Consider the following 223,518-nt stretch of genomic DNA (forward strand, 5'->3'; position numbering starts at 1 on the left):
TCGTCCAGCGCCACACAGCGCGAGAAGTGGTCCATGCCGGCCTTGGCCGCGCAGTAGGGCGCCTGGGCCGCCATCGCCCGGCGCCCCAGTCCGGATGAGATGTTGAGCACCTTGCGCGGGCCGCGCCAGCCGGCGTCGACCCAGGCGCCGCTGGCGTTCAGGAACGCGGCGGTCAGCAGCATGGGTGCTTCCAGACCGACCCTCAGGGCCCGGGCGATGCCGTCCGGCGGGCAATGCTCCAGCGGCGTGATCTCCGGGATCACGCCGGCGTTGTTGATCAGGGTGGCGCTGGCCAGGCTGGGCGCGTCCAGCTGCGACAGCCACTGCTGCAGGCGCGCCGCGACGGGCGCCGGGTCGGCCAGGTCCACGGGCCATTGGAGGACCGTGGCGCCCTGTGCCTGGGCCAGGGTATCGAGTTCGGGGTTGGTGTGGCGCGAGAGGCAGAGCAGGAGGCGGTCCGGCGCGACCAGCTGTCGCGCCATCGCCAGCCCCAGTCCGCGAGAGGCACCTGTGAGGATGACAAGGTCTTGCATGCCACCAGTGTGACAGGCCCGGGGCAACCTCAGAACGGGCAGGGTGCCTCGAAGCGCATCGGCTGGTCGGTCGCGGGGTGCGGAATCTCGATCGCCTGGGCGTGCAGCAGCAGGCGTGGGGCCATGGCCTGCTGCGCCTCGCTGGCGTACAGCGGGTCGCCCACGATGGGAAAGCCGATGGCCATCAGGTGCACGCGCAGCTGGTGTGATCGGCCGGTGACCGGTTCCAGCTCCAGCCGGGTCGAGCCCGGGACCGGCGCCGGATCGGGCGCGAGGCGCCAGCGCGTCAGGCTGGGTTTGCCGATGTCGTGGTCGACCTTGCTGCGCGGTCGCGCCAGCCAGTCGACGATCAGCGGCAGGTCGATGCTGTTCCAGCCGTTGTCCGGCAGCGGGTTGTGCAGCTCGCCCGCGACGGCGGCGATGTAGCGCTTGTGCACCCGGCGCTTCTCGAAGGCCATGCTCAGGCGGCGCTGGGCGTCGATGCCGCGCGCCATCACGATCAGGCCCGAGGTCGCCATGTCCAGCCGGTGCACGATCAGGGCGTCGGGGTACCGCGTCTGGGCGCGGGCGCTCAGGCAGTCCTGGTTCTCCGGCCCGCGGCCGGGCACGGCCAGCAGCCCGGCCGGCTTGTCGAACACCAGCAGGTGCTCGTCGGCGTGGATCAGCGGCAGGTCGGGGGGCAGCGACCCGCGCAGCGGTGGAGCGTGGGGGCTCATGGTGCCTCGAGCGCGCGGCGCGCTTCGTCGGCCGGCAGGCTGCGCGCAGCACCGAAGCCGGCGACCTGGCGCGCGCCCAGCAGCTGCAGCCGGACGAAGCGGAAGTCGCCCAGCGTGGTCATCATCCCGGCCTCCGGGAAGCGTTGCAGATAGACCGAGCGCGACACCTCGGCTTCGGGGCTGCCGGGTTCGGCAAACCGCGCCAGCGCATCCAGCGTCACGCGCGGCAGGGCGTGCACCGGCTCGCCCTCGGGCTCGGCCGCACACACAAGCAGCGAGACGCGGGGCGTGCGCTGCATGTTGCCGCTGTGGGCCGCCAGACCGCTGACGTGCAGCACCAGTTCGCTGGCGGTACTGTCGATGGCGAAGGGCACCATGGAAACGAACACGCCACCGTGTTCGTCGAGCGTGCCCAGCGCGGCGGTGCGGCGCGCCAGCAGCAACTCGCGCAGGGCCCGGGTCAGGCTGTGTTCTCCCAAGGGTGCCCCCTCAGCGGACAACGATCTCGGCCCGGCGGTTGCGCGGCTCCGCCACGTCGTCGTCCGTGGGCACCACCGGTTCACGCTCGCCGCGCCCCACCGGCTCAACCAGCTCGGGCCGGACGCCCTTGCCGACCAGCAGGTCGCGGATGGCGTTGGCGCGTTCCAGCGAGAGAACGTCGTTGGCGTCGGCCGCGCCCTGGCGGTCGGTGTGGCCGACGATCACGATTTCGCCACCGCTGCGCGCGCGGGCGGCGACCACCACCTGGTCGAGTTCGGCCGCCGATTCGGGGGTGAGGTCGGACGTGCCCGGCTGGAAGTTGAGCGTGAAGCGCTGCGGTGTCGGAGGCACCAGCTTCAGCAGCGCGGGGTAGCGCTCGCGCACCTCGGCCTCGCTGGACTGAGCCGGCTGCAGCTCACCCTTGTGGCCCAGTTCGGCGGCGGCGTAGGGGGAGGCCAGGTCGGCCGAGCCCTGGGCGGTGGACACCACCACCGCGGTGGGGCGGTCGGGCTGGGGCAGGAGGATCACCCGGCCGGCCGGTGCGCAGGCGGCGCACAGGGCGACTGCGGAGGCGGCGGTGATGCACCTGATGAGGGGAAGCGTCATCGGCGCAGTCTACTATCGTCACTCCAGTGGTGACGCAGGTAGTAATAGAGCGGCTCGGGCCTGGGGTTGGCCTCGACGATGAAGTCGGTGCCGCGCACGCCGACCACCGCAGTCGGGGTCTTGACCTTGAAGCGTTCGGGGTTGACCCGGGCCAGCAGGCCGGTGACCACACGCATCGATCCCTGGAGCAGTTCCACCAGCAGGTTGCCCTCCTGGGTGGTGGAGTCGAACCGGTACTGGCTCAGGTCGGCGGTGCTGTCAGGTCCAAGCACCATCACCGTGCCGTCCTTGAGCACCATGCTGGCAGCGCCGTCCTGGCCGGTGCGGATGCGTTCGCCTGCGCGAACGGCCTCACCCGGCTGAACGGCGCGGCCATCGCCGCCACCCAGCCGCACCTCGCCCTGCACCTGCTTGAAGGTGCCGGCACGGGTGTCGGGCGCGATGTCTGGGGACTGTGCCGCTGCCACGGAAGCCGCCAGCGCAAGCACAACGGCGGGCGAGGTGCGGAACAGGCGGCGGGCGGACAGGGCGGGCATCTTTACTCCAAATGGTTTAACTCGGCATCCTAGTCGCTGCATTTCGCGTGGCACAAGGCATGCACCTACAATCCGCGACCCGACCGGACTTCCAGTGACATGCGTCACGTTTCTGTCGGCCCCAACCCCCTTTGCCGTGATGACTCCGACCCTGCTGCTGGCGCCGATGGAAGGCCTGCTCGACGCCACGCTGCGTGATGTGCTCACGCGCACCGGCGGCGTCGACCGCTGCGTGAGCGAGTTCATCCGGGTCACCGACACCCTGCTGCCCGAGCGGGCCTTCGTGCGTGTGGTGCCCGAGCTGCTCAACGGCGGGCGGACCGCTGCTGGGGTGCCGGTGCGGCCGCAACTGCTCGGCTCCGACCCGGTCTGTCTGGCCGAGAACGCCGCGCGGCTGGCGGCCCTCAGCCCGTTCGGCGTCGACCTCAACTTCGGCTGCCCCGCCAAGACCGTCAACCGCAGCCGGGGCGGTGCGGTGCTGCTGGACGAGCCCGAGCTGATCGGCCGCATCGTGTCGGCGGTGCGGCGCGCGGTGCCGGCGCACCTGCCGGTGTCGGCCAAGATGCGGCTGGGCTACGGCGACGACCGCGTGGCGGAGGACTGCGCGCTGGCCATCGCCGGGGCCGGTGCCGACGAACTCGTGATCCATGCGCGCACCAAGGCCCACGGCTACCGGCCGCCGGCCTACTGGGAGCGTATCGCCGAGGTGCGGACCGTGCTGCCGGCCAACCTGCCGGTGATCGCCAACGGCGAGATCTGGACCGTGGCCGAGGCGCAGCGCTGCCGCGAGGTGACGGGCTGCGACAGGCTCATGATCGGCCGCGGCATGGTGACCGATCCCGGCTTGGCGCTGGCGATCAGGGGGCAGGGCGGTGTGCCTTGGTCGCAGATCCTGCCGCTGCTGTCGGTGTTCTGGTCCCAGGTGTGTGGCCGGGTGGAGCGGCGGCACCGCGCCGGCCGGCTCAAGCAGTGGCTGAACTACCTGCGCAAGCGCTACCCAGAAGGTCAGCGCGCGTTCGACGAGCTGCGCGAGTCCAACGACCCGGCCCATGTGGAGGCCTGGCTGCAGGCGCAAACGCTGCCACAGGAACCCATGCCCGTGCCTGCAGCGGAAATTCCGGTGGCGTGCTAAGGTCCGGCCCCGGTCAAGACTAGAAACCATCATGAAGACCCTGGAACAGCGGCTGGAGAGCCTGGGAGCCGAACGACTGCGCGGCATGCGGCGTGGCCTGGAGAAGGAGAGCCTGAGGTCGCAACCCGACGGCAAACTCGCGCTGACGCCGCACCCGGCGGCGCTCGGCAGCGCGCTCACGCACCCGCACATCACCACCGACTATTCCGAATCGCAGCTGGAGCTGATCACCGGTGTGCACGCCAGCGTGGAAAGCTGTTTGGCCGAACTCACCGAGATCCACCAGTTCACCCTGCGCAGCCTGCAGGCACAGGGCGGTGCGGCGGGTGAAGAGATGCTCTGGGCGTCCAGCATGCCGTGTGGCCTGCCGACCGATGAAACCATTCCGCTCGGGCGCTACGGCTCCTCCAATGTCGGGCGGGCCAAGAGCGTCTACCGCATGGGCCTGGGGCACCGCTACGGCCGCCGCATGCAGACCATCAGCGGCATCCACTACAACTGGTCGCTGCCCGGGGTGGACAACCAGGGTTACTTCGCGCTCATCCGCAACTTTCGCCGCCACGCCTTCCTGCTGCTGACGCTCTTCGGAGCATCGCCGGCCCTGTGTTCGACCTTCGTCGAAGGGCGCCAGCACGAGCTGCAGCCCCTGGGCAGCAGCGGCACCCTGCACATGCCACACGGCACCAGCCTGCGCATGGGGCGCCTGGGTTACCAGAGCGATGCGCAGGCCTCGCTGGCCGTGAGCTACAACAGCCTCGAAGGCTATGCGGCCTCACTGCACGACGCGCTCACACGGCCGTGGCCGGCCTACGAAACCGTGGGCATCCGCAACCCCGGGGGCGACTACAACCAGTTGGCCACCACCCTGCTGCAGATCGAGAACGAGTTCTACGGCACCATCCGGCCCAAGCGCGTGATCCACCAGGGCGAGCGCCCGCTGCACGCCCTGCGCGAGCGCGGGGTCGAGTACATCGAGGTGCGCCTGATGGACCTCAACCCTTTCGAGGCCATCGGCATCGATGCGGCCACGCTGCGCTTCCTGGACGTGTTCCTGCTGCACTGTCTGCTGTCGGACAGCCCGCCCGACACGCCGGAGGAAATCCGCGAACTGGCCCACAACCAGCACCTGACCGCCGCGCGCGGCCGAGAACCCGGCCTGCACCTGTTGCGCCGTGGTGGAGAAGTGGCGCTGCAGGACTGGGGGCTGGAGATCCTCGACCAGCTTGCGCCGATTGCCGACCACCTGGACGCGCTGCATGGTGGCGCCTCGCATTGCGAAGCCGTCGCTGCTGCGCGTGCTGCGCTGCTGGCCCCGGACACGTTGCCCTCGGCCCGTGTGCTGGCGGCCACCCGGCACGAGCATGCTTCCTCGTTCATCGATTTCGTCCGCACCCGCTCGCAGGCCATCCGCCAACAGCTGCTGGACCTGCCCTGGAGTGCGCAGCAACAGTCTCGCTACGTGGACATGGCGGTGCGCTCACTGGCGGCTCAGCAGGCCATCGAGGCAGCCGACTCCATGCCCTTCGAGATCTACCGGCAGGAGTACGTGTCCCCGGCCCGCCTGATGCCGCGCTCGGTGGTGGCCCAGGCTGCCTGAGTCTGTTGCGAAACACCCTGCTGGTGCAGGGTGTATGTCCGCGGCGGTGAATTCCTGCGGTCTCCGGTCCTATCCTGTGCCCTCCTTTTCATCCAGGAGACCGCCATGGCACCCACCCCGCGCCTGACCGCCGCCGATTTCGACCAGGAACTGCTCATCCTTTTCGACGCCTACGTGCACGGCGACATAGACCGCCGGGGGTTTCTGGACAAGGCGGCGAAGTTCGCGGTCGGGGGCATCACGGCCGCCGGTCTGCTCGCGGCGCTCAGCCCGGACTTCGCAATCGCCCAGGTGGTGCCCCAGGGTGATCCGCGCATCACCACCGAGCGCATCGACGTGGACTCGCCCAATGGTTCTGGCAAGGTCAAGGCCTACCTGGCCAAACCGGCCAAGGCCTCGGGCAAGCTGCCGACGGTGCTGGTGGTGCATGAGAACCGTGGCCTGAACCCGCACATCGAGGACATTGCCCGCCGGCTGGCGGTGGACGGCTACCTGGCGCTGGCTCCCGATGCGCTCACGCCGCTGGGTGGCTACCCCGGCGACGAGGACAAGGCCCGCGCGCTGTTCGCCCAGCTCGACCAGTCCAAGACCCGGCAGGACTTCCTGGCCGCGGCGGCCGTGCTCAAGGCGCGCGCCGACGGCACCGGTAAGCTGGGGGTGGTGGGCTTCTGCTACGGCGGTGGCATGGCGCATTTCCTGGCCACCCAGCTGCCCGATCTGGCGGCTGCCGTGCCCTTCTACGGCAACCACCCGCCGGTGGAGGACGCCGCCAAGGTCAAGGCGCCGCTGCTGATCCACTTCGCCGCGGTGGACGACCGCATCAACGCCGCCTGGCCCGCCTATGAAGCCGCACTCAAGGCGGCCGGGGTGCGTCACACCGCCCACCAGTACCCGGGCACCCAGCATGGCTTCAACAACGACACCACGCCGCGTTTCGACGCCGCCGCCGCGAAACTGGCCTGGGACCGCACCCTGGCGTTTTTCGCCCAGCACCTGAAAGCCTGAGCGGGCTCAGTTGTCCGGACCCTCCAGCCGGACATCGCTGAGCGGGTAGGCCACACAGGGCAGCACCGCGCCTGCGGTCTTTTCTTCGGGCAGCAGCCCGGGCCAGTCCACGCCATAGCGCACCTGTCCCGCGGTGAGCCGGCCGATGCAGGTCCGGCAGGTGCCGTTGCGGCAGGAGGCTGGCCAGGGCACACCGGCGGTCTGCAGGGTCTGCAGCAGGGTGCGCTGTTCGGGGGCCTGCAGCGCGAGGCCCTGATCGGGAAGGTCCAGAACCCAGCTGCGGGGGATATCTTCTGTCGGCATGGCCCGAATCTAACCGTTGGGCGGGTTGCCAGTGCCTGCCTGTTCAATAGGCAGATTGAAGATTGCCTTTGTACATCAATGACTTGGGAGCCCCGTACAGGACTTCTCCAAGCTTATCCACAAGCTTGTCCCGGAAATCTTGGGACAAGTTGAGAAGTGTCAAAGCCATCGGGATGCGGTCTGGCTAGAGTCCAAGGTTTTTCCTGAACCTGTTTTTAGACCATGTACAGCCTCACCGGCGCAGACCGGGCCTACCGCTTGCTCTCCGGCGCCGCCATTCTTCTGGTAGCGGTGTTTTCGCTCACCGGCCTGCTGCAGGTGCTGGCCTACGCCTCGGCCGGCCTGGTGCTCACCACCGCGATCATCAACGCCTGCCCGCTGGTGGAGCTGCAGGTCCGCAGCGCTTCTTGATCAGGCCTCGCCGCCAAAGCGCTTGATCAGGTTGGCGATGTACTTTTCGACCAGCTTCTCGAACTCGCCCTCGACCACCGGCACCACCACCATCTTCATCAGCCCGGGCAGCGGCACCTCGATATCGCCCTGAATGGCGAGTGCGACCGCCGTGTGCTTTTTCTGGTCGCTGATGTCCCAGCTGCCTGAGACCAGGGCGTTGCCCACGCCCTTGACCGGTGTCCATTTCACCGTGCCCACGCCCTTGGCTGCGTCCCACTTGCTCACGTACTTGCAGGCGTAGACCGTCTGGATGTTGACCTGGGCCGTGCCCACCTTTTCCATCTCCCAGCGGTAGCTGTTGCCGCCCAGATCGACCAGCTGGTCGACTTTGGGAAAATGGCTGACCGATGTCGGCACGTCCGACAGCAGCTCGAACACCTCGGCGGCTTTGGCCTTGACGTTGAATTCGTAGCCCAGATCGATCTTCACGGTGATGGCCATGGGGTCTCCTCTTGTGGTTGGTAAGAAAAATTATTGTGGCACGCAGCGGCCACGCACTCAGAACGGCATTACATGAGCATCCAGTGGTTCCCTGGTCACATGCACCTCACGCGGCAGGCGATCGCCGAGCGCGTCAAGGAAATCGACGTCGTGATCGAAATGCTCGACGCGCGCCTGCCCGGCAGCAGCGCCAACCCGCTGATGCAGCAGCTCACCAGCGGGCGGCCGACGCTCAAGGTGCTCAACAAGCAGGACATGGCCGACCCGGCGCGCACCGCGCTCTGGCTGGCGCACTACAACGCCCAGCCCGACACACGCGCCATCGCGCTGGATGCCAGCGTCACGGCACCCGCGCGGGCGCTCATCGACGCCTGCTTCGAGCTGGCGCCCAGGCGCGGCGGCATGGTCAAGCCCATGCGGGTGCTTATCTGCGGCATTCCCAACGTCGGCAAGTCCACGCTGATCAACACGCTCAAGGGCAAGCGCGCCGCCAAGACCGGCGACGAGGCCGGCGTCACGCGCACCGAGGCGCGCATCGCGCTGGCCGACGACTTCTATCTGTACGACACGCCGGGCATGCTCTGGCCGCGCATCTTCGTGCCCGAGAGCGGCTACAACCTGGCCGCCAGCGGTGCGGTGGGCAAGAACGCCTACGACGAAGAAGAGGTGGCCTACGAGCTGATCGCCAAGCTCAAGACCGACTACCCGCAGCTCATGGAGGCGCGCTACCAGCTGGGCCTGTCGCCCGAGGCCTGGGCGCAGACCCACGACGACGAACTGGTCGAAGCCATCGGGCGCAAGCGCGGCGCGCTGGCCGGCGGCGGCCGGGTGAACATGCAGAAGGCCGCAGAGCTGGTGATCGCCGATTTCCGCGCCCTGCACATCGGCCGCATCACGCTGGAGACGCCCGAGCAGTTCGCGCGCTGGCTCAAGGCCGGGAAGCAGGCCGACGCCGAACGCGCGGCGCGAAAGAAGAAACTGCGCGACGAGGGGCACATCAGCCCGGAGCGCAAGCCCAAGGCGGACAAGCGCCCGTCGGCGCGCAAGCCACGTTGACCCACCCGAGACTCCGAATGTCCACCATCGCTCCGCCCACGAACCCCGAGGCCGATCCGCGCGTCCAGGCCGTCTTCGACGACATCCGCGCCACGCGCCAGACCGACTTCATCAACAACATGTGGCGCTACCTGGCCTTCGACCCGGCGCTGCTGGAGCAGACCTGGGCCGAGGTCAAGCGGGTGATGGCCACGCCGTCCACGCTGGACCCGCTGACCAAGGAGCTGGTCTACATCACCGCGTCCATCATCAACGGCTGCAGCTACTGCGTGCACTCGCACACCGCGGCCGCCACCGCCAAGGGCATGACGCGCGAGCAGCACGCCGAGCTGCTGTCCATCATTGCGCTGGCAGCCAAGACCAACCAGCTCGCCACGGGGCTGCAGGTGCCAGTGGACCCGGAGTTCCAGAAGGCTTGAGCCGGGTCAAGGACGGCGCCGGCGCGCGGGTGCAGCATGGGCCTTTTTGGAGCCGCACATGTCCACCGAACCCCGCCGCATCCTGATCGTCAACGGCCACCCCGACGCCGGGGCGCGCCACCTGCTGCACCAGTTGATCGATGCCTACGCCGGGGGCGCGCAGGCGGCGGGCCATCAGGTTCGGCGGGTGGACGTCGGGGCGCTGGACTTTCCGATGCTGCGAAGCGCGGCCGACTGGGAGCGCGGTGCGCTGCCCGAAGGGCTGAAGACCGCCCAGGACGACATCGCCTGGTGCCAGCACCTGGTGCTGTGCTTCCCGCTCTGGCTGGGCGACATGCCGGCCGTACTCAAGGGTTTTCTGGAACAGGTGGCGCGGCCCGGTTTCGCCTTTCACCGCGACGAGCAGAACCCGTTTGGCAAGAAGGCGCTGGGCGGGCGCTCGGCCCGCATCGTGGTGACCATGGGCATGCCGGCGCTGCTATACCGCTGGTACTTCCGCGCCCACAGCGTCAAGTCGCTGGAGCGCAACATCCTGGGCTTTGTGGGCATCGCCCCGGTGCACGAAACCCTGGTCGGGCTGGTGGACCGGCTGGGCGAGAAGGGCGTGGCGCAGTGGTGCGCCAAGCTGCGCAAGCTGGGCGCGCAGGCGGCCTGAGCGCCTGCCGCGCGGTGGCTCAGCCCTCGACCTTGACGCCTTTCCAGAACGCGACCCGTCCGCGGATGTTCTCGGCTTCGGGCTTGGGGTCCGGGTAGTACCAGGCGGCGTCGGCATTGAGCTCGCCGTTGACCAGCAGGGAGAGGTACTTGGCCTCGCCCTTCCAGGGGCAGGTGGTCCGGTGGTTGCTGAACGTGACGAAAGCGCGGTTGAGCGCGCCCTCGGGGAAGTAGTGGTTGCCTTCGACCAGCACCGTGTCGTCGCTCTCGGCGACCACGGCGCCGTTCCAGGTGGCTTTCATGCGGACCGTCCCCGGCTCACTTGAATTTGTCTTTGTCCTTGCCGCGCGGGATCACCGCGGTGACCGGCGGGACCGGACGGTCGGAACTGACCGGGCCCTTGGGCACCGACGTGTCCTTTTTCGGCTTCTTGCTCATCTTTTCGTTGCGCTGTTCCTTGCCCATGGTGTGCTCCGTTGGAAATGGCCACGCACTGCGGCCGATCGCGCGATGTTACCGGCCCGCGGGCGGGTTCTGCAGCGCCTCCAGCTCGTAGGGTGGTGCCACCGTGACGGCCACGTCGAGCGTGTGGCGGGCGCCGCCCTGGATGACGCCGCGCATGGGCGAGACGTCGGCGAAGTCGCGGCCGGTGGCCAGCGTCACATAGTCCTCGCCGGGGCTGCCCCAGCCGCAGCGGTTGTTGGTGGGGTCGAAGTCGAACCAGGCGCCCAGCGCCGGTTCGTCGCCGGCCTGCGCGCCGGTTCCCGGTGGCAGGGGCACGTAGACCGAGACCCAGGCGTGCGAGGCGTCGGCGCCGATCAGGCGCGGTTGGCCCGGTGGAGGCTGGGTGAGCAGGTAGCCGCTGACATAGCGCGCAGGCAGGCCCAGGCTGCGCAGGCAGCCGGTCATGATGTGGGCGAAGTCCTGGCACACGCCCTTGCCCTGCGCCAGCGCAACCAGGGCCGGGGTGTTGACTTCGGTGCTGGCGGTTTCGTAGGTCAGCCCGCTGTGGATGCGCTCCATGAGCGCACGCACGGCGGACAGCATGGGCAGGCCGTTTTCGAAGGCCGGCCGGGCAAAGGCAGTGAAAGCATCGTCGCGCGGCACATGGGGGGACGCAAACAGGAACTCGCTGGCGGGGTCGTAGGGCGCGCGGGCGCGGTAGCGGAAATGATCGCGCACGGCCTCCCAGGTCTGCGTCTGCCAGGCCGGGTCGTCGGGCAGCGGCGCGGGCGCGCGGGTGTCCACCCGGCTGTCGGCCGTGACGGTGAGCACCTCGTGCGGCGCCTGCAGCGAGAAGAAGGTGCGCAGGTTGCCGAAGGCGTCGGTGGTCTGGCTGCGGGCCGCCGGTTCGGGCGAGATCGTCAGCGTGTGCGACCGCACGGTCTGGGTGGGCGTGTCCACCGGCGAGAGGTGGACCATGTGCTGCGCCAGGTCCACGCTGCCCTGGTAGCGGTAGGTGGTGGTATGCAGGATGCGCAGGTCCATGGCTCAGACGCCGACGCTTCGCGTCTTGCGGTCGGCGTGGCTGAAGTGCAGCCGCGTGATTTCGTCGGACAGCTCGGCCGCCGCGGTCTCGCAGCCGTCCAGCAGCTCGGCGAGGGTGCTGTAGCGCATGGTCTGCCCCTCGCGCTGCCAGCTGCTCAGCTCGGTCAGCACCCACACGTCGGGGTCGGGCAGGCCCTGGGCCAGCACCGCGTCCTGTGGCGTGGCGCTCTGCGAGAGCTTTGCCAGCCGCGAGCGCAGGGTCTGCACCACCCAGGCGATGGAGCGCGGGTTGTCCCGGTCCATCACCAGGAGATCGATCAGCGCCACCATGTCGCGCCGCTGCTGGTACTGGGCGTGGAAGGTGATGGTGCTGTCGAACAGCGCGACCACCGCCTCGAAGCCCGTCGGGTCGTCCATGCAGCGGTGCTCCAGCCCGAGCGAGAGCGCGCGCGAGAGCGTGATCAGCCGCTCGATGTGGCGGCCCACGGACAGCAGGCGCCAGCCGTTGTCGCGCACCATGCGGTCGGTCTGCGCGCCGGTGATGGCGGCCAGGCGCTCGCTCAGCGCGGCGAGGGCGGCCAGCGCCTCGGCGGTGCCGTACTCGGCGTCGGCCGCCATGGCGGCGCAGTCCTGCGCGAAGCTGGCCTCGGCGTGTTCGATGAGGTTCCAGTGCTCGGGTGAGAGCCGGTCGCGCACCTGGGCCGCGGCGCTCTTGAGCGCGCGCAGGTTGTGGCCCACGCTGCAGCTCTGGCCCGCCAGGGGCGAGCCTGGCGCGGGCGACAGGCCGGCCATCAGCGAGCGCGCGAACACGCGCGCGGCCTGCTCGGCGCCGGGCACATCGTCCAGCACCAGGGCATTCTCGCGTGCGGTGGCCGAGAGCCAGGCGAGCAGGGCGCGCGAGCTGGGCTCTTCACCACCCAGGTGGTCGAGCACGATGCGGGCGAGCCGTACCGCGTTCTCGGCGCGCTCGGTGTAGCGGCCCAGCCAGAACAGGTTTTCTGCCGCGCGGCTGGTGACCGGGCGTTTCTGGTGCGCCAGGGCCAGGGTGCTGGGCTGCGACTGCAGCAGGCTGGTGGTGTCGACCTCGCCGTCGGTCATCACCCAGCAGTCGGCGCTGGATCCGCCGCGCTGCATGGACGCCATCAGCTGACCGCGGGGCGCCAGCCGCACCAGCCCGCCGGGCAGCACGCGCCAGCTCTGCGGCCCGTCGGCCAGCGCGAACACGCGCAGCATGGCCGAGCGCGGCAACAGGCGCTCGCCGGTCCAGGTGGGCGTTTGCGAGAGCGGCAACCAGGACTGCACGGTGTAGTCGTCGGGGTGGCGCACCATGCGGCCCGACCATTCGTCCAGCTCGCGGGCGTTCAGGCTCTGGCCGATGGCCGTCTCCAGACCCGAGCCAGGGTAGGTGGGTTTGATCACGCCGCCCTTGAGCAGGGGCAGCACCTCGCGCAGCGCAGCGTCTTCGCCGCACCACCAGGTGGCCAGCGAGGGCAGTTCCAGTTCCTCGCCCAGCAGGTGGCGGCTGATGGCGGGCAGGAAGCCCAGCAGCGCGCTCGATTCCAGCGGCGCCGAGCCCGGTGCGTTGGCCAGCAGCAGGTTGCCCGCGCGCAGCACCTGCAGCAGGCCGGGCACGCCCAGGCCGGAGTCCGGGCGCAGCTCCAGCGGGTCCAGCCACTGGTCGTCCACGCGCTTGATCAGCGCGTGCACCGGCTCCAGCCCCTTGAGCGTCTTGAGGTAGAGGCGCTGGTCGCGCACCGTCAGGTCGTTGCCCTCGACCAGGGTCAGGCCCAGGTAGCGCGCCAGGTAGGCGTGCTCGAAGTAGGTTTCGTTGTAGGGGCCGGGCGTGAGCAGGGCGATGCGCGCGTCCTCACCCTCGGGCGACAGCGCCTTGATGCCGTCCATCAGCGCCCGGTAGCTGGCAGCCAGGCGCTGCACCTTCATGCCGGCAAAGGCCTTGGGGAACTGCCGCGCGATGGCGATGCGGTTTTCCAGCAGGTAGCCCAGGCCCGAGGGCGCCTGGGTGCGCTGGCCGACCACCCACCAGCGCCCGTCGGGACCGTGCGCGAGGTCGAAGGCGGCGATGTGCAGCCAGGTGTTGCCCGGCGGCGTCACACCCTTCATGGCGCGCAGGTAGCCTGGATGGCCCTGGGCCAGCGCCGTGGGCAGCAGGGCGCGGCGCAGCAACTCCTGCGGGCCATAGAGGTCGGCCATCATGCCGTTGAGCAGGCGCGCGCGCTGCAGCACGCCGGCCTCGATCTGTGCCCATTCCCGCGGGTCCACGATCATGGGGAACAGGTCGAGCGCCCAGGGGCGCTGCAGGCCGCTGGCGGCGTCGGCGTAGACGTTGTAGGTGACGCCGTTGTCGCGGATCTGGCGCTGCAGGTTCTCGGCGCGGCGGTTCAGGTCGGCCAGACCGTCGGTGCCTACGTGGTCGAAGAAGCGGCCCCAGCGCGGGGCCAGGGCCCGCGGGTCGCCGCTGTCGCGCAGCTCGTCGCGGTGCCCGGCGTCGGCGGGCACCGACCACGACAGGGCCCAGTCCCCGGGGGATTCGGGGCTGAGTTCGTCGAACAGGTTGTCTCTGGATTCTTCCGGGGTCACGGCTCTGGAGTATGCCCGTGGCTCCTTCTTTGGGGGACCCCGGGGCGGTTCGGGCCGTTGCATCCTTCAAAGACCCGTGGCTGCGATCACTGGCGCAAATCCAGCGTGAACGGGAACTCCCGGCTGGGTGTCGCCGCGTTCACCACCAGCTTGCCCGCGGTGTGGCCCATCTGGAAGAAGCGCGAGAGGCGCCGGCTTTCGGCCTCGTAGGCGTTGATCGGGAAGCTGTCGTAGTTGCGGCCGCCCGGGTGGGCGACGTGGTACTGGCAGCCGCCGAGCGACTTGTGCATCCAGGTGTCGACGATGTCGAAGGTCAGCGGCGCGTGCACGCCGATCGACGGGTGCAGCGCCGACGGCGGGTTCCAGGCCTTGTAGCGCACACCGGCCACGTGTTCGCCCGCGGTGCCGGTGGGCTGCAGGGGCAGGGCGCGGCCGTTGCAGGTGATCACGTAGCGGCTGTCGTTGTAGCCGCTGAGGCGCACCTCGATGCGCTCCAGCGACGAGTCCACATAGCGCACCGTGCCGCCGGGTGCGCCTTCTTCACCCATCACGTGCCAGGGCTCCAGCGCGTTGCGCAGCGTGAGTTCGATGCCGCGCGCGGCCACCTGGCCCACCAGCGGGAAACGGAACTCGAAGTGCGGCTCGAACCAGGCCATGTCGAAGCGGTAGCCCACCCCGGCCAGATCGGCCAGCACGTCCTCGAAGTCCATGCGGATGAAGGTCGGCAGCAGGAAGCGGTCGTGCAGCTCGGTGCCCCAGCGGGTGAGCTGGCCGCGCCAGGGCTGCTGCCAGAAGCGCGCGATGAGGGCGCGCAGCAGCAGCTGCTGGGCGATGCTCATGCGGGCGTGCGGCGGCATTTCGAAGGCCCGCAGTTCCAGCAGGCCCAGGCGGCCGGTGGACGAGTCGGGCGAGTAGAGCTTGTCGATGCAGAACTCGCTGCGGTGGGTGTTGCCGGTGACGTCGATCAGGATGTTGCGCAGCGTGCGGTCCACCAGCCAGGGCGGCATGTCCTGGCCGAAGCGCTGTCGGTTCTGTTCGATCTGGTTGAGCGCGATCTCCAGCTCGTACAGCTGGTCGTTGCGCGCCTCGTCCACGCGCGGCGCCTGGCTGGTCGGGCCGATGAACAGGCCGCTGAACAGGTAGGACAGCGAGGGGTGGTTGTGCCAGTAGGCGACCAGGCTGCCCAGCAGCTCGGGCTTGCGCAGGAAGGGCGAGTCCGATGGCGTGGCGCCGCCGAGCACGAAGTGGTTGCCGCCACCGGTGCCCGTGTGGCGGCCGTCGGTCATGAACTTCTCGGCGCACAGGCGCGTCTGGTGCGCCGCCTCGTAGAGGAACTCGGTGCGCTCGACCAGTTCGGCGAAGCTGCTGCTGGGGTGGATGTTGACCTCGATCACACCGGGGTCGGGCGTGACCTGCAGCATCGTCAGGCGCGGGTCGCGCGGCGGCGGGTAGCCTTCGAGCACGATCTTCACGCCAAGGCGCTCGGCTGTGTCCTCGACCGCGGAGAGCAGGTCGAGGTAGTCCTCCAGCCGTTGCATCGGTGGCATGAACACGTAGAGGTGCTGGACCTTGCCGCCGCTGGCCTTCTCGGCTTTGGGGCCGTTGGCGCGCTGCGGGTCGCGCGCCTCCACCACCAGCGCGGTGCGGGTCAGCCAGGCGGCCGATTCGCCGCGCCGCGGCAAGCGGGACGAGAGCTGCTGCGCCGGCGAAGAGGCCGGGTGCGGCTGGCCGCGGCGCAGGCCGAGTGCCTCGGTTTCGTTGCCCGGCCCCTGTTCGTCGAACCAGTCGGTGCCCTGCAGCGAGACGGTGCCGCCTTCGGCGAAACCGCCACCCACGGTGTGCGGGTGCACCTGGTGGCGCAGCGCCGCGCCAGAGGGCAGAGGGTCGCGCGCGCTGTGCGGGTCCTGCTCGATGTGGTAGGGGTAGTCGCCCATCGACACCCAGGGCAGCGAATCCAGCGGCAGCCGGTAGCCCATGGGCGAATCGCCTGGGATCAGGTACATGCGCTCGTCGCGGAAGAACCAGGGGCCGGTGGACCAGACCGTGCCGCTGACCCGGTGGAAGCTGCTCTTTCCGTTGTTCGAGAGCGGGCCGTGGCCCGAGGCCTGCAGCGGCAGCACGTAGCCCACGGTGGCGTCCAGACCCTGGCCGAACACACGGCGCAGGCGCTGGCGCTCCAGTTCGTCGTCGAGCTTGCTGTCAAACGGGTCGACGTTCACCGGCAGGCGCCGCTCGCGCCACAGGTAGTACCAGGTGTCCTCGTAACCGGGGGTGATGTATTGCGTGGACAGGCCCAGCCGGCGCGCCAGCGCCTGCGTGAAGCGCTGCGCGTCGTCGGCGCTGTAGTGGGCCTCGTCGCGCTCGTCGGCCAGCAGGGCGGGGTTGGTCCAGCAGGGTTCGCCGTCTGCGCGCCAGAACACCGACAGCGCCCAGCGCGGCAGTTGTTCGCCCGGGTACCACTTGCCCTGGCCCATGTGCACGAAGCCACCGTCGCCGTAGCGCTCGCGCAGGCGGCCCAGCAGCTCGGTGGCGTAGCCGCGCTTGGTGGGGCCCAGCGCGTCGGTGTTCCATTCGGCGGCGTCGCGGTCGCTCACGGCCACGTAGGTGGGCTCACCGCCCTGGGTCAGTCGCACGTCGCCCCTCACCAGATCGGCGTCGACCTGCTCACCCAGCTTCAGCACCTCGGCCCACTGGTCTTCGGTGTAGGGCTTGGTCACGCGCGGCGATTCGTAGATGCGGGTGACGGCCATGTGGTGGCTGAACTCGACCTCGCATTTGTCCACGCCGCCCTCGACCGGCGCGGCGCTGGAGGGCTGCGGCGTGCAGGCCAGCGGGATGTGGCCTTCGCCGGCCAGCAGGCCCGAGGTCGGGTCCAGGCCGATCCAGCCGGCGCCGGGCAGGAACACCTCGCACCAGGCGTGCAGGTCGGTGAAGTCCTGCTCGGGGCCGCTGGGGCCGTCGATGGCCTTCACGTCGGGGGTCAGCTGGATCAGGTAGCCCGAGACGAAGCGCGCCGCCAGACCCAGGTGGCGCAGCAGCTGCACCAGCAGCCAGCCCGAGTCGCGGCAGGAGCCGCTCTTGAGCGTGAGCGTCTCTTCGGGCGTCTGCACGCCCGGCTCCATGCGGATGGTGTAGCCGATGTCCTTCCAGAGCTTCTGGTTGATGCCGACCAGGAAGTCGATGGTGCGCTGCTCGCTGCGGTCGACCTGCTCCAGATAGCCCTTGAGCAGGGGCGTCATCGGTGCGGTGGCCAGGTAGGGGGCCAGTTCCTGCTTCTGAGCCTCGTCGTAGGTGAACGGAAACTTCTCGGCGCGCGGTTCGAGGAAGAAGTCGAACGGGTTGTAGACCGCCATCTCGACCACCAGGTCGATCGTGACCTTGAACTCGGTGGTGGGCTCGGGAAAGACCAGGCGCGCCTGGTAGTTGGCGAACGGGTCCTGCTGCCAGTTGATGAAGTGGCCCGCCGGTTCGATCTTCTGCGAGTACGACAGCACCTTGGTGCGGCTGTGCGGCGCCGGGCGCAGGCGGACCACCTGCGGGCCGAGCTTGACCAGGCGGTCGTACCGATAATGGGTGATGTGGCTCAGGGCGACATGGATGGCCATGCTGGGGTCACTTTCAACAGGGAGTCACAAACAATGAAAACGCTGCCAGGGCGGGTTGCCGCGCGCGTTCGACACAACCAAGCAAGTCCCGCGCCACGGCGCACGGCTGTCCGGCGGATCGCCTGATGCACCCGCTGTGGGCGGTGCTGCCCGGTGCTGTGCTGGGCGTGGCCCTGCAACTGCTGCAGGCCCGGCTGTGGCCGGTGGCGGGGTACGCGGGGCTGCTGGCGGCGGCGCTCTTGCTGGCCGGCGTTGCTGCACGGGTCGGGGCCAGGCGACGTGCCGGGCTTGCGCTGGGCGCCGCCCTGCTGGCGGGTGCGCTCGCGGCAGCCGGAGCAACGGGCCTGCGCGCTGCGCGCCACCAGGCGCAGGCGCTGGCCACCGGTCTGGAAGGCGTGAACCTGGTGGTCACCGGGCAGGTGGCCACCATGCCCCAGCGCGGCGCCGACAACGACCGCTTCGAGTTCACCGTCGAATCGGCGACGCGGGACGGCCAGGCGGTGGACCTGCCGCCACGGTTGCTGATCAGCGACTTCCGGGGTCGGGGGGCGGGACGCACCTGGCGCGCGGGCGACGCCTGGCGGCTGACGGTGCGTCTCAAGCGTCCGCACGGTGCCTCCAACCCCCATGGCTTCGACCGCGAGCGCTGGCTCTGGGAGCAGGGCATCGGCGCCACCGGCTACCTGCGCGATGGCCCGCGCGACCCGGCGCCGCTGTTCCTCGGGACCAGCGGCAGCCACCCGGTCGAAGCGGCGCGCCAGTGGGTGGCGGACCGCATCGCTGCGCGTGTGCAGGACCCGCGCAGCGCCGGTGTGCTGGCGGCGCTGGTGGTGGGCGACCAGGCGGCGATCGAGCGCAGCGACTGGACCCTGTTTCGCGACACGGGTGTGGCTCATCTGATGAGCATCTCCGGTCTTCATGTCACCGTGTTTGCGTGGCTGGCCACGGCGTGCATCGGCTGGGGCTGGCGGCGCTGGGCCCATGCGTGGCCGGGGGTGCTGCTGGCGGTGCCGGCACCGCGGGCGGCGGCCTGGGGTGGTGTGGCGGCCGCGGCGGCCTACGCGCTGTTTTCGGGCTGGGGCGTGCCGGCGCAACGAACGGTTCTGATGCTGGCGCTGGTGGTGGGGCTGCGGCAGGGCGTGCGCCAGTGGCCCTGGCCCCTGGTCTGGCTGCTGGCGATGGTGGCGGTGCTGGCGTTGGACCCCTGGGCGCTGGTGCAGCCGGGGTTCTGGCTCAGCTTTGTGGCGGTGGGCATCCTGTTCGCCTCGGGATCGCGGCAGAAGGCGGGGCCGGTGCGCCGCCTGCTGCGCGAGCAGGCGGTCGTCACGGTGGCGCTGGCGCCGCTGGGGGTGCTGCTGTTCGGGCAGCTGTCGCTGGCGGGGCTGGTGGCCAACCTGCTGGCCATTCCCTGGGTGACGGGTGTGGTCACGCCGCTGGCCATGCTGGGCGTGATCGTGCCGCCGCTGTGGGATCTGGCGGCGTGGGCCGTTCAGGGGCTGGTGGTGTGTCTGGAGTGGCTGGGCGGCTGGCGCTGGGCCACGCTGTTTCAGCCCATCCCGCCCCTGCCGCTGGCGCTGTGTGGAGTGGCCGGCGGGCTGCTGCTGGTGCTGCGCCTGCCCTGGTCCCTGCGCTCGGCTGGTCTGGTGCTGCTGACGCCGATGCTGGCCTGGTCGCCCGCCCGGCCCAAGGCAGGCGAGTTCGAGGTGCTGGCGGTCGACGTGGGGCAGGGCAGCGCGGTGCTGGTGCGCACCGCCGGCCACAGCCTGCTCTACGACACCGGTCCGCGCTACGGCCCCGGCAGCGACGCTGGCGACCGGGTGGTGGTGCCGCTGCTGCGCGCGCTGGGCGAGGCGCCCGACATGGTGGTGGTGAGCCACCGCGACAGCGACCACTCGGGTGGTTCGGGCGCGGTGCACGCGGCCTGGCCAAGGGCGCGCTGGCTGTCCTCTTCCGGCGAGGGTGAGCGCTGCCTGGCCGGTCAGCGCTGGCACTGGGACGGGGTGGACTTTGAACTGCTGCACCCGTCGCCCGAACATTTCGATGCCGCCGGCCAGGGACGGCTGCCGAGCAACGCCATGTCCTGCGTGCTGCGCGTGGGCAATGGCCGGCGCTGGGCCTGGCTCAGCGGCGATCTGGATGCCGAGCGCGAAACCCGGCTGGCGCTGGCGCAACCGCAGTTGCGGGCCGACCTGCTGCTGGCACCGCACCACGGCAGTGCCTCGTCCAGCAGCCCGGTGCTGCTCAACACCCTGCGGCCTTCGGTGGCGCTGGTCCAGTCGGGCTACCGCAACCGGTTCGGGCACCCGGCACCGGTGGTCCGGGACCGCTACGACGCGCGGGGCATGCGGTGGGTGGCATCGCCCCAATGTGGTGCGGCTCTGTGGCGCAGCGATGAGCCCTTGAGCGTGCATTGCCACCGGGATGCCGTGCGCCGCTACTGGCACCATCCGGGTGCGCCTGTGGCGGACGAGGGCGATGAGGCGGACCCCGGCGGGTGACCACTGGCCCGCTCCTTGCTATGCTGGGTGCAGGAGAAAAAGCCCATGAGCCGACCGATGTTTGACGAAATGAACGCCTCGCCCACCGAGGTGCGGGCCCACTACCTGAACTACGCACGGTGGCTGGCACAACAACCCGAGGAGGTCATGGCATCGCGCCGCGAGGAGGCGGAAATGATCTTCCGTCGCGTCGGCATCACCTTCGCGGTCTATGGCGCCAAGGACGAGGACGGCGCCGGCACCGAGCGCCTGATCCCCTTCGACCTCATCCCGCGCATCATTCCCGCCCACGAGTGGAAGAGCATGCAGGCCGGGCTGGTGCAGCGCGTGACCGCGCTCAACCGCTTCATCCACGACGTCTACCACGACCAGGAGATCATCAAGGCGGGCCACATCCCGGCCGACCAGATCTTCCAGAACGCGCAGTTCCGCCCCGAGATGATGGGCGTGCAGGTGCCCAGCCAGATCTACTCGCACATCGCGGGCGTCGACATCGTGCGGGCACCGAATGCGCAAGGCGAGGGCGAGTACTACGTGCTCGAAGACAACCTGCGCGTGCCCAGCGGCGTGAGCTACATGCTGGAAGACCGCAAGATGATGATGCGGCTGTTCCCCGACCTGTTCGGCCAGAACCGCGTGGCGCCGGTCGCGCACTACCCCGACCTGCTGCTGGAGACCCTGCGCGCGGTCAGCCCCGCCACCACCGCCGAGCCCACGGTGGTGGTGCTCACGCCCGGCATGTACAACAGCGCCTACTTCGAGCATGCGTTCCTGGCGCAGCAGATGGGCGTGGAGCTGGTCGAAGGCCAGGACCTGTTCGTCAAGGACAACTTCGTCTACATGCGCACCACCAAGGGCCCCAGGCGCGTGGACGTGATCTACCGCCGCGTGGACGACGACTTCCTCGACCCGCTGGTGTTCCGCCCGACCTCCACACTGGGTTGCGCCGGTCTTCTCGGCGTCTACCGCAGCGGCAACGTGACCATCTGCAACGCGGTGGGCACCGGCATCGCCGATGACAAGTCCATCTACCCCTACGTGCCCAAGATGATCGAGTTCTATCTGGGCGAAAAACCAATCCTGAACAACGTGCCGACCTTCATGGGCCGCAACCCCGACGACCTGAAGTACATGCTCGACCACATGCACGAACTGGTGGTCAAGGAAGTGCACGGCGCGGGCGGCTACGGCATGCTGGTCGGCCCCGCTGCGACCAAAGCCGAGGTGGACGAGTTCCGCGCCGTGGTCAGGGCCAAGCCCGACGGCTACATCGCGCAGCCCACGCTCAGCCTCTCGACCTGCCCGACCTATGTGGACAGCGGCATCGCCCCGCGCCACATCGACCTGCGGCCCTTCGTGCTCAGTGGCAAGGAGGTGCAGATGGTGCCCGGTGGCCTGACGCGCGTGGCGCTGAAAGAAGGTTCGCTGGTGGTGAATTCGTCGCAGGGCGGCGGCACCAAGGACACCTGGATTCTGGAAAACTGAGAAAGACACGACATGCTTTCGCGTACCGCCGACCACCTTTTCTGGATGTCCCGCTACACCGAGCGGGCTGAGAACACCGCGCGCATGCTCGATGTGAACTACCAGACCTCGCTGCTGCCGCAGTCCGCCGCGGTGGCGCAGGTGGGCTGGCAGGGCCTGCTGTCGATCAGCGAGCTCATGCCCAGCTACACCGCCAAGTACGGCCATGACATCACGCCGCGCAACGTCATGGACTTCATGGTGCGCGACGAGTCCAACCCGTCGTCCATCGTGTCCTGCCTGCGCGCGGCGCGCGAGAACGCGCGGGCGGTGCGCGGCGCGCTGACCACCGAGCTGTGGGAGACGCAGAACGCCACCTGGCTCAAGCTGGCGGGATACCTCAAGTCCAGGGACTTCGAGCGCGACCCGGGCGCCTTCTTCGAATGGGTCAAGCACCGCTCGCACCTGTCGCGTGGTGTGGCGGTGGGCACCATGCTGCAGGACGAGGCCTTCCACTTCTACCGCATGGGTTCCTTCCTGGAACGCGCCGACAACACGGCGCGGCTGCTGGATGTGAAGTTCCACGCGGTGCACAGCGACTTCTTCGGTGCCGCCAGCGAGCAGGACCAAGAGTACGACTTCTATCACTGGAGCGCGATCCTGCGCTCCGTCTCCGGCTTCGAGGTGTACCGCAAGGTCTACCGAGACGTGATCACGCCCGAGCGCGTGGCCGAGCTGCTGATCCTGCGCCCGGACATGCCGCGCAGCCTGGCAGCCAGCATGAACGAGGTGGTGGCCAACCTGAGCGTGGTGGCCAACGAGATATCGGCCGAAACCCAGCGCCGCGCCGGCAAGCTCAAGGCCGACCTGCAGTACGCGCGCATCGACGAGATCCTCTCGACCGGCCTGCACGCTTTCCTGACCCAGTTCCTGGACCGGGTAAACGAACTCGGCGGTCGCATCAGCCAGGACTTCCTGGTGCCGAGTCACTGATCCGGACGGGTACCATGCGGGTCCCCGGCGCGAACCGGAGCCCGCATGAAACTCGTCATCCACCACCACACCCGCTTCCGCTACAGCCAGCCGCTGCTCTACACGGTGCAGTCGCTGCACCTGTGGCCGGTCAGCAGTGCCTGCCAGAGCGTCGAGCACTGGGAATTGCGCGTGCCCGGCACCCTGTGCAGCCAGCCCGACATTGAGGGCAACCGCGTGCACAGCTTCTCGCTCTCCGCGCGGCCCGAGAAGAACCTGCGCGAGAACAGCGTCACCGCCCGGGGCACGGTCGTGACCCATGGCGTCTCCGATTTCACCGACTCGCCTGGCCTGCCGCCGCCCGGCTTCTACCTGCGCTCGACCCCGCTGGCAGAGCCGCACCCGCGCATGGCCATGTGGGCCTTGCAGGCGGTGCCCGGTCTCATGGTCGCGCGTGCGCGGGGTGAACGGCCGAGCGCCGCCGACCTGGTGGCCCTGGCCGGCGCCGTGGCCGACAAGGTGCAGTACCGCAAGGGCAGCACGGGGGTGGAAACCACCGCGCTCGAGGCCTTCGACTGGGGGCTGGGCGTGTGCCAGGACCAGGCGCATGTGATGGTGGCGGTGTGCCGCAGCATCGGCCTGCCGGCGCGCTACGTCAGCGGGTATTTCTACGCCGCCAACGAACCCGATCTGGCCAGCCACGCCTGGGTGGACGTGTGCGTGGACCCGGCGAACCGCCGCTGGCTCAGCCTGGACGTGACCCACCGCTGCCCGACCGACGAACGCCACATCCGCCTCGCGGCTGCCACCGACTACAGCGCCTGCACGCCGGTCAAGGGGCTGCGGCGAGGTGGGGGCGAGGAGGACATGTCGGTGGACGTGCGGATCTCACTTGCGTGAGCGCGCTGGTCAGGGCCGCTTGACCAGGGCCTCGACGGTCTGGCCCAGTTCGATCACTGCCAGTGCGTAGTAGCTGCTCCAGTTGTAGCGCGTGACCACGTAGAAGTTGTCCGTGCCGGCGAGGTAGGTGGGGGCCGACCCGCCGTTGGCCGGGTCGCCGTTCTGCAGTTCGATCAGCGCCAGCTTGCCGATGTGTTTCTTCGCTTCGGCTTCCAGCACGGCGCCCTTGGCGGCAAAGCTCTCTGCGCTGAAGCTGGGCAGGATGTCGGGGGCGAGCAGGGCGTCCTTGTCCAGCGTGTTCAGGTCGAAGCTCACCGGGTAGTGCGTCGGCTGGCCAGGCTGCCAGCCGTAGGCCTTGAAGTAGTTGGCCACCGATCCGATGGCGTCGACCGGGCTGTTGAACAGGTCGATCTTGCTGTCGCCATCGAAGTCGATCGCGAAGCGCGCCCAGCTGCTGGGCATGAACTGCGGCCAGCCCATGGCGCCGGCGTAGCTGCCGCGCAGGGCCTGCGGGTCCATGCCGGTGCGGTGGGTCAGGCTCAGGAACTGTTCCAGCTCGCTGCGGAAGAACTCGGCCCGGGCTTCGGCGCGGGGGTGGCTGGCCGGAAAATCAAAGGCCAGCGTGGCCAGCGCGTCGATCACGCGGAAGTTGCCGGTGTGCTGGCCATACAGGGTCTCGACCCCGATCACGCCGACGATCAGGCTGGCGGGCACGCCGTACTCGCGCTCGGCGCGTTCCAGGGCTGCGCGGTGGGTGTCCCAGAAGCGCTGCCCGGCGCGCAGCCGCACCGGTTCGATAAAGCGCGCGCGGTAGGCCGCCCAGTTCTTGAAGGCGGCGCGGGGCGCCGGCAGCGACAGCCGGATCGCGGTGGGCTGGCGGCGGGCGGCGCCGATCTGCTCACGCACCCATTGGGGGTCGAGACCGCGGCGCTGGGCCAGGTCGTCGGCAAACGCCATGGCCGCCGGCGACTCGGCGTACACCGTGATCTCCGCTGCAGGTGGTGTGGGCGCTGGCGCAACAGGCGGTGGTGCAGCAGGCCGGGGCTCGGCCGCCAGAGGCTCGCCAGCCGGCTCAGCCGCGGGCAGCGGGGTGGCCGGTACCAGGGTGGGTGCGACAGGTGTGGTTTCCACCGGTGTCTGTGTCTGGGCCTGCGCGGCCGCCCAGGCGAGAGACAGGGGCAGCAGTGCGGACACCAGGGCGGAGCGGGATCGTGTGCTCATGGGGTTGCCCGCCGTTCGGGCCAGGACATCTGTTGAAACTGTTTCTGCAGCGCGGCCAGCGTATCCGGGCTGTGGGGCGCGTAGCGCAGCGCTTCGAGGCGCAGCAGCCAGGCACTCAGCTGCTGCGTGAAAAGCTCGTCACCGAGCTGCGCCGATGCGACGCGCGCCAGCTCGCGCGGCGTGGCGTGTTCGCCGGCTTCAATGCCAAGTGCGGCCAGGCGGCGCCGCACGCGCGCCAGCGTGCGCAGCCAGGGGTCGTGCTGCTGGCGTTCCCACAGGGCCCAGGCGGCGCCCGCGAGGCTGACCAGCACGACCACGCCGATCAGCACATAGGCCAGATCGGTCCAGCTCGGCGACTCGAAGCCCAGATTCTTCAGCAGGTCCAGCTGGCTGCCCTGCGTGTAGTTCAGCACCCACTGGTTCCAGCCGTTGTTCACCGCTTCCCAGACGTCGCGCAGTTGCTGCGCAAGGGTGGGATTCAGCGTGCCCAGGGCGGCACCAATGGCACCCTGGGGCGCCACCAATCGCTCGAACGAACCGATGCGGGACGGCGACACCGCGCTCGTGGGGTCCACGCGCACCCAGCCCTGGCCCTGCAGCCAGACCTCGGCCCAGGCGTGGGCATCGCGCTGGCGCACGGTCCAGTAGCCGTCGACGGCGTTGAGCTCGCCGCCCTGGTAGCCGGTGACGATGCGGGCCGGGATGTCGAGCGCGCGCATCAGGATCACGAAGCTGGACGCGATGTGCTCGCAAAAGCCTTCCTTGCGGTCGAACCAGAACTCGTCGGCGGTGTGCTGGCCATAGACCCCGGGATCGAGTGTGTAGGTGTAGCCGCCGGTGCGCAGGCGGTTGAGTGCCGCCTCGATCAGCGCCGGAGCGGACTGCGGCCCCGACCCGTGCTCGCGCCGCAGCTCCTGGGCGAAGGCCAGGGTGCGCGGGTTGAAGCCGGCGGGCAGCGCGATCTGGTCCTGCAGCGCCAGCGACGGCTCCAGCGGACCGTGGCGGAAGCGGGTGTGGCTCTCGGCGCGGTAGCGCACCAGCTCCGTCACCGGCCGCCGCACGAACCACTGCAGCTCCGGCGTCATGAATGCCTTGAGGCCCTGCAGCTCGGGCGCCTGGGTGGCCGCTTCGAGCACGAACACCCAGGGGCGGTGGTTCGGCTCCATGGTGACTTCGTAACGGATCGGCTCACCCGCAAAGGCCAGGTTGGCCTGCAGCTCCATGTGGGGCGGAAAGGCCGAGCGCAGCGGCTTCCATTCGACGCCGTCGAAATCGGTGAGCACCGGTCCGCGGAAATACAGCTCGCGCTGCGGCGGCACCGGACCGTCAAAGCGCACACGCAGCGCAATGCGGTCGTCCAGCACCAGCTCGGCGATCTGGCCGACCCGCATTTTTCCGGACAGACCCGAGCGGCCGTCCATGCCGTCGCCCGGCACGCCCCACAGCGGCGAGAGGCGGGGGAACAGCATGAAGGCCACCACCATGATCGGCGCGCCCAGCAGGGCCAGCCGCGCCGCAATGCCAGCGGTCTGCCGCAGCGGTGGATGCCCCACCGGCATGTGGGCATTCACGACGGCGGTCAGCAGCCCCAGCAGCGCGACCAGGATGCCGGCGGCCGTCAGCAGCGACTGCGAATAGAAGAAGTGCGTCAGCAGCGTGAAGAAACCGAGGAAGAACACCACGAAGGCATCGCGGCGCGCCCGCAGCTCCAGCGTCTTGAGCGCCAGCAGCACGACGATCAGCGTGACCCCTGCGTCGCGGCCGAGCAGGGTCTTGTGGGTCCACCAGGTGGCGGCCAGCGTGACCAGCAGCAAGCCAATGCGCCAACGCCATCCGGGCAGCGGCCGGCCCCGCAGGGTGAGCGAGGCGCGCCAGACCAGCACGCACGCCGTCAGCGCCGAGCACCACCCGGGAATGTGCGGCACCTGCATCATCACGACCCAGGCGATGACGGCCAGCAGGAACAGGGTGTCGCGGGTGTCCCTGGGCAAGGTGGCTGTCCAGTTTTCGCGGGAAGACGCGGAGCGGCGCAGGGGGAGTTTCATACCAGGGCCAGCGCCTCCAGGCAGCGGGCGCGGTGGGTCGGGCCTTGGTCGGGGGCCAGTTCGCGGCCGGGGATGCGCAGGCCATAGTCCAGCCCCAGGCGCTCGGCCATCAGCACCCAGGCGGTGAGGCGCGACAGGCGGGATTCGAGGTCGGGGGCGCCGCAGCGGGTGTGGTCCAGCCAGAGCTGCTGGCGCTGCGTGGACAGGGCATCCCGGCTGACCAGGTCGTCGCGACCGGCGGCAAAGGTCTGAGCCGCCTTCTTCCAGACGATGGATTTCTGCGGGTCGCCCCGCCGGTAGGCGCGCACGCCGTCGAACTCGCCGGTGGTCTGCACGCTCGCGCTGCCGGCGAACCCGGGCTGCGGCTCACCGGGCGGCAGGGGCGGCGGGTGGGTCTCGGGTGCGGGGTAGACCAGCACCTGGGCCGCGGGGCGCCACACGGTCCAGACGCGGAAGGTGCCCATGGGAAACAGCGTGACCGCAGTCAGCGGCGCCAGCGCGTGCAGGCCGCGCCGGGCAAACACCGCTGCGACCTGCAGGCGCGTGCTGCCCTGGGCCGGCACATCGGTCCAGGCCAGGTGTGTGTCGCCAGCGGATGCATCACCGATCACGCCAATGCCGATGCCGTGGCGCGCCTTGCCCTGTTCGTTGGCCAGCCGGATGTCCAGCGCCGCCGCATGACCGGCATGCACTGGTGCGGGTGGGCTCAGGTGCAGAGTGAGGCCGCGCAGGTTGGCGTGGCAGCTGTGCATGCCGGTCAGTGCACTGCCGGCCAGCAGGAAGGTCAGCAGATAGCCCAGGTTCAGCTGGTAGTTGATGCTGCCCACCAGCAGCAGGAGCAGGGTCAGCGCCAGCATCCAGCCGGCGCGGGTGGGCAGGATGTAGACGTTGCGCTGGGTCAGCAGCAGGGTGTCGCTGCGCGGCAGCCGCGCATGGAACCACTGTCGCAGCCGTTGGCGCAGGGCGTGCAGCGGGGCCAGCAGGTTCACGGGATGGGCGTGGCGTCGATCATGGCCCGCACCTGCTCCATCGCACCGCGGCCGGCGTCGCTGACTGGCACCAGGCGGTGTGCGGCGGTCTGCGGCAGGATGGCGGCGATGTCGTCTGGCGCCACGTAGTTGCGTCCTTGCAGAAAGGCCTGGGCCTTGGCGGCCCGCACCACCGCCAGTGCGGCCCGGGGCGAGAGCCCCTGTGCGAACCAGCGGCCCGAGCGCGTGGCGGCCACCAGGTCCTGCAGGTACTCCAGCACCGGCTCGGCCGCGTGCACCGCCAGCACCTCGGCCTGCAGCCGTGCGAGGTCGGCCGGCGAGAGCACGGCCGGCAGTTGTTCGATCAGCTCGCGCCGGTCGGCGCCGCGCAGCAGCTCGCGCTCGGCGGCGCGGTCCGGATAGCCCAGCGAGATGCGCATGTGGAAGCGGTCCAGCTGCGATTCGGGCAGGGCGTAGGTGCCGAGCTGGTCGAACGGGTTCTGGGTGGCGATCACGAAGAAGGGCACCGGCAGGGCCCGGGTCTGCCCCTCGACAGTGACCTGCTTTTCCTCCATGGCTTCGAGCAGCGCGCTCTGGGTCTTGGGGCTGGCGCGGTTGATTTCGTCGGCCAGCAGCACCTGCGCGAACACCGGACCGGGGTGGAACACGAAACCCTCGCGGCCGCGTTCGTAGATGGAGATGCCGACCAGGTCGCTGGGCATCAGGTCGGCGGTGAACTGCACGCGCGCAAACTGCAGTCCGAAAGACCGCGACAGCGCATGGGCGAGGGTGGTTTTGCCGACCCCGGGAACGTCCTCGATCAGCAGGTGTCCACCGGCCAGAAGACAGCCGACACAGTCTGAAACCTGGGCCGATTTGCCCACAATGACCGTGTTAAGCTGGTCCAGAAGCTGTCTGATTTTTGTGTCGGCTTGCATGCCGCGAACCTTACCGTAAAAAAGTGATGAGCCAGTCCACCGGTTATTTCACCCACAGGGACTGCTGGCGGCACGAGATGGGGCCGGGGCACCCGGAATGCCCCGCCCGCCTGGATGCGATCCAGGACCGTCTGCTGGCCTCCGGGCTGGACATTGCCCTGGACAAGCGCGAGGCCACCGCGGCCGCCCTGGCCGACCTCGAACTGGCCCATGGCCGCATGCACCTGGCGGCGCTGCGCGGCCTGTCGGACCAGCTGCGCGACGACATCGCCGCCGGCGGCCCGGACCATGCGCAGATCGACCCCGACACCTCGATCAATGTGCACAGCTGGGACGCGATCCTGATGGCCGCGGGCGCCGCCATCGACGCCACCGACGCGGTCATGGCCGGCGAGCTGGCCAACGCCTTCTGTGCGGTGCGTCCGCCGGGTCATCACGCCACGCGCAACCAGGCCATGGGCTTCTGCTTCGTCAACAACGTGGCGGTGGCGGCCAAGTACGCCCTGGAGCGCCACGGCCTGCAGCGCGTGGCCATCATCGACTTCGACGTGCACCACGGCAACGGCACCGAGGACATCGTCGCGGGCGACGAGCGCATCCTCATGTGCAGCTTCTACCAGCACCCCTTCTACCCACCCTGGAACCACTCGACCGCACCCAACCTGGTGAACCTTCCGGTGCCGGCGTACACCAAGGGCATGGATGTGAGGGAACTGATCGACATGATGTGGCTGCCCCGGCTCGATGCCCACCGGCCGCAGATGATCTTCATCAGCGCCGGCTTCGACGCTCACCGCGAAGACGACATGGGCCAGATGGGGCTGGTGGAGAACGACTACGCCTGGATCACCGAACGCATCAAGGAAGTCGCGAAGCGCCACGCCCATGGCCGCATCGTGAGCAGCCTCGAAGGCGGCTACGACCTTAGCGCCCTGGCGCGGAGTGTCGAGGCGCATCTGCGTGTGCTGGCAGGGCTTTGACTGGAACGAGAGACGCCCTGTGAGGCCGAACGGGTTTTGAACTGAGATGCTGAAGAAAGTACTGAAAAGGATGCCAGGTCTGAGAGGCCTGGCCCAGGAGCTGACGGATCTGCGCCTGCAGGTGCAGGCGGGTCAGGAACGCGAGCAAAGGGCCCATGAAGAGCGCTTGCGGTTGCAAGGGGAGCTGCAGCAGGCCCGTGACATGATCGGTCGACTGCAGTTGTGCGGGGCCAGCTCTGATCTGGACGACATCCTGGTGCCGGAAGCTGGTTCGCGAGCGCCGGCCTTCTGCGGGCACAGCGTCGTCTGGCCCTGGTTGCAGGAGCACATCAACCGGCCAGGGCTGGAGGTGCTGGAAATCGGCTCTCGGCTGGTGGTGGCGCGCGCGCTCTGGAAGGAGTACCTGCCCGATGTGCAGTACACCGGGTTCGACTACCTGCCGGGCCCCAATATGGACGTGGTGGGCGACGCTCACCGCCTCTCGCAGTACCTCCCCGGCCGACAGTTCGACTTCGTCTTCTCCTGCGCGGTGTTCGAGCATCTTGTGTGCCCATGGCTCGTGGTGGAGGAGATTTCGAAGGTGCTGCGCCCGGGGGGCAAGGCGTTCATCGAAACCCATTTTTCCTTCTCGGAACACGAAGCGCCGTGGCACTTCTTCCAGTTCAACAGCCGCGCTCTGGAGCAGCTGTTTCATCCAAGGCTGGGTTTCCGGGTGATCGACAGCGGTCTCTCAAGCCCCATCGTCGGCCGCTTCGCCAAGGGAAGCCAGGGCTACCTGCTGGATCAGCCGGTGAACAACCTGTACGGCTACTCGGAGATCGTGGTGGAGAAGGTCGGTCCCGCGGACCCGGCCTTCTCCTGGCGCGATGTGGCGCAGGATCTTGCCGCCACCAGCTCCTATCCGCCCCCCGTGGCATCTGTTTCTGATACGCAATGAACGACCTTGTCCTGATGCGCACCCGCGACGACCGCGGCGTGCACACACTCACACTGAACAACCCCAGGGCCTTCAACGTCCTGTCCGAGGCCATGATGGCCGCGTTCCAGCGGGCGCTGGACGACGTGGCCGCCGACCCCTCGGCGCGCGCTGTGGTGATCGCCGCCGAGGGCCGCGCCTTCTGCGCGGGACACGATCTCAAGGAGATGAAGGCACGTCCCGAGCTGGCCTACTACCAGTCCCTGTTTGCGACCTGCTCGAAGCTGATGCTGTCGATCCGCAAGCTGGAAGTGCCGGTGATCGCCCGTGTTCACGGCCTGGCCACCGCTGCCGGCTGTCAGCTGGTCGCGCAATGCGATCTGGCTGTCGCCGTGAAGGAGGCGAGCTTTGGCGTCAACGGCATCGACGTCGGCCTGTTCTGCGCGACGCCCAGTGTGGCGCTGTCGCGCAACATGCTGCCCAAGCAGGCCATGGAAATGCTGCTGACCGGTGATTTCATCTCGGCCGACGAGGCGAAGGCCCGCGGGCTGGTCAACCGCGTGGTGACGGCCGACGCCTTGGATGCCGAAGTGGCCGCGCTGGTCGACCGCATCCTGGGCAAGCCGCGCGAGGCGCTCGCGATGGGCAAGGCGCTGTTCTACCGGCAGCTGGAAACCGGCATGGAGTCGGCGTACCAGCTGGCCGGCCAGACCATGGCCTGTAACATGGTGCACGAGGTGGCGCAGGAGGGTGTGCAGGCCTTCATCGAGAAGAGGGCGCCCCGATGGTGAGCAACAACAGCGCTGCACCACCGCCCATACAGGACTTCGACGCCTGGCTTTCCGGATTCCAGCAGACCACCGTGTGGATCGAACTCGGCGTGCTGGCGCTGTGCGTCGGCATGGCCTGGGGGCTGGGTACCCTGCTGCGGCGCGCGCTCAACATGCAGCAGGAAGGGTCATCGATCCTGTTCGGCCGGCAGGTGGTCGACGGCGTGCTGTTTCCCGTGCTTCTGCTGACCCTGGCCTATGTGGCGCGCAGTGCGTTGGCCCAGCAGGTGCCACTGGCGGTGTTCAAGGTCGCCATTCCGGTGCTGGTGTCCCTGGTGGTGATCCGGTTCGGAGTGAAAGTGCTGCAGGCGGCGTTCTCGTCGGCGCCCTGGGTGCGGGTGATGGAGCGCACCATCTCCTGGTTGGCCTGGGGCTTCATGGTGCTGTGGGTCAGCGGCCTGCTGCCCATCGTGCTGGAAGAGATGGAGCAGATCACCTGGAAGATGGGCGCCAGCACGGTGAGTCTGCGCACCCTGATCGAAGGGGCGCTGACGGCGGGCGCCATGCTCATCGTGACGCTCTGGATTTCTGCGGCGCTCGAAGCGCGCCTGCTCAAGTCGGCGATCGGCGGCGACCTGTCGCTGCGCAAGGCGCTGAGCAATGCGACCCGCGCCATCCTGATGTTCCTGGGCCTGATCGTCGCGTTGTCTGCGGTGGGCATCGACCTGACGGCGCTGTCCGTGCTCGGCGGCGCAGTGGGTGTGGGCATCGGCTTCGGCCTGCAGAAGCTGGCGGCCAACTACGTCAGCGGCTTCGTGATCCTGGCCGAGCGCAGCATGCGCATCGGCGACAACGTGCGCGTCGACAACTTCGAAGGGCGCATCACCGACATCACCACCCGCTACACCCTGATCCGCTCGGCGGCGGGGCGCGAGTCCATCGTGCCCAACGAGATGCTCATCACCAACCGGGTGGAGAACCTGTCGCTGGCCGATCCGAAGGTGTGGCAGTCCACCGTGGTGTCGGTGGGCTACGACAGCGATGTGGACGCGGTGCGGCGTCTGCTGGTGGAGGCCGCGCTGGCGCAGCCGCGCGTGCTGCGCGAGCCGGCGCCGAGTGCTGCTCTGTCGGCCTTTGGGGCGGACGGGCTGGAGTTCACGCTGGGGTACTGGATCGCCGACCCAGAGAATGGCCAGCTGAACCTGCGCTCCGACATCAACCTGGCGGTGCTGGCCGCGCTGCGCACGCACGGCATCGAGATTCCGTATCCGCAGCGCGTGGTGCACATGCGCCCCACCAGCTGAGCGGTGCAGGCCCTCAGCGGGCCATGAAACCGGGCAACCAGAGCGAGATGATGGGGAAAGCGATCAGGATGCCCAGGCGCACGATGTCGGCCATCACAAAGGGCCAGACACCGCGGTAGAGCGTGGTGAGCTTGACTGCGGGCAGCAGCGAGTTGAGCACGAAGAGGTTCAGACCCACCGGGGGCGAGATCATGCCGATTTCCACGATGGTGACGATCAGGATGCCGAACCACACGGGATCGAAGCCCAGGCCGGTGATGACCGGGAAGAACACGGGAATGGTCAGCAACACGATGGCCAGTTCCTCCATCACCATGCCCAGAGCGAGGTAGATACCCATCATCACGATGACCACCATGATGGGGTTGGGGCTGAACTGCAGCACGAAGTCGCGCAGGTCACCCGGCATGCTGGTGAAGTTGATGAAGCTGGTGAACACCATGGCTCCGATGAGGATGGTGAACAGCATGGCCGTGGTGCGCGCGCTCTCCTGCAGGATGTCCATGACCACGCGCGGCGTGAGCGTGCGGCGGGCCAGTGCAAACAGGAAGGCGCCCGCCGCGCCCACCCCAGCACCCTCGGTGGCGGTGAACACGCCACCGTAGATGCCACCAATGACCAGTGCGAACAGCAGGGCGACGCTCCAGATGCCGCGGATGGCGGCCAGACGCTGCGGCCATGTGAAGCGTTCGGCCGGCGGGCCCGCTGCGGGGTCGCGCCAGGTGACGAACACCACCGCCATGCACAGGCAGACGATGGCCACGATGCCGGGCAGGATGCCGGCAATGAACAGCTTGCCGATGTCGGTCTCGGTGATGATCCCGTAGATGACCAGGATGGTTGACGGCGGGATGAGGATGCCCAGCGTACCGCCCGAGGCGATCGATCCGGTGGCCAGCGTGTCCTTGTAGCCGTGGGCCTTCATCTCGGGATAGGCCACGCGCGACATGGTGGCGGCGGTGGCGATGGAGGAGCCGCAGATGGAGCCGAAGCCGCCCGAGGCGATGATGCTGGCCATGGCCAGCCCGCCGCGGCGGTGCCCCACGAAGGCGTTGGCGGCGGTGAACAGTTCCTTGGCCATGCCCGCGCGCGCCACCAGATTCCCCATCAGCACGAACAGCGGAATCACCGATAGCACGTAGTGAAAGCCGGTCTCGAAGATCACCTGGCTGGTGCTGGCAAAGGCCGGCTGCCAGCCGCGCATCAGGCCCAGTCCCCCCAGGCCGGCAATGGTCATGGCCACAGCCAGGGGCACACGCAGGAAGGCCAGCGCGAACACCACCAGGAAACCCAGCAGTGCGGCGGTCATGGCGTGGTCTCCCCGTGGGCCACCGGAATGGGTGGCGAGAACACGAAGAGGGCATGCACCAGCGCGGTCAGCAGCAGCAGCGCCGCCATCAGCCAGGCGACAGGGGATATGGCCAGCTGCAGGTGAACCGTGGTGTCGCCGTATTCGGCAAAGCGCTGGGCGCGCGTGGTCATGAGCCAGGCCAGCAGGCCGAAGGTGCCGGCACAGACCAGGTGCACCAGCCGCGCCTGAATGCCCTTGAGCCAGGCCGGGACGACGGCGTCCAGCGAGTCGAACACCACATGTTCGCTGCGCCATGAAACCAGCGGCAGCGCGCCGAAGATGACGATGACCATGAGGATCTCCGTCAGCTCCAGCCCGCCGGGCACGGAATGGTTGAAGAACTTGCGGCCCGTCACGTCGATGAGGGTGAGCCACATGATGGCGAACAGCGCCATGGATGCGATCAGGCCGCTGGACCAGCGCAGGAACTTCTCGGGGGTCTGGAGCATGATGGGTGTCAGACAAGACAAACCGGCGGGGCAGCCACCGCGGCCACCCCGCCGGTTATCAGACGGTGCCTGGCTGGCACCAGGCTTACTTGACCTTCGCGATTTCGGCGCGGAACTCGGCCAGCACCGCCTTGGCGTTCTTCAGGCCCTTGGCTTCGGCCGCCGCAGCCCACTTGTCTTCCAGCGGGGCCTGCTTGGCCTTGATCTCGTTCACGAACGCATCGGAGGCCTTGATGCGCTGAACACCCTGTGCTTTCTGCGCGCCGTTGACCGAGGCGTCGTCCACCTTGTCCCAACCGGCGCCGAACAGGCGGGCCGCGTATTCGCCCGAAAGCTTGTCGACCACTGCCTTGTCCTGCGCGGAGAGGGCGTCGTACTTGGCCGGGTTCATCATGAACACGAAGCTCGTGTTGTACAGGCCGCCCGGCAGGGTGGTGGCGTGCTTGATCATGCTCAGCTTGAAAGACGCGATCGACTCGTCGGGGAACAGTGTGCCGTCCATGACGCCTGTGGACAGGAGTTCAAACGCTTCGGTGGCAGGCTTGAGGGTGGTGTTCCAGCCCATCAGCTTGGTCAGCTCGTTGATGTTGCCGCCACCGATGCGCCACTTGAGCGTGGCACCGTCGGCAAGGCTGTTGACCGGTTTCTTGCTGTTGAAGATGGAGCCGGGCCCGTGGGTGAACACTCCCAGCACCTTCACGCCCTTGTGCTCGCCCAGCGGGGCGAAGTACTTGCTGTAGATGCGCTGGTAGGCGACCGAGGTGGCCATGGAGTTGTCGCCCAGGAAGGGGAACTCGGCCATCTGGGTGTTGACGAAGCGGCCCGGGGTGTATCCGTCCACGGTGAAGGAGATGTCGGCCAGGCCGTCGCGCACGGCATCAAAAGTGCCGGGAGGGGCCGACACGGACTTCGGCAGGATGTTGCACTTCATGCGTCCAGCGCTTTCCTTCTCCAGCGCATCGCACCATTCCTTTTGCGCCACGCTCAGCGTGTGCGTGGGTGGTACCCAGGTCGAGGCGGTGAACACGGTCTGGGCCTGGGCGCCGGCGCCCGCGATCAAGGTGGCGGTGAGCGCCGCGGTGGCAGCAAGGCGGAACTTCATGTGTTGTCTCCTGGGAGTGGGTTGGATCGTTACGAAAGATAAACAAAATACCCTGATTCACTATAGGCGAATCCCCTTGCCGGCCCCCTAGTGAATTACCCGAATTGGCCGACCGACTGGTCGGTTAATAGGGATTTCCCTTGCTTTGTCGTTGTGGCGGCAGACGCGCCTGGGGGCATTCGCGATCATCACGATTCTTCTTCTATAATTCAAAAAAAGCACGATCGTTCTATTTTGTGGCCATGCAGCAAAAGTCTGGCCAGAAATGTCGCGTTGCTCGTCAGACGCCTACAATCCGAATTGACGTGCACGTCAATTCGAGCACCCGTTTCAACCCGCCTTTTCCATTCATCAGGAGCAACCGAACATGAAGGTCATCGTCCCCGTCAAACGCGTGGTGGACTACAACGTCAAGGTGCGCGTCAAGAGCGACGGCACCGGCGTGGACATCGCCAACGTCAAGATGAGCATGAACCCGTTTGACGAGATCGCCGTGGAAGAAGCCGTGCGCCTGAAAGAAAAGGGCGCGGCCACCGAAGTGATCGCCGTCTCCTGCGGCGTGGCCCAGTGCCAGGAAACGCTGCGCACGGCCATGGCCATCGGCGCCGACCGCGCCATCCTGGTCGAAACCGACGTGGAACTGCAGCCGCTGGCCGTGGCCAAGCTGCTCAAGGCCCTGGTGGACAAGGAACAGCCCGGCCTGGTGATCCTGGGCAAGCAGGCGATCGACGACGACGCCAACCAGACCGGCCAGATGCTCGCCGCGCTGGCCGATCTGCCGCAAGCCACCTTCGCTTCCAAAGTGGAAGTGGCCGGTGACAAGGCCAAGGTCACCCGCGAAATCGATGGCGGCCTGGAAACCCTGGAAGTGAGCCTGCCCGCGGTTGTGACCACCGACCTGCGCCTGAACGAGCCGCGCTACGTGACGCTGCCCAACATCATGAAGGCCAAGAAGAAGCCGCTGGAGACCGTCAAGCCTGCGGACCTGGGCGTGGACGTGACCCCGCGTCTGAAGACGCTCAAGGTCGCCGAGCCGGCCAAGCGAGGTGCCGGTGTGAAGGTGCCTGATGTCGCGACCCTGGTCGACAAGCTGAAAAACGAAGCCAAGGTCATCTGAAGACCGCTGAACCCAACGATCCAGAGGAATACCGAACATGACCGCACTCGTCATTGCCGAACACGACAACGCTTCCATCAAGGGAGCCACCCTCAACACCGTCACTGCCGCCGCTGCCTGCGGTGGTGATGTGCACGTCCTCGTCGCGGGCCACAACGCCGGCGCCGCCGCCACACAAGCCGCTCAGATCGCCGGCGTCAGCAAGGTGATCCACGCCGACGGCGAAGGCTTCGCCCACGGCCTGGCCGAGAACATCGCCGCCCAGGTGCTGGCCATTGCCAGCAACTACAGCCACATCCTGTTCCCCGCCACCGCTGGCGGCAAGAACGTGGCCCCGCGCGTGGCCGCCAAGCTGGACGTGGCCCAGATCAGCGACATCACCAAGGTGGTGAGTGCCGACACCTTCGAGCGCCCGATCTACGCCGGCAATGCGATTGCCACCGTGCAGAGCGCGGACGCCACCAAGGTCATCACCGTGCGCACCACCGGCTTCGACGCCGCTGGCCAGGGCGGCTCGGCGGCGGTGGAAACCGTGGCCGCGGCGTCGGGCAACGGCAAGAGCGTCTACCTGGGCAGCGAAATTGCCAAGAACGACCGCCCGGAACTGACGGCCGCCAAGATCATCGTCTCCGGTGGCCGGGCGCTGGGCAGCAGCGAAAAGTTCAGCGAAGTGATGACCCCGCTGGCCGACAAGCTGGGTGCGGCCATCGGCGCCTCGCGCGCTGCAGTCGACGCCGGCTACGCGCCCAACGACCTGCAGGTCGGCCAGACCGGCAAGATCGTCGCGCCGCAGCTGTACATCGCGGCCGGCATCTCGGGTGCGATCCAGCATCTGGCCGGCATGAAGGATTCGAAGGTGATCGTGGCGATCAACAAGGACCCCGAGGCCCCGATCTTCAGCGTGGCCGACTACGGTCTGGAAGCCGACCTGTTCACGGCTGTGCCGGAACTGGTGTCGAAGCTGTAAGCCGACGGCACCCACAAGGGCATCGCGTGCGATGCCCTTTTTTTGCACCCGCATTCGATCCACGGAGACTTTCATGAGCTACACCGCCCCCCTCAAGGACATGCTGTTCAACATCGAGCACCTGGCGCGCATCGACCAGGTTGCCGCCTTGCCCGGCTTCGAAGACGCTGGTCTGGAGACCGCACAGGCCGTGCTGGAGGAGTGCGCCAAGCTCAACGAAGGCGTGATCGCGCCGCTGAACTTCGAGGGTGACAAGAACCCGTCCTTCTTCAAGGACGGCCAGGTCACCACCACGCCCGGTTTCAAGGAGGCCTTCAGGCAGTACGCCGAAGGCGGCTGGCAGGGCCTGCAGCACCCGGTGGACTTCGGCGGTCAGGGCCTGCCCAAGACCATCGGCGCGGCCTGTGGCGAAATCCTCAACAGCGCGAACATGAGCTTCGCGCTGTGCCCGCTGCTGACCGACGGCGCCATCGAGGCCCTGCTGACCGCCGGCTCCGACCAGCTCAAGGCCACCTACCTGGATAAGCTGGTCAGCGGCCAGTGGACCGGCACCATGAACCTGACCGAGCCGCAGGCCGGTTCCGACCTGGCCGCCGTGCGCAGCCGCGCCGAGCCGCAGCCCGACGGCACCTACAAGGTCTTCGGCACCAAGATCTTCATCACCTACGGTGAGCACGACATGGCCGAGAACATCGTCCATCTGGTGCTGGCCCGTGTGACCGGCGCGCCCGAGGGCGTGAAGGGCATCAGCCTGTTCGTCGTGCCCAAGTTCCTGGTCAACGCCGATGGAACGCTGGGCGCACGCAACGATGTGCACTGCGTGTCCATCGAGCACAAGATGGGCATCAAGGCCTCGCCCACCGCCGTGCTCCAGTACGGTGACCACGGCGGCGCCATCGGCTACCTGGTCGGCGAAGAGAACCGCGGCCTCGAATACATGTTCATCATGATGAACGCCGCCCGCTATGCGGTGGGCGTGCAGGGCATCAGCGTCTCCGAGCGCGCCTACCAGAAGGCCGTGCAGTACGCCAAGGACCGCGTGCAGAGCCGCCCGGTGGACGGCAGCTTCACCACCGCCGCGCCCATCATCCACCACGCCGACGTCAAGCGCATGCTCATGACCATGCGCGCCGCCACCGAGGGCTGCCGCGCCATGGCCAGCGTGGCCGCCGCCGCCTACGACGCGGCCCACCACCACCCGGACGCCGAGGTGCGCAAGCAGAACGCGACCTTCTACGAATTCCTGGTGCCGCTGGTCAAGGGCTACAGCACCGAGATGAGCCTGGAGGTCACCAGCCTCGGCGTGCAGGTGCATGGCGGCATGGGCTTCATCGAAGAGACCGGCGCGGCCCAGTACTACCGCGACGCCAAGATCCTGACCATCTACGAAGGCACGACGGCCATTCAGGCCAACGACCTGGTGGGCCGCAAGACCGCGCGCGACGGCGGCACCTCGGCCAAAGCCATCGCGGCCCAGATCGAGAAGACCGAGGCCGAACTGAAGGCCCGTGGCAGTGCCAACGCGCTGGCGGTGGCCAAGCGCCTGGGTGCCGCGCGCCAGGCGTTCGTGGATGTGGTCGAGTTCATCGCCGCCAACACCAAGAGCAATCCTAACGCGGCCTTCGCGGGCAGCGTGCCCTACCTGCTGCTGGCCGGCAACCTGATGGCGGGCTGGCAGCTGGCGCGCGCGCTGCTGGTGGCCGAAGACCTGTCCGCCAAGGGACAGGACGTGCCTTTCATGCAGGCCAAGATCACCACCGCCCGCTTCTACGCCGACCACATCCTCAGCCGCGCCCCGGGCGTGCGCGATGCGATCGTGGAAGGGGCCGAGGCCGTGACCGCACTGCCGGCCGAGGCCTTCTGACAACCGACACCGACAAGACTGGAGACCCCATGACCCAACGCCAACGCTACCTGCCCCCGGTGCTGCAGAACCTGCCGTTCCCGGTGATCGGCTCGCCGCTGTTCATCATCAGCAACCCCAAGCTGGTCATTGCCCAGTGCAAGGCGGGGGTGGTGGGCTCCATGCCTGCGCTCAATGCGCGCCCGGCCTCGCAGCTGGACGAGTGGCTGGCCGAGATCACCGAGGCGCTGGCCGCCCACGACAAGGCGAACCCCGACAACAAGGCCGCGCCGTTCGCTATCAACCAGATCGTGCACAAGAGCAACGACCGGCTGGAGCACGACCTGGAGCTCTGCGCCAAGTACAAGGTGCCGGTGATCATCACCAGCCTGGGCGCCCGCGAGGACGTGAACCAGGCCGTGCACAGCTGGGGCGGCGTGGTGCTGCACGACGTCATCAACAACGTGTTCGCGCACAAGGCGATCGAGAAGGGCGCGGACGGCCTGATCCCGGTGGCGGCCGGTGCCGGCGGCCACGCCAGCGTCAAGAGCCCCTTCGCCATGGTCCAGGAGATCCGCGAGTGGTTCGACGGCCCGGTGGCGCTGTCGGGCTCCATCGCGTCGGGCGGCGCCATCCTGGCGGCGCAGGCCATGGGCGCCGACTTCGCCTACATCGGCTCGGCCTTCATAGCCACCGACGAAGCCCGTGCGGTTGAGGGCTACAAGCAGATGATCACCGAGAGCAACTCGGACGACATCGTCTACAGCAACTTCTACACCGGTGTGCACGGCAACTACCTCAAGGGCAGCATCCGCAACGCCGGCATGGACCCGGACCACCTGCCGGAGAGCGACCCGAGCAAGATGAACTTCAGCACCGGCGAAGGCGCCAACGCCGCCAAGGCCTGGAAGGACATCTGGGGTTGCGGCCAGGGCATCGGCGCCATCCGCGAAGTGGTGCCGGCGGCCGATCTGGTGGCGCGCTTCCGGCGCGAATACGCCGAGGCGAAGGCCCGCATCTGCGCGGGCTGAGCGCGCCCGCCCCGCTCAGTTCTTGAACAGTTCCCGGATCGCGTCGAGGATCGTCGGCGGTCCGGCGTACTGCGCACCCGCCGCATCCTCGATGGTGGCGACGGCGCCGCCGTTGGCCCATTCGGCGTAAATCCAGTCGTCGTTCATGCGGGTCAGCCCCGCCGGTGCATCGCCCGGTGCGGCGACCGGCACACCCTTGAGTGCGGCGGCCATGAAGTCGGTCCAGATGGGCAGCGCCAGCCGGCCGCCCGACTCGTGGTCGCCCAGGCTGCGGGGTTTGTCGTAGCCCATCCAGACCACCGCCGCCAGCCCGGGCTGGTAGCCGGCGAACCAGGCGTCGAGCACGTCGTTGGTGGTGCCGGTCTTGCCGTAGATGTCGCTGCGCTTGAGCCGGACCTGGGCGCGGGCGGCGGTGCCGACGCTGGTCACGTCGTTGAGCATGCTGCCCATCACATAGGCGTTGCGCGCGGGGATCGCGCGGTTCTCTTCGGTCAGCACGGGCGCGGCGGGCGCCTCGAACAGCACCTTGCCCTGGGCATCGGCGATCTTCTCGATCACCACCGGCTCGACCGACCAGCCGCCGTTGGCCAGCGTGGCGTAGGCGCGGGCCATCTGCAGCGGCGTCACCTGCCCGGTGCCCAGCGCCAGCGTGAGGTTGTCGGGCTGCTTGGCGACATCGAGGCCGAAGCGCCCCAGCCAGTCGCGCGCGCGCTGCGTGCCGGTGTGCTGCAGCACACGCACGCTCACCAGGTTGCTGGACTTGGTCAGCGCGGTGCGCACGGTCAGCGGTTCGCCGGTGGCGTTGCCGCTGTTGCCGGGTGACCAGCCGTTGGGTGCGGTGAACGGACCGTCGTCGACCAGGGTCGAGGGCATGACGCGCTCTTCGAGCGCGGCCGAATACAGCAGCGGCTTGATGGTGGAGCCGGGCTGGCGCCAGCCCTGGGTCACGTGGTTGAACGGCTGGCGCGCGAAGTCGAAGCCGCCGACCAGGGCCCGCACGCGGCCGGTGCGCGTGTCGAGCGCGACCAGCGCGGCCTCGGCCTCGGGCCATTGCGTGATCGACCAGTCCTTGCCATTTTTGACCACGCGCAGCACCGAGCCCCGCTGGATGCGCAGCGCGTCCTTGGCCTTGGCCGACAGGCCCGGCTGGGCCCAGCGCAGGCCTTCGCCCTTGATGCGCACCTGTTCGCCGCTGGCCAGCTGCACCCGTACTTCCTTGGGCGTGACAGCGAGCACGATGGCGGCGCGCAGCGTGTCGTCGTCGCGGTGGTCCTTCAGTGCCTCGGCGGCGGCGCGTTCGAGCTCGGGGTCGTTGGCCGCGGGCAGGTCTTCCCGTGCCTCGGGGCCGCGCCAGGGGTTGCGGCGGTCCTGTGCCAGCACCCCGCGCTGCACGGCGGCGTAGGCGGCGCGCTGGTCGGCCGCGCGCAGGGAGGTGGTGACGCGGATGCCGCGCGAGTAGGCGGATTCGCCGAAACGCTCGAACACCACCCGCCGGGCCATCTCGGCCACGTGGGCGGCGTCCACATCGCGCACACCGGGGGAGCGCAGGGTGATCTTCTCGGCGCGGGCGGCGGCGAGCTGGGCGTCGTTGATCACGCCGACCGTGTGCATGCGCTGCAGCACCACGCGCTGGCGCGCTGTGGCACGGGCCATGTTGGCCACCGGGTTGGCGTAGTACGGGTTCTGCGGCAGGCCGGCGAGCATCGCAGTTTCGGCGATCGTCAGCTGGTCCATGGCCTTGCCGAAGTAGGTCTGCGCGGCGGCGGCGAAGCCGTAGGCCCGCTGGCCCAGGAAGATCTCGTTGAGGTAGATCTCCAGGATGCGGTCCTTGGACAGCGCCTCCTCGACCTTGAAGGCCAGCAGGATTTCCTTGGCCTTGCGCTCCACCGTCAGTTCGCGCGTGAGCAGCATGGTGCGCACGAGCTGCTGGGTGATGGTGCTGGCCCCCTGCTTGCGGCCACCGGTGATCAGGGCCAGGGCCGCGCGTGCCATGCCCTTGGGGTCGACGCCGGAGTGCTCGCGGAAGCGCGCGTCCTCGACCGCCAGCACCGCGTCCTGCAGCAGCTTGGGGGTCTTGGACAGCGGCACGTATTCGCGCCGCTCGGCGCCGAACTGCGCCAGCTCCACGCCGTCGGCGGTGAACACCTGCAGCGGCAGCTTGGGCTGGTAGTGGACGATCCTGTCGATGGGCGGCAGGTCGAACGTGGACGCATGGGCTGGTGGCGCGGTCAGCAGCAGCGGGGCAGGGGCGGCGAGGGCCAGTCCCAGAAGGAGGCGGCGCGAGAGACGCAAAGACATGGGCGCGAATTATCCGGTCGGCGTGTGCGGCACAGGTGAATGGCACGTAACTGAATGTGCCTTCGACCCACGGTTCATCCCGGTCCCGCACCTGATGGCCCACAATTGTTGCGATACAGCAGATGGAGCCCCCCTTGCCCGAAGAAACCGGCCTCGTGGCCACCCTGCCGCGGCGCGGATGGCGCCCGTCCCGGCGCCTGGTGTGGATCGGTGCGGCGCTGCTGCTGGCGGGCGCGGCGGTGGGCGGGCTGGCGGTGTACGAGGCCCAGACGTCCCGCCTGCAGGCCCGGTTCCTCAGCCGTTACGCCGCCGGTCTGGCGCACCAGACCGCCCCGGGCGCAAGTGCCCAGATGCGTTTTCCGACCCACGGCCCGTTCGACCAGCGGCTGGGCTACACCGCCATCCCGGATGTGGTGTCCCGGCTGGCGCCGCGCGGTTTCGTGGTCACCGAACAGGCGCGTCAGAGCCCGGAGCTGCAGGCCTATCTGGACCGCGGTCTGTACGCCCCATTTACCGAAAAGATCAGGACCGGCCTGACCGTGCTGGACTGCCACCGCGAGCCGGTCTACAGCTTCCGCTACCCGTACCGGACATTCGAGCGCTTCGAGCAGGTGCCGCCGCTGGTGACCCAGGCCCTGATGTTCATCGAGAACCGCGACCTGCTCGACCCCGACCGGCCGCAGATGAACCCGGCGGTCGACTGGGTGCGCTTCACCCGCGCGGTGCTGGGCCAGCTGGCCAGCCGCATCGACGCCGACATGGACAGCCCCGGCGGCAGCACCCTGGCCACCCAGATCGAAAAGTACCGCCACTCGCCCGATGGATTCACGCAGGATGCCCGCGAAAAGCTGCGCCAGATGGCGTCGGCCTCGGTGCGCGCCTACCGGCAGGGTGCCGACACGCTGCCGGTGCGGCGCCAGATCCTGCTGGACTACCTGAACTCCGTGCCGCTGTCGGCGGCGCCTCGCCATGGCGAGGTGCACGGGCTGGGCGACGGCCTGTGGGTGTGGTTCGGGACCGACTTCGAGCGCGCGCGGACGCTGCTGACGCCCGCCCAGGGGCTCGCGGCCGACCCGGCCGAGCGGGCCCAGGTGCTGCGGCAGGTGGTGGCACTCATGGTGGCGCACCGGCGGCCGTCCTGGTACCTGGCAGAGGGCCGCGGGGAGCTCGACCGGACCACCGACGCCTACCTGCGGCTGCTGGCCGCCGAAGGCCTCATCGACGACGGCTGGCGCGACGCCGCCTTGCGGCAGCGGCTGGTGTTCCGCGACATGACCCGCCAGCCGCCGAAGCTGCCCGCCAGCCCGGGCAAGGGCACGACCGCCGCGCGCAGCCGCCTGGCCGGCTGGCTGGGCACCTCGCTCTACAACCTCGACCGGCTCGACGCCCGCCTCGACACCACGATCAACGCCCCCCTGCAGGACGCGGTGAGCGGCTACCTCGGGCGCCTGGGCGACCCCGAGTTCGCGCGCAGCCAGGGCCTGATCGGCGAGCGCCTGCTGCAGCCCGGCACGCTGGGCGCGGTGCGCTACAGCTTCACCCTGCTCGAACGCACACCCGAGGGCAACCAGGTGCGCGTGCAGACCGACACCACCAACCAGCCGCTGGACATCAACGAAGGCAGCAAGCTCGAACTGGGCTCCACCGCCAAGCTGCGGGTGCTGGCGATCTACCTGGAACTTGTTGCCGAACTGCACGCCCGCCTGGCGCCGCAGGAGCCCAGGACCCTGGGCAGCATCGCCTTCGACCGGCAGGACACGCTCACCCGCTGGGCCGTGCAGCACCTCACCAACAGCCCCGACCGCAGTCTGGACGCCATGCTGGAGGCGGCGCTGGAGCGCCGGTTCTCGGCCGATCCGGGCGAGCGCTTCTTCACCGGTGGCGGCCTGCACAGCTTCAGCAACTTCAGCGCCGACGACAACACCCGCTCGCCGACGGTGCGCGAGGCCATGCAGGCCTCGATCAACCTGCCGTTCGTGCGGGTGATGCGCGAGGTGGTGCGCCACACCATGTACCAGGTGCCGGGCAGCACCGCACGCCTGCTCGAAGACGACCAGGACCCGCGGCGCAGCGCCTACCTGGCGCGCTTTGCCGACCGCGAAGGCCAGACCTTCCTGCGCCGCTTCTGGCGCAAGACCGACCAGCGAAACCCGGCCGAGTTGCGCGCCCTGCTGCTGGACGGCCTGCGCCCCACGCCCGAGCGGCTGGCCGCGGTGTTCCGCTACCTGGAGCCCGAGGCACCGGCCGAGGCGCTCGGGACCTTCCTGCACGAGCGCCTGGGCGAGAAGGCGCCCGACGCGGCGCGCGTGGCGCGCCTGCACGAGCGCTTCGCGCCCGGCGCGCTGGACCTGCCCGACCGTGGCTACGTGGCCGGCGTGCACCCGCTCGAACTCTGGCTGGTGGCCTACCGGCTGCAGCACCCCGGCGCCAGCCTGGCGCAGGCGCTGGAGGCGAGCGCCGACGAGCGGCAGGCGGTCTACGGCTGGCTGTTCCGCACCCGGGTAAAGAGTGCGCAGGACACCCGCATCTACACGCTGCTGGAAGTGGAAGCCTTCCTCGACATCCACAGCCGCTGGGCGCGGCTGGGCTACCCCTTCGGCCACCTGGTGCCCTCGCTGGCGACCGCGCTGGGCAGCTCGGGCGACCGGCCGGCGGCCCTGGCCGAGCTGATGGGCATCATCGTCAACGACGGGGTGCGCCTGCCCACCCGCCACATCACCGGCCTGCACCTGGCTGCTGACACGCCCTGGGAGACGTCGCTGGGCCGCACGGCGACGCAGGGCGAGCGCGTGATGGCACCGGAGGTGGCGCGGGCGCTGCGCAAGGCCCTGTCCGAGGTGGTGGAGCGGGGCACCGCGCGCCGCCTGTCCGGAAGCTTCAGAACCGAGGGGGGCGAGGACCTGTCGCCGGGCGGCAAGACCGGCACTGGCGACAACCGCGTGGTGGTGCGCGGGCGCGCCACGCTGGCGCTCAACCGCACCGCCACCTTCGTCTTCCACCTCGGACCGCGCTACTTCGGCAGCCTCACCGCCTATGTGGTGGGGCCGGATGCCGCGAAGTACCGCTTCACCTCGGGGCTGCCGGTGCAGATCCTGACGTCGATGGGGCCGGGCCTCATGCCCTATCTGGATGGCACCGAGGGCCGGGCCTGCCCGGTCACGCCGCGCCCTTGAAGCGCGTGAGGCTCTGGCGCCGGAACTCGGTGGGCGTCGTGCCCTTGATTTCCAGAAAGCGCCGGTTGAAGTTGGCCACGTTGTTGAAGCCGACCTCGTAGCAGATGTGGGTGACCTGCTGGTCGGTGTCCATCAGCAGCTGGCAGGCGCGGCTGATGCGCACGCGGTTGACGAAGTCGGTGAAGGTGTTGCCGGTGGCCTTGCGGAAGAAGCGGCTGAACCGGCTCTCGCTCATGCCCAGTTCCGCGGCCAGCGCGCTGGCCGAGTGGTCGTCGGCCAGGTGGTCGGTGATGCGGCTGACGACGGCGTGGATCTGGTCGATGGATGCGTCGTCGTCGTCGCTCTGCAGCTGCACGCTGGAGAGCAGCCGGTAGTCGGTGCAGGCCGTGAGGTCGGCCAGGTAGTCGCAGAAGGCGGTGAGCCGGCGCAGGCCGCGCGCGTTCTTGACGCGGTGCCAGTGCCGCTCGGCCGCTTCGGACAGGCCGAAGAACTCGATGCCATGCTTGGCGCGTTCCAGCAGGGGCAGCACCTCGCGCAGCTCGGGGATGGTTTCGGCGGCGCGGGTCAGGGGCTCGTGGGTGAACTGGATCACCAGGTCGCGCTGCGCCACGCCGCCTTCGGGCATGTCCATCGTGACCCAGTTGTGCGGCAGGCGCGGTCCGGTGAGCACCAGCTGGCCGGCCTGGAACGGGCCGATCCAGTCGCCCACGAACACCTTGCCGCTGGTGCTGGTGATCAGGTGCAGCTCGTACTCGTCGTGGTAGTGCCAGCGCGCCAGCGGCGTCGGGAAGCCGTGGGAGAGGCAGCGCACGAAGCCGACATCCGACGACAGCTCGTAGCCCAGGTCGGGCGAGCGCACGAACTCGTGCTCCAGCTCGGGCTTGAGCTGGCGCGGGGCGGTGGGCACTTTCACGGTCATGGCGGGCTCCGGCGGCGGTGGCACCTAAGTTACACCGGTTCAGGCCCTGGCGCGTTCCGCCACGAAGGCCTGCACGCGGGCAAAGGCCTTGCGCAGGGTCTCGACCAGCTGCGGGTGGCCGGCCATTTCGCCCCAGAGCGTGGTGTCGGCGGCGTAGGCGGCCACCGGGTCGGCGGCCTCGCAGATGGCGTGGGCCACGGCCGGGTCCATGGCCTGGTCCTGGTAGGTGTAGGGAATCTGCCCGGCGTGCCAGCGCTGCAGGTAGGCCAGGAACAGTGCGGGCAGCATCGCCACGCTGTCGAACGAACCGCCGCGCGCCAGCTGGTCGCGGATGGTGGGCGCGATCATGCCGGGGATCTTGGAGAACGCGTCCATGGCCACGCGCTGGTTGGTGTCGGCGATGGCGGGGTTGCCGAATCGGTCGAGCACCACGTCGCGGTACTGCTCCAGGTTGATCGGGCAGGGCAGCAGAACCGGGATGGCGTCGTCGGTCACGTAGTCGTAGGCCATCTTCCGGATGGCGGCGTCGTGCGTGCCTTCGTGGATGTAGAGGTAGCCCGCCAGCGTGCCGCCCCAGGCGATGCAGCTGTGCGTGGCGTTGAGCAGGCGGATCTTGGCTTCTTCATGGGCCTGCACCGAGTTCACCATCTCGACCCCGACCTTTTCCCACTCGGGGCGGCCGGCGATGAAGTTGTCCTCGATCACCCACTGGATGAAGCTCTCGCCCATGAGGGCGGCCTTGTCGTCCCAGCCGGTGGCGGCCTTGACGCGTTCGGCCACGTCGGGCGTGGGGCGCGGCGTGATGCGGTCGACCATGGCGTTGGGGCTGCGGGTGTGTTCCTGCACCCAGGCCTTGAGGGCCGTGTCCCCCAGCGCGTCGATGAACTGCAGCAGGCCGCCGCGCGAGCGTTCGCCGTTGTGGCGCAGGTTGTCGCAGTTCATCAGCGTGACGGCGCCACCGCCCGCCTTCATGCGGGCGCGCAGGATGCTGACCAGGCCGCCGTAGATGGTGTGGCCGGCCTGGCCCGCCTTCACGGCCTCCAGGTCGGCGCGCAGGTCGGGGAAGGTGGCCCAGTCGAGCCGGTTCTTCGCGTCGAGGTAGTAACCGGCTTCGGTGACGGTGAAGCTGATGATGCGCGTGGCCGGGTCGGCGCCGGTGGCGATCAGCGGCGCCAGGTCGTCCTGGTAGGGGATCACGCGCTGGATCGATTCGATGCGCGTGTAGCTGCGTTCGCCCTGGGGCGTGACGGTCTCCAGCGTGTAGCGGCCGCCCTGGGCCTGCAGGGCGGCGATGGTCTCGGCCATGTCGGGGCGCAGGTTGCCGCCGGCGATGGCCCAGCGCAGGTCGCCTTGCTGGCGCAGCTGGTGGATGTAGACGGCCTGGTGGGCGCGGTGGAACGAGCCCAGGCCCAGGTGCAGGATGAAGTTCATGGTGCGTCGGTGAAAAGGGAGCGGGTCAGAGGTCGAAATTCGTGGGCATCAGCACGACGTCGCGGATGGTCATGCCGCGCGGGCGGGTCAGCATGAACAGCAGCACCTCGGCCACCTCGGCCGCTTCGATCAGGCTGCCGCTGGCCTTGGCCTCGGCGAGTTTTTCTGCCGGCCAGTCGGACAGCAGCGAGGTGATGACCGGTCCCGGCGAGACCGAGCCGACGCGGATGCCGTGTTTGAACATCTGCCGCCGCACGGTCTGCACGAAGCAGTCGATGGCCCACTTGGACGAGGCGTAGACCGGCTCCCAGGGCGTGGGGAAGTGCGCGGCCAGCGAACTGGTGACGAGGATGTCGCCCGTGCCGCGGCCGACCATGTGCGGCAGCACGTTGTGCACGTTCTTCATCACCACGTTCACGTTGAGGTTCAACATGCGGTCGATGGCTTCGGGCGTGGTGTCCAGCAGGTCGCCACCGACGTAGAGGCCCGCGTTGGCGTGGAAGATGTCCAGCTGGCCCAGCAGCGCCAGCGTGTGTTCGAGCAGGCAGTTGCACTGCGCGGGGTCCAGCAGGTCCAGCACCAGGGGCAGGGCGTTAGCACCGATGGCGGCGCAGGCCTTGTCCAGCGCGGCGGCGTCGCGGTCGATCAGCAGCACGCGGGCGCCGGCGTCGGCCATGGCCTTCGCGCTGGCGAAGCCGATGCCGGAGGCAGCGCCGGTGACGGCGGCGGTTTTGTGTTGCAGGGGAAACGATGGGCTCATGGCGTCAGGCGGCCCGTGCGGCGACCACGCGGCCGGCGGTGTCGAACCAGTGGGCCTGCGAGGCGTCGATGTCCAGGCTCACCGCATCGCCCGCGTGCAGGCCGGTGCGCTCGTTCTGGCGCGCCACGAACTGCGCGCCGTTGGGCGTGCTCACGTAGATCAGGGTCTCGGCGCCCAGGGCCTCGACCAGGTCCACCTGGCCGCTCACCGGCGTGCTGCCGGTGCTGCGCACGCTCACGTTCTCCGGCCGCAGGCCGATGGCGCCACCCACGGCGCCGGCGGGGGCCTGCTGGGCCACCACGGCGGGCACCTGCTGCAGCGGCACCACGTTCATCTGCGGCGTGCCGATGAACTGGGCCACGAACTGGTTGGCGGGCCGGTCGTACAGCTCCAGCGGCGTGCCCACCTGTTCGATGACGCCGTCGCGCAGCACGACCACCTTGTCGGCCAGCGTCATGGCCTCCACCTGGTCGTGCGTCACGTAGATGGTGGTGGCGCCCAGGTCGCGGTGCAGCTTGGCGATCTCCACCCGGGTCTGGCCGCGCAGCGCGGCGTCCAGGTTGGACAGCGGCTCGTCGAACAGGAAGACCTTGGGCGAGCGCACGATGGCGCGGCCGATGGCCACGCGCTGGCGCTGGCCGCCCGAGAGTTCCTTGGGCGTGCGCTGCAGGTACTGCGTGAGGTTGAGGATGCGCGCGGCGTTCTGCACCTTCTCGTCGATCACCTTGGGGTCGACCTTGGCCAGCTTGAGCGCGAAGCACATGTTCTCGTAGACGCTCATGTGCGGGTACAGCGCGTAGCTCTGGAACACCATCGCCAGGTCGCGCTTGGAGGAGGGGGCGTGCGTGATGTCCTTGCCGTCGAGCACCAGACTGCCGCCGTCGATGTGTTCGAGGCCGGCGATCAGGCGCAGCAGCGTGGACTTGCCGCAGCCCGAGGGACCGACGAAGACGATGAACTCGCCCTTCTCGATGGACAGGTCGATGCCCTTGATGGCGCGGTTCTCGCCGAAGAACTTTTCAATGCCTTGGAGTTGCAGGTAGGCCATGGTGGTCTCTTGTCTCTCTTGAATGGGGTTACTTCACAGCGCCGAACGTGAGGCCCTGGACGAGCTGCTTCTGGCTGAACCAGCCAAAGACCACGATGGGGGCAATGGCCATGAGCGAGGCGGCGGACAGCTTGGCCCAGAACAGGCCTTCGGGGCTGGAGTAGCTGGCGATCAGCGTGGCCAGCGTGCCGGCCTTGGCCGAGCTGAGGTTGAGCGACCAGAAGGCCTCGTTCCAGCTCAGCACCAGGCACAGCAGGCCGGTGGAGGCCAGGCCGCCCATGCCCAGCGGCAGCAGCACCTTGGTGGCCTCCTGCCAGAGGGTGGCGCCGTCCATGCGCGCGGCCTCCAGGATCTCGTGCGGGATCTCCTTGAACGAGGAGTACAGCATCCAGACCATGATGGGTAGGTTGGACAACGTGAACACGATGATCAGGCCCAGCTGCGTGTCCAGCAGCTGGCTCTTCTGCGCCATCACGTAGATGGGCACCAGGGCGCCCACCGCCGGCATCATCTTGGTGGAGAGCATCCACATCAGGATGTCCTTGTCGCGCTGGCCCTTGTGGAAGGCCATGGCGTAGGCCGCGGGGGCGGCGATGGCCAGGCCCAGCAGGGTGGACACCACGCTGGTGACCACCGAGTTCCAGGCGTAGTGCAGGTAGTCGCTGCGCTCCTGCACCTCGTGGAAGTTCTCCAGCGTGGGCGAGAAGAACAGCTCGGGCGGCACCGCGATGGCCTGCAGCTCGGTCTTGAACGCTGTCAGCAGCAGCCAGCCCAGCGGGAAGAACAGCAGCAGGGCCACGGCCCAGGCGGCCATGGTGCGCACCGCGTAGGCGGGGGTGAAGGTGGATTGACGTGCCATGGGTGGGCCTTATTTGTCGAGGTTCTTGCCGACCATGCGGATCAGGAAGATCGCGGCGATGTTGGCCAGCACGACGGCGAACAGGGCACCGGCCGAGGCCACACCGGCGTCGAAGTTCAGCAGCGCCTGCTTGAAGATCAGGAAGGCCACGTTGGTGCTGGCGTCGCCCGGGCCGCCACCGGTGGTGGTGTAGATCTCGGCGAAGACGCTGAGCAGGAAGATCAGCTCGATCATCACGACCACGGCCACCGAGCGGCCCAGGTGCGGGATGTAGAGGTAGCGCAGCTGCTGGCCGTAGGTGGCGCCGTCCATGCGCGCGGCTTCCAGCTGCTCGCGGTCCATGCTCTGCAGCGCGGTCATGAAGATCAGCGTGGCAAAGGGAAGCCACTGCCAGCTCACCATCACGATCACCGAGAACAGCGGGTGGTCGGTGAGCCAGTCCACCGGCGCGGCGCCGAAGAAGGCCCAGACCTGGGCGAGCACGCCGTAGATCGGGTTCATCATCATGTTCTTCCACATCAGCGCGTTGACCGTGGGCATGACGAAGAAGGGCGAGATCAGCAGCACGCGCACCAGACCGCGGCCGGCGAAGGGCTCGTTGATCAGCAGGGCGATGGCCACGCCCAGGATCACGGTGATCAGGATCACGCTGCCCAGCAGCAGGATGGTGTTGATCACCGAGGTCGTGAACGACGGATCGGTCACGAAGTATTCGAAGTTCTCCAGCCCGACGAAGCCGCTCTGGTCGGGTTGCATCAGGTTGTAGCGGATGACGGAGAAATAGATCGTCATCACCAGCGGCACGATCATCCACAGGAAGAGCGTGGCCACCGCGGGCGTCAGCAGCAGACGCGGCAGGGTGCGCGATGTGGGGCGGTTCATGGCCATGGACGTGAGAGGGGAAAACCCCTCCCCCGCGGGCGGGGGAGGGCGGTCAGACCGGGTGGGGCCTGCGGTGGCTTACTTGTAGTAGCCGGCCTTCTTCATCTCGCGTTCGGCGGCGACCTGCGAGGCCTTCAGCGCGTCGTCCACGCTGGTCTTGCCAGCCAAAGCAGCGCTCATCTGCTGGCCCACGGCGATGCCGATGGACTGGAACTCCGGAATGGCGGCGAACTGCACGCCCACGTACGGGCTCTTGGGCAGGGTCGAGTCGGTCGGGTTGGCCGATTCGATGGCCTTGAGCTCGGCCGCGGCGAAGCGGGCGGCCTTCTGGAATTCCGGCGAGGCGTAGGTGCTCTTGCGGGTGCCGGTGGGCACGTTGGCCCAGCCGTTGGTCTTGGCGACCAGCTGGATGTATTCCTTGCTGGTGGCCCAGGTCACGAACTTCTGGGCGGCGTCGACCTTCTTGGAACCGGCGGGGATGGCCAGGTTCCAGGACCACAGCCAGTTCGCGCCTTTCGGCGTGACGGCGGTGGGGGCCTGGGCGAAGGCCATCTGGTCGGCCACCTTCGACTGCTTGGGGTCGCTCACGAAGGAGGCGGCGATGGTGGCGTCGATCCACATGCCGCACTTGCCCGAGTTGGTCAGCGCCAGGATTTCGTTGAAGCTGTTGTTCGACGAGCCGGGCGGGCCGTAGTTCTTTAGCAGGTCGACGTAGAAGGTGATGGCGTCCTTCCAGGGCTTGCTCTCCAGCTGGGGCTTCCAGCTCATGTCGAACCACTGGCCGCCGTGGGTGTTGACCAGGGTGGACAGGAAGGCCATGTTGTCGCCCCAGCCCGGCTTGCCGCGCAGGCAGATGCCGTAGGTGTTGGGCGGGTTGTGGATCTTGGCGGCCAGCGCCTTGATGTCGGTCCAGGTCGGGTTGTCGGCGACCTTGATGCCGGCCTTGTCGGCCAGGTCCTTGCGGTACATCAGCATGGACGACTCGCCGTAGAACGGGGCGGCGAACAGCTTGCCGTCCACCGTCAGGCCGCCGCGCACGGCGGGCAGCAGGTCGTTCACGTCGTAGGCGGCGTCGGTCTTGAGCTCGGTGAGCCAGCCCTTCTTGCCCCAGATCGGCGCTTCGTACATGCCGATGGTCATGATGTCGAACTGGCCGCCCTTGGTGGCGATGTCGGTCGTCACGCGCTGGCGCAGTACGCCTTCTTCCAGCGTGACCCACTTGAGCTTGATGTCGGGGTTGGCGGCCTCGAAGTTCTTCGAGAGCTTCTGCATCTCGATCATGTGGCCGTTGTTCACGGTCGCGATCACGAGTTCGGTGGCGGCGTTGGCGCCCGCGGCGGCCAGCAGGCCGGCGGCGAACACGGTGGCAAGGCGGAATTTCACAGGGTGTCTCCTGAGGTGGGTGGTGGCGTTCGTCCAGGTTCAACGGTGTCTGAAACCGTGGACCGGATTCTGGGCACCTTCTGACCCGCGGTTTGTACGCAAATCGGCCAGATATGTACTTGCTTGCGTTATCAGGCTGGGATTAACCCTAGGTGCCGGCAAAAAGTATGTGCGACCTGCAAAGCGGTACTTCGCGGGTGCAGCAAGGTATCGGTTCTGCTCAGGTGGAGGCGCGCAGCCGCAACTCGAAACCCAGGTCCACCGAGTGCCGGGCGGGCGTGTCGCCGCGCATCAGGCTCAGCAGCATCTGGGCGCTGGCCTCGCCGATGGCGCCGCGCGGCGTGGCCACGGTGGTCAGCGGCGGCAGCATCTGGTCGCTGCCCGAGAGGTCGTTGAAGCCCGCCACCGCCAGCCGCTGCGGCACGGCCACGCCCAGGCGCAGTGCGGCCAGCAACCCGCCCTGGGCCAGGTCGTCGTTGCAGAAGAAGACGGCGTCGCAGCCGGGCTGCTCGCGCAGCAGCCGCTCCAGCAGCTCGCCGCCCAAGGCCATCGACGAGGGCCGCGGGTCCAGCCATTCCAGCGCCGGGTCGTACAGGCCCTCGGCCTGCAGCGCGCGGCGGTAGCCCTCGGCGCGCTGCAGGGTGCGCGGGTCGAGTTGCGCGGCGACGAAGGCGATGCGGCGCCGGCCGCGCGCCAGCAGGTGGCGGGTGATGGCCTCGCCCGCGTCGCGCTGCGAGAAACCCACGCAGTACTGCGCCGGGTCGGTGGACAGCTCCATCAGGTGCACGCAGGGCACGCCGCTGTGCGCCATCAGTTCGCGCGTGGCGGCGTTCTGGTCGATGCCGGTCACCAGCAGGCCGGCGGGCCGGTGCTGCAGCTGCTCGCGCAGCAGCTGTTCTTCTTCGTCCGGGCTGTAGTGGGTGATGCCGATGAGCGTCTGGTAGCCGGCCGGGCGCAGGGTGCGCTGCACCGCCTCCAGCAGGTCCACGAACAGGGCGTTGGACAGCATCGGTATCAGCACCGCCACGTGCGAGCCGTGGCGCGAGGCGAGGGCGCGCGCCGCCGGGTCGGGCACGTAGCGCAGCTGCTGCGCCGCCTCCCGGACGCGCCCGGCCAGCACCGGGTCCACGGTGCGCTCGCCGCGCAGGGCGCGCGAGACAGTGATCGGGCTCACGCCCGCCAGCGCCGCGACGTCGGCCAGGGTCACCCGGCCGGTGGCGCGGGGGCGGGAAGGGGGTGGGGGGGGCATCAGGGTTTTTACGGGTGTCGGCCAGGAATCATAGCCTTAAGATAGCGCTATCTCAAGACGGCAGACCCCCTCGAAAACCCGAGCCGCCACCAAGCCCGGCCTGGCCACAGGCCGTTTTTTCTTCCGACAAAAGATAGCGCTATCTCAAACATGAACACGGTTCAAAATGCGTCGCTGGTGGTGATGGGCGTGGCCGGTTGCGGCAAGTCCAGCCTGGGCGCCGGACTGGCTGAACGCCTTGGGCTGCCGCTCATCGAAGGCGACGACCACCACAGCCCTTCCAGCCGCGACAAGATGCGCCAGGGCATCGCTCTGACCGACGCCGACCGCGCCGGCTGGCTGGCGACGCTGGCCGGGCTGCTGGCCCGTTCGCCCGGTGGCGTGGTGCTGACCTGCTCGGCCCTGCGGCGCGCCTACCGCGACCAGCTGCGCGCCGCGGCCCCGGGCCTGCGCTTCGTCTTCATCGACATCACCCCGGCGCTGGCCAGCGAACGCGTGGCCGCGCGCTCGGCGCACTTCTTCAACACCGCACTGGTGGACAGCCAGTTCGCCACGCTGGAATCGCCGGTGGGCGAGCCCGGCGTGCTGCGCGTCGACGCGGCCGAGCCCCTGCCGCAACTGCTGGACCAGGCCGCCGCCTGGGCCGCCGCCCCGTCCCCCAGCCAGGAGGCCGCATGAACACGCCCGACCAACCCAAGGCGCATCCCCTGCAGCGCGCGGCCCAGACCCTGATGGCCGTGTGCCTGGCCGTCATGGCCTGTTCCGTCTTCCTCAACGTGGTGCTGCGCTACGGCTTCGGCAGCGGCGTGGCCGCCAGCGAGGAACTCTCGCGCCTGCTGTTCGTCTGGATGGTGTTCCTCGGCGCCGCCGCGGCCTACCCGGCCGGCGAGCACATGGCCTTTACCAGCCTGGTGGGTCTGCTGCGCCGCCGTCCGCTGGCTTTCAAGGCCGCCACGCTGCTGATCCGCCTGCTGGTGCTGCTGGCCTGCGTGCTGCTGGGCCGGGGCGCCTGGCAGCAGGTGGTGGTGGGCATGGACAGCCACTCGGTGGTGCTCAAGGCGCCGGCCGCGCTGCTGCCGCTGCCGGCGTTGCTGTGCGCCATTGCCATCGGCGCGATGGTGGTGTGGGAAATCATCAAGGCCAAGCCGCTGGACCTCGGCCACGGCGTGGACGTGGAGTGACGCGATGAGCCTCGAAGCACAAGCCTTCATCGTCTTCGTCCTCGGCATGCTGGTGCTCATGGGCATCGGCATGAACATGGCGTTCGCCCTGCTGCTCACCGGCGCCGCCATGGCCTGGGTGATGGACTTCTTCGACACCCAGCTGCTGGCGCAGAACATGGTGGCCGGTGTGGACAGCTTCCCGCTGCTGGCCGTGCCCTTCTTCATCCTGGCCGGTGAGCTGATGAACAGTGGCGGCATCAGCCGGCGCATCATCGAAATGGCGCAGACCTGGGTCGGCCACATCCGCGGCGGCCTGGGCTTCGTGGCCATCGGCGCGGCGGTGCTGATGGCGTCCATGAGCGGCTCGGCCCTGGCCGACACCGCGGCGCTGGCCACCATCCTGCTGCCCATGATGCGCGAGCACGGCTACCCCATGCACCGCTCGGCCGGGCTGATCGCCTCGGGCGGCATCATCGCGCCCATCATCCCGCCGTCCATGCCGTTCATCATCTACGGCGTCACCACCAACACCTCCATCTCGGCGCTGTTCCTCTCGGGCATCGTGCCGGGTCTGATGATGGGCGCCGCGCTCATCGTCACCTGGAAGATCGTGCTCAAGGGCATGAACCTGCAGGACAACCCGCCCGTGCCCATGGCCGGCCGGCTGCGCGCCACGGCCCGGGCCTTCTGGGCGCTGCTGATGCCGCTGATCATCATCGGCGGCATGAAGAGCGGCGTGTTCACGCCCACCGAGGCCGCCGTGGTGGCCGCGTTCTACGCGCTGGTGGTGTCGCTGTTCATCCACCGCGAGATGAAGATCGGCCAGCTGCACGGGGTGCTGGTGCGCGCTGCGCGCACCACCGCGGTGGTGATGTTCCTCTGTGCCGGCGCCCAGGTGGCCAGCTACATGATCACGCTGGCCGACCTGCCCGGTGTGCTGGGCGGCTGGCTGGGGCCCCTGGTGGAGAACCCGCGCCTGCTGATGGCCGTGATGATGATCGTGCTGGTGCTGATCGGCACCGCACTGGACCTCACGCCCACCATCCTGATCTTTGCGCCGGTGATGCTGCCGATCGCCGTCAAGGCCGGCATCGACCCGGTGTACTTCGGCCTGATGTTCGTGCTCAACGGCGCCATCGGCCTCATCACGCCGCCCGTAGGCACCGTGCTCAACGTGGTGGCCGGCGTGGGCCGCCTGCCCATGCACCAGGTCATCAAGGGCGTGAACCCCTTCCTGCTCAGCTACACGCTGGTGCTGGCCCTGTTTGTTTTGTTCCCGCAGATCGTCACCGCCCCCGTGGCGTGGATGCGCTGATCCCCTCATCCCTTCGTCCGCTTTTTCACCCAAGGAGACTGTCATGTCCATGTTCCGCCGCACCCTGATCGCCGCCACCGCCGCGGCCGCCTTCGCCGCCCCGTTCGCCAGCTTTGCGCAGGACATCAAGCCGCGCCTGATCCGCTTTGGCTACGGCCTCAACGAGGACTCCAACCAGGGCCGCGCCGTCAAGCTGTTCGCACAGGAAGTCGAGAAGGCCTCGGGCGGCAAGATGAAGGTGCGCGCCATCGGCGCCGCCGCGCTCGGCTCCGACGTGCAGATGCAGCAGGCCCTGATCGGCGGCGCGCAGGAAATGATGGTCGGCTCCACCGCCACCCTGGTGGGCATCACCAAGGAAATGGCGATCTGGGACACGCCCTTCCTGTTCAACAACGCCAAGGAAGCCGACACCGTGCTCGACGGCCCGGTGGGCCAGAAGGTGATGGACAAGCTGCAGGAGAAGGGCCTGGTCGGCCTGGTGTACTGGGAGAACGGCTTCCGCAACCTCACCAACAACAAGCAGCCCGTGGCCAAGCTGGAAGACTTGAACGGCATCAAGCTGCGCGTGATGCAGAACGATGTGTTCCTCAACAGCTTCAAGACCCTGGGCGCCAACGCCATCCCGCTGCCGTTCTCCGAGCTGTTCACCGCGCTGGAGACCAAGACCGTCGACGGCCAGGAGAACCCCTACAACACCATCCTGTCGAGCAAGTTCTACGAGGTGCAGAAGTACCTGACCGTGACCAACCACGTCTACAGCCCCTGGATCGTTACCGTGAGCAAGAAGTGGTGGGACGGCCTCTCCAAGGACGAGCAGAAGGTGCTGGCCGACGCCGCGAAGAAGAGCCGCGACTTCGAGCGCCAGGACACCCGCGCCGAAGCCGCCAAGGCCCTGGGCGACCTCAAGGCCAAGGGCATGCAGGTCAACGAACTCAGCCCGGCCGAAGCCAACCGCATGCGCGAGAAGCTGGGCGCCGTCAACGCCAGCATCGCCGCCAACGTGGGCGAAGCGCTGTGGAAGGACACCCAGGCCGCCGTCGCGGCGGCGCGCAAGTGATCTGAATCCGCGGCCTGCTGCAGGCCCCGCACACGGAAGCCGGTCTTGCCCCAGACCGGCTTTTTTGTTTTCATGGGCCTCTTTTCACGAGCCCAGGCTCCGCGGGGACACGCCATGAACTTCCTCCACACGCTCACCGGCTCCTTCGCCCAGCCCGCCGCCGAGAACCCGACGGTCGCCATGATCGAGGCCGCCTACCGGCACCACGGCATGGAATGGCGCTACGTCAACTGCGAGGTGCCGCCCGAGAAGCTGGCCGACGCGGTGCGCGGCGCCCGCGCCATGGGCTGGGCGGGGTTCAACTGCTCGCTGCCGCACAAGGTGACCGTGATCGAACACCTCGACGGCCTCGCGCCATCGGCGCAGATCATCGGCGCGGTCAACACCGTGGTGCTGCGGGACGGCCTGCTGGTGGGCGAGAACACCGACGGCCAGGGCTTCGTCGAAGCGCTGCGCCCGGTCTGCACCATCGAAGGCCAGCGCGTGCTGCTGTTCGGCGCCGGTGGCGCGGCGCGCGCGGTGGCGGTGGAACTGGCCCTGGCCGGTGCGGTCCACATCACCGTGGTCAACCGGGGCCGGCTGCGCGGCCAGGAACTGGCCGACCTGATCGCGGCCAGGACCGGCGCCACCGCCGAATACCTGCACTGGCAGCCGACCATGCCGATCCCCACGGGCACCGGCATCGTGGTCAACGCCACCTCCATCGGCTTGTTCCCGAATGTGGACGACCAGCTCGACATCGACTGGAGCACCCTGCGCCCCGACATGGTGGTGGCCGACGCGATCCCCAATCCGCCGCACACCCACCTCATCCGCACCGCCGAGGCCGCCGGCTGCACCGTGCTCGACGGCCTGGGCATGCTGGTGAACCAGGGCGCGGTGGCGATCCGGCTCTGGAGCGGGGTGGATGTGGACCGGGGGGTGATGCGGCGGGAGCTGGAGCGGGCGCTGGGTGTGGCAGAGTAGCCGCCTGCTTCAACGCCCCTGCATGCAATGCCCCAGATTCTTCTTCTCGAAGACGAACCCGCGATCGCCGACACGCTGCTCTACGCGCTGCGCAGCGAGGGCTTCGAGGTCACCCATGTCACCCTCGCGCGCGACGCGCTGGCGGCATTCGCGCAGCAGCCTCCCGATCTTGCGATTCTCGATGTCGGCGTGCCCGACGGCAACGGCTTTGATGTCTGCCGCGCGATCCGCAAGACCAGCGAGCTGCCCATCGTCTTCCTCACCGCGCGCAGCGAGGAGATCGACCGTGTACTCGGGCTGGAGCTGGGCGCGGACGACTACGTGAGCAAGCCGTTCTCGCCGCGCGAGGTCTGCGCACGGGTCAAGGCGATCCTGCGGCGCACGGCCAACGGCAAGGCGGCGGAGCAGGGCGCCGCGCTGCCGCTGGCCGGGGCGGCCGCGTTGCGGCTGGACGAACCCGCGCAGCGCATCGCCTGCGGCGGCGGCTACCTCGCTCTCACGCGCTACGAGTACCTGCTGCTGGCGACGCTGCTGCGGCGGCCCGGCCGCATCTTCTCGCGCGCCGAACTGATGGACCTGGTCTGGGCCGATGCGCCCGACACGCTGGACCGCACGGTCGACGCCCACATCAAGCTGCTGCGCGCCAAGCTGCGCGAGCGCGGCCTCTCGCCCGACCTGATCCAGACGCACCGGAACATGGGGTATTCGATTCAGTTGGAGATCCGAACATGAAGTCATACGAAGAGGTTTCGGTGCTTGAGCCCGGAAATGACGGGGCCGTGGTGTCGATTTCAGGCCAAGAGAATCCGTTGGTACTGTTGAAACCGGCCTATCTGGAGCATCTTGTTCTGTTGAGTGACAAGGCTGAGCGAGAACTGCTTGGCGTCCCTGAGCGCTTTGAAACCAGCGCGTTGAAGCAGCTTTGTATGGAGGTCCAGACTTTGCTGACTTCCTATCGCGAGACATGCAACAAGTTCTATGGGGACACTCCGGCTGAAGCCAGTCTCAAAGCAGTCCAGGAAGAGGTTGAAGCGATGAGGTTGCGCCTCGGAATGTCAGGCAGCGCTCCAGAGGCAGACTGACACTCGGGCTTCGCTGGTGCGCATCGGTCTCCGCCTCCTGTTCGCTTTCTTCCTGGTGCTCGGCCTGGCGCTGTTCGTCGTGCTGCGTGTCTTCATCGAGGAGGTCAAGCCCGGCACGCGGCTGGCGATGGAGGACAGCCTGGTGGACGCGGCGAACGCGCTGGCGCTGGTGGCGGCGCCGGACCTGAAGGCCGGCACCATCGCCAGCGGCTCCTTTGCGCAGGCCCTGTCGGCACTGCCCTCGGTGGACCCGGGCGCGACGATCTGGGGCTTTCGCAAGTCGCGCGTCGACTACCGCATCACCGTCACCGACGCGCGCGGCATCGTGGTGTTCGACAGCCGCGGGCAGGATCTGGGCAAGGACCATTCGCAGTGGAACGACGTGCTGCGCACGCTGCGCGGCGAGTACGGCGCGCGCTCCAGCGGCGAAAGCGCCTACGACGCCGACCGCACCGTGATGCACGTGGCGGCGCCGGTGAAGGATGGCACGCGCATCATCGGCGTGCTCACCGTCTCGCGCCCGAACCAGACGCTGGAGCCCTACATCCAGCGCAGCCGCGACCGCATCCTCAACTGGTCGTGGGTGCTGCTGGGGCTGTCGCTGGCGATCGGTCTGCTGTTCACCTGGTGGATCGCCAGCTCGCTCTCGCGCCTGCGCGGCTACGCCAACGCGGTGGCGCGCGGCGAGCGGGCCGAACTGCCGCGCATGGGCCGGCTCTCGGGCAACACCGAATTCGCCGACCTCGCGCAGGCGGTCGAGCGCATGCGCCTGAAGCTCGAAGACAAGGCCTACGTCGAGAACTATGTGCACACGCTGACGCACGAGCTCAAGAGCCCGCTGGCGGCGATCCGCGGTGCAGCCGAGCTGCTGCAGGAGCCCATGCCCGAGGCCGACCGCGAGCGCTTCGCGGGCAACATCCAGCGCCAGACCGAGCGCCTGCAGCAGCTGATCGACCGGCTGCTGGCGCTGGCCGACGTGGAGCAGCTGCGGCAGCTGCGCACGGTGGAGCCGGTGGACCTGGCGGCGCTCACGCGCGAGCTGTTGCACACCGCCGAACCGACGCTGCGGCGCAAGGGTCTGCGGGTTCAGACCACGCTGGACGAGGGCGCCACGGTGCACGGCGACCGCTTCCTGATCGCGCAGGCGCTGCAGAACCTGCTGGACAACGCCATCGACTTTTCACCGCAGGGCGGGGCGCTGGTGGTGGTTGCCAGGCGCCTGGACGGGCGGGTGGAATGGTCGGTGCGCGACGAGGGGCCGGGCGTGCCCGACTACGCGGCTGACAGGATTTTCGACCGCTTCTATTCGCTGCCGCGCGCCGACACGCAGGAGAAAAGTTCGGGCCTGGGGCTGTGCCTCGTGAAGGAGGTCAGCGAGCTGCACGGCGGCACGCTGCACATTGACAACGTGACCGACCCGCGCGGCTGCCGCGCGAGCTGGACGCTGCCAGCCTGACGCGCCGCGCCCCCGTGCCTCAGCGGCCGGCCCGCGCGGTCGCGTCGAAGATGAAGCAGGTGGTGGTGGCGTGGGCGTAGAGCTTGCCGTCGGGGCCGACGATGCGCGCCTCGGCGGTGGCCATCTGCCGGCCGCTGTGGATCACCTTGCCGATGGCGCGCAGCGGCCCCGTCCTGTCGCTCGCGGCGCGCACGATGTTCAGGCCGAGCTCGGCGGTGGTGTAGCCGGTGCCGGCGGGCAGCTTGGTCTGCACCGCACAGCCCAGCGCCGAGTCCAGCAGGGTGGCGTACCAGCCGCCGTGCACCGTGCCCAGCGGGTTGTAGTGTTTGAACTGCGGTTCACCCTGGAACACCGCGTGACCGTCGCCCACTTCGATCAGGTAGAAGCCCAGGGTCTCGCTGATGGGCGGGTAGGGCAGCTCGCCGCGCAGCATCGCTTGCATGATCTCCAGCCCTGTCTTGCCGGCGATCTGTTCCGGCGTTGAAACGCCGGCCCGGCCGCCGCCGGCCTCAATGCGCTGCCGCACGGCGGCTTCTTCCTGTTCCCAGCGCAGGCGGATGTTCTCAGTATCCATGGTGTGTCCTCAAAACAGTTGCATATGCAATTATTGTAGATACAATCAACTCATGGCCGCAAGCACCACCCCCAAATCCCTGCCGCAAGGTTGCACCAACCTCAAGCTGCGCCAGTTCATGCGCCGCGTGGCCCAGTTCTACGACGCCGAGATGGCGCAGGTGGGGCTCAAGACCACGCAGTACTCGCTGCTGTCCTATGTCGACAAACTGGGGCCGGTGCGTCCCGGCGAGCTGGCCGAGGGGCTGAAGATGGACGCGTCCACGCTCACGCGTAACCTGCGGCCGCTGGTCGATGCCGGCTGGGTCGTGGTCGCGGCGGGCGAGGACGCGCGCAGCCGCCTGGTGAGCCTCACGCCCGCCGGCCGCGAGAAGCGCGCCGAAGCCAAACGCCGCTGGAAGGTGGCGCAACTGGGCATCAACCGCCTGCTCGGCGAGGACCAGGTGGTGGCGCTGCACACGCTGATCGACGCGTCGATGGACAAGCTCGCTCCCGTGGCGGCCGGGGGCGAGGGCGATGAGTGAGCCCGGCGTCCACGCGCCCAACCCCCTGTTGACCGCGCCCATCCTGCCGCTGCTGCTGAGGTTCGCGCTGCCCAACATGGTGGCCATGCTGGCGACAGCGCTGGCGGCCATCGCCGAGACCGCCTACGTCGGCCGCTTCGGCTCGCCCGCGCTGGCCGGCATGGCGCTGGTGTTTCCCTTCGTGATGTTCCAGATGATGCTGTCGGCCGGGGCCATGGGCGGCGGCGTCTCGTCGGCGGTGAGCCGGGCGCTGGGCGCGGGCGATGCCGCGCGGGCCAACGCGCTGGCGGTGCACGCGGTGTGGATCGCGCTGGCCGCCGGTGCGGTCTACATGGTGGCCATGCTCACGCTGGGCGAGGCCCTGCTGTCGGCGCTGGGCGGGCAGGGCGAGGCGCTGGCCCAGGCCATGGCCTATGGCAACGTCGCCTTTCTGGGCTCGGTGTTCGTCTGGCTGGTGAACACCCTGGCGTCGGTGATCCGCGGCGCCGGAAACATGGCCGCGCCCTCGGTGACGCTGTTTGCCGTGGCGCTGCTGCAGGTGGCGCTGGGTGGAGTGCTCGGGCTGGGCTGGGGGCCGCTCCCGCCGCTGGGCATGGCGGGCGTCGCGGCGGGTGGTGTGGTCGCCTACGGGGCGGGCGCGGCCTGGTTGTGGTGGACTCTCGCTTCGGGCCGGGCGCGCATATCGCTGAACATGCGCGGAACTCGTTTCGAGCGCGCGCTGTTCGCCGACATCCTGCGCGTCGGCGCGGTGGCCTGCATCTCGCCGCTGCAGACCGTGCTGACCATCCTCATCCTCACGCGGCTGGTGGCGCAGTTCGGCACCGACGCGCTGGCCGGCTACGGCATCGGCACGCGGCTCGAATTCCTGCTGGTGCCGGTCGCGTTCGCCGTGGGCGTGGCATCGGTGCCGCTGGTGGGCATGGCGATCGGCGCCGGCCAGGTGGCCCGGGCGCGGCGCGCGGCCTGGACGGCGGCGGGGCTGGCCACCGCCATCCTCGGCGGGCTGGGCCTGATCGTGACGCTGGCGCCCGACCTCTGGACCGGCCTGTTCTCGCAGGACCCGGCGGTGCTGGACGCCGCGGCGGGCTACTTCCGCTGGGCCGGCCCGGTCTACGGCCTGTTCGGACTGGGCCTGTCGCTGTACTTCTCGTCGCTGGGTGCGGGAAAGGCGGTTGGCCCGGTGCTGGCGGGCACGCTGCGGCTGGTGATGGTGGCCGGCGGCGGCCTGCTGCTGGCCTTGTGGCAGACACCCACCTGGACCATCTTCGCGCTGCTGTCGGCGGGCATGGCGGCGTACGGCCTCAGCTCCGTGCTGTTCGTGCGTCTCACCCCTTGGGGTGTGGAGAAGGCCTGAGATATTTCACATTCGCTTCACACAGGCTGCGTGGGCACCGCACAGCCGCTTTGAAGAATCGCTCCGTCCCAACACAAGGAGCGAGAAGTGAACCGGTTTCCCCTGCTGAGCAAGACCGCCGTCATCGGCTTTCTGATGGTCCTGCTGCTGATTCCCCTGGCCATGGTCAGCGACCTGGTCACCGAGCGCACCCAGAACCGCGAACAGGCCACGCGCGAGGTGGCCCGAGCCCACGCCGGCACACAGACCCTCACCGGCCCCGTGCTGCACGTGCCCTACACCGAGACATTCTCCCGCAAGGTGGTGGTCGACGTGGCGCGCAACATCGAGCGCGAAGAGACGGTCAAGGAACACCGCGTGGCGACGGTGTTTCCTCAAACCATGGACACGCGCAGCCGCCTCACCACCGAGGTGCGCTGGCGCGGCGTGTTTCCGGTCACGGTCTACAACAGCCGCCACGACAGCGCCGGGCGTTTCGTCTGGGACGGCGTGGCACCGCGAGAGAAGGGCGGCCAGATCGCGCTGGGCCAGCCCTGGCTGAACTTCGGCGTGAGCGACCTGCGCGGCCTGCAAGGCCAGCCCGAACTGAAGCTCGCAGGCCAGACCCTGACCATCAGCGCAGCGCCGGCCGATGCGGACCTGCCGCTGCCCCTGGCCGCCGCTCTTGGGGCCGACCTGCTGCAGCCCGGCGCCGCGCTGGACTTCACCCTGGGCATGGACCTGGCCGGCACGGGGCAGATCGGCTTCGTGCCGCTGGCGGATGACAACAAACTCAGCCTGGTCTCGGCCTGGCCGCACCCCACCTTCGGCGGCGACTTCCTGCCGCGCCAGCGCACGGTGAACGCCGACGGCTTCGAGGCGCAATGGAGCGTGCCCGCGCTCTCCACCCAGGCGCAGCAGCAGTTCCTGTCGCAGGGCAAGGAGCGCGTGGCGCTGGACAGCTTCTCGGTCTCGCTGGGCAACCCGGTCGACGTCTACCGCCTGACCGAGCGCGCCACCAAGTACGGCCTGATGTTCATCGTGCTCACCTTCGCCGCCTTCTTCGTGCTGGAGATGGTCAAGCGCTGGCGCATCCACCCCATGCAGTACCTGATGATTGGCGCGGCCCTGGTGCTGTTCTTCCTGCTGCTGCTCTCGCTGTCGGAACAGCTGGGTTTCTTCGTCGCCTACCTGGCCGCCAGCGCCGGCTGCATCGCGCTGCTGACCCACTACCTGCGCCACGTGCTGGGCGGCTGGCGCCCGGCGCTGGGCATCAGCGGCCTGCTGGTGGCGCTCTACGGCGTGCTCTACGGCATCCTGCAGTCGGAGGACAACGCGCTGATGATGGGTTCGCTGCTGCTGTTCGGTGTGCTGGCCGCGGTCATGGTCGCCACCCGCAGGATCGACTGGTACAACGTGATGGGCAGCCGCGAGCAGGCCACCCATGCGTGACGACACCGGCAGGGTCCGGCGCCGGGCCGCGATGGTGCTGCTGGCCGGCGCCTGGCTCGGGCGCCGCCTGGCCTCACTCCAGCGGCAGCGCGCCCGTGCACTTGAGCTCGTTCAGGCAGATGCTCGAGCGCACGCCGCTGACGCCAGGCTGCTGCGCCAGCGTGCCGAGCAGGAAGTCGGACAGGCCCTTGAGATCGTGTGCGACCACCTTGCAGACGTAGTCGAAGTCGCCGGTCACCGCGTAGCACTCCAGCACCTGCGGCATCTTGCCGACGGTGCGCTGGAACTTCAGCACCTCCTTGTGCTGTCCGCGCTCCATCGAGATGTGCACGAAGGCGGTCACGCCCAGGCCCAGGCGGTCGGCGTCCAGACGCGCTTCGTAGCGGCGGATCACGCCCATGGCCTCCAGCCGGCGGTGGCGCCGGTTGCACTGCGCCGGTGACAGGTGCACCAGGCCGGCCAGTTCCTGGTTGCTGATGCGGCCGTTGGCCTGCAGCGCGGCCAGGATGCGCCGGTCCAGACGGTCGAGGGTGGCGGCGTGCAAGGAATCCTTGGCGATGTCTTCGTTCATGAAAGGGTCTCTCGTGAAAGCGGGTGATCGTGGGCGCAAACGAGAGCAAATTGTCCGACAGACGGCGCAAACTGCACAGCCCATGGGCCCCGCAGAGCCCCATCACAAGGAGACACCATGACACCGCTGGACGCCGAGTCCCTGAAGCACCACCTTGCCGGCCTGCCCGGCTGGACCCACCACCCCGAGCGCGGCGCGATCTCGCGCAGCTTCCGCTTCGCCAACTTCGCCGAGGCCTTCGGCTTCATGGCACAGATGGCGGCGGTGTCGGAGCGGCTGGACCACCACCCCGAGTGGTTCAACGTCTACAACCGCGTCGACATCACGCTCACCACGCACGACGCCGATGGCCTGTCCGAGCGCGACATCACCTGGGCCAAGGCCGCCGACGGGGCCTACGCGCCGTTCCAGCGCAACGGAGGCTGAGATGCTGGCCGAACCCGTTGCCGCCAAACACGGCCTGGCCGCCGGCGAGGCCGGCCGCCCCGCCAACGCCGACTGGACCATCGACCAGGGCTGGGCCAACTACAGCGCCGCCGAACACGCGACCTGGAAGACCCTGTTCGAGCGCCAGACCAAACTGCTGCCGGGCCGCGCCTGCGACGAATTCGTGCAGGGCATGAAGGACCTGCCCATCGGTGCGGACCAGATCCCCGACTTCCGCCGCCTGTCGGAGGTGCTCATGCAGCGCACCGGTTGGCAGGTGGTGGCGGTGCCGGGCCTGGTGCCCGACGACGTGTTTTTCGAGCACCTGGCCAACCGCCGCTTTCCCGCGGGCCACTTCATCCGCAAGCCGCACGAGCTGGACTACCTTGAAGAGCCCGATGTGTTTCACGACGTGTTCGGCCATGTGCCGATGCTGATGAACCCGGCCATCGCCGACTTCATCCAGGCCTACGGGCAGGGCGGCCTGCGCGCGCAGCAGCTGGGCTGCCTGCCGCAGCTGGCGCGGGTCTACTGGTACACCATCGAGTTCGGGCTGGTGCAGCAGCGCGATGGCCTGCGCATCTACGGCGCGGGCATCGCCTCGTCGTTCACCGAATCGGTGTTCTGCCTCGACAGCCCCTCGCCCAACCGCGTGCGCTTCGATCTGGAGCGCGTGATGCGTACGCACTACCGCATCGACGATTTCCAGGAGAGCTACTTCGTGATCCGCGACCTCGACGAGCTGCTGGACTTCACCCGCGTCGACTTCGCGCCGCTGTACCAGCGCGCGAAGAACGCCCGCGAACTGCAGCCCGGCGATCTGCTGCCGGACGACGTGCTGTTCCAGCGCGGCGATGGCAGCTACCACCGCGCGCGGAACACGGTCACGGGCTGATCAGGCCGGGGACACGAAGGCTTCGGCCACCAGACCGTAGGCGCCCATGCTCGGGAAGCGGCGCGGGTTGCCCAGCACCTTCATGCGCGAGATGCCCAGGTCGCGCAGGATCTGGGCGCCCAGGCCGTAGGTGCGCAGGTCGGCGTCGTTGCCGGGTTCGCTGCGCTGCTTGGCGGCGCGCGGCTGGCTGGCCGCGGCGATCAGGTCCTCGGACGACTCCGTGGGGTTGAGCAGCAGGGCCACGCCCCTGCCCTCGGCCTTGATCGCGCCCAGCGCGGCCTGCAGCGGCCAGGAGTGCGGGCTGCTGGCGGTGTCGAGCCAGTCCATCAGCGACAGCGGCTCGTGCACGCGCACCATCACCTGCTCGTCGGCGGTCCACTGGCCGTAGGTCAGCGCCAGATGGGCGCCGCCGAACTCGTCCTGGTAGGTGTGCAGGTCGAACTCGCCGTAGGGCGTGGCCACCGGGCGCACCGCCACCTGGCGGACCAGGCGCTCGTTCTGGCTGCGGTAGCGGATCAGGTCGGCAATCGAGCCGAGCTTGATGCCGTGCTGCTTCGCGAATTCCACCAGGTCGGGCAGGCGGGCCATGGTGCCGTCGTCCTTCATGATTTCGCAGATCACCGCCGCCGGCTGCAGGCCGGCGAGCGCAGCGAGGTCGCAGCCCGCCTCGGTGTGCCCGGCGCGCATCAGCACGCCACCCGCAGCGGCGCGCAGCGGGAACACATGGCCCGGCTGCACCAGGTCGGTGGGCGCGCTTTCCTTCGCCACGGCCACCTGGATGGTGCGCGCGCGGTCGGCGGCCGAGATGCCGGTGTCGACGCCGGTCGCGGCTTCAATCGAGACGGTGAACGCGGTGCTGTGCTTGGTGCCATTGCGCGAGGCCATGGGCGGCAGCTGCAGGAAGTCGCAGCGCTCGGCGGTCAGGGTCAGGCAGATCAGGCCGCGGCAGAAGCGGGCCATGAAGTTGATGGCCTCGGGCGTGATCTTGTCAGCGGCAATGATCACATCGCCTTCGTTTTCGCGGTTCTCGTCGTCGACGAGCACGACCATGCGGCCGGCCGCGATGTCGGCCACGAGTTCGGGGATGGGGGCGAGCTGGAATTCGGACATGGCTTCGGTCGTCGGGGTTGAACGGGTTGAACAAACACCGCTCGCAGGGCGCGACAAAGCCAAGGCAGCCACGGCGCTGCACGAGCGCGTGGCTGGGATTGGTTGCGTGTCTCTTTCATCCGGACTGTGACCGTCGGCCATGGCTTCGGCTTTGCGCGGGCATCGCCTTCCATGTCTGCTGACCCTGCCAGCATGAGCCAGCAGGCGCTCGCGGGCTCCCTCGGCCGAAGCCTCGGACACCGCCGGTGGGGAGTTTCACCCCGCCCTGAGAACGTCGGAGTGAATTATGCCCGCGGCTACCATTGCCCGCATGAACCGACTCGACACCGAACACCAGCGACTCTTCGCCTCCGACCCCGATGCCACTGCCGAAGGCCGGCTGCGCCACCTGGTGCTCGCCCTCAGCGGGCCGGCCGACTGGGCGCCGCTGTCGGCCGTCTGGCGCGGCGTGCAGGCCGACCTGGACCTGCCCGCACCCGCCATCGCGGTCAACGGCGTGGACGCCTTTGAACTCTGGTTTTCGCTCGCCGACCCGGTGCCGATCCACACGGCGGCCGCCTTCCTCGACGGCCTGTGCGACCGCTATCTGGGCGACGTGGCACCCGCTCGCCGGCGCTGCTGGCCGTCGTCCGACCCCGGACTGCAGGTCGAACCGGCGCGTGTGCCGCAGCTGCAGGCGGAGACCGGCCGCTGGTCGGCCTTCGTCGCACCCGACCTGGCCGCCGTGTTCGGCGACGACCCCTCGCTGGACATCCCGCCGGGTGACGAGGCCCAGGCCGATCTGCTCTCGCGCCTGCGGCCCGTCACCCGCGCCGAGTTCCAGATCGCCCTGGCCCGGCTGACACCCGAGCCCTCGCCGTTCCTGCCGGCGGTGCAGCCGCCTGTGCCCACGGTCGTGACCCCAGCGGCGGCCAGCACGATCCGCCGCCACGACGACCCGCGCCAGTTCCTGCTGGACGTGATGAACGACCCGTCGGTGGCCATGGAGCTGCGCATCAAGGCGGCGAAGGCGCTGCTGTGAAGTGCCCGCGATGACGCTGGCTGTTGACCACCTCTTCCTGCTCATCGAACCCGACGGCCCCGAGATCGAGGCCCTCCGGCATCTCGGCCTGACCGAGACCTACCGCCGTGCGCACCCCGGGCAGGGCACAGCCAACGCCTGTTTCGCCTTCGACAACCTCTACCTCGAACTGCTCTGGCTCACGAGCGAACCCGAGGCGCGCAGCGCGCCCGTCGCTCGCACGCGCCTGTGGGAGCGCAGCCGCTGGAAACAGGAACGCGTCTGCCCGTTCGGCATCGCGGTGCGTGGCGACCTGGCGGGCGCGGGCGTTTCGACCTGGGACTACCGCCCGCCCTACCTGCCCGAGGGCATGGGCATTGCGGTGGCCTGCGCCAGCGACGACCCGGCGTTGCCGATGGTGTTCGTCTCGCCAGGACACCAGAACCCCGCCAATTGGCCGGAGGTGCAGCGGGGTCAACTGCAAAGGGCCGCCGGGTTTGGCAACGTGCTGTCGGTTGAATTTGGTGTCCCCGCGCACGCTGCGTCAGCGCCGCTGCTGCGCGCCTTGGACGGTGCTCGTCCGCCTTTGAGCGCCGTGGCGCCCAGCGACGACCGCCATCACCTGAGGCTCGCGCTGGCCGATGCACAGGGGCGGCAGACCCACACGCTGGACCTGGCCTCCACCAAGCTGGGTTCATGGCGTATCTCACTGATCGACGAGCGCCTGCCCGTACGCTCCTGGCAACGCGCCTGGGCGGTCCTGGGCCTGAGCGCGCCCGAGGGCCTGATGCAGCGTCTGCTGGGTGCCTGGGCCGAGCCGCAGCGCCACTACCACTCGCAGCAGCACCTGCACGAATGCCTGGCCCTGCTGGAACCGGCGCTGGACCTGGCGCAACACCCTGGCGAGGTCGAGCTGGCGCTGTGGTTCCACGACGCCGTCTACGACCCCCAGGGAAAGGGCAACGAAGCCTGCAGCGCCGACTGGGCTTGCGAAGCGCTCGCACAGGCCGGTGCAAGCCACGAGGTGCAGCAGCGCGTGCGCGCGCTGATCATGGCCACCTGCCACGACGCCGAGCCCGAGGGCGACGACGCGCGGCTGCTGGTCGACATTGATCTCGCCATCCTGGGCGCCGACCCGGCGCGCTTCGCCGAGTACGACGCGCAGGTGAGGGAGGAGTACCGATGGGTGCCGGGCTGGCTGTACCGGCGCAAGCGCAAGGACGTGCTGGCGGGGTTCCTGGCGCGGCCGGCGATCTACGGCACCGAGCGGTTTCGGGAACGTTTCGAGGGGCGGGCTCGGGAGAATATGAGGGGTTCGGGCTAGCGCGGCTGGCCGTTTGCGCCCCTTTTCTGCCAGATAGCCGTTCACGACGTAAGTCATTCGCTCATCGAAACGCGGACGGACCGAGGTCTCCGGTGGACGGCCGCTGTGTCGGTGCCGTTCGCCGGTTCATTGCCCTGCCACGTGCCGCGCCCGGCCCAGCAGCCCGGAAACTCCAGTAAGCGGGCGACAGGCCGGCCAGACCGGTCGTCGAGGGCGCACCGACCGGGTGGCTGGTGTCCGTCATGGTCAGGTGGCCCCGGCGACGCGCGATGACGTGCGCTTCAGCGCAGCCGGACCGGCACCCGGCGCCAGCCGCCCAGGGGATAGGTCTCGCGCTCGGGCGAGGCACCGGGCGCGGGATCGATGAGCGCCGTGGCCTTCAACAGTGCCTCCACGGCGACGACCAGTTCCATCGTCGCCAGCGGTCGCCCTGGGCACGCGTGGATGCCGGTGCCATAGACGAGGTTGTGTGGCGCGTTCTGCTCGGGCCGGTAGGCGCCGGGATCGCCGAAGACGGCCTCGTCCCGGTTGGCCGAGGTCCAGTTGAGGTACACGCGGTCGCCGGCGGCGAGTTCATGTTCCCCGATGCGCACGGCACGCGTCGTCACGCGCCGGTTGACGAGGAAGGGGTCGTCGATGCGCAGCATCTCGTCGATCGCCAGCGCAAGGTCCTGGGGGCGGTCCCGCAACGCCTGCTGCACGTCCTGGTGGGTGGCGAGGAACCAGACGACGACACCCAGGGCCGCCGCCATCGACGCGAGATCACCCGCCGTCCAGTTGCGCAGGATGGAGACGATGTCCGCTTCGCTCAAGGGCTGCCCGTCGAGCGTTGCGGTCAGCAGTGCGGTGGTCGGATCGTCGGAGGTGGCCTGGTCCGGCGTGCGGCGCCTGCGCAGTTGCCTGCGGATGATCTCGTCGAACGCCGCGGCAACGGCGGCGCTGCGCGCGGTGTCGCCGCTGCGCGTGGCGGCGTGGTTCTCGGCCATCCAGGCAAGCAGTTCGTCCTCGATTCCCTGCCACCCCAGCCAGGCCGTCTGCGCCCGAACGGCGAACGGTCGGCCGATCTCGGCGACCGCGTCGACCACGGTGCCGCGCGGCAGCGCTGCCACGAGGGCATCGGCAATCGCGCGCACGCGGGGCTCCAGCGCGGTGATCTGCGCAGGGGCGAAGAAGCTGTCGACCAGTGCCCGCCAGGGGGCGTGTTCGGGCGGATCCATGCCGTTCGGGACTGCGCGCCGCGCCGACACGGCCGACGAGAAGGTCTGCGGGTCGTGTGCCGCCGCGACGACGTCGGCATGCCGGAACAGCGTGACGCCGCGGGGCGACCGGGCCAGCGCACAGGCGATGCGCTGGCGGTCGTAGGTGCCCAGCTGGTCGGCAAGCACCTCGGGTGACAAAGGCTCCCAGGCCGGGATCGCGGCTTGCGGATCATCAACGCGCCGGTTCATGGCGAAAGCGCTTGGCGACGCCTCGGGCGTCGAAGGGGGAGATGGCTGACGGTGACAGGTGAAGATGGGGTTGCGACATCGCGGGATCCTGGGGTCGGGAGAAGGTGGGGAGGTCGGTGTATCGTGTTTAAGATGCATTTGTTATGCATCTATGTTATCGGTCCTCGAACGACAAGGCAATGAAGACCCGTGGCCAGCTCACTCGACCCATCCGGAGCACGCCCAACATGAGGCCCGTCGCGCCGCTGGCGCATCGCCTTGCCGATCTCGGCCAGTGCATCGTCCCCGAGGAGCCGCGAGGCCATCGGAAGCAGTTCGGCCTCCTCACGCGCGATGTGCCGCTCGTACATGCAGATGAACGGCTCGACGTCCGTGGGGTCCAAACTCACCGAGTCGCCCGCCGCGATGGCGTGCAGCACCTCACGCAGGCGCTGCCACCGGAAATCCAGCGCTCGATGTTCGAGCGTCAACGAATCGATCAGCTCACGGATGCAGATCGCATCCGAGCCGGCCATCGACTCGATCAGGGCCGGAAACAGGTCCGTCTCCTCGTCGGCGTGGTGGTCCCTGGTTGCGGTATCGAAGCAGCGCATCACCGCTGCTGCGGCAGCACGTGCGTCTTCGTCCGGATCGCGGTCGAGCAGATGCGCCACCAGTCGCCGCAACGTGGCGCACTGCCGCTCGACGCGGCGATGGCAGCCCGAAAGCACCTCCAGCGGCGCCTCGAATCCTGAGGCCGCCGCATGGCCGGAGATCGTCATCGACATGGGCGTCGCCTCCTGGCTATGCGTTGTGCCTGGCGGGGGAACGGCGGCGTGTGACGGGTGCGCTGATCGGAGCCATCGCCCCGGAGCGCCGCGCACTTGATGCGGCTGAGGCAGCGGCGCACGCCGGTCAGGCTGACGAAGCCGTGAGGGCAGGGCTGGTGCAGGGCCTTTTGCATCGATTCGACGTGGGTCAGCTCAGCATGGTCAGCGCGACGGCCAGACACCCCCAGGCGGCGAGCCCCGCGCCGGCCGCGACCTGCACGACGGCCGCAGCCACGAAGGCCTCGCGGGGGCGGCACATGGCCACGAGCCCGTGGTACGCGATGCCGCAGCTCAACCCGAGACCGGTCAGCAACACCGCCGCAGGCGCTGCCATGCCGGGCAGCGCAAAGCCCGCCGCAGAACCCCACAGCGGCAGCGGCGCCAGCGCGGCGAGCAGGCGCGCCTCGTGCGGCCCGAGAACCATTGCGTACGCGCCTGCGATGTGACGGAACAGCTGGCCGGCCACCGCCACCGAGGCGAACTCCGCCAGCAGGACCAGCAGCGACAGTTCACCCCAGGGATGGCTGCCATCCCTGATGTCGGAAGGGCCGACCGTGCCGGCCAGATAGAGGACCACAGGTGGCAGCAACGCGACGGGCAGCACGATCTGCAGGAACAGGCGCCACCCGGCGGGGCGGGTGCGCAGCAGTTCGGGCCAGCCGCGCTCGGCGGAAAGCGGCAGGGCCGCCAGGGTGTAGAGATTCATCGCGCCGACTGTGAAAATCGCTTGACTATTCTTTCAATAATATCACGACATGATACAAAAGCGCATGCCTTCAAGACCGCCCAAGACACCGCCGGCCAGCTCGTCGAGAGCGCTGGACAAGAGCGACTTCGAGCGCCTGTCGGACTTCCGGCACCGGCTTCGTCAGTTTCTGCGCGCCAGCGAGCTCACCTGCCGCACGCATGGGCTCACGGCGCTGCAGTACCAGCTGTTGCTGCACGTGGCCGGCTTCCCGGGCCGGTCGTGGGCCACGATCGGGGAACTCGCCGAGCGCTTGCAGGCCCAGCACCATGGCGTCGTGGCGCTGGTGGATCGCTGTGCGGCCCTGGGTTGGCTGGCGCGCCGCCCCGGTCGGGAGGATGGCCGTGTGGTCGAGATACACCTGCTGCCCAAGGGCGAGCGACTGCTGGCCAGGGTGGCGAGCCTGCACCGTGACGAACTGCACACGCTGCTCGGCGAGTTCTCGGCCGCAGTGCCGGATCGTCGTGCGCCGTGATCCGGATGCATGTCGGCGAGCCGGTGATGTTCCTTGAGCGGCCGGCGCTGGTGGATGCCGAAGCGGCTGGAGATGCGTTTGTACTGAAGCTCTCGAAGGAGGCTGTCTTCGCCAAAAATGAGCGTTGCGCGCGTTTCAAAGGTACGTGTGTCGTACCGGCCGCTTGTCAGCGCAACATACCGCCCAGCAGCACCCGCGCCGTCGCCACATTCGTCGCACACGGCACGTTGTGCACGTCGCACGCCCGCACCAGGGCGTTGATGTCCGGCTCGTGCGGCTGGGCCGTCATCGGGTCGCGCAGGAAGATCACCGCGTCGATCTCGCCAACCGACAGCCGCGCCCCGATCTGCAGGTCGCCGCCCAGCGGCCCGCTGAGCAGGCGTTCTACTGTCAGGCCCACCTCGTTCTGCAGCCGGCCGCCGGTGGTGCCGGTGGCCATGAGGGTGTGTTGCCGCAGCAGCGGCGCGAACTCGGTGGCCAGGGCCACCATGTCGTCCTTCTTGCGGTCGTGGGCGACGAGGGCGATGCGCATTTACTGCTTTTCCATGGCCTTGGCCATCGTCTTGCCCAGCTCCACACCCCACTGGTCGTAGGCGTTGATGCCCCAGACAGCGGCCTGCACGAACACCTTGTGTTCGTACAGCGCGATCAGTGCGCCCAGGCGGTGCGGGCTGAGCTGGTCGATCCAGAGCACGCTGTTGGGCACGTCGCCGGCAAAGCTGCGTTGGGTCACGAAGGGCTCGGCCTGCTCCATGGTCTGGCCCTCGGCCATCAGGGCCTTGAGCGTGTCGGCGGCGTTGCGGCCCACGGCCAGGGCCTGCGACTGCGCGCGCAGGTTCAGGTTGACCACGCGGTGGTGTTCGGCGGCCAGCGGCAGCGGTGTGTCTTCGGTCTCGACGCCGACGAACTCCACCGGCACGCGGTGCGTGCCCTGGTGCAGCAGCTGGAAGTAGGCGTGCTGCCCGTCGATGCCCAGGCCACCCCAGAGGATGGGGCCGGTGCCGGTGTCGGCGGGCTGGCCGTCCTTGCGGGTGCGCTTGCCGTTGCTTTCCATGTCCATCTGCTGCACGAAAGGCGCAAAGCGCACCAGGCGGCAGGGGTAGCAGCTCAGCAGCTGGGTCGGGCAGTTGAGGAAGTTGCGGTTCCACACGCCGCTCATGGCCAGGATGACGGGCAGGTTCTGCTCCAGCGGGGCCGAGCGGAAGTGCGCGTCCATGGCCTGGCCGCCGGCCAGGAACTCGCGGAAGGCTTTGGGGCCGATGGCCATGGCCAGCGGCATGCCCAGCGCGGACCAGACGGAGTAGCGGCCACCGACCCAGTCCCAGAAGGTGAAGGTGTGCTCGGCCGGGTAACCGGCGGCGCCGGACTTCTGCGGCGCGGCGGTGATGGCGACCAGGTGCGCGCTCTGCGCGGCGCCGCTGATGCCGCCGTCTTCCAGCCAGCGGCGGGCGCTGGCGGCGTTGGTCATGGTCTCCTGCGTGGTGAAGGTCTTGCTGGCGACGATGACCATGGTGGTCTTCGGGTCCAGCCCGCGCAGCGTGCTGTGCAGCGCCCAGGCGTCGGGGTTGCTGACGAAGTGCACCCGCAGACCGCTCTTGCCGTCGCTGCACAGCGGGGCAAGTGCATCGGCCGCCATGCGCGGGCCGAGGTCCGAGCCGCCGATGCCGATGTTCACCACGTCGGTGAAGGCGGCGCCGGTGCTGCTCTTGACCTCGCCGGCGCGCACGCGGTCGGCGAAGGCGCAGACACGGTCGAGTTCGTTCTGCACCAGTTGCTGGATCTCGGCGCCCCAGGGCGCCGCGTCACCGGTGGCGCCGGGCGTGCCGCGCAGGGCCACGTGCAGCACCGCGCGCTGTTCGCTGGTGTTGATGGTGTCGCCGCGGAACATGGCGTCGCGCTGGGCTTCGACCTGGGCTTCGCGGGCCAGCTGCAGCAGGGCCGCCAGAATGGCGCCGTCGAAGGCCTGGCGGGTGAAGTCGAGCCGGATGCCGGTGCCGGCGGCGGCGGCCTGCATGGCCTCGCGACCGGGCTGGGCCAGGCGCTCGCGCAGGTGCGGTTGCGGCAGGGCGGCGAACTGGGTGAGCGTCTGCCAGGCGGGCAGGGTGGTGGGGCTGGTCATGGTGGAGGTTCCTCTTCCCTTCAGATGCGCCTGTTTATACCTGCGCCGCGAGCGCGCTCGCTTCGCGGGCGAGGCGCGTGATGCGCGCCCAGTCGCCAGCGGCCAGCGCGTCGGCCGGGGTCAGCCAGCTGCCGCCGGCCATGGCCACGTTGGGCAGCTTGAGGAAGTCCTTCAGATTCTCGGGGCTCACGCCGCCCGTGGGGCAGAACATCACGTCGGGGATCGGCGCGCCCAGCGCCTTGAGCATGCCCAGGCCGCCGGCCTGCTGCGCGGGGAAGAGCTTCATCAGCGTGAAGCCCTGTTCGCGGCGGTGCATGACCTCGCCGGGCGTCATCACGCCGGGGATGAAGGGCAGGCTGGCGGCCTTGACGGCGCTGACCAGGGCGTCGGTGGCACCGGGCGAGAGCGCAAAGCTCGCGCCCGCGTCGATCACCTGCTGCACTTCGGCCACGCGGGTCACGGTGCCGGCGCCGGTGTGCATTTGCGGCACCGCTTTGGCGACCGCTTCGATGGACTTCAGCGCGGCGTCGGAGCGCAGGGTGATCTCCATCACGTCGATACCGCCTTCGAGCAGGGCGTGTGCCAGCGGCACGGCGTGCGCCGGGTCCTGCAGCACGATGACGGGGACGACGCGGGAGGTGAAGGCGGGGCGGGTGAAGCAGTTGGTCATGGTGTGTCCAAGTTCAGCCGAACAGCGGCGAAGCGCCGTTCTCGGGGGTGGAAGCGTGTTGGCGGAACAGGCCGAAAAGTTCGCGGCCGGTGCCGTGGCCGTTGTGGCCCAGGTCGGGGTGGTTCACCGGGCGCGCGGCGAAGGTGGCGGCATCGACCTCGACCTCCAGCACGCCGCGCTCGCAGTCGAGCGTGATCATGTCGCCGTCCTGCACCCGCGCGATCGGGCCGTCGGCCAGCGCCTCGGGGCTCAGGTGGATGGCGGCCGGTACCTTGCCGGACGCGCCGCTCATGCGGCCGTCGGTGACGAGGGCGACCTTGAAGCCCTTGTCCTGCAGCACGGCCAGCGGGGGGGTGAGTTTGTGCAGTTCGGGCATGCCGTTGGCGCGCGGGCCCTGGTAGCGCACCACGGCGATCAGGTCCTTCTCCAGTTTGCCGGCGTTGAACAGGGCCAGCAGGTCCTGCTGGTCGCTGACGACCACGGCGGGGGCGCGCACCACGCGGTGTTCGGGTGCCACGGCCGAGACCTTGACCACGCTGCGGCCCAGGTTGCCCTGCAGCAGGCGCAGGCCGCCGTCGGCGCTGAAGGGCTCGCTGACCGGGCGCAGCACGGCGGTGTCGGCGCTGGCCGAGGGCACCGGGCGCCAGGCCAGCGTGCCATCGTTCAGCCAGGGTTCTTGCGTGTACGCGGCCAGGCCTTCGCCCATGACCGTCTTCACGTCGCAGTGCAGCAGGCCGTGGGCCAGCAGCTCCTGCATCAGGAAGCCCATGCCGCCCGCGGCGTGGAAGTGGTTCACGTCGGCCTTGCCGTTGGGGTAGACGCGGGCCAGCAGCGGTATCACGCCCGAGAGTTCGGCGAAGTCGTCCCAGTCGATCAGGATGCCGGCGGCGCGCGCCATCGCGATCAGGTGGATGGTGTGGTTGGTCGAACCGCCCGTGGCCAGCAGGCCGACGATGCCGTTGACGATGGTTTTCTCGGTCACGATGTCTGCCAGGCGGATGCGCGGCGCGCCGGTGCGGCCGGTGTTGGCGAAGGCGCGGTCCATCGCGGCCCTGGTCAGCGCCTCGCGCAGTTCCGTGCCCGGGTTGACGAAGGACGACCCCGGCAGGTGCAGGCCCATGATTTCCATCAGCATCTGGTTGCTGTTGGCGGTGCCGTAGAAGGTGCAGGTGCCGGGCGAGTGGTAGGCGGCGGCCTCGCTCTCCAGCAGCGCGTCGCGGCCGACCAGACCCTGCGCGTACTGCTGGCGCACCTTGGCCTTGGCGTCGTTGGATAGGCCGCTGGTCATCGGGCCGGCGGGCACGAACACGGTGGACAGGTGGCCGAACTGCAGTGCGCCCATGAACAGGCCGGGCACGATCTTGTCGCAGACGCCGAGCATCAGCGCGGCGTCGAACACGTTGTGCGAGAGCGCGACGGCGGTGGAGAGCGCGATCACGTCGCGCGAGAACAGCGAGAGCTCCATGCCGGCCGCGCCCTGCGTGACGCCGTCGCACATGGCGGGCACGCCGCCGGCCACCTGGGCCGAGAAGCCGAGCGAGCGGGCGTGCGCGCGCAGCAGCTCGGGGTAGTGCTCATACGGCTGGTGGGCCGAGAGCATGTCGTTGTAGGCGGTGACCACACCCAGGTGCGGCGCCTTCTCGGCGTGGATCTTGAGCTTGTCGCTGGCCGGCAGGGCGGCCGTGGTGTGGGCCATGTTGGCGCAGCCCATGCCGGCGCGCTGGGTGCCGGCCTTGGCCGAGGTCTCGACCGTGTGCAGGTACTGGCCGCGCAGGTCGGACGAGCGGTCGATGATGCGCTGGGTGACGCGGGCGAGGGTGGTGTGCAGGGGGGCGTTCATGGTGGTCATCCCTTCCAGACGCTCACGGGCGTCTGTGTTTGGTTCAGGATCAGCGAGACGGGCAGGGCCCCGTCGGCCTTTTGCGAGGCGCGGTCATACACGGCGAGCTTGGACGCGCCGGCGATGGAGAGCAACAGTTCCCGCGATGCCAGCAGGGCGTGCAGCGTGAACGTGAGGCGTGCGTGCGGCGCGGGAATGGGGGCCTGCTCGGGCACGACCCAGGCCAGGCGCTCGTCGGTGGCGATGGCGCGGGCGTAGCCGGGTGCGCCGGGGAAGAGCGAGGCGGTGTGCGCGTCCTCGCCCATGCCGAGCACGGCCAGGTCCAGCGGCCAGGGCAGGGGGGCGATGCGCGCGGTCGCGTCCTCGACCAGGGCGTCCAGCACCGCGGCGTTGAACTGCGGCGCCAGTTCGCGGAAGAACGGCAGGAAACGGGCCGCGGCGGCCTTCCCCTGCAACAGGTGGCGGGCGACCAGGGCGGTGTTGCTGGCCTCGTGGTCGCGCGGAACGATGCGCTCGTCCACCAGCACGATGCTCACCTTGGACCAGTCCAGGTCCTGCTCGCGCAGGGCTTCGAACATGGGGATCGGCGACTTGCCGCCCGAGACCGCGAGGCTGGCCTGGCCGCGCGCGGCGATGGCGGTGCGCAGCGCGTCGGCGATGTGGGCCGCGATGGCGGCCGGCGTCGCGCCAGGGTGTTCGGTCACGGCCATCAGGCCTCCTCCACCCAGGCCGAACCCTCGCGCGCCATCAGCGCCGACGAGGCGGCCGGGCCCCAGCTGCCGGCGGTGTAGGCCTTGGGTTTCTCGCCCAGCTGCTGCCAGCCGTCGATGATGGGTTCGACCCAGGCCCAGGCGGCTTCCAGTTCGTCGCGGCGCATGAAGTGCGTCAGGCGGCCTTTGGTGACGTCGATCAGCAGGCGTTCGTAGGCCTCGGCGCGGCGCTCGGTGAAGGCCGATTCGAGGTCCAGGTTCAGGCTCACCGGGCGCAGCTTCATGCCGCTGCCGGGCTCCTTGGCCATCATCTGCAGCTGGATGTGTTCCTCCGGCTGCAGGCGGATCATCAGGCGGTTGACCGACCGGTGGGCCGAGTCGCTGAAGATGGTGAAGGGCAGGTCGGCGAACTCGATCACGATCTCCGACTGGCGTGCGGCCATGCGCTTGCCGGTGCGCAGGAAGATCGGGACGTTGGCCCAGCGCCAGTTGTTGATGTGGGCCTTGAGCGCGACGAAGGTTTCGGTGGTGCTGCCTTCGGGGATGTTGGCTTCCTGCAGGTAGCCCACCGCGGCCTCGCCGTTGGAGGCGCCGGCGGTGTACTGGCCGCGCACCGTGTCCTTGGCCACATCGGCCACGGTCATCGGGCGCAGCGAGCGCAGCACCTTGAGCTTCTCGTCGCGCACCGCGTCGGGGTCGAGCGAGACCGGCGGCTCCATGGCCACGATGCACAGCAGCTGCAGCAGGTGGTTCTGGATCATGTCGCGCATGGCGCCGGTGCCGTCGTAAAAACCGGCGCGGCTGCCCACGCCCACGCTCTCGGCCACGGTGATCTGCACGCTCTTGATGTAGGGGCTGCGCCAGAGCGGTTCGAAGATGCTGTTGCCAAAGCGCAGCACCATCAGGTTCTGCACCGTTTCCTTGCCCAGGTAGTGGTCGATGCGGAAGATCTGCTGTTCCTGGAAGTAGCGGCCCACGTCGTCGTTGATCTGGCGCGCCGAAGCCAGGTCGTGGCCCAGCGGCTTTTCCAGCACCACGCGGGCGCGTTCGTCGATCAGGCCTGCGCCGTGCAGGTGGGCGCAGATGCCCACGAACAGGGACGGCGCGGTGGCCAGGTAGTACACGCGGTCGGACCCCGGCTGCATGGCCGCGGCCAGCGCGGCGAAGTCTTCGGCCTTGGTGGCGTCGACGCTGGTGAAGTGCAGCCGGTCGAGGAAGCCGGCCCAGACCCCGTCGTCGAAATGCTTCTGCTCGATGAAGCCGGGCACCTTCTCGCCGATGAAGGCGAGGAATCCGTCGCGGTCCCAGGTCTGGCGGCCCAGGGCGTGGATGCGGGTGGCGGCCGGCAGGTTGTTGTGCAGGTGGGCCATGTAGAGCGCGGGCAGCAGCTTGCGCACCGACAGGTCGCCCACGCCACCAAAGATGACGAGGTCCAGCGGGGCGGAGGAGGGGGACGGGGAAGTGGCCATGGCTTTACCGGGTTACCGTTGATGGGTGGAGTTTATGGTAATTAAGTTACATGCCGGGTACTTTTTTGCAGCAGCCCCTGCAAGGGCTGCGCGCATGGCCGCGAGCCGGTCAGGCCAGGACCTTGAAGTGTGGTCGGCCCTGGGCCAGGCGCTGCAAGACCTGTTCCCGCGTCGGCGGCACGCAGCCGGTTTCCATCACGCACAGGCTGGCGCAGGCGACGGCGTTGGCCAGCAGGTCTTCCACATCGTCGGCATCCAGCGTCAGCTCGGCGGCGGTCTTCGCGGCGCGCATGGCGGGGCGGTCCAGCAGCGCGACCAGCATGCCGGCCAGGAAGCTGTCGCCCGCGCCCACGGTGTCGGCCACCTGCACGGGCTGTGATTCGGCCGCCTGCCAGGCCCCGCCGTCGCGCGCCAGGATGACCGCGCCCTTGGCGCCCAGGGTCAGTGCGAGCCAGCGCGCAGGCGTCTTGGCGAGCAGTTCGCGCGCGGCGACCAGCGGGTCGGGGTTGGTGAAGCCGAGGATGGCCAGGTCGTCGTCGCTGACCTTGACGATGTCGGCCTCGCCCAGCGCCGCCATCACGCTGGCCTGGTAGGCCGCCATGTCCGGCACGATGGCGGGGCGCAGGTTGGCGTCCACCACGACCAGCTTGCCCGCGGCGTGCTGCGCCTGCAGCCAGGGCAGGTACTTGTGCGTGTCGTCGGCCACCAGGGCCAGGCAGCCGGTGACCACCATCTTCAGCGCCGGCTGCGCCGCGCACTGCGCGTTCATGGTGGCGGCGTCGACGCGGCGGTCGGCCACGCCCTCGCGGTAGAAGCTGTAGCTGGCCTTGCCGGCCTCGTCCAGGCTGACGACGGCCAGCGAGGTGGGCTCGTGCGCCGGCTCGGGGTGGGCCAGCGTCACGCGGGCCCGCGCGATGGCGTGGGCCAGGCCGCGGCCGAAGCGGTCCTGCGAGAGCGGGTTCAGGTAGAGCGTGCCCACGCCCTGCAGGCCGAGCGCGCGGGTGAGGTTGTAGACCGCACCGCCGTCGCAGGGGCGCAGCCGGCCGTCGGCCTCCTGGATCAGGTCCATCAGGGCCTCGCCAGCGGTGGCGACGGTGATCGGGGTGTTGGGCTGCATTTGGTCGGAAGTAGGGAAAACCATAACTAAATCCAATTGATTTATTTAACGTCCAGCAACTATAGTTCAGTCACTCCGCAGCCGGACTCGGGCTAACCCGAAGGTCCGGCGGCAGAGAACACCTGGTTCAACAACGTCTGATCCCATCCATCCTCCTCAGGAGACATCCGTGAAAAAAGTCGCTTCCGCCTTCACCGCCCTGGCCCTGGCCGCTGGTTCCACCTTCGCCGCCGAGCCCGTGATCGGCCTGATCACCAAGACCGAAACCAACCCCTTCTTCGTGAAGATGAAGGAAGGTGCGCAGGCGGAAGCCAAGAAGCTGGGCGCCAAGCTGATGACCGCCGCCGGCAAGAAGGACGGCGACACCGGTGCCCAGATCACCGCGATCGAGAACATGGTCACCGCCGGTGCCAAGACCATCCTGATCACCTCGTCTGGCGACGCCATCATCCCCGCCGTCAAGAAGGCCCAGGCCAAGGGCGTGCAGGTGATCGCGCTGGACAGCCCGTTTGACGGCGCCGACGCCCTGTTCGCCACCGACAACTACAAGGCCGGCATCCTGATCGGCCAGTACGCCAAGGCCGCCCTGGGTGGCAAGTCCGCCAAGATCGCCATGCTGGACCTGTTCCCCGGCCACCCCGTGGGTGCCCAGCGCCACAACGGCTTCATGACCGGTTTCGGCCTGAAGGCCAACGACGCCAAGTCCAACGAGCTGTCGTCCACGCCGGAAACCGTCTGCGCCGCCGACACCGACGGCAACCAGGCCAAGGGCCAGACCGCGATGGAGAACTGCCTTCAGAAGGACCCCGGGATCAACGTGGTCTACACCATCAACGAACCCGCCGCCGCCGGCGCCTACAACGCGCTGAAGAAGGCCGGCAAGGAGAAGGACGTGATCATCGTGTCCGTCGACGGAGGCTGCGCCGGCGTGGCCGATGTGGGCAAGGGCGTGATCGCCGCCACCAGCCAGCAGTACCCGCTGAAGATGGCCGCCATGGGCGTGGCCGCGGGCGTCGAGTACGCCAAGGGCGGCAAGAAGGCTTTTGGCTACGTCGACACCGGCGTGACCCTGATCGCCAACAAGCCCGTCGCTGGCGTGGACAGCAAGGATGTGAAGACCGGCACCGAGCTGTGCTGGGGCGACAAAAAGTGATCTGATTCTTCTCTGACTTTCCTGGCGCCGCGGGCGCTCCTCTGAACCAGGGACCACGATCCCTGGCGCGGCAAGGGCGCCCGCTTTTCTTTTTCCTTTTTTCTGGAGCTTCCGTGAACACCCTCAAGGACAAGCTGCCACCCATCAGTCAGATGGGGCCCTTCATTGCCCTGGCCATCGCGTGCGCGGTCTTCGGCATGACGACCGACAACTTCTTCACCGGCGCGAACTTCGCGCTGATCCTCCAGCAGGTCATGGTGGTGGGCGTGATCGCCATCGGCCAGACCCTGGTCATCCTGACCGCCGGCATCGACCTCTCGTGCGGCATGGTGATGGCCCTGGGCAGCATCGTGATGACCAAGTTCGCGGTCGAGCTGGGCGTGCCCGCGCCGCTGGCCATCCTCTGCGGCATCGGCGTGACAGCCGCATTCGGCCTCATCAACGGCCTGCTGGTCACGCGCATCAAGCTGCCACCCTTCATCGTGACCCTGGGCACGATGAACATCGCCTTCGCGATCACCCAGCTGTATTCCGGTGCGCAGACCGTTTCCGACCTGCCGCCCTTCATGACCGCGCTGGGCGGCACCTTCGATATCGCCGGCGCGCCGGTCGCCTACGGCACCGTGGTGATGGTGTTGCTGTACCTGGGCGCCTGGTTCTGGCTGCGCGAAACCGCCTCGGGCCGCCATGTCTACGCCGTGGGCAACAGCCCCGAGGCCACGCGCCTAGTCGGCATCCCGACCGACCGCGTGCTGCTGTGGGTGTACGTGCTGGCCGGCGTGTTCTACGGCATCGCTTCGCTGCTGCTGGTGGCCCGCACCGAGGTGGGCGACCCGAACGCCGGACAGACCGAGAACCTGGACGCCATCACCGCCGTGGTGCTGGGCGGCACCAGCCTGTTCGGCGGCCGCGGCATGATCCTCGGCTCGCTGGTCGGGGCCATCGTGGTCGGCGTGCTGCGCAACGGATTGACGCTGATGGGCGTCTCGTCGGTGTACCAGGTGCTGATCACCGGCATCCTGGTGATCATCGCCGTGACTGTGGACCAACTCTCCCGCAAAGGAGCCCGGTAATGAGCACTTCCCACAAACTCGTGATGCAGGCCAAGGGCCTGGTCAAGCGCTACGGCCAGGTCACCGCGCTCGACGGTGCGGACTTCGAGCTGCGCGCCGGTGAAATCCTGGCGGTGATCGGCGACAACGGCGCCGGCAAGTCCAGCCTGATCAAGGCGCTCTCGGGCGCCACCATTCCCGACGAGGGCGAGATCTACCTGGACGGTCAGAAGATCCACTTCAACACCCCGATCGACGCGCGCCGCGCCGGCATCGAGTGCTGCTACCAGGACTTGGCCGTGGCCCCCGCCATGACTATCACCGAGAACCTGTTCCTGGGCCGCGAGATGCGCCGCGAAGGTTTTCTGGGCAACACCCTGCGCATGCTGGACAAGAAGAAGATGCTGGAGATCGCCGTGCAGCGTATGGCCGATCTCAAGGTGGGCATCCGTTCCATGACACAGGCGGTGGAGACGCTCTCGGGCGGTCAGCGCCAGTGCGTGGCGGTGGCCCGCGCCGCGGCCTTCGCGCAGCACGTGGTCATCCTGGACGAACCGACCGCCGCGCTGGGCGTGAAGGAAGGCAACATGGTGCTGGAGCTGATCCGCCGCGTGCGCGACAAGGGCCTGCCCGTGATCCTGATCAGCCACAACATGCCGCACGTGTTCGAGATCGCCGACCGCATCCACATCGCCCGTCTGGGCAAGCGCGCCTGCGTGGTCAACCCCAAGACGATCAGCATGAGCGACACGGTGGCGGTGATGACGGGCGCGCGCGATCCCGCGACGCTGCCCGCGGAATGTCTGGCCTGAGGACGCACCATGCTCAAAGGAATTGATCCCCTGCTCAGCCCGGAGCTGCTCAAGCTGCTGGCCGAGATGGGGCACGACGACGCGGTGGTGCTGGCGGATGCCAACTTCACCGCCATGAGCCTGGGCGCCGGCAAGCCGGTGCTGCGCCTGCCGGGTGTCGGCATGCTTCGAACATTGGAGGCGGTGGTGAGCGTATTTCCCCTGGCCGAGGATGTGAGCCATCCGGTGGCGTACATGCAGGTGGGTGACACGCCGGAAGGCTACCGGTCGGCCCTGCAACGAGAGGCTGTGGCCGTGCTCGCATCGGCCGGTCTGCCGCCCGAACGGGTGCAGGCTGTGGAGCGCTACGCGTTCTACGAGCGGGTGAAAAAGGCCTACGCCATCGTCGTCACCGGCGAGCTGGAGCCCTGGGGCAACTTGCTGCTGCGCAAGGGTGTGCTGGGCCAGGCCTTGCGGCCCTGAGGCGTGTCACACTCGGCGGCTGTGAGCGAAGACAAGCACCCCCCAGGGCAGGCCGATCCGTCGGCGCCGGACAGCGGCGCCGACGCGGGCGACGCCCCGCGCCTGCGCCAGCGCGGATCGAACCAGATTGGCATGCGTCAGTTCAACGACCGCGTCGTGCTGCAGGCGCTGCGGGTGCATGGCAGCATGCCCAAGGCCGAGCTGGCGCGGCTGACCGGCCTCACGGCACAGACCATCGGCCTGATCACCGCGCGGCTGGACGAAGACCAGCTGCTGGTGCGCGAAGCGCCGGTGCGTGGCCGGGTCGGCCAGCCCTCGGTGCCGCTGGGCCTGAACCCCGACGGCGCGTTTGCCGTGGGCATCAAGATCGGCCGGCGCAGCGCCGACTGGCTGCTGGTCGACTTTCTCGGCCGGGTGCGCCAGCGCCTGTCGATTGCCTATCCGTTCCCGGACGCGGCGTCGCTGCTGCCGGAAATCGAGAAAAATCTCAACCGCCTGCTCGACGACCTGGGCGGTCTGCGCAGCCGGGTGGTCGGCGTGGGCGTGGCGGCGCCGTTCCAGCTGGGCGGCTGGCACCGCATGCTGGGCCTGACCGAGGCGCAGTCCGACGCCTGGACCCACCTCGACCTCGCCGCCGAGGTGCAGGCCATGACCGAGCTGCCGGTGAGCTTTGCCAAGGACACCTCGGCCGCCTGCGTGGCCGAGCTGCTGCAGGGGCGAGGGCGCGACCTGCACAGCTTCCTCTACCTCTTCATGGACACCTTCGTCGGCGGCGGGCTGGTGATCGACTCGCACCTGCACCGCGGCGTGAACGGCAACGCGGGCGCGGTGGCCTCGCTGCCGCTGCAGGTGGCCGCATCGGCGAACCCGCGCGAACTGCCGCCGCAGCTGATCAGCCAGGCCTCGCTGTGGGACCTGGAGCAGCGCTTCCGCGAACACGGGCTGGACCCGATGGCCGCCTACGACGCGCGCGCCCTGGCCGGCGACTGGCTGCCCTACACCCGCGAGTGGATCGATCGCGCGGCGCTGGCGCTGGCGCACTGCGTGGTGGCCGGTACGGCTTTCCTCGACGTGGAGGCGGTGGTGATCGACGGTGTGGTGGTGCCCGAGCTGCTGCGCGAGCTCTGGCAGCGCACCGGCGAGGCGCTCAAGGCCTACAACCCCGAAGGTCTGCTCGCGATGCCCCGGCTGGAGCTCGGCACCATCGGCTCCGACGCGCGGGCGCTGGGCGGGGCGCTGCTGCCGCTGCACGCGAGCTTCGCGCCGGACCGGGATCTGTTCCTGAAGGTCTAGGCGCCGGGCACCAGGCCCTCGGCTGTCAGGTGCAGCACCCGGTCCGCGCGCGCCGCGGCGTGTTCTGAATGGGTGACCAGGATCAGCGACGCGCCGTTCTCCCGCGTCTGTGCCTGCAGCAGGTCCATCACCTGGGCAGCCGTCGACGGGTCGAGGTTGCCGGTGGGCTCGTCGGCCAGGATCAGGCGGGGCTTGTGTACGAGCGCACGCGCAATCGCCACGCGTTGCAGCTGACCGCCCGAGAGCTGGGCCGGCAGCCGTTCGCCCAGGCCCGCCAGCCCGACCGCCTCCAGCACCTGCGCCACCCGCGCCGGATCGGGCCGCTGGAGCAGCAGCAAGGGCAGGCCGACGTTCTGTGCCATGTCCAGGTGGGGCAGCACGTGGAAGGCCTGGAACACGAATCCCAGCGCCTCGCGACGCCAGTGGGCCCGCTGGGTTTCGTTGAGCCGCCCGAGGTCGGTGCCGTCGAGGGAGATCGACCCGTCCTGCCAGTCGTCCAGCGCCGCCATGCAGTTGAGCAGGCTGGACTTGCCCACGCCCGACTCGCCGACGATGGCGACGAACTCACCGGGGGCGACGGTGAGGGAGACGTTGGAGAACACGGGTGTGTCGCCGTAGCGCTTGCCCAGATCCTGGATCACCAGACTCATGACCGGCCTTCCATCAGGGGCGCGACCTCCGCCAGCACCTGCGCCAGCGCATCGGGCGCATCGCAGGCGATCACGCGCCGCTGCGGCATCGAGCGCAGCCAGGTGATCTGGCGCTTGGCGAGCTGGCGCGTGGCGAAGATGCCGCGATCACGCAGTTCGGCCTGTTGAGCGGATGTCAGTGGCGCGTCGCCTGCGGCGTCCAGCGCCTCCCAGGCCTGGCGGTAGCCGACGCAGCGCATCGAGGGCAGGTCCGGGTGCAGGTCGCCGCGCGCGCGCAGGCGCCGCACCTCGTCCACGAAGCCGTCGGCCAGCATGGCGTCGAAGCGCTGGGCGATGCGCCCGTGCAGCCACCCGCGGTCGGCGGGTTCCAGGCTGAGGAAGGCGCCTTCCGGAACCGGGTTGTCCGCCGTCCGGCGGTCGCCGGTCTGGAACGACGAAATCGGACGGCCCGACACCTCAAACACTTCAAGCGCGCGCTGGATGCGTTGGGCATCGTTGGGCGCAAGCCGGGCGGCGGTGGCCGGGTCGATTTTCGCCAGTTCGGTGTGCATCGCTGGCCAGCCGTGTGCGGCGGCGGCCGCTTCGATGCGCGTGCGCACGTCGGCGTCGGCGGGCGGCATGTCGTCCAGGCCCTGCATCAGGGCCTTGAAATACAGCATGGTGCCGCCCACGAGCAGCGGCGTGCGGCCGCGAGACCGGATTTCTTGGATCAGCCGCTGCGCGTCGCGCACGAAGTCGGCCGCGCTGTAGGCGTTCAGTGGGTCGGTGATGTCGATCAGGTGGTGCGGCACCTGCGCCTGTTCCTCGCGCGAGGGCTTGGCGGTGCCAATGTCCATGCCCCGGTAGACCAGTGCCGAATCGACGCTGATGATTTCGACCGGCCAGCGCTGGGCGATGGCGAGCGCGGTGGCGCTTTTCCCGCTGGCGGTGGGACCGGCGAGCGCAATGCAGCGCACGGGCTCAGCGGGCATCGCTTGCTCCGGTGGTGACGCGCACCGGCGGCGTTTTCACCTCGCCATGGCGCTGCACCAGGGTCCAGGCGGTCAGCGCGATCAGCACGCTCCAGAACCACAGGCCATCGGTCAGCGGCCGCACGCTGCCCGGGTTTTCGGCCAGGCTTTTGCCGAGCCAGCCGCCCATGAAGAAGGCGGTCAGCATCATCAGGCAGCCGCTCATGGCCGAGGCCGCGCCGGCCGCCTGCGGGAACGGGCCGACGGCGCCGCTCTGGCCGCAGGGCTGGTGCACACCATGGCCGAGCATGAACAGGACGAAGGGGCCGAGGATGGCGGCCGGGTGCTGGATGCCCGCCAGCGCCAGCAGCCCCATGGTGCTGCCGGCGAGCAGGGTGCAGCCGCCGGCGATGGCGACGGTGAGCCGCACGCCCAGGCTCTGCAGCAGGCGGCGGCAGATGAATGTGCCCACGATGTAGGACAGCGACATCACCAGCATCAGCAGGCCGTAGGCGGTCTTGCTCAGGCCCAGCACGCCAATGAACACAAACGACGAGGCGGCCAGGAAGGTGAACAGGCCGCCGTAGGAGGTGGCCGAGAGCAGGGTGAAGGCCCAGAAGGTTGGGTGGCGCAGGATGCCGGCCCAGGTGCGCAGCAAGGTCAGCGGCTCCAGCGCGCGCGGGTTCTTCTGCGCCAGGGTCTCTTCGAAGCGCCAGACCAGCAGTGCCAGCGTGCCGGCACCGAACACGGCCAGCGCCAACAGGGCCACCCGCCAGCCGGCGAGGTCGGCCAGCAGACCGCCGATCGGCGCGCTTGCGCAGGCGATCACGCCCAGGCCGGTGAGACCCTTGGACATCACCCGAGCGCCATCCACAGGCGCATACAGGTCGCGCACCACGGCGCGCGCACACATCACGCCCGCACCCATGGCCATGCCCTGCAGGATGCGCCAGACGATGAGCTGCTCCATCGACGCTGAAAACGTGCTGCCCACCGCGGCCAGCACATACAGGGCGGTTCCGACCAACAGGACCGGGCGGCGGCCGAAGCGGTCGGACAGCGGCCCCCAGACCAGTTGGGACAGGCCGAAGGCCAACAGCAGGGCGGTGAGCGTCAGCTGCGCCTGCGGCATGCTGGCGCCGAAGCCCTGGGTGATCGAGGGCAGGGCGGGCAGGTAGAGGTCGGTGGTGACTGGCTGCAGGCCCAGCAGCAGGGACAGCACCAGCACGATCAGGCCGGGCGACATGGCGGAACGGGAAGCGGACATCCGATTGAGGTTAGCAGATGCCCTCATGTTCAACCGGAGCGACGCCGAAGGCGGCGCGGGGGGATCACTTCATTCCGAACAGCTCGGCCAAGGCGGTGCGGTACTGCGGCTGCCCCACCGCGTTGGTGTTGTGGTGCGACCCGCCCTCCACCAGCTCGAAGCGTTTCGGGCCCGTGGCGGCCTCGAACAACTGGCGGCCCAGTTCCGGCGCAATGGTGCGGTCCTCGCTGCCGTGCACCACCAGCAGCGGCGAGCCGATCCTCTTGACCCGCTCCACGGTCTCGAAGCGCTGGGTGATCAGCGGGCCGACCGGCAACCAGCCCCACTTGTAGGAACTGACCACGTCGGGAATAGAAGTGAAGGTGCCCTCGACCAGGGTGCCCGCCTCGTCCTGCACCTGGGCCGCCAGGTCGATGGCAATCGCGCCGCCCAGCGAGTGGCCGAAGATGTAGCGCGGCCGGTCGGGGTACTGCCGGGCCAGCCAGTCCCAGGCGGCGCGCGCATCCTCGTAGGCCATGGTTTCCGAGGGCAGGGTGTTGGTGCTCTTGCCGAAGCCACGGTAGTCCACCGCCAGCACCGAGAAGCCCAGCTCCTGCATGCGCCGCGCGCGGAACGCCGAGCCGACCACGTTGAAGCGCGCTCCGTGCAGGTAGAGCAGCACGGGGGCCTTGGGGTCGCTCGCGAAGCGCTCGTGCGCGCTCCACAGGCCATGCAGCTTCACCGGCTGGCCGGTTTCCTGCGACTGGAATTCGATCCACACGTCCTGCATGCCCTGGGCCGCCTCTTCGCCGCGCCACCAGCTGCGGTCCGAGGGCTGGAAGATCCAGCCGCGCTGGCGTTCGTCGAGGGTGGCGCAACCGGCCAGCACGGCGGCCGAGAGCAGGACGAGGGCGATCAGGCGTTTCATGGGCTTACACGATCCTCCGGGCCGGTGGAAAGTTCACTGCCGGCGCGCCGGCCGGTCGCCGCCGGGCACTCACCGGTTGACACGGGCGCCCGTCCTGCCTACATTGCCGCCCATGCTGCGCATCCACCACCCGACGACCCCGTGTCGCGTTCTGTCGCCTCTTGCGACGGAACCGGGTGTGCGCGTGCCCGTCCACACCTCAGGTGGTGGCGCGACGGCCGCACATTCCTGAGCCCGGCGATCCCCTTCCTCTCCCACTCATCCGCGCCACGCGCGATCGCCGGGCCCCTCGACCAGAGCGCATAGCCGTTCCCCCGCCTGCTCGGCCGGGACGGGCCTTTTCTGGAGCCGACATGTCCCTGTTTTCCCGTGGTGACCGCATCGTCACCGAGCTTGATCTCGTCCGCCTGCACAAGCTGGGCGCCCACCGCATGCCCGCTGGTCTGCCCGACGCGCTTGATCTGGCCGAGCAGGTGCCCTCACCCGAGGTGCCTGCCGACGTGGTGACCATGTATTCGCAGATCGAAATCCTCGAAGCGGGCGAAACGGCGCCTCGCAAGCTCACCCTGTGTTATCCCGAAGACGCCGAGCCGGCCCAAGGCTTCATCTCGGTGCTGTCTCCGGTGGGCGCCAGCCTGCTGGGGCTGCGCGTCGGTGGGCGCGCGCACTGGCACACGCCGCAGGGCGAGCCCCGCTCGGCCCGGGTGACGGCCATCCTGTTCCAGCCCGAGGCGAGCGGCGACTACACCACCTGAGCGTCAGACCACGCCTTGCGCCAGCATGGCGTCGGCCACCTTGACGAAGCCGGCGATGTTGGCGCCGTCGATGTAGCTCACGCTGCCATCGGCGCGCTGGCCGTGCTTGACGCAGGCGGCGTGGATGCCCTGCATGATCTGCAGCAGGCGGGCGTCCACCTCTTCGCGCGTCCAGGACAGGCGCATGGCGTTCTGGCTCATCTCCAGGCCCGAGGTGGCCACGCCGCCGGCGTTCGACGCCTTGCCCGGTGCGTACAGCACGCCGGCCGCTTCGAATGCCTTGGCGGCCTCGATGGTGGAGGGCATGTTGGCGCCTTCGGCCACGCAGAGCACACCATTGGCGATCAGGGTGCGTGCATCGGCTTCGTCCAGCTCGTTCTGCGTGGCGCAGGGCAGGGCCACGTCCACCGGCACGTGCCAGGGGCGTTTGCCGGCCTCGAACTTCACGCCGGTGCGCTCTGCGTAGTCGCTCACACGGCCGTAGTGGTGGTTTTTCACGTCCATCAGGATGGCCAGCTTCTCGGGCGAGAAGCCGTCTTCGTCGACGATGGTGCCACTGGAGTCGGAGACGGTGACCACCTTGGCGCCCAGGGCCATGGCCTTCTCGACGGCGTACTGCGCCACGTTGCCCGAGCCGGACACCGAGACGCGCATGCCCTGGAAGGACTTGCCGCGGGTCTTGAGCATCTCTTCCGCGAAATACACCGTGCCGTAGCCGGTGGCCTCGGGGCGGACCAGTGAGCCGCCGAAGGACAGGCCCTTGCCGGTGAACACGCTGGCCGCGCTGTTGGCCAGCTTCTTGTACATGCCGGCCATGTAGCCGACCTCGCGGCCGCCCACGCCGATGTCGCCGGCCGGCACGTCGGTGTCCGGGCCCACATGGCGGAACAGCTCCATCACGAAGGCCTGGCAGAAGCGCATGACTTCGGCCGGGCTCTTGCCCTTGGGGTCGAAGTCCGAGCCGCCCTTGCCGCCGCCCATGGGAAGGGTGGTCAGCGCGTTCTTGAAGGTCTGCTCGAAGGCCAGGAACTTGAGCACCGACAGCGTCACCGAGGGGTGGAAGCGGATGCCGCCCTTGTAGGGGCCGATCGCCATGCTGTGCTGGATGCGGTAGCCGCGGTTGACCTGCACCTGGCCGTGGTCGTCCACCCAGGAGACGCGGAACATGACCACGCGCTCGGGCTCGACCAGGCGGTCGAGCAGTCCTTGCTCGGCGTACTTGGGGTGGGCGGCGATGAAGGGCCAGAGGCTTTCCATCACCTCGGTGACCGCCTGCAGGAACTCGGGCTGACCCGGGTTGCGGGCTTCAACGTGGGAAAGAAAGTCGTGGACCGAGGCGTATTTCATGCGTGTGATGCTCCAGAAAAGTGCATGAGAGTATGCAAAACCCGCATTTCATGATCCAAAAGGCACATGAATGCGGCGTGAGGCCCACTAATGGTGCAAGCGAAAGCCGCACAACCGAGGGCTTTCCCTCGGTTGTGCTCGCGTTTGGTGCGGTGTGTCAGCGGCCGCGCAGGAACAGCGCGTCCAGGTCTTTCATGCCCAGCTGGCGCCAGGTGGGCCGGCCGTGGTTGCACTGGTCGCTGCGCTCGGTCACTTCCATCTGGCGCAGCAGGGCGTTCATCTCGTCCAGGGTCAGGCGGCGGTTGGCGCGCACCGCGCCGTGGCAGGCCATGGTGGCCAGCAGCTCGTTGCGGGCGCGCTGCACCACCGTGCTGGCGTCGTGCTGGCTGAGTTCGGCGAGCACGCTGCGGGCGAGCTCCACCGGGTCGCCGGCGGCCAGGGTGGTGGGCACGGCGCGCACGGCCAGGGTCCTGGGCGAGAACGGCACGATCTCCAGCCCCAGCTGGGCCAGCACCTCGGCTGCAGTTTCGGCGGTGGCGACTTCTTCAGGCGTGGCCGCGAAGGTGGCCGGGATCAGCAGCGGCTGGCTGGCGATCTGGTGCGCGTCCAGCTGCTGCTTGAGGCGCTCGTAGACGATGCGCTCGTGCGCCGCATGCATGTCCACCACCACCAGGCCCTGGGCGTTCTCGGCCAGGATGTAGACGCCGTGCAGCTGGGCGACCGCGCGGCCCAGCGGCCATTCGCCATCGGGCAGGGGGGCGGGCGCTTCCTGCGTGGCCGGGGTAGGTGCGAACACCGGTTCGGCGCGGCGGATGTCGGGCGCGTCCAGCGGCGCCGCAATCCGTTCGGCTGGGCGCCAGAGCGCTTCGAGGTCGCTCACACGCTGGCCCGCCTGCGGCGCCTCGGGCCGCCAGGGCAGGGGCTGCTGGCGCGGCACCGGGGCGAGGAAGGTGGAAGCGGGCGTTTCGGTCGGCGTCGCTGAAAGTGGGCCAGTGACGGGCAGCGTCTGCGCCGAGCGAGGCGCGGCCAGCGCCCCTTCCACCGCGTGTCGCACCGCCTGGTGCACCTCGCGGCTGTCGCGGAAGCGCACCTCGATCTTGGTCGGGTGCACGTTCACGTCAACGCGCGTCGGGTCGATGCTCACGTACAGCGCATACACCGGCTGGCGGTGGCCGTGCAGCACGTCTTCATACGCGCTGCGGGCGGCGTGGGTGATGACCTTGTCGCGCACGAAGCGGCCGTTGACGTAGGCGAACTGCCAGTCGGCGCGCGAGCGGGCCGCGTCGGGCACGCCGGCAAAACCCCAGACGCGCAGGCGCTGCTGGCCGCCGGCGGTGGCTTCTTCGCCCGGCACATCGCTGGCCGGCCAGTTCACCGCCACGGCGTTTTCGATGAACTCCTCACCCAGCACGTCGGCCAGGCGGCGGCGCAGCGCGTCCAGCAGATGTTCGCCACCGGCCAGGTCGGGCGCCACGGCGCGCCACTGTGCGACCAGCTTGCCGTCGTGCCAGATGGCAAAGCCCACCTCGGGCCGCGCCAGCGCGTGGCGGCGAACGGCCTCGATGCAGTGGGCCAGCTCGGTGCTTTCGGACTTGAGGAACTTGCGCCGCGCGGGCGTGGCGAAGAACAGCTCGCGCACTTCGACCGTGGTGCCGCGCGCGCGGGCGGTGGGTTGCAGCTCGCCGCTGCGGCCGTCCAGCAGCCAGCCGTGGGCGGCCCCTTCGTCGGTGCGGGTCAGCACCGAGACCTCGGCGATGGAACAGATGGCGGCCAGTGCCTCGCCGCGGAAACCCATGGTGTCCACGGCTTCGAGGTCGTTCAGGCTGGCGATCTTGCTGGTGGCGTGGCGCTTGAGCGCGGTGGGCAGTTCCTCGCGCAGGATGCCGATGCCGTCGTCCTCCACGCTGATGAGCCGGATGCCGCCGGCCTGCAGCCGCACGGTGATCTGCGTGGCTCCGGCGTCCAGCGCGTTGTCCACCAGCTCGCGCACCACGGACGCGGGGCGTTCGACCACTTCGCCGGCCGCGATCTGGCTGATCAGCTCGTCGGGAAGTTCACGGATGGGGCGGCGGTGGGCGGGCAGGGGGGCGTTCACCCGGGGCATTCTAGGCGTGGGGCACCGCCCGGGGATAATCGCGGGCTATGGATTTCGCCCTCTACCTGATCGACTTCATCCTGCACGTGGACAAGCACCTGCAGGCCTTCGTACAAGCCTACGGCGCCTGGGTGTATGCCCTGCTGTTCCTCATCATCTTTGTCGAGACCGGCCTGGTGGTCATGCCCTTCCTGCCGGGCGACTCGCTGCTGTTCATCGTGGGTGCGCTGTGCGGCGCCGGGCTGATGGACTGGTCGATCGCGGCGGGTCTGATGCTGGCCGCCGCCATCCTGGGCGACCAGACCAACTACAGCATCGGGCGCTACTTTGGCCCGAAGGTGTTCCAGTGGGAGAACTCGCGCTTCTTCAACAAAAACGCCTTCAACCAGGCCCACAACTTCTACGAGCGCTACGGCGGCGTGACCATCATCCTGGCGCGTTTCATGCCCTTCATCCGCACCTTCGCGCCCTTCGTGGCGGGCGTGGCCGAGATGACGCGCAGCAAGTTCACCGCCTACAACGTGGTGGGCGCCGTCATCTGGGTGATCGGCCTGACGGCCGCGGGCTACTTCTTCGGCAACCTGCCCTGGGTGCAGGCCAACCTGTCCAAGATCATCTGGGCGCTGATCTTCGTGCCGGGCCTGATCGCCATCTTCGGCGGCTGGCGCGCCGCGAGGGCCGAGAAAGCCCGGGCTGCGGCGGGGCAGGCCTGATCAGGCCTGCTGCTTGCGCGCCAGCGGCGGATTCGCCGCGAAGTACTTGACGATGCCCTTGAGCAGGGCATCGGCCAGCTGGTTCTGGTAGGCCTCGCTGCGCAGCCGGGCCTCTTCGTCGGGGTTGCTGATGAAGGCCGTTTCCACCAGCACGCTGGGAATGTCCGGCGCCTTGAGCACCGCGAAGCCGGCCTGTTCCACCCGCGGTTTGTGCAGCTTGCCCACGCGGCCTACCTCGGCCAGCATCGCGCCGCCCAGTTTGAGGCTGTCCTTGATCTGGGCCGTGGTGCTCATGTCCAGCAGCGTGCGGGCTACGGTCACGTCCTTGGACTTGACGTTGATGCCGCCCACCAGGTCGGCGGCGTTTTCCTTGTTCGCCATCCAGCGCGCGGCCGCGCTGCTGGCGCCCTTGGTGCTGAGCGCAAAGATGCTCGCGCCCTGCGGCCGTGGCGTCATGAAGGCGTCGGCGTGGATGCTGATGAACAGGTCGGCGCGCACCCGCTGCGCTTTTCTCACCCGCGTGCCCAGGGGCACGAAGAAGTCGGCGTCGCGCGTCATGTAGGCCCGCATCGGGTTGCCGTTGACCGTGGTCGCGTTGATGCGCTCGCGCAGGCGGTGGGCCACCTGCAGCACCACGTCCTTCTCCTGCGTGCCACCGGGGCCGATGGCGCCCGGGTCTTCGCCGCCGTGGCCGGGGTCGAGCGCCACGATGATGAGTCGCTCGGTTTTTTTGCCGGGTGATGCCTTCGGCTCACCGGCCGGGGCGGGTTTGCCGGCGGTGGCGCCGGGTGCCTTGGGAGGTGCCGGTTTGTCGTGGCGGGCAATGAGGTCGGCCAGCGGGTCGTCCGCTGGCGTGGCTGGCATGTCCCGCAGCTCGGCACCCAGCAGCTCGGCGGCGCGTTGAGCCGATTCGTCGACCGCGGCCGTGTGCTGGCGGATCAGTTCCTCGAAGGGGTCGACCGTCTGCACCGGGTAGAGGTCGAGGACCAGCCGGTGGCCGTAGGCGGCGACCGGTTCCAGGTTGAACACCTGCGGCTTGATTGGTTTTTTCAGGTCCACCGTCAGCCGCGCGACATTGGCGCTGACCGGGGTCACGCGGATCGCCGCGATGTTCGGGTCGTCGCTCTGCAGCTTGCCCACCAGATCGCGCATGCCTTCAATGAGGTCGATGCCCTCGATGTCGACCACCAGGCGGTGGGCCTGGTCCACCGTGGTCTTCTGCGCCTTGAGCTCGCCGTCGGACTCGATGGTCACGCGCGTGTAGTCCTGCGCCGGCCAGATGCGCACCGCCACCACGCGCCCCGCGTGCGCCAGGTGCGGTGGGCCGATCAGCAGCACCAGCGCGCCGGCCTGCAGCAGGCGGCGGCGGTCGGGGTGGGGCGTCGGTCGGGTCATGTGTTCAGGGCGGCCAGCAGGTGCCGGCCGGTGTCGGTGAAGGCCTGCATCGTCACCAGGCGCAGGCCATCGGCGAAATCGGTGTCGTCGTCGGGCGCCTCCTCCGGCCCGATGGTCAGTGCCGCGTCCACCGCGCCCATGAGGCCGGCGGCGCGCTCGGGCCATTCCACCAGCTTGAGGCCAGTGCTCGCAAACAGTTCCCGGAAACCGGCATCTTCCCACTCGCGCGGGTCGCCGAAGCGGTAGAAGTCGAAGTGCCAGGCGTTGAGAGGGCCGTGCGGCCCGGTCTCGGCGCGGTGCGGCTCGACCACCGCATAGGTCGGGCTCTTGATGCGGCCCTGCACGCCCAGCGCCCGCAGCAGATGGCGCACGAAGGTGGTCTTGCCGGCGCCGAGGTCGCCGGCCAGGGTGAGGGTGGCGTTGGTGATCGCCGGGCTGGCGGCCAGCCGCTGCGCGAAGCCGGCGGTGCCCGCTTCGTCCACCCAGCTGCCTTCCCAGCGCGTGCCGTCGGGGGAGGGCGTTCCTACAATGGGCGGACGATGCGATCCGGATTCGATGCTGCTCAACTGATCACTCAGGTACAGGCCTGGGGCCGGGAACTGGGATTCTCCCAAATCGGGGTGGCCGGTATCGACCTTTCAGACGCCGAACCGGGCCTTTCGGCCTGGTTGTCGGCCGGATTTCACGGTGGTATGGACTACATGGCGCGCCACGGCATGAAGCGCGCGCGCCCGGCCGAGCTGGTGCCCGGCACCGTGAGCGTGATCACCGCGCGCATGGACTACCTGCCACGGTACACGCCCGAGGACTGGACCGAACAGGAACTGGCCCGCCTGCAGCGCCCAGGCGAGGCCATCGTCTCGGTCTATGCCCGGGGGCGCGACTACCACAAGGTCCTGCGCAGCCGCCTGCAGCAGCTGGCCGACCGCATCACCACCGCCGTCGGCCCGTTCGGTCACCGTGTGTTCACCGACTCCGCGCCCGTGCTCGAAGCCGAGCTTGCCCGCCGCAGCGGCCAGGGCTGGCGCGGCAAGCACACGCTGATCCTCAGCCGCGAGGGCGGCTCGATGGCTTTTCTCGGCGAGATCTACCTCGACCTCGCCCTGCCACCCACCGCAGCGGTCAGCGACCACTGCGGCTCCTGCAGCGCCTGCATGGCCGCCTGCCCCACGCAGGCCATCGTCGCGCCGTACCGTCTCGACGCACGCCGTTGCATCTCTTACCTCACCATCGAACACGAAGGGCCGGTTCCGGAAGACCTGCGCCCGCTGATCGGCAACCGCATCTACGGCTGCGACGACTGCCAGCTCGTCTGCCCCTGGAACAAGTTCGCCCAGCGCAGCCCGCTGCCCGACTTCGACCCGCGCGAAGGGCTCAGCGGCGCCACGCTGGTCGAGCTGTTCGGCTGGAACGAAGAGGAGTTCCTGCACCGCACAGAGGGCAGCCCGATCCGCCGCGTCGGGCACGCGCGCTGGTTGCGCAACATCGCGGTGGCGATGGGCAATGCGCTGCGGCAGGGCGAAGACCCCGTCATCCGGGCTGCCCTGGCCGGGCGTCAAGCGCATGCCGACGCGGTGGTGCGGGACGCGGTGGCCTGGGCCCTGTCGGCGTAGGCTGTCCACCACATCTCTCAGGTGCCCACACATGTCCCACGCAGAAACCGAACTCAAACTGCTGCTGCCCGGGGCACAGCCCTCGACCATCGAAGAGCGGCTGCGCCGGCTCAGTGTGCTGGCGCGGCGGCGGCAGGCGACACACTGGCTGTGGAACGTCTACTTCGACACGCCGGACCGGCAACTGCGCCAGCAACGGCACGCGCTGCGCCTGCGCTGCATCTCGGACGCGCCCTGGCGCGCCAACGCCAGCGCGGCGACCGTGCGCGGCGAATGGGTGCAGACCTTCAAGTCGGCAGGCATTTCCCAGGGCGGTTTGAGCCGCCGTGGCGAGTGGGAGAGCCGCCAGCCCTCCGGCCGGCTCGATCCGGCGGCGCTGCGCGAGACGCCCTGGGCCGATCTGGACCCCGACGGCCGCCTGTTCGGCCAGTTGACCCCGTGCTTCGAGACCCGCTGCCGACGCACCGTCTGGACCCTGCACCGCTGCCAGGGCGCGACCATCGAGGTGGCGCTGGATGTGGGCGAGATCGTCGCCAGCGGCCGCTCCGAGCCGATTCTGGAGCTGGAACTTGAGCTGCTGCAGGGGCCGTCCGAGGCCCTGTTCCATCTGGCGCAGCAGGTCGCGTCCGGGGTGGCGGTCTTGCCCTTTGACCAGAGCAAGGCCGAGCGAGGCTACCGGCTGGCGCAGGGCCTGCCCTGCGAAGCCTCTCCAGCCCAGGCTTTGCATCTGTCGCCGGGCACCGGGCCGCAGCAGGCGGGGGCCCAGGCGCTGTCGGCCTGCTTCGACCACTTCAGCCGCAACCTTGCGACTGTGCTGGTGTCGGACGACCCCGAGGTGGTGCACCAGGCGCGCGTCGGCTGGCGGCGCTGGCGCAGTGGGGTCCGGCTGTTCGCGCCCTGGCTGCCCGCCCGGCCCGAAGCCGACGGTCTGCGGCCCCTGCTGCTGGAACTGGGCCGCATGCGCGATCTGGACGTGCTGCGCGTCGACACACTGGGGCGCTGGCTGCCCGCCTTTGTCGATGCAGATGCGGAGCGCCAGCACATCGCCGACCTCGCGCTTGAGCGCATCGACGAAGCGCGCATGACGCAGCGCGCACGGTTGCGGGAAGCCTTGGCCGCGCCGGAAACCGGCCAGACCCTGCTGGGACTGGCGCAAGGGGTCTTCCAACTGGCCACGGCGCAGACCCCTGCGGAAGCAGGCGACGCCCACTGGGCGCGCAAGCGCATCCGCAAGCTGCGCCGCCGCCTGGACGCCGCACTGAAAGCCAGCCGCCAGGCGCCCGCAGACCTGGAAGAGCGCCACCGCGTCCGCATCCAGGCCAAGCGGGCGCGCTATGCGGCCGAGATGCTGCGCGACCTGCTGCCCGCCCGGCGCACCAAGGGGCTCGCCCGGGCGGCCATCGAAGTCCAGACCCGGCTGGGGGCCGAGCGGGACCTGCGGCAGGCGGTGCGTCTGCTGGAGGAGCTGCGGGCCGATGCCGCGCTGACCTCGTTTCTGCGCGGGGTGTTGACCGGCCTACATGGGTGATCGACTCACACGGTCCTGTGCATCACCGGTCCGATGACAAGGCTGCGGTCGCGAGTGCTGCAGTTGGCGTCCATTGGGGGCATTGATCAGCTGGTGTAGGCCCGCCGCAACTCCCGCTTCAACAGCTTCCCGCTCGGATTCTTCGGCAGCGCCTCCGCGAACACCACGCGCTTGGGGCATTTGAAATGCGCCATGTGTTCGCTGCAATGCGCCATCACCTCATCCTCGGTCAATGACTGTCCGGCCTTGACCACGATCACGGCGGTGACCGCTTCCACCCATTTCGGGTCGGGCAGTCCGATCACCGCTACTTCGCTCACGGCGGGCAGGCGGTAGATCATTTCTTCCACCTCGCGGCTGGCGACGTTTTCGCCGCCGGTCTTGATCATGTCCTTCTTGCGGTCGACGACGGTGATGTAGCCCTCGGCGTCGATGGTGGCCAGGTCGCCGCTGTGGAACCAGTCGCCGCTGAAGCTGGCGGCGGTCTTTTCGGGGTCGTTGAAGTAGCCGAGCATCAGGTGCGGCGAGCGGTGCACGATCTCGCCGACTTCGCCCACGGCCACGTCCTGCATGTCGTCGTTCACCACGCGGGTTTCGACGTTGATCACCGCCTTGCCGCACGAGCCCGGTTTGCGCAGCTGGTCCTCGGGCGCCAGCATGGTCGCCAGCGGCGCAATCTCGGTCTGGCCGTAGAGGTTCCACAGGCGAACATTCGGCAGCCGCGCCGCCAGTTCCTTCAAGACTTCCACCGGCATGATCGACGCGCCGTAGTAGCCCTTGGCCAGGTGCCTGAGCTTGTCTGCGTCGAACAGCGGTGAGCGCAGCAGCGCGATCCAGACCGTGGGCGGTGCGAAGAAGCTGGTGATCTGGTGCTGTTCCAGCAGCGCCAGCAGGTGGTCGGGCGTGGGCTTGCCGGTGATGACGTTGCGGCTGCCGATGTAGATGGCGGGGCCGAAGAACACGTCCAGCTGCGCGCAGTGGTACAGGGGCAGGGCGTGCAGCGTGCGGTCGGCTTCGGCCACCTCGGCGTTGATGACGCAGCTGACGTACTGCCAGAGCACCGCGTCGTGCGTGAGCATGGCTCCTTTGGGCATGGACTCGGTGCCGCTGGTGTAGACGATCTGCGCCAGGTCGTGGCTCTTGGTGCCCACGGCCGGCAGCGGGTCGGTGCAGGCGGTCAGCTCGTCGAAGCGGTGCATGCCCGGCGCCGGCTCGGTGGGGTCTTCGCTGGGCAGCCAGATGAACTGCTGCACCTGCGTCTCCAGCGCCGAGGCTTCGCGCGCCAGGCCGGCCAGGCCGCTGTCGGTGGCCAGGGTGCGGGCGCCGGCGTGGCGCAGGATGTAGGCCACCTCTTCGGCCTTGAGCATGAAGTTGATCGGCACCAGCACCGCGCCGCGGCGGGCCAGCGCGAAGCGCAGCGCCGCGAAGCCGTGCGAGTTGCGCGCCAGCACCGCCACCTTGTCGCCTTCGCCCACGCCGATCCGGTGCAGACCTGCCGCCAGCCGCGTGACCAGGGCGTCGAATTCGGCGTAGGTCCAGCTGGTGGCGCCGCAGGTGATCGCGGTCTTGGCCGGCAGGCGCCGGGCGGTGCGGTGCAGCGCGTCGGCGATGGTCTGGCGGCGGATGGCGGGAGCGAGCGGGGGCAGGGGCTTGGCGGTCATGGGCGAAATCTCCTGTTGTCTCCAGTTACAGCGGCCCGTTTTATCATCGCCCGAATGTCCGGTCCACCGCTCGTTTCCACTGCCCTCGACCGCTCGCTCGGCGGCTGGGGCCGTCGTGTCCGGGCCTCCTGGGCTTCGTGGTGGCATGTGCTGCTGCTGGGCGCGCAGGTGATGGTGCTGGCCCTGGCGCCGTCGAGCTACGCGCAGGGCGCGCAGCGCAGCGCGGTGCTGCAGCAGATCTACCGCGCCTCCACACCGCTGATGCCCGGCTTCCTCACGCTGTCGGCGCTGCTGAGCCTGGTGCTGATCCGTATCGTGGTCGCGACCGCCTACAGCTATGGGCTGTCGCAGTACGCGCTGGAGGTGCTGGTGCGCACCCTGGTGCTGGAGATCATTCCGCTGTACGCCGCGATGTTCGTGGCGCTGCGCCACACCATGCCCGAGGCCCAGCGCATCCGCAGGCGGCTGTCGCAACAGCACCGCAGCGGCGTGCAGCACGAGCAGCAGACCCTGCTGCGCACCGAGCTGCTGCCGCGCGCGCTGGGGGGCATCTTCTCGGTGCTGCTGCTGGCGGCGGTGAGCTGCGTGATCGCCCTGGTGCTCACCTATTTCAATGTCTACGGCTTCTCGCACTGGGCGCTGCCTGCCTACACACTCGCGGTCGGGCAGGTGTTCAAGCCGGCCGTGGTGCTCATCTTCAGCCTCAAGACCCTGTTCTTCAGCCTGTCGGTAGCCATCGTGCCGCTGGCCGCCAGCGCGCGGCGCGACGAGGCCGGCGGTTTCGGCCGCCTGAGCGATATCTCCGAATTCGCGCGCCTGCTGTCGGTGCTGCTGCTGGTGGAGGTGACCTCGCTGCTGGGCAACTACTACTGATCCATGGACCGTTCAACGATGAACCCTGCCGACCATGTCCCGCCGCCGGAGCCCACGCCGCCTCCGGTGAAGAACCTGGAGTTCAAGGCGGCGCTGCTGCTCGCTTTCCTGCTGTTGCTGGTGGTGGGCTCGGCGCTGTACGTGGCCTACGCGCGCGGCGCCTTTGAGCGCACCCAGCGGCTGGTGCTGGTGGCGCCCGACTCGGAGGGCGTGTCGGTGGGCATGAACCTCACCTTCGCCGGCTTTGCCATCGGCCGCGTGGGGCGCATCGAACTGGCCGAGGACGGCAATGTGCAGATCCTGGTGGACGTGCCGGTGAAGGATGCGAAGTGGCTGCGCAGCTCCAGCATCTTCACCATGGAAAAGGCCCTGGTGGGTGGCACCAAGATCAAGGCCTTCAGCGGCGTGCTGACCGATCCACCGCTGGAAGACGGCGCGGTGCGCCAGGTGCTCAGCGGCGACGCGGCGGCCGAAATCCCGGGCATTGTGGCGTCCATCAAGGAGTTGATTGGCAACCTCAATGCCCTGACGAACGCCGACGCGCCGCTGCCGCAGAGCCTGGTGCATCTGCAGGGCACGGCGGCGAAGCTCAACGGGCCGCAGGGGGCGATGGGCGCGCTGTTCGGCAACGAGGCGGACGCGAAGAAGGTGGTCGAGGCCATCGACCGGGCCAACACGCTGCTGGCGCGGGTGGACCAGCTCACCGGCCGGCTCGACAGCCTGGTGGCCAACGCCGACAAGCAGGTGTTCGGCCAGGGTGCCGGCCCCGGCGGCACCGCGCAGGGTGGCCTGGTGCAGGACGCGCGCGGCACGGTGAAGCAGCTCGACGGCCTGCTGGCGGACGCCCGCACCAGCCTTCAGAAGGTGGACCAGCTGCTGGTCGACGCGCAAGCCATCACCGCCAACACCCGTGAGGCCACCACCGACCTGCACCTGCTGCGCGCCGAGGTCGACGCCAGCCTGCGCAAGGTGGAGTCGCTGATCAACGAGGTCAACCGCCTGTGGCCGCTCAAGCGCGACGCCGAAATCCAGCTCAAATGAACATGACACTTCGAAGCGCCCTCTGGCTCTGCTGTGCCTCGCTCCTGGTGGCCTGCAGCAGCGCGCCGCCGCCGCCCGACTGGCAGATGAACGCCAAAAGCAGCGCCGAGCGCGCGGCCGAGGCCTGGCTCAGCGGCAACACCAAGGTGGAAGAGGTGGAGTTCCTGCGCGCGCGCGGCGAGGTGGCGCGCACCGCGCAACCGGCGCTGCTGGCGCGGCTGGAGCTGACGCGCTGCGCCACCCGCGTGGCGGCGCTGGTGTTCGAGCCCTGCGCGGGTTACGAGGCGCTGGCACCCGACGCGGCGCCGGCCGAGCAGGCCTATGCGCGCTACCTGGCCGGCCAGGCGACGGCCGCCGATGCGGCGCTGCTGCCGCCCGCGCACCGCGGTCTGGTGGGCACCGCGCCGGCCAGCCTGGGCGACATTGAGGACCCGCTGTCGCGCCTGATCGCGGCCGGTGTGCTGCTGCAGCGCGGGGCCGCGTCACCGGCGGTGGTGGCGGACGCGGTGGAAACCGCTTCGCAGCGCGGCTGGCGCCGGCCGGTGCTGGCCTGGCTGGGCGTGCAGCTGCGACAGGCCCAGACCGCGGGCGCTGCGGACGAGGCGGCGCGCATCCAGCGGCGCATCCAGCTGCTGGCGCCCTGAACGCCTGTCAGCGCCGCGGTCTCACCACTCCGCGAAGCTGCCGTCCTTGTGGCGCCAGACCGGGTTGCGCCAGCGGTGGCCCTCGGCCGCGCGTTCGCGCACATAGGCCTCGTTGACCTCGATGCCCAGGCCCGGGCCGGTGGGAATCTTCACCATGCCGTCCTCGTAGGCGAACACCTCGCGGTTGTTCACGTAGTCCAGCAGGTCGTTGGCCTGGTTGTAGTGAATGCCCAGGCTCTGCTCCTGGATGAAGGCGTTGTAGCAGCCCGCGTCGATCTGCAGGTTGGCCGCCAGGGCGATGGGGCCGAGCGGGCAGTGCAGTGCCAGCGCGACGTCGTAGGCCTCGGCCATGGCCGCGATCTTGCGCGTTTCGGTGATGCCGCCGGCATGTGAAGGGTCGGGCTGGACGATGTCCACATAGCCTTCGGACAGGATGCGCTTGAAGTCCCAGCGCGAGTACAGCCGCTCGCCCAGCGCGATGGGCATGGTGGCCACATGGGCCAGTTCCTTGAGCGCCTCGTGTTGTTCGCTGAGCACCGGCTCCTCGACGAACATGAGGTTGTAGGGCGCCAGCTCGCGCAGCAGCACCTTGGCCATGGGCTTGTGCACCCGGCCGTGGAAGTCCACGCCGATGCCCACGTTCGGCCCCACGGCCTCGCGCACCGCGGCCACGTTGGCCAGGCAGCGCTCGACCTTGTCGTGGCTGTCGATGAACTGCAGCTCTTCGGTGCCGTTCATCTTGACCGCGGTGAAGCCGCGCGCCACGGCCGCCTGCGCGGCAGCGGCGGTGTCGGCCGGGCGGTCGCCGCCGATCCAGCTGTAGACGCGAATGCGGTCGCGCACCTGGCCGCCCAGCAGGTCCGAGACGCTCACGCCCAGCGCCTTGCCCTTGATGTCCCACAAGGCCTGGTCGATGCCGGCGAGCGCGCTCATGTGGATGCCGCCGCCGCGGTAGAAGCCGGCGCGGTACATCACGGTCCAGTGGTCTTCGATCTGGCGCGGGTCCTTGCCAATCAGGTAGTCGGCGAGTTCTTCGACCATGGCGGCGACGGTGTGGGCGCGGCCTTCGAGCACCGGCTCGCCCCAGCCGACGATGCCCTCGTCGGTCTCGATCTTGAGGAAGCACCAGCGCGGCGGGACGATGAAGGTGGTGAGGCGGGTGATTTTCATGGGGGCTGTGGATCAAACGGCGGCACTGGCCTGCTGCCAGGCGCGGACGAAGGCGGTGGCCCGCTGCGCCACGGTGGCGGCGTCGTCACCAGCCCGGTACAGCGCGCTGCCCAGGCCGAAGCCAGAGGCGCCGGCCGCGAGGTAGGGTTGGATCGCGTCCGGCGTGATGCCGCCCACCGGCGCGATGGCCACCGGCGGCGTGAGCACCGCACGCCAGGCCTTCAGGCCCGTGGGGCCGAGGGTTTCGGCGGGGAACATCTTGAGCACGTCGGCGCCCGCGGCGAGGGCGGCAAAGGCTTCGGTGGGCGTGGCCACACCGGGTGCGCAGGCCAGGTCCAGGGCCTTGGCCGCGCGGATGACGGCCGGGTCGCTGTGCGGCATCACCACCAGCTGGCCGCCAGCGGCGGCGATGTCGGCGCAGGCCTCGGGCTGCAGCACCGTGCCGGCGCCCACCAGGGTGTCGTCGGGCAAGGCGTCGCGCAGGATGCGGATGCTCTGCAGCGGCTCGGGCGAGTTCAACGGCACCTCGATCAGGCGGATGCCGGCGCCGTGCAGGGCCAGGCCGATGTCGCGCGCCTCGTCGGGCCGCAGCCCGCGCAGGATGGCGATCAGCCCGTGGGTGGACAGGGTCTGGTGGAACAGGGAAGAAAGGTTCATGCGCAACGGCGGACAGGGGAGGGGGCGGCCAGACCGGCGGCCTGCGCGATGCGCCACAGGCCCAGCGGTGTGACGCCGGAGCGGATTTCGGGTGCCGGATGGCCCTGTGCTTCCAGCGCGGTGGCGTAGCGCACGCACAGCAGCGGCTCGCCGCACAGCACCACCGGGGCGCGGTCCTGCAGCCCGGGTGCCAGCGCCGCCACCTCGTGCCCGATCAGCAGGCCCGAGAGGTAGTCGGGCTGGGCGCTGCCGGTTAGCTGGCCGGTGAGGCCCAGGGTGCGCACGCTGAACACGGTGGACAGCACGCCCAGCGCGCCCAGGGGCGAGCGCGCCACGCGCAGGCCGCGCGCGAAGGCGGGTTCGTCGTGCGGCGCGCCCATCACCATGGTGCGGCCCAGGATGGTGTGCTGCGACAGCGCGGCGTAGACCTCGCCGGTCATGAAAGTCTCGAAGCGCACGACGGCGCCGTCCTCGACCCAGGCCCACTTGGTGTGGGTGCCCGGCAGCCCGATCAGCAGGCGCGGCGGCGTGCGGCCTTCGTCGGCCAGGCTCTGCAGCACGCCCGCGATCTGGGTCTCTTCGCCGCGCATCACATTGGGCAGTTCGCCGGCCTGCAGCAGGCCGGGCACCACGTGCAGGGGCTCGCCGCCAGGGCGTGCGATCACGGTCATGGCCGTGGCCAGCTCGCTGGCGCGGGCCGGCAACGGCTGGTAGCGCGCCTCGCGCCAGCCCTGGGCACTGCCCACCATGCCGCAGGCGATCAGCGGGGTGTCCGCATGGGCCGCCAGCCAGTCGCCGCACAACCCCTGCAGCGCCGCCTCGAAGGCCTCCGCGGGCGTGGCGATGCCGGCACCGGCCGGCAGGTTCATCACACCGTGTTCGCTGCGGCGGGTAGCCAGCACCTGGCCGCCTGGGCCCAGGGCGTAGGCGCGCAGCGAGCTGGTGCCCCAGTCGAGAGCGAACAGCGCAGGAGGGCTGGCCAGGGCGGCGTGCATCTCACCGTCCCCAGCGGAGCACGAGGGGATCAAGGCGGCGCGCGATGTCGATCAGGCCGCGCCGCACCTCGGGGTGCATGGGCGGGAAGGGGTGGCGCCCGGCCTCGCAGGCGATCACGCCGCCTTCCTTCATCAGCGCCTTGGCGGTCAGGATGCCGCCCTGGCGGTTCTCGTGGTTGATCAGCGGCAGCCAGCGCTGGTAGAGCGCGAAGGCCTGGTCCATGTCGCCGCTGCGGTGCGCCTCGATGATGGGGCGGATGCCGTCGGGAAAGGCGCCGCCGGTCATGGCGCCGGTGGCACCCGCGTCCAGGTCGGCCAGCAGGGTGATGGCTTCCTCGCCGTCCCACGGTCCTTCGATGGCGTCGCCGCCCAGGCGGATCAGCTCGCGCAGCTTGCTGGCCGCACCCGGCACCTCGATCTTGAAGTAGGCCAGGTGCTCGATCTGTTCCGCCATGCGCGCGAGGAACGGGGCCGAGAGCACCGTGCCGCTGGCCGGCGCGTCCTGCACCATGATCGGGATGCCGATGGCGTCGGACACGCGGGCGTAGAACTCGAAGATCTGTGTTTCGGGCACGCGGAAGGTGGCGCCATGGTAGGGCGGCATGATCATCACCATGGCCGCGCCCATGTCCTGCGCGCGGCGGCTGCGGGCCGCGCAGACGCTGGTGCCGTAGTGGGTGGTGGTCACGATCACCGGCACGCGGCCGGCCACGTGTTCCAGGCAGGTGCGCGTGAGGACTTCGCGCTCGTCGTCCGAGAGCGAGAACTGCTCGGAGAAATTGGCCAGGATGCACAGGCCGTCGACGCCGGCGTCGATCATGAAATCGAGGCAGCGTTTCTGGCTGGCCAGGTCGAGTTCGCCGGATTCGGTGAAGGTAGTGGGCACCACCGGGAAGATGCCGCGGTAGCGCGGCGCACGGGCGGAAGCGGTCATGGTCTCTCTCAATGCGAATGGCGGGGCACGGCCGAGCCGCGGCAGCCGACGAGGAATTCGAAGTCGCAGCCCTGGTCGGCCTGCAGCACGTGGTTGACGTAGAGGCGCTGGTAGCCGCCGTTCATGGGGTGTTCGGGCGGCGTGACCTGGGCCAGGCGCGCGGCCAGTTCCTCGTCGCTGATGTCCAGGTGCAGGCGGCCGGTGGTGCAGTCGAGTTCGATGAAGTCGCCGTCGCGCACGGCGGCCAGCGGGCCACCGGCGGCGGCCTCGGGTGCCACGTGCAGCACCACGGTGCCGTAGGCGGTGCCGCTCATGCGCGCGTCGGAGATGCGCACCATGTCCTTGATGCCCCGGCGCAGCAGCTTGGGCGGCAGGCCCATGTTGCCCACCTCGGCCATGCCGGGGTAGCCCATGGGGCCGCAGTTCTTGAGCACCATCACGCAGGTTTCGTCGATGTCCAGGTCCTCGTCGACGATGCGTTCCTTGTAGTGCTCCAGGTTCTCGAACACCACGGCGCGGCCGCGGTGCTGCAGCAGGTGCGGCGAGGCGGCCGAGGGCTTGAGCACCGCCCCGCGCGGCGCCAGGTTGCCGCGCAGCACGCAGATGCCGCCGTCGGGCACCAGCGGGTTGTCCAGCGGGCGGATCACCTCGTCGTTGTACTGCGGCGCGTCGGCCACGTTCTCCCACAGGCTCTTGCCGTTGACGGTGAGCGCGTTCGGGTGGGGCAGCAGGTTGTTTTCACCGAGGCGGCGCAGCACGGCAGGCAGGCCGCCGGCGTAGTAGAACTCCTCCATCAGGAAGCGGCCCGAGGGCTGCAGGTCCACCACGGTCGGCGTGCCCTTGCCGAGGCGCGTCCAGTCGTCCAGCTCCAGCTCCACGCCGATGCGCCCGGCGATCGCCTTGAGGTGGATCACCGCGTTGGTCGAGCCGCCGATGGCGGCGTTGGTGCGGATCGCGTTCTCGAAGGCCTCGCGCGTGAGGATCTTGGACAGGCGCAGGTCTTCGTGCGCCATCTCCACGATGCGCCGGCCCGACATGTGGGCCAGCACGTAGCGGCGCGCGTCCACGGCGGGGATGGCCGCGTTGTGCGGCAGCGAGGTGCCCAGCGCCTCGGCCATGCAGGCCATGGTCGACGCCGTGCCCATGGTGTTGCAGGTGCCGGCCGAACGCGACATGCCGCCCTCGGCCGCGAGGAACTGGTGCATGTTGATCTCGCCGGCCTTGAGCGATTCGTGCAGTTGCCACACGGCCGTGCCCGAGCCGATGTTCTTGCCTTCGAGCTTGCCATTCAGCATGGGCCCGCCGGTGACCACGATGGCCGGCACGTCGCAGCTGGCCGCGCCCATCAGCAGCGCGGGTGTGGTCTTGTCGCAGCCCACCAGCAGCACCACCGCGTCGATGGGGTTGCCGCGAATCGCTTCCTCCACGTCCATCGACGCCAGGTTGCGCGTGAGCATGGCGGTGGGGCGCAGGTTGGACTCGCCGTTGGAGAACACCGGGAATTCGACCGGGTAGCCGCCGGCTTCCAGCACGCCCTTCTTGACATGTTCGGCCAGCTTGCGGAAGTGCGCGTTGCAGGGCGTCAGCTCGGACCAGGTGTTGCAGATGCCGATGATGGGGCGGCCGTCGAACGCGTGGTCCGGGATGCCCTGGTTCTTCATCCAGCTGCGGTACATGAAGCCGTTCTTGTCGGCGCTGCCGAACCATTCGGTGGAGCGCAGCTTGCGTGGTTTGTCGGACATGGTGGTGTGCGGTGGGGTGGGGGTTTAGTGGGAGCCTGCGCCGGGGCGGCGCACCATGAGGCGCTGCAGCAGGCAGAACAGGAACAGCAGCAGGCCGACGACGATGCGCGTCCACCAGGAGCTGAGCGTGCCGTCGAAGGTGATGAGGGTCTGGATCAGGCCCAGGGTGAGCACGCCGAACAGCGTGCCGAAGACGTAGCCCACGCCGCCGGTCAGCAGCGTGCCGCCGATGACCACGGCGGCGATCGCGTCCAGCTCCATTCCGACGGCGTGCAGGCCGTAGCCCGAGAGCGTGTAGAAGGTGAAGACCACGCCGCCGAGCGCCGCGCACAGGCCCGAGACCGCGTAGACGCCGACCAGGGTGCGCCGCACCGGCAGGCCCATGAGGATGGCCGAGTGTTCGCTGCCGCCGATGGCGTAGACCGTGCGGCCGAAGGTGCTGCTGTGGGCCGCGAACAGGGCCAGCGCCAGGCAGGCGATGGCGATCAGCGCGCCCAGGCTGATCGAGGCGCCCTCGGCCAGTTCCAGCCGCCAGTAGGCGAGGTTCGAATAGGCCTCGTTGCCGATGCTGATCGAGTCGATGCTGATCAGGTAGCACAGGCCGCGCGCCAGGAACATGCCCGCCAGCGTGACGATGAAGGGCTGCAGCCGGAAGCGCTCGATCAGGAAGCCCATGAAGGCGCCGAAGGACACGCCCATCACCAGCACCACGCCGATGGCGGGCAGCGGCGACCAGCCGTGGTGCTCGATCAGGGTGGCCAGCACCATGGTCGAGAGCGCGACCACCGAACCCACCGAGAGGTCGATGCCGCCGCTGAGGATGACGAAGGTCATGCCCACCGCCACGATAAGCAGGAAGGCGTTGTCGATCAGCAGGTTGAGGAACACCTGCGCCGAGAAAAAACCGGTGTAGCTCAGCGAACCGGCCAGCCCCATCAGCAGGAACAGGCCCACCGTGGCGGCCAGCGGCAGGAAGCGCAGGTCCAGGCGGCCCAGGGTGTTGGGTGTGGCGCTCATGCGGCACCTCCGGGCAGCGAGGGGCGGCGGGCCAGCGCCCACACCTGGGCGCGGAACTCGGGCGACTGCAGCAGCATCACCACGAACACCACCGCGGCCTTGACCACCAGGTTGATCTCGGGCGGAACGCCCAGCGAGTAGATCGCGTAGGTGAGGGTCTGGATGATGAGGGCACCGATCAGCGTGCCCAGCAGGCTGAAGCGGCCGCCGGCCAGCGAGGTGCCGCCCAGCGTGACGGCGAGGATGGCGTCCAGCTCCATCAGTTGGCCGGCGTTGTTGCCGTCGGCGCTCTTGACGTTGGAGCTGATCAGCAGGCCCGCCACGCCGGCGCAGAAGCCGCAGAACACATAGGCCGCCGCGGTCAGCTGCCGTGCGCGGATGCCGGCCACACGCGCCGCCGCGGGGTTGACGCCCACCGCCTGCACGAACACGCCCAGCGGCGTCTTGTAGAGCAGACCGGCCAGCAGGGCCAGCACACCGACCCAGACGTAGAGCGAGAACGGCAGGCCCAGCAGGTAACCGCCCCCGATATAGAAGTAGGGCTGGTAGTAGATGGTGATGATCTGGCCGTCGGTGATGAGCTGGGCGATGCCCCGGCCCGCGACCATCAGGATCAGCGTCGCGATGATGGGCTGCATGCCGATGCCGGCCACCAGCGCGCCGTTCCACAGACCACACAGCATGGCCACCGCGAGCGCACCGGTGATGGCCACGCCCAGGGGCAGGCGGGTGGTGGCGCCGTCGACCGAGCCGCCGATCATCCAGGCGGCCACGGCGGCCGAGATCGCGACCACGGCGCCGACCGAGATGTCGATGCCGCGCATCGCGATCACCAGCGTCATGCCCAGCGAGACCAGGATCAGCGGCGCCGCGCGGTTGAGGATGTCGATCAGGCTGCCGTAGAGGTGGCCGTCGCGCCACTCGATGTGCAGGAAGCGTTCGTTGGCGACCACGTTGACCAGCAGCAGCAGGGCCAGCGTGACCAGGGGCCAGGTGAGGCGGTGGCCCAGCAGGGCATTTACACGAGAGGGGGTTTCAGACATGTTCGTCGGCAATCAGTTCGTACACGGCGTCTTCGCTGCTGCCGGCCGGCAGCTCGCCGATGGGGCGGCGGTCGCGCAGGACCAGGATGCGCTGCGACACCCGGACCACCTCGCTCATCTCGGACGAGATGAAGACCACCGCCATGCCCTGCGCGGCCAGGCGCAGGATCTGGTCCATGATTTCCTGCTTGGCCGCCACGTCGATGCCGCGTGTGGGCTCGTCCAGGATCAGCAGGCGCGGCGCGGTGGCCAGCCAGCGGGCGATCACCACCTTCTGCTGGTTGCCGCCCGAGAGCTGGCCCACCGGCGTCTCGGCGCCCGGTGTGCGGATGCCCAGCAGCGCGATGTAGCGATCGGCCATCTCGCGCTGCTCGGCCAGCGGCAGCGGGCGGCGCAGGCCGCGCATGGCCTGCAGCGCGATGGCGATGTTCTCGCGCACCGAGAGGTCGGCAAAGATGCCTTCGGTCTTGCGCTCTTCGGGGCACATGGCCAGGCCGCGCGCGATGGCGTCGACCGGGTTGGAAAAGCGCACCACCTCGCCGTCGATGCGCAGCATCCCCGCGTCGGGGCTGTCCAGGCCGAACAGCAGGCGCGCCAGCTCGGTGCGGCCCGCTCCCAGCAGGCCGGCGATGCCCAGCACCTCGCCGGGGCGGATCGCCAGGTCGGTGGGCTGGATGCTGCCCGCGCGCGCCAGACCCTCGGTCTGCAGCAGGGCCGGGGTGTCGCTGGCCGATGCTTCGCTGGCGGCGGCGGGCGCCGTGGCCGGGCCCATCTCGCGGCCCACCATGGCCTCGATCAAGGCCTGTGCCGGCAGTTCACGGGTTGTCCATTCGCCGATCCAGCGGCCGTTGCGCAGCACGGTGATCCGGTCGGAGATGGCGTAGACCTGGTCCAGGAAGTGGGTGACGAACAGGATGGCCAGGCCTTCCTCGCGCAGGCGCCGCAGCACCTGGAACAGGCCCTTGACCTCGTCGTCGTCCAGGCTGGAGGTGGGTTCGTCCAGGATCAGCACGCGGGCGTCGATGCCCAGGGCGCGCGCAATCGCCACCAGCTGCTGGATGGCCACCGGGTAGTCCGAGAGCCGCCGGGTGACGTCGATGTCCAGGCCCACACGCGCCAGCAGGCGGCGGGCACCTTCGCGCGTGGCGGCCCAGTCGATGCGTCGGCACTGCCACGCCGGGTGGCGCGGGTAGCGGCCGGCGAAGATGTTCTCGGCCACCGTGAGGTTGGGGCAGAGGTTGACCTCCTGGTAGACCGTGCTGATGCCCTGCTGCTGCGCGTGCAGCGGCGACGCGGGCCAGCCCGTGTCGTTGCCCAGGCGCATCTGGCCGGCGACGGGTGTGACCACGCCGGTCAGCACCTTGATCAGGGTCGACTTGCCGGCACCGTTCTGGCCCATCAGCGCATGGACCTCGCCGGGGAACAGGCGCAGCTGGGCGTCCTGCAGCACGTGGACGCGCCCGAAGCGCATGCCCACGCCCGAGAGCTGCAGCACAGGAGAAGTGGTGGCGCTGCTCATGACTTGTTCTTGTTGTAGACGTCGACAAACACGGCGGCCAGCAGCACCAGGCCCTTGATGACCTGCTGGTAGTCGATGCCGATGCCCATGATGGACATGCCGTTGTTCATCACGCCCATGATGAACGCGCCGATCACCGCGCCCATCACCTTGCCCACGCCGCCCGAGGCCGAGGCACCGCCGATGAAGCAGGCCGCGATCACGTCCAGCTCGAAGCCCAGGCCGGCCTTGGGGGTTGCGGTGTTCAGGCGCGCCGCGAACACCAGGCCGGCCAGCGCGGCCAGCACGCCCATGGTGACGAAGGTGGCGAACGTCAGCCGCTCGGTCTTGATGCCCGAGAGCTTGGCCGCCTTTTCGTTGCCCCCCAGGGCGTAGATGCGGCGGCCCACGATGGTGCGCGCCGTGAGGAAGTCGAAGGCCACGATCAGCAGCGCCATCACCACCAGCACATTGGGCAGGCCCTTGTACGAGGCCAGCATGTAGCTGAAGAACACCAGCAGACCGGCGAACACGGCCAGCTTGAGCGCGAACAGGCCGAAGGGCTCGGTCTCGATGCCGTGCTTGAGCTGGTTGTTGCGCGCGCGCAGGCTGGACAGGGCCAGCAGCACGGCGGCGGCGACGCCGATCAGCAGCGAGGTCAGGCGCAGGCTTTCGCCGCTGAACAGATCCGGGATGAAGCCGGAGCTGAGCATCTGGAACTCCTCGGGGAAGGGTCCGATGGACTGGCCCTGCAGCAGCGCCAGCGCCAGGCCCTTGAACACCAGCATGCCGGCCAGGGTGACGATGAAGGAGGGGATGCGGAAGAAGGCCACGAACCAGCCCTGCGCACCGCCGATCACGCCACCGACCAGCAGGCACACCAGCGAGGCGGGCACGAAGTGCCACTCGTAGCTGACCATCAGCACGGCGGCCAGCGCCCCGATGAAGCCGCAGACCGAGCCCACCGAGAGGTCGATGTGGCCGGCCACGATGACCAGCAACATGCCCAGCGCCATGATGACGATGTAGCTGTTCTGCAGCACCAGGTTGGTCAGGTTCAGCGGCTGCATCAGCGTGCCTTCGGTCATGACCTGGAAGAAGGCCATGATCGCGACCAGCGAGATCAGCATGCCGTACTCGCGGAAGTTGTGCTTGAGGAAGTCCAGCACGGGGCGGCTGTCGGACGGCGCCGCAAGGGCCGCGGGGGAGTGTTGTTGTTCCATGGGGTTCAGTGGCTGGTCACGATGGCGCGCATGATCTTTTCCTGGGAGGCCTCGGCGACCGGCATCTCGGCGACGAAGCGGCCTTCGTTCATCACGTAGATGCGGTCGGACAGGCCCAGCAGTTCGGGCATTTCGGAAGAGATCACGATCACGCACTTGCCCTCGGCCGCCAGCTGGGCGATGAGGGTGTAGATCTCGTACTTGGCGCCCACGTCGATGCCGCGCGTGGGCTCGTCGAGGATGAGCACCTCGGGTTCGGTGAAGAGCCATTTGCTCAGCACCACCTTCTGCTGGTTGCCGCCGGAGAGGTTGACCGTCTTCTGGCCCACACCCGAGCAGCGGATGCGCAGCTTCTCGCGGTAGCCCTGGGCCACGCTGTACTCGCGGCCATCGTCGATGACGCCGGCGCGCGAGACGGCCTCCAGGCGGGCCAGCGAGGTGTTGAACTGGATGTCTTCGGCCAGCACCAGGCCGTTGCCCTTGCGGTCCTCGGTCACGTAGGCCAGGCCGTGCGCGACCGCCTTGCCGACGGTGCTCACGTCGATGGGCTGGCCGTGCAGCCGCACCTCGCCGCTGATGCGCTGGCCCCAGGCGCGGCCGAACACGCTCATGGCGAACTCGGTGCGGCCGGCGCCCATGAGGCCGGCGATGCCGACGATCTCGCCGCGCCGCACCTGCAGGTTCACGCCCTTGATGACCTCGCGGTCGGCGTGCTGCGGGTGGTGCACCCGCCAGTCGCGCACCTCGAACACGGTCTCGCCGATGTCGGGCGTGCGGCGCGGGTAGCGGTCGGCCATCTCGCGGCCCACCATGCCGCGGATCACGCGGTCTTCGCTGACGGGCGCGCCCTGGCAGTCGATGGTCTCCACCGTGCTGCCGTCGCGCAGGATGGTCACCGAGTCGGCCACGCGGGCGATCTCGTTGAGCTTGTGGGAAATCAGGATGCAGGTGATGCCCTGGGCCTTGAGTTCGAGCAGCAGGTCCAGCAGGGCCTGGCTGTCGTTTTCGTTCAGGCTGGCGGTGGGCTCGTCCAGGATCAGCAGCTTGACCTGCTTGGACAGCGCCTTGGCGATCTCCACCAGCTGCTGCTTGCCCACGCCCAGATCGGTGATGCGGGTCGAGGGCGACTCTTTCAGGCCCACCTTGCGCAGCAGCTCCTGTGTCTGGCGGTGCGCGGCCATCCAGTCGATCACGCCGCGGTGCGCGATCTCGTTGCCGAGGAACACGTTCTCGGTGATCGACAGCAGCGGCACCAGGGCCAGCTCCTGGTGAATGATGATGATGCCCAGCTGTTCGCTGTCGTGGATGCCGCCGAAGTGGTGCTCCTGGCCGTCGAACAGGATCTGGCCGGCGTAGCTGCCCGAGGGGTAGACCCCCGAGAGCACTTTCATGAGCGTGGACTTGCCGGCGCCGTTTTCACCCACCAGGGCATGGATCTCGCCGGCGCGCACGCGCAGGTTGACCTGGTTGAGCGCGACCACGCCGGGGAAGGTCTTGCGGATGGACCGCATTTCCAGAAGGGTTTGCAAGGCGGATTCCTCGGTACACAGGGGGCCGGGAGCCCTGTCGGTCAGGCTCCCGGCAGCAGGCCGCTCACTTGAGCTGCGATTCCTTGTAGTAGCCGCTGTCCACCAGCACCTTCTTCCAGTTGCCCGCGTCGACCGGCACCGGCTTGAGCAGGTAGCTGGGCACCACCTTCACGCCGTTGTTGTAGGTCTTGGTGTCGTTGATCTCAGGCTGCTTGCCCGAGAGCGTGGCGTCCACCATGTTGGCCGTGACCTTGGCCAGCTCCCGCGTGTCCTTGAAGATGGTCGAGTACTGCTCGCCCTTCAGGATGGATTTGACCGAGGGGATCTCGGCGTCCTGGCCGCTGACGACGGGGCAGGGCTGTTGCGCCGTGCAGTAGCCCACGCCCTTGAGCGAGGACAGGATGCCGATGGACAGGCCGTCGTACGGGCTCAGCACCGCGTGCACCTTGTCCTTGCCGTAGAAGGCCGAGAGCAGGTTGTCCATGCGGGCCTGGGCCACGGCGCCGTCCCAGCGCAGCGTGCCGACCTTGTCCATGCCCATCTGCTTGCTGCGCACCACCAGCTTGCCGCTGTCGATGTAGGGCTTGAGCACGCTCATGGCGCCGTCGTAGAAGAAGAAGGCGTTATTGTCGTCGGGCGAACCGCCGAACAGCTCGATGTTGAACGGGCCCTTGCCCTGCTTGAGGCCGAGCTTGTCGACGATGGAGGTGGCCTGCTGCACGCCGACCTGGAAGTTGTCGAAGGTGGCGTAGTAGTCGACGTTCTTGCTGCCCTTGATCAGGCGGTCGTAGGCGATGACCTTGACGCCCTTGTCGGCCGCGTTCTGCAGCGCCTTGGACAGCGTGGTGCCGTCGATGGAGGCGATCACCAGCACCTTCACGCCCTTGGTGATCATGTTCTCGATCTGCGCCAGCTGGTTCGGGATGTCGTCCTCGGCGTACTGCAGGTCGGTCTTGTAGCCGCGGTCCTTGAGGACCTTGACCATGTTGTCGCCGTCGGCAATCCAGCGCGCGGACGACTTGGTGGGCATGGAGATGCCGATGGTGCCTTTGTCCTGCGCGAAAGCGCCGGTGGTGAAGGCCGCAGCGGCCAGCGCGACGGCGCAAAGCACGTGGCGGCGGTTGGGGATGTTCAAGTGGGTCTCCTCGGGGGTGGTGCCGCGCGGTCGTCCGCGCGGCGGTCTGGTTGTTGTAGGGGGATCAGTACTTGCGCTTGGGGAACTCGGCGGCGGCGGTCTCCATGGGGAAGATGCCTTCTTCGGTCACGATGCGGCGCGGCAGCGTCTTGCCGGCCTTGAGGTCCTTGACGGCCTGCATCAGCTGGGGGCCGAGCAGCGGGCTGCATTCGACGCTGACGTTGAGCTTGCCGGCGATCATGGCTTCGAAGGCGCCCTTCACCGCATCGATGGAGATGATCACGATGTCCTTGGCGGGCTTCATGCCGGCTTCTTCGATGGCCTGGATCGCGCCGATGGCCATGTCGTCGTTGTGCGCGTAGAGCACGTTGATCTTCTTGCCCTCGGCCTTCAGGAAGGCTTCCATCACTTCCTTGCCCTTGGCGCGGGTGAAGTCGCCGGTCTGGCTGCGGATGATCTTGAACTTCGGATCGGCCTTGATGATTTCCTCGAAGCCCTTCTTGCGGTCGATGGCCGGCGCCGAGCCCACGGTGCCCTGCAGCTCGACGATGTTGACCTCGCCCTTCTGGTCCTTCATCTTCTCGACCAGCCAGCGACCGGCCTTGCGGCCTTCTTCCACGAAGTCCGAGCCCATGAAGCTCACCCACAGCGACTCGTCCTTCTCGTTGACGGCGCGGTCGGTCAGGATCACCGGGATCTTGGCGGCCTTGGCTTCGCGCAGCACGGCGCCCCAGCCGCTTTCCACGACCGGCGAGAAGGCGATCACGTCGACCTTCTGGGCGATGAAGGAGCGGATGGCCTTGATCTGGTTCTCCTGCTTCTGCTGGGCGTCGGCGAACTTCAGTTCGATGCCGGCTTCCTTGGCCGAGGACTTGATCGACTCGGAGTTGGCGGTGCGCCACTCCGACTCGGCCCCGATCTGGCTGAAGCCCAGCACGATGGGCTTCTGCGCGAAGGCACCACCCGGCAGCATCAGGGCCACGGGGGCGGCGGCCAGCGCGGTCACCAGGGTGCGGCGTTGCAGTTGTTTCATGTTGTCTGTCTCCTGTCTCTGGTTGGTTGAAGCTAAAGGTCAGGCCAGCATGTAACTGGTCTTGACGGTGGTATAGAACTCCGCCGCGTAGCGGCCTTGTTCCCGGGATCCGTGGCTGGAGTCCTTGCGTCCGCCGAACGGAACATGGAAATCCACGCCGGCGGTCGGCAGGTTCACCATGGTCATGCCCACCTGCGCGTGGCGACGGAAGTGCGTCGCGTGCTTGAGCGAGGTGGTGCAGAGGCCGGCACACAGACCGAACGGCGTGTCGTTCGCCAGTTCGAGCGCGTGCCCGTAGTCGTCGGCCCGCAGCACGCAGGCGATGGGACCGAAGATCTCTTCGCGGGCGATGCGGTGCCCGGGTTCGGCCAGCCACAGCGCAGGGCTCATGTAGTGGCCGGGGGTCTCGCGCTCCAGGCGCTCGCCGCCGAAAACGTGCTCGGCGCCTTCGTCCGCGCCGATGGCCATGTAGGACAGGTTCTGCTCCAGCTGGGCGCCGTCGACCACCGGGCCCATCTCGGTGCCGCGGGTGAGGGCGTGGCCCACCTTCAGCGCGGCCAGGCGCTGGGTCAGCCGGGCGACGAAGGCGTCGTGCACCGGCGCCTCCACGATCAGGCGGCTGGACGCGGTGCAGCGCTGGCCGGTGGAGAAGTACGAGCCCTGCAGCGCGCAGTCCACCGCCTGGTCCAGGTCGGCGTCGGCCAGCACGATCAGCGGGTTCTTGCCGCCCATTTCCAGCTGGACCTTGGCCTGGCGCGCGGCGGTGGTGGCGAGGATGCGGCGCCCGGTGGACACCGAGCCGGTGAAGCTCACCGCGTTCACCCGCGGGTGCTCCACCAGGGTCTGGCCGACCTCGCGGCCGCTGCCCATGATGAGGTTGAAGGTGCCGGCGGGCAGGCCGCAGCGGCTGAGGATTTCGGCCAGCGCCCAGCCGCAGGTGGGCACCAGCTCGGCCGGCTTGAACACCACGGTGTTGCCGTAGGCCAAGGCCGGCGCGATCTTCCAGGCGGGGATGGCGAAGGGAAAGTTCCAGGGCGCGATCACCGCGACCACGCCGACCGGCTCGCGGGTGATGTCGACCTGCACCCCGGGTCGCACCGAGGCCAGGGTCTCGCCGCCGATGCGCAGCGCCTCGCCGGCGAAGAACTTGAAGATGTTGCCGGCCCGCGCGACCTCGGCGATGGCCTCGGGCAGGGTCTTGCCTTCCTCGCGCGCCAGCAGCTCGCCCAGTTCGTCCTTGCGCGCCAGCAGCTCGCTGCCGGCCAGGTCCAGCGCGTCGGCGCGGCGCTGCGGGGTGCTCAGGCTCCACTGCGGCAGGGCGTCGGCCGCGGCGGCGATCGCCAGTTCGGTCTGGTTGCGGTCGGCGCGGGCGAACTCGGCCACCACCTCCCGCGTGTCCGAGGGGTTGACGCTGATGCCGGTGGTGGCACCGCTGACCCAGCGGCCATTGATCAGGTGCCGCGGCTGGTGCCGGATCTCGCCGAGTTTCATGTGCTTGCTGATGCCCAGTGGTGACGTTGGCCGGCAGTCTAGGAGCGTTTTTAATATCAATCCAATCGTTTTTCAGACAAAATTGATATCTTTCTTGGCATTCTCGAAAACCCCCGATGAGCAACTACAACCACTGGTTCATCCGCGCCCGGCTCAAGACCCGCCAGCTGCTTCTGCTGGTGGCCCTGGCCGAGGAGGGCAACATCCACCGCGCGGCCCAGGTGCTGAGCATGACCCAGCCGGCCGCGTCCAAGCTGCTCAAGGACCTGGAGGAGGTGCTGGGCGTGCCGCTGTTCGAGCGCCTGCCCCGGGGCATGAGCCCCACCTGGTACGGCGAGACCATGATCCGCCACGCGCGCATGGCGCTGGCCAGCCTGAACCAGGCGCACGATGAGCTGTTGGCGCTCAAGACCGGTCATTTCGGCCAGGTGGGCATCGGCGCCATCACGTCGCCCGGCCTGAGCCTGCTGCCGCCGGCGGTGGCCCTGGTCAAGCAGGAGCACCCCAATCTGCGAATTTCGCTGGAGATCGAGACCAGCCCGGTGCTGCTGGACCGGCTGGAGCAGGGCAAGCTGGACATCGTGGTGGGGCGCCTGTTCGCCGAACACGACAAGGGCAACCTGGCCTACGAGCCGCTGACCGGGGAGCTGGTGTCTGCCGTGACGCGCCCGGGGCATCCGCTGATGGGGGTGAGCAACCTGAGCCTGCGCGACGTGCACGGCGCGGGCTGGATCGTGCCGCCGGCCGGCAGCGTGCTGCGCCACCGCTTCGACCTGATGTTCCAGCAGGAGGGGCTGAGCCCGCCGATCAACACCATCGAGACCTCGGCCCTGCTGTTCATGACGCGCATGCTGCAGCAGAGCGACATGGTGGGCGTGGTGGCGAGCGAGGTGGCGAACTACTACGCCTCGCACGGGCTGCTGAGCGTGCTGCCCATGGACATGCCCTGCCACATGGACGCCTTCGGCCTCATCACCCGCACCGACCGCCTGCTCTCGCCCGGCGCCAAGGTGATGATGAAGGCGCTCAAGCAGACCTGTCTGACGCAGTATGGCATCAGGCTGTCCGCCTGATGCACCCCCTGCGCCGCTTCGCGTCTTCCCCCTCTCTCGCCTTCGGCGGGAGGGGGACGGCACCAGAGGCCCGGCGGAGCCGGTTCCTCGGTGCCCCTGGAAGGGGGCATCGCTTCAGGTCCAGCCGCCGTCCACGACAAACTCCTGCGCGGTGCACATCGCCGAATCGTCGGCCGCCAGGAACAGCACCATGCTGGCCACGTGGTCTGGCCGCAGCTGGTCGGGCAGGCACTGGTTGCGCGCAATCTCCTGTTCGCCCGCGGCGTCCAGCCACAGCCGCACCTGCCGCTCGGTCATCACCCAGCCCGGGGTGATGGTGTTGACGCGGATGTGGTCCTTGCCCAGCGAGGCGGCCAGCCCGCGGGTGAGCCCGTTCACCGACGACTTGGCGATGGCGTAGCAGGGGTAGTCCGGGTTCTTGGTCTGCCAGCCGATGGAGCCGAAGTTGATCACCGAGCCGCCGCCCAGGCGGCGCATGCCGGGCACCACCGACTGCACCGCGAACAGGGCGGGGCGCTGGTTGATGGCCATGCGCTCGTCGAAGTAGGCGGGGGTGAGGTCTTCCAGGCGGTGGCGGTCGTCGCTGGCCACGTTGTTGACCAGCACGCCGAAGTCGCCCAGGGCGGCCGCCGCGTCCGCGATGGCGGCCTGCAGCGCGGCGATGTCCTTGACGTCGACCGCGCGCCACCAGGGGCGGGCGTGCCCCTCGTCGGCCAGTTGCTGCGAGAGTGCTTCGGCGGCGGACGCCGCCACATCGACAAAGGCGACCTGGGCGCCCTGGCGGGCCAGGGCCGCCACGACCGCCGCACCGATGCCGGTGGCGCCGCCGGTGACGAACACCCGGCGGCCCTGCAGGCTGGGGTAGCGGGCGGCCAGCGCGCTGGCGGCGGGGACGTCGGGGTTGTTGTGGAGTGACATATATAAATAGATATCTGAAAAATCAAAATTGCAATCAAACAGATATCAATCTGAACGCATAATGCGCCGAACGTCAAGCCCCGCCCTTGGAGACACCATGCCGCGCCTGCCTTCCGTACCCGCCCACCGCGAGCCCTTCCAGGTGACCGACGAGGTGCGCTGCCTCTGGCCGGCGGCGGCGGTGCTGGGCGAGGGCGGGCTCTGGTCGGTGTCGCGGCGGTGCCTGTTCTGGGTAGACATCCTCTCGCGCCACATCCACCGGCTCGATCCCGCCACCGGCGCGCGGCAGAGCTGGACCTTTGACGAGGAGGTGTCGGCGCTGGCCGAGCGTCGCACCGGCGAGGGCCTGGCGATCGCGCTGCGCCGGGGGCCGGCGTTCTGGAACCCCGACCAGCCGGGCCAGCCGCCGCGCTACCTGTGCAAGCCCGAACCCGAACGCAGCGACAACCGCTTCAACGACGCCCGCTGCGACGCCGCAGGGCGCTGGTGGATGGGCAGCATGGACTTCGGCTGCGCGCTGCCCACCGGCTCGCTCTACCGCGTCGGGGCCGACGGCGCCTGGGCGCGCATGGACGAAGGCTTCGCCGTCACCAATGGCCCGACCTGGATCGCCCAGGGCCGGACCATGCTGTTCAACGACACCGTCAACGGCCAGGTGCTGGCCTACGACAGCGATCCCGACACCGGCGAGATCGGCGGGCGCCGCCTCTGGCTGCAGTTCGCGCCGGAGGACGGCGTGCCCGATGGCATGACCACCGATGCGCTGGGGCGGGTGTGGATCTGCCACTGGGGCGGCGGCTGCGTCTCCTGCCACGACCCCGACACCGCGCAGGAGCTGGCGCGGGTGCGCCTGCCGGTGAGCCAGGTGACCTCGTGCACCTTCGGCGGGCCGGACCTCTCGACCCTGTTCATCACCTCCGCGCGCTTCAGCCTGGACGAGGCGGCGCTGGCCCGCGAGCCGCTGGCCGGCGGCCTGTTCGCCGTGCGACCGGGTGTGGCGGGCCTTCCCGCATCGCCCTTCGCGGGCTGATCTTCATCGCACCCACCACAGGAGCAGACCATGGGCGAACAGAGTTTTGGCGGCGTGCACTGGATCGAACAGCACGCGCAGCGGCTGGCCGTGATGCCCGGGGCCGGCGGCGGAGTCGTGGCCTGGCAGTGGGTGCGCGGTGGCGAGCCGGTCGACCTCTGGCGGGCGTGGGATGGCCGCACCCCGCGCATGCAGGCGCTGGCCAGCTACCCGCTGCTGCCCTGGTCCAACCGCATCAGCGGCGGCGGCTTCGAGCACGCCGGGCGCTTCCATGCGCTGGCGCCCAACACGCCCGACGACCCGTACCCGATCCACGGCGACGGCTGGCTGCAGCCCTGGCAGCTGACCCGTTCCAGCGAAGACGACGGTGTGCAGATGCAGCTGCGCAGCGCGGGCTACGGCGGCAGCCCGTACCACTACGAGGCCAGCCAGTCGTTCAGCTTGGTCGACGGGGGCATGGTGCAGTCGCTGAGCGTGACCAACCGGGGCGAACATCCGCTGCCCTTCGGCCTGGCCCAGCACCCCTGGTTCACGCGCACGCCCGGGTGCCGCCTGAGCGCCCGCGTCGATGGCGTGTGGCTGGCCCGGCCCGACAAGATCCCGACCGGCTACACCACCGACTTCCCCGAAGGCTGGAACCTGGGCCAGGGCGCGCTGGTGGACCGCCTCGTGATCGACAACGGGTTCGGTGGCTGGGACGGCGAGGCGCTGATCGAATGGCCCGAGCGCGACCTGGCGCTGCGCATGCACAGCACGCTGACGCTGCCCGACGGTTCGCAGGCGCGCCCGGACTGCCTGCTCTACGCGCCGGCCGAACCGCCGGTGTTCTGCTTCGAGCCGATCAGCCACCCCATCGACGCCGCGCATTTGCCCGGCCAGCCCGGCTGGACCGAGGTGGCGCCAGGCCAGTCCATGGCACTGGTGGTGGCGTGGCGCTTCAGCACGTCACCGGCAGACCGGTCCGCAGCGACTGCGTGATCGCCTGGCCGATGCGCGTGGCCTCGGTGAGCCTCAGCGGTGCTAGGCGCTCACCGCCCGCAACGCGTTATTGCACACGGCTGAGGTGCGTGCCCATGCCCACCTGCCGCGTGCCGGCGGTGCTGATGACTCCGGTGGTGGTCTCGTGGCCGTGCGACATGGTGCGGCTGGCATAGAACACCACGCGCTGCCCGCCCTCGACTACCCCAACGTGATGGCAGGGCCGAACCGCTTCTGGGGCTTCAAGAACGACCCGGCGCACGAATGGCTGTTGACGTAGGGAGCGTGCTCTCCCCCCTGCGCCGCTGACGCGGCTTCCCCCTCTCTGGCGCGCCTGCGGGGCGGGGAGGGGGGAACGGCATCTGCGGCCCGGCAAAGCCGGTTCCGCGATACCCCTGGAGTGCAGACACGCACTCCGTCGAGGTGTCAGGCCAGTTCATGGCGATCGGCTGCCGCGTAAAGGTCTTGCGCGAACGCCGGATCGCTCTGGGCCACGTCGTCGGCCATGGCGCGCAGCTGCTCGGCTTCTTCGAAGCGGGTCAGGGGGCGGGCCGTCTTGGCCGTGCGCGAGTCGAACCAGCCGGCGAACATTTCGCGGACGGTGCTCAGAAAGTGGGCGGAATGGGAAAAGGTTGCAGTGCTCATGACACGCTCCTGATGACAACAGCGGATTTGCTGCACTGCAGTATAGGGTAAACCCTAGGTTTTGTGTCGTGATGTATGTCCGGTGTTTTGGGGAGCGCTCTCCAGATCGCCGAACCCGTCCGCCAGCGCCTCGCGCAGGAAGTTCACCAGCGCCGACACCGCCAGCGGCACGTGGGCCGAATATGGGCGGATCGCGTAAAGCCGGTCGGCGAACGAGCCCACCGGCGTCCAGCCGGGCAGCACCTCCACCAGCTTGCCGGCTTTCAGGGCCGCCTGCGCGCTGAAGTCCGGCAGCAGCGCGATGCCCAGCCCGTCCAGGGCCGCGTCGCGCAGCGCCTCGCTGTTGTTGGCGGCCAGCGAGCCGCGCACCTGCACCGTCACGCGCTCGCCCAGGCGAGCATCGCGCGGCTCCAGCGTCCAGGCCGGGTTGTCCTGCGAGCGCGGGTAGTGCAGGCAGTTGTGTTCCACCAGATCGGCCGGGTGTTTCGGCGTGCCCTGGCGCCGCAGGTAGGCGCGGTTGGCCACCAGCACCGAGTGCGTGGCGCACAGCGTCCAGGCCACGTGCGTGTCCGGCGGGTGGGCGGTGTGGCGGATCGCGAGGTCGAAGCCCTCGGTGGCCAGCGAGGACAGCCGGTCCGACAGGTTCAGCTCGATGCGCACCTCCGGGTGCTGGCGCAAGAACTCGGCCAGCCGCGGCACCAGCTGCTGCCGCGCCAGCGCCACCGGCGCGGTCAGCCGGATCAGGCCGCGCGGCGCACCGGCCAGATCGCGCACCTGGGCCACGCTCTGCGCGATCTGGTCGAAAGCCGGGCGGGCCTGGTCGGCCAGCCGCTGGCCGGCCTCGGTCAGGCGCACGCTGCGCGTGGTGCGCTGCACCAGGGCCACGCCGGCCAACCGCTCCAGCTCGGCGATGCGCTGGCTCATGGCCGCCTTGCTCACACCCAGCCGCGCGGCAGCGGCCGTGTAGCTGCCCTGCTGGTCCAGCACGGTGAGCCAGTGCACGTGGCCCCACAGCTCATGGATCTTCTGTTCGTTCATGGTCCGATTGTTCACCAATGTGAACAATCAATTCAAGGTTTCGGTCTTGTATCGACGAGGTCCGGTTCCTAGACTGCGGGCATTCATCCACCGGAGACACATTCATGAACGCACGCCACCCCGCCGTCACCGACATTCCGCACTACGTCGCGGGCGCCCGCTTCGCCGGCAGCGCCACGCGCAGCCAGACCGTGACCAACCCCGCCACCGGCGCCGTCACCGGCCAGGTGCCGCTGGCCAACGCCGCGGACGTGGATGCCGCGGTGGCCGCCGCGCAGGCCGCGTTCCCCGCCTGGTCCGACACGCCGCCGATCCGCCGCGCCCGCGTGATGTTCAAGTTCCTGGAGCTGGTCAACCAGCACAAGGACGAGCTGGCCCACGCCATCACCGCCGAGCACGGCAAGGTCTTCACCGACGCGCAGGGCGAAGTGGCCCGCGGCATCGACATCATCGAGTTCGCCTGTGGCATCCCGCAGCTGCTCAAGGGCGACTTCACCGACCAGGTCTCCACCGGCATGGACAACTGGACCATCCGCCAGCCCCTGGGCGTGGTGGCCGGCATCACGCCGTTCAACTTCCCGGTCATGGTGCCCATGTGGATGTTCCCGGTGGCGATTGCCGCTGGCAACACCTTCGTGCTCAAGCCCAGCCCGACCGATCCGACCCCGTCGCTGTTGATCGCCGACCTGCTCAAGCAGGCCGGTCTGCCCGATGGTGTGTTCAACGTCGTGCACGGTGACAAGGAGGCCGTGGACGCGCTGCTGGTGCACCCGGACGTGAAGGCCATCAGCTTCGTCGGCTCCACCCCCATCGCCAACTACATCTACGAAACCGGCGCCCACCACGGCAAGCGCGTGCAGGCCCTGGGCGGCGCCAAGAACCACATGGTGGTGATGCCCGATGCCGACCTGGACCAGGCGGTGGACGCCCTGGTCGGCGCGGCCTACGGCTCGGCCGGCGAGCGCTGCATGGCCATCAGCGTGGCGGTGCTGGTGGGCGACGTGGCCGAGAAGATCATGCCCAAGCTGATCGAGCGCACGAAGACGCTGAAGGTGCTCAACGGCACCAACCTGGCTGCCGAGATGGGCCCCATCGTCACCGCCGCCGCGCATGCCCGCATCAGCGGCTACATCGACGCCGGCCAGGCCGAAGGCGCGCAGCTGCTGGTCGATGGCCGCGGCTTCGACGGCAAGCAGGCCGGGGAGGGTTGCGACAACGGTTTCTGGATGGGCGGCACGCTGTTCGACCACGTGACGACCGACATGAAGATCTACAAGGAAGAGATCTTCGGCCCGGTGCTCAGCTGCGTGCGCGTGGCCGACTTCGGTGAAGCCGTGCAGCTCATCAACGACCACGAGTTCGGCAACGGCACGAGCTGCTTCACCCGTGATGGCAACGTGGCCCGTGAGTTCGCGCGCCGCATCCAGGTGGGCATGGTGGGCATCAACGTGCCGATCCCGGTGCCGATGGCGTGGCAGGGCTTTGGTGGCTGGAAGAAGAGCCTGTTTGGCGACATGCACGCCTATGGCGAAGAGGGCGTGCGCTTCTACACCAAGCAGAAGTCGATCATGCAGCGCTGGCCGGAATCGATTGGCAAGGGCGCCGAGTTCGTGATGCCGACGGCCAAGTAATCTTTTTTGACTGTCTGGATGGCCTCGTTGCGCTTTGGCGTGGCGAGGCTTTTTTCTTTGGCTGCTTCTGCGGCGGGTCTGAGCTGGGGCGGAGGGCTGCGCTCATGTCCCCCCGGACCGGGCTTTGCCCGGTCCTCCTCCTTTACTTCGCTTCGCCCTCCATCCCAGCTCAGACCTGGATTCGCGTTGGTGCGCCCACCGGGGATCGCGTGCTTGTCGAGTCTTCTCGGGATGGCGGGGTCAGGGTCTCGTTTCGACCCTGAGGGGACATTCGCTGTCCTGATCTCGCCACCTTGAAGCTGCCGGCTGAACGCCCCTCCAGGCAAGTCGGTGCAAGCCGCAGCGGCACTGCCACGATCTTTACTTGCCGTGTGCGCGGGTTGATGCACTGCCGGCGGCGGGGCTGTGCATCCTGGCGTCAGACGCGGTACTTCTTGAACCAGTCGCCCGCCAGCTTTTGCGCGTAGGTGGCGGCGGCCTTGTCGTAGGTGGGCCGGTAATCGGCGTTGAAGCCGTGGTCGACGTTTGGGAACACCACGATCTCCGAGCCGCTGCCGCCCTGGTTGATCAGGCCGCGCATCTTGGCGATGGTCTCCTGCTTGACGAAGGCGTCGATGCCGGATTACAGGCCCAGCACCGGCACCCTGATCTCGTCGGCGAAGTCGATCGGGTCCTGCGGGCGCAGCTCGGGCGTCTTCAGGCCTTCGAGCAGGCCGTCGTACGCCACGGCGGCGTTCAGGTTGCCGTTGTGGCGGGCGTAGACCCAGGCCGTGCGGCCGCCCCGGGAGTAGCCCACTAGGCCGGTGCGCTTGGCGTCGGCGTGGCCGCTGGCGCGTGCAAAGCCAAGGGTGGCGTCGAGGTCGGCGCAGACCTGGGCGTCGGGCACCTTGGACACCGCCTGCGACAGGATGGCCGGGATGTCGGTCATCCTCGACACATCGCCCTGGCGGGCGAACATCTCGGGCGCGATGGCGAAGTCACCCATCTTGGCGTAGCGGCGGCACATGTCCTTGATGTGCTCGTGCACGCCGAAGATCTCCTGCACCACCAGCATCACCGGGAACTTGCCGGGGCCAGCCGGCATCGCCCGGTCAGCCGGGAGAATGTGGGTTTCCGCCTGGGCTGCTGCGCAGTCGAGTCAGGACGAAGCCTGTGTCGGTGCGGCGGTGCGTGCGGTGATGGGTGCGACTTATCAGCCCGGCAACTTCGCCGCCAGCAGATCGATTTTCTCGATGACTGGCGGCGTGCTCAGCAGCGCAGCGGCGTTGGCCATCAATGCGGCGGCGATGGCGCCTTGCAGGTGAGCCTCGCGCCCGGCCTCGTCGGCAAAGGCGTCAAACACGCCGAAGGTCGAGGGGCCGAACTTCAAGGCGAACCAGGCGGTGGTGCCCGACTCCGCGTTGGCGAGCGGCAGCGCGCCGGCCAGGAATTCGGCAACCGCGGCCTCCTGGCCGGGTTTGGCTTCGAGACGGACGAACAGGGCGAACTTGGTCATGGCGTGATCCTTGGTCTTTACGGGTGGGTGTTTCAGGGAGCCCGCAGCTTAAGCGGTGTCGGCAATTTCCACGAGGGGCAGGAAAGACAATATTGATATCATTTCTGCCATGCGAATTCACCTGCTTGTCTTGGATGGCGTGTTCGACCTGGGCTTGGCGGCCCTGACCGACACACTCAGCACGGCCAACGCACTGGCGGGCTCGCTCGAACAGCCGCCAGCGCCTATCGAGGTCACGCTGGTCGGCGTGCAGCGCCGCGTGCGCACGGCGCAAGGTCTGACAGTGCCCGTGGTGCCCGTGCACGGTGTGCAGAACCCCGACGTCGTGCTCATGCCCGCGCTTGGCGCCAAGATGCCGGACACGCTCGCGGCGCGGCTGGCATGTGCGGACGTGGCCGACGCGGTCGTCGCGTTGCAGCAGTGGTCCGGCGCCGGAGCGGCGGTCGGTGCCGCCTGCACCGGCACCTTCTTGCTGGCGGAGAGCGCGCTGCTCGACGGTCAACGCGCCACGACCTCATGGTGGCTGGCGCCGATGTTCCGGCAGCGCTATCCGCGCGTGCTGCTCGATGATTCCCGCATGCTCGTGAACTCGGCCGGCTTCACCACGGCCGGTGCCGCCTTGGCCCACCTTGATCTGGCGTTGAGCATCGTGCGCAGCTGCAGCCCGACGCTGGCGGCGCTGGCGGCGCGTTACCTGCTGGTCGAGGCACGCGGCTCGCAAGCGGAGTTCGTGATCCCCGATCACCTTGCCCACGCCGACCCGGTAGTCGAGCGCTTCGAAAGCTGGGCCCGCCAGCGGCTCGCGCACGGGTTCTCTCTTGCACAAGCGGCCGTCGCAACAGGGACCAGCGAGCGCACCTTGGCGCGACGCCTGCAGGGCGTGTTGGGTAGGTCACCACTGTCGTATTTCCAGGATCTGCGCGTCGAGCGTGCTGTTCATCTGCTGCGCACCAGCACCGACAGCGTCGACCAGATCGCCGCGCAGATCGGCTACTCCGACGGCGTGACCCTGCGCGCCTTGTTGCGACGCAAGCTGGGCCGCGGCGTGCGGGAGTTGCGCGCCGGCGGCTGATCGGATTTGCACTGGGCCGCACGCCGGAGCATTGAACCGCCCAGGAGCAGTCATCTCCCAATGCCTGCTCCTGGCCGAAACAGGTCAATCCGAAAGGTGAATGACCGCCGCCACGCGCGCCAACCCCCGGACCGGCGCGCCGGGGTGTCCTGCAGAGCGAAGTAAAGGAGGAGACGGCCGCAGGCCGTCGGGGGACATGAGCGGCGCAGGGCGCCCCGGTGCACCGGTCCAGCGAGCGAGGCGCCGCGCGGCGGCGCACGGGGCCCTGCCCAATGAGAGGTCGACTGCGGGCTGTCTGGTGGACTGGAGGCCGCGCCGAACACCCTTACGGTTCGGGCAGCTTCGACAGCTCCAGGCAGATCTCCTCTTTCAGGCGCAGCAGGTGGGGGGCGAGGGTCTTGATCCAGCGCTCGGGCGGTTCCTGTGTGGACATGCTGACGTTGACGACGCAGAGGCCTTCCGAGGACGGGAACGCCGTGGCCAGCGCCAGGACCTCGGGCTGCCAGCTGGCCCAGCAATAGCCCTTGGACTTCATGCTCTCCATCGACGCCTCGATGGCCTTTTTGACCTCCGGCCAGTGCCGGCCGTTGCGCTTTTTGAAGATGGGCTCCAGCAGCCGGTAGCGGCCCGCAGGCGCCGCCGCCAGGTACGCCCGGCCCAGCGAGGTGAGTTCCATGGGCACGCGCTGGCCGGACACGACATTGCGCAAAGCCACGCGCCGGTTGTAGCGGATCGACTCCAGGTAGACCATCTCGTCCCGGTCGGGGTAGGCCAGACCGACGTTGATGCGTTCGCGCTCGGCCAGCGCGCGCATGCGCGGCGCGGCGATGGCCAGCACCTGCGAGCCCGATCGCATCGCATGCCCCAGGCTGAGCACCAGCGGCGCGAGCCGGTAGGCGCGGCGGGCGCGGTCCTGCTGCAGCAGGCCGGCCGCGACCAGGGTCTGGGTCAGGCGGCTCACCGTGGAGTTGGACAGGCCGGTGCGCTCCGCGATCTCGCTGTTGCCCAGCAGGTCCGACCCCGGCCGGAAGGCGCGCAGGATGTCGGCGCCACGCAGGAGGGAGCGGTTGGAAGCCGATCGGCCGGGGTGTTCTTCGAGCGGATTCATGGCGCGCCTTTCGAGGGTTTGCCCAGGTGTCTGGGTGGCATTTCACTCGTTCAGAGGGTCATTCTAAATTCCACTGAATGGAATTGCGTGGGTCTCAAAAAGGACCCACGGTCCTAAGCTCAGGACTCGCCCAACCGGTCGATGCGGCGCCGAACCAGAGGCAGCTCCCGACCCCTTTCCACCCAGGAGACACCCCATGAAGTTCTTTCCCATTTCCCTGCGCGGCCTGGCCACCGGCCTGTGCCTGAGTCTGGCGGCGTTCGCCGGTGCGGCCCATGCCGAGTACCCGGCGGACAAGCCGGTGCGCATCGTCGTGCCGTTCGCCCCTGGCGGTGGCACCGACCTGATTGCCCGCACCCTGGGCCTGGGCATGTCGCAGGCGCTGGGGCAGACGGTGATCGTCGAAAACAAGCCCGGTGCGGGCACCGTGATCGGCACCGACCTGGTGGCCAAGAGTGCGCCCGATGGCTACACCCTGGTGATCGCCACCATGGCGCACGCGGTGAACCCCAGCCTGCTCAGCAAGCTGCCCTACAACAACGACACCGCATTCGCGCCGGTGAGCCTGGTGGGCAAAGGCCCGAACGTGCTGGTGGTGCGCACCGAAAGCCCGTACAAGTCGGTGAAGGACATCCTGGACGCCGTGAAGTCGGGCAAGAAGCTGACCTACGCCTCCCAGGGCAACGGCACCTCGGCCCACCTGGCCGGTGAAATGTTCGTCAACCTCACCAAGGCCGATCTGCTGCACATCCCCTACCGCGGCGCCGGTCCGGCCATGAACGACCTGCTCGGTGGCCAGGTGGACCTGTTCTTCGGCACCGCCGCCGCGGTGTCCAGCATGGTGGAACAGGGCAAGCTGCGCGCCCTGGCGGTGACCACACCCGAGCCGTCGCCCGCGTTCAAGGGGGTGCCCACCGTGGCGGCCACGGTGCCCGGCTACTCGGTGGAGAGCTGGTACGGCTTCTTCGTCCCCGCCGGCACGCCGGCCCCCGTGATCGCCAAGCTCAATGCCGCCATCAAGAAGGCCGCGCAAAGCCCCGAGTTCGTGAAGAAGGTGGAGCACGAAGGCCTGGTCGTCAACGCGTCCGATCCCGCGGAGTTCGACCGTTATGTGAAGACCGAAGAGGCGCGCTGGAGAAAGATCGTCAAGGAAAACAACATCAAGGCCGACTGAGCCGCGGATGCCCGACATGGACTACACCCTGATTGAACTGACCGTGAGCGAAGGCATTGCCACGCTCACCCTCAACCGCCCCGATAAGCGCAACGCCATGAGCGACGGCATGCGCTCGGAATTCATCCACGCACTGGAGTCGGTGACCGCCGACAAGGCGATCCGCGCCCTGGTGCTCACCGGCGCCGGCAAGGGCTTCTGCGCCGGGGGTGACATTGCGGGCATGCAAAAGCGCATGAACGCCCCGGCCGGCGAGGTGGGCTTCAACGGCTGGCACCGCCAGCAGCGCGTGCACCACACGCAGGCCCTGCTGCACACCTGCCCCAAGCCCGTGATCGCCGCGGTCAATGGCGCGGCCTCCGGCCTGGGGGCCGACACCGCGCTGGCCTGCGACTTCATCATCGCCAGCGAGTGGGCGAGTTTCGCCTGGTCGTATGTGCTGCGCGGCATCGTCCCGGACGGTGGTGGCATGTATTTCCTGCCGCGCCGCGTGGGCCTGGCCAGGGCCAAGGAACTCATCTTCACTGGCCGCCAGGTCAAGGTGGACGAAGCGCTGGCGCTGGGCATCGTGGACCGCAAGACCGGCGCCGACACGCTGCTGGCCGACGCCCAGGCCTGGGCCGCCGAGCTGAGCCAGGCCTCCAGCACGGCCATCGCGCTGACCAAGACCATCCTCAACCAGAGCTTCGAACTCAGCTCGCACGATGTGTTCGCGCAGGGCAGCCAGGCGCAGGGCATCTGCTACACCAGCAGCGAGCACCGCGCCTCGGTGGAAGCGTTTCTGGCCAAGGCCGCCAGCAAGGAGTGAACCCATGGACGCATCCGTCTTTGCCCCCACGAACGCCATCGACCGGCTGCTGCGCCCGCGCAGCGTCGCCATCATCGGCGCCTCGGCCGACCCGGCCAAAACCGCCGGCCGCCCGGTGGCCTACCTGCAGAAGCACGGCTATGCCGGCCGCATCCTGCCGGTGAACCCCAAGGCCGACCGCATCGGCGACCTGCCGTGTTACGCCGACATCGCCTCGTTGCCGGAAACGCCCGATGTGGCCATCGTGCTGCTGGGTGCCGAGCGTGCGCACCTTGCGGTGAAAGATCTCTCGGCGCGCGGTTGCGCGGCGGCCATCGTGCTGGCCAGCGGCTACACCGAGACCGGTGAAGACGGGGCGCGCCGCCAGAAGCAGCTGGTGCAGGCCGCCGGGCCCATGCGCATCCTGGGGCCCAACACCATCGGGCTGGTGAACCTCACCGACAGCATCGTGCTCTCGGCCACCGGCGCGCTGGAGATGGATGAGTTCCCGGTGGGTGGCATCGGCGTGGTGTCGCAGAGTGGCGGCATCCTGGGCTCGCTGCTGTCGCGGGCGGCGGCCCGGGGCATCGGCCTGTCCAAGCTGATCTCCACCAGCAACGAGGTGGACCTGGAGCTGGCCGATTTCATCGACCACCTGGCCGACGACCCGGCCACCCAGGTGATTGCGCTGTACGTCGAAACCGTGCGCGATCCGGCCAGGTTCCGTGCCGCCTGCCTGAAGGCGGCGGGCAAGGGCAAGCCGGTGGTGGCGTTCAAGATCGGCCGTTCGGAGGCGGGCGCCCAGGCCGCCGTGTCGCACACCGGCGCCATGGCGGGCGCCGACCGCATGTACGACGCGCTGTTCCGGCAGGTGGGCGTGATCCGCGCGCGGACCTTCAACGACCTGCTGGACATCCCCGTGGCCCTGGCCACGGGCCGCCACATGCGCGGGCAGCGCGTGGCCATCCTCACCAGCACCGGCGGCGCCGGCACGCTGGTGTCCGACGACCTGGGCGTGGCGGGCTTCGAGACCCCGGCACCCGACGCGGCCACGGCCGAGGCCCTGCGCGCGCTGCAGACCGGCAGCGAAGCCGTGCTGGACCGCAACCCGATCGACGTGACCCTGGCCGGGCTGCGGCCCGACCTGCTGCGCGGCGCGATCCGCGCCCTGCTGGCCAGCCCGAGCTACGACGCACTGGTGATCATCGTCGGCTCGTCCAGCCTGGCCATGCCCGAGCTGATGGCCAACGCCATCCGCGACTGCCTGCCCGATTCGGACAAACCGGTGATGGCCTATGTGAGCCCGCACGCGCCCGACGTGGGGGCCCTGCTCACGCGCCACGGCGTGCCCGCCTTTGCGGCGGCCGAAAGCTGCACCGCCGCGCTGGCCGCCATGTTCAGGGTGGGCAGCTTTGTGGCACCGGTCGAAGAGAAGGACACGGTGGGTGTCGTCGACACGGGCGATCTGCCTTCGGGCTCGCTGGACGAGGCCCAGGCCAAGCAGCTGTTCGCGCGCTTCCAGGTGCCCTGTGCGGCCGAGCGCATCGTCACCACGCCGGCCGAGGCCGAGGCCGCGGCGCGCGAGCTGGGTGGCCGCGTGGTGCTCAAGATCCTGTCGTCGCAGATCACGCACAAGAGCGATGTCGGGGGCGTGGCCATCGGCCTCACGCCCGAGACCGTGGGCGAGCGCCTGATCACCATGACCGCGGACGTGCACGCCAAGGCCGGCGTGCGCCCGGACCGCTTCCTCGTGCAGGAGATGGTGGGCGGCGGCACCGAGCTGATCCTGGGCATGCACCGCGATGCACTGGGCACGGCCGTGCTGCTGGGCATGGGCGGCGTGACGGCCGAGCTGTTCAAGGACACCACCATGCGCCTGCTGACGCAGGACGCGCAGGGTCTCAAGGCGCTGAGCCGCGCCGATGCCTTGTCGATGGCGAAAGACCTCAAGACCTGGCCGCTGCTCGATGGCTTCCGGGGCCGGCCCAAGGCAGACGTGGAGGCGCTGGTGGACGCCATCGTGGCGTTCTCCCGCATGGCGGCCCAACTGGGCGACCGCCTGGTGGAGGCCGAGATCAACCCGGTGTTCGTGCGCGCACAAGGCCTGGGCGTGAGCGCCGCCGACGGCGTGGTCGTGCTGGCCTGAGGAACCCGCATGACGCCACGCGTGCACCTGGAACGGGACGGCGGGATCGCCGTCATCGTGATTCACAACCCGCCCATCAACGCCGGATCGGCCGCCGTGCGGCAGGGGCTGATGGCCGCCATCGAGACCCTGCGCAACGACGACACGCTGGAAGGCGCGGTGCTCATCGGCGCGGGCAGCACCTTCATCGCCGGATCGGATCTGCGCGAGTTCGGCCAGCCGCTGACCGAGCCGCAGCTGCCGGCCGTGATTGCGGCCATCGAGACCTGTGGCAAGCCTGTGGTCGCTGCGTTGCATGGCGCTGCGCTGGGCGGCGGCTTCGAGCTGGCGCTCGGTTGCGACGCGCGGGTCGCCGCGCCGGGCGCGGTGGTCGGCTTGCCCGAGGTGACGCTGGGCATCATTCCCGGCGCGGGCGGAACGCAGCGGCTGCCGCGCATCGTGGGCATTCCACGTGCGATCCGCATGATCTGTTCGGGTGAACGGGTGCCCGCTGCGGCGGCTTTGGAGGCGGGCCTGGTGGACCAGATCGCCACCGACGATCTGCGCAGCGCTGCGGTGGCGCACGCCAGGCAGCTCAAGGGAGAGAAGCGGCTGGTGCGCGAACGGATGGTGCCGCCGGCCGCGACCGCAGACGTGGCGGAGGCCACTACCGCTGCGCTCAAGGCCGGCAAGCGCCGACCCGCGGTGCTGGCCGCCATCGATGCCATCACCGCCACCGCCCATGTGGGCATCGACGACGGCCTGGCCAACGAACGCGCCGTGTTCCAGCAACTGCGTGTCTCGCGCGAGGCCTTTGCGTTGCGGCACCAGTTCTTTGCCGAACGCGACAGCGGCAAGCACCCTTCACTGGACGGCGCCGTTCCATGCGCCGTGGAGCTCGTGGCCGTGATCGGCTCCGGCACCATGGGCTCGGGCATCGCCATCGCCGCACTCGACGCCGGCTACCGCGTGCTGCTGCTGGAGCAGGACGCCGCTGCGCTGGAGCGCGGCACCGGTCGCATCCACGCGCACTACGCCTCGCGGGTGCAGGGTGGCAAGCTCAGCGCCAGTGCCGCCGCGGCCTGCGAGGCCCGCCTGCAGACCAGCCTGGACTGGGCCGAGCTGGTCAGTGCCGACCTGGTCATCGAGGCGGTGTTCGAAGACCTGGGCGTGAAGCAGCAGGTGTTCCAGCGCATCGACGCCGTGGCACGTCCGGGCGCCGTGCTGGCGTCCAACACCTCGTACCTGGATCTGGATGCCATCGCGGCGGCCACCTCCAGGCCGCAGGACGTGATCGGCCTGCACTTCTTCAGCCCCGCCCACGTCATGAAGCTGATGGAAGTGGTGCGCGGCCAGGCGTCTGCGCCCGACGCGCTGGCCACCGGCCTGGCGCTGGGCAAGCGGCTGAAGAAGCGGCCGGTGCTGACCGGCAACGCCTTCGGCTTCATCGGCAACCGCCTGTACGCGGCCTACCGGCGCCAGTGCGAGTTCATGGTGGAAGAGGGCGCCTGGCCCGAGCAGGTCGACGCTGCGCTGCAGGCCTTCGGCTTTGCCATGGGGCCGTTCGCGGTGGCCGACCTGTCCGGGCTGGACATCGCTTGGCGCATGCGCCAGTCCCAGGCCGCCACGCGCGACCCGCGTGCGCGCTACGTGCACATTCCCGACCGCCTGTGCGAAGCCGGTCGCCTGGGCCGCAAGACCGGCGCGGGCTACTACGGCTACCCCGACGGTAGCAAGGGCCCGCAGGTGGATGAGGCCGTGCACGCACTCATCGCGCAGGCCCGCGCGGACAAGGGTCTGCAGCCCCGCGAGCTCGGCGACGACGAGATCGTGCGCCGCGCGCTGCTGGCCATCGTCAACGAGGCCGCGCTGCTGCTGGCCGAAGGCGTGGCCGAGCGTGCCACCGACGTGGACGTGGTGCTGGTCAACGGCTATGGTTTCCCGCGCTGGGAAGGCGGCGCCGTGTTCTGGGCGCGCGAACGCGGTGCGGCCGCGCTGCAGGACGACCTGCGGTGGCTGGCCGGGCTCAGCGGACCAGGCTTTGTGGCCGGCGACCTGCGCCACCTGCTCACCACGGAGAACTGAACATGCACGCCGTTGAAACCTTCGCACGCTTTGCCACTGGCTTTGCCCGCACACCCTTGCCCGCCGAGGTGGCGCACCACGCCCAGCGCGCGGTGATCGACTGGTACGCCTCGATCTACCCGGGCCTCGACACCCCGGCGGTGCAGGTGCTGATGCAGACCATGGCCGACGACCTGGACCGGGGCGCGGCCCGGCTGGTGCAGGGGCGACCAGCCACCACGCGTGCCGCCGCCTTGATCCAGGGCACCGCCGCGCACGCCGCAGAGGTGGACGACAGCTTCCGCGATGCGATGTACCACCCCGGTGCTGCCACCATCGCCGCCGCGCTGGCCCTGGCCCAGACGGTGGGAGCGAGCGGCCCCGAGTTCCTGCGAGCCGTGGTGCTGGGCTACGAAATCTCCACCCGCATCGGCGTGGTGATGGGCCGCCCGCACTACAGGTACTGGCACAACACCGGCACCATGGGCAGCTTTGGCGCGGCCGCCGCCGCGGCGAGCCTGCTGAAACTGGACGAGACCGCGTTTGCCCACGTGCTGGCCATCGCCGCCACCTTCACCGCCGGTTTGCAGCAGGCCTTCCGCGGGGAAGCCATGGCCAAACCGTTGCACGCGGGGCGAGCGGCCGAGGCCGGCGTGCTGGCCGCGCAGCTGGCCGCGGGCGGCATGCGCAGCTCGCTCGACGTGCTCGAAGGTGAGTCGGGCCTGGGTCAGGCCATGAGCGAAGGGCCGGACTGGTCCGCCGTGGGCGCCACGCTGGGTCAGGACTTCCACATCACCCGCCTGACCTTCAAGAACCACATCGGTTGCGGTCACACCTTCGCCGCCATCGACGGCGCGCTGGAACTGCAGCGCCAGCACGGCTTCCGCCACGCGGACATCGAGCGCGTGGCGCTCGGCGTCTACCAGCCCACGCTGGACATCGCGCCGCATGTGGACCCGCAGAACGCCGACCAGGCCCGCTTCAGCCTGCACTACATGGTGGCCAGCGCGCTGGTGCATGGCAGCGTGCGCCTCTCAGCCTTCGAGCCGGAGCGGCTGAACGACCCGGCCACGCGCGCGCTGATGCAGCGCATCCACAAAGCGCTGGACCTCGCCGTGGACGCCGCCTTCCCGGGCCGGCGCGGTGCGCACGTGACCATCACCCTGCGCGATGGCCGCCAGCTCACGTTGCTGCAGCCCGACCGCAAGGGCGACCCGGAACTGCCGCTGTCCGACGCCGACCTCGAAGGCAAGCTGATGGAGCTGGCCACGCCGGTGATCGGCGAGGCGCAAGCCCGCGCGCTGCTCGCGCGCATCTGGCAACTGCACCAGAGCGCCCAACTTCCCTGAACGGAGACAACATGACCCACGCCTTCATCTGCGACGCCGTGCGCACCCCCTTCGGCCGCTACGGCGGTGCCCTCTCCAGTGTGCGCGCCGACGACCTGGGCGCGGTCCCGCTGCGGGCCCTGATGGAGCGCCATGCGCACCTGGACTGGGAAGCGGTGGCCGACGTGGTCTACGGCTGCGCCAACCAGGCCGGTGAAGACAACCGCAACGTGGCGCGCATGAGCGCGCTGCTGGCCGGCCTGCCGATGGCGCTGCCCGGTTCCACGGTCAACCGCCTCTGCGGCTCGGGCCTGGACGCGCTGGGCACGGCGGCGCGGGCGATTAAGAGTGGCGAGGTGGAGCTGATGATCGCCGGTGGCGTGGAGAGCATGAGCCGCGCGCCGTTCGTGATGCCGAAAGCGACCAGCGCTTTTTCGCGCGCCAACAGCGTCGAGGACACCACCATCGGCTGGCGCTTCGTCAACAAGCTGATGAAGGCGCAGTACGGCGTGGACAGCATGCCCGAGACGGCCGAGAACGTGGCGGCCGAGTTCCACATCTCGCGCGCCGACCAGGACCGCATGGCCCTGGCCTCGCAGACCAAGGCCCTGGCCGCGCAGCAGACGGGCGTGTTCGACGCCGAGATCGTGCCGGTCCATGTGCCGCAGAAGAAGGGCGAGGTCCTGGTGGTGAACCGCGACGAGCACCCACGCGCCACCACGCTGGAGGCGCTGACCAAGCTCAAAGGGGTGGTGCGCCCCGACGGCAGCGTGACCGCCGGCAACGCCTCGGGTGTGAACGACGGCGCCGCCGCGCTGCTGCTGGCCAGCGAAGCCGCCGCTGCGCGACATGGCCTCGCGCCGCGCGCCCGCGTGGTCGGCATGGCCACCGCCGGCGTGCCGCCGCGCATCATGGGCATGGGCCCCGCGCCGGCCACGCGCAAGGTGCTGGCGCTCACCGGGCTCTCGCTGGCGCAGATGGACGTGATCGAACTCAACGAGGCGTTCGCCGCCCAGGGCCTGGCCGTGCTGCGCGACCTGGGGCTGGCCGACGACGACGCGCGCGTCAATCCCAACGGCGGCGCCATCGCCCTGGGCCACCCGCTGGGTGCCAGCGGCGCCCGCCTGGCCACCACCGCCGTCAACCAGCTGCACCGCAGCGGTGGCCGCTACGCGCTGTGCACCATGTGCATCGGGGTGGGGCAGGGCATTGCGGTGGTGCTGGAGCGGGTGTGACCTGACCCGTTTTGTTTCGTGGGCTAGCGTGGAACCAGGAAGGTGGATGGCTCGTCCACTTCTGCCTGGCCTGCCCGTTCGGGCGAAGCCACCACGAAGCGGATGGGCACCACCTCGCCGGCGTGTTGCGCCGCCTCGACGCTGGGCATGCGGACGGTGGCCGTGATGGTGGTGGCCTGTGCCGGCCCCAGCTCTGCGGTGACGGGTTGGTGAAGGCTCACCAGATGAGGCGGCTCCACGGCCACCACCACCGTGCGGGTGTGGTCCGACGCGTTCATCAGCTGCAGCGTGTAGACGTTCTCCACCGCCCCCTGTTCCACCTGGCGCGCCATGACCGTGCGGTCGCGGATGACGTTCATGCGCACGTCCGGTCGGTTGGCGAATGCCGCCACGGTGGCCGCGATGACCAGGGCCAGAAGACCGCCATAGACCCAGACCCGGGTGCGCCACACGCGCCGCAGGAAGGGGCGCTGGCTGCTGGCGGCACCACCCAGTTCGTGCAGGGAGGCCATGCGGATCAGGCCCTTGGGGGCGTGCACCTTGCCCATCACGTCGTCGCAGGCGTCGATGCACAGGCCGCAGCCGATGCATGCGGCCTGCAGGCCGTTGCGGATGTCGATGCCCGTGGGGCAGACCTGCACACACAGGGTGCAGTCGATGCAGTGACCCTGGTTCACAGTTCGGTCGTCGTCTTCGAGACGGCCGCGCCGGGGTTCACCCCGCCGATGGTCGTAGGCCACGTTGAGGGTGCGCTCGTCCATCAGCGAGCCCTGGAAGCGTCCGTAGGGGCACATGTGCAGGCAGACCTTCTCGCGCACCAGGCCGGCGTTGAGGTAGGTGAACAGGCCGTAGAACAGGACCCAGAAACTGGTCCAGGGCCCCACGGACAGTGACAGGATGTCGGCCGCCAGCGGCCGGATGGCGGTGAAATAACCCACGAAGGTGAAGCCCGTCCACAGGCCAAACGCCGCCCAGGCCAGGTGCTTGCCGCCCCGGCGCAGCAGCTTCTCCGGGCCCCAGCCCGCCTGGTCCAGGCGCTTGCGGTTCTGCGGGCTGCCTTCAAACCGGTGTTCGATCCACATGAAGAGGGACGTGTAGACGGTCTGGGGACAGGCGAAGCCACACCAGACCCGCCCGACCACCGCGGTGGCAAAGAACAGCAGCAGGGCGCTGATGACCAGCAGGGCCGCGAGGTAGATGAGGTCCTGAGGAAAGAGCACGGCACCGAACAGGTAGAAGCGCTTGGCTTCGAGGTCGAACAGCACGGCCTGCCGCGCGTTCCAGGTCAGCCATGGCACGCCGTAAAAGAAAGCCTGCGTCAGCCACACGAAGGTCCAGCGCCAGCGGTTGAAGAGGCCCTGGGTGGAGCGGGCGTGGATCTTGTCAACGGGTGTCCAGGCTTCAACGGGCTGGATCGGGATGACTTTGGGCATGGGGTGCCTCGTGGGTGTTTACGGGTGTGGAAGGTGGTGCAAGCCGGCGCGCAGCATCTGATGGGTCTGGACCAGCGATGACCACAGCGGCTGGTCGCCCAGCCATTCGTCGGCGCGCAGAAAAGTCTGTTGGAACTGCACGTCGCCGCAGGCGGCCGACGACCACAGGTCCGGGTTCTCGCCAGGGTGCACGGTGAGTCCGTTCTCCTCGGAGCGGACGAGCAGCATGCCTTCGATCTGGCCTGCGGTCTGCACTGGCAGCAACAACGAGAAACCATCCCATTGCAGGTTGGGCACCCCGCGCAGCAGCCCATGAAACTGCCAGCCCAGTCCCATGGTCCTGGCCTCCAGGGGTGGCGACTCCAGCGCCGAAGCGCCTGCTGTCGCGCCGCCGAGCAGGTCGGGCAGGTGCAGTTCCCTCAGGCCGATGTTGTCGGTCCTGACCAGGGCCTCGACCACCAGGCGCTGGGACAGGAATACCAGCCGGTCCGCGGGATGCAGGCCCTGCAGCCAGTGGCGGGCACCCGGGTCGCGGAACAGGTCTTCCAGTTGGCCGCCCTGTCCACCCAGGCGGCGGGGCACGCCCACGCCGAGGCATCCGCTGGCGGCCATGTCGGCCAGTCGCACCTGGGCACAAGGCAGGGCCGCGCGCGGCTGAACGCGGGGGAGGGCGGTGTGTGCAGACATGCGCCCATGGTGCCGCCGGGGGCTCTGATGCGCAGGATTCAGATGGATTGAAAACCGACCGTATCAGCCGTGCTCTGCTCCCCATGGATATGCCTGCTTCTGATACGACCCTTCTTCAGGAAAAGGTCGGACACTGCGGCAGATGAGCCGCGTGCCTTCGACCGCCCTACCATCGAGCCTTCCCCTGGAGGTCCTCGAAGACATGTCGTCCGGCACCTTGACGCGTTACCAGCAACTCGCCGATGAACTGGCGGGCAGCATCCGTGCGGGGGTGCTGCGCCCGGGCGACCGCCTGCCCTCGGTGCGCGAGCTGCGCCGCCAGCGGGGCATCAGTCCTTCCACCATCTTCCAGGCCTATGCACAGCTGGAATCCGACGGGCTGGTCGAGGCGCGGTTGCGGTCCGGCTACTTCGTGCGCGCACGGCGACCGCTCACCGGCCAGCCGCCGGAAGCGGCCCAACCCAGCGGGCGGATCACCCCGGTGGCGATCAGCGAACTGGTGTTCGAGTTGCTGGGTTCCACGCGCGATGTGGACGTGGTGCCGCTGGGCTCGGCCTTCCCGGCGCCCGAGCTGTTCCCGTTCGAGGCTTTGGCCCGGGGCGGGGCGCGGGCCATGCGTCGCCTGCGGCCGGCGCAGATTTCGGGCGCGCTGACCGCGGGCGACGAAACCCTGCGGGCCCAGGTCGGGCGGCGCTACGCGCTCAACGGCGTGTCCCTGCTGCCCGACGAACTCATCGTGACCAACGGTGCCATGGAAGCGCTCAACCTGTGCCTGCAGGCGGTGACGCAGCCGGGGGATGTGGTGGTGGTCGAGTCGCCCACCTTCTACGCGGCGCTGCAGGCACTGGAGCGCCTGCACCTGAAGGCGGTGGAGGTCGAGACCGACCCGGTCGAGGGCGTGCGGCTGGACGCGCTCGAAACCCTGCTCCAGCGCCAGAAAGTGGCCGCGTGCTGGTTCATGCCGACCTTCCAGAACCCGCTGGGTGCGCTGATGTCCAACGCCAAAAAACAGGCCCTGGTGCAGCTGCTGGCGCGCCACGGGGTGCCCCTCATCGAGGACGACGTGTACGCCGAGCTGCACTTCGGCGCGCGCCGGCCCCTGCCCGCCAAGGCCTTCGACCAGGAAGGTCTGGTGCTGCACTGCTCGTCGTTCTCCAAATCGCTGGCGCCGGGTTACCGGGTCGGCTGGGCCGCCGCCGGGCGCTACGCCCGCGACGTCGAGCGCCTGAAGATGATGACCTCGCTGGCCTCGCCCATACCGCCGCAACTGGCCGTGGCCGAATACCTGGTGCAGGGCGGTTTCGAGCGCCACCTGCGCCATCTGCGCGAAGCCCTCAAAACCCAGCACACGGCCGCCCGGTCGCTGATCGAGCGCTGTTTTCCGAAGGGCACCCGCATGACCGAGCCGCAGGGTGGCTACTTCGTGTGGCTGGAACTGCCGCCGGGCGTGGACGCCCTGGCCCTGCACCACCAGGCCATGGCGCAGTCCATCAGCACGGCGCCCGGGGTGCTGTTCTCGGCCGACCGGCGCTTCACGCGGCACCTGCGCCTGAACGTCGGGCACCCGGTCGGCCCGCCGGTCAGGGCCGCCCTGAAGCGGCTGGGCAGCATGGCCAGAGAGCAGATCGCTGCGGCCGGGGATTGAACACCACCGAGGTGATGCACCACATGAATCAAGTCGCCCCGGCCCCCACCGTGCTGGACTCGGATGAGGTTGCCGCTGCCGCAGAGAAGCCCACGGTGCCCGGCTTCAAAGGCATGTGGGTCGCGGTGTGCCTGGAGTACCTGGAGTTCGCGGTGTTTTTCAGCGTGTACTTCGTCTCGCGCTGGTTCAACCCGCAGGCGTTTCAGGAAGGGGCCGCGCGCCTGTGGACTCTGGGCGGTGTCTGCGTCACCCTGGTCATGGTCACCAGCGGCTATGCGCTGACCCAGGCGCTCGATGCCCATCGCCACCACGACGTGCGGCGCGCCCTGCAGTGGCAGCTGGCCGCCCTGGTCATCGGGCTGTGCTATCCGGTCCTCAAGCTGCTGGAATGGCAGTGGAACCAGGCCCACGGCATCGACGCGGGCAGCGGCATCTTCGTCGTTGTGTATTACTACCTGACCATCAACCACTTCGTGCACGCCTGCTGGGGCTTGGGCGGCATGGTCTGGTGTCTGGCGCGTGCGCGTGCCGGCGCGTACTCGGGTGGTGATGTGCGCGGCTTGGAGTCGCTGGCCACCTACTGGCACGCCACCGACCTGGTGTGGCTGATGATTTTTGCGCTGTTCTACGCCTTCGCCTGAGGTGCCCGGATGAAACTGAGAGCCCCGTTCATTGCCTGGCTGCTGATGGTGGTGTTGACCTGCCTGAGCGTGCTGGCCGCGCATGAGGCGCACACAGGTGCCAGCCGCGCCTGGATGACGGCCGCGGTGGCACTCATCGCCTGGGGCAAGGGGCTGCTGCTGATCCGGCACTTCCTCGAATCGCACCGGGCCGGTGCGGTGTTTCACCGCATCGTGCTGGGGTTTGCCGCCCTGGCACCGCTGGCCTTGCTGGTGAGCGGCTGGCGGGAGCTGGGTGGAGGGTGACAGGGGGCCAGGTGTTGCCACCGCCTGCCTGGCGGTGCGCCGGCCGGTCGCTGGTGAGGGGCCGTGGCGTCGGACTCGATCCACGAGATGCGGGCACTGCACGGCACAGAAGTGAGGTCGCCCAGAGGCAGTGGAAACCCTGATCTGAGCGGCCATTCATTTCCATTCAGTGGAATTGGAATGATGTGCTGAATCGCCTGGGCGCCTAGAGTCTTCCCAGCTTCCCCGGTTCGTCTGTGGCCGACCCGGTGGGGCTTGACAGACATCGCTTTGCACAACACCGGAGACATTCATGCAACCTTCCTTCACTCAGGGCTTCAAGGCCTTTGCCAAGGCCGCGACAGGCTTGACCGTCGCACTGGTCGTGGGCCTGTCCAGTGCCCACGCCTTCCCCGACAAACCCATCAGGCTGGTGGTGCCCTTCGCTCCCGCCGGTGGCACCGACCTGATCGCCCGCACGCTGGCGGTGGAGATGGCCAAGGAGCTGGGGCAACCCGTCGTGGTGGACAACAAGCCGGGCGCCAGCACCATTATCGGAACCGACCTGGTGGCCAAGAGTGCACCCGATGGCTACACGCTGGTGGTCTCGTCGATCGCGCACGCGGTCAACCCCAGCCTGATGGCGAAGATGCCCTACTCGACCGAGAAGGACTTCACGCCCGTGTCCATGATCGTGCGCTCGCCCAACGTGCTGGTGGTGCGCGCCGACAGCCCGTTCAAGTCGGTCAAGGACATCGTCGCCGCCGCGAAAGCCGATCCGGACAAGCTGACCTACGCCTCGCCCGGCAACGGCACCTCGTCCCACCTGGCCGGTGCGCTGTTCGCCGACATGGCCAAGGTCCAGATCAAGCACGTGGCCTACAAGGGTTCGGGCCCCGCGCTCACCGACCTGCTGGGCGGTCAGACCGACATGATCTTTGCCACTTCCGGCTCGGTCGGCGGCTTCATCGACAGCGGCAAGCTGCGGGCACTGGCCATCACCTCGGCCGAGCGCTCCACGGCCTATCCCGGTGTGCCGACCGTGGCCGAGGCTGGCGTGCCCGGCTACGCCACCGAAGGCTGGTATGGCTTCTACGCGCCGGCTGGCACGCCCGCGGCCGTGATCGACAAGCTCAACGCCGCGACGCGCAAGGCCGCCGCGAGCGAGATCTTCAGGTCCAAGGTGGTGAACGAGGGCATGGTCGTGCAGACCGGCACGCCGGCCGAGTTCGACGCCTTCGTGCGCGCCGAAATCGTGCGCTGGTCCAAGATTGTCAAGGCCGATGTGCTCGCCAAGTGAGGCGGCTGCCATGAAGCCCGTTCTCCACGGTGTCCGGGTGCTCGACCTGACCCATGTGCTGGCCGGCCCGTTCGCGGGCTACCAGCTGGCGGTGATGGGCGCCGAGGTCATCAAGATCGAGTCGCCCGAGGAACCCGACCAGGCACGTTACCAGGGCTCGGACGCCGCGCTCAACGACGCCGGCATGGGCACGGCCTTCCTGTCGCAGGCGTCGAACAAGAAGGCCCTGGCGCTCAACCTCAAGACCGAAGCGGGGCGCCAGGTGCTGCGGCAATTGGTGCAGACCGCCGATGTGCTGATCGAGAACTACCGCCCCGGCGCCTTCGAGGCATTGGGTCTGGGCTATGCGGACCTGTCGGCCCTCAACCCGCGGCTGGTCTACTGCTCCATCTCGGCCTTCGGCAGCACCGGCCCCAAGCGCGAGCTGACCGCCTACGACGGTGTGGTGCAGGCCTACGCCGGCATGATGGCCATGACCGGCGAGCCGGGCACGGCGCCCGTGAAATGCGGCGCCCCCGTGGTGGACTACGCCACCGGCACCACCGCGGCCATGGCCATCCTTGCGGCACTGCTGCAGCGCGGCCAGGACGACGGCCTGGGCCAGTTCGTCGAGGTGGCGATGTCGGACGTGGCCATGATCCTCGCCAGCTCGCACCTGACCGGCTACCTCTGGAACGGGGCGCACCCGGAGCAAAAGGGCAACCGCTACCCGTTTGCCACCATCGGCTGCTACCAGGCCAGCGACGCACCGCTGATGGTCTCGGCCTCCAACCTGCGGCAGCAGCGGCGGCTGTGGGAAGCGCTGGGGCGCACCGATCTGGTCAAAGACAACAACCGGGACCGGATCAAGGGCTATGCCGAAGAGGCCCAGGCACTGACCGAGATCCTGGTCACCGCTTCGCTTGACCACTGGGAGGCGCTGCTGCGGGAACACCGCGTACCGGTGTCGCGGGTGCAGCGCATGGAGGCCATGCTGGCGGACGAACACGTGCAAGGCCGCAAGGTGCTGCACCGGTTCGCCGACGAGGCCGGTGCGCTGGCGGGGCTGACCGTGCCGGTGTCCGGCTTTCAGCTCTCGCGCAGCCCGGTGCAGGTCACCTCACCGCCACAAGCCGTGGGCGCGCAGAACCAGGAGCTGCTCACGGCCCTGGGTTACCCGCCTGCCGACATCGACGCCCTGCGCGCCCAGGGCGTGATCGCCTGAGCGGGCGGCCCCCACAACCCGAATGCCGAAACCCCCAATGAACCCACTCTCACGACCCGCTTCCTTTCGGCGCCGCGAACTGATCCTGGCCGCCGGCCTGGCCTGCACATCCGTGCCCGCGCTGGCACAAACGACCTCCAACGTCCCCGCCAAGCCGGTGCGCCTGGTGGTGCCGTTTCCCGCCGGCGGCGGCACCGACAACATGGCCCGGGCCCTGGCCGACAGCCTGTCGAAGATGTGGGGGCAGACGGTCGTCGTGGACAACAAGGCAGGGGCCGGCACCGTGGTGGGCAACGACTTCGTGTCCAAGAGCGCGCCCGACGGCCTGACCTTGCTGCTCAACACCAGCGCCGTCGCCATCGTGCCGGGTCTGAACTCCAGGCTGCCGTACCCCGCCGAGACCGGGCTGAGCGCGGTGACCACGCTCGGCCATGCACCCAATGTGGCGGTGGTGCGGCCCGACAGCCCGATCCGCTCGGCCTCCGACCTTCTGGCGCAGGTGCGCGCCCGGCCCGGGAGCTTCACCTACGGTTCGGCCGGCAACGGCACCTCCACCCACCTGGCCGCCGAGCTGCTCAAGACCACGGCCATGGTGTTCATGGTCCATGTGCCCTACCGCGGCGCCACCCCGGCCATGACCGACCTCATGGGCGGGCAGATCGACCTGGCCTTCGGCACCTTGCCCAGCGTCGCGCCCTACCTGGCCAACGGCAAGCTGCGCGCGCTCGCCGTCACCAGCGCGACGCGCACGGCCCTGCTGCCCGATGTGCCCACCTTTGCCGAATCGGGGCTCACCGGGTACGCCGCGCCGGTCTGGTACGGCATCTTCGTGGCCGGTGGCACACCGGCGCCGCTGGTGCAGCAGCTGTACCAGTCGATCCAGCGCGCCGCCGACAGCGAAGAGTTCCGCAGGCGCGTCCGGGCCGAAGGGCTGACGCTCACGCTGGACCCGCCGGCCGCGGCCGACGCCCTCTACCGTGCCGACATCGCCAAGTGGAAGCAGGTGATCCAGGCGCAGTCCATCAGGGCGGACTGAGCATGGAGGGATGTGGTCCTGGCCGGGCCGCCGCCTGCGCGCAGATCGCGGCGCTGGGATCGGCCTGCGAGCGCATTGCGCAGCCGGTGCTTGGGCACCTGGTGGTCTGGCGCCGGGTGGGGAGCGGCCCGCCCCTGGTGCTGCTGCACGGCGGCCATGGCAGCTGGCTGCACTGGGCCCGCGTGATACCTGCGCTTTCCGCCAGCTTCACTCTGTGGATGCCCGACATGCCGGGCTACGGCGAATCGACCTTGACGCCCACGCAGGGGCTCGATGAGCTCGTTGCGCAGTTGCGTCAGGGGCTGGATGCTTTGCTGGGTGCGCGCACCCCGATCCTGCTGGGCGGGTTTTCTTTCGGAGGCCTGGTCAGCGCCCAACTGGCCGCACAGCGTGACCATGTGCAGCGCCTGGTGCTGATCGGTCCGGCCGGACACGGCGGTCCCCGCCGGCAGACCGTGACGCCCTTGCCGTGGCGGGACCTGGACCCCGATGCCGACCCCGTGGGCTGGGCGAGCCGCATGCGGCACAACCTGCTCGCGCAGATGCTCCACAGCGAGAACGCCGTGGACGCGCTGGCCCTTGAGATCCAGTGGCGCGGCTGCCTGAACACCCGGTTTCGCAGCAAGCCGTTCTCCCGCTCGGCGGCGCTCGCGCCGGCGCTGGACCGCTACCCGGGGGAAGTGCTGACCATCTGGGGCGAGCACGATGTCACCGCTGTGCCGCGCGACATGGCCGATGGCGTGGCACCACAGGGCGCCCTGCGCAGGCAGCGGGTGGTGGGCGGCGCGGGACACTGGCTCATGCACGAACGTCCCGCCGCCACCGCCCTGCTGATGCGACAGGGCCTGGCCGCAGCATGAGGCGTGCACGCCGCGCGCGGATCAGGCTGCAAAAGCTTCCTCTTGGCGGTGCCTGGACAGCATCCGCATGCCCGCCGGCACCACCAGCATCAGCACCGCCGCGGTCCACAGGCCGATGGTGATCGGGCTGCCCACCAGGATGCCCGCATCGCCGTTGCTGATGGACAGGGCGCGGCGCAGGTTCTGTTCCATCATGTCGCCCAGCACGAAGCCCAGGATCAACGGTGCCATGGGCACGCCCTGCTTGCGCAGCAGGTAGGCGGCAAAGCCCAGCGCGGTCATCAGCACCAGGTCGAAGGTGGTGGCGTGCACCGCGTACACGCCCACGCTGCTCACGGCCACGATGCCGGGCACCAGCAGCCAGTTGGGCACGCTCAGCACCTTGGTGAACACGCCCACCAGCGGGATGTTCATCACCAGCAGGATGACGTTGGCCAGGAACAGCGAGGCGATCAGGCCCCACACCAGGTCGGGCTGCTGGGTAAACAGCGCCGGGCCGGGCGTGATGTTGTAGAGCGAGAGCGCGCCCACCATCACCGCCGTGGTGCCCGAGCCAGGCACGCCCAGCGTGAGCATGGGCACGAAGGAGCCGGTGGCGGCCGAGTTGTTGGCCGCTTCGGGTGCGGCCACGCCGCGGATGTCGCCCTTGCCGAACGTGCCTTCCTTGTCGGTCAGGCGCTTTTCCATGGAGTAGGTCATGGCGCTGGCGATGGTTGCGCCGGCCCCCGGCAGCACGCCGACCACGAAGCCCACCACGCTGGAGCGCACGGTGCCCCACCAGGTGTGGGCCAGCTCTTTCAGGTTGAACAGCATGCGGCCGGTCTGCGTGACCAGGCCGGTGCTGCTGTGGTGCTCCTGCAGCATCAGCAGCAGCTCGCTGATGGAGAACACGCCGATGACCACCACCACGAACTGGATGCCGTCGGAGAGGTGGATGTCGCCGCCGGTGAAGCGGTAGACGCCCGAGTTCGAATCCAGTCCGACGCAGGACATGGACAGGCCGATGATGGCCGCCAGCCCGGCCTTGACCGGCGCATCGCCCATCAGGCCCGCGATGCAGGCGAAGGCGAAGCACATGAGCGCGAAGTACTCGGCCGGCCCGAAGGACAGCGCCCAGCTGGCCAGCAGCGGTGCGAACAGCACGATGCCGAGGGTGGCGATCAGCGAGCCCACGAAGGAGCTCCAGGCCGAGATGGACAGCGCCACGCCGCCCAGGCCCTTGCGCGCCATCGGGTAGCCGTCGAGCGCGGTCATGATGGCGCCCGCATCGCCCGGCACGTTGAGCAGGATGGACGAGATGCGCCCGCCGTACTCGCAGCCGATGTAGACCGCGGCCAGCAGGATCAGCGAGGTCTCGGCCGGCAGCTTCATGGCGAAGGCCAGCGGCATCAGGATGGCCACGCCGTTGATGGGACCCAGGCCGGGCAGCAGACCGACGATGGTGCCGATGAAGCAGCCGATGGCGGCGATCAGCAGGTTGGTGGGGCTCAATGCCACGCCGAAACCGGCGACCAGGTGTTGCAGGATGTCCATGTCAGCTCCCCCCGAGCAGCGATGCCAGCGGGCCGGCGGGCAGCACCACGTCCAGCACCTTGTCGAACAGCAGGTACAACACCCCGCCCAGCGCGGCGCCGCCGATGAGCGACTGCTTCCAGCTGCCGCCGAAGGACATGCCCACGGGCACGGCCATCAGCGCCGTGGCCAGCGGAAAGCCCAGCCACTGGAACAGCAGTGCATAGGCGAGCACGGCGGCCGCGCACAGCGCGGTCGGGCCCCAGGGCACGCCGCGGAAGGCCTCGGCGCCGGCGCTGGGCCGCAGCACCAGCCACAGGCCCGAGAGGCCCAGACCACAGGCCAGCAGCAGCGGAAAGGCGCGCGGGCCGACGGGTTCGTAGGAGATGGCGGCGGCGTAGTCTTGCGCGGCCCAGGCCATGGCGGCGGACGCGACAACACACACCGCGCCGAGGACGCGGTCACTCATGGCGGGGCTCCGGGCTTACTTGGCGGGGACGACGTTCAGGCCGAACTCTTCGGCCAGCTTGCGGTAGCCGGCCACCTGCTTCTTGACGTAGGCGTCCAGCGGCGCGCCGGTCAGGGCCATGGGGAACAGGCCGCGCTCGTTGCGCAGCTTGTCGTAGGCGGGCGTGGCCATCAGCTTGGTGAAGGTGTCGGCCCAGACCTTGTAGTCGGCGTCGCTGACCTTGGGGCCGACGTAGAAGCCGCGCACGATGGGCCAGTCCACGTCGTAGCCCTGTTCGGTGGCGGTCGGGATGTTGGCCATGTCGCCGGGCAGACGCTTGTCGTTCATCACCGCCAGGATGCGGACCTTGGCGCCGGCCTTGATCTGCTGCATCGCTTCGGCCGCGTCGCCGGTGAAGACGTGGATGTGGCCGCCCTGCAGTGCGGTCAGCGCCTCGCCGCCGCCTTCAAACGCCACGTAGCGCATGGTCTTGGGGTTCACGCCGCCGGCACGCGCGGTCAGTGCGGCCTTCATCCAGTCCTGGCTGCCCACGGTGCCGCCCGCACCCAGCACCACCTTGGTCGGGTCGGCCTTCATGGCGGCCATCACGTCCTTCAGGGTCTTGTAGGGCGAGTTCTCGGCCACCACCACCGCGCCGTAGTCGGTACCGATGGCGGCGAGCCAGCGCACGTCGTTCTCGGTGTAGCGGCCGAACTTGCCCTGGGCCAGGTTCAGCAGCGAGCCGCCGGAGAACGCGACGATGGCGTTGGCCGCGTCGGGCTTCTGCGCGATGACGGTGTTGTAGGCCACGGCGCCAATGCCGCCGGGCATGTAGGTCACACGCATCGGGTCGGTGATGAACTTGCCTTCCTGCAGCGCGCTCTGCACCAGCTTGCAGGTCAGGTCGAAACCGCCGCCGGGCTTGGCCGGGGCGATGCACTCGGTCTTGTCGAGCGGGTTGGCGAAGGCGGTGAGGGCGGAGGCAGCAAGGGTGGTGGCTGCGAGCTTGAAGGCGAAGTTCATGAAGGTGTCTCCTCGATGGGGTGGAAGCCACGCAGCACAGGCGCTGCGGTGAGGGCACTGTAGAAACCGGGCACTTTCAACGTGCTTTCAGAAAACCGGCCCAAAACCCCGGGTTAACCCGAGGTGGTTTCGGACGCCCGCGCTGCGGGCAGCGTGATCGTGACAGCCAGCCCGCGGCCCTCGGGCCCCCCGTCCACCCGCATCTGCCCGCCATGGCGCTGGGCCACGGTGCGCACGATGGCCAGGCCCAGGCCGGAACCGGGCAGGGCGCCGCCACGGCCGCGGAAGAAGCGCTCGCCGGCGCGGGCCAGCTCGTCGGGCGGCAGACCCGGGCCATCGTCCACCACGGCCAGCTGCACAGCGCCGTCCGCTTCGCCGCGCACCACCAGCGTGACGTGGCAGCCCGCGCCGCCGTGGCGGATGGCGTTGTGCAGCAGGTTGGCCAGGGCTTCGCGCAGCAGGTCGGGCTCGCCCTGCAGGGGCAGCGCGCCGTCGGGCGCGTCCAGGCCCAGGTCCACGCCCTGTTCGCGCGCCAGACCCCACCACTGGCGCACCAGGGCCTCGGCCAGGGCCACGGCGTCGAAGGGCTGGCGCTGCGGCGGCGCGCTGTCGGCGCGCGCCAGCGAGAGCATCTGGTTGGTCTGGCGGATGGTCTCGTCCAGCTGCTCGCGGATGGTCTCCAGCACCTCGCGCTGCGCGGCCGGGTCGGCCTCGCGCTGGGCGTAGGCCACCTGGGTGGCCAGCGTGGTCAGCGGCGTGCGCAGCTGGTGCGAGGCGTCGTCGATGAAGCGGCGGCGTGCCTCGGTCTGCTCGCGGTGGCGCTCGATGTGGTGGTTGATGGCCTGCACCAGCGGCCGCACCTCGGCCGGCGCGCCGGTGTCGTCCACCGGGGTCAGGTCCTGCGGGTCGCGCGCGTCCACTTCCTGCCGCAGCCGGTCCAGCGGGCGCATGGCCCAGGCGATGGCCAGCGCCAGCAGGCCGGTGGCGGCCAGCATCAGCAGCACGTCGCGCGCCAGCGACTGCAGCACCAGCGCGCGGCGGAAGTCGTTGCGCGCCTCCAGCGTTTCGGCCACCTGGATCACCACGCGCTGCGGCCCCGCGTGCCCGGCCAGTGGCGGGCTCAGCTCACGCGCGTAGCTGCCCACGCGCACCGCCTGCCCGAGGTACTCGCCCTCGTGGAACTGGGGCTGCTCGGTCTTCAGCGGCCGGGGCGGCGCGGGCAGATCCGCGCTGCCGATCTCGACCAGCCCGTCCTCGGTGGCGACGCGGTAGAACACCTGGCCCTGCGCGGTCAGCTCGAAGAATTCGAGCATGCGGTAGGGCAGCTCCACGCCGATGCCGCCGCTGGCGGTGGAGATGCTGGAGTCGATGGACTTCACCGCGCCCAGCAGCGAACGGTCGTAGGCCGCATCGGCGGCGTCGCTGGCGGTGCGCCAGCCCAGCCAGAGTTCGCCCGCGATCACCGCACCCAGGCCCGGCAGCAGCAGCACCAGCAGGAAGCGGCGCACGCTGGCGCGGGCCCAGCCCAGCGCCGTCACGGTGTGCTTTCGAGCTGGTAGCCCAGCCCGCGCAGGGTGGCGATGCGCACCTTTGATGCCTCCAGCCGCTTGCGCAGGCGGTGGATCAGCACCTCGATGGCCTCGGGGTTCACGTCCTGCTCGTCGGAGAACACGCGCTCCAGCAGCTCGCGCTTGGACAGCGGCTCGCCCGGGTGCTGGATGAGGGCGCGCAGCACCGCGTGTTCGCGCGGCGTGAGGCTGAGCACCTCGTGCTGCAGCCGGAACTGCCTGGCCACGCTGTCGTAGCTCAGCGGCCCGCAGGCAAAACGCGGATGCTCCTGCCCGCGCGAGCGGCGGATCAGGGCGACCAGCCTCGCTTCGAGCTCGGCCATGTCGAAGGGTTTGGCCAGGAAATCGTCGGCCCCGCCGTGCAGGCAGCTCACGCGCTCCATCAGCGAGTCGCGTGCGGTGAGGATGAGCACCGGCAGGCGTTCGTCGGCCTCGCGCAGGTCGGTCAGCACATCGTGCCCGCCCAGGCCGGGCAGGCCCAGGTCGAGGATGAGCGCGTCGTACTTGGTGGCCTTGAGGCTGCGGCGCACCAGGCGGCCGTCGTTCACCCAGTCGACCTGGAAGTCGTTCTGTCCCAGGGCCTTGACCAGCCAGGTGCCCAGTTCGGTTTCGTCTTCGGCGAGCAGGATGCGCATGGCGCGAGTCTCGCTGCGGATCAGGCGTAGAGCAAGGCGCCGGCCGCACGCACGCGGGCGGCGCTCGCCTCGCCCAGTGCCCGCACCACGGGCTGCCAGACGCTGTCGTAGTGCGGCAGGGCCTCGGGGGCGAAGGCGGTGTGTGGCCAGTCGGAGCCCCAGACCAGGCGCTCGCCCAGGGTCTGCGCCACGCGGCGGATGTGGTCATCCAGTGCGTCGTACGGCGCCTGTGCCTGCAGCCGGTACCAGCCCGAGAGCTTGACCCAGGCGCCCTGGTCGGCCAGTTGCTGCAGTGCCATCCACGCGGGGTCGTCTTCAGCGACGCCGGCGTGCAGGCCGGCCAGATGGTCGAGCACGGCGGTGAGGCCGCTGCCCGCGTGCAGCTCGGCGATGGTGTCGAGCTGGTCGTGCCGCGCGTACCACTGCACGTGCCAGCCGCGCGCCCTCAGCCGCGGGGCGAGCGCGCGGAAGGCCTCGGGCCCGTTGCCCACCGGCGAGACCAGGTTGAAGCGCATGCCGCGCACGCCGAGCGCGTGCATGGCGTCGAGCTCGGCGTCGGTCACGCTGGTGTCCACCACGGCCACGCCGCGGTGGCGGCCCGGTTCACGGGCCAGCGCGCGCAGGATCAGGGCGTTGTCGGTGCCGTAGACACTGGGCTGTACCAGCACGAGGTGCCCTATGCCCAGCGGGGCTGCGGTGTGCTCGATCTCGGTCAGGTCGCGCAGCACCGGCCGGTAGTGGCCGGCCTGCGCCGGGTGCGCGGGGTCGAACACGTGCACATGGCAGTCCCAGCCGGAGGGGATGGCGTTGTTGCTTGCGCTCATCCGGTGGTGATGTTGCGGTCCCTGATCACCTTGGCCCACAGCGCCTGCTGGGCCGCAATGAACTGACCGGCGCTCTGCTGGCTGGCGTCGGCGAACACGTCGCCGCCCAGCTGGCGGATGCGGCCCAGCACCTCGGCGTCGTCCAGCGCCTTGCGGATGCCGGCCACGAGCGTGGCCTTGGCGTCGGCCGGCAGACCGGCGGGCGCCAGGATGGGGTTCCACTCCAGCACCTCGTAGCCGCTGACGCCGGCCTCGGCCATGGTCGGCACATCGGGCAGCGACCGCGCGCGGAGCCGGCTGGTGACGGCCAGCGGGCGCAGCTTGCCGGCCTTGATGTGGCCGAGCGACGAGGCCACGTTGGCGAAGAACAGCGGCACCTGGCCGCCCATCACGTCGTTCATGGCCGGGCCGCCGCCGCGGTAAGCCACGTGGGTCAGGTCCACGCCCGCGCGCTGCTCGAACAGGGCACCGGCCAGGTGCTGGGCCGAACCGTTGCCGGAGGATGCGTAGTTCAGCGGTTTGGCCTTGGCCAGGCGGATCACGTCCTTCACGTCTTTCGCCTCGAAGCTCGGCGTGCACACCAGCACGTTGGGGAAGGTGGCCAGCACGGCCAGCGGCGTGAAGGCGGTGGCCGTGTCATAGGGAAGCCTGGGAAACAGCGAGGGGTTCACCGCGAAGGACGAGGCGTCGAGCAGCAGCACGCTGCCGTCGGCCGCGGCGCGGGCCACGTGACTCGCCGCCAGCTGGCCGCTGGCACCGGCCTTGTTCTCCACCACCACGGTCTGGCCCAGCGCGGCCTCCAGCTTGGGTGCAATGGTGCGGGCCATGAGGTCGGCGCCGCCACCGGGCGGGTAGGACACGACCAGGGTGATCGGCTTGCCGCCGGCGACCTTGCCTTGCGCGTGTGCGCCGATCCAGGGGGCGGCCAGAGCAGCGCCGGCCGAGGCGATGACGTGGCGGCGCGAGGGCATCCAGCCTTGAGCGGGCGGGTTCGGGTGGACCATGGTGTCTCCTTCAGGTGATGTTGACGGTGTAGTGGAAGGCGTGGGCGTCGCCGCGCGTGATGCGCAGCTCCACACAGCGGCCCGAGAGGTCGTAGGCCGAGCGCTGCACCTGCGCGCAGGGGTGGCCGGCGGGCAGACCCAGGTGGCGCGCCTGCGCGGCGCTGAGCTGGCCGAAGCCGATGTCGTCGAGCGCGCGGTGGATGTGCACCTGCAGCTTGCGCGCGAACATCGGGTAGAGCAGGTCGTCCCAGGTGGCCAGGTTGTCGTCGGCCAGCGGCTCGAAGAGGTCCAGCGGCAGCCAGAGTTCCTCGAACAGGCGCGGCTGCTCGGCCATGAGGCGCAGGCGGTGGACACGCAGCACCGGCTCGCCGGCGCCGATGCCCAGCGCACGCGAGACCATCGCTGGCGCGTTGACACGGCTGCGCTGCAGGATGCGGGAGACGGGCACCTCGCCGGTGCCGCTGTCGAAGCGGAAGAAGCGCAGCATGGACGCGCCGGCCAACCCCTGGCGCACGAAGGTGCCGCGGCCGTGGATGCGTTCGATGAAGCCCTGTTCCACCAACAGTTCCAGGGCGCGGCGCATGGTGCCCAGGGCCACGCCGTGTTCTTTGGCCAGCTGGCTTTCGGCGGGCAGGGCGGAGCCGGGCGACCACTCGCCCGCCACCACGCGGGCCCGCAGCGCCTGTGCCAGCGTGGCGTAGCGGCTGACGCCGGGTTCCGGGGATGTCACCAGTCGGAGGGAAGAGTTCATGGGTATGAACTCTAGTCCTCTATAGGACTTGGCGATAAAGGGAAAACCCTGATCAGGGTGGTGTGCGGGTGCCCGGGCCGTTGCCCGGCCACCCGCGGGGGACGGTCAGCGGATCACGGCGAGCTTCTCGCGCTGGCCTGCCTTGAAGGTGTAGAGGGTGAGTGCGGCGTTCTGGCGGTCGCCCTTGTCGTCGAACACCACCTTGCCGGACGCGCCCTGGTACTGGATGGCCTTGAGCGCGGGTAGGTACTGCTTCGGGTCGGCCGAACCGGCGGCCTGCATGGCGCTGGCCAGCAGCTTCACGCCGTCGTAGGCGTAGCCGGCGTAGGCCTGCACGTCCACACCGTACTTGGCCTTGAAGTCGGCGCGGAACTTGTCGTTGGCTGCGACTTCATCCCCGTCCACGCCACCGGCCTCCACGCAGTACACCTGACCGTCGCCCAGGGCCTCGGCCGAGAGGGTGATCATCTCGGCGGTGCACAGGCCGTCGCCGCCCACCAGCTTGGAGGTGTAGCCCAGCGTCTTCATCTGGCGCAGCATCGGGCCGCCCACGGCGTCCATGCCACCGAAGAAGATGACGTCCGGCTTCTTGTCCTTGAGCGAGGTGAGGATGGCGTTGAAGTCGGTGGCCTTGTCGTTGGTGTATTCGCGGCCCACCACCTCGGCGCCGGCGGCCTTGGCGGCCTTCTCGAACTCGTCGGCCAGGCCCTGGCCATAGGCGGTGCGGTCATCGATGACGGCGACGGTCCTGGCTTTCAGGCCCTGCACCGTGTAGCGACCCATGGCACCGCCTTGCTGGGTGTCGTCGGCCACCAGACGGAACGCGCCGGGAAAGCCCTGGCGGGTGAACTTGGGGTTGGTGGACGAGGGCGTGATCTGCGGAATGCCGGCCTCGTGGTAGATGAGCGAGGCCGGCAGCGTGGCGCCGGAGGTGAGGTGACCGACCACGCCATTGACGTTGGTGTCGACCAGCTTCTGCGCGGCCGCGGTGGCCTGCTTGGGATCGGCGGCGTCGTCTTCGGCCAGCAGTTCGAAGCGGGCGGTCTGGTTGCCGATCTTCACGCCCGCGGCGTTGAGTTCTTCGATGGCCAGGCGGGCGCCGTTTTCGTTGTCCTTGCCCAGATGGGCCACCGCGCCACTGGTGGCGCCCACATGGCCGATCCGGACCACCAGCTCGCCCGCAGCGGGTGCGGTGGCTTCAGCGGCCGGGGCAGCGGCCTCTTCTTTCTTGCCACAGGCGGCCAGCGCAACAGCGGCGGCCAACACGGCCAGTTTCAGTTCGGTGTTCATGGACAGGACTTCCTTTGGATGGGCAACAAAAAAGCACACATATGGTGTGTATGCATACTATTTTATCAGCCTTCGGGTTTTCACTGATTGGCGAGGTGTGTTTTTGCGGAAAGCGTGGCACCACGTGGCGGCCAGTCGAAGGCCACAGAAGGTCTGGGGCGCTGGCGGATGTGAGGCGGGACATCGGCCGTGGGCCGATCTTGGTGATGGTGTGGTGGAGACGAGGAGGATCGAACTCCCGACCTTCGCATTGCGAACGCGACGCTCTCCCAGCTGAGCTACGTCCCCACGAATTGATAAAAATTTTATCAAACCGGGACGGCTTCAGCGCGTCTTGCTGGCGGAAGTCGGTGCCCGCTCCATCGTCAGCTCCACGCGCCGGTTGTGCACCCGGTCGACCGGGTTGTCGCGCGAGCCCAGAGGCCGTGTGTCGGCGAAGCCGCTGGCCTGGACGCGTTGCGGCGCCACGCCCCGTTCGATCAGGTAGCGCGCCACAGCGGCGGCGCGTCCTGTGGACAGCTCCCAGTTGGAGGGGAAGCGCTCGGTCTGGATCGGGACACTGTCGGTGTGGCCTTCGACCACCAGGCGGAGGTTCGGATCGCTGTTGAGCAGGGGGATCAACCGGTCCAGCACGGGCTGGCCTTCTGCGGCCAGGTGGGCCGCGCCAGACTCGAACAGGATCTCGCTGCTGATCCGGAAGCGCACCGCGTCGTCCGTCATGATGATTTCCACGTCCGCACCCAGCTGGTCCAGCGGCAGGCCGTTGAGCGTCTTGGGCAGGGGAGGGGCGGCTGGCGCTGCCGGTGGCTCGGGCGAGGTCGGTGGCACCGCGGGCGGCACGATGCTGCCGCTGGGGTAGGGGGCTCCGGGCACCGGTCCACTGGCCTGTGTGGGCGCACTGTCTGCCTTGGCCTGCTGGCTGTCCTTGCCTTTGCCCGGGCCCGCGAAGGCGAGCAGCACCACCATCAGCACCAGGATCAGCGTGATCACGTCCAGGTAGGTGATGAGCCAGCCTTCTTCCTCCACCTCCACGCGGGAATCGACGTGCCAGCGCCGGTAGCGGCCGACCGCAGTCGATACGCGGGGCTGCCGTGCAGGGGAAGGGCCTGTCTGTGAAACGACGGCCATGGCTCAGCGGGTGGCCGGGCGTGCGGGGCGCCGACGGTCATCGATTTCGTCGTCGTACTGGGCGACAAAGGCCTTGAGCGTCTCGCGCATCAGCGAGGGGCTGCGGCCCACACACATCATCGAGATGCCTTCGAGCACCATGTTCATCAGCACCAGGCGCTGCTCGGTGCGGCGCTCCAGCTTCACAGCGATGGGCTTGAACACGAGGTTGGCCAGCAGCACGCCGTAGAAGGTGGTGACCAGGGCGATGGCCAGCTGGGAGCCGATGGCGCCCATGTCACCGCTGCCGACCAGGTCCATCAGGTTGATCAGGCCCAGCAGCGTGCCCAGCATGCCGAAGGCCGGCGCGTAGCTGGCCATGACGCGGAACAGCTGCGCCTCCGCCGCCTCGCGCTGGCGCAGGTGGGCGATGCGCCACTGCAGCAGGTCGATGATCTCTTCCTCGGGCGTGCGGTCGATCACCAGCTGCACGCCGGTGCGCAGGAAGGGGTTGGTCACGTGGGTCAGCGCCTTCTCCACCGCCTGCAGGTCGCCCTGCACCCAGAGCTTGGACAGGCCCACCAGCTCCTCGATGTCCTGTTTGGTGTTGAGCTTTTCCTCGCGCATCACCTGCGAGACCAGGTGGAACACGCGCAGCACCTCGCGCAGCGGGTAGCTCAGGAAAGTGGCCGCCAGCGTGCCGCCGAGCACGATGGCGATGCTTGGGGCGTCGATAAAGTTGCCCGGCTTGTCGGAGCCGAACAGCAGGATGACGGCCATCAGCGCCACGCTGGCCACCATGCCGATCAGGGTGGACGGGTTCACGCCAGGGGCTCCTTGGGATTGCGGTGCATACCCTGGAGATTCTCGGCAGGCCAGCGCCTGCGGACCGGGAGATAAGGGGGGGATTTCCCCTCCTGATTCAGTTCATCCCGTTGCGGCTGGCCAGCTCCATGAACAGGGCCGAGTGGTCCAGATCGGCCAGGCCGTGCTCGGCGGCCTGGGCGAACAACTGCTCGAACAGGTCGGTGATCGGTGCATCGAACCCGACTTCGCTGGCGGTGGTGAGCGCATTGCGCATGTCCTTGAGCTGCACCGTGACGGAGGCTCGCTTGGCGAAATCGCGCTCGACCATGCGCTGGCCGTGCACCTGCAGGATGCGGCTGTCGGCAAAGCCACCGCTGATGGCCTGCTTCACCTTGCCCATGTCGGCGCCACCCTTCTCGCACAGCAGCAGGGCCTCGGCCACGGCTCCGATGGTGATGCCGACGATCATCTGATTGGCCAGCTTGGCCAGTTGTCCCGAGCCGTGCGGGCCCACATGGGTGGCGCGGCCGAGCGAAGCAAAGACGGGCAGGGCGCGCTCGAAATCGGCCGGCTTGCCGCCCGCCATGATGGCCAGCGTGCCAGCCTCGGCACCCACCGTGCCGCCCGAGACCGGGGCGTCCAGGTGGTGAACGCCCAACGCGGCCAGGCGCGCGGCGTGGTCGCGTGCCTGGCGCGGCTGGATGGACGACATGTCGATCACCAGGCTGCCGGGGCGCAGGCCATCGGTCGTGCCCAGGCCGAACAGCACCTCTTCGACCACGCGGCCGTCTTCGAGCAGGCAGACCACGATGTCGGCCTGGGCCACGGCGTCGGCCGGGCGGTCGAACACCTGGGCGCCGAAAGGCAGCAGGCGCTCGGCCTTGGCGCGCGAGCGGTTCCAGGCGCTGATGCGGTGGCCGGCTTCGCACAGGCGGCGGGCCATGGGGAAGCCCATCATGCCGATGCCCAGCACGGCAATGGACAGGGGCGCGGTGGCGGATGCGGAGGTCATGAGTCCGGGGGAATAAAAAAAAGCGGTTTCCGGGAGTGTCCCGGAAACCGCTTGAAGTGGTTCAACGAACCACGGAGTTGTCGGGGCTGGGCGCGCTGGCAGCGGGGGCTGCCTGGGCACCCAGGTACAGGCTGGCCTGATGGCTGTGCTCGCGCATCAGGGCTTCGGCATGCTCCGCATCGCCCTGCGCCACGGCCTGTGCGATGGCGGTGTGTTCGTCCCAGACCGGGTCGCGCAGGCCATCGTGCTGCAGGGCCTCGCCCATGGCGCGGCGGATGTGGTGCCAGTGCAGCAGGGCACTCTGTTCGATCAGCGGGTTGGCCGAGGCCTGGTAGAGCGCGCGGTGAAAGGCCAGATCGGCGTCGATCATGGCCTTGATGTCGCCGGCTTCCACGGCCTGGCGGCCTTGTTCGATCAGCGCCGGATCGAGGTGCGCACGGCGCTCGGCGGCCAGCCGGGCGGCCAGGGTGTCCAGCGCGCCGCGCACCTCATACACCTGCGCGATCCAGGCCGGGTCCAGCGGCGCCACCTGCAGGCCGCGGCAGCGGCCGGCGTTGCCCGCCAGCGGCGCGTCTTGCACGAAACCGTCGCGCTTGAGCAGGCGCAGCGCCTGCATCACCGGCTGGCGCGAGACCGCCAGGCGCTCTGCCAGCTCTTCCTGCGTGATCCGTTGCCCGGGCGCCAGCGCGCCCGCGCTGATGGCGTCCAGCAGGGCGCGGTAGACCTGGTCGACCAGGTCGGGCGCGGTTTCGAGTTGCAGGAGCTGGGCAGTCATGGTGTGTATTCTGTACTCTGTATACAGAATACGTCAATTCGATCGCCAGCAGGCTGTCAATGGCCTGACGCTTCCCCCGTGACACAATTTCCAGCCATGAACACGCCCCTCCCACCCGACCCGGCCTGGCTCGATGCCCAGTACAACAACCGCGCCCTGGTACCCGACCATGCGCAGTACTTCGAGCGCTGGGCGCGTGATTCGAAGGCAGCGCGCGAACAGCTGGTCTGCCTGCCCGACCTGGCCTACGGGCACGGACCGGGCGAAACGCTGGACCTGTTCCCGGCGCAGCACCGCGACAGCGACCCGCTGGCGCCGGTGCTGGTGTTCATTCACGGTGGCTACTGGCGCAGCCTGGACAAGTCGGACCACAGCTTCCTGGCGCCGGCCTTCGTGAAGCGGGGCGCCTGCGTGGTGATTCCGAACTACGCGCTGTGCCCGGCGGTCACGATTCCAGACATCACGATGCAGATGGTGCAGGCCCTGGCCTGGACCTACCGCCACATCGCGGTGCACGGCGGCGACCCGCGCCGCATTTCCGTCGTCGGCCACTCGGCGGGCGGGCACCTGGCGGCGATGCTGCTGGCCTGCGAATGGTCGCGCTTTGCGCCCGATCTGCCCGAGGACCTGGTCTACAACGCGCTGTCGATCTCCGGCGTGTTCGACCTGGAGCCGCTGCGCCACACACCCTTCCTCAAGGACTCGCTGCGCCTGACGCCCGAACAGGTGCGCATGGCGAGCCCGGCCTGGCTGCCCAAGGCGCAGCCCGACACCGAGGAGGAGCGGGGGGTGCTGCTGAGCGTGGCCGGCGGCGACGAGAGCGCCGAGTTCCAGCGCCAGGCCCGCCTGATCCGCGAGACCTGGGGCGAGGCCGTGGTGCCGATCTGTGAGACCCTGCCGGGCCTCAACCATTTCAGCGTGCTGGACGCGCTGGTGCAGCCGCGCCACCGGCTGAACCACCTGGCGCGCCAGCTGCTGGACCTCACATGAACAGGTGCTCGCCGGCGTTCTCGCCGCCGAGGATCACGTAGTTCACTTTCTTCAGATCGGTCAGCTGCGTGCCGCCGGCGTAGCTGATCGAGCTCTGCACGTCTTCCTGCATCTCGCGCAGCGTGTCGGCCAGCTTGCCCTTGATGGGCTCGAGGATGCGCTTGCCCTCGACGTGCTTGTACTCTCCCTTGTTGAAGTCGCTGGCCGAGCCGTAGTACTCCTTGTAGAGCTTGCCGTCGACCTCGACCGTCTGGCCCGGTGACTCCTCGTGGCCGGCGAACAGCGAGCCGATCATCACCATGGTGGCGCCGAAGCGCACGCTTTTGGCAATGTCGCCGTGGTGGCGGATGCCGCCGTCCGCGATGATGGGTTTGGTCGCCACGCGTGCGCACCACTTGAGCGCGGAGAGTTGCCAACCGCCGGTGCCAAAGCCGGTCTTGAGCTTGGTGATGCAGACCTTGCCCGGGCCCACGCCCACCTTGGTGGCGTCCGCGCCCCAGTTCTCCAGGTCGATCACGGCTTCGGGCGTGGCCACGTTGCCGGCGATCACGAAGGCCTGCGGCAGCTTCTGCTTGATGTGCTCGATCATCTTGCGCACGCTTTCCGCGTGGCCGTGGGCGATGTCGATGGTGATGTAGTCGGCGCCCACGCCGTCGGCGGCCAGGCGGTCGATCACCTCGTAGTCCGGCGCCTTCACACCCGAGCTGATCGAGACGAACAGGCCCTTCTCGCGCATGCGCTTCGCATAGGCCACGTTGTCCAGGTCGAAGCGGTGCATCACGTAGAAGTAGCCGTTGGCGGCCAGCCACTCGCTGATGGACTCGTCCAGCACCGTCTTCATGTTGGCGGGCACCACCGGCAGCTTGAAGCGCCGGCCGCCGAACTCGATGGAGGGGTCGCATTCGCTGCGGCTTTCCACGCGGCATTTGCGCGGCAGCAGCAGGATGTTGTCGTAGTCGAAGATTTCCATGTGGGCCTTTCAGTCACCCCTTGGTGGGGTGGGTTGGTGAAAAGGCGCTTGGAACTGGCCGGTGCCTTGTTTCCGGAGCCGGAAAAAAGAAACCGGGCGCAATTGCTTGGGCCCGGTGATTGATTCTAGGCCGATGCCACCCGGCGTGGGTGGCGCCGTGCGCATATGAGGGCTATACGAAGGGCTGTATGGCGGGCCGCTTCCTACAATCCCCGGATGCTGTTTGAAGATCCCACCCCGCTGGTCGCGGGCCTGAACCCCGAGCAGGCGGCGGCCGTCACCCTGCCGCCCGAACACGCGCTCATCCTGGCCGGTGCCGGATCGGGCAAGACCCGGGTGCTGACCACCCGCATCGCCTGGCTGCTGCAGAGCGGTCAGGCGGGGCCGGGCGGCATCATGGCCGTGACCTTCACCAACAAGGCGGCCAAGGAAATGATGACCCGCCTGACCGCCATGCTGCCGGTGAATGTGCGCGGCATGTGGATCGGCACCTTCCACGGCCTGTGCAACCGCTTCCTGCGTGCGCACCACCAGGCGGCCGGTCTGCCGCAGACCTTCCAGATCCTGGACACGCAGGACCAGCTCTCGGCCATCAAGCGCCTGTGCAAGCAGCACAACGTGGACGACGAACGCTTTCCCCCGAAGCAACTGCAGTGGTTCATCAGCGGCTGCAAGGAAGATGGCCAGCGCCCGCGCGACGTGGTGGTGCGCGACGACGAGACGCGGCGCAAGGTCGAGATCTACCAGCTCTACGAAGAGCAGTGCCAGCGCGAAGGCGTGGTGGACTTTGGCGAGCTGATGCTGCGCAGCTACGAGGTGCTGCGCGACAACGACCCGATCCGCGTGCACTACCAGCGGCGTTTCAAGCACATCCTGATCGACGAGTTCCAGGACACCAACCGCCTGCAGTACGCCTGGATCAAGATGTTCTCCTCGCCGCCGCTCGAAGGCCTGCCGGCCTCGGGCAACGCCGTGTTCGCCGTGGGCGACGACGACCAGAGCATCTACGCCTTCCGCGGCGCGCGCGTGGGCAACATGGCCGATTTCGTGCGCGAGTTCCAGGTGAAGCACCAGATCAAGCTGGAGCAGAACTACCGCAGCGCCAGCAACATCCTCAACACCGCCAACGAGCTCATCAGCCACAACAGCCGCCGCCTGGGCAAGAACCTGCGCACCGACGCCGGTGCGGGCGAGCCGGTGCGCGTCTACGAATCGGTGAGCGACTTTGCCGAAGCGCAGTGGATGGTGGACGAGATGAAGCAGCTCGAACGCGAGGGCACGCCGCGCAGCGAAATGGCGGTGCTCTACCGCAGCAACGCGCAGAGCCGCGTGGTCGAGACGGCGCTCTTCAACGCCGCGATTCCCTACCGCGTCTATGGCGGGCTGCGCTTCTTCGAGCGCGCCGAGATCAAGCACGCGCTGGCCTACCTGCGCCTGTTGGAGAACCCGCACGACGACACCAGCTTCCTGCGCGTGGTGAACTTCCCGCCGCGCGGCATCGGCGCACGCAGCGTGGAGCAGCTGCAGGACGTGGCGCGCAGCAGCGGCTGTTCGCTGCACGACGCGGTGAGCGGCGTGACCGGCCGTGCTGGCACCGCCATCGCCAACTTCGTCGCTCTGCTGGACGTGATGCGCGAGAAGACGGAGGCCATGACTCTCAAGGAGATCATCGAGCTGGTGCTCGACAAGAGCGGCCTGATCGAACACTTCCGCAACGAGCGCGAAGGCGAGGACCGGGTGGAGAACCTGGAGGAACTGGTCAACGCTGCCGAAAGCTTCGTGATGCAGGAAGGCTTTGGCCGCGACGCGGTGGCTTTGCCGGTGGACGAGCACGGGTCTTCGTTGTCCCAAAGCCCGGTGAGCCAGGGCCTGGACCCGGATGCGCCGGTGCTGAACGAATCGCTGGCCCCCGATGCGGAAACCGGCGAGACGCTCAGCCCGCTGGCCGCCTTCCTCACCCACGCTGCGCTGGAGTCCGGCGACAACCAGGCCCAGGCCGGGCAGGACGCGGTGCAGCTGATGACGGTGCACGCCGCCAAGGGCCTGGAGTTCGACTGCGTGTTCATCACGGGCCTGGAAGAGGGCCTGTTCCCGCACGAGAACTCGATGAGCGACCGCGACGGGCTGGAGGAAGAGCGCCGCCTGATGTACGTGGCCATCACGCGTGCGCGCAAGCGCCTGTACCTGAGCCATTCGCAGACGCGCATGCTGCACGGCCAGACGCGCTACAACATGAAGAGCCGCTTCTTTGACGAGCTGCCCGAGGCCTGCCTGAAGTGGCTCACGCCGCCACAACCGGCCTGGGCCGCCGCGGCGCCGTCGGTGGGCGGGTGGCAGGGCGGGCGCCGGGGTCTGTACGCCACCGGCGGATCACCGGCCGCGAACCCGGCCTGGTCGCCGGGTTTCCTGTCCACCGGCAGCGGCACGCCGCCGCCCAAGGCCAGCGAACCCGACCGCGGTGTGGACATCCGCACCGGCCAGAAGGTGTTCCACAACAAGTTCGGTGAAGGCAAGGTGCTGGCGCTCGAAGGCGCCGGCGCCGATGCCCGGGCGCAGGTGAACTTCAGCCGCCACGGTGTCAAGTGGCTGGCGCTGTCGGTGGCCAAGCTCACCCCGGTCGACGAATGAAAAAATGCCACCGGCGTGTGACCGCCGGTGGCATCAAAACGTTGCGCAGACTCTGATTGCGGATTCGGAAGTTCCCCCTGCGCAACTTTCCCCGGAAACGGTGCTTAGAAGTCGTGACGCAGGCCCAGGGCGAACAGGCGGGTGTCGGCCGTCTTGCTGCCGGCGCCGTCCTTCACGTTGTGCGAGCGGAAGCCGCCGTACACCTTGGTGCGCTTGGACAGGGCGTAGGTGGCGCCGACGCCGAAGCCCGAGGACTTGGCGGCGGTGGAACCACCGATTTCAGTCTTGCTGGTGGCGAAGCCGAACGACAGGTTGACGTTGCCCATCGGCACGTTCAGGCCCACGGTCAGTTCGTTGTCGTCGCCCTTTTCGTCGTTGCCGCGGCGGGTGTTGTAGCCACCCGAGAGGCTCACGGCGCCCAGGTCGTAGGCGGCGGCGATCAGCATGTAGTCGTTGTCCTTGCCCTTTTCCTGCTGCAGGCCCAGGGCCACGTCCAGCGGGCCGGCCTTGTAGCCGATCTTGGCGCCCAGCATGTTGGCGTCCACCGTGGCGTCTTCGTCGAGTGCGTACTCGAGGCCGCCGTACACGCCGCCCAGCTTGGGCAGGGCGTAGGTGATCTTGTTGTTGAAGCGGCTGCTGTAGTCACCACCCGAGCCCCAGACGCCGTTGGAGGCGGGGGTGAAGGCGGAATCGAACACGTTGGAGCTCATCGCCAGGCCACGCACTTCGTCGTAGATGGTGGAGCTGCGGCCCAGCTTGACTTCACCGAAGCCACCTTCCAGTGCCACGGTCGACTCGCCCTTCCACATCGGGTCCTGCGAGGTGCCGTCGTCGGCGTTCAGGCGGTGTTCCAGCTTGAACTTGGCCTTGAGGCCGCCGCCGAGGTCTTCGGAGCCGCGGAAGCCCAGACGCGAGGTCGTCAGACCGCCGTCACCGCCGTTGAACAGTTTGGTCTGGCTGCCCTTGTCGAGTTCCTTGAGGCTGCCGACCGACAGGTCGACGCGGCCGTACACGGTGACGGAGGATTGGGCCATGGCGGCGCCGGAAGCGGCCAGCACGGCCAGAGCGATCAGGCTCTTCTTCATGATGTTTCCTTGTTGGATTCGTTGGAACGTGTGGGGCGGATGCCCACCTGATGCAAAAGACATTCAGGTGGTGCCATTGCAACCGGCGGGTATAAAAACTTCGTGACAGTGTGTCTCTGTTGCTACAAAACACGCAGCAGACAACGCTGTCACAGGGCTTTCATCAAGGCTTGCCAGCGTTGAACAGGCGGGTCCAGCCGGCACCGTCGTTGTCGTTCACCACCCAGAGCTCGCCCTGGAAGAGCACCATGCCTTCGGCCTTCTCGTGCAGCCAGTGGAAGTCCTGGCGCAGGTCCTTCACCAGGGTCTTCTGCAGCACCGCGCCCTCGACCACGTCGGCCGCGTTCACGCTGTAGACCCGCTTGACCTCGGCGTGGATGGCGCGGCCTTCACCGCCGCCCTTGTCGCGTTCGAGCAGCAGCAGACGGCCGTCCTGACCGCCGGGGCCGCCTTCCATGAGCTGGATTTCCGACAGCCCCATCCAGTAGGTCTTCGCGTCCTTGCTGTGCTGCTCCAGCGGGTAGAACGCGCTGGTCCAGGCCATGGTGGGCAGGTGCAGCTTGAGGATGGCCGCCTGCGGTTTGCCAAGGTCATAGCCACGCTGGATGGCCATGTACAGGGTCTGCCCGTCGGCGCTGGCGGTCACGCCCTCGTAGCCGGTGCTGGTCTTCGCATTCGCGAACTTCGCCTGTACGCTGGCGGGCGGCTTGATGCGCTGCTGCACCACGCCGGCCGCGTTCACCTTGATCAGCTCGTTGCCGTCGACCGTGGCGCCTTCGGAGGCGATCCAGAAACCATCGGCCACGCGGGCGATGCCCTCGGGGTCCACCTTCAGCGGCTGGCCCTGGTCGGTCAGCGGCACCACCTGGTCGATCACCACGCGGCCCCGCGCGGCCTCGGCCATGTTCAGGCGCCAGATGCGCGACTGTCCGAACGCGTTGTCCGGCACGGCGTAGAGGTGGCTGCCGTCGGTGGTGAGGCCCGAGAGCGCGCCCCAGGGCATGGAGCCATCGCGCGCGACGATCTGCGGTTCGCCCGCTGGCGCGCCCTGGGCGTGGAAGCGGTAGAGGTTGATCGAGCCGTCGCCTTCGTTGGCCGTCACCGCCAGCTGCTGGCCGTCGGCGCGGCGCGTGATGGTGGTGATGCCCTCGGGCGACATTCCGGTGGGCAGCAGCTGCACGAAGCGCGGCTGCTGCGGGTCGCTGACCTCGTGCACCTCCAGGAAGGCGCCGCGCTCCGAGCCCACCAGCAGGTACGGCCGGCCGCCGAAGCGGGCGCTGGTGATGCCCTCGATCTCCACGCCCTTGGCGGCCGAGCGGCTGTCGGGGTAGTGGCCGTGCAGCACCGCCTGCTGCTCGGTGCGCTCGCCGGTTTCGTACACCACGGCGCCGCGGGTGTTCATGAGCGTGAAGCCGCGGCCACCGGGCAGGCTGCCGTCCGCGCCCTTCTTGCCGTCGCCCTCGTTGGCCAGGGCGAACACGTCGTTGGACACCCAGGTGACGGCGTCGGGTTCGCGCCGGCCGCTGAAGCTGTCCTTGAAGCCGATCTCCTTGTCGCGCTGCAGGTCGGCGCTGCCCTTGCGTTCCACCGTGCCGGCGGAGAGCACGCGCAGCAGGCGGGCCTGGCGCGGGTGGCGCAGGTCGAGCAGGGCCACGGCGTTGTTCTCCTGCAGCGTCACGGCGGCGGTGCGGCCGTCCGGCGAGATGGACACGAACTCCGGCTGTGGGTCTTGCGGGTAGATCGCGCCGGGCAGGGACTTCAGCGCCTCCACCAGCTCGATGCTCTGCAGGCCGCTGGAGGTGGTCCCGTACAGGTCCTGCAGACCCACCACGTCGATGCGGCCGGGGCGCTTGCCGTCCAGCGTGGCGTCGCCCTTGGCGTCGGTCTCTTCGTCCTCGATGGCAACGATGGCACGCAGGGTCTTGCCGCGGCCGGCCAGGGCCAGCGAGTCGGGGCCGACGCCCACGGTGATGTCTTTCACATGCCGGACCGCTTGCGGGTTGCGCACGTCGTAGACGCGCAGGAAGCCGCGGCGCGCGTTGGCCACGTCGTCGTCCATGCGCATGGCCACCACGGCGTAGCGACCGTCGGGGCTGACCGCCACCGAGGTGGGCTCACCCACGCCGCCCAGGCGCACGTCCACGCGCGGCAGGTGGGCCGGGCGGGCCGGGTCGCGGATGTCCACCAGGCCCAGGGCGCCAGCGTCGGCGCTGGTGTAGAGCAGGGTCCGGCCGTCGGGGGTGGCGGTGATGATCTCGGCCACGCCGTCCACCGGCAGGTGGTGGACCATGGCGAAGCGGCCCGTGGGCGGGACGGCGAGGGCGGGTGTGGTGGTGGCGAATGCGGCGACGAAGGTGAGCGCGGATGCAAAGGCCGGCGCGGTCAGGCGGAACAAGGACATGGTGGCGATGGAAGGGATGGACACAAAGCGCCGCAGCCTAGGCGCTTCGTGTGTCATGGCCGTGACGACCGCCGCTCCACCCAGTCGCGCACCTGTTCGATCACCCACACGGGGTCGTCCAGTGCCAGGTCGTGCCCCGCGCCGGGGTGCCGCGCCAGCGGGCTGCCCCAGGCCCGCGCGAGCGCTTCCGAGCAACTGGTGCTGACCAGCCGGTCCCCTTGGCTGGTCAGCACCAGCACTGGCCGCTGCGGCGCCTGGGCGGGGGCCCGGAAGCGGGCCGCGGCCAGCAACTGCCGCAGCGCGTTGGCCGCCTGCACCGGGCGCTGCCGCCGCGCGGCGACCCAGGTGGCCAGCACCGCGTCGTCCACATCGGGGCGCGCGCTGGTCATGTGCCAGATCAGCCGCTCGGCGGTGTCCGGCGACGGGCGGCCGACCACCAGCCGCAACAGCGTCGGCAGGTTGTGCGGCCGCAGCCGCCGGTGCATCGGGCTGAAGGGCCGCATGCTGGTGTTGACCAGCACCGCCGACGCGATGTCCTGGGGCGCGCTGTGCAGCCACTCTGTGGCCACCATCCCACCCAGCGACAGGGCCAGCAGGTGCACCGGGCCGGTGAGGCCCAGGCGCTGGCACTGCGCCCGGCCGTCGGCCACCATGGCGGCCACCGTGCCCGGGCTGCGCTCGTGGCAGCGCAGGCCGTTGCCGGCCAGATCGATCAGGTGCACGCGGGCGCCGGGCAGGGCCGATGCGAAGCGCTGCGGGAAATCTCCCCAGTGCGCCGATTCGCGGGTCAGTCCGCGCAGGAACACCCAGTTGCTCATGGCTGCCATCCTTTCAGAACCAGTCGGCCAGCGCCTGGGCGTGGCCATCGGCGCGCTCGTGCGGCGCGGGTGTCCACTGCGCATGGCTGCCGGCGGCGCGCGCCAGGAAGTCCAGCAGCGCCAGGTGGCGCCGCAGCACACGCTGCTGCCGGTGGCCGATGAGCGGGTTGAAGATGCCCTTGCGCGAGAACAGCTGGCGCGGGTTCTTCTTGACCCACAGCCACGAGCCCATCTCCAGCGTCAGCGGCAAGAAGGTGCGCGCGGGGTCGGCGCAGGCCTGCAGGTAGAGGTGGTCCCAGAGGTCGCCGTGGGTCAGGTACTGGGCGCTCTGCGGTTCGATGATGTAGGGGTGGTGGTGGTGTGCCTGCTCGAAGATGGTCCTGAGCGCCCGCACCTCGGCCAGGTGGGGGATGGGCTTGCGCGTGTGGGCGAAGGGGAACCACAGCCGGTCGCTGATGCCGAAGCCCGAATGGCAGTCCAGCGCCAGCGAGAACGGGCGCGCCAGCAGCTCGGCCTGCACCACCTCGCACAGCGCCGCGCTCTCGGTTTCCAGCGGATCGCCCAGGCGGCCGCGGTACCAGGGCAGGCCGGCGCTCAGCCGCTGGCCGCCCATCAGCCAGGGCACCTTCTCGTGCGCCTCCACCGGGGCGTTGCGCATCAGATCCACACCGCGCGGGTTGGCTCGGGTCGCGGCCCACATGCCGCCGGGGTTCACGACGGGCATGAACACCAGCCGCACCTCCTCCAGCAGGCGGTGCAGCGAACGGTCCCAGCCCAGCCGGGTGACGATGTTCTGCAGGAAGGCGATCACCACTTCCGCGCCGATGCGCTCCAGCCCGTGCACGCCGCCGACGTAACCGACGCCCGGGCAGCACGGATCGGGGTTGCCCAGGGTGATGGCCCAGACCGGAAAGCGGGGTCCGCCGGGAATGGCGACATGGCGCACCGGCCGCGCCTGCAGGTGCTGGCCGCCCAGCTCGATCAGCCGTTCGAGCGTCTGCAACTCGGGCAGCGGGTGGGCGGTGCTCATGGGGGTTGACACAGGGTTGTCACAGACCGGCCCTACCGTGGGGGCCCGACCTGTGCAATGAAGAGAACATGACCGCCAGCTTCAGCGATCCTTCCCGCCGCCCCGCGCGTCCGACCCTGTTGTGCCGGTGCGTGCAGGCGGGGGTGGTGGTGTGTGGTCTGGCGGGTGGGCTGGTGGAGTTCCTGGCCTTGCAGCGCTGGCGCGTGCAGGTGCGCCAGCGCGGGGCGCCGCCGCCCTGGTGGCGCTAGCCCGGGCCGGTTCAGTCCGCCTTGGCCGTCGCCTCCCGGGCGGCCGGGGCGGCTGCGGCCTTCTCCATGTCGCCGAGCTGCACCGACAGGTCCAGCAGGCGCACCTTGCTCATGTAGTAGCGGTCCAGGCGCCATTCCTTGAGCAGGTCCAGCGCGAGTTCGAAGTTGTCGAAGTTGAGCTTGTAGAGGTCGTTGACCGGGTAGGCCGCCTCCGACTCAAGGGCGACGACCAGGGCCGACAGGATGCGCGCTTCACTGGACTCGGGCGCGTTTTCGATCAGCTTGCGGGCTTTCTTCAGGGCTTTCACATGAGGCCTTTCTTCCAACGTTGGTGGTTCGGTGCGGACGTGGCGTCAGACAACCGTTCAACCGAGCTTACCGGCCGGCCAGCGGCTTTTGATGACGGTTTTGTGAAAGAAAGCTGACGTCAGCTTGAACGCCGCCTGTCCTCGCGCACCAGCAACGGCTGCCCCATGCGCAGCGTCTGCCCGGTGGCCAGCCCCGGCGCCAGCACGTGCCCTGGCGGTGCAAACACCAGGATGGTCGAACCGTGCTCGAACCAGCCCAGCTCCTGGCCCTTGGTGCAGGGCGCGTCGCAGGGCAGCTCGTTGGGGCCGCGGTAGCGCAGGTTCAGCGGCACGTCCAGCGCGTGCAGGCGCATGCTCGCCACCAGGATCGCCGCCACCGGCACCAGCAGCAGGCGCGCGCCATCGGGCTGGCGCAGGTGCAGCACCGCGCGCTCGTTGCGGCAGAACAGGCGCTCCACGCGCTGCAGCGCGATCGGGTTCACGTTCCAGGTGTCCCCGCTGATGTAGGTGACGTGTTCGAGCCGCGCGTCGCAGGGTGCGTGGAAGCGGTGGTACATGCTGGACGTGAGCCGCAGGGTCACATAGCTGCCGCCCTGCAGTTCGCGACACAGCGCGGCGGTGTGGGCCGAGTCGCCCAGCAGCTCGGCCAGCTTGTACGGAAAGCCCTTGGCCTGGAACACCTGGGGCTCGCCGTCCACCGTCTCGATGCGGCCACAGGCACCGACGATGCCGTCGCTGGGGCTGGTGACCACCTCGGGGCGCGGGTCCACAGGGCGCGCACCCGGCCGCAGCTCGCGGACGAAGCAGTCGTGCAGGCTGGCGAAGCGCTGCTGTTTCGCGTCGCTCAGGTCCAGGTCGCTGAAGGCCTTCCAGACCGCCAGCGACAGATCGCGCACCCAGGGGTGGCGGATGCGGCTCCACCAGCCCATGGCGTGGGTGAGCGCGATGCGGGGCACGCGGTTGGTCAGCAGGAAGTTGAGGTCTTCGTGCTGCGCGATGCGGCGCAGGGTGGCAACGAGATTCATGGAGATGACACGCGGCTGAAATAGAAACAGGGCCGACGTCCCCACTGGAGCCCGTACCCATGTCCCTGTTGGAAATTGCCCTGCCGGCGGGTGCGCTCGCCCTCGCGGCGCCCCTGATCAAGCGCCGGATCGACCTCTCGCGCGCCAAGCACCGCTCCCTGGCCGGGCACTCGCGCATGGCCAAGCGGCTGGCACGCTGGCTGCCCGGGTACGCCTACGACGAAACCGGGTTCTTTGCCTGCGACGGCGCGCCGCCGGACGTGGTGGCGCGGCGTCGCGTTGCGTTCGCGGCACTCGCCGAGGGCCTGGCCAGCCGCCACCCGAAGACGCTGGCGATGACGGCGCAGGCCCGCGAAGGCCTGGCCGATCTGCAGTTCACCGGCCGCTACCGCGTGCCCTTCCAGTTCAGCCCCATCGTGAGCGAGCGGCTCAAGGTCGGCGCCTTCGTGCAGTCGGCCGACGGCGTGACGCTGACCGACCTGGACGGCTACCGCTTTCACGACCTCACCGGCTCCTACGGCGTCAACGTGTTCGGCGTGGACTTCTACAAGGCCTGCATGGCCGAAGGTGCGGCCCGCGTGCAGGACCTCGGGCTGGTGCTCGGCGCCTACCACCCCTGCGTGGCGGGCAACGTCCAGCGCCTGCGCGAGATCTCGGGCATGGACGAGGTCTCGTTCCACATGTCCGGCACCGAGGCCGTGATGCAGGCGGTTCGGCTGGCGCGCTTCCACACCCGCAAGCGCCACCTGGTGCGCTTCCCCGGCGCCTACCACGGTTGGTGGGAGGACGTGCAGCCCGGCCCCGGCAACCCGCTGCCACCGCGCGAGACCTACACCCTGGCCGACATGAGCGAACGCAGCCTGCGGGTGCTGCGCACGCGCCGCGACATCGCCTGCGTGCTGGTCAACCCGCTGCAGGCGCTGCACACCAACCGCGTGCCGCCCGCCGACTCCGCCCTGGTCGACAGTGGCCGGCAGGCCCACTTCGACCGCGCCGCCTACACCGCCTGGCTGCAGCGCCTGCGCGAGGTCTGCACCGAGCGCGGCATCGTGCTGATCTTCGACGAGGTGTTCCTCGGCTTCCGGCTCGCGCCGGGCGGCGCGCAGGAGTACTTCGGCGTTAAGGCCGACATGGTCACCTACGGCAAGACGCTGGCCGGAGGCTACCCGGTGGGCGTGGTCTGCGGCCGCCACGCGCTGATGCAGCGCTTCCGCGCCGACCGGCCGGCCGACCTCTGCCTGGCGCGCGGCACCTTCAACGCGCACCCGCAGGTGATGGGCGGCATGTCGGTGTTCCTGGAGCGCCTGCAGACCCCCGAGGTGCAGGCGGTGTACGACGGGCAGGACGAGCGCTGGAACGAGCGCGCCCGGCGCTTCAACGAGACCATGGAGCGCGAAGGCCTGCCGATGCGCGCCGCCAACCTGCACAGCATCTGGACCATCAACTACACCGAGCCCTCGCGCTACAACTGGATGCTGCAGTACCTGCTGCGCTGGCACGGCGTGGCGCTGAGCTGGGTGGGCACGGGCCGGCTGATCTTCAGCCTGAACTTCAGCGACCCCGACTTCGACGCCGTGCTGGAGAAGTTCGTGCGCGCCGGGCGCGACATGCGCGAGCAGGGCTGGTGGGCACCGGTGGCGGGGCAGAGCAACCGGGGCATCCGCCGCGGCATCCTGCGCGAGGTGATCGCCACCGCCCTGGGGCGCCGACCGGGCGCATGACGAGGAGGACCGCACGCCCTTGAACGGCGTCAGGCGCGGCCGTGCGCGGGGTCGTACAGCTCGCCGCGCAGCAGCTGCAGCGGGGCCCGGTGGTAGAGCTTGATGTCGTGGAACGGGTCGGTGAGGATCTTGGTCATCCACACCAGGCCGGTCTGCACGTCGCGGAGGAAGAACAGGTGCACCGTGCGGAACAGCAGCCCGGCCACGCCGAGCGCCAGCCAGGCGGCACCGACGTCGCGCACGTAGCCCGTCCAGTCGGTGTGCGGCTCGATCAGGCCCATCAGGTCGGGGCTGGCCAGCAGCGCCAGCGGCACCGCGGCCCAGATGGCGATCAGCACCACCTTGCGGCGCAGGTTGTAGCCCACCTTGATCTCCTCCTTGTATTCGTTGGTGACCTGGTTCACATGGTCGTAGCCCAGGGGTTCGAAGAAGAAGTGGCCGGACTGTCGCGTCGTCATCGATACCAGCCAGCCGATCAGCGCCGAGACCACCGGGTCGATGAACAGCCACCCGTAGGCCACCACGAAACTGACCGCGCTGATGAAGTGCAGCGTCTGGTTGATGCGGTTGTGGTGGTAGTAGCGGTGGTCGTCCCAGCGCTGGGTCTTCAGGGCGTCGAAAAACGCGGTCATGCGGGCTCCTGCAAGGGGTTTGGGGTGCGCGCATCGTGTCGCGCTTGCGTGAAATTGCGGTGACAACACCGGGACTTCACGGTTTGGTCTTGCCTCGGTCACATCGGCGGGCGCGCTGTCACAAATCTGTTGCGCCCCAGGCGGACCATCGGTGCATGAAGACACCCGACACCCTGGACATCCTGCTGCAGGACTTTCCCGCAGCGCATCCCTCGCTGCGCCTGGCCGTGGTCACGGAAACCTGGCCGCCCGAAGTCAATGGCGTGGCCCTCACGCTGTCGCGGCTGGTGCAGGGCCTGTGCGAACGCAACCACCAGGTGCAGCTGGTGCGGCCCCGGCAGACCACGGGCGATCGCGGCGCGCGGGACATCGGGTTCGAAGAAAAGCTGATGCGCGGCATGCCGATCCCGCGCTATCCCCAGCTCAAGCTCGGGCTGCCGGGCCGCAAGGCGCTGATGGCGTCGTGGTCGCTTCAGCGCCCCGACCTGATCCACATCGCCACCGAAGGGCCGCTGGGCTGGTCGGCGCTGAAGGCGGCGCGCCAGCTGCGCATCCCGGTCACCTCCGACTTCCGCACCAACTTCCACAGCTACAGCCAGCACTACGGCCTGGGCTGGCTGCGGCGGCCAATTGCGGCCTACCTGCGCAAGTTCCACAACCAGACCCTGTGCACCATGGTGCCCACCCGCGCCCTGTGCGCCGAGCTGCTGTCACAAGGTTTCGAGCGTTTGCAGGTGGTGGCGCGCGGCGTCGACACCCGGCTGTTCGACCCCGGCCTTCACGACAACACGCTGCGGGCGCACTGGGGCGCTGGCCCCGGCGACCTGGTGCTGCTGGTGGTCGGGCGCCTGGCGCCCGAGAAGAACCTCGATCTGGTGCTGGAGACTTTCGAAGCCATGCAGGCGGTCCACGAGGGCGTGCGCCTGGTGTTCGTGGGCGACGGGCCGATGCGCGATGCCCTGGAGCGGCGCTGCCCGCAGGCGCGGTTCATGGGCTCGCAGACCCAGGCCGAGCTGGCGCGCAGCTACGCCTCGGCCGACCTGCTGCTGTTTCCCAGCCTCACCGAGACCTTTGGCAACGTGACCCTGGAGGCCCTGGCCAGCGGGCTGCCGGTGCTGGCCTGTGCCTGCGCCGCCGCGGCCGAATGGGTGCAGACCGACCACAACGGCTGGACGGTGCCGGCTGGCGACCCGCAGGCTTTTGTGCAGATGGCGGTGGCGCTGGCGCGGGAGCCGGGACGGGTGGCCCGGGCCGCCGGGCAGGCCCGCGCCTCGGTGGAGCCGCTGGACTGGCCGCAGATCACCTTGCAGGTGGAAGCGCTGTTCCTGCGGGCGATGGAGTTGCACCGCAACGGCCGTCGGGGCCTGGAGGCCGCTCAGTGGGGCGCGAAGTCGTCCGTCGCCACCACCCCTGCGGGCTCGCTGTCGTCGAAGCTGTCGCGGAACGTGAACCAGATCGATGTGAAGAACATCGAGGCCATGAAGAGCACCGCCGGGTAGACGATCAGGCCTGCGGCCTGCGCGCCACCGAGCAGGGCGCTGAGCAGGCTGAGGGACACGCTGAAGGCCACGAACAGCCCGGTCCAGCCCAGCAGGAACACCAGCAGCGCGCCCTTGTTGGCCCAGCAGGCCATCAGGCTGAAGAACAGGCTCTTGACCGGTGGCACGCCGTGCCAGAAGAGCAGGGCGGGCGCGTGCCAGAACAGCATCTGCAGCGGCATCATGGCAACCAGCCCGAACCAGAGGGCAGGGCTGGTGACCATGCTGCGCATGGCCTCTTCGGCGGTCATGGTGGCGGCGCCCTCGGGGTTGCCTTCCAGCAGGCCCACCAGCAGCAGGATCACCAGCAGCCCCAGGCCATACAGACCGCCCAGGGTGAGCATGCCCCGGGTTTTGGCGGGGCCGCCACGGAAGGCGGTGACCAGCTGCTTGGGCATCGGGAACCGCCCGGCCTCGGCCTCGCGCGAGGCCGACATCAGGCCCAGGTTGACCGCCGGGGTCAGCAGGGTGGCCAGGGCGGTGCCAAGAAACGGCACCAGGGCCAGCACCGACACCACCGCCATGAACATGAAGAACAGGCCCGACATGGCCAGGGGTTGCCGCAGAAAGGTCTTTACGCCCAGCCGGACCCATTGCAGGCCGGTGGATGCGGGCACGGTGCGCAGCTTCATGGCACGGCCCTCAGGCGGGCACGCCGCCGGCGTCGCGCAGCGAGTCCGCCAGGTCGCGGGCCTGGCGCACGCGCTCGCGCAGCACACGCTCGAAATGGCCCGGGTCGTGCGGCTTGAGCATGGCCGCCTCGCGCGGCAGGTGCCAGTCCCACAGGCGCGAGAGCCAGAAGCGCAGCGCGCCGGCGCGCAGCATGGCGGGCAGCAGCTGGCGCTCGGCCGCCGTCAGCGGTCGCACCGACTGGTAGGACGCCAGCATGGCGTGCGCGCGGCGCTCGTCGTGCAGGCCGTCGGCCGCCTCGTCGCCGTGGAAGATGCACCAGTCGTTGAGGGTGACGGCCAGGTCGAACAGCCAGCTGTCGTTGCCGGCAAAGTAGAAGTCGAAGAAGCCGCAGAGGCGGTCGCCGTCGAACATCACGTTGTCGCGGAACAGGTCGGCGTGCACCGGGCCATGGGGCAGCGCCTTGAAGGCGGGCTGCGCGGCCACGTGGTTCTGGTAGGCCAGTTCGCTGCGGATCAGGGTGGCCTGGTCGTCGCTCAGGTGCGGCAGCACCACCGGCACGGTTTCGTTCCACCAGGCCAGGCCGCGCAGGTTGGGCTGTTGCATGGCGAAGTCCTGGCCGGCCAGGTGCATGCGCGCGAGCATGGCGCCCACGGCCTCGCAGTGCACCACCGAGGGTCGCAGCTCGCTGTGCCCGGCCAGCTTGTTGACCACGGCCGCGGGCTTGCCCTGCAGCCGGTGCAGGATCTCGCCCCTGGTGTTGGCGGCGGGTTCGGGCACCGGGATGCCCTTTTGCGCCAGGTGCTTCATCAGCCGCAGGTAGTACGGCAGCTGTTCGAAGCCCAGGCGTTCGAACACCGTGAGCACGTGCTCGGTCTCGACGCCGTCCAGCACCGTGGTGGCGAAGTAGTTGGTGTTTTCGATGCCTCCCTGGATGCCGCGCAAGGCGGTGAGCTCACCCAGTTGGAGTTCGCGCAGCAGCGCAGCGGCTTCGTCCTGCGGGACTTCGGTGTAAACGGCCATGGAAACGGGAAAGGATCAGAAGCTCAGAAGGCGCCAGCGGCTGCGGCCGCTGCTGCCGCCCTGGCCTTCGGAGGGAAGCTCCGCGCCGTTCTGGGGGGCAATCTCGTAGGCCGGGGCGCCGTTCTTGGGCTGCACGTCGATGCTGCGGGTCTGGCCGCCGATGCGCACCTCGTCGATGCGGGAGCCAGCGTCTTCGTGCGTGATGCGTTCGATCACCTTGGCCTCGCCCGCCGGCAGCCGGGGCTGTTCGACCGGGGTGGGCGCCGGGGTGCCGGTCTGTGCCAGCACGGGCAGGGACGCGGCAATGGCGAGGGCCAGCAGGAGGGATCGGAGCAGGGTTGGGGCGCGCATGCCGCATTGTAGGCACGGAGCGCCTGCGCCGCACCCTGGCATCCCCGACAATCGTCCCCATGTCCGAACAATCCACCCCGCGCCTGCTGCTGGTCGACGGCTCCAGCTACCTCTACCGCGCCTTCTTCGCTGGCGGCGACGCCATGAGTACCACCCTGCCCGACGGCACGGTGCAGAAGACGGGCGCCATCCGCATCATGATCAACATGATGCAGAAGCTGCTCAAGGACCACCCGTCCACCTGGGCCGCCTGCGTGTTCGACGCCTCGGGCCCGACCTTCCGCGACGCGCTCTACCCCGAGTACAAGCAGCACCGCAGCCCCATGCCCGACGACCTGCGCAGCCAGATCGCACCGATCCACGAGGTGGTGCGCCTCTCGGGTTGGCCGGTGCTGGACGTGCCGGGCGTCGAGGCCGACGACGTGATCGGCACCCTGGCGGTCGCGGCGGCCAGTCAGGGCATCGAGGTGCTGATCAGCAGCGGCGACAAGGACCTGGCGCAGCTGGTGAACGAGCACATCACCATCATCGACACCATGAGCGGCAAGGTGCGCGACCTGGCCGGGGTGGAGGCGGAGTTTGGCGTGCCCGCGCGCCTGATGCTGGACTACCAGATGCTGGTGGGCGACTCCATCGACAACGTGCCCGGGGTGAACAAGGTCGGCCCCAAGACGGCCGTGAAGCTGCTGCAGGAGTACGGCTCCATCGACAACCTGATCGCGCAGGCGGACCAAGTGAAAGGCGCCGTGGGCGAGAACCTCCGCCAGGCGCTGGACTGGCTGCCCACCGGCCGCCAGCTGCTGACCATCAAAACCGACTGCGACCTCAACGGCTGGGTGCCCGGCCTGCCGGCGCTGGATGCGGTGCGCATGGGCGAACCGCAGAAGGAGCCGCTGCGCGCGTTCTACGAGACCTATGGCTTCAAGGGCCTGGCCAAGGCGCTGGGGGGCGGCGAGGCGGCTGTGCCCGCGGCTGCGTCCGCCCCTGTGCCCGGCGCCACCAACGACCTGTTCAGCGATCCGGCGTCCGACATTCCGAGGGCGTCGAACCTCGCCTACGACACCATCCTCACCTGGGAGGCCTTCGACGCCTGGCTGAACAAGCTGGAGGCCGCCGAGCTGACCGCCATCGACACCGAGACCACCTCGCTGGATGAAATGGTCGCGCAGATCGTGGGCATCAGCTTCAGCGTGAGGCCGGGCGAAGCCGCCTACATCCCGCTCAAGCACGAAGGGCCGGACGCGCCCGGACAGCTGCCACTGGACGAGGTGCTGGCCCGGCTCAAGCCCTGGCTGGAAAACCCGGCCAGGCAAAAGCTCGGCCAGCACATCAAGTACGACCGCCACGTCTTCGCCAACCACGGCATCGAGGTGCAGGGCTACGCGCACGACACCATGCTGCAGAGCTACGTGCTCGAAGTGCACAAGCCGCACGGTCTGTCGAGCTTGGCCGAGCGCCACCTGGGCCGCGGCGGCATCAGCTACGAAGACCTGTGTGGCAAAGGCGCGCACCAGATCCCGTTTGCCCAGGTGGACGTGGCGAAAGCCGCCGAATACTCGTGCGAGGACAGCGACCAGACGCTGGACGTGCACCGAGTGCTGTGGCCGCAGATCGAAGCCGACGCGAAGCTGAAGTTCATCTACGAGCTGGAGATCGCCAGCAGCGAAACGCTCTACCGCATCGAACGCAACGGCGTGCTGATCGACGCGCCCACGCTGGCCAAACAGAGCCATGAGCTGGGCCAGCGCATCTTCGCGCTGGAGCAGGAGGCGTATGAAATCGCGGGCCAGCCCTTCAACCTCAGCAGCCCCAAGCAGCTGGGCGAGATCTTCTTCGACAAGCTGGGCCTGCCGGTCATCAAGAAGACCGCCACCGGCGCGCGCAGCACCGACGAGGAGGTGCTGGAAAAACTCGCCGAGGACTACCCGCTGCCCGCCAAGATCCTGGAGCACCGTAGCCTGTCCAAGCTCAAGGGCACCTACACCGACAAACTGGCCCAGCTCGCACTCCCACGCACCGGTCGCGTGCACACACACTACGCACAGGCCGTGGCGGTCACGGGGCGGCTCTCCAGCAACGACCCCAACCTGCAGAACATTCCCATCCGCACGCCCGAGGGCCGCCGGGTTCGAGAGGCGTTCGTGGCCGCGCCCGGCCACGTGATCGCCAGCGCGGACTACTCGCAGATCGAGCTGCGCATCATGGCCCACCTGAGCGACGATGCGGCCCTGCTGCGCGCCTTCCACGAAGGGCACGACGTGCACCGCGCCACCGCGGCCGAGGTGTTCGGCATCAAGCCCGAGGAGGTCAGCAGCGAGCAGCGCCGCTACGCCAAGACCATCAACTTCGGCCTGATCTACGGCATGGGCACCTTCGGCCTGGCCAAGTCGCTGGGCATCGAGAACGCGGCCGCCAAGACCTACATCGACCGCTACTTCGCGCGCTTCGCCGGCGTCAAGCAGTACATGGACGACACCCGCGCGCTCGCCAAGGAGCAGGGCTACGTGGAAACCGTGTTCGGCCGCAAGCTGGTGCTGCCGGACATCAAGAACGCCAAGGGTGCCAAGCTGGCCGCGCTGGAGCGGCAGGCCATCAATGCGCCCATGCAGGGCACGGCAGCCGACCTGATCAAGCTGGCCATGGTGGCGGTGCAGAAGGCGCTGGACGAGCAGGGCAAGGGCACGAAGATGATCATGCAGGTGCACGACGAACTGGTGTTCGAGGTGCCCGAAGCCGAACTGGACTGGCTGCGCACCGAGATCCCGCGCCTGATGGCGGGGGTGGCGCAGCTGAAGGTGCCGCTGCTGGCCGAGGTGGGCGTGGGGGCGAACTGGGACCAGGCGCACTGAGCGCCCGCGGTCTCAACCCACCGGCAGCACCACCTTCGTGTACGGGTGGTCGACGCCTTCTGCCCACCAGTTCGCCCACAGCCGGTTCGCGCCGCCCGGCGCGTCGGCCTGCAGGGTCATGAAATTGCGGCAGCCGATCAGCCGGCGCCGGGCGGTCGGGAATTCCACCATCTGGCCGGTGAGCCCCGGCTCCAGGGTCTCGGTCTGCTTGCAGGCCTCTTCGAGGAAGTAGCGCGCCACGCCGGCCGGCGGCGGGTGGGTCACGCCGCTGCTGGTGAGCTGGGTCAGGCTGCGCGCCTCGGGCGAAAGGTCGCTGCGGTCCGATTCGATCACGCCGATGGCGGCCACGTGCACGTCGCCTGAGAGCACGGTCACCCGCAGGCCGCGCGCACTGGCGTCCAGCAGGCGGCGCACCAGGCGCAGGCGCTCGGCCTGGTGGGGGTGGCTGGTCCAGTGGTCGCGCAGGTCGTCCTCCAGTTCCTCGATGGCCGGCAGGGCGCCGAGCATCGTCTCCAGCTGCTCGAAGCTGGGGTGCATCACCGGGATGCTGCTCATCACCAGCAGGTGCCGCAGGTCGCCGGCGGCCAGCTGGGCGTCGAGCCAGGCGTAGACGGCGCTCCAGCTGGCCGGGCTCATCACCTGGTCGGCGAGCACGGTCCTGCGTCCGGCGGCGTCGGTGGTTTCGCTGCGCGGCCGGCGCTCGCTGCGCAGGTCGAGCACCAGCAGGCCGGTGCTGCCGAAGCGGTAGGCGCTGTTGTGCGCGGTCTGGGCGTTCAGGGTGGCGGGCGGCGGTGCGCCCAGCATCTGGCGCTGGAACAGTTCGAACGCAGAGCGGGCGACCTCGAACAGGCCCTGGAACACGGGGCTGCCGTGCAACTCGCACGGGTGTGAGCCCCAGCCGTCGATGATGTCGTGGTCGTCCCACATCATCACGCTGGGCACCGAGGCCAGCAGCGCGGCGGTCTCGGGCTGGTTCCAGCGTTCCAGGTAGAACCCGGCGAAACGGGTCTGCAGCGCGGCGCGCAGGCTGTCGCTCAAGGGCATGTGGGTGCGGGTGAACCACTCGACCTCGGTCCATGCCCGCAGCTCGGGCACGGTGGCCCAGATGTCGTCGCTGTAGATCTGGTCGCCGCCCATGAGCAGCAGTTCCAGCGGCCCGGCCGGGATGCCGTCGACCCGTTCCTGCTGGTCATGCAGGCGGCCCATGCGGGCCCAGAGGGCGTTGGCGTCTTTCATGGTTTTGCGGGTGCGCGCGTCGGAAAAGCCGTTGCATGAGACGTAGGCCATGCTTGGCGTGGCGCCCAGGGCCGGCACCTGGAAGCTGTGGCTGCGGCCGGCCAGCCGGTAGCCGATGCGCTGGGGCATCGCCGTCTGGCGCACCGCGATGTCGAAGCGCCAGGCGGTGGCGTCCAGGCCGGGCACCGGTCCGCTGGCGCCGTTGACCAGCTCGGCCGGCACATTCAGGCGCAGCGCCGGCTGCGGATCGGTGGCGTCGCAGACGATCATCAGGCTCAAACCCCAGACGCCACCCTGGCATCCGAGAAACTGCAGAATGGGTCCGGTCAGGGTCATGGCGCTGTCCTCCGATGCGCGCCATTGTGTGCCCGACCCGTGCGCGCCGCATCCCCTTTTCAACCACCCACAAGGAGACACCGATGCTCAACACCGACCTGATCACCGACAGCCAGGCCCTGCTCGACGCGAAGGCGTCGCACGGCCATGCCACCCGCCGCACCGCACTCAAGGCCGCCCTGGGAGTGGGCTACGCCGCCTCGGTGCTGCCGGTGATGGCGCAGACGGCGATCAAGACGTCCACCGACGGGCTGACCGCGGGCGAGGTGATGATCGATGTCAACGGCTTCAAGATGCCCGCCTACCGCGCGGCGCCGGCCGGCAAGACCGGGCTGCCGGTGGTGCTGGTGCTGTCGGAGATCTTTGGCGTGCACGAGTACATCGCTGACACCGCGCGCCGGTTTGCCAAGGCAGGCTACCTGGCCATCGCACCCGAGCTGTTCGTGCGCCAGGGCGATGCGCAGAGCTATGGCGAGATGGCCAAGCTGATCGCCGAGGTGATCTCCAAGGTGCCGGATGCCCAGGTGATGGCCGATCTGGACGCGACGGTGAAGTGGGCCGCGGCCAACGGCGGCGATGCCAAGAAGCTGGGCGTGACCGGCTTCTGCTGGGGCGGGCGCCAGGTCTGGCTGTATGCGGCGCACAACCCGGCGGTGAAGGCCGGTGTGGCCTGGTACGGCCGGCTGGTCGGTCAGACCAGCGACCTCAATCCGAAGCACCCGGTGGATGTGGCGGCCGGCCTGCACGGTCCGGTGCTGGGTCTTTACGGCGCGGCCGACACCGGCATTCCGCTTGACACGGTTGATAAGATGAAAGCCGCTTTGGCGGCCGGCAATGCGGCGGCCAAGGTGTCGAGCTTTGTGGTGTACCCGGACGCGCCGCACGCATTCCACGCCGATTACCGGCCGAGCTTCCGCAAGGAGCCGGCCGAAGACGGCTGGAAGCGGGCACAGGCCTGGTTCCAGCAGCACGGCGTCGCCTGACGCTGCCCTGCAGACCCCACCCCCGGGCCGCCTGTGCGGCCCTTTCTTTTGGTTGAAGACATTTCATGACCCTGATTGCGATCCTGTTGGGCACCGTGGCGGCGGGTGTGGGCAGCGTGTGGCTGGCCGCGGCGCTGGGCATGGGGGTGCTGGCGCGGTTCACGCAGCACATGCTGAGCCTGGCCGCGGGTGCACTGCTGGCCACCGCCTTCATGCACCTGCTGCCCGAGGCGTTCGAGAGCCAGGCGGGCGCGCACGAGCTGTTTTCCCTGCTGCTGGGTGGTCTGGTGTTCTTCTTCCTGCTGGACAAGGCCGAGCTGTGGCATCACGGCCATGAACACCATCACGGCGGTGGGCACCATGGACACGGGCATGCGCACGCCCACGGTCATGACCATGCGCACGGTCACAACCACGACCACGGGCACGGCGCTCGTTCCGGCGGCTGGACGGTGCTGGCCGGCGACAGCGTGCATGCGTTCGGCGACGGCATCCTGATCGCTTCGGCGTTTGTGGCCGACCTGCGGCTGGGTGTGGTGACCGCGCTGGCGGTGCTGGCCCACGAGGTGCCGCACCACATGGGCGATCTGGTCGTGCTGCAGCAGACCTCGGGCACGCGCCGCGCGGCGCTGGTCAAGGTGTCGCTGGCGGGCACGGTGACCGCGCTGGGCGGCCTGGTGGGCTACGCGCTGCTGGGACAGCTCGAAGACTGGCTGCCGTACTTCCTGGTCGCGGCCTCCAGCAGCTTCGTCTATGTGGCGCTGGCCGACCTGATTCCCCAGTTGCAGAAGCGGCTGGGCCTGCGCGCGACGATCGCCCAGATCGCCTGGCTGCTGGCGGGCATTGCCCTGGTGACCCTGGTCAGCGGGATGGCGCATTCCCACTGAGTCGCAGACAGCGGCTTCAGCTGGTCGCCTCGCTGCCGAAACAAAACTCGAAGCGGGCACCCTGGCCCACGGCGCCTTCGCCCCGTATGTGACCGCCGTGGCGCTCCAGGATGCGCCGCACCGTGGCCAGCCCGATGCCGGAGCCCTCGAACTCGCTGGCGGTGTGCAGACGGTTGAAGGCCTTGAACAGACGCTCGGCACGCGCCATGTCGAAGCCCGCACCGTTGTCGCGGATGCAGAACACCGGCGCACCCGGGGCCGTCTGCTCGGCGCGGGTGAAGCTGATGCGGGCGTTGGTGGTCTGGCGGGTGTATTTCCAGGCGTTGCCCAGCAGGTTCTCCAGCACGATCTGCGCCATGCGCGGGTCGCAGTCGGCATACAGCCCTTCTTCGATCGCCACCTCGACCTCGCGCGTCGGATCGCGGTGGCGCTCCTGGCGGATCACATCGTGCGCGAGCTCGCTGAGGTTGGTGTTCATGCGCTGCAGGGTGCCCTGGCTCACGCGCGCCAGTGCCAGCAGATCGGTGATGAGGCTGTTCATGCGATGGACCGAAGCCTCGATGCGCTCGAACAGGTCGATGTCCTCCGCGGTCATGCGCCCGGCCATCTGCTCGCGCAGCAGGTGGCTGAAGCCGTCGATGGAGCGCAGCGGCGACTTGAGGTCGTGCGAGACGGAGTAGGCGAAAGAGTCCAGCTCGCGGTTGAGGTACTGCAGCTGGGCGGTGCGCGCCGCCACACGGTGCTCCAGCGTGTCGTGCAGCTTGTGGATTTCACGGTCGCGGCGCAGCCGCTGCAGCTCGGCGTTGCAGCGGCTGGCGAAGATGGTCAGCAGGGCGTCCAGCTGGGCGTTCGGTGGCGGCCGCTGGCGCCAGACGGCGATGAGCAGGCCCACCACCGAGCCGTCCCCATCGCGCAGCGGCAGGCCCAGCACGGACTGGAGCGGGGCTTCCGAAAACGGCGGCACCAGGTTCAGGTGGGCAGGGCGGGGACTCTCGAAGCGCAGCAGTGCAGGCTGCAGCAGGGCCTGTTCGCAAAGGGTCCGGTGCAGCGAATGGGTGCTGTTGGGGAGCAACCGGCCGTCCCACACCAGGGCCAGGGTGTTCATCTGTTTCAGAGGATCCACCTCGCCCACCACGACGCCGTCGGCGCCGATGGCGTCGGCCAGATGCTCGACCAGCGAGCGGAAGAAGGCCTCGCCCGTGTCGCCAGAGACGCCCTCGGCCACGTTCAGCAGCATGGCTTCGTGCCGTTTCTCTTCGTCCACGTTCATGGTGAAGGAAAGGGCGCAGGGCTCGTTGTCGATCTCGATGATCTCTGCCCACACCCTCACAGGCACGATGGCGCCCGCCTTGGTCCGCATCCGGGTCTCGTATCCCTGCAGCCGGCCGTCGCGCCGAAGGGTGGCCACATAGTGGTTGCGGTCGGTCTCGGAGACCCAGACGCCCACCTCCATCGACGTCTTGCCTTCGAATTCCGACTGTGTCCAGCCCAGCACCCGCTCGTTGGCGGGGTTGACCTCGACGAAGCGGCCGTCGCTCAGGCGGGTGATGGTCATGCCCAGCGGGCTGAAGTTGAACGCCTTCGAGAAGCGCTCGCGCGAGATCTCCAGTTCGCGGCGCGAGGCCACATCGGCCGACAGGTCGAACACCACCGCGATCAGCAGCCGTTCGGTGGCGCTCTGCGTGACCTCGGCATGCACCATGGCCGGGAACGCACACCCGTCCTTGCGCTGGGCCAGTCCACGGAGGCCACCGACCCGCCCCTGGGTGTCGATGAGCCGGCGGAACTCGGTCTGTTCCTCGTCGCTGGCCCACACCCTGGGTGGAGGATGACCCACCAGCTCCTCGTTCGTGTATCCGAACAGCGACTGGAAGGCCTGGTTGGCGTCGAGCACGTCCAGCGTGTCCAGCGACTGCACCAGGCAGGCGGCCGGCGTGCTGCGGAACAGGGCCTGAAAGCGATCCTGGCTCTGGCGCAGCAGGCGCTCGACCTCGCGGCTGTGCTCCAGTGCCAGGTTCTGGCTGCGGTACGCGTCCAGCATGCGCCGCCGGCCCAGGTTGACCGTGATCATCAGGCTGATGAGGATGGTGGTCTGCACAATCCACACGGTCCAGCCGGTGCGCGTCTCCGGCGTCTGCATCAGCTGCAGGTTCTCGGCGATGTTGAGCACCCCGAGGATGGTGATGCCCAGCACGCCGCTGACCAGCATGTTCCTGCGTGAGAGAAAGACTCCCGCAGCGACCACCGCCGCGATCATGACCAGCGCGGCCATGCTGCGCACCGTGCCATGGGCCACGATGGCGGCACCCGATGTGAAGATCAGCGTGTACACCAGCAGTGGCGCCACCAGTGGGCGCAGGCGCGTGGCGTACAGGACCAGCAGCAGGTAGTCGGTGAGCGAGAAGGCGAGGGCCACCCAGGTCAGCGCCACCAGCCCGTCCCTCAGATGCACGCCGAACGCCACCAGCGGACCGGCGATTCCGATGCACAGCAGCAATGCCAGCAGGGATCGCTCCTGGTAGCGCTGCAGACTGGGCGGCTGGCCGGTCGCCTCAGCGGCGGGGAGGGGGGCTGGCGCGTTCATCGGGATGTTGGCGCGGGTGTCAGGGAGAAGCGGAACTCGGCGCCTTCCCCGGGCTTGCCGACACCCTGGATCTGGCCACCGTGCCGGTCCACGATACGGCGCACCGTGGCCAGGCCGATGCCCGTGCCTTCGAACTCGCTCGGTCCGTGCAGGCGCTGGAATGGCTTGAACAGCTTGTCGGCATAGGCCATATTGAAGCCTACGCCGTTGTCCCGCACGAAAAAGCTCGCGCGGCCCGGGCCACCGTCCTTGCAGCGCCCCATCTCGATCAGCGGCTGTGGCTGGTCCCGGGTGTACTTGATGGCGTTGCCCAGCAGGTTCTCCAGCGCGATGCGCGCCAGCCGGGCGTCGCAGACGCTGACCAGGTCCGGCTCGATGCGCCACGCGAGAGGTCTGCCCGGGTGCTTGGCCTGTTCCGCGCGCATCACCTGTTCGGCGATCTCGCTCAGATTGGTCGGGCTCAGCGCCATCTTGCCCTGGCTCACGCGGGCCAGTGCCAGCATGTCGGCGATCAGGGTGCTCATGCGGTGGGTCGACGCCAGCACGCGCTGCAGCAGCTGCTCCTCATCGGCGGTCAGCCGTCCCTGCAACTGTTCGCTCAGCAGGCTCGTGAAGCCGTCGATCGCACGCAATGGCGACTTCAGGTCGTGCGACACCGAGTAGGCGAACGAGTCGAGTTCCGCGTTGAGCTTCTGCAATTCGGCGGTGCGCGACTGCACCCGTTGCTCCAGCGTCGCGTTGAGTTGCTGGATTTCGCGCTCGCGCCGCAGCCGCATCAGTTCGGCCGTGGCCCGGCTCGCAAAGATCGACATCAGCGCGCGCATCTCGGCGGTGAGTGTGATGGGCTGGCGCCACATGGCCGAGAGCAAGCCAATGGCGGTGCCGTCCTGGTCGCGCAGGCTCTGGCCGATGTAGGCGCTGGCCTGCATCCCGGTCATCGCCGACAGCGATGGGTAGGTGTGGGCGAGGCCTTGCTCGTGGACGCACAGGTCGCTGCGCGAAAGGGCCTCGCCGCAGGGGGTGCCCTCGGGGGCATAGACGATGTTGGGTACCAGGGCGCCGTCCATGGACATCGCCAGTGTCTGCACCTCCTGGTCGGGCATCAGCTCGCTGACCATCACCACGTCGGCCTTCAGGGCGGGGGCTGCGTGGCGGGCCAGCGCGGTGAAAAAGGCCGCGCCCGTTTCGCCCGTCATGCCCTGCGCCACGCTCAGCAGCAAGGCCTCGCGCCGCTTCTCTTCCGACACGTTCACTGTGGACGACAGAATGCACTCTTCGCCCTCGATGTCGATCAGCACCGCCCACAGCCTCACGTCGACCGGCTTGCCGTCCCTGCCGCGCATCTGGCTCTCGTAGGCCAGCACCCGCCCGTCGTGCTTGAGTTTGTCGACGTAGGCCTGCCGGTGGGCTGGTGTGAGCCAGGCGCCGGTTTCCAGAGTGGTCCTGCCGCGCAGGCCGTCCGCGCCGACGTTGTCGTGGATGAGCCCCGCCCGGTTGACCTCCAGGATCCGGCCGTCGGACAGGCGCGTGATCGCGAGGTTCATCGGACTGAAGTTGAAGGCCTTGGCGAAGCGCTCCTCCGAGCGCCGCAGGCGTTCGATGGTGGCGTTCTGCTCGGTGATGTCGGTGACCGTGGTGATGATCAGCCGGTCCTGCGGATCGTCACCCATCTCGCTGCTGATCAGCGCCTCGAAGCGGCTGCCGTCGGCCCGCAGTCCCTGGACATGGACCTGGTCTGCGCGGCGCAGGGCGAACAGTTGTTCCAGGTAGAGGGCGCGCTGCTCCGGTTCGGCCCAGAGCATGGCGTCGGTGCAGCCGAGCACGTCCTCGCGGGTGTGTCCGTAGCAGCGCTCGAAGGCCGGGTTGACGTCCAGGATCAGGCCGCTGCGGGCCGACTGCGCAATCATCGGGCTGGGGCTGTTGCGGAAGATCCGGGTGAACCGCTCCAGGCTCTGGTCCCGTTCCTGCTCGCTGCGGATGCGCCGCTCCAGCTCGCGGCGCTGAAGATCCAGCGCCTGCTGGGCCCGGCTGCGGCTGTGGTAGACCATGATCGCCACCACGACCATGGTCATGGACTGGGTCAGCCACACCGTGAACCCGACCTTGAAGTTGGCCGGCTTGAACCAGCCATTCCACTCCATCCAGGTGAGGATGCCCAGGATGACCACGCTCAGGGTCACGGTGACGAACAGCGCGCGCCGGGGCAGGAAGATGCCGGCACCGGCCACCACTGCCACGAACAGGAAGCCCGCGGCGGTGCGCACCGAGCCGAAAGCCACGATGGCGATCACCGTCGAGATCAGGACCGCGGTCACCAGCAGCGGTGCTACGAGTCGCTGGAATCCCTTGCTCAGCAACAGCAGGACCGTCCAGGCCGACAGCGCGATCAGCGCGGGCGCGATCACCTCCGACAGGTTGGAGGTACTCAGATACACCAGGGGTGCCTGGACGGTGGCAGCAATGGCCACCAGCAGACCGATGGCCCGCAGTGGACTGGAAGAGGGTTCGGAGGACGGGCTGGACACGCGGGACAGGGCTTCAGGCATCGGTTGGCGCATGGGCGCGTGTCTGACCTATCGTCCCGTCAGCCGGGAACTTGACTCCGGGCACAGGGCAGGCCTGGCGTGTTGCACCATTCGCTCCAGCTGCCTGGAAAGAGGGCTGTGCGTCCGAAGCCGGCGATTTCCATGGCCAGCAGGTTGGGGATGGCGCTCACGCCACTGCCGCAGTGGTGCACCACCGCAGCCGGGTCGCGCGACCCCAGCAGGCGCTCGAATTCGGCCCGCAGTTCGGTGGCCGGCTTGAAGCGGCCGTCCGGTCCGATGTTCTCGGTGAACGGCCGGTTGAGCGCCCCCGGGATGTGGCCCGCCACCGGGTCCAGTGGTTCGACCTCGCCACGGAAGCGGGCCGCGGCGCGTGCGTCGACCAGTGTGAGGTCGGGCTGGCCCAGCCGGCGTGCGATGTCGGGCGCGGCCAGGGTTTCGGCGCGGGCGGGCTGCAGTTCGAACCGGCCCGCGGCGGCCGGCTGCGACGGACCTTCGGCGACCTCGCCGCCGGCCGCCTGCCAGGCGGCCAGTCCGCCGTCGAGCACCGCCACGGCCTCGTGGCCGCACCACTTGAGCATCCACCAGAGCCGGCCACAGTAGTTCGCGCCCTGCCGGTCCATCGCCACCACCTGCTGGCCCGGGTTCAGACCCAGCGCCTGCAGACGCCTGGCAAACGTTTCGCGGGAGGGCAGGGGATGCCTTCCGCCACTGGCGCGGTCGGGCCCGGTCTTGTCGCTCAGGTGCTCGTCAAGATCCACATGCACCGCGCCGGGGATGTGGGCGGCTTCGAACTGCTGGCGCCCGGCGGCGGGGTTCATCAGGTCGAAGCTGCAGTCCATCACCAGCACCGGCTGGCGGTCGTCCAGGACTTGCCGCAGCTGCGCGGCAGAAATGAGGGTTGTGTACATGTGGCTGATTTTCAAGTACGGAGGGACCGCTGACGATCACACCAAAGTCCTAAAGACCCGCCCACCGCATGCAGACGCGCACGGATTCAATGCTCTTCTGCCGGCGCGTGGGGCACGGCGCGCGCGCGCAGCACGGTGGCCGCGATGCCGCTGACGATGATCAGGCCCATGCCGGCCCAGCCGATCAGGGGCAGCCGGTCGCCGAACACGGTCAGTCCGAAGATGCCGGCGAACACGATGCCCGAATACTGCAGGTTGGCCACGACCATGGTGGCACCGCTGGCGTAGGCACGGGTCATGCACAGCTGGCCGCCCAGCGCCAGCAGCCCGATGGGCAGCAGCCAGAGCGCGGAAGGCCAGCTCCATGGCGTGGCACCGACGAACAGCATGCCGATCAGGCCGGCGACCACAGCCCCGATGGAGAAATAGAACACCGTGCGGCTCTCGGGCTCACCCGCCCGGCTCAGCGCCGACACCTGCAGGTAGGCAAAGGCCGCGAAGATGCCGGACATCAGGCCAACCAGTGCGCCCAGCATCTGGTCGGGAGCCAGGGTGGGGCGCAGCATCATCGCCACGCCGCCGAAGCCCGCCAGCACGGTCAGGAACAGGGGAGCCTGTTGCCGGACCGGCGCATTGCGGCCCTGGGTCAGCAGGGCACCGCCGAGCAAGAAGGTGGCGATCCAGACGCTGCTCATGTAGTTGAGCGTCATCGCCGTCGCCAGCGGGAGGATGGCAATGGCGTAGAACCAGGCGGTCAGCGAGATGGTGCCCACCACGCTGCGCCAGACATGCATCATGGGCACCGTGGTGCGCAGCGAGACGCCGCTGAACCGGGTGAACCCGTAGAGAAACACCACCCCCACCAGACCGCGGTAGGTGACGATCTCGAAGCTGTTGAAGTGCGCGGATGCGAACTTGATGCAGACCCCCATGCTGGCGAAAAACAGGGACGCCAGCAGCATCCAGAGGGCCTGCATGGGGTCTCAGCCTTTCAGCGCATCGCCGAGGCGGCCGCGGTACCACTCGTGGAAGTGCTGCATGCCGTCTTCCATCGGGCTCTGGTAGGGACCGACCTCGTTGTCGCCGCGCTCGTACAGGGCCTTGCGGCCCGCGTCCATGCGCTCGGCGATCTCGTCGTCCTCGATGCAGGTCTCCATGTAGGCGGCGCGCTGCGCCTCCATGAAGCCGGGCTCGAAGGCAGCGATCTCCTCGGGGTAGTAGAACTCCACCATGTTGAGTGTCTTGTCGACCCCCAGCGGGTGCAGGGTCGAGACCGTCAGCACGTGCGGGTACCACTCCACCATGATGTGCGGGTAGTAGGTCAGCCACACCGCGCCCTGTGCGGGCAGCTCGCCGTTGCGGTACTGCATCAGCACCTCGTGCCACTTCTGGTACGTGGCGCTGCCGGACTTGAGCAGGTTCTGGATGCCCACGGTCTGCACCGAGTACTCGGGCTTGAACTCCCACTGCAGGTCGTCGCAGGTGACGAAGTTGCCCAGTCCGGGGTGGAAGGGCACGACGTGGTAGTCCTCCAGATAGACCTCGATGAAGGTCTTCCAGTTGTAGTTGCAGGTGTGCAGTTCGACGTGGCCCAGCACCATGCCCTCGAAGCTCAGCGTGGACGCCGGACCCATGTTCGCCAGATCGGCGGCGATGTCGCGGCCGTTGTCTTCGAACAGCAGGCCGTTCCATTCGCGCAGCGAATAGCGCTTGAGATCGGCGCAGGGGTCGTGCGAGAAATGCGGGGCGCCCAGCAGGTTGCCCAGCTTGCTGTTGGCCGACTGGCCACCGCTGTAGGTCCAGCGGTGCAGGGGGCAGACGATGTGGCCACCGCTGTGACCTTTGGCGTTCTGGTTCAGGTTGCCGCGGCCCTTGAGCATCACGGCCTGTCGGTGGCGGCAGATGTTGGAGACGAGTTCGACGCCGTTGGCGGTGCGAACCAGCGCGCGTCCTTCACCCTCCTGTGGCAGGGCGAAGTAGTCGCCCAGCTCGGGAACCGCGTTCACGTGCCCCACGTAGCGGGGCCCGTGCTGAAAGATCGTTTCAAGTTCCCTGCGGAACAATGCCTCGTCGAAGTAGCTGGAAACCGGCAATTGGCTTGCGGCCTGCTGCAATTGAAGACTCAAATCAGACATGGTGGTCTTGACCTAAAGACTCCCCCTATGAAGGGGCAGGGTGAAGCGCTCGAGCGAGTGAACGATCTGCGCGGGATGGGTGAAGTGCTGCGTCCCTCCGGGCGTGCGAGGCCCGTCAGTTGAACAAAAAAGAGGCGGGATTGTACCCCGCCCCTTCCAGGCCCCTGCGGTGGCTGGAGATTGAGCGGGCCGGGGGATAAAATCGCGCGCTGGCCCTGCCGTCCGCAGGGTGTCCGTCGGGTGTTTGCCACCCGCAATCGACTTCAGCGAATGACCTCTCCGACCCCCACAAAGTCCACCCGATCAAGCCGCTCGGCCGAAGCGTCTGCCACCCCGGCCAGCTACGAGGCCGCGCTGGAGGAGCTGGAGCAGCTGGTCGCCCAGCTGGATGCGGGGCAGTTGCCGCTGGACCAGCTGCTGGGTCGCTACCAGCGCGGCGCCGAGCTGCTGGCCTACTGCCGCACCCGGCTGGAGGCGGTGGAGCAGCAGATCAAGGTGCTCGAAAACGGCGAGCCCAAACCCTGGGACGGCCAATGAGCGCGGGCCTGTCGGACAACACCGCGTTCGTAGCCTGGCGGGTGCGCCAGCAGGAGCACGTGGAGCAGGCCCTGTCGAACTGGGTGCTGGCCGATGCGCCGGCGGGTCTGGGGCTGGTCATGCGCTATGCGGTACTGGACGGCGGCAAGCGCCTGCGCCCGCTGCTGGCGCTGGCGGCTTGCGAGGCCGTGCAGGGCGACCCTGCAGTGGCCATGCGGGCGGCCTGTGCGGTGGAGCTCATCCATGCGTATTCCTTGGTCCACGACGACATGCCTTGCATGGACAACGATGTGTTGCGGCGGGGCAAGCCCACAGTGCATGTGAAGTACGGCGAGGCGCAGGCGCTGCTGGCCGGTGACGCCCTGCAGGCCCTGGCGTTCGAGTTGCTGGTGCCCGACGACGGTTCGGTGCCTGCGGCGCTGTCGGCCCGCCTGTGCCGTCAGCTGGCCGTGGCGGCCGGTGCATCCGGCATGGCCGGGGGGCAAGCCGTCGACCTCGCCAGCGTCGGCGTGGCGCTGGACCAGAAGGCCCTGGAGGGCATGCACCGCCTCAAGACCGGCGCGCTGCTGCAGGCCAGCGTCATGATGGGCGCTTCCACCGCCGCCCTGGACGCGGCCGTGCTGCGGCAGTTGTCCACCTACGGCGCCTGCATCGGCCTGGCCTTCCAGGTGGTCGACGACATTCTGGACGTCACCACCGACTCCGCCACGCTGGGCAAGACCGCGGGCAAGGACGCCGCCGCCGACAAGCCCACCTTTGTGTCGCTCATGGGTCTGGAGGCGGCCCAGTCCTACGCCGACACGGTGCTGGACCAGGCGCACCAGGCGCTGTCCGCCAGCGCCTTGCCCCACACCGACACCCTGCATGCGCTGGCCGACTGGGTTGGCCGCCGCGCGTCCTGAACCCGGAAAGCCGCCCTCAAGCGAAATACCTGCCCCATGAGCAACCTGCTGTCCACCATCGAATCCCCGGCCGACCTGCGGCGCCTGTCCCGCACGCAGCTGCGCCCCCTGGCCGACGAGCTGCGCGACCATGTGCTGCAGAGCGTCTCGAAAACCGGCGGGCACCTCAGTTCCAACCTCGGCACGGTGGAACTCACGGTGGCGCTGCACTATGTCTTCAACACGCCCGAAGACCGGCTGGTCTGGGACGTGGGTCACCAGACCTACCCGCACAAGATCCTGACCGGCCGCCGCGACCGCATGTCCACGCTGCGCCAGCTCGGTGGCATCAGCGGTTTTCCGCGCCGCGACGAGAGCGAGTACGACACCTTTGGCACCGCCCACTCGTCCACCAGCATCTCGGCGGCGCTGGGCATGGCACTGGCCGCCAAGATGAAAGGCGAGAGCCGCCACGCGGTGGCCATCATCGGTGACGGCGCCATGACCGCGGGCATGGCCTTCGAGGCGCTGAACAACGCCGGTGTCGAACACGGCCGCCTGCTGGTGATCCTCAACGACAACGACATGTCGATCTCGCCCCCGGTGGGCGCGCTCAACCGCTACCTGGCCCAGCTCATGAGCGGCCAGTTCTACGCCGCCGCCAAGAACGTCGGCAAGACTGTGCTCAAGGGCGCGCCGCCGCTGTTCGAACTGGCCAAGCGGCTGGAAGAGCACGCCAAAGGCATGGTGGTGCCGGCCACGCTGTTCGAGAAGTTCGGCTTCAACTACGTCGGCCCCATCGACGGGCACGACCTCGACTCGCTCATCCCCACGCTGGAGAACGTGCGCCACCTGCTGGACAACGGTGCGGGGCCGCAGTTCCTCCACGTGGTCACGAAGAAGGGGCAGGGCTACAAGCTGGCCGAGGCGGACCCCGTGGCCTACCACGGCCCCGGCAAGTTCGATCCCGCCGTGGGTCTGGTCAAACCGGCCACGCCCCCCAAACCCACGTTCACCCAGGTGTTCGGACAGTGGCTGTGCGACATGGCTGCCGCCGACCCCAAGCTGGTCGGCATCACCCCAGCCATGCGCGAGGGCTCGGGCATGGTGGAGTTCCACCAGAGGTTCCCGGGCCGTTATTTCGACGTCGGCATCGCCGAACAGCATGCGGTGACCTTTGCCGCCGGGCTGGCTTGCGAAGGCATGAAGCCGGTGGTCGCGATCTACTCCACCTTCCTTCAGCGGGGCTACGACCAGCTGATTCACGATGTGGCGCTGCAGAGGCTGCCCATGGTGTTCGCACTGGACCGCGCGGGCCTGGTGGGTGCCGATGGCGCGACCCACGCCGGTGCCTACGACATCGCCTACCTGCGCTGCATCCCCAACATGTCGATCGCCTGTCCGTCGGACGAGGCGGAAACGCGCCAGTTGCTGTCGACGGCCCACCACCAGGACCACCCGGTGGCGGTGCGCTATCCGCGCGGTGCCGGTGTGGGCGCGGCGGTGCCGGCCAGTCTGGATGGGCTGCCGTTCGGCAAGGGCGAAGTGCGGCGGCGTGGCCATGGCGTGGCCATCCTGGCCTTTGGAACCCTGCTGCATCCGGCGCTGGCGGCCGCCGAGGCGCTCGGTGCCAGCGTCGCCAACATGCGCTGGGCCAAACCGCTTGACATGGACCTGCTGCGCGAGATGGCGCACAGCCACCAGGCGCTCGTCACGGTGGAAGAGGGCTGCGTCATGGGTGGCGCCGGCAGTGCCGTGCTGGAGGCCCTGCAGGCCGAGGGTCTGTCGATGCCCGTGCTGCAGCTCGGGTTGCCCGACGAGTTCATCGAGCACGGTGATCCCGCCAGGCTGCTGGCCAACGTGGGGCTGGATGCCAGCGGCATCGAGTCGTCCATCAGGCAACGTTTTGCCGACGTGCTGGGTGGCTCCGGTGGTCTCAAGGCGGCCGCCTGAACGACCGCGTTGAAGAAATTTCACGGCCTGTTTGAGGCGTTTCGAAAGCCTGCACGGTTTGAGTGCAGCAAGCTTGCAAAAGCCTGAAAGCGTTCACGATCTTGCTCTGATTTCGAGGGAAAACCCCCACGGAAGGGGGGGGGTGCGTTCCTACAATGGCCCGGACTGCAGAAGTCCCCGACCCTTCCGGGCGGGCATGAAATACCAACCACGGAGTCATACAACATGGATCGTCGTTCCATCCTCAAGCACGCCGGCATCGCCGGTGTGCTGGCCGCAGGAGCAGCCCCCGCTGTGCATGCACAGGCCGCCATCCGCTGGCGCCTGGCCTCCAGCTTCCCCAAGGCGCTGGACACCATCTACGGTGCCGCCGAAGTGTTCGCGGAAAAAGTCAATGCGATGTCCGGCGGCAAGTTCGTCGTCTCCGTGCACCCCGCCGGTGAACTGATGCCCGCGTTCGGCATCGTGGACGGTGTGCAGCAAGGCACCGTTGAAGCTGGTCACACCGCCCCCTACTACTACTTCGGCAAGGACGACACCTTCGCCATGGGTACGGCCATTCCTTTCGGCCTGAACAGCCGCCAGCTGACCGCCTGGTACTTCGACGGCAACGGCATGAAGCTGTTCCGCGAGTTCTACGACAAGTACAACATCATCAACTTCCCTGGCGGCAACACCGGGTCCCAGATGGGCGGCTGGTACCGAAAGGAAGTCAAGACCGTGGCCGACATCAAGGGCCTGAAGATGCGCATTGGCGGTTTTGCCGGCAAGGTGCTGACCCGCATGGGTGGTGTGCCGCAGAACATTCCTGGCGGCGAGATCTACCAGGCGCTGGAAAAGGGCACCATCGACGCGACCGAATGGGTCGGTCCGTACGACGATGAGAAGCTGGGCTTCTTCAAGGTTGCCAAGAACTACTACTACCCCGGCTGGTGGGAAGGCGGTGCCCAACTCGACTTCTACATCAACAAGGCCGCCTTCAACGCCCTGTCGAAGGAATACCAGGCCATTGTTGAAGCTGCAACGGCCTACGCCCACACCGAGATGCAGGCCCGCTACGACGCCCGCAATCCGCAGGCGATCAAGCGCCTGGTGGCCAACGGCGCCAAGGTGCTGCCGTTCCCCAAGGCCGTCATGGACGAGGCCTTCAAGCAATCGATGGCCCTCTACACCGAGCTGAACGACACCAACCCGGCCTGGAAGAAGATCTACACCGACTACTCGGCCTTCCGCAAGGACGCCAACGTCTGGTTCCGCTTCACCGAAGCCAACTTCGACAACTTCATGCAGCGCCAGAAGCTGTAAGCTTCACGGCCTTCCGCAAAAGAACCCCGTCCCCACGGGGTTTTTTTGCGTGGAAGGTACCCTGACATTTTTCTGAATCCCTCGCGCCTGCACCCTTCAACACAAGGGGACCTTCATGTCATTCCTCCTCACGCTCTCCCGCCTGATCGACGCGCTGACCGAGCGCATCGGCAAGCTCGCCATGTGGTTCATCCTGGCGACCACCATGATCAGTGCCGGCAACGCCATCGTGCGCAAGCTCTTCGACACCAGCTCCAACGCCTTCCTGGAAATCCAGTGGTACCTGTTCGCGGCGGTGTTCATGCTGGGCAGCGGCTACGCCTTCCTGCGCAATGCCCATGTGCGCATCGACTTCATCTCGTCGAAGTTCAGCGCGCGCGGCCGCAACTGGGTGGACGTGATCGGCATCCTCGTCTTCGTGTTTCCGCTGTGCTACATGATGGCCACGCTGGGCTGGCCGCTGTTCGTGAACGCCTACGAATCCGGCGAAATGTCGTCCAACGCGGGCGGCCTGATCCGCTGGCCGGTGTATGCGCTGATTCCCGCCGGTTTTGCGCTGCTCGCGCTGCAGAGCCTGAGCGAGCTCATCAAGCGCATCGCCTTCCTGACCGGCAACGGTCCGGACGTGCTGGCCCATGAAGGTCCGAGCGAAGAAGAACTCCTGGCCCAGCAACTGCTGGAAGAAGAGCAGCAGCGCCTCAAGGCCGCGCAATAAGAGGCGAGAGAACCATCATGGAATTCATTGCATCCAATTTCGTGCCCATCATGTTCACCGGCTTGCTGGTGTTCCTGCTCATGGGCTTCCCGGTGGCGTTTTCTCTGGCCGCCACTGGCCTCTTTTTCGGTTTCATCGGCATGGAGGTCGGGCTGTTTCCGTCCAACCTGTTCCAGGCCCTGCCGCTGCGGGTGTTCGGCATCATGCAGAACGACACCCTGCTGGCCATCCCGTTCTTCACCTTCATGGGCATCATCCTGGAGCGAAGCCGGATGGCCGAGGACCTGCTGGAGACCGTGGCCCAGGTGTTCGGCCCGGTGCGCGGTGGCCTGGCCGTGGCCGTGATCCTGGTGGGCGCGCTGCTGGCCGCCACCACCGGCGTGGTCGCTGCGGCCGTGATCTCGATGGGCCTGATCTCGCTGCCCATCATGCTGCGCTACGGCTACAACCGGACGATCGCCACCGGCACCATCACCGCATCGGGCACGCTGGCGCAGGCGATTCCGCCGTCGCTGGTGCTGATCGTGCTGGCCGACCAGCTCGGCCGTTCGGTGGGCGACATGTACGCCGGTGGCCTGCTGCCCGGCCTGATGCTGGTGGGCCTGTATCTGGCCTTCATCGCGGCCGTGGCCATCTTCAAGCCCGACTGGGTGCCGGCGCTGCCCCAGGAGGCGCGCATCTACCGCGAACCCAACGGCGCGAGCGGCCACCGTTCGCTGTTGCTGCTGCTGGCGATCTGCGGCGTGGCCGGGTACATCTGGGCCCAGAACCACAACGCCATCATCAACCCGATGATCGGCCGCGAGATGGACGCCGCAGGCGACGAGGTGGTCATCATGTCCATCACCGTGGCCTCGCTGCTGGCGCTGGCACTGGCCATCGTCAACCGCATCACCCGCATGGGCCTGCTGTCCCGCCTGGCCGAGCAGGTCACCTTCGTGCTGATCCCGCCGCTGGTCCTGATCTTCCTGGTGCTGGGCACCATCTTCCTGGGCATTGCAACGCCCACCGAAGGCGGCGCCATGGGCGCCCTGGGCGCGCTGATCATGGCGGCCTCGCGCAAGCGCCTGAGCCTCGACCTGATGAGGCAGGCCGGCGAGAACACGACCAAGCTGGCCATCTTCGTGCTGTCGATCCTGATCGGCTCCACCGTGTTCAGCTTCACTTTCAACGCCGCCGACGGTCACATCTGGGTCGAGCACCTGTTCGACAAGCTGCCGGGCGGTGCGCTGGGCTTCCTGATCATTGTGAACCTGCTGGTCTTCGTGCTGGGCATGTTCATCGACTTCTTCGAGATCGCCTTCATCGTGGTGCCGATGCTCGCGCCAGTGGCGGCCAAGGTGCTGCCGGAGCTGCTGCCTGAAGGCGCGCCGCCGGAGATGGCTCTGATCTGGTTCGGCATCATCCTTGCGATGAACCTGCAGACCTCGTTCCTCACACCACCCTTCGGCTTCGCTCTGTTCTACCTGCGCTCGGTGGCTGCCCGCAACGACTACACCGACCAGGTGACCAAGCAGCGCATCCCTGCGGTGACCACGGCGCAGATCTACAAGGGCTCCATCGCCTTCATCATCCTGCAGCTGATCATGGTGTCCGTCGTCATTGCCTACCCGAAGCTGGTGATCGGCAATATCGAGGCCGCCGCCAAGGTGGACGACGCCACTGTGACCGACATGCTCAACAACATGCCGGGCCTCGAACAGGAAGAGGAGCAGGACCCGACCCAGGGCATGGAGGGGGCCGAGCAGCCCGCCGAAGGCGATGCGGCCGAACCCGCTGATGAAGAGGAGGTCGATCCTGCCAAGGCGCTGGAAGACGAACTCAAGAGCGAGAAGACGGGGCAGTGAGCCCCTTCTGCGGAACCCGAAACATGCAGATTGATGTCAAGGTGCTGGATCCTCGCATGGCGGGCCAGCTTCCCTCCTACGCGACGGCCGGCAGCGCGGGCCTGGATCTGCGTGCCTGCCTGGACGCGCCGCTGACCCTGGCGCCCAACGCCTGGCAACTGGTGCCGACCGGGCTGGCGATCCACCTCGCCGACCCGGGCTACGCCGCCATGATCCTGCCCCGGTCGGGGCTGGGCCACAAGCACGGCATCGTGCTGGGCAACCTGGTCGGTCTGATCGACAGCGACTACCAGGGCCAGCTGATGGTGAGCGCCTGGAATCGCAGCGATGTGGCCTTCACCATCGAACCCATGGAGCGCATTGCGCAGATGGTCATCGTGCCCGTGGTGCAGGCCCGCTTCAATGTGGTGAGTGATTTCGCCCAGGCCAGCGAACGCGGCGCGGGCGGTTACGGATCGACCGGGCGCGGCTGACCGGCGCTGCCCGCGCGCTGCGTCAGTGCAGGGTGGGAGCCTGAGGCGGTTCGTCGCCGGGACCTGAGGGGTCCACCTGCATCCGGAAAAAGCCGGTGCCCAGCGTGCCCCGGCCGATTTCGCTGACCTCGGCCTCGCGCACCTCGTGCACTTTCAGCCGGATGCGCAGTGCGATGCCCGCCAGCGGGTGGTTGCCGTCCATGACCACGTGGTCCGGGTAGATGTCGCTGACGAAGAACAGACGGTCTTTGGGGGCAGCGGCGCTGCAACCCTCCGGCAGTCCCTCGAAGCCCATGCCTTCTTCCAGGTGCTCGGGAAACAGGTGGCGCGGCTCCAGGAACAGCAGCCGGTCGTCGTAGTCACCGAAGGCGTCGTGCGGCTCCAGCTGCAGTTCCAGCGAATCGCCGGCCTCGTGGCCCTGGAGCGCCTTCTCCAGGCTGGCCAGCAGATCATTGCCACCCACCAGGAACTCGACGGGCTCGTCCAGTGCATCGAGTTCTTCGCCCAGCGTGTCCTTGAGTGTCCAGGTCAGCGCGACCACACATTGTTCGGTGATTTTCATCCGACAATTGTCCCATGACACCACACACCGATTCCATCGCAGGCGCTCCTTCTGTGGACCTGCCGGCGCAGATGCTGGGCGGCATGTCGCCGGCCCGGTTCATGCAGCGCTACTGGCAGAAAAAGCCCCTGCTGATCCGCAATGCCTTCCCCGGTTTCCAGCCCCTGCTCACACGTCCCGAGCTGTTTGCGCTGGCCGCGCAGGAATCGGTCGAGTCCCGCCTGATCGTGCACAAGCCGGCCGGGTGGCAGCTCCGGCACGGTCCCTTTGCCCGCACGGCCTTTCCGCCTCTGAAACAGAAGCGCTGGACCCTGCTGGTGCAGGGGGTGGACCTTCACCTGGACGCGGCGCACGATCTGCTGGGCCGGTTCCGTTTTGTGCCCGACGCGCGCCTGGACGACCTGATGATTTCCTGGGCCAGCGATGGCGGTGGTGTAGGGCCCCATTTCGACAGTTACGACGTATTCCTGCTGCAGGCCAGCGGCCAGCGTCTGTGGCGCATCGGGCGGCAAAAGGACCTCTCGCTGGAGCCTGATGTTCCGCTCAAGATACTGAGCAACTTCGAGCCCGAGCAGGAGCACCTGCTCAACCCCGGCGACATGCTGTACCTGCCGCCGCGCTGGGCACACGACGGCATTGCCGTCGGCGACGACTGCATGACCTACTCGGCGGGATTCCGCGTGCCCCAGCGCGGAGGGCTCGCCGGCGAACTGCTCCAACGCATGGCCGACGAGTTCGAGGACAGCACGCTGTACCGCGACCCCGGGCAGGAGGCCACCGACCACCCGGCCGCGATGCCGGCCTCACTGGAGGCATTCGCGGCCGATGCCCTGCAGCGCATGCTCGCCGAGCGCACTTCGCTGGCCTGCGCCCTCGGCGAAGTGATGACCGAGCCCAAGCCCCGTGTGTGGTTCGAAGAGCCTGTGGGCCCATGGCAGCCTGGGACGGCGTTGCGCCTGGACCGGCGCACCCGAATGATGTACGACGCAAGGCACCTGTTCATCAACGGAGAGAGTTTTCGGGCCGGCGGAGCCGACGCTCGCCTCATGCGCGTCCTGGCAGATCAACGTCGCCTGGGTGCGGCGCAGGTGCGCCGTGCCAGCGCCGACGCTCAGGCCCTGTTGAAGGACTGGTTCGAGGCCGGCTGGCTCCATGCGGAGTCCACGGCGGGTGGTGAAAAGGACTGAGAGATGACGCAACAGCCGATACCGGACGATCTCCCGGCATTGCCGGAAGGGCGTATTCAGGGGCGCCGCGAGTTTGCGGATCTGGTGCGGCTGGCATTGCAAACCGCCGCCCGCGATGGCTGGACCCAGATTGTGCTCAGTGATCCTGATTTCGCCGACTGGCCTCTGGGCGAGAGGTCCGTCATTGACGCCCTCAATGACTGGGCCTGTCGCGGCAGAAAGATCCAGTTCATGGCCATGGACTTTGACCGGCTGCGCGAGTTGCATCCCAGGCTCGTGCAGTGGCGCACGACCTGGTCGCACATCGTCGAAGCCCACGCATGCCGCGCGGTGGCGGGGGGTGAACTGCCCAGTGCCATCTGGTCACCCGACTGGACCATGGAGCGGCTGGACATCGGCCGTTGTCTGATGGTCGCCAGTCGCCGACCCGAGCGCCGAACGCTGCTCCAGGAACGGTTGCAGGCCTGCTGGCAGCAGGGCTGCCCTTCGTTTCCTGCGACGGTCCTCGGTTTGTGACAAGAATCCCAACGGCGTGTGTTTTTGCAACGCCAACTGTCAACAAAAGAAAAAGTTGACAAGGGTAAATACGGATTTGCAGTTCCGGCGTATGATTTCGTTCCAGATCGCAATCGTTAATAGCGGTAAGCGACTGGGTCAACCAAGCCCGGATCATCGATTCGGGTTTTTTTGTGGTTGATTCATTTTTTTGTTTTCATCCACATCCTGAGGAATCACCATGAAAAAGACCGTTCTGCTGGCCAGCCTGCTCGCCGCCATCGCCCTGACCGCTTGTGGCAAGAAGGAGGAAGCTGCTGCTCCCGCTGCAGCCCCCGCCGTTGAAGCTGCCAAGGACGCCGCTGGCGCCGCTGTCGATGCCGCCAAGGATGCTGGCGCTGCCGCTGCCAACGCAGGTGCCGCCGCTGGCGCCGCTGCCGGTGCGGCTGCTGCCGACGCCGCTGGCGCTGCTGCCGATGCCGCCAAGGACGCCGCTGGTGCCGCCGCCGACGCCGCCAAGGCTGGCGCCGACGCTGCCAAGGAAGCTGCAGACAAGGCCGCCGAAGCTGCCAAGGCTGCCGCCAAGCCCGCTCAGTAATTGCCCAGCCGGTTCGGGCCCAGGTCCGAATCGTCCGGCCAAAAGAAATGCCGCCCTCGGGCGGCATTTCTTTTGGCTGCGTGGCCCTTACTTCAGATCAGCGGCCAGCAACTCGACGATGCGCTGGCCGTCGGCCGTGGTGTCGGGTTGTCCCTGGGCGTTCAGCACGGACACCGTGGTGCTCGTGCCGCTGCTGCGCACGGCAATCCGGTATTGCACCGGCTTGGCCTGGGCGGGCGAACTGCTGAAAAGACGGCTGAAGAAGCCGGGCTTGGCCGACTCGGCGGTGGCGTCTGCGGGCACGTAGCGAACGAAATACACGCCTTGGCTGCGATCACGGTCTTCGACGGTGAAACCGGTGCGGTCCAGCGACAGGCCGACCCTGCGCCAGGCACGATCAAAGTCGTCCTCCAGCTGCACGGTGGGCTGGTTGTTGACGGTGACCACACGGGTCGCAGAAGGAGCCGGCGCCGATGCGGTGACCGCTTTGGCCTGGGCCTCGGTCACGCCGAGCTTGACCATCAGCCGGCGCATGAACTCCGTTTCAAGCTCGGGGTCGGCCGCGCGCGGCTGCCAGACGGTCTGGTCCTTGCGGGCATCGGTGTAGACCTCGATCATGCCGCGGTGGCTGATGTAGATCTCGGTAGCGCCCGACGGGTTGCGCTCCAGCCGGGTGCGGAACTTGTCCTTCTCCCCCGTTGAATAGAGGCTGTCGAACACTTTGCCCAGTGTGGATCGGATGACGTCCTGCGGCAGCTTGGCGCGGTTCTCGGCCCAGTCGGTCTCCATCACCCCCAGGGTTTCCTGGTCCAGGGTGAGCACAAAGCCGTTCTCCTGCCAGAAGTCCTTGACGGGGCCCCACACCTTGTCGGCAGGGCGGTCCACCACCAGCCAGCGCTGGCTGCCCGCGCGCTCGATGCGGACATCGCCGATCTTGCTGGCGGCGGTGTCGGAGGAGCCCGCAACTGGCTGGGCCGTCTGGTAGCCGCTGGCCGTCACGGTGGCGCCAGGCACCTGGTAGCGCGACTCGCGGCTGAGCTGGGTCAGGTCCGGCGGCACTTCGAGGGAGTTGACCTGGCGGGCGCTGCGGTAGTCGATCTTGTCTTCCTCGAGCACGGAGCAGCCCGTGGCGAGAAAGGCTGCCATGGCCACGGCGCCCCAGCGGAGCGACACGGTGGGGCGGATGCGCGAAGACAGAGAGCGTGAGGTGATGGACATGGGCAGCTTGGATGACGTCTTGGTGGGACCTGGCAGCGGCGTGATCAGATCAGGCCGCTCTCTTTGAGTGCCGCCTCGACCGCCGGTTCCAGCGGGGAGCTCATGGGCGTGAGGGGCAGGCGCATGGTGCCACCACACAGGCCCATGCGTTCCATCGCCCACTTCAAGGGGATCGGATTGGCTTCGACAAAGAGGTTCTTGTGCACGGGCATCAGGCGGCGCTGGATCTCCATCGCCTTGCGGGCGTCACCGGCGATGGCGGCCATACACAGTTCGTGCATCAGTCGGGGCGCGATGTTGGCGGTCACGCTGACATTGCCCTGGCCACCACACAGCATCAGGGCGACCGCCGTCGGGTCGTCGCCCGAGTAGATTGCAAAGCCTTCCGGCGCCTCGCGGATCAGCCACTGGGCGCGCTCGATGTTGCCGGTGGCTTCCTTGATCCCGACGATGCCGGGCACCGCCGCCAGGCGCAGCGCGGTGTCCACGCTCATATCGGCGACGGAACGGCCGGGCACGTTGTACAGCACGATGGGCAGGTCGCCGGTGGCTTCGGCAATCGCCTTGAAGTGCTGGTACTGGCCTTCTTGCGTCGGTTTGTTGTAGTAGGGCACGACCTGCAGCTGGCAGTCGGCACCGACGCCACGGGCAAATTTCGCCAGCTCGATGGCTTCGGCGGTGGAGTTGGCGCCGCAGCCGGCCATGATCGGCACGCGCTTGGCGGCCTGTTCGACGGAGACGCGGATGATCTCGCAGTGCTCTTCGACGCTCACCGTGGGCGACTCGCCCGTGGTGCCGACGACGCCGATGCAGTCGGTGCCTTCGGCGATGTGCCAGTCGATCAGCTTGCGCAGGGTGGGGTAGTCGACGCTGCCGTCGGGGTGGAACGGGGTGACGAGGGCAACGATGCTGCCGGTGATGGTCTTCATGTTCTCGGGCTCAAGTCAGAGGCGCCGGCCTGTGCGCCGGACACGTTGAGGAAATCGATCCGGCGGCTCGCGCGCGAATCGTGCATTCTACCCAGCGCAGTCGCTCAGTCAGGGAGCAGGTGGCGCGCCGGCACGGAGGCGTCTGACGGACGTTTTCGCAGGGCGGTGATGCGCTGCACGAAGCGCTCCGGGTGGTCGCAGAAGCCGTTTTCATAGGCGACCACGTGCAGGCCGGCGCAGGCCTGCAGCAGCTCGCCGGGCTGCAGCAGGAAGTCGGGCCGGGACGGTCTGCCGACCGATTCGTTGCCGGTTGCAAAGGTCTCGTAGATCAGCACGCCACCCTCGGCCACGCTGTCCACGATCACGGGCAGCAGCGCGCGCCAGAGGTAGTTGGTCACCACCACGGCGTCGAAGCGTTGTCCTTCGAAGGGCCAGGGGCCGTTCTCGATGTCGGCCTGCACCACCCGCCCGGCGCTGGCCGCTGCTGCCACAGCGGTGGGGTCCCGGTCCACGCCGGTCACCGAATGACCGCGGCCGGCGAACCAGCGCAGGTGCCGTCCCTGTCCGCAGGCCACGTCCAGTACGGTGCCGCCGACCGGTACCAGGTGCGACCAGCGTTGCACCCAGGGGGAGGGTGACTCCGTGCCGTGCATCAGAAACAGCTCCAGAGCTGGTCGGCCAGATTCACCAGGAAGTCCGGGCGCTGGTAGAGCATCAGCGTGCCCAGCAGGGCCAGGGCTACGGCGGCCCAGACCAGCGCCCTGACGGCCAGCGGCCTCACGCGGCGGCCCCCACACGCTGCGGGCCGCGTTCGATGGCCGACTCGCGGACCGGCAAGTTCACCAGGGCCGCGAACACGCCCAGGGCGATCGAGATGTACCAGACAACGTCGTAGCTGCCGGTCCGGTCGTAGAGCACGCCGCCCAGCCAGACGCCCATGAAACTGCCGATCTGGTGGCTGAAGAACACGAAGCCGCCCAGCATGGACATGTGGGCCACGCCGAAAATCTGGGCCAGCATCGCGTTGGTCGGTGGCACCGTCGAGAGCCAGAGCACGCCCATCACGGCGGAGAAGACATAGACGCTTGTGGGCGTGAGCGGTGCCCAGAGGAAGACCACGATGGCGACCGAGCGCGCCAGGTAGATGAAGGCCAGGATGTGGCGCTTGGCCAGGCGCTGTCCCAGCGCGCCGGCGGCGTAGGTGCCGATCACGTTGAACAGGCCGATGATGGCCAGCGCGTAGCTGGCCACCTGCGGCGAGAGGCCGTGGTCCTTGAGGTAGCTGGGCATGTGCACGCCGATGAACACCACCTGGAAGCCGCACACGAAGTAGCCCGCCATCAGCAGCTGGAAGCTGCGGTAGCCGAAGGCCTCGCGCAGGGCCTGCCCGATGGTCTGTTCGCGCTTTGGTGCCGCCCCGCCCCTGAAACCAGGCTCGCGCAGGAACAGTGCCAGCGGCATGATCAGCAGCACCGCTGCCCCGAGGATGAGCAGCGCCTGCTGCCAGCCAAAGCCCGAGATCAGCCAGCCTTCCACAGGCACCATCAGGAACTGGCCGAAGGAGCCGGCCGCCGCCGCCACGCCCATGGCCCAGGAGCGACGCTCCGCAGGGATCTGGCGACCGATCACGCCATAGACCACGGCATAGGTGGTGCCGGCCTGGGCCGCGCCGATCAGCAGGCCGGCGGTCAGCATGAACACGAACGGCGTGGGCGAGAGCGCCATGCCTGCGAGGCCTGCCGCGTACAGCACCGCTCCGCCGACCAGAACCCGGAAGGCGCCGAAGCGGTCGGCCGCCATGCCGGCGAAGATGCCGAACAGGCCCCAGGCCAGGTTCTGGATGGCCAGCGCGAAGGAAAAATTTTCCCGGGTCCAGCCCATGTCCTGGGTGATCGGCTGCAGCCAGAGACCGAAACCATGGCGCACCCCCATGGAAAGGGTGACGATGGCGGCGCCGCAGAGCAGCACCTGTGCGGCCGACAGGCGCGCTGGTGATACGGAGATGGGAGAAGCTGAAGACATCCCGGCACTGTAGCGAATCCGGCTTTCCCGAAGGCGTAGCAGGGTGGACGCGCGGTGGTGAAATTTCTCGCGCAGATTGATGAGCGCCTGGCATTGCTGGACAGGCGGCGGTCGGTATCTGTGTTTGCATACAGGCTTTTGAAGGGCCTCACCTTACAATTTCCCGATGGCAACCCAATCGAACGAGTATTCCGAAGGCTCCATCCGCGTCCTCAAGGGACTGGAGCCGGTCAAGCAGCGGCCGGGCATGTACACCCGCACCGACAACCCGCTGCACATCATTCAAGAGGTGCTGGACAACGCGGCCGACGAGGCGCTCGCTGGGTTCGGCAAGAAGATCAAGGTCACGCTGCACACCGACGGGTCGGTGAGCGTGGAAGACGACGGCCGCGGCATTCCCTTCGGCCTGCACCCCGAAGAAAAGGCACCCGTGGTCGAGCTGGTGTTCACCCGCCTGCACGCCGGCGGCAAGTTCGACAAGGGCAAGGGTGGTGCTTACAGCTTCTCCGGCGGTCTGCACGGGGTGGGCGTGAGCGTGACCAACGCGCTCTCGACCCGTCTGGAAGTCACCTGCTTCCGCGACGGACAGGTGGCGAAACTGGCCTTCGGTGCCGGCGACGTGATCGAGCCGCTGGTGGTGACGCCCAAGGGCGAGGGCGACCGCAAGCAGGGCACCACGGTGCGCGCCTGGCCCGACGCCAGGTACTTCGACTCGCCCGCGCTGCCGCTGGGCGAACTGACCCACCTGCTGCGCAGCAAAGCGGTGCTGATGCCCGGCGTGCAGGTCACGCTGGTGAACGAAAAAACCAGGGACACCCAGACCTGGCAGTACAAGGGCGGTTTGCGCGACTACCTGCAGCAGACCCTGACCACCGACCCGGTGATCCCGCTGTTCGAGGGCGAGGGCTACGCCGACGCCAGGGACGACAGCTTCGCCGATGGCGAAGGTGCGGCCTGGGCCGTGGCCTTCACCGAAGACGGCGCGCCATTGCGTGAGAGCTACGTCAACCTGATTCCCACCAGCGCCGGCGGCACGCACGACAGCGGCCTGCGAGACGGTCTGTTTCAGGCGGTCAAGAGCTTCATCGAGCTGCATGCGCTGCTGCCCAAGGGCGTCAAGCTGCTGCCCGAAGATGTGTTCGCGCGCGCCAGTTATGTGCTGAGTGCCAAGGTGCTGGACCCGCAGTTCCAGGGCCAGGTGAAGGAGCGTCTGAACTCGCGCGACGCCGTTCGCCTGGTCGGCGGTTTCGTGCGCCCGGCGCTGGAGCTCTGGCTCAACCAGCACGTGGACTATGGCAAGAAGCTGGCCGAGCTGGCGATCAAGGCCGCGCAGAGCCGCCAGAAGGCTGGCCAGAAGGTCGAGAAGCGCAAGGGCTCAGGCGTGGCTGTGCTGCCCGGCAAGCTGACCGATTGCGAGAGCCGCGACACCGCGCACAACGAACTCTTCCTGGTGGAGGGCGACTCGGCCGGCGGCAGCGCCAAGATGGGTCGAGACAAGGAGTGCCAGGCCGTGCTCCCGCTGCGCGGCAAGGTGCTCAACACCTGGGAGGTCGAGCGCGACCGCCTGTTCGCCAACACCGAGATCCACGACATCTCGGTTGCCATCGGTGTCGATCCGCACGGGCCGAACGACACGCCCGACCTGAGTGGCCTGCGCTACGGCAAGGTCTGCATCCTGTCGGACGCCGATGTGGACGGTTCGCACATCCAGGTGCTGCTGCTCACCCTGTTCTTCCGCCACTTCCCCAAGCTGATCGAGGCTGGTCATGTATACGTGGCGCGCCCGCCGCTGTTCCGTGTGGACGTGCCGGCGCGTGGCAAGAAGCCCGCGGCCAAGCAGTACGCGCTGGACGAGGGCGAGCTGCACGCCATCCTGGACAAGGCCGAGAAGGACGGCGTGAACCGCGAGAAGTGCCAGATCAGCCGCTTCAAGGGCCTGGGCGAGATGAACGCCGAGCAGCTCTGGGACACCACGCTCAACCCCGACACCCGCCGCCTGCTGCAGGTGACGCTGGGTTCGATGGACTTTGCCGCCACCGAGGCCCTGATCACGCGGCTGATGGGAAAAGGCGAGGCCGCCGCGCGCCGTGAACTGATGGAACTCCACGGTGACTCCGTGGAGGTGGATGTGTGATGCCCCGTCTGGCCCTGATATTCGGTGGTGTCCTGCTGGCGGTGGTGCTGGCGGGGACTGCGCATGCCGAAGTCTGGGCGTACCGCGACAAGAACGGCGTCACCCACTATGCCGACCGCCCGCTCCACGCCCGCTATGAGCTGCTCTACCCCGGTTCCGGCAACGCCAGGACGGGCGGTGGCAGCCGCCCCACCAGGTCCTCGGCGTCGGCCGTGACGCGCATGGAGCTGTCGACGCGATTCAAGGCGGTGCGGCATCTGATCCGCGAGGCGGCGAGCCAGCACGGGCTGGAGTTCGAACTCCTGCAGGCGGTGATCGCCACCGAGTCGGGCTTCGATCCCGGTGCTGTCAGCCCCAAGGGCGCAGTGGGCCTCATGCAGGTGATTCCCGACACCGCGGAGCGTTTCGGTGTCCGCGCCACCGGGCGGCAGAGTGTGAGCGAGCGCCTGACCGACCCGCGCACCAACATCCAGACCGGCGCGCGCTACCTGGCCTGGCTGATCAACTACTTCAACGGCGATGTGCGGCTGGCGGTGGCGGCGTACAACGCGGGCGAGGGTGCCGTGCTCAAGGCCGGTCGCCGCATTCCCAACTACCCTGAGACCATCAACTACGTGCGCAAGGTCACCGACCTGCACCACAGCCTCAAACCTCCGCGCACCGTCAGCGAGGCGCGGGCCGAGGCGATTCCCGCGGCCACACCCATGCCGCTGCGCCCGCCCGGCCGCGGCTGACCACGCCGGTGCAGGTGTGCCGTGATGGCACCCGTTCTTCCAGTTTGTGACCCCATGACCCAAGACCTGATCACTCCCGAACCTGTGGCCGAACCCGGCGACGACAACCTGGCCGCCTACGCGCAACGTGCCTACCTCGAGTACGCCCTCTCGGTCGTCAAGGGCCGTGCCCTGCCCGACGTGTCCGACGGCCAGAAGCCGGTGCAGCGGCGCATCCTCTACGCCATGGACCGCATGGGGCTGGGCTTTTCCGGCAACACGGCGGCCAAGCCGGTCAAGAGCGCCCGCGTGGTGGGCGACGTGCTGGGCAAATACCACCCGCACGGTGACAGCGCGGCGTATGACGCGCTGGTGCGCATGGCGCAGGACTTTTCCCAGCGCTACCCGCTGATCGACGGCCAGGGCAATTTCGGCAGCCGCGACGGCGATGGCGCCGCCGCCATGCGCTACACCGAAGCGCGTCTGGCCAAGATTTCCGGCCTGCTGCTCGACGAAATCGACCAGGGCACGGTGGACTTCATCCCCACCTACGACGGCTCGTTCGAGGAGCCCAAGCAGCTGCCCGCACGCCTGCCGTTCAACCTGCTCAACGGCGCCAGCGGCATTGCTGTGGGCCTGGCGACCGAAATCCCCAGCCACAACCTGCGCGAAGTGGCCGACGCCTGTGTGGCCCTGGTCAAGAACCCCAAGCTGAGCGACGAGGAGCTGCTGACCATCCTGCCCGGCCCGGACTACCCGGGTGGCGGCCAGATCATCAGCCCGGCGGGCGACATTGCCGATGCCTATCGCACCGGCCGCGGCAGCCTGAAGGTGCGCGCGCGCTGGAAGATCGAAGACCTGGCGCGCGGCCAGTGGCAGCTGGTGGTGAACGAACTGCCGCCCGGCGTGAGCAGCCAGAAGGTGCTGGAAGAGATCGAGGAAATCACCAACCCCAAGGTCAAGGCCGGCAAGAAGGCGCTGACGCAGGAACAGACCCAGCTCAAGGCCAGCATGCTGATGGTGCTGGACGCGGTGCGCGACGAGTCGAGCAAGGACGCGCCGGTGCGCCTGGTGTTCGAGCCCAAGAGCAGCCGCATCGAACAGCAGGAACTCATCACCGCGCTGCTGGCCCACACCAGCCTGGAGACCTCGGCGCCGATCAACCTGACCATGATCGGGCTCGACGGCCGGCCGACGCAGAAAAGCCTGCGCCTGATGCTGGAAGAGTGGATCGCCTTCCGCCAGACCACGATCACGCGCCGCAGCCAGCACCGCCTGAACAAGGTGCTGGACCGCATCCACATCCTCGAAGGCCGGCAGCTGGTGCTGCTGAACATCGACGAGGTGATCCGCATCATCCGCCACAGCGATGAGCCCAAGGCCGCGCTGATCGAGGCCTTCAGGCTCAGCGAGCGCCAGGCCGAGGACATCCTCGAAATCCGCCTGCGCCAGCTGGCCAAACTCGAAGCGATCAAGATCGAGCAGGAACTCAAGGAGCTGCGCGAAGAGCAGGGCAAGCTCGAAGACATCCTGGCCAACCCGGCGAGCCTCAAGCGCCTGATGGTCAAGGAGATCGAAGCCGACGCCAAGACCTTCGCCGACCCGCGCCGCACGCTGATCCAGGCCGAGAAGAAGGCCGTCGCCGAAATCAAGGTGGTGGACGAGCCGGTCACGGTGGTCATCTCCAGCAAGGGATGGGTGCGTGCGCGCACCGGTCACGGCCACGAGGCCGCCAGCTTCGCCTTCAAGGCCGGCGACGGCCTGTACGGCACCTTTGAATGCCGCACGGTGGACACGCTCATCGTGTTCGGCAACAACGGCCGCGTCTACAGCGTGCCGGTGGCCAGCCTGCCGGGCGCGCGCGGCGACGGCCAGCCGATCACCACGCTGATCGAGTTGGAGTCCGGCACGCAGCCGCTGCACTACTTCGCCGGTCCGGCCAATGCCACGCTGCTGCTGTCCGGCACGGGCGGCTACGGCTTCCTGGCCACGGTCGAGAACCTCGTCTCGCGCCAGAAGGCGGGCAAGGCCTTCATCAGCGTGGGCGAGGGCGAAGCCATCTGCGCGCCCTCGCACGTGGCCAACACGTCCGGCGGCCAGCCACTGGCCGCTGCCACGCACGTGGCCTGCGCGTCGACCGGCGGGCGCATCCTCACCTTCGAGATCGGCGAACTCAAGTCGATGGAGAAGGGCGGTCGCGGCTTGATGCTGATCGACCTGGAAGACAAGGACACGTTGGCGGGCGCCTGCGCCTACACGCGCAGCGTGAAGATCGAAGGCATTGGTCGCGGTGGCAAGGAGCGCGACGAGACGCTGGAGATCCGCAGCCTCAACAACGCCCGGGCCGCGCGCGGCCGCAAGGGCAAGGCGGCCGACCTGGGCTTCAAGCCCAACCGCATCACCCGGGTGGAATGATGAGCACCGACGGTATCGGCCTGTTTCTGATGCTGGCGAGCTTCGCGCTCACCTTCTTTTTTGCACGAATGCTGGGCAAGCGCCTGAAAGCCAGGCGCGAGGCCGAGCGTGCGAAGCAGGCCGAGCGCGACCTGGCCCGGCAGAGCCGCCAGGTGCGGCGTGCGGCGCAGCGCAAGAAACAATCCTGAGGGGCAATCACCCTGGACTTCGCGGGGCGGCGCGCCGTCGCCAGAATGGCGTTTCTTGGAAAGGATGGCCATGAAGTCGATGGGCAAACGGGCCGAAGGCCTGCGGTTGGAGCGCATGCAGGCCTCGTCCCAGTGGCGCGGTCAGGGTTTCCACAACGTCTACCCGGTGGCGCCGGGGCTGCGCGACCCGAACGCCTCGTTTCCCGGTCTCAAGGACTTTCTTTTTGGCGGCGAGCGCCGCGTGCCGACTGCGCCGTTGCCGACGACCGATCCGCGCGAGGGCTGGCGCCGGGTACCGCAGAGCGGCCTGCGCGCCACGTGGCTGGGGCATTCGACGGTGCTGATTGAGATCGGCGGCAAGCGCCTGCTGACCGACCCGGTCTGGGGTCCGCGGGCTTCGCCGTCCACCCTGGTCGGCCCCAAGCGCTTCCAGCCGGTGCCGCTGAAGGTCAAGGAGTTGCCCGAGGTGGATGCGGCCCTGGTCTCGCACGACCACTACGACCACCTCGACTACCCCACGGTGCGCGAACTCAACAAGCGCGGCGTATCGTTTGTGGCGTCGCTCGGCGTGGGTGCGCACCTGCAGGCCTGGGGCGTGCCGGCCGAGCGCATCACCGAGCTGGACTGGTGGGAAACGCACCGCCTGCCGGGCAGCGGGGTCACCGTCACCGCAGCGCCCTCGCAGCACTTCTCGGGCCGCGGACTGAAGGACCGCAACGCCACGCTCTGGTCCTCTCTGGTGATCCGGTCGGAGAAGCACAGTGTGTTTTTCAGCGGCGACACCGGTTTGACCGATGCCTACACCGAGATCCGCGAACGCCTGGGGCCGTTCGATCTGGTGATGCTGGAGATCGGCGCCTTCCATCCGGCCTGGGGCGACATCCACCTGGGGCCCGAGAACGCCATGAAGGCGCACCAACTGCTGGGTGGTGGCGTGCTGCTGCCGGTGCACTGGGGCACCTTCAGCCTGGCCATGCACGCCTGGGACCAGCCGGCCGAGGTGCAGCACGCGCTGGCCGACAAGAGCGGTGTGCCACTGCTGATGCCCGAGCTGGGCAAGCCGGTGGAGCCCGCCCATGTGGATCGCACCGATCCGTGGTGGCGGCGCGTCGAGACCCAGGTCGGTCCTGCGTCCGTGGTCGAGCCCGACCAGCCGCCCAAGAACCTGCCCAAAGCCTTGCAGTGGCCACTGGACTGAACCACCCATGACAACGCCTGACGCCGTCTTCGGCCCCCACCTCAAAGGCTTCCCCGCGGGCGGTGCACCGCTCACGCGGGCGCAGATCCCGGCCCAGGGCTGGAACCTGTTGCGAGGCGATCTGGCGCTGCCGCTGGCGGTGCTCAAACAGTCTGCGCTGCAGCACAACCTGCACTGGATGCATGACTTCTGCGCGCAGCGCGGCCTGCACCTGGCACCGCACGGCAAGACCAGCATGTCGCCCGAGCTGTGGCAACTGCAGCTGGACGCCGGGGCCTGGGGCATCAGCTTCGCCACCGTGTTCCAGGCGGCCGTCGGCGCGCGCCACGGCGTGCCGGTGCTGCTGATCGCCAACCAGATCATCCAGCGCGCCGAGCTGGACGCGCTCGCGCTGCTGCACGCCGAGCGCCCGGGCCTGCGTTCGATGTTCCTGGTCGACTCGGTCGGGCAGGTGGACGCCATCGAGGTCTGGGCCAAGGACCGTTCGTTCAACGGCCGCTTCGAGGTGCTGCTGGAGCTGGGCATCGTCGGTCAACGCACCGGCACCCGTACGGCCGAGGAGGCGCAGCAGACCGCCATACGCATTGCCGCCAGCCCGGTGCTGCAGCTCGTGGGCATCGAGTGCTACGAGGGCACGACCGCCTATTGCGACCACGTGAAAGACCGGGCGACGGTGCAGGGCCTGATGGACCGCGTGGACGCCATCGCGCGCGAAGCCATCGCTCAGGGCTGGTTCGCGCACGAGGAAATCATCCTCACGGCCGGCGGCTCGGCCATCTTCGACCTGGTCGCCGAGCGGCTGCTGCCCGATCTGGGCCGTCCGGTGCGCGGCGTGTTGCGCTCGGGGTGTTACCTGACGCACGACCACCAGCGCTACACGCGCTACCTGTGCTGCGTGGGCGAGCGCCTGAACCTGCGCGAGACCTTGAAGCCCGCGCTGGAAGTGCTGGCCTGTGTGCAGAGCCAGCCCGAGCCGGGCCTGGCGCTGCTGTCGATGGGCAAGCGCGACGTGGCCTACGACCTCGACCTGCCAGTGCCGGTTTGGCGCTCGCATCCTCAGGCCCTGGGGCAGGGCGGTGCGCTGCAAGCGGTGCCAGCCCACTGGCGCATCGACGCGCTCAACGACCAGCACGCCTACCTGCGCTTTGACGCCTCCGCTCCCCCGGACGAGTGGCCCAGCCTGGGCGAGACAGTCGGCAGCGGCATCTCCCACCCCTGCACCACCTTTGACAAGTGGCGCTGGCTGCCGGTGGTGGACGAGACCTACGGTGTCGTGGACGCCGTCACCACCTGGTTCTGACGGCCCGCAGCCATCGGCTGGCCGCCGGTTTTGGCATGTCTCCCTATTTTTGCTGCAATGCAGCAAAAATGCTTGCCAGTCCAAGGTTTTCACATAGAATTGCGTCATGCTGCACTGCAACATTTGTCAACCCGATGAATGTTTTCCCGGCGGCTGTTTCAACCCTTCATCTCAAGGAACCGACATGAACAACGCTGCAGAACAGATCATCTCCGCCAACAAAGCCAACCTGGAAGCCCTTGAAGGCGCCACCACCAAGGCCTTCGCCGGCGTGGAGAAGCTGGTTGAACTCAACCTGGCCGCTTCCAAGGCCGCGCTGGGCGAGTCCTTCGGCTACGCCCAGGCCGTTCTGGCCGTCAAGAGCCCCCAGGAATTCGTGACCGTGCAGACCGGCTTCTTCCAGCCTTTGGCCGAGAAGTCCGCCGCCTACTTCCAGCACGTGCAGAGCATCGCCACCGAAGGCAGTGCCGAGTTCGTCAAGCAGTTCGAAGCCAACCTGGCCGAAGCCCAGAAGGCCGTTGGCGCCTCGGTGGACCAGCTGGTGAAGAACGCACCGGCCGGTTCCGAAGCCGCTGTGGCCGCTTTCCAGAGCGCCCTGAGCAACGGCCAAAAGGCGGTTGAACAGACCCAGGCCGCGATCAAGAAGGCCACGACCCAGGCCCAGGCCAACTTCGCCGCCGCTTCCAAGCAGGCCACCGATCTGGCCAAGAAGGCCGCCAAGGTCTGACCGGACCCTGATCGGAACGGCCTTGGGCCGCGGTCATGAAGCAGAAAGAGGCTCCCTGGTGAGCCTCTTTTTCATGGCATCTGCAGGTGGGGGCTCAGGTTCTTGCCAGCACCACGATGCCGGCAGCGATCAGCAAGGTGCCCGCCATGCGCATGGGGGTGACGGCTTCGCCCAGGAAGGCCCAGGCCAACACCATCGTCACCACAAACCCCAAGCCTACAAACGGGTATGCCAGGCTCACATCGACCCTGGACAGGACCAGGAGCCAGACCAGGGCCGCACCCGCATACAGGCCCAGCCCCACAACCACCCAGGGATGGAACAGCACCGTCACCAGGGCCGGCAGACGAATGCCTCCGGCCAGCGCACGGGCCACTTCGGGCGCACTCATGCCGCTCTTGAGCACAATTTGCGCCAGGGAGGTCATGGCCACGTTGGCCACAATGAGCAGCAGCGTTGAACGGTTCACGGAGGAGTCATCCTGCTGTGGAATAACCAAAAAGAATCAAGAATCGCCGAATATACTCCCGCCATGACGCTCAATCCGGCAGGTACGTCGGTCGCTCATCCCCTGTGTGTCGACCTGGATGGAACGCTGATTCGTACGGATCTGACGTTCGAATCGCTGCTGGCCGCACTGAAGCGGCAGCCCTTGCTGATCTTCTGCCTCCCCCTCTGGTTGCTGCGGGGTCGGAGCTACCTGAAACACCGCCTCGTGCAGGCGGGGCAGCTTGATGTGACGGTGCTGCCCTACCACGCCGATGTGCTCGATCTGATCGACAAGGCCAGACGGCAAGGAAGGCCTGTGGTGCTGGTGACGGGTAGTCACGAGTCACTGGCCAGTCAGGTGGCTGAGCATCTTTCCTTGTTTGATTCGGTGCTGGCGACCTCCGAGACTGTCAATCTGATCGGTGCGAACAAGGCGGCGGTGCTGGAGGATCGGTTCGGTCCGGGCCGGTTTGAATACGTCGCCAACGGGAGGGTGGACCTGGCCGTCTGGCAAAAATCAGGTGCGGCGGTCACTGTCAATGCCCCCCGTTCGATCGTGCGTCAAGTGGCCGGCATGGGCATCCCGCACCGGGACATTCCGAACACCTCAGGCCGATGGAGGACCTGGCTGCGGGCCATCCGCCTGCAGCAATGGCTCAAGAACCTGTTGCTGCTGGTGCCCATCATCACTGCCCACGAGGTGCTGAACACGCAGGCGCTGGGGGCCGCGACGCTCGCGTTCCTCTGCTTTGGTGCCTGTGCATCGGCAACCTACCTCATCAACGACCTGCTGGACCTGGAGGCCGACCGGTACCACCAAAAGAAGAAGAACCGGCCCTTTGCCGCGGGAACCCTGGATGTGCGTGCCGGTCTGGTCGCCGTCGTCGTCCTGATGGCATCCGGCCTGGGGCTGGCGTGGCTGCTCCCCGTGGGTTTCCAGCTGGCCCTGGGCACCTACCTGGTGACCACCCTGCTGTATTCCCTGTGGCTCAAGCGGGTGGCCAGCCTGGATGTGATCGTGCTCGCAGGCCTGTACACCCTGCGGATCATCGCGGGCGCCCTGGCGACCGGCATCAGCCTGTCTTTCTGGTTGCTCGCATTCTCGATGTTCATCTTTCTCTCCCTGGCGCTGGTCAAGCGGGTGGCGGAGCTGGTGGAAGTGCGAAAGAAGGAGATCGCCTCCGGCGTGACCCAGGGAAAGCTGCGTGGCAGGGAGTATGCGACGGAAGATGTGGTCGTGCTGCAGAGCCTGGGCGCAGCCAGCGGCTACCTGGCGGTGCTGGTGCTGGCCCTGTACATCCACAGCACCGAGGTGTCGCAGCTGTACCGCTCCCCCGAGATCCTGTGGCTGATCGCTCCCCTGATGCTGCTGTGGGTCACCCGCCTGTGGGTGGTCACGGCCCGGGGGTACATGGATGAAGACCCCATCTTTTTCGCCGCCACGGATCCGGAAACCTGGGCCACCGGTGCCGTGGTGGCCTTGATTCTGACGGGCGCCACGCTGTTGCAGCTCTGAGCCTGACCCACTCGGTTCATCGAACCTTCCTTTGCTTCACCTCAACATGAACAACCGTCCAACCGATGCCGGGCCCGCAGAGCTGCAATGGACGAGGTCTCTGTGGCTTGTGACCTTTCTGGCGTTGTCGCTGCGCCTGATCTGGGCCTGGTGGGTGCCGGTCATTCCCAGCTCGGATGGCGAGGCGTACGACGCGTTTGCCCGCACCCTGGTGCAGCACGGCACCTTCGGCTGGGAGCCTGACCACCCCACGTCGTTCTGGCCGCCGGGCACCACGTTCCTGCATGCCTCGCTGTTTGCGCTGTTTGGCATCCGCTATGAACCCATCGTTGCCATGAACATTGCGCTGTCCCTGGGCATCGTCTGGGTGACGGCGAGACTGGCCGCCCGTTTCTGGGGGCAGAACGTGGCCGTGCTGAGCGCGCTGGTGCTGGCCGCCTGGCCGACGCTGGTCATGTACCCGACCATCCTGGCGAGCGAGCTGCCCTTCCTGTTCCTGACTTTGCTCGCGCTGGACCTGTGGACCGTTCCATGGGCAGGACGGACCGCCAGGGCGCTGCTGGCCGGACTGGTGCTGGGCTTTGCCGCACTCGTCCGTCCGCAGGCGCTTCTGCTGCCGCTGGTGTATGGCGGCGGACTGGTGCTGATGAATCGTGGAGGACGGGGTGTGTTTCTTGAGCAGATCCGGTCCGTGGTTCTGGCCGGCATCGCCATGGCCGTGGTGGTGGCGCCCTGGACTTGGCGCAACTACCAGCTCTATGGGGAAACCGTGCTCATCTCCAGCAATGGCGGTATCACGCTCTGGATGGGCAACACACCGGGCACCGACGGTCGCTACATGGTGACGCCAAAGAAGTACAGCCACCTGCCTGAAAATGAGCGGGCGCAGGTGCTCGGACAGGAGGCCAAGGCCTACATCCTTCAGGACCCGGCGGCCTTTGCGGAACGAGCGGTCAAGAAGCTGCTGATCCTCTACACCAACGAGTCGGTGGGTGTGGGCTGGAACTCGCCAGGCGTCCGCGAAGCATTCGGTGAGGCATGGGAGCCGCGGCTCAAGCGCCTCACGCAGGCGACTTGGGGGCTGATCTGTCTGCTGGTGGTGGTGGGCCTGTGGTCGTCGCTGCGCAGAGCCGGTTTCGTGTCGACCCTGTTCTCACCGATCACGCTGAGCATTCTGTATTTCACCGCCATCCACATGGTCGTGGTCTCCCAGGAGCGATATCACCTGGCGTTTGCCGGGCAGTGGGCCATTCTGGCCGCCTTGGGTCTTCTGCAACTGGCCGCCTGGCGACAGGGATGGGCAGCAACCGCGACCCGCCCGTCTCCCCAGTGACCCGCGCGAGCATCCGACCCATGTCCATCCAGAACACCCTGACCCCCACAGCCATCCAGCGGATGGCCGCCCCTCTGTATGCGGGCGTGCCCAGCGCCAAGGTGCGTTTGATGCAGGAGTACCGCTCGCACATCTGTCCCTTGCACGAGGTGATCCACGAAGTTCCGCCCCAGTCTGCGGTGCTGGATGTGGGGTGCGGAAACGGACTGCTGCTGAACCTGCTGGCCAGCCTTGGCCGGATTCGCCAGGGGCATGGGTTCGATGTGGCAGGGCCGGCCGTGGCCGTGGCCAATCAGGTCGCCAACGATCACCAGCTTTCCTCGGTCGTCGCTTTCGAGCACCGCTCCATCGAACAGGGAATCCCGCACCTGGGGCACGAGGTGGTGACGGTCGTCGATGTGCTTCACCATGTGCCGGACCAGCACAAGGCGGCGTTTGTGGCCGCCCTGTGTGAGGTGGTGCCGGCGGGAGGGCGTCTGATCGTCAAGGACATGGTGGTCCGGCCGCGCTGGCGGGCTGCCGCCAACCAGATACACGACCTCGTGATGGCGCGCCAGTGGGTCGAGCACGTCGACTCTGACCAGGTGGAAGCCTGGGCTGCGCGCAGCGGCATGCAGGTGAGCCGGCGCGACCGCTTCAACACGCTTTGGTACGGGCACTGGCTCCTGGTGCTGGACAAGCACTGAGTCCGCATCCCGCGTAAGCACGGCGCCGCCGGGCAGGCGACGCGGCGTGCGGTGTTTTACGCCAGCTCGGCGATCAGCTCGATCTCGACACAGGCACCCAGAGGGATCTGGGCGACGCCGAACGCGCTGCGTGCGTGCGCGCCCACCTGGGGGCCGAAGACCTCGCCCAGCAGCTCGCTGCAGCCGTTGGTGACCAGGTGCTGTTCGGTGAAGCTGCCGGTGCTGTTGACCAGACTCATGACCTTGACGATGCGCTTGACGTCGTCCAGCGTCTTGCCGGCGGCCAGACAGGCCGCGGCGAGGGTGCCCATGAGGTCGACGGCGATGGCGCGTGCGGCCGCCTTGCCTTCCTCGGTGGTCATGGTCAGGCCCAGCTGACCCACCCACGGCTTGCCGTCCTTCTTGGCAATGTGGCCGCTGAGAAAGACCAGGTTGCCGGTCTGCACGAACGGCACATAGGCGGCTGCAGGGATGGCCACGGGGGGGAGTGTGATGGCGAGCTGGTTCAGCTTGTCGTAGACGCTCATTGAAGGCTCCGGAAGGTGTTGTCGGGAGGTAGCAGGGCATTCTATCGAGGGGGTGTCAGGCGTTCTTCAGGCGCACAGGAAATAATCGAGGGCTACGAGGAGACAAACACCATGAAATTCCGAACCGCGCGTTGGGGCGCTGCTGTCCTGTCACTGTTGCCTTCGCTGGCCCTGGCGGCCGATATGGACGGCGCTCAGCTGTCGGTGCTGTGGGGTGTGCCGTTTGCGGGCATCCTGCTGTCGATTGCCATCATTCCACTGGTGGCGCCCATCTTCTGGCACCACCATTTCGGCAAGGTCTCGGCGGCCTGGGCGCTGGCGTTCCTGCTGCCGTTCGCCCTGGTGTTTGGCCCCGGCGCAGCAGGCGCGGGCGTGGTGCATGCGCTGCTGGCCGAGTACATCCCCTTCATCATCCTGCTGACCGCGCTGTTCACCGTGGCCGGCGGCATCTACATCAAGGGCAACCTGCGTGGCAGCCCGGCGCTCAACACCGGCATCCTCGCCATCGGTGCGGTGCTGGCCAGCTTCATGGGCACCACGGGCGCGTCGATGCTGCTGATCCGCCCGCTGATCCGTGCCAACGACAACCGCAAGCACGTGGTGCACGTGGTGGTGTTCTTCATTTTCATCGTCTCCAACGCCGGCGGTTCGCTCACGCCGCTGGGCGATCCGCCGCTGTTCCTCGGCTTCCTCAAGGGCGTCGAGTTCAGCTGGACCCTGACCCACATCTTTCCGGAAACGCTGTTCCTCGTCGGCACCCTGCTGGTGCTGTTCTACGCGCTGGACTGGTGGTACTACCACACGCGGGAGGAGATCCGCCCCGCCGACCCTACGCCCGATGACCGCCAGTTCGGCTTCGACGGCGGCGTCAACTTCCTGCTGTTGGCCGGCGTGGTCGGCCTGGTGCTGATGAGCGGCCTGTGGAAGTCCGACGTGGTGTTCGACATCGCCGGCACCGAGGTCGGCCTGCCCGGCATCGTGCGCGACCTGGGACTGATCGCGATCACCGTGGCCTCGCTGCAGCTCACGCCCGGCAGTGTGCACGCCGACAACCAGTTCAGCTGGGGTCCGATGCAGGAGGTGGCCAAGCTGTTCGCCGGCATCTTCCTGACCATCATCCCGGTGATCGCCATGCTCAAGGCGGGCGTGGACGGGCCTTTCGGCGCCATCGTGCGGGCGGTGACCAACCCCGACGGCTCGCCGAACCCGGCCATGTACTTCTGGGCCACGGGCATCCTGAGTTCCTTCCTGGACAACGCACCGACCTACCTGGTGTTCTTCAACACCGCCGGCGGCGATGCGCAGGTGCTGATGACCACGCTGGCGCCCACGCTGGTGGCGATTTCGGCCGGCGCGGTGTTCATGGGCGCCAACAGCTACATCGGCAATGCGCCCAACCTGATGGTCAAGGCCATCGCCGAAGACCGCGGCGTGAAGATGCCCAGCTTCTTCGGCTACATGGTGTGGTCGACGGGCATCCTGGTGCCGCTGTTCGCGCTGATGACCTGGCTGTTCTTCGTCTGAGGAACGGTACGATGCGCGGATGACCGATGGACTGCTGATCTGGATCGTGGTGGCGCTGGGCGTGCTCAACGCCCTGTGTCTGTTGTGGTTGCTGTTGCGCCGTCCGCCGGCCAACGCCGATGAGGCGGCGCAGCGCGCGCAGCTGCTGGCCGTGCTGCAGCAGCAGGGCCAGGCCACCGAACAGCGCATCGACCGTGTCGAGGGCGAGCTGCGCCGCGAGGTGGGCGACAGCGCCCGCACCGGCCGGCTGGAGATCCAGCAAACCCTGGCCACCTTCCAGGACACGCTGGTGCGCCAGGGCGCGGAAACCACCCGCACGCAGAACGCGCAGATCGACGCCTTCGCGCAGCAGCTGGTGCAACTGCGCGGCACCCTGGGCGACACGCTGACGCGCCAGCTGCAGGACCTGAGTGAAGCCAACGCGCGCCGCCTGGCCGAGGTGCGCGCCACGCTGGAAGCCCAGCTGGCCCAGCTGCAGACCAGCAACGCCGCCAAGCTCGACGAGATGCGCGCCACGGTGGACGAAAAGCTGCACGCCACGCTGGAGCAGCGCCTGGGCGAGAGCTTCAAGCAGGTGGCCGAGCGGCTGGAGCAGGTGCACAAGGGCCTGGGCGAGATGCAGACCCTGGCGCAGGGCGTGGGCGACCTCAAGCATTTGCTGAGCAATGTGAAGACCCGCGGGATGTTTGGCGAGGCCCAGCTGGGGGCGCTGCTGGAGCAGGTGTTTTCCCCCGAGCAGTACGCGGCACAGGTGGCGACGCGGCCGGGCAGCCGCAACATGGTGGACTTCGCGATCCGCCTGCCGGGGCGGGGCGATGACGGTGCGCCCTGCTGGCTGCCGATCGACGCCAAGTTCCCGAACGAGGACTA

The 223,518-nt window shown here is 68.5% G+C and carries 204 protein-coding genes, 1 tRNA gene, 4 pseudogenes and 1 riboswitch (1 of these 210 only partly in view); of the genes and pseudogenes, 99 read left to right on the forward strand and 110 right to left on the reverse strand.

Going from position 1 to position 223,518, the window contains the following annotated elements; genetic code table 11:
- The 5 genes from BC358_RS11370 to BC358_RS11390 all read right to left on the reverse strand — a co-directional run.
- The coding region (locus BC358_RS11370; protein WP_079366206.1) for an SDR family NAD(P)-dependent oxidoreductase at positions 1–533 on the reverse strand (533 nt) is incomplete at its 3' end.
- A 29-nt stretch (positions 534–562) separates the two neighbouring features.
- Entirely contained in the window at positions 563–1,249 is a 687-nt protein-coding gene (locus tag BC358_RS11375) for an RluA family pseudouridine synthase (RefSeq protein WP_079365909.1), read from the reverse strand.
- On the reverse strand, positions 1,246–1,728 hold the full coding sequence (locus BC358_RS11380; protein ID WP_079365910.1) for a HugZ family protein: 483 nt from the start codon (positions 1,726–1,728) through the stop codon (positions 1,246–1,248). The genes BC358_RS11375 and BC358_RS11380 overlap by 4 nt, the downstream gene beginning before the upstream one ends.
- A 10-nt stretch (positions 1,729–1,738) precedes the next feature.
- Positions 1,739–2,335, reverse strand: a complete 597-nt coding sequence (locus tag BC358_RS11385; protein WP_079365911.1) for an OmpA family protein — start codon at positions 2,333–2,335, stop codon at positions 1,739–1,741.
- On the reverse strand, positions 2,332–2,871 hold the full coding sequence (locus tag BC358_RS11390) for a FecR domain-containing protein (RefSeq protein ID WP_179130061.1): 540 nt from the start codon (positions 2,869–2,871) through the stop codon (positions 2,332–2,334). Before BC358_RS11390 ends, BC358_RS11385 begins: the two co-directional genes overlap by 4 nt.
- Positions 2,872–3,010: 139 nt before the next feature.
- Here BC358_RS11390 and BC358_RS11395 point away from each other — a divergent pair, with 139 nt between their 5' ends.
- From BC358_RS11395 to BC358_RS11405, 3 genes are all read left to right on the forward strand, one after another.
- Complete coding sequence (locus tag BC358_RS11395) at positions 3,011–4,003, forward strand: tRNA-dihydrouridine synthase (protein ID WP_256861479.1); 993 nt, start codon at positions 3,011–3,013, stop codon at positions 4,001–4,003.
- A 31-nt stretch (positions 4,004–4,034) separates the two neighbouring features.
- Positions 4,035–5,600, forward strand: coding sequence for a glutamate--cysteine ligase (gshA, locus tag BC358_RS11400; RefSeq protein WP_079365913.1), 1,566 nt, complete (start codon positions 4,035–4,037; stop codon positions 5,598–5,600).
- Between the two features lie 105 nt (positions 5,601–5,705).
- Positions 5,706–6,605, forward strand: a complete 900-nt coding sequence (locus BC358_RS11405) for a dienelactone hydrolase family protein (protein WP_079365914.1) — start codon at positions 5,706–5,708, stop codon at positions 6,603–6,605.
- Positions 6,606–6,611: 6 nt separating this feature from the next.
- Here BC358_RS11405 and BC358_RS11410 read toward each other — a convergent pair whose 3' ends face one another.
- Positions 6,612–6,908, reverse strand: coding sequence for a 2Fe-2S iron-sulfur cluster binding domain-containing protein (locus BC358_RS11410; protein WP_079365915.1), 297 nt, complete (start codon positions 6,906–6,908; stop codon positions 6,612–6,614).
- A gap of 222 nt (positions 6,909–7,130) precedes the next feature.
- Here BC358_RS11410 and BC358_RS11415 point away from each other — a divergent pair, with 222 nt between their 5' ends.
- Positions 7,131–7,319 carry a YgaP-like transmembrane domain gene (locus BC358_RS11415; protein ID WP_079365916.1) on the forward strand — a complete coding sequence of 63 codons (189 nt, stop codon included), beginning with the start codon at positions 7,131–7,133 and terminating at the stop codon, positions 7,317–7,319.
- Here the strand turns inward: BC358_RS11415 and BC358_RS11420 are convergent, their stop codons facing one another.
- Positions 7,320–7,802, reverse strand: a complete 483-nt coding sequence (locus BC358_RS11420; protein ID WP_066150561.1) for an SRPBCC family protein — start codon at positions 7,800–7,802, stop codon at positions 7,320–7,322.
- A gap of 72 nt (positions 7,803–7,874) precedes the next feature.
- Between BC358_RS11420 and ylqF the strand changes: the two genes are divergently transcribed.
- The 3 genes from ylqF to BC358_RS11435 are packed head-to-tail and all read left to right on the forward strand — an operon-like array spanning position 7,875 to position 9,932.
- A complete protein-coding gene (gene ylqF / locus BC358_RS11425; protein WP_079365917.1) occupies positions 7,875–8,858 on the forward strand; it encodes a ribosome biogenesis GTPase YlqF in 984 nt (327 codons plus the stop codon).
- 17 nt (positions 8,859–8,875) lie between these two features.
- Positions 8,876–9,277, forward strand: a complete 402-nt coding sequence (locus tag BC358_RS11430; RefSeq protein ID WP_079365918.1) for a carboxymuconolactone decarboxylase family protein — start codon at positions 8,876–8,878, stop codon at positions 9,275–9,277.
- Between the two features lie 58 nt (positions 9,278–9,335).
- Positions 9,336–9,932 (forward strand): NAD(P)H-dependent oxidoreductase, encoded by a 597-nt coding sequence (locus BC358_RS11435; RefSeq protein ID WP_079365919.1) that lies wholly within the window; start codon positions 9,336–9,338, stop codon positions 9,930–9,932.
- A 19-nt stretch (positions 9,933–9,951) separates the two neighbouring features.
- Here the strand turns inward: BC358_RS11435 and BC358_RS11440 are convergent, their stop codons facing one another.
- The 5 genes from BC358_RS11440 to BC358_RS11455 are packed head-to-tail and all read right to left on the reverse strand — an operon-like array spanning position 9,952 to position 17,622.
- Entirely contained in the window at positions 9,952–10,233 is a 282-nt protein-coding gene (locus BC358_RS11440; RefSeq protein WP_079365920.1) for a DUF427 domain-containing protein, read from the reverse strand.
- Between the two features lie 16 nt (positions 10,234–10,249).
- A complete protein-coding gene (locus BC358_RS22105) occupies positions 10,250–10,396 on the reverse strand; it encodes a hypothetical protein (protein WP_164868321.1) in 147 nt (48 codons plus the stop codon).
- A gap of 48 nt (positions 10,397–10,444) precedes the next feature.
- Complete coding sequence (locus BC358_RS11445; RefSeq protein ID WP_079365921.1) at positions 10,445–11,419, reverse strand: transglutaminase family protein; 975 nt, start codon at positions 11,417–11,419, stop codon at positions 10,445–10,447.
- Positions 11,420–11,422: 3 nt separating this feature from the next.
- Entirely contained in the window at positions 11,423–14,080 is a 2,658-nt protein-coding gene (locus tag BC358_RS11450) for a circularly permuted type 2 ATP-grasp protein (protein WP_079365922.1), read from the reverse strand.
- Between the two features lie 23 nt (positions 14,081–14,103).
- Complete coding sequence (locus tag BC358_RS11455) at positions 14,104–17,622, reverse strand: DUF2126 domain-containing protein (protein WP_079365923.1); 3,519 nt, start codon at positions 17,620–17,622, stop codon at positions 14,104–14,106.
- 125 nt (positions 17,623–17,747) lie between these two features.
- Between BC358_RS11455 and BC358_RS11460 the strand changes: the two genes are divergently transcribed.
- Genes BC358_RS11460 through BC358_RS11475 form a run of 4 tightly spaced genes read left to right on the forward strand, consistent with a single transcriptional unit; the run spans position 17,748 to position 23,456 of the window.
- The gene (locus BC358_RS11460; RefSeq protein ID WP_079365924.1) at positions 17,748–20,120 is read left to right on the forward strand and encodes a ComEC/Rec2 family competence protein; all 2,373 of its coding nucleotides are present in this window, start codon (positions 17,748–17,750) and stop codon (positions 20,118–20,120) included.
- Between the two features lie 45 nt (positions 20,121–20,165).
- Positions 20,166–21,605 (forward strand): circularly permuted type 2 ATP-grasp protein, encoded by a 1,440-nt coding sequence (locus BC358_RS11465; RefSeq protein ID WP_066150587.1) that lies wholly within the window; start codon positions 20,166–20,168, stop codon positions 21,603–21,605.
- Between the two features lie 12 nt (positions 21,606–21,617).
- Entirely contained in the window at positions 21,618–22,577 is a 960-nt protein-coding gene (locus BC358_RS11470) for an alpha-E domain-containing protein (protein WP_079365925.1), read from the forward strand.
- A gap of 45 nt (positions 22,578–22,622) precedes the next feature.
- Positions 22,623–23,456, forward strand: coding sequence for a transglutaminase family protein (locus BC358_RS11475; protein WP_079365926.1), 834 nt, complete (start codon positions 22,623–22,625; stop codon positions 23,454–23,456).
- A gap of 9 nt (positions 23,457–23,465) precedes the next feature.
- Here BC358_RS11475 and mltB read toward each other — a convergent pair whose 3' ends face one another.
- Genes mltB through BC358_RS11495 form a run of 4 tightly spaced genes read right to left on the reverse strand, consistent with a single transcriptional unit; the run spans position 23,466 to position 28,628 of the window.
- Positions 23,466–24,677, reverse strand: a complete 1,212-nt coding sequence (mltB, locus tag BC358_RS11480; protein ID WP_079365927.1) for a lytic murein transglycosylase B — start codon at positions 24,675–24,677, stop codon at positions 23,466–23,468.
- Positions 24,674–26,722 (reverse strand): DUF3488 and transglutaminase-like domain-containing protein, encoded by a 2,049-nt coding sequence (locus BC358_RS11485; protein WP_079365928.1) that lies wholly within the window; start codon positions 26,720–26,722, stop codon positions 24,674–24,676. The genes mltB and BC358_RS11485 overlap by 4 nt, the downstream gene beginning before the upstream one ends.
- A complete protein-coding gene (locus tag BC358_RS11490) occupies positions 26,719–27,705 on the reverse strand; it encodes a DUF58 domain-containing protein (protein ID WP_079366208.1) in 987 nt (328 codons plus the stop codon). Before BC358_RS11490 ends, BC358_RS11485 begins: the two co-directional genes overlap by 4 nt.
- A 2-nt stretch (positions 27,706–27,707) precedes the next feature.
- Positions 27,708–28,628, reverse strand: coding sequence for a MoxR family ATPase (locus BC358_RS11495; protein ID WP_079365929.1), 921 nt, complete (start codon positions 28,626–28,628; stop codon positions 27,708–27,710).
- Between the two features lie 26 nt (positions 28,629–28,654).
- Here BC358_RS11495 and BC358_RS11500 point away from each other — a divergent pair, with 26 nt between their 5' ends.
- The 4 genes from BC358_RS11500 to BC358_RS11515 all read left to right on the forward strand — a co-directional run bounded on the left by BC358_RS11500 (position 28,655) and on the right by BC358_RS11515 (position 32,598).
- Positions 28,655–29,608, forward strand: a complete 954-nt coding sequence (locus BC358_RS11500) for a histone deacetylase family protein (RefSeq protein ID WP_079365930.1) — start codon at positions 28,655–28,657, stop codon at positions 29,606–29,608.
- 70 nt (positions 29,609–29,678) lie between these two features.
- Positions 29,679–30,545, forward strand: a complete 867-nt coding sequence (locus BC358_RS11505; RefSeq protein ID WP_179130062.1) for a bifunctional 2-polyprenyl-6-hydroxyphenol methylase/3-demethylubiquinol 3-O-methyltransferase UbiG — start codon at positions 29,679–29,681, stop codon at positions 30,543–30,545.
- Positions 30,542–31,315: an enoyl-CoA hydratase gene (locus BC358_RS11510; protein ID WP_079365932.1), complete on the forward strand. Its 774-nt coding sequence runs from the start codon at positions 30,542–30,544 to the stop codon at positions 31,313–31,315. Before BC358_RS11505 ends, BC358_RS11510 begins: the two co-directional genes overlap by 4 nt.
- A complete protein-coding gene (locus BC358_RS11515) occupies positions 31,309–32,598 on the forward strand; it encodes a mechanosensitive ion channel family protein (protein ID WP_079365933.1) in 1,290 nt (429 codons plus the stop codon). Before BC358_RS11510 ends, BC358_RS11515 begins: the two co-directional genes overlap by 7 nt.
- Before the next feature lie 13 nt (positions 32,599–32,611).
- Here the strand turns inward: BC358_RS11515 and BC358_RS11520 are convergent, their stop codons facing one another.
- From BC358_RS11520 to BC358_RS11530, 3 genes are all read right to left on the reverse strand, one after another.
- Entirely contained in the window at positions 32,612–33,907 is a 1,296-nt protein-coding gene (locus BC358_RS11520) for a TRAP transporter large permease (protein WP_066150616.1), read from the reverse strand.
- Entirely contained in the window at positions 33,904–34,398 is a 495-nt protein-coding gene (locus BC358_RS11525) for a TRAP transporter small permease (RefSeq protein ID WP_066150619.1), read from the reverse strand. Before BC358_RS11525 ends, BC358_RS11520 begins: the two co-directional genes overlap by 4 nt.
- Positions 34,399–34,483: 85 nt before the next feature.
- Entirely contained in the window at positions 34,484–35,500 is a 1,017-nt protein-coding gene (locus tag BC358_RS11530; RefSeq protein ID WP_079365934.1) for a TRAP transporter substrate-binding protein, read from the reverse strand.
- Between the two features lie 367 nt (positions 35,501–35,867).
- Here BC358_RS11530 and BC358_RS11535 point away from each other — a divergent pair, with 367 nt between their 5' ends.
- The 4 genes from BC358_RS11535 to BC358_RS11550 all read left to right on the forward strand — a co-directional run bounded on the left by BC358_RS11535 (position 35,868) and on the right by BC358_RS11550 (position 40,458).
- Positions 35,868–36,617, forward strand: a complete 750-nt coding sequence (locus tag BC358_RS11535) for an electron transfer flavoprotein subunit beta/FixA family protein (protein ID WP_079365935.1) — start codon at positions 35,868–35,870, stop codon at positions 36,615–36,617.
- 37 nt (positions 36,618–36,654) lie between these two features.
- Positions 36,655–37,584: an electron transfer flavoprotein subunit alpha/FixB family protein gene (locus tag BC358_RS11540; RefSeq protein ID WP_079365936.1), complete on the forward strand. Its 930-nt coding sequence runs from the start codon at positions 36,655–36,657 to the stop codon at positions 37,582–37,584.
- A gap of 73 nt (positions 37,585–37,657) precedes the next feature.
- On the forward strand, positions 37,658–39,448 hold the full coding sequence (locus tag BC358_RS11545; protein WP_079365937.1) for an acyl-CoA dehydrogenase: 1,791 nt from the start codon (positions 37,658–37,660) through the stop codon (positions 39,446–39,448).
- Between the two features lie 29 nt (positions 39,449–39,477).
- Positions 39,478–40,458 carry a nitronate monooxygenase family protein gene (locus tag BC358_RS11550; protein ID WP_066150630.1) on the forward strand — a complete coding sequence of 327 codons (981 nt, stop codon included), beginning with the start codon at positions 39,478–39,480 and terminating at the stop codon, positions 40,456–40,458.
- A 15-nt stretch (positions 40,459–40,473) separates the two neighbouring features.
- On the opposite strand, the gene BC358_RS11555 is transcribed toward BC358_RS11550, so the two are convergent.
- Complete coding sequence (locus BC358_RS11555; RefSeq protein ID WP_079365938.1) at positions 40,474–42,756, reverse strand: penicillin-binding protein 1A; 2,283 nt, start codon at positions 42,754–42,756, stop codon at positions 40,474–40,476.
- Between the two features lie 134 nt (positions 42,757–42,890).
- Between BC358_RS11555 and BC358_RS11560 the strand changes: the two genes are divergently transcribed.
- Entirely contained in the window at positions 42,891–45,929 is a 3,039-nt protein-coding gene (locus BC358_RS11560) for a transglycosylase domain-containing protein (RefSeq protein WP_256861482.1), read from the forward strand.
- Here BC358_RS11560 and BC358_RS11565 read toward each other — a convergent pair.
- From BC358_RS11565 to BC358_RS11600, 8 genes are all read right to left on the reverse strand, one after another.
- On the reverse strand, positions 45,913–46,848 hold the full coding sequence (locus BC358_RS11565) for an AraC family transcriptional regulator (RefSeq protein ID WP_079365940.1): 936 nt from the start codon (positions 46,846–46,848) through the stop codon (positions 45,913–45,915). The two genes, BC358_RS11560 and BC358_RS11565, sit on opposite strands and share 17 nt — an antisense overlap.
- 39 nt (positions 46,849–46,887) lie before the next feature.
- Positions 46,888–48,279 (reverse strand): D-arabinitol 4-dehydrogenase, encoded by a 1,392-nt coding sequence (dalD, locus tag BC358_RS11570; protein WP_079365941.1) that lies wholly within the window; start codon positions 48,277–48,279, stop codon positions 46,888–46,890.
- Positions 48,280–48,304: 25 nt separating this feature from the next.
- Complete coding sequence (locus BC358_RS11575; protein ID WP_079365942.1) at positions 48,305–49,039, reverse strand: SDR family oxidoreductase; 735 nt, start codon at positions 49,037–49,039, stop codon at positions 48,305–48,307.
- 4 nt (positions 49,040–49,043) lie between these two features.
- Positions 49,044–50,087: an ABC transporter ATP-binding protein gene (locus BC358_RS11580; protein ID WP_066150639.1), complete on the reverse strand. Its 1,044-nt coding sequence runs from the start codon at positions 50,085–50,087 to the stop codon at positions 49,044–49,046.
- Positions 50,088–50,115: 28 nt separating this feature from the next.
- Complete coding sequence (locus BC358_RS11585; RefSeq protein WP_079365943.1) at positions 50,116–50,946, reverse strand: carbohydrate ABC transporter permease; 831 nt, start codon at positions 50,944–50,946, stop codon at positions 50,116–50,118.
- A 9-nt stretch (positions 50,947–50,955) separates the two neighbouring features.
- The gene (locus BC358_RS11590) at positions 50,956–51,828 is read right to left on the reverse strand and encodes a carbohydrate ABC transporter permease (protein WP_079366209.1); all 873 of its coding nucleotides are present in this window, start codon (positions 51,826–51,828) and stop codon (positions 50,956–50,958) included.
- Between the two features lie 78 nt (positions 51,829–51,906).
- A complete protein-coding gene (locus BC358_RS11595; protein ID WP_241559763.1) occupies positions 51,907–53,109 on the reverse strand; it encodes a sugar ABC transporter substrate-binding protein in 1,203 nt (400 codons plus the stop codon).
- 322 nt (positions 53,110–53,431) lie between these two features.
- Positions 53,432–54,460 carry a LacI family DNA-binding transcriptional regulator gene (locus tag BC358_RS11600; RefSeq protein ID WP_079365944.1) on the reverse strand — a complete coding sequence of 343 codons (1,029 nt, stop codon included), beginning with the start codon at positions 54,458–54,460 and terminating at the stop codon, positions 53,432–53,434.
- A 150-nt stretch (positions 54,461–54,610) separates the two neighbouring features.
- Between BC358_RS11600 and BC358_RS11605 the strand changes: the two genes are divergently transcribed.
- The 8 genes from BC358_RS11605 (at position 54,611) to creC (ending at position 61,499) form a co-directional block, all read left to right on the forward strand.
- On the forward strand, positions 54,611–55,138 hold the full coding sequence (locus BC358_RS11605) for a gluconokinase (protein ID WP_256861483.1): 528 nt from the start codon (positions 54,611–54,613) through the stop codon (positions 55,136–55,138).
- Positions 55,135–55,641: a TRAP transporter small permease gene (locus BC358_RS11610; RefSeq protein WP_066150648.1), complete on the forward strand. Its 507-nt coding sequence runs from the start codon at positions 55,135–55,137 to the stop codon at positions 55,639–55,641. The genes BC358_RS11605 and BC358_RS11610 overlap by 4 nt, the downstream gene beginning before the upstream one ends.
- 4 nt (positions 55,642–55,645) lie before the next feature.
- Positions 55,646–56,938, forward strand: coding sequence for a TRAP transporter large permease (locus BC358_RS11615; protein WP_079365946.1), 1,293 nt, complete (start codon positions 55,646–55,648; stop codon positions 56,936–56,938).
- A 43-nt stretch (positions 56,939–56,981) separates the two neighbouring features.
- Positions 56,982–57,995: a TRAP transporter substrate-binding protein gene (locus BC358_RS11620; RefSeq protein ID WP_079365947.1), complete on the forward strand. Its 1,014-nt coding sequence runs from the start codon at positions 56,982–56,984 to the stop codon at positions 57,993–57,995.
- Between the two features lie 114 nt (positions 57,996–58,109).
- The gene (gene aroE, locus BC358_RS11625; protein WP_079365948.1) at positions 58,110–58,961 is read left to right on the forward strand and encodes a shikimate dehydrogenase; all 852 of its coding nucleotides are present in this window, start codon (positions 58,110–58,112) and stop codon (positions 58,959–58,961) included.
- 27 nt (positions 58,962–58,988) lie between these two features.
- The gene (gene creB / locus BC358_RS11630) at positions 58,989–59,693 is read left to right on the forward strand and encodes a two-component system response regulator CreB (RefSeq protein WP_079365949.1); all 705 of its coding nucleotides are present in this window, start codon (positions 58,989–58,991) and stop codon (positions 59,691–59,693) included.
- Entirely contained in the window at positions 59,690–60,043 is a 354-nt protein-coding gene (locus BC358_RS11635; protein ID WP_079365950.1) for a hypothetical protein, read from the forward strand. Before creB ends, BC358_RS11635 begins: the two co-directional genes overlap by 4 nt.
- A gap of 16 nt (positions 60,044–60,059) precedes the next feature.
- Complete coding sequence (gene creC / locus BC358_RS11640; protein WP_079365951.1) at positions 60,060–61,499, forward strand: two-component system sensor histidine kinase CreC; 1,440 nt, start codon at positions 60,060–60,062, stop codon at positions 61,497–61,499.
- Positions 61,500–61,518: 19 nt separating this feature from the next.
- On the opposite strand, the gene BC358_RS11645 is transcribed toward creC, so the two are convergent.
- Complete coding sequence (locus tag BC358_RS11645; RefSeq protein WP_079365952.1) at positions 61,519–62,073, reverse strand: PaaI family thioesterase; 555 nt, start codon at positions 62,071–62,073, stop codon at positions 61,519–61,521.
- Positions 62,074–62,125: 52 nt separating this feature from the next.
- On the opposite strand from BC358_RS11645, the gene BC358_RS11650 reads away from it, so the two are divergent.
- The 3 genes from BC358_RS11650 to creD all read left to right on the forward strand — a co-directional run bounded on the left by BC358_RS11650 (position 62,126) and on the right by creD (position 65,381).
- On the forward strand, positions 62,126–62,596 hold the full coding sequence (locus BC358_RS11650; RefSeq protein WP_079365953.1) for a MarR family winged helix-turn-helix transcriptional regulator: 471 nt from the start codon (positions 62,126–62,128) through the stop codon (positions 62,594–62,596).
- Complete coding sequence (locus BC358_RS11655) at positions 62,589–63,950, forward strand: MATE family efflux transporter (RefSeq protein ID WP_079365954.1); 1,362 nt, start codon at positions 62,589–62,591, stop codon at positions 63,948–63,950. The genes BC358_RS11650 and BC358_RS11655 overlap by 8 nt, the downstream gene beginning before the upstream one ends.
- 87 nt (positions 63,951–64,037) lie before the next feature.
- Positions 64,038–65,381 carry a cell envelope integrity protein CreD gene (gene creD, locus BC358_RS11660; RefSeq protein WP_179130063.1) on the forward strand — a complete coding sequence of 448 codons (1,344 nt, stop codon included), beginning with the start codon at positions 64,038–64,040 and terminating at the stop codon, positions 65,379–65,381.
- 73 nt (positions 65,382–65,454) lie between these two features.
- Here creD and BC358_RS11665 read toward each other — a convergent pair whose 3' ends face one another.
- Entirely contained in the window at positions 65,455–65,925 is a 471-nt protein-coding gene (locus BC358_RS11665) for an Lrp/AsnC family transcriptional regulator (RefSeq protein ID WP_371836589.1), read from the reverse strand.
- Between the two features lie 144 nt (positions 65,926–66,069).
- Here BC358_RS11665 and BC358_RS11670 point away from each other — a divergent pair, with 144 nt between their 5' ends.
- Positions 66,070–66,378, forward strand: coding sequence for a 4a-hydroxytetrahydrobiopterin dehydratase (locus tag BC358_RS11670; protein WP_079365956.1), 309 nt, complete (start codon positions 66,070–66,072; stop codon positions 66,376–66,378).
- On the forward strand, positions 66,299–67,273 hold the full coding sequence (gene phhA, locus BC358_RS11675) for a phenylalanine 4-monooxygenase (protein ID WP_373270138.1): 975 nt from the start codon (positions 66,299–66,301) through the stop codon (positions 67,271–67,273). Before BC358_RS11670 ends, phhA begins: the two co-directional genes overlap by 80 nt.
- Here the strand turns inward: phhA and ribBA are convergent, their stop codons facing one another.
- A complete protein-coding gene (ribBA, locus tag BC358_RS11680) occupies positions 67,274–68,383 on the reverse strand; it encodes a bifunctional 3,4-dihydroxy-2-butanone-4-phosphate synthase/GTP cyclohydrolase II (RefSeq protein WP_066150673.1) in 1,110 nt (369 codons plus the stop codon).
- On the opposite strand from ribBA, the gene BC358_RS22300 reads away from it, so the two are divergent.
- From BC358_RS22300 to BC358_RS22310, 4 genes and pseudogenes are all read left to right on the forward strand, one after another.
- Positions 68,382–68,513 (forward strand): hypothetical protein, encoded by a 132-nt coding sequence (locus BC358_RS22300; protein ID WP_256861484.1) that lies wholly within the window; start codon positions 68,382–68,384, stop codon positions 68,511–68,513. The two genes, ribBA and BC358_RS22300, sit on opposite strands and share 2 nt — an antisense overlap.
- A riboswitch (FMN riboswitch) is annotated at positions 68,486–68,660 on the reverse strand. Its footprint overlaps the gene before it by 28 nt.
- 33 nt (positions 68,661–68,693) lie before the next feature.
- Positions 68,694–69,404: a hypothetical protein gene (locus BC358_RS11685; RefSeq protein ID WP_079365958.1), complete on the forward strand. Its 711-nt coding sequence runs from the start codon at positions 68,694–68,696 to the stop codon at positions 69,402–69,404.
- A 10-nt stretch (positions 69,405–69,414) separates the two neighbouring features.
- Positions 69,415–69,681, forward strand: a pseudogene (locus BC358_RS22305) (VOC family protein); the annotation flags it as partial.
- Between the two features lie 414 nt (positions 69,682–70,095).
- Positions 70,096–70,707, forward strand: a complete 612-nt coding sequence (locus BC358_RS22310; RefSeq protein ID WP_373270141.1) for an N-methyl-D-aspartate receptor NMDAR2C subunit — start codon at positions 70,096–70,098, stop codon at positions 70,705–70,707.
- Between the two features lie 281 nt (positions 70,708–70,988).
- Here the strand turns inward: BC358_RS22310 and BC358_RS22440 are convergent, their stop codons facing one another.
- The 3 genes from BC358_RS22440 to BC358_RS11705 all read right to left on the reverse strand — a co-directional run bounded on the left by BC358_RS22440 (position 70,989) and on the right by BC358_RS11705 (position 73,670).
- On the reverse strand, positions 70,989–72,155 hold the full coding sequence (locus BC358_RS22440) for a cytochrome P450 (protein WP_079365960.1): 1,167 nt from the start codon (positions 72,153–72,155) through the stop codon (positions 70,989–70,991).
- 149 nt (positions 72,156–72,304) lie between these two features.
- Positions 72,305–72,922, reverse strand: coding sequence for a hemerythrin domain-containing protein (locus BC358_RS11700; protein WP_306292798.1), 618 nt, complete (start codon positions 72,920–72,922; stop codon positions 72,305–72,307).
- A gap of 190 nt (positions 72,923–73,112) precedes the next feature.
- A complete protein-coding gene (locus BC358_RS11705; protein WP_066150677.1) occupies positions 73,113–73,670 on the reverse strand; it encodes a hypothetical protein in 558 nt (185 codons plus the stop codon).
- A gap of 64 nt (positions 73,671–73,734) precedes the next feature.
- On the opposite strand from BC358_RS11705, the gene BC358_RS11710 reads away from it, so the two are divergent.
- Positions 73,735–74,184: a MarR family winged helix-turn-helix transcriptional regulator gene (locus tag BC358_RS11710; protein ID WP_066150679.1), complete on the forward strand. Its 450-nt coding sequence runs from the start codon at positions 73,735–73,737 to the stop codon at positions 74,182–74,184.
- A gap of 166 nt (positions 74,185–74,350) precedes the next feature.
- Here the strand turns inward: BC358_RS11710 and BC358_RS22110 are convergent, their stop codons facing one another.
- From BC358_RS22110 to BC358_RS11740, 7 genes are all read right to left on the reverse strand, one after another.
- On the reverse strand, positions 74,351–74,716 hold the full coding sequence (locus BC358_RS22110) for a methylglyoxal synthase (RefSeq protein ID WP_066150681.1): 366 nt from the start codon (positions 74,714–74,716) through the stop codon (positions 74,351–74,353).
- Positions 74,717–76,303, reverse strand: a complete 1,587-nt coding sequence (pgi, locus tag BC358_RS11715) for a glucose-6-phosphate isomerase (protein WP_179130064.1) — start codon at positions 76,301–76,303, stop codon at positions 74,717–74,719.
- Positions 76,304–76,337: 34 nt separating this feature from the next.
- The gene (eda, locus tag BC358_RS11720; RefSeq protein ID WP_066150684.1) at positions 76,338–76,973 is read right to left on the reverse strand and encodes a bifunctional 4-hydroxy-2-oxoglutarate aldolase/2-dehydro-3-deoxy-phosphogluconate aldolase; all 636 of its coding nucleotides are present in this window, start codon (positions 76,971–76,973) and stop codon (positions 76,338–76,340) included.
- Between the two features lie 13 nt (positions 76,974–76,986).
- Positions 76,987–78,813 (reverse strand): phosphogluconate dehydratase, encoded by a 1,827-nt coding sequence (gene edd, locus BC358_RS11725; protein WP_079366211.1) that lies wholly within the window; start codon positions 78,811–78,813, stop codon positions 76,987–76,989.
- A 5-nt stretch (positions 78,814–78,818) separates the two neighbouring features.
- Positions 78,819–79,523: a 6-phosphogluconolactonase gene (gene pgl, locus BC358_RS11730; protein ID WP_079365961.1), complete on the reverse strand. Its 705-nt coding sequence runs from the start codon at positions 79,521–79,523 to the stop codon at positions 78,819–78,821.
- Positions 79,523–80,992, reverse strand: coding sequence for a glucose-6-phosphate dehydrogenase (gene zwf / locus BC358_RS11735; protein WP_079365962.1), 1,470 nt, complete (start codon positions 80,990–80,992; stop codon positions 79,523–79,525). Before zwf ends, pgl begins: the two co-directional genes overlap by 1 nt.
- A 109-nt stretch (positions 80,993–81,101) precedes the next feature.
- A complete protein-coding gene (locus BC358_RS11740; RefSeq protein WP_256861485.1) occupies positions 81,102–82,109 on the reverse strand; it encodes a PfkB family carbohydrate kinase in 1,008 nt (335 codons plus the stop codon).
- A gap of 169 nt (positions 82,110–82,278) precedes the next feature.
- On the opposite strand from BC358_RS11740, the gene BC358_RS11745 reads away from it, so the two are divergent.
- The 5 genes from BC358_RS11745 (at position 82,279) to BC358_RS11765 (ending at position 86,881) form a co-directional block, all read left to right on the forward strand.
- Complete coding sequence (locus tag BC358_RS11745; RefSeq protein WP_079365964.1) at positions 82,279–83,262, forward strand: sugar ABC transporter substrate-binding protein; 984 nt, start codon at positions 82,279–82,281, stop codon at positions 83,260–83,262.
- A gap of 152 nt (positions 83,263–83,414) precedes the next feature.
- On the forward strand, positions 83,415–84,335 hold the full coding sequence (locus BC358_RS11750) for an ABC transporter permease (RefSeq protein ID WP_079366212.1): 921 nt from the start codon (positions 83,415–83,417) through the stop codon (positions 84,333–84,335).
- Positions 84,335–85,126 (forward strand): ATP-binding cassette domain-containing protein, encoded by a 792-nt coding sequence (locus tag BC358_RS11755; RefSeq protein WP_079365965.1) that lies wholly within the window; start codon positions 84,335–84,337, stop codon positions 85,124–85,126. The genes BC358_RS11750 and BC358_RS11755 overlap by 1 nt, the downstream gene beginning before the upstream one ends.
- Before the next feature lie 9 nt (positions 85,127–85,135).
- A complete protein-coding gene (locus BC358_RS11760; RefSeq protein ID WP_079365966.1) occupies positions 85,136–85,588 on the forward strand; it encodes an RbsD/FucU family protein in 453 nt (150 codons plus the stop codon).
- Positions 85,589–85,609: 21 nt separating this feature from the next.
- Entirely contained in the window at positions 85,610–86,881 is a 1,272-nt protein-coding gene (locus BC358_RS11765) for an ROK family protein (protein ID WP_373270139.1), read from the forward strand.
- Here BC358_RS11765 and BC358_RS11770 read toward each other — a convergent pair.
- The 4 genes from BC358_RS11770 to BC358_RS11785 form a co-directional block, all read right to left on the reverse strand.
- Positions 86,878–87,531: an ABC transporter ATP-binding protein gene (locus BC358_RS11770; protein WP_079365967.1), complete on the reverse strand. Its 654-nt coding sequence runs from the start codon at positions 87,529–87,531 to the stop codon at positions 86,878–86,880. The two genes, BC358_RS11765 and BC358_RS11770, sit on opposite strands and share 4 nt — an antisense overlap.
- Positions 87,528–88,502 (reverse strand): tRNA (adenosine(37)-N6)-dimethylallyltransferase MiaA, encoded by a 975-nt coding sequence (gene miaA / locus BC358_RS11775; protein WP_079365968.1) that lies wholly within the window; start codon positions 88,500–88,502, stop codon positions 87,528–87,530. Before miaA ends, BC358_RS11770 begins: the two co-directional genes overlap by 4 nt.
- A complete protein-coding gene (locus BC358_RS11780) occupies positions 88,492–89,748 on the reverse strand; it encodes a Bcr/CflA family efflux MFS transporter (protein ID WP_206610759.1) in 1,257 nt (418 codons plus the stop codon). The genes miaA and BC358_RS11780 overlap by 11 nt, the downstream gene beginning before the upstream one ends.
- Before the next feature lie 64 nt (positions 89,749–89,812).
- Complete coding sequence (locus tag BC358_RS11785) at positions 89,813–90,655, reverse strand: alpha/beta hydrolase (RefSeq protein ID WP_079365969.1); 843 nt, start codon at positions 90,653–90,655, stop codon at positions 89,813–89,815.
- Between the two features lie 353 nt (positions 90,656–91,008).
- On the opposite strand from BC358_RS11785, the gene BC358_RS11790 reads away from it, so the two are divergent.
- Positions 91,009–91,410 (forward strand): GreA/GreB family elongation factor, encoded by a 402-nt coding sequence (locus BC358_RS11790; RefSeq protein ID WP_079365970.1) that lies wholly within the window; start codon positions 91,009–91,011, stop codon positions 91,408–91,410.
- A 3-nt stretch (positions 91,411–91,413) separates the two neighbouring features.
- On the opposite strand, the gene gdhA is transcribed toward BC358_RS11790, so the two are convergent.
- Both gdhA and mutL read right to left on the reverse strand, forming a co-directional pair.
- Positions 91,414–92,757, reverse strand: coding sequence for an NADP-specific glutamate dehydrogenase (gdhA, locus tag BC358_RS11795; RefSeq protein ID WP_066150724.1), 1,344 nt, complete (start codon positions 92,755–92,757; stop codon positions 91,414–91,416).
- Between the two features lie 157 nt (positions 92,758–92,914).
- Positions 92,915–94,861 (reverse strand): DNA mismatch repair endonuclease MutL, encoded by a 1,947-nt coding sequence (mutL, locus tag BC358_RS11800; protein ID WP_079365971.1) that lies wholly within the window; start codon positions 94,859–94,861, stop codon positions 92,915–92,917.
- 38 nt (positions 94,862–94,899) lie between these two features.
- Between mutL and BC358_RS11805 the strand changes: the two genes are divergently transcribed.
- Positions 94,900–95,565, forward strand: coding sequence for a DedA family protein (locus BC358_RS11805; RefSeq protein WP_079365972.1), 666 nt, complete (start codon positions 94,900–94,902; stop codon positions 95,563–95,565).
- On the opposite strand, the gene BC358_RS11810 is transcribed toward BC358_RS11805, so the two are convergent.
- On the reverse strand, positions 95,566–96,960 hold the full coding sequence (locus BC358_RS11810) for an N-acetylmuramoyl-L-alanine amidase (protein WP_079365973.1): 1,395 nt from the start codon (positions 96,958–96,960) through the stop codon (positions 95,566–95,568).
- On the reverse strand, positions 96,957–97,517 hold the full coding sequence (tsaE, locus tag BC358_RS11815) for a tRNA (adenosine(37)-N6)-threonylcarbamoyltransferase complex ATPase subunit type 1 TsaE (RefSeq protein WP_079366215.1): 561 nt from the start codon (positions 97,515–97,517) through the stop codon (positions 96,957–96,959). Before tsaE ends, BC358_RS11810 begins: the two co-directional genes overlap by 4 nt.
- Here tsaE and queG point away from each other — a divergent pair.
- Both queG and BC358_RS11825 read left to right on the forward strand, forming a co-directional pair.
- Complete coding sequence (gene queG / locus BC358_RS11820) at positions 97,500–98,573, forward strand: tRNA epoxyqueuosine(34) reductase QueG (protein ID WP_079366216.1); 1,074 nt, start codon at positions 97,500–97,502, stop codon at positions 98,571–98,573. The two genes, tsaE and queG, sit on opposite strands and share 18 nt — an antisense overlap.
- A gap of 31 nt (positions 98,574–98,604) precedes the next feature.
- A complete protein-coding gene (locus BC358_RS11825; protein WP_179130065.1) occupies positions 98,605–100,101 on the forward strand; it encodes a CYTH and CHAD domain-containing protein in 1,497 nt (498 codons plus the stop codon).
- A gap of 86 nt (positions 100,102–100,187) precedes the next feature.
- On the opposite strand, the gene BC358_RS11830 is transcribed toward BC358_RS11825, so the two are convergent.
- Positions 100,188–101,762 carry an acyl-CoA synthetase gene (locus BC358_RS11830; protein WP_079365975.1) on the reverse strand — a complete coding sequence of 525 codons (1,575 nt, stop codon included), beginning with the start codon at positions 101,760–101,762 and terminating at the stop codon, positions 100,188–100,190.
- Between the two features lie 54 nt (positions 101,763–101,816).
- Between BC358_RS11830 and BC358_RS11835 the strand changes: the two genes are divergently transcribed.
- The 3 genes from BC358_RS11835 to BC358_RS11845 are packed head-to-tail and all read left to right on the forward strand — an operon-like array spanning position 101,817 to position 104,320.
- Positions 101,817–102,635, forward strand: coding sequence for an ABC transporter permease (locus BC358_RS11835; RefSeq protein WP_079365976.1), 819 nt, complete (start codon positions 101,817–101,819; stop codon positions 102,633–102,635).
- 18 nt (positions 102,636–102,653) lie between these two features.
- Positions 102,654–103,676, forward strand: a complete 1,023-nt coding sequence (locus BC358_RS11840; protein WP_079365977.1) for an MlaD family protein — start codon at positions 102,654–102,656, stop codon at positions 103,674–103,676.
- 2 nt (positions 103,677–103,678) lie between these two features.
- Positions 103,679–104,320 (forward strand): hypothetical protein, encoded by a 642-nt coding sequence (locus BC358_RS11845; protein WP_079365978.1) that lies wholly within the window; start codon positions 103,679–103,681, stop codon positions 104,318–104,320.
- Positions 104,321–104,341: 21 nt separating this feature from the next.
- Here BC358_RS11845 and dgoD read toward each other — a convergent pair whose 3' ends face one another.
- The 13 genes from dgoD to BC358_RS11910 form a co-directional block, all read right to left on the reverse strand.
- A complete protein-coding gene (gene dgoD / locus BC358_RS11850; protein ID WP_079365979.1) occupies positions 104,342–105,490 on the reverse strand; it encodes a galactonate dehydratase in 1,149 nt (382 codons plus the stop codon).
- A gap of 12 nt (positions 105,491–105,502) precedes the next feature.
- Positions 105,503–106,147, reverse strand: a complete 645-nt coding sequence (locus BC358_RS11855) for a 2-dehydro-3-deoxy-6-phosphogalactonate aldolase (RefSeq protein ID WP_079365980.1) — start codon at positions 106,145–106,147, stop codon at positions 105,503–105,505.
- Positions 106,144–107,142, reverse strand: coding sequence for a 2-dehydro-3-deoxygalactonokinase (locus BC358_RS11860; RefSeq protein ID WP_079365981.1), 999 nt, complete (start codon positions 107,140–107,142; stop codon positions 106,144–106,146). The genes BC358_RS11855 and BC358_RS11860 overlap by 4 nt, the downstream gene beginning before the upstream one ends.
- A gap of 1 nt (position 107,143) precedes the next feature.
- Positions 107,144–108,076, reverse strand: coding sequence for a dihydrodipicolinate synthase family protein (locus tag BC358_RS11865; protein WP_079365982.1), 933 nt, complete (start codon positions 108,074–108,076; stop codon positions 107,144–107,146).
- A gap of 8 nt (positions 108,077–108,084) precedes the next feature.
- A complete protein-coding gene (locus tag BC358_RS11870) occupies positions 108,085–109,818 on the reverse strand; it encodes an IlvD/Edd family dehydratase (RefSeq protein ID WP_079365983.1) in 1,734 nt (577 codons plus the stop codon).
- Between the two features lie 24 nt (positions 109,819–109,842).
- Positions 109,843–110,835 (reverse strand): galactofuranose ABC transporter, permease protein YjfF, encoded by a 993-nt coding sequence (gene yjfF, locus BC358_RS11875; protein ID WP_079365984.1) that lies wholly within the window; start codon positions 110,833–110,835, stop codon positions 109,843–109,845.
- Positions 110,832–111,878, reverse strand: coding sequence for an ABC transporter permease (locus BC358_RS11880; protein WP_079365985.1), 1,047 nt, complete (start codon positions 111,876–111,878; stop codon positions 110,832–110,834). The genes yjfF and BC358_RS11880 overlap by 4 nt, the downstream gene beginning before the upstream one ends.
- Entirely contained in the window at positions 111,871–113,397 is a 1,527-nt protein-coding gene (locus BC358_RS11885) for a sugar ABC transporter ATP-binding protein (protein ID WP_079365986.1), read from the reverse strand. The genes BC358_RS11880 and BC358_RS11885 overlap by 8 nt, the downstream gene beginning before the upstream one ends.
- Positions 113,394–114,599, reverse strand: coding sequence for a multiple monosaccharide ABC transporter permease (gene mmsB / locus BC358_RS11890; protein ID WP_079365987.1), 1,206 nt, complete (start codon positions 114,597–114,599; stop codon positions 113,394–113,396). The genes BC358_RS11885 and mmsB overlap by 4 nt, the downstream gene beginning before the upstream one ends.
- A gap of 5 nt (positions 114,600–114,604) precedes the next feature.
- Entirely contained in the window at positions 114,605–116,110 is a 1,506-nt protein-coding gene (gene mmsA, locus BC358_RS11895) for a multiple monosaccharide ABC transporter ATP-binding protein (protein ID WP_079365988.1), read from the reverse strand.
- 82 nt (positions 116,111–116,192) lie between these two features.
- Positions 116,193–117,257, reverse strand: a complete 1,065-nt coding sequence (gene chvE, locus BC358_RS11900; protein WP_218669491.1) for a multiple monosaccharide ABC transporter substrate-binding protein — start codon at positions 117,255–117,257, stop codon at positions 116,193–116,195.
- 70 nt (positions 117,258–117,327) lie between these two features.
- Complete coding sequence (locus BC358_RS11905) at positions 117,328–118,296, reverse strand: ABC transporter substrate-binding protein (protein WP_066150787.1); 969 nt, start codon at positions 118,294–118,296, stop codon at positions 117,328–117,330.
- Positions 118,297–118,335: 39 nt separating this feature from the next.
- Entirely contained in the window at positions 118,336–119,787 is a 1,452-nt protein-coding gene (locus BC358_RS11910; protein WP_079365990.1) for an aldehyde dehydrogenase family protein, read from the reverse strand.
- A 116-nt stretch (positions 119,788–119,903) separates the two neighbouring features.
- Here BC358_RS11910 and BC358_RS11915 point away from each other — a divergent pair, with 116 nt between their 5' ends.
- On the forward strand, positions 119,904–120,860 hold the full coding sequence (locus BC358_RS11915) for a LysR substrate-binding domain-containing protein (RefSeq protein WP_079365991.1): 957 nt from the start codon (positions 119,904–119,906) through the stop codon (positions 120,858–120,860).
- 114 nt (positions 120,861–120,974) lie between these two features.
- On the opposite strand, the gene BC358_RS11920 is transcribed toward BC358_RS11915, so the two are convergent.
- Positions 120,975–121,778 (reverse strand): SDR family NAD(P)-dependent oxidoreductase, encoded by an 804-nt coding sequence (locus tag BC358_RS11920; protein ID WP_079365992.1) that lies wholly within the window; start codon positions 121,776–121,778, stop codon positions 120,975–120,977.
- 97 nt (positions 121,779–121,875) lie between these two features.
- On the opposite strand from BC358_RS11920, the gene BC358_RS11925 reads away from it, so the two are divergent.
- From BC358_RS11925 to BC358_RS21855, 3 genes and pseudogenes are all read left to right on the forward strand, one after another.
- Entirely contained in the window at positions 121,876–122,808 is a 933-nt protein-coding gene (locus BC358_RS11925) for an SMP-30/gluconolactonase/LRE family protein (RefSeq protein WP_066150799.1), read from the forward strand.
- Positions 122,809–122,838: 30 nt separating this feature from the next.
- Positions 122,839–123,786, forward strand: a complete 948-nt coding sequence (locus tag BC358_RS11930; RefSeq protein WP_079365993.1) for an aldose 1-epimerase — start codon at positions 122,839–122,841, stop codon at positions 123,784–123,786.
- Positions 123,787–123,982: 196 nt separating this feature from the next.
- A pseudogene (locus BC358_RS21855) lies at positions 123,983–124,066 on the forward strand (5-deoxy-glucuronate isomerase); the annotation flags it as partial.
- A gap of 146 nt (positions 124,067–124,212) precedes the next feature.
- On the opposite strand, the gene BC358_RS11940 reads toward BC358_RS21855, so the two are convergent.
- Together BC358_RS11940 and BC358_RS11945 are read right to left on the reverse strand one after the other, a co-directional pair.
- Positions 124,213–124,431: a hypothetical protein gene (locus BC358_RS11940; RefSeq protein WP_079365995.1), complete on the reverse strand. Its 219-nt coding sequence runs from the start codon at positions 124,429–124,431 to the stop codon at positions 124,213–124,215.
- Between the two features lie 54 nt (positions 124,432–124,485).
- Positions 124,486–125,469 (reverse strand): LysR family transcriptional regulator, encoded by a 984-nt coding sequence (locus tag BC358_RS11945; protein WP_079365996.1) that lies wholly within the window; start codon positions 125,467–125,469, stop codon positions 124,486–124,488.
- A 104-nt stretch (positions 125,470–125,573) separates the two neighbouring features.
- Between BC358_RS11945 and BC358_RS11950 the strand changes: the two genes are divergently transcribed.
- Complete coding sequence (locus tag BC358_RS11950; protein WP_079365997.1) at positions 125,574–127,100, forward strand: CoA-acylating methylmalonate-semialdehyde dehydrogenase; 1,527 nt, start codon at positions 125,574–125,576, stop codon at positions 127,098–127,100.
- 418 nt (positions 127,101–127,518) lie between these two features.
- Here BC358_RS11950 and BC358_RS11955 read toward each other — a convergent pair.
- Both BC358_RS11955 and BC358_RS11960 read right to left on the reverse strand, forming a co-directional pair.
- Positions 127,519–128,184, reverse strand: a pseudogene (locus BC358_RS11955) (dienelactone hydrolase family protein).
- A 108-nt stretch (positions 128,185–128,292) separates the two neighbouring features.
- Positions 128,293–128,595, reverse strand: coding sequence for a putative quinol monooxygenase (locus BC358_RS11960; RefSeq protein WP_079365998.1), 303 nt, complete (start codon positions 128,593–128,595; stop codon positions 128,293–128,295).
- A 109-nt stretch (positions 128,596–128,704) separates the two neighbouring features.
- Here BC358_RS11960 and BC358_RS11965 point away from each other — a divergent pair, with 109 nt between their 5' ends.
- On the forward strand, positions 128,705–129,667 hold the full coding sequence (locus BC358_RS11965; RefSeq protein ID WP_079365999.1) for a GlxA family transcriptional regulator: 963 nt from the start codon (positions 128,705–128,707) through the stop codon (positions 129,665–129,667).
- A 325-nt stretch (positions 129,668–129,992) separates the two neighbouring features.
- Here the strand turns inward: BC358_RS11965 and BC358_RS11970 are convergent, their stop codons facing one another.
- Positions 129,993–130,775, reverse strand: coding sequence for an IclR family transcriptional regulator (locus BC358_RS11970; RefSeq protein WP_079366000.1), 783 nt, complete (start codon positions 130,773–130,775; stop codon positions 129,993–129,995).
- Between the two features lie 196 nt (positions 130,776–130,971).
- Between BC358_RS11970 and BC358_RS11975 the strand changes: the two genes are divergently transcribed.
- The 6 genes from BC358_RS11975 to pcaF are packed head-to-tail and all read left to right on the forward strand — an operon-like array spanning position 130,972 to position 139,488.
- On the forward strand, positions 130,972–131,949 hold the full coding sequence (locus BC358_RS11975; protein ID WP_079366001.1) for a tripartite tricarboxylate transporter substrate binding protein: 978 nt from the start codon (positions 130,972–130,974) through the stop codon (positions 131,947–131,949).
- A 16-nt stretch (positions 131,950–131,965) separates the two neighbouring features.
- Positions 131,966–132,757, forward strand: coding sequence for an enoyl-CoA hydratase/isomerase family protein (locus tag BC358_RS11980; protein WP_079366217.1), 792 nt, complete (start codon positions 131,966–131,968; stop codon positions 132,755–132,757).
- Between the two features lie 4 nt (positions 132,758–132,761).
- The gene (locus BC358_RS11985; RefSeq protein WP_079366002.1) at positions 132,762–134,882 is read left to right on the forward strand and encodes an acetate--CoA ligase family protein; all 2,121 of its coding nucleotides are present in this window, start codon (positions 132,762–132,764) and stop codon (positions 134,880–134,882) included.
- A 9-nt stretch (positions 134,883–134,891) separates the two neighbouring features.
- Positions 134,892–136,946 carry a 3-hydroxyacyl-CoA dehydrogenase NAD-binding domain-containing protein gene (locus BC358_RS11990; protein WP_079366003.1) on the forward strand — a complete coding sequence of 685 codons (2,055 nt, stop codon included), beginning with the start codon at positions 134,892–134,894 and terminating at the stop codon, positions 136,944–136,946.
- A 2-nt stretch (positions 136,947–136,948) separates the two neighbouring features.
- Positions 136,949–138,274 carry an MmgE/PrpD family protein gene (locus tag BC358_RS11995; protein WP_079366004.1) on the forward strand — a complete coding sequence of 442 codons (1,326 nt, stop codon included), beginning with the start codon at positions 136,949–136,951 and terminating at the stop codon, positions 138,272–138,274.
- A gap of 11 nt (positions 138,275–138,285) precedes the next feature.
- Positions 138,286–139,488 (forward strand): 3-oxoadipyl-CoA thiolase, encoded by a 1,203-nt coding sequence (pcaF, locus tag BC358_RS12000; RefSeq protein WP_079366005.1) that lies wholly within the window; start codon positions 138,286–138,288, stop codon positions 139,486–139,488.
- Between the two features lie 23 nt (positions 139,489–139,511).
- Here the strand turns inward: pcaF and ccoG are convergent, their stop codons facing one another.
- Together ccoG and BC358_RS12010 are read right to left on the reverse strand one after the other, a co-directional pair.
- Positions 139,512–140,921 carry a cytochrome c oxidase accessory protein CcoG gene (gene ccoG / locus BC358_RS12005; protein WP_079366006.1) on the reverse strand — a complete coding sequence of 470 codons (1,410 nt, stop codon included), beginning with the start codon at positions 140,919–140,921 and terminating at the stop codon, positions 139,512–139,514.
- An 18-nt stretch (positions 140,922–140,939) separates the two neighbouring features.
- Entirely contained in the window at positions 140,940–141,608 is a 669-nt protein-coding gene (locus BC358_RS12010; RefSeq protein ID WP_079366007.1) for a hypothetical protein, read from the reverse strand.
- 202 nt (positions 141,609–141,810) lie between these two features.
- Here BC358_RS12010 and BC358_RS12015 point away from each other — a divergent pair, with 202 nt between their 5' ends.
- From BC358_RS12015 to BC358_RS12045, 7 genes are all read left to right on the forward strand, one after another.
- Complete coding sequence (locus BC358_RS12015) at positions 141,811–143,253, forward strand: PLP-dependent aminotransferase family protein (RefSeq protein WP_256861510.1); 1,443 nt, start codon at positions 141,811–141,813, stop codon at positions 143,251–143,253.
- A gap of 23 nt (positions 143,254–143,276) precedes the next feature.
- Positions 143,277–143,894: a cytochrome c oxidase subunit 3 gene (locus tag BC358_RS12020; protein WP_127803795.1), complete on the forward strand. Its 618-nt coding sequence runs from the start codon at positions 143,277–143,279 to the stop codon at positions 143,892–143,894.
- 9 nt (positions 143,895–143,903) lie between these two features.
- Entirely contained in the window at positions 143,904–144,179 is a 276-nt protein-coding gene (locus BC358_RS12025) for a hypothetical protein (protein WP_079366008.1), read from the forward strand.
- Positions 144,180–144,471: 292 nt separating this feature from the next.
- A complete protein-coding gene (locus tag BC358_RS12030) occupies positions 144,472–145,458 on the forward strand; it encodes a tripartite tricarboxylate transporter substrate binding protein (RefSeq protein ID WP_079366009.1) in 987 nt (328 codons plus the stop codon).
- A 10-nt stretch (positions 145,459–145,468) separates the two neighbouring features.
- Positions 145,469–146,662 (forward strand): CaiB/BaiF CoA-transferase family protein, encoded by a 1,194-nt coding sequence (locus tag BC358_RS12035; RefSeq protein WP_079366010.1) that lies wholly within the window; start codon positions 145,469–145,471, stop codon positions 146,660–146,662.
- Positions 146,663–146,699: 37 nt separating this feature from the next.
- Positions 146,700–147,698, forward strand: coding sequence for a tripartite tricarboxylate transporter substrate binding protein (locus BC358_RS12040; protein ID WP_079366011.1), 999 nt, complete (start codon positions 146,700–146,702; stop codon positions 147,696–147,698).
- A gap of 2 nt (positions 147,699–147,700) precedes the next feature.
- Entirely contained in the window at positions 147,701–148,558 is an 858-nt protein-coding gene (locus tag BC358_RS12045; protein WP_079366012.1) for an alpha/beta fold hydrolase, read from the forward strand.
- A 21-nt stretch (positions 148,559–148,579) separates the two neighbouring features.
- Here the strand turns inward: BC358_RS12045 and BC358_RS12050 are convergent, their stop codons facing one another.
- From BC358_RS12050 to BC358_RS12120, 14 genes are all read right to left on the reverse strand, one after another.
- Positions 148,580–150,091, reverse strand: coding sequence for a tripartite tricarboxylate transporter permease (locus BC358_RS12050; RefSeq protein WP_079366013.1), 1,512 nt, complete (start codon positions 150,089–150,091; stop codon positions 148,580–148,582).
- A 1-nt stretch (position 150,092) separates the two neighbouring features.
- Positions 150,093–150,539 carry a tripartite tricarboxylate transporter TctB family protein gene (locus BC358_RS12055; protein ID WP_079366014.1) on the reverse strand — a complete coding sequence of 149 codons (447 nt, stop codon included), beginning with the start codon at positions 150,537–150,539 and terminating at the stop codon, positions 150,093–150,095.
- Positions 150,540–150,554: 15 nt separating this feature from the next.
- Positions 150,555–151,541 (reverse strand): tripartite tricarboxylate transporter substrate binding protein, encoded by a 987-nt coding sequence (locus BC358_RS12060; RefSeq protein WP_079366015.1) that lies wholly within the window; start codon positions 151,539–151,541, stop codon positions 150,555–150,557.
- A 113-nt stretch (positions 151,542–151,654) separates the two neighbouring features.
- Entirely contained in the window at positions 151,655–153,079 is a 1,425-nt protein-coding gene (locus BC358_RS22115; protein ID WP_179130066.1) for a sensor histidine kinase, read from the reverse strand.
- Positions 153,076–153,744 (reverse strand): response regulator, encoded by a 669-nt coding sequence (locus BC358_RS12075; protein ID WP_079366016.1) that lies wholly within the window; start codon positions 153,742–153,744, stop codon positions 153,076–153,078. The genes BC358_RS22115 and BC358_RS12075 overlap by 4 nt, the downstream gene beginning before the upstream one ends.
- Positions 153,745–153,764: 20 nt before the next feature.
- Positions 153,765–154,568 (reverse strand): amidohydrolase, encoded by an 804-nt coding sequence (locus BC358_RS12080; RefSeq protein WP_079366017.1) that lies wholly within the window; start codon positions 154,566–154,568, stop codon positions 153,765–153,767.
- On the reverse strand, positions 154,565–155,572 hold the full coding sequence (locus tag BC358_RS12085) for a tripartite tricarboxylate transporter substrate binding protein (RefSeq protein ID WP_079366018.1): 1,008 nt from the start codon (positions 155,570–155,572) through the stop codon (positions 154,565–154,567). Before BC358_RS12085 ends, BC358_RS12080 begins: the two co-directional genes overlap by 4 nt.
- Before the next feature lie 10 nt (positions 155,573–155,582).
- Positions 155,583–156,323, reverse strand: coding sequence for a GntR family transcriptional regulator (locus tag BC358_RS12090; protein WP_079366019.1), 741 nt, complete (start codon positions 156,321–156,323; stop codon positions 155,583–155,585).
- 105 nt (positions 156,324–156,428) lie between these two features.
- Positions 156,429–157,613 (reverse strand): branched-chain amino acid ABC transporter substrate-binding protein, encoded by a 1,185-nt coding sequence (locus tag BC358_RS12095; protein WP_079366020.1) that lies wholly within the window; start codon positions 157,611–157,613, stop codon positions 156,429–156,431.
- Between the two features lie 212 nt (positions 157,614–157,825).
- Positions 157,826–157,901: transfer RNA gene (locus tag BC358_RS12100), tRNA-Ala, on the reverse strand.
- A 36-nt stretch (positions 157,902–157,937) separates the two neighbouring features.
- Positions 157,938–158,741 carry a flagellar motor protein MotB gene (locus BC358_RS12105; protein WP_079366021.1) on the reverse strand — a complete coding sequence of 268 codons (804 nt, stop codon included), beginning with the start codon at positions 158,739–158,741 and terminating at the stop codon, positions 157,938–157,940.
- 3 nt (positions 158,742–158,744) lie between these two features.
- Positions 158,745–159,545 (reverse strand): motility protein A, encoded by an 801-nt coding sequence (locus tag BC358_RS12110; RefSeq protein WP_066159106.1) that lies wholly within the window; start codon positions 159,543–159,545, stop codon positions 158,745–158,747.
- A 97-nt stretch (positions 159,546–159,642) separates the two neighbouring features.
- A complete protein-coding gene (locus tag BC358_RS12115) occupies positions 159,643–160,539 on the reverse strand; it encodes an NAD(P)-dependent oxidoreductase (protein ID WP_079366022.1) in 897 nt (298 codons plus the stop codon).
- Between the two features lie 61 nt (positions 160,540–160,600).
- Positions 160,601–161,314: a GntR family transcriptional regulator gene (locus BC358_RS12120; RefSeq protein WP_079366023.1), complete on the reverse strand. Its 714-nt coding sequence runs from the start codon at positions 161,312–161,314 to the stop codon at positions 160,601–160,603.
- Positions 161,315–161,410: 96 nt separating this feature from the next.
- On the opposite strand from BC358_RS12120, the gene BC358_RS12125 reads away from it, so the two are divergent.
- Entirely contained in the window at positions 161,411–162,304 is an 894-nt protein-coding gene (locus BC358_RS12125) for an alpha/beta hydrolase (protein ID WP_079366024.1), read from the forward strand.
- Here the strand turns inward: BC358_RS12125 and BC358_RS12130 are convergent.
- Positions 162,297–163,274: a GMP reductase gene (locus tag BC358_RS12130; protein WP_079366025.1), complete on the reverse strand. Its 978-nt coding sequence runs from the start codon at positions 163,272–163,274 to the stop codon at positions 162,297–162,299. The genes BC358_RS12125 and BC358_RS12130 overlap by 8 nt on opposite strands.
- Before the next feature lie 216 nt (positions 163,275–163,490).
- Here BC358_RS12130 and BC358_RS12135 point away from each other — a divergent pair, with 216 nt between their 5' ends.
- Positions 163,491–165,902 (forward strand): UvrD-helicase domain-containing protein, encoded by a 2,412-nt coding sequence (locus BC358_RS12135; protein ID WP_079366026.1) that lies wholly within the window; start codon positions 163,491–163,493, stop codon positions 165,900–165,902.
- Between the two features lie 104 nt (positions 165,903–166,006).
- Here BC358_RS12135 and BC358_RS12140 read toward each other — a convergent pair whose 3' ends face one another.
- The 4 genes from BC358_RS12140 to BC358_RS12155 form a co-directional block, all read right to left on the reverse strand.
- Complete coding sequence (locus BC358_RS12140; protein ID WP_179130067.1) at positions 166,007–166,987, reverse strand: porin; 981 nt, start codon at positions 166,985–166,987, stop codon at positions 166,007–166,009.
- A gap of 163 nt (positions 166,988–167,150) precedes the next feature.
- Complete coding sequence (locus BC358_RS12145) at positions 167,151–169,388, reverse strand: esterase-like activity of phytase family protein (protein WP_143434283.1); 2,238 nt, start codon at positions 169,386–169,388, stop codon at positions 167,151–167,153.
- Between the two features lie 53 nt (positions 169,389–169,441).
- Entirely contained in the window at positions 169,442–170,206 is a 765-nt protein-coding gene (locus BC358_RS12150; RefSeq protein WP_179130068.1) for an alpha/beta fold hydrolase, read from the reverse strand.
- Between the two features lie 13 nt (positions 170,207–170,219).
- Complete coding sequence (locus BC358_RS12155; protein ID WP_079366030.1) at positions 170,220–171,236, reverse strand: M14 family zinc carboxypeptidase; 1,017 nt, start codon at positions 171,234–171,236, stop codon at positions 170,220–170,222.
- A gap of 68 nt (positions 171,237–171,304) precedes the next feature.
- Here BC358_RS12155 and BC358_RS12160 point away from each other — a divergent pair, with 68 nt between their 5' ends.
- A complete protein-coding gene (locus tag BC358_RS12160; protein WP_079366031.1) occupies positions 171,305–171,484 on the forward strand; it encodes a hypothetical protein in 180 nt (59 codons plus the stop codon).
- 11 nt (positions 171,485–171,495) lie between these two features.
- Here BC358_RS12160 and BC358_RS12165 read toward each other — a convergent pair whose 3' ends face one another.
- Both BC358_RS12165 and asd read right to left on the reverse strand, forming a co-directional pair.
- Positions 171,496–171,792 (reverse strand): hypothetical protein, encoded by a 297-nt coding sequence (locus BC358_RS12165; protein WP_066159077.1) that lies wholly within the window; start codon positions 171,790–171,792, stop codon positions 171,496–171,498.
- 119 nt (positions 171,793–171,911) lie between these two features.
- A complete protein-coding gene (gene asd, locus BC358_RS12170) occupies positions 171,912–172,817 on the reverse strand; it encodes an archaetidylserine decarboxylase (protein WP_079366032.1) in 906 nt (301 codons plus the stop codon).
- A 59-nt stretch (positions 172,818–172,876) separates the two neighbouring features.
- Between asd and BC358_RS12175 the strand changes: the two genes are divergently transcribed.
- A complete protein-coding gene (locus BC358_RS12175) occupies positions 172,877–174,538 on the forward strand; it encodes an aminotransferase class III-fold pyridoxal phosphate-dependent enzyme (RefSeq protein ID WP_079366033.1) in 1,662 nt (553 codons plus the stop codon).
- A gap of 29 nt (positions 174,539–174,567) precedes the next feature.
- Here the strand turns inward: BC358_RS12175 and BC358_RS12180 are convergent, their stop codons facing one another.
- Positions 174,568–175,170 (reverse strand): hypothetical protein, encoded by a 603-nt coding sequence (locus tag BC358_RS12180; protein ID WP_079366034.1) that lies wholly within the window; start codon positions 175,168–175,170, stop codon positions 174,568–174,570.
- Positions 175,171–175,325: 155 nt separating this feature from the next.
- Here BC358_RS12180 and BC358_RS12185 point away from each other — a divergent pair, with 155 nt between their 5' ends.
- Positions 175,326–176,669: a glycosyltransferase family 1 protein gene (locus tag BC358_RS12185; protein ID WP_143434284.1), complete on the forward strand. Its 1,344-nt coding sequence runs from the start codon at positions 175,326–175,328 to the stop codon at positions 176,667–176,669.
- Here BC358_RS12185 and BC358_RS22320 read toward each other — a convergent pair.
- The 3 genes and pseudogenes from BC358_RS22320 to BC358_RS12200 form a co-directional block, all read right to left on the reverse strand.
- Positions 176,657–177,340: pseudogene (locus BC358_RS22320) on the reverse strand (BPSS1780 family membrane protein); the annotation flags it as partial. The gene BC358_RS12185 and the pseudogene BC358_RS22320 sit on opposite strands and share 13 nt — an antisense overlap.
- Positions 177,341–177,350: 10 nt before the next feature.
- Entirely contained in the window at positions 177,351–178,361 is a 1,011-nt protein-coding gene (locus BC358_RS12195) for a homoserine kinase (RefSeq protein WP_079366035.1), read from the reverse strand.
- Between the two features lie 15 nt (positions 178,362–178,376).
- The gene (locus BC358_RS12200; RefSeq protein ID WP_079366036.1) at positions 178,377–178,712 is read right to left on the reverse strand and encodes a hypothetical protein; all 336 of its coding nucleotides are present in this window, start codon (positions 178,710–178,712) and stop codon (positions 178,377–178,379) included.
- A 59-nt stretch (positions 178,713–178,771) separates the two neighbouring features.
- Here BC358_RS12200 and polA point away from each other — a divergent pair, with 59 nt between their 5' ends.
- A complete protein-coding gene (polA, locus tag BC358_RS12205; protein WP_079366037.1) occupies positions 178,772–181,561 on the forward strand; it encodes a DNA polymerase I in 2,790 nt (929 codons plus the stop codon).
- A 12-nt stretch (positions 181,562–181,573) separates the two neighbouring features.
- Here the strand turns inward: polA and BC358_RS12210 are convergent, their stop codons facing one another.
- Positions 181,574–183,133 carry an alkaline phosphatase D family protein gene (locus BC358_RS12210; protein ID WP_079366038.1) on the reverse strand — a complete coding sequence of 520 codons (1,560 nt, stop codon included), beginning with the start codon at positions 183,131–183,133 and terminating at the stop codon, positions 181,574–181,576.
- A gap of 83 nt (positions 183,134–183,216) precedes the next feature.
- On the opposite strand from BC358_RS12210, the gene BC358_RS12215 reads away from it, so the two are divergent.
- Together BC358_RS12215 and BC358_RS12220 are read left to right on the forward strand one after the other, a co-directional pair.
- Complete coding sequence (locus BC358_RS12215) at positions 183,217–184,116, forward strand: dienelactone hydrolase family protein (protein WP_066159057.1); 900 nt, start codon at positions 183,217–183,219, stop codon at positions 184,114–184,116.
- A 65-nt stretch (positions 184,117–184,181) separates the two neighbouring features.
- A complete protein-coding gene (locus tag BC358_RS12220) occupies positions 184,182–185,003 on the forward strand; it encodes a ZIP family metal transporter (RefSeq protein WP_079366039.1) in 822 nt (273 codons plus the stop codon).
- A 16-nt stretch (positions 185,004–185,019) separates the two neighbouring features.
- Here BC358_RS12220 and BC358_RS12225 read toward each other — a convergent pair whose 3' ends face one another.
- The 5 genes from BC358_RS12225 to BC358_RS12245 all read right to left on the reverse strand — a co-directional run bounded on the left by BC358_RS12225 (position 185,020) and on the right by BC358_RS12245 (position 193,176).
- Positions 185,020–187,587, reverse strand: coding sequence for a PAS domain S-box protein (locus BC358_RS12225; RefSeq protein ID WP_079366040.1), 2,568 nt, complete (start codon positions 187,585–187,587; stop codon positions 185,020–185,022).
- Positions 187,584–190,145 (reverse strand): PAS domain S-box protein, encoded by a 2,562-nt coding sequence (locus BC358_RS12230; protein WP_143434285.1) that lies wholly within the window; start codon positions 190,143–190,145, stop codon positions 187,584–187,586. Before BC358_RS12230 ends, BC358_RS12225 begins: the two co-directional genes overlap by 4 nt.
- A gap of 26 nt (positions 190,146–190,171) precedes the next feature.
- On the reverse strand, positions 190,172–191,041 hold the full coding sequence (locus BC358_RS12235; RefSeq protein WP_079366042.1) for a sulfurtransferase: 870 nt from the start codon (positions 191,039–191,041) through the stop codon (positions 190,172–190,174).
- Positions 191,042–191,127: 86 nt separating this feature from the next.
- Positions 191,128–192,018, reverse strand: coding sequence for a DMT family transporter (locus BC358_RS12240; protein ID WP_079366043.1), 891 nt, complete (start codon positions 192,016–192,018; stop codon positions 191,128–191,130).
- 6 nt (positions 192,019–192,024) lie between these two features.
- On the reverse strand, positions 192,025–193,176 hold the full coding sequence (locus BC358_RS12245) for an aromatic ring-hydroxylating dioxygenase subunit alpha (protein WP_066159040.1): 1,152 nt from the start codon (positions 193,174–193,176) through the stop codon (positions 192,025–192,027).
- A gap of 270 nt (positions 193,177–193,446) precedes the next feature.
- Between BC358_RS12245 and BC358_RS12250 the strand changes: the two genes are divergently transcribed.
- From BC358_RS12250 to dut, 7 genes are all read left to right on the forward strand, one after another.
- A complete protein-coding gene (locus BC358_RS12250) occupies positions 193,447–193,713 on the forward strand; it encodes an exodeoxyribonuclease VII small subunit (protein WP_066159037.1) in 267 nt (88 codons plus the stop codon).
- On the forward strand, positions 193,710–194,615 hold the full coding sequence (locus BC358_RS12255; RefSeq protein WP_079366044.1) for a polyprenyl synthetase family protein: 906 nt from the start codon (positions 193,710–193,712) through the stop codon (positions 194,613–194,615). The genes BC358_RS12250 and BC358_RS12255 overlap by 4 nt, the downstream gene beginning before the upstream one ends.
- A 36-nt stretch (positions 194,616–194,651) precedes the next feature.
- Entirely contained in the window at positions 194,652–196,547 is a 1,896-nt protein-coding gene (gene dxs / locus BC358_RS12260) for a 1-deoxy-D-xylulose-5-phosphate synthase (RefSeq protein ID WP_079366045.1), read from the forward strand.
- Between the two features lie 225 nt (positions 196,548–196,772).
- A complete protein-coding gene (locus BC358_RS12265) occupies positions 196,773–197,852 on the forward strand; it encodes a TRAP transporter substrate-binding protein (protein WP_066159030.1) in 1,080 nt (359 codons plus the stop codon).
- 115 nt (positions 197,853–197,967) lie between these two features.
- Positions 197,968–198,567 carry a TRAP transporter small permease subunit gene (locus BC358_RS12270; protein ID WP_079366046.1) on the forward strand — a complete coding sequence of 200 codons (600 nt, stop codon included), beginning with the start codon at positions 197,968–197,970 and terminating at the stop codon, positions 198,565–198,567.
- Between the two features lie 17 nt (positions 198,568–198,584).
- Positions 198,585–200,414 carry a TRAP transporter large permease subunit gene (locus BC358_RS12275; RefSeq protein WP_079366047.1) on the forward strand — a complete coding sequence of 610 codons (1,830 nt, stop codon included), beginning with the start codon at positions 198,585–198,587 and terminating at the stop codon, positions 200,412–200,414.
- Positions 200,415–200,437: 23 nt separating this feature from the next.
- Positions 200,438–200,887, forward strand: coding sequence for a dUTP diphosphatase (gene dut, locus BC358_RS12280; protein WP_066159022.1), 450 nt, complete (start codon positions 200,438–200,440; stop codon positions 200,885–200,887).
- Between the two features lie 22 nt (positions 200,888–200,909).
- Here the strand turns inward: dut and BC358_RS12285 are convergent, their stop codons facing one another.
- Positions 200,910–201,449 (reverse strand): peptidylprolyl isomerase, encoded by a 540-nt coding sequence (locus BC358_RS12285; RefSeq protein WP_079366048.1) that lies wholly within the window; start codon positions 201,447–201,449, stop codon positions 200,910–200,912.
- Positions 201,450–201,463: 14 nt separating this feature from the next.
- On the opposite strand from BC358_RS12285, the gene BC358_RS12290 reads away from it, so the two are divergent.
- The 3 genes from BC358_RS12290 (at position 201,464) to BC358_RS12300 (ending at position 203,729) form a co-directional block, all read left to right on the forward strand.
- Positions 201,464–202,636 carry a JmjC domain-containing protein gene (locus BC358_RS12290; protein WP_066159018.1) on the forward strand — a complete coding sequence of 391 codons (1,173 nt, stop codon included), beginning with the start codon at positions 201,464–201,466 and terminating at the stop codon, positions 202,634–202,636.
- Between the two features lie 3 nt (positions 202,637–202,639).
- A complete protein-coding gene (locus BC358_RS12295) occupies positions 202,640–203,152 on the forward strand; it encodes a hypothetical protein (RefSeq protein ID WP_066159012.1) in 513 nt (170 codons plus the stop codon).
- Between the two features lie 220 nt (positions 203,153–203,372).
- Positions 203,373–203,729 carry a hypothetical protein gene (locus BC358_RS12300; RefSeq protein ID WP_066159009.1) on the forward strand — a complete coding sequence of 119 codons (357 nt, stop codon included), beginning with the start codon at positions 203,373–203,375 and terminating at the stop codon, positions 203,727–203,729.
- 87 nt (positions 203,730–203,816) lie between these two features.
- Here BC358_RS12300 and bamC read toward each other — a convergent pair whose 3' ends face one another.
- The 5 genes from bamC to BC358_RS12320 form a co-directional block, all read right to left on the reverse strand.
- Entirely contained in the window at positions 203,817–204,947 is a 1,131-nt protein-coding gene (bamC, locus tag BC358_RS12305; RefSeq protein ID WP_066159006.1) for an outer membrane protein assembly factor BamC, read from the reverse strand.
- 44 nt (positions 204,948–204,991) lie between these two features.
- Entirely contained in the window at positions 204,992–205,876 is an 885-nt protein-coding gene (gene dapA, locus BC358_RS12310) for a 4-hydroxy-tetrahydrodipicolinate synthase (protein WP_079366049.1), read from the reverse strand.
- Positions 205,877–205,980: 104 nt separating this feature from the next.
- Positions 205,981–206,529, reverse strand: a complete 549-nt coding sequence (locus tag BC358_RS12315; protein WP_079366050.1) for a bifunctional 2-polyprenyl-6-hydroxyphenol methylase/3-demethylubiquinol 3-O-methyltransferase UbiG — start codon at positions 206,527–206,529, stop codon at positions 205,981–205,983.
- Complete coding sequence (locus tag BC358_RS22325) at positions 206,529–206,657, reverse strand: hypothetical protein (protein WP_256861488.1); 129 nt, start codon at positions 206,655–206,657, stop codon at positions 206,529–206,531. Before BC358_RS22325 ends, BC358_RS12315 begins: the two co-directional genes overlap by 1 nt.
- The gene (locus BC358_RS12320) at positions 206,654–207,898 is read right to left on the reverse strand and encodes an MFS transporter (RefSeq protein ID WP_079366051.1); all 1,245 of its coding nucleotides are present in this window, start codon (positions 207,896–207,898) and stop codon (positions 206,654–206,656) included. The genes BC358_RS22325 and BC358_RS12320 overlap by 4 nt, the downstream gene beginning before the upstream one ends.
- Before the next feature lie 166 nt (positions 207,899–208,064).
- Between BC358_RS12320 and BC358_RS12325 the strand changes: the two genes are divergently transcribed.
- From BC358_RS12325 to BC358_RS12355, 7 genes are all read left to right on the forward strand, one after another.
- Positions 208,065–210,032, forward strand: coding sequence for a DNA topoisomerase IV subunit B (locus BC358_RS12325; RefSeq protein WP_079366052.1), 1,968 nt, complete (start codon positions 208,065–208,067; stop codon positions 210,030–210,032).
- The gene (locus tag BC358_RS12330) at positions 210,032–210,766 is read left to right on the forward strand and encodes a lytic transglycosylase domain-containing protein (RefSeq protein WP_079366053.1); all 735 of its coding nucleotides are present in this window, start codon (positions 210,032–210,034) and stop codon (positions 210,764–210,766) included. Before BC358_RS12325 ends, BC358_RS12330 begins: the two co-directional genes overlap by 1 nt.
- A gap of 54 nt (positions 210,767–210,820) precedes the next feature.
- Positions 210,821–213,160, forward strand: a complete 2,340-nt coding sequence (gene parC, locus BC358_RS12335) for a DNA topoisomerase IV subunit A (protein WP_079366054.1) — start codon at positions 210,821–210,823, stop codon at positions 213,158–213,160.
- On the forward strand, positions 213,160–213,348 hold the full coding sequence (locus BC358_RS12340) for a hypothetical protein (protein ID WP_079366055.1): 189 nt from the start codon (positions 213,160–213,162) through the stop codon (positions 213,346–213,348). The genes parC and BC358_RS12340 overlap by 1 nt, the downstream gene beginning before the upstream one ends.
- A 70-nt stretch (positions 213,349–213,418) precedes the next feature.
- Entirely contained in the window at positions 213,419–214,546 is a 1,128-nt protein-coding gene (locus BC358_RS12345) for an MBL fold metallo-hydrolase (protein WP_079366056.1), read from the forward strand.
- Between the two features lie 7 nt (positions 214,547–214,553).
- Positions 214,554–215,846, forward strand: coding sequence for an alanine racemase (locus BC358_RS12350; RefSeq protein ID WP_079366057.1), 1,293 nt, complete (start codon positions 214,554–214,556; stop codon positions 215,844–215,846).
- A 184-nt stretch (positions 215,847–216,030) separates the two neighbouring features.
- Positions 216,031–216,573 (forward strand): phasin family protein, encoded by a 543-nt coding sequence (locus BC358_RS12355; protein ID WP_066158973.1) that lies wholly within the window; start codon positions 216,031–216,033, stop codon positions 216,571–216,573.
- Positions 216,574–216,667: 94 nt separating this feature from the next.
- Here the strand turns inward: BC358_RS12355 and BC358_RS12360 are convergent, their stop codons facing one another.
- Positions 216,668–217,042: an EamA family transporter gene (locus tag BC358_RS12360; protein ID WP_243721712.1), complete on the reverse strand. Its 375-nt coding sequence runs from the start codon at positions 217,040–217,042 to the stop codon at positions 216,668–216,670.
- A 63-nt stretch (positions 217,043–217,105) separates the two neighbouring features.
- Here BC358_RS12360 and BC358_RS12365 point away from each other — a divergent pair, with 63 nt between their 5' ends.
- Genes BC358_RS12365 through BC358_RS12375 form a run of 3 tightly spaced genes read left to right on the forward strand, consistent with a single transcriptional unit; the run spans position 217,106 to position 220,597 of the window.
- A complete protein-coding gene (locus tag BC358_RS12365; RefSeq protein WP_079366058.1) occupies positions 217,106–218,578 on the forward strand; it encodes a UbiA family prenyltransferase in 1,473 nt (490 codons plus the stop codon).
- A 46-nt stretch (positions 218,579–218,624) separates the two neighbouring features.
- Complete coding sequence (locus BC358_RS12370) at positions 218,625–219,911, forward strand: glycosyltransferase family 39 protein (protein WP_143434286.1); 1,287 nt, start codon at positions 218,625–218,627, stop codon at positions 219,909–219,911.
- Between the two features lie 20 nt (positions 219,912–219,931).
- A complete protein-coding gene (locus BC358_RS12375; protein WP_179130069.1) occupies positions 219,932–220,597 on the forward strand; it encodes a bifunctional 2-polyprenyl-6-hydroxyphenol methylase/3-demethylubiquinol 3-O-methyltransferase UbiG in 666 nt (221 codons plus the stop codon).
- Positions 220,598–220,653: 56 nt separating this feature from the next.
- On the opposite strand, the gene BC358_RS12380 is transcribed toward BC358_RS12375, so the two are convergent.
- The gene (locus BC358_RS12380) at positions 220,654–221,124 is read right to left on the reverse strand and encodes a RidA family protein (protein WP_066158964.1); all 471 of its coding nucleotides are present in this window, start codon (positions 221,122–221,124) and stop codon (positions 220,654–220,656) included.
- A 111-nt stretch (positions 221,125–221,235) separates the two neighbouring features.
- Between BC358_RS12380 and BC358_RS12385 the strand changes: the two genes are divergently transcribed.
- Positions 221,236–222,648, forward strand: a complete 1,413-nt coding sequence (locus BC358_RS12385; protein WP_079366060.1) for a sodium:proton antiporter — start codon at positions 221,236–221,238, stop codon at positions 222,646–222,648.
- A gap of 19 nt (positions 222,649–222,667) precedes the next feature.
- On the forward strand, positions 222,668–223,518 hold the 5' portion of the coding sequence (rmuC, locus tag BC358_RS12390) for a DNA recombination protein RmuC (RefSeq protein ID WP_079366061.1). Its footprint extends 538 nt past the window's final position; the window shows 851 of its 1,389 coding nt (coding positions 1–851); it begins with the start codon at positions 222,668–222,670; its stop codon lies beyond the right edge, outside the window.

It is taken from the genome of Hydrogenophaga sp. H7 (assembly GCF_002025745.1).
GTDB lineage: Bacteria > Pseudomonadota > Gammaproteobacteria > Burkholderiales > Burkholderiaceae_C > Hydrogenophaga > Hydrogenophaga pseudoflava.

Excerpts from the sequence above, each read along its gene's own strand:
- BC358_RS11375 (WP_079365909.1), bottom strand. The coding sequence starts at position 1,249 with ATGAGCCCCCACGCTCCACCGCTGCGCGGGTCGCTGCCCCCCGACCTG.
- BC358_RS11385 (WP_079365911.1), bottom strand. The coding sequence starts at position 2,335 with ATGACGCTTCCCCTCATCAGGTGCATCACCGCCGCCTCCGCAGTCGCC.
- BC358_RS11390 (WP_179130061.1), bottom strand. The coding sequence starts at position 2,871 with ATGCCCGCCCTGTCCGCCCGCCGCCTGTTCCGCACCTCGCCCGCCGTT.
- BC358_RS11395 (WP_256861479.1), top strand. The coding sequence starts at position 3,011 with ATGACTCCGACCCTGCTGCTGGCGCCGATGGAAGGCCTGCTCGACGCC.
- gshA (WP_079365913.1), top strand. The coding sequence starts at position 4,035 with ATGAAGACCCTGGAACAGCGGCTGGAGAGCCTGGGAGCCGAACGACTG.
- BC358_RS11405 (WP_079365914.1), top strand. The coding sequence starts at position 5,706 with ATGGCACCCACCCCGCGCCTGACCGCCGCCGATTTCGACCAGGAACTG.
- BC358_RS11410 (WP_079365915.1), bottom strand. The coding sequence starts at position 6,908 with ATGCCGACAGAAGATATCCCCCGCAGCTGGGTTCTGGACCTTCCCGAT.
- BC358_RS11415 (WP_079365916.1), top strand. The coding sequence starts at position 7,131 with ATGTACAGCCTCACCGGCGCAGACCGGGCCTACCGCTTGCTCTCCGGC.
- BC358_RS11420 (WP_066150561.1), bottom strand. The coding sequence starts at position 7,802 with ATGGCCATCACCGTGAAGATCGATCTGGGCTACGAATTCAACGTCAAG.
- ylqF (WP_079365917.1), top strand. The coding sequence starts at position 7,875 with ATGAGCATCCAGTGGTTCCCTGGTCACATGCACCTCACGCGGCAGGCG.
- BC358_RS11430 (WP_079365918.1), top strand. The coding sequence starts at position 8,876 with ATGTCCACCATCGCTCCGCCCACGAACCCCGAGGCCGATCCGCGCGTC.
- BC358_RS11435 (WP_079365919.1), top strand. The coding sequence starts at position 9,336 with ATGTCCACCGAACCCCGCCGCATCCTGATCGTCAACGGCCACCCCGAC.
- BC358_RS11440 (WP_079365920.1), bottom strand. The coding sequence starts at position 10,233 with ATGAAAGCCACCTGGAACGGCGCCGTGGTCGCCGAGAGCGACGACACG.
- BC358_RS22105 (WP_164868321.1), bottom strand. The coding sequence starts at position 10,396 with ATGGGCAAGGAACAGCGCAACGAAAAGATGAGCAAGAAGCCGAAAAAG.
- BC358_RS11445 (WP_079365921.1), bottom strand. The coding sequence starts at position 11,419 with ATGGACCTGCGCATCCTGCATACCACCACCTACCGCTACCAGGGCAGC.
- BC358_RS11450 (WP_079365922.1), bottom strand. The coding sequence starts at position 14,080 with ATGCAACGGCCCGAACCGCCCCGGGGTCCCCCAAAGAAGGAGCCACGG.
- BC358_RS11455 (WP_079365923.1), bottom strand. The coding sequence starts at position 17,622 with ATGGCCATCCATGTCGCCCTGAGCCACATCACCCATTATCGGTACGAC.
- BC358_RS11460 (WP_079365924.1), top strand. The coding sequence starts at position 17,748 with ATGCACCCGCTGTGGGCGGTGCTGCCCGGTGCTGTGCTGGGCGTGGCC.
- BC358_RS11465 (WP_066150587.1), top strand. The coding sequence starts at position 20,166 with ATGAGCCGACCGATGTTTGACGAAATGAACGCCTCGCCCACCGAGGTG.
- BC358_RS11470 (WP_079365925.1), top strand. The coding sequence starts at position 21,618 with ATGCTTTCGCGTACCGCCGACCACCTTTTCTGGATGTCCCGCTACACC.
- BC358_RS11475 (WP_079365926.1), top strand. The coding sequence starts at position 22,623 with ATGAAACTCGTCATCCACCACCACACCCGCTTCCGCTACAGCCAGCCG.
- mltB (WP_079365927.1), bottom strand. The coding sequence starts at position 24,677 with ATGAGCACACGATCCCGCTCCGCCCTGGTGTCCGCACTGCTGCCCCTG.
- BC358_RS11485 (WP_079365928.1), bottom strand. The coding sequence starts at position 26,722 with ATGAAACTCCCCCTGCGCCGCTCCGCGTCTTCCCGCGAAAACTGGACA.
- BC358_RS11495 (WP_079365929.1), bottom strand. The coding sequence starts at position 28,628 with ATGCAAGCCGACACAAAAATCAGACAGCTTCTGGACCAGCTTAACACG.
- BC358_RS11500 (WP_079365930.1), top strand. The coding sequence starts at position 28,655 with ATGAGCCAGTCCACCGGTTATTTCACCCACAGGGACTGCTGGCGGCAC.
- BC358_RS11505 (WP_179130062.1), top strand. The coding sequence starts at position 29,679 with ATGCCAGGTCTGAGAGGCCTGGCCCAGGAGCTGACGGATCTGCGCCTG.
- BC358_RS11510 (WP_079365932.1), top strand. The coding sequence starts at position 30,542 with ATGAACGACCTTGTCCTGATGCGCACCCGCGACGACCGCGGCGTGCAC.
- BC358_RS11515 (WP_079365933.1), top strand. The coding sequence starts at position 31,309 with ATGGTGAGCAACAACAGCGCTGCACCACCGCCCATACAGGACTTCGAC.
- BC358_RS11520 (WP_066150616.1), bottom strand. The coding sequence starts at position 33,907 with ATGACCGCCGCACTGCTGGGTTTCCTGGTGGTGTTCGCGCTGGCCTTC.
- BC358_RS11525 (WP_066150619.1), bottom strand. The coding sequence starts at position 34,398 with ATGCTCCAGACCCCCGAGAAGTTCCTGCGCTGGTCCAGCGGCCTGATC.
- BC358_RS11530 (WP_079365934.1), bottom strand. The coding sequence starts at position 35,500 with ATGAAGTTCCGCCTTGCTGCCACCGCGGCGCTCACCGCCACCTTGATC.
- BC358_RS11535 (WP_079365935.1), top strand. The coding sequence starts at position 35,868 with ATGAAGGTCATCGTCCCCGTCAAACGCGTGGTGGACTACAACGTCAAG.
- BC358_RS11540 (WP_079365936.1), top strand. The coding sequence starts at position 36,655 with ATGACCGCACTCGTCATTGCCGAACACGACAACGCTTCCATCAAGGGA.
- BC358_RS11545 (WP_079365937.1), top strand. The coding sequence starts at position 37,658 with ATGAGCTACACCGCCCCCCTCAAGGACATGCTGTTCAACATCGAGCAC.
- BC358_RS11550 (WP_066150630.1), top strand. The coding sequence starts at position 39,478 with ATGACCCAACGCCAACGCTACCTGCCCCCGGTGCTGCAGAACCTGCCG.
- BC358_RS11555 (WP_079365938.1), bottom strand. The coding sequence starts at position 42,756 with ATGTCTTTGCGTCTCTCGCGCCGCCTCCTTCTGGGACTGGCCCTCGCC.
- BC358_RS11565 (WP_079365940.1), bottom strand. The coding sequence starts at position 46,848 with ATGACCGTGAAAGTGCCCACCGCCCCGCGCCAGCTCAAGCCCGAGCTG.
- dalD (WP_079365941.1), bottom strand. The coding sequence starts at position 48,279 with ATGAACTTCATCCTGCACCTGGGCCTGGGCTCGTTCCACCGCGCCCAC.
- BC358_RS11575 (WP_079365942.1), bottom strand. The coding sequence starts at position 49,039 with ATGAGCCCATCGTTTCCCCTGCAACACAAAACCGCCGCCGTCACCGGC.
- BC358_RS11580 (WP_066150639.1), bottom strand. The coding sequence starts at position 50,087 with ATGGCCTACCTGCAACTCCAAGGCATTGAAAAGTTCTTCGGCGAGAAC.
- BC358_RS11585 (WP_079365943.1), bottom strand. The coding sequence starts at position 50,946 with ATGGCACGTCAATCCACCTTCACCCCCGCCTACGCGGTGCGCACCATG.
- BC358_RS11590 (WP_079366209.1), bottom strand. The coding sequence starts at position 51,828 with ATGAACCGCCCCACATCGCGCACCCTGCCGCGTCTGCTGCTGACGCCC.
- BC358_RS11595 (WP_241559763.1), bottom strand. The coding sequence starts at position 53,109 with ATGATCGAGATGCAGAAGCTCTCGAAGAACTTCGAGGCCGCCAACCCC.
- BC358_RS11600 (WP_079365944.1), bottom strand. The coding sequence starts at position 54,460 with ATGCCCCCCCCACCCCCTTCCCGCCCCCGCGCCACCGGCCGGGTGACC.
- BC358_RS11605 (WP_256861483.1), top strand. The coding sequence starts at position 54,611 with ATGAACACGGTTCAAAATGCGTCGCTGGTGGTGATGGGCGTGGCCGGT.
- BC358_RS11610 (WP_066150648.1), top strand. The coding sequence starts at position 55,135 with ATGAACACGCCCGACCAACCCAAGGCGCATCCCCTGCAGCGCGCGGCC.
- BC358_RS11615 (WP_079365946.1), top strand. The coding sequence starts at position 55,646 with ATGAGCCTCGAAGCACAAGCCTTCATCGTCTTCGTCCTCGGCATGCTG.
- BC358_RS11620 (WP_079365947.1), top strand. The coding sequence starts at position 56,982 with ATGTCCATGTTCCGCCGCACCCTGATCGCCGCCACCGCCGCGGCCGCC.
- aroE (WP_079365948.1), top strand. The coding sequence starts at position 58,110 with ATGAACTTCCTCCACACGCTCACCGGCTCCTTCGCCCAGCCCGCCGCC.
- creB (WP_079365949.1), top strand. The coding sequence starts at position 58,989 with ATGCCCCAGATTCTTCTTCTCGAAGACGAACCCGCGATCGCCGACACG.
- BC358_RS11635 (WP_079365950.1), top strand. The coding sequence starts at position 59,690 with ATGAAGTCATACGAAGAGGTTTCGGTGCTTGAGCCCGGAAATGACGGG.
- BC358_RS11645 (WP_079365952.1), bottom strand. The coding sequence starts at position 62,073 with ATGGATACTGAGAACATCCGCCTGCGCTGGGAACAGGAAGAAGCCGCC.
- BC358_RS11650 (WP_079365953.1), top strand. The coding sequence starts at position 62,126 with ATGGCCGCAAGCACCACCCCCAAATCCCTGCCGCAAGGTTGCACCAAC.
- BC358_RS11655 (WP_079365954.1), top strand. The coding sequence starts at position 62,589 with ATGAGTGAGCCCGGCGTCCACGCGCCCAACCCCCTGTTGACCGCGCCC.
- BC358_RS11670 (WP_079365956.1), top strand. The coding sequence starts at position 66,070 with ATGACACCGCTGGACGCCGAGTCCCTGAAGCACCACCTTGCCGGCCTG.
- phhA (WP_373270138.1), top strand. The coding sequence starts at position 66,299 with ATGGCCTGTCCGAGCGCGACATCACCTGGGCCAAGGCCGCCGACGGGG.
- BC358_RS22300 (WP_256861484.1), top strand. The coding sequence starts at position 68,382 with ATGGCTTCGGTCGTCGGGGTTGAACGGGTTGAACAAACACCGCTCGCA.
- ribBA (WP_066150673.1), bottom strand. The coding sequence starts at position 68,383 with ATGTCCGAATTCCAGCTCGCCCCCATCCCCGAACTCGTGGCCGACATC.
- BC358_RS11685 (WP_079365958.1), top strand. The coding sequence starts at position 68,694 with ATGAACCGACTCGACACCGAACACCAGCGACTCTTCGCCTCCGACCCC.
- BC358_RS22440 (WP_079365960.1), bottom strand. The coding sequence starts at position 72,155 with ATGAACCGGCGCGTTGATGATCCGCAAGCCGCGATCCCGGCCTGGGAG.
- BC358_RS11700 (WP_306292798.1), bottom strand. The coding sequence starts at position 72,922 with ATGTCGATGACGATCTCCGGCCATGCGGCGGCCTCAGGATTCGAGGCG.
- BC358_RS11705 (WP_066150677.1), bottom strand. The coding sequence starts at position 73,670 with ATGAATCTCTACACCCTGGCGGCCCTGCCGCTTTCCGCCGAGCGCGGC.
- BC358_RS11710 (WP_066150679.1), top strand. The coding sequence starts at position 73,735 with ATGCCTTCAAGACCGCCCAAGACACCGCCGGCCAGCTCGTCGAGAGCG.
- BC358_RS22110 (WP_066150681.1), bottom strand. The coding sequence starts at position 74,716 with ATGCGCATCGCCCTCGTCGCCCACGACCGCAAGAAGGACGACATGGTG.
- pgi (WP_179130064.1), bottom strand. The coding sequence starts at position 76,303 with ATGACCAGCCCCACCACCCTGCCCGCCTGGCAGACGCTCACCCAGTTC.
- eda (WP_066150684.1), bottom strand. The coding sequence starts at position 76,973 with ATGACCAACTGCTTCACCCGCCCCGCCTTCACCTCCCGCGTCGTCCCC.
- edd (WP_079366211.1), bottom strand. The coding sequence starts at position 78,813 with ATGAACGCCCCCCTGCACACCACCCTCGCCCGCGTCACCCAGCGCATC.
- pgl (WP_079365961.1), bottom strand. The coding sequence starts at position 79,523 with ATGGCCGTGACCGAACACCCTGGCGCGACGCCGGCCGCCATCGCGGCC.
- zwf (WP_079365962.1), bottom strand. The coding sequence starts at position 80,992 with ATGGCCACTTCCCCGTCCCCCTCCTCCGCCCCGCTGGACCTCGTCATC.
- BC358_RS11740 (WP_256861485.1), bottom strand. The coding sequence starts at position 82,109 with ATGCAGCCCAACACCCCGATCACCGTCGCCACCGCTGGCGAGGCCCTG.
- BC358_RS11750 (WP_079366212.1), top strand. The coding sequence starts at position 83,415 with ATGGGGCCCTTCATTGCCCTGGCCATCGCGTGCGCGGTCTTCGGCATG.
- BC358_RS11755 (WP_079365965.1), top strand. The coding sequence starts at position 84,335 with ATGAGCACTTCCCACAAACTCGTGATGCAGGCCAAGGGCCTGGTCAAG.
- BC358_RS11760 (WP_079365966.1), top strand. The coding sequence starts at position 85,136 with ATGCTCAAAGGAATTGATCCCCTGCTCAGCCCGGAGCTGCTCAAGCTG.
- BC358_RS11770 (WP_079365967.1), bottom strand. The coding sequence starts at position 87,531 with ATGAGTCTGGTGATCCAGGATCTGGGCAAGCGCTACGGCGACACACCC.
- miaA (WP_079365968.1), bottom strand. The coding sequence starts at position 88,502 with ATGCCCGCTGAGCCCGTGCGCTGCATTGCGCTCGCCGGTCCCACCGCC.
- BC358_RS11780 (WP_206610759.1), bottom strand. The coding sequence starts at position 89,748 with ATGTCCGCTTCCCGTTCCGCCATGTCGCCCGGCCTGATCGTGCTGGTG.
- BC358_RS11785 (WP_079365969.1), bottom strand. The coding sequence starts at position 90,655 with ATGAAACGCCTGATCGCCCTCGTCCTGCTCTCGGCCGCCGTGCTGGCC.
- BC358_RS11790 (WP_079365970.1), top strand. The coding sequence starts at position 91,009 with ATGTCCCTGTTTTCCCGTGGTGACCGCATCGTCACCGAGCTTGATCTC.
- gdhA (WP_066150724.1), bottom strand. The coding sequence starts at position 92,757 with ATGAAATACGCCTCGGTCCACGACTTTCTTTCCCACGTTGAAGCCCGC.
- mutL (WP_079365971.1), bottom strand. The coding sequence starts at position 94,861 with ATGCCCCGGGTGAACGCCCCCCTGCCCGCCCACCGCCGCCCCATCCGT.
- BC358_RS11805 (WP_079365972.1), top strand. The coding sequence starts at position 94,900 with ATGGATTTCGCCCTCTACCTGATCGACTTCATCCTGCACGTGGACAAG.
- BC358_RS11810 (WP_079365973.1), bottom strand. The coding sequence starts at position 96,960 with ATGACCCGACCGACGCCCCACCCCGACCGCCGCCGCCTGCTGCAGGCC.
- queG (WP_079366216.1), top strand. The coding sequence starts at position 97,500 with ATGCGATCCGGATTCGATGCTGCTCAACTGATCACTCAGGTACAGGCC.
- BC358_RS11825 (WP_179130065.1), top strand. The coding sequence starts at position 98,605 with ATGTCCCACGCAGAAACCGAACTCAAACTGCTGCTGCCCGGGGCACAG.
- BC358_RS11830 (WP_079365975.1), bottom strand. The coding sequence starts at position 101,762 with ATGACCGCCAAGCCCCTGCCCCCGCTCGCTCCCGCCATCCGCCGCCAG.
- BC358_RS11835 (WP_079365976.1), top strand. The coding sequence starts at position 101,817 with ATGTCCGGTCCACCGCTCGTTTCCACTGCCCTCGACCGCTCGCTCGGC.
- BC358_RS11840 (WP_079365977.1), top strand. The coding sequence starts at position 102,654 with ATGAACCCTGCCGACCATGTCCCGCCGCCGGAGCCCACGCCGCCTCCG.
- BC358_RS11845 (WP_079365978.1), top strand. The coding sequence starts at position 103,679 with ATGACACTTCGAAGCGCCCTCTGGCTCTGCTGTGCCTCGCTCCTGGTG.
- dgoD (WP_079365979.1), bottom strand. The coding sequence starts at position 105,490 with ATGAAAATCACCCGCCTCACCACCTTCATCGTCCCGCCGCGCTGGTGC.
- BC358_RS11855 (WP_079365980.1), bottom strand. The coding sequence starts at position 106,147 with ATGAACCTTTCTTCCCTGTTCCACCAGACCCTGTCCACCCACGGGCTG.
- BC358_RS11860 (WP_079365981.1), bottom strand. The coding sequence starts at position 107,142 with ATGCACGCCGCCCTGGCCAGCCCTCCTGCGCTGTTCGCTCTCGACTGG.
- BC358_RS11865 (WP_079365982.1), bottom strand. The coding sequence starts at position 108,076 with ATGACCGCTTCCGCCCGTGCGCCGCGCTACCGCGGCATCTTCCCGGTG.
- BC358_RS11870 (WP_079365983.1), bottom strand. The coding sequence starts at position 109,818 with ATGTCCGACAAACCACGCAAGCTGCGCTCCACCGAATGGTTCGGCAGC.
- yjfF (WP_079365984.1), bottom strand. The coding sequence starts at position 110,835 with ATGAGCGCCACACCCAACACCCTGGGCCGCCTGGACCTGCGCTTCCTG.
- BC358_RS11880 (WP_079365985.1), bottom strand. The coding sequence starts at position 111,878 with ATGTCTGAAACCCCCTCTCGTGTAAATGCCCTGCTGGGCCACCGCCTC.
- BC358_RS11885 (WP_079365986.1), bottom strand. The coding sequence starts at position 113,397 with ATGAGCAGCGCCACCACTTCTCCTGTGCTGCAGCTCTCGGGCGTGGGC.
- mmsB (WP_079365987.1), bottom strand. The coding sequence starts at position 114,599 with ATGGAACAACAACACTCCCCCGCGGCCCTTGCGGCGCCGTCCGACAGC.
- mmsA (WP_079365988.1), bottom strand. The coding sequence starts at position 116,110 with ATGCGGTCCATCCGCAAGACCTTCCCCGGCGTGGTCGCGCTCAACCAG.
- BC358_RS11905 (WP_066150787.1), bottom strand. The coding sequence starts at position 118,296 with ATGAAACAACTGCAACGCCGCACCCTGGTGACCGCGCTGGCCGCCGCC.
- BC358_RS11910 (WP_079365990.1), bottom strand. The coding sequence starts at position 119,787 with ATGAAACTCGGCGAGATCCGGCACCAGCCGCGGCACCTGATCAATGGC.
- BC358_RS11915 (WP_079365991.1), top strand. The coding sequence starts at position 119,904 with ATGAGCAACTACAACCACTGGTTCATCCGCGCCCGGCTCAAGACCCGC.
- BC358_RS11920 (WP_079365992.1), bottom strand. The coding sequence starts at position 121,778 with ATGTCACTCCACAACAACCCCGACGTCCCCGCCGCCAGCGCGCTGGCC.
- BC358_RS11925 (WP_066150799.1), top strand. The coding sequence starts at position 121,876 with ATGCCGCGCCTGCCTTCCGTACCCGCCCACCGCGAGCCCTTCCAGGTG.
- BC358_RS11930 (WP_079365993.1), top strand. The coding sequence starts at position 122,839 with ATGGGCGAACAGAGTTTTGGCGGCGTGCACTGGATCGAACAGCACGCG.
- BC358_RS11940 (WP_079365995.1), bottom strand. The coding sequence starts at position 124,431 with ATGAGCACTGCAACCTTTTCCCATTCCGCCCACTTTCTGAGCACCGTC.
- BC358_RS11945 (WP_079365996.1), bottom strand. The coding sequence starts at position 125,469 with ATGAACGAACAGAAGATCCATGAGCTGTGGGGCCACGTGCACTGGCTC.
- BC358_RS11950 (WP_079365997.1), top strand. The coding sequence starts at position 125,574 with ATGAACGCACGCCACCCCGCCGTCACCGACATTCCGCACTACGTCGCG.
- BC358_RS11960 (WP_079365998.1), bottom strand. The coding sequence starts at position 128,595 with ATGACCAAGTTCGCCCTGTTCGTCCGTCTCGAAGCCAAACCCGGCCAG.
- BC358_RS11965 (WP_079365999.1), top strand. The coding sequence starts at position 128,705 with ATGCGAATTCACCTGCTTGTCTTGGATGGCGTGTTCGACCTGGGCTTG.
- BC358_RS11970 (WP_079366000.1), bottom strand. The coding sequence starts at position 130,775 with ATGAATCCGCTCGAAGAACACCCCGGCCGATCGGCTTCCAACCGCTCC.
- BC358_RS11975 (WP_079366001.1), top strand. The coding sequence starts at position 130,972 with ATGAAGTTCTTTCCCATTTCCCTGCGCGGCCTGGCCACCGGCCTGTGC.
- BC358_RS11980 (WP_079366217.1), top strand. The coding sequence starts at position 131,966 with ATGGACTACACCCTGATTGAACTGACCGTGAGCGAAGGCATTGCCACG.
- BC358_RS11985 (WP_079366002.1), top strand. The coding sequence starts at position 132,762 with ATGGACGCATCCGTCTTTGCCCCCACGAACGCCATCGACCGGCTGCTG.
- BC358_RS11990 (WP_079366003.1), top strand. The coding sequence starts at position 134,892 with ATGACGCCACGCGTGCACCTGGAACGGGACGGCGGGATCGCCGTCATC.
- BC358_RS11995 (WP_079366004.1), top strand. The coding sequence starts at position 136,949 with ATGCACGCCGTTGAAACCTTCGCACGCTTTGCCACTGGCTTTGCCCGC.
- pcaF (WP_079366005.1), top strand. The coding sequence starts at position 138,286 with ATGACCCACGCCTTCATCTGCGACGCCGTGCGCACCCCCTTCGGCCGC.
- ccoG (WP_079366006.1), bottom strand. The coding sequence starts at position 140,921 with ATGCCCAAAGTCATCCCGATCCAGCCCGTTGAAGCCTGGACACCCGTT.
- BC358_RS12010 (WP_079366007.1), bottom strand. The coding sequence starts at position 141,608 with ATGTCTGCACACACCGCCCTCCCCCGCGTTCAGCCGCGCGCGGCCCTG.
- BC358_RS12015 (WP_256861510.1), top strand. The coding sequence starts at position 141,811 with ATGTCGTCCGGCACCTTGACGCGTTACCAGCAACTCGCCGATGAACTG.
- BC358_RS12020 (WP_127803795.1), top strand. The coding sequence starts at position 143,277 with ATGAATCAAGTCGCCCCGGCCCCCACCGTGCTGGACTCGGATGAGGTT.
- BC358_RS12025 (WP_079366008.1), top strand. The coding sequence starts at position 143,904 with ATGAAACTGAGAGCCCCGTTCATTGCCTGGCTGCTGATGGTGGTGTTG.
- BC358_RS12030 (WP_079366009.1), top strand. The coding sequence starts at position 144,472 with ATGCAACCTTCCTTCACTCAGGGCTTCAAGGCCTTTGCCAAGGCCGCG.
- BC358_RS12035 (WP_079366010.1), top strand. The coding sequence starts at position 145,469 with ATGAAGCCCGTTCTCCACGGTGTCCGGGTGCTCGACCTGACCCATGTG.
- BC358_RS12040 (WP_079366011.1), top strand. The coding sequence starts at position 146,700 with ATGAACCCACTCTCACGACCCGCTTCCTTTCGGCGCCGCGAACTGATC.
- BC358_RS12045 (WP_079366012.1), top strand. The coding sequence starts at position 147,701 with ATGGAGGGATGTGGTCCTGGCCGGGCCGCCGCCTGCGCGCAGATCGCG.
- BC358_RS12050 (WP_079366013.1), bottom strand. The coding sequence starts at position 150,091 with ATGGACATCCTGCAACACCTGGTCGCCGGTTTCGGCGTGGCATTGAGC.
- BC358_RS12055 (WP_079366014.1), bottom strand. The coding sequence starts at position 150,539 with ATGAGTGACCGCGTCCTCGGCGCGGTGTGTGTTGTCGCGTCCGCCGCC.
- BC358_RS12060 (WP_079366015.1), bottom strand. The coding sequence starts at position 151,541 with ATGAACTTCGCCTTCAAGCTCGCAGCCACCACCCTTGCTGCCTCCGCC.
- BC358_RS12075 (WP_079366016.1), bottom strand. The coding sequence starts at position 153,744 with ATGCGCATCCTGCTCGCCGAAGACGAAACCGAACTGGGCACCTGGCTG.
- BC358_RS12080 (WP_079366017.1), bottom strand. The coding sequence starts at position 154,568 with ATGAGCGCAAGCAACAACGCCATCCCCTCCGGCTGGGACTGCCATGTG.
- BC358_RS12085 (WP_079366018.1), bottom strand. The coding sequence starts at position 155,572 with ATGGTCCACCCGAACCCGCCCGCTCAAGGCTGGATGCCCTCGCGCCGC.
- BC358_RS12090 (WP_079366019.1), bottom strand. The coding sequence starts at position 156,323 with ATGAACTCTTCCCTCCGACTGGTGACATCCCCGGAACCCGGCGTCAGC.
- BC358_RS12095 (WP_079366020.1), bottom strand. The coding sequence starts at position 157,613 with ATGAACACCGAACTGAAACTGGCCGTGTTGGCCGCCGCTGTTGCGCTG.
- BC358_RS12105 (WP_079366021.1), bottom strand. The coding sequence starts at position 158,741 with ATGGCCGTCGTTTCACAGACAGGCCCTTCCCCTGCACGGCAGCCCCGC.
- BC358_RS12115 (WP_079366022.1), bottom strand. The coding sequence starts at position 160,539 with ATGACCTCCGCATCCGCCACCGCGCCCCTGTCCATTGCCGTGCTGGGC.
- BC358_RS12120 (WP_079366023.1), bottom strand. The coding sequence starts at position 161,314 with ATGACTGCCCAGCTCCTGCAACTCGAAACCGCGCCCGACCTGGTCGAC.
- BC358_RS12125 (WP_079366024.1), top strand. The coding sequence starts at position 161,411 with ATGAACACGCCCCTCCCACCCGACCCGGCCTGGCTCGATGCCCAGTAC.
- BC358_RS12130 (WP_079366025.1), bottom strand. The coding sequence starts at position 163,274 with ATGGAAATCTTCGACTACGACAACATCCTGCTGCTGCCGCGCAAATGC.
- BC358_RS12135 (WP_079366026.1), top strand. The coding sequence starts at position 163,491 with ATGCTGTTTGAAGATCCCACCCCGCTGGTCGCGGGCCTGAACCCCGAG.
- BC358_RS12140 (WP_179130067.1), bottom strand. The coding sequence starts at position 166,987 with ATGAAGAAGAGCCTGATCGCTCTGGCCGTGCTGGCCGCTTCCGGCGCC.
- BC358_RS12145 (WP_143434283.1), bottom strand. The coding sequence starts at position 169,388 with ATGTCCTTGTTCCGCCTGACCGCGCCGGCCTTTGCATCCGCGCTCACC.
- BC358_RS12150 (WP_179130068.1), bottom strand. The coding sequence starts at position 170,206 with ATGAGCAACTGGGTGTTCCTGCGCGGACTGACCCGCGAATCGGCGCAC.
- BC358_RS12155 (WP_079366030.1), bottom strand. The coding sequence starts at position 171,236 with ATGAGCACCGCCCACCCGCTGCCCGAGTTGCAGACGCTCGAACGGCTG.
- BC358_RS12160 (WP_079366031.1), top strand. The coding sequence starts at position 171,305 with ATGACCGCCAGCTTCAGCGATCCTTCCCGCCGCCCCGCGCGTCCGACC.
- asd (WP_079366032.1), bottom strand. The coding sequence starts at position 172,817 with ATGAATCTCGTTGCCACCCTGCGCCGCATCGCGCAGCACGAAGACCTC.
- BC358_RS12175 (WP_079366033.1), top strand. The coding sequence starts at position 172,877 with ATGTCCCTGTTGGAAATTGCCCTGCCGGCGGGTGCGCTCGCCCTCGCG.
- BC358_RS12180 (WP_079366034.1), bottom strand. The coding sequence starts at position 175,170 with ATGACCGCGTTTTTCGACGCCCTGAAGACCCAGCGCTGGGACGACCAC.
- BC358_RS12185 (WP_143434284.1), top strand. The coding sequence starts at position 175,326 with ATGAAGACACCCGACACCCTGGACATCCTGCTGCAGGACTTTCCCGCA.
- BC358_RS12195 (WP_079366035.1), bottom strand. The coding sequence starts at position 178,361 with ATGGCCGTTTACACCGAAGTCCCGCAGGACGAAGCCGCTGCGCTGCTG.
- BC358_RS12200 (WP_079366036.1), bottom strand. The coding sequence starts at position 178,712 with ATGCGCGCCCCAACCCTGCTCCGATCCCTCCTGCTGGCCCTCGCCATT.
- polA (WP_079366037.1), top strand. The coding sequence starts at position 178,772 with ATGTCCGAACAATCCACCCCGCGCCTGCTGCTGGTCGACGGCTCCAGC.
- BC358_RS12210 (WP_079366038.1), bottom strand. The coding sequence starts at position 183,133 with ATGACCCTGACCGGACCCATTCTGCAGTTTCTCGGATGCCAGGGTGGC.
- BC358_RS12215 (WP_066159057.1), top strand. The coding sequence starts at position 183,217 with ATGCTCAACACCGACCTGATCACCGACAGCCAGGCCCTGCTCGACGCG.
- BC358_RS12220 (WP_079366039.1), top strand. The coding sequence starts at position 184,182 with ATGACCCTGATTGCGATCCTGTTGGGCACCGTGGCGGCGGGTGTGGGC.
- BC358_RS12225 (WP_079366040.1), bottom strand. The coding sequence starts at position 187,587 with ATGAACGCGCCAGCCCCCCTCCCCGCCGCTGAGGCGACCGGCCAGCCG.
- BC358_RS12230 (WP_143434285.1), bottom strand. The coding sequence starts at position 190,145 with ATGCGCCAACCGATGCCTGAAGCCCTGTCCCGCGTGTCCAGCCCGTCC.
- BC358_RS12235 (WP_079366042.1), bottom strand. The coding sequence starts at position 191,041 with ATGTACACAACCCTCATTTCTGCCGCGCAGCTGCGGCAAGTCCTGGAC.
- BC358_RS12240 (WP_079366043.1), bottom strand. The coding sequence starts at position 192,018 with ATGCAGGCCCTCTGGATGCTGCTGGCGTCCCTGTTTTTCGCCAGCATG.
- BC358_RS12245 (WP_066159040.1), bottom strand. The coding sequence starts at position 193,176 with ATGTCTGATTTGAGTCTTCAATTGCAGCAGGCCGCAAGCCAATTGCCG.
- BC358_RS12250 (WP_066159037.1), top strand. The coding sequence starts at position 193,447 with ATGACCTCTCCGACCCCCACAAAGTCCACCCGATCAAGCCGCTCGGCC.
- BC358_RS12255 (WP_079366044.1), top strand. The coding sequence starts at position 193,710 with ATGAGCGCGGGCCTGTCGGACAACACCGCGTTCGTAGCCTGGCGGGTG.
- dxs (WP_079366045.1), top strand. The coding sequence starts at position 194,652 with ATGAGCAACCTGCTGTCCACCATCGAATCCCCGGCCGACCTGCGGCGC.
- BC358_RS12265 (WP_066159030.1), top strand. The coding sequence starts at position 196,773 with ATGGATCGTCGTTCCATCCTCAAGCACGCCGGCATCGCCGGTGTGCTG.
- BC358_RS12270 (WP_079366046.1), top strand. The coding sequence starts at position 197,968 with ATGTCATTCCTCCTCACGCTCTCCCGCCTGATCGACGCGCTGACCGAG.
- BC358_RS12275 (WP_079366047.1), top strand. The coding sequence starts at position 198,585 with ATGGAATTCATTGCATCCAATTTCGTGCCCATCATGTTCACCGGCTTG.
- dut (WP_066159022.1), top strand. The coding sequence starts at position 200,438 with ATGCAGATTGATGTCAAGGTGCTGGATCCTCGCATGGCGGGCCAGCTT.
- BC358_RS12285 (WP_079366048.1), bottom strand. The coding sequence starts at position 201,449 with ATGAAAATCACCGAACAATGTGTGGTCGCGCTGACCTGGACACTCAAG.
- BC358_RS12290 (WP_066159018.1), top strand. The coding sequence starts at position 201,464 with ATGACACCACACACCGATTCCATCGCAGGCGCTCCTTCTGTGGACCTG.
- BC358_RS12295 (WP_066159012.1), top strand. The coding sequence starts at position 202,640 with ATGACGCAACAGCCGATACCGGACGATCTCCCGGCATTGCCGGAAGGG.
- BC358_RS12300 (WP_066159009.1), top strand. The coding sequence starts at position 203,373 with ATGAAAAAGACCGTTCTGCTGGCCAGCCTGCTCGCCGCCATCGCCCTG.
- bamC (WP_066159006.1), bottom strand. The coding sequence starts at position 204,947 with ATGTCCATCACCTCACGCTCTCTGTCTTCGCGCATCCGCCCCACCGTG.
- dapA (WP_079366049.1), bottom strand. The coding sequence starts at position 205,876 with ATGAAGACCATCACCGGCAGCATCGTTGCCCTCGTCACCCCGTTCCAC.
- BC358_RS12315 (WP_079366050.1), bottom strand. The coding sequence starts at position 206,529 with ATGCACGGCACGGAGTCACCCTCCCCCTGGGTGCAACGCTGGTCGCAC.
- BC358_RS12320 (WP_079366051.1), bottom strand. The coding sequence starts at position 207,898 with ATGTCTTCAGCTTCTCCCATCTCCGTATCACCAGCGCGCCTGTCGGCC.
- BC358_RS12325 (WP_079366052.1), top strand. The coding sequence starts at position 208,065 with ATGGCAACCCAATCGAACGAGTATTCCGAAGGCTCCATCCGCGTCCTC.
- BC358_RS12330 (WP_079366053.1), top strand. The coding sequence starts at position 210,032 with ATGCCCCGTCTGGCCCTGATATTCGGTGGTGTCCTGCTGGCGGTGGTG.
- parC (WP_079366054.1), top strand. The coding sequence starts at position 210,821 with ATGACCCAAGACCTGATCACTCCCGAACCTGTGGCCGAACCCGGCGAC.
- BC358_RS12340 (WP_079366055.1), top strand. The coding sequence starts at position 213,160 with ATGAGCACCGACGGTATCGGCCTGTTTCTGATGCTGGCGAGCTTCGCG.
- BC358_RS12345 (WP_079366056.1), top strand. The coding sequence starts at position 213,419 with ATGAAGTCGATGGGCAAACGGGCCGAAGGCCTGCGGTTGGAGCGCATG.
- BC358_RS12350 (WP_079366057.1), top strand. The coding sequence starts at position 214,554 with ATGACAACGCCTGACGCCGTCTTCGGCCCCCACCTCAAAGGCTTCCCC.
- BC358_RS12355 (WP_066158973.1), top strand. The coding sequence starts at position 216,031 with ATGAACAACGCTGCAGAACAGATCATCTCCGCCAACAAAGCCAACCTG.
- BC358_RS12365 (WP_079366058.1), top strand. The coding sequence starts at position 217,106 with ATGACGCTCAATCCGGCAGGTACGTCGGTCGCTCATCCCCTGTGTGTC.
- BC358_RS12370 (WP_143434286.1), top strand. The coding sequence starts at position 218,625 with ATGAACAACCGTCCAACCGATGCCGGGCCCGCAGAGCTGCAATGGACG.
- BC358_RS12375 (WP_179130069.1), top strand. The coding sequence starts at position 219,932 with ATGTCCATCCAGAACACCCTGACCCCCACAGCCATCCAGCGGATGGCC.
- BC358_RS12380 (WP_066158964.1), bottom strand. The coding sequence starts at position 221,124 with ATGAGCGTCTACGACAAGCTGAACCAGCTCGCCATCACACTCCCCCCC.
- BC358_RS12385 (WP_079366060.1), top strand. The coding sequence starts at position 221,236 with ATGAAATTCCGAACCGCGCGTTGGGGCGCTGCTGTCCTGTCACTGTTG.